This window comes from Sphingomonas sp. So64.6b (assembly GCF_014171475.1).
Lineage (GTDB): Bacteria > Pseudomonadota > Alphaproteobacteria > Sphingomonadales > Sphingomonadaceae > Sphingomonas > Sphingomonas alpina_A.
In genome coordinates, this window is record NZ_CP048817.1 from 2,964,049 (window position 1) to 3,191,037 (window position 226,989).

Consider the following 226,989-nt stretch of genomic DNA (forward strand, 5'->3'; position numbering starts at 1 on the left):
GCGAGCCGTCGGCATGAAGGTAGAGATCGGTCGCCTTGGCCTCGGCCGGCGGCCAGCTCTTATATTCCTTCCAGGCGTTCGATCCCGACTGGAAGCTCTTCATCTCGAAATTCGGGCGCTGCCCTTTGCCGTGCAGCCAATAGGCGAAGAACGGCGCCTGGATCGTGTCGCGGAAATCCTTGCCGCTATCGCCGCCGAGCGGCACGCGGCCGATCATCGAGGTATTGCCCTGCCACCCGCCATGCGCCCAGGGGCCGGCGACCATCTGCGCCAGGTGATCGGGGTCGTTCTGCTTTTGCCGCGCATAGATTTGCCACGACCCCCACGGATCCTCCTGATCCCAATAACCCGCGACATTGAGCGTCGGCACGACCGTCTTGCCGAGCGAATCGGTCCAGCGCTGGTTGGTGTAGAAACTGTCGTGATTGGGATGGTCGAGCAGCGCCGTGAACATCGGCGAGCGGCCCTTGAATTGCGCCTTGTCGATGCCCTCGGCGGTGCCCATGCGCAGGAACCAGTCATAGGTGTCGAGCGTGTCGTATTCGGGTCCGACATCGTTGGTCTTGCTCAGTTGCAACGACCCGACCCAGTCGGTCGCATAGCTCAGCCGCAACGCGCCGTTGCGATGCAGATCGTCATTCTGCCAATAATCGATCCACGCCGCCTGCGGACTGACCGCCTTCAGCGCCGGATGCGGCTTGGCCAGCGCAACGGCGGCGGCGAAGCCGGGATAGGACACGCCCCACATCCCGACCTTGCCGTTATTGCCCTTCAGATTCTTCACCAGCCAGTCGATCGTGTCATAGGCGTCGGTCGCCTCATCGGTCGCTTTACTGTTCTTCGGATGGACGGCGGTCGACAGCGTGAACACGCCGTCCGATTTGTAACGTCCGCGCATCGATTGGGCGACAAAGATATAACCGTCCTGCATCAGCGCAGCGTAACTGCCCGGCACGGTCGCGGGCGCGACATCGGGCACGCCATAGGGCGTCCGCTGCAGCAGGATCGGCAATGGTGCCGTGGCATCGCGCGGGCGCAGGATCACGGTCTGCAGCTTCGCCCCGTCGCGCATCGGGATCATCACTTCCTCGAAAGTGAAGGCCGATTGTACCATGGGGGCAGCAGCGGGCGAGGCCTGCGGTCGCGCCGGGGCAAGCGGCGCAATGATGGCGGCCGATGCCGCCGCGATCGAAAGGAAACCGCGAATCCGCATATGCATCACCCCAGATGTGAGTGACAACTAAAGGCGCACGGCTATTCTCTGTCAATTGAGCGGATTACGCGCCGCCGTCAGATCCGGTGTTCGCCCTTCACCCAGCGCACCGTGCCGGAGCTGGCGCGCATCACCACGCTCTCGGTGGTCATCTTGCCGCCCTTGCGCTTGACCCCGGCGAGCAGCGACCCGTCGGTCACGCCGGTCGCGGCGAAGATGCAATCGCCCTTGGCCAGTTCGGTCAGGTCGTACTGCTTGTCGAGATCGGTCACGCCCCATTTCGCGGCGCGGGCGCGCTCGTCATCGTTGCGGAAGATCAGCCGGCCCTTGAACTGACCGCCGACGCAGCGCAGCGCGGCGGCGGCAAGCACACCCTCCGGCGCACCGCCCGACCCCATATAGATGTCGATCGTGGTATCGGGATTGGTCGTCGCGATCACGCCGGCGACATCGCCGTCACCGATCAGCATGATGCCGACGCCAAGCCCGCGCAATTCGGCGATGAGCTTTTCATGGCGCGGCCGGTCGAGCACGCACGCGATGATCTGCGAGGGGTCGACACCCTTCGCCGCGGCAACGGCCTTGATGTTCTCGGTCGGGCTTTTGTCGAGGTCGATGATGCCGTCGGGATAGCCCGGGCCGACCGCGATCTTTTCCATATAGACGTCGGGCGCGTTGAGCAGCCCGCCTTCTTCCGCGATCGCCAGCACGGCGAGCGAATTGGGGCCCGCGGTGGCGCAGATCGTCGTGCCCTCGAGCGGGTCGAGCGCGATGTCGATCTTCGGCCCCTTACCGATCGCCGACCCGACCTTCTCGCCGATGTAGAGCATCGGCGCCTCGTCGCGCTCGCCTTCGCCGATCACCACGGTGCCGTCCATGTACAGTTCGTTGAGCGCAGCGCGCATCGCCTCGACCGCAGCGGCATCGGCGGCTTTCTCGTCGCCCCGCCCGACCAGCGTCGACGCGGCAACCGCGGCGGCCTCGGTCACGCGGACCATTTCGAGCACGAGGACGCGGTCGAGGACCTTGCTGGCGGTGGTAGTCATGGAAATCCCCTCTAGAATCTTTGACCGCGCGGATAGGCGGCGCGTGTTGCAATGTCGAGACAGGAGCTGGGGTCGGGCCTCAGCGCGACCGGCGCGCACCCTTTGCCCGAACCTTCTTCGGCGGCGCGATCTCGAACAGATAAGGCCATTCCTTGCCGGTCACGAACAAGCGGCGGCGCACCTTGTCCCAGGCGATGCCATTGGCGACCTGATTCTCGCCCCGCACGCCGGCACGGGCATGCAGCGCCGAAAGATCGATCCAGCCGATGACATGGCCGCTTTTGGGATCGATCCGCGCGATGCGGTCGGTCAGCCAGATATTGGCGAGAATCTCGCCATCGACATATTCGAGCTCGTTGAGCTGCTCGATCGGCAGGCCGTTCGCGGTGACACGGAGCGTGCGGCGCTGGCGGAAAGTGCGCGGATCGAGAAAGCGCAGGGTCGATGTGCCGTCGGACATGATCAGGCTGGTGCCATCCGAGGTCAGCGCCCATCCCTCACCTGGATAGCGGAAGCTGCCGAGCTTCCTGAAGCCGTCGATCGACCAGCGGAAGCCGATGCCGTTCTTCCAGGTCAGGCTGATGATCTGACCACCCCATGGGGCGATCCCTTCGCCGAACAGCGGCGGCTCCACCGCGACGCTCGACCGGACCCTGCCGCTGTCAAGATCAACCTTGCGGATGCCGGATCGCCCGACCTCGCCAGTGCTCTCATAGAGCGCGCCATCGAGATAGAAGAGCCCCTCGGTATAGGCGCGCGGATCGTGCGGATAGGTGCGCACCAAAGCGGCCGGGTCGATCGGCACTTGCTGCGCGATCGCCGGGCCGGCGGCGAACAGTGCCGCTGTGAGGAGAAGCCATCGCCTCACGCCGCAGGCACCGTGTCGCGAACCCAGAAATTGCCGCGCTGATGCGTGACGATCAGCGTCATGGCATCGACCTTCCACCCGTCGGGCGTGCGCACGAGATGGTGGAGATACGTGCCCCAGACCTCCCATAACGGCTCGCCATTGCCCTCCATGCGGTTCCACGCATAGCCGGCCGACTCCACATCTGCGGTATCGCCGGTGAGTACCACCTGATGGTTGGTGCGCATATGGAAGCTGGTCTTGGCCGCGGTCAGATTCGTCGTCCAGGCCTGGACTAGCGCGTCGCTGGAGATTTCGGCCGCAGGCTGACCGGACAGCGAGCTGAAATCGGCGGTCAGCCGGTCGGCGAAATGGGATCGCGCCGTCACCCAGTCCTTTCCATCCACCGCCCGGTCGATCGCATCGACGACGCGGATGATTTCGGCGATGGTCTGGCTGTCGGAGGCATGGCTGTCGGGCATGATCTTTCCTCAGTCGCGCAACAACTCGTTGATGCTGGTCTTGGAACGGGTCTGCGCATCGACGCGCTTGACGATCACCGCGCAGTACAGGCCGGGCTTGTCGCCGCCGCCGCCAGTGCTGCCCGGTACGACCACCGAATAGGGCGGCACTTCGCCGCGAAACACTTCGCCGGTCGCGCGATCGATGATCTTGGTCGACGCGCCGAGATAGACGCCCATCGACAACACCGCGCCCTCGCCGACGCGCACGCCCTCGGCGACTTCCGCGCGCGCACCGACGAACGCGCCGTCACCGATGATCACCGGATCGGCCTGAAGCGGTTCGAGTACGCCGCCGATGCCGGCACCGCCCGAAATATGCACGCCCTTGCCGATCTGCGCGCAGCTGCCGACCGTCGCCCAGGCGTCGATCATCGACCCTTCGCCGACATAGGCGCCGATATTGACGAAGCTCGGCAACAGCACCGCGCCCTTGCCGACGAACGCGCCGCGGCGGACGATCGCGCCCTGCACCGCGCGGAAACCGGCGTCGCGGAATTCGGCTTCGCCCCAGCCGCTGAACTTGGACGGCACCTTGTCCCACCAATTGCCGTCCGCCGGACCGTTCGACATCAGCACATTGTCATTGAGACGGAAGGACAGCAGCACCGCTTTCTTGAGCCATTGATTGACCCGCCAGCCGCCCGCGCCATCGGGCTCGGCAACGCGCGCGGTGCCGGCATCGAGCATCGCCAGCGCTTCCTCGACCGCCTTGGGCACCGCGCCGACCGTGGTGAAGCCGAGATTGTCTCGATCGTCCCAGGCGGCCTCGATCACGGATTGCAGATGGTCGGTCATTGGGCCTCCAAAACGGCTTGCAGCCAGTGCGTGATGTCGTGGGTGGTGAAATCGATATAACTGCGGTCGCTGTCGACTGCTTGTTCCGAACCATTATCGACCCACACCGTGGTCATGCCGATCGCCTTGGCCGGCGCGAGGTTGCGCGCCATATCCTCGACGAACAGCGATTGTGCGGGATCGAGGTCGAATGCCGCGCACAGCCCGGCATAAGCCGATTCCTGCGGCTTTGGCGCGAGGTCCATTGCATGGATGTCGTGGATCGCCTCGAACGTTTCGCCAAGACCAAGCCGACCGAGCACGCGCGTCGCATAGGGCGTATCGGCGTTGGTGAAGACCAGCTTGCGCCCCGGCAGCTTCGCGATCGCGGCGGCGAGGGGCGCGTTTTCCTCAAGCACGTCCATTTCGATATCATGGACGAAATCGAGGAATTCGTGGGGATCGACGCCATGTTCGGCCATCATACCCGCAAGCGTGGTGCCGTGGCCGTGGAAATAGCCCTTCTGGATGCGCCGTGCCTCGACCAGATCGACGTCGAGACGCTGCGCGATATAGGCGCCCATCTTCACATCGATCCGGTCGAACAGCTTCGCGCTCGCCGGATACAGCGTGTTGTCGAGATCGAAGATCCAATTGCGGATATGGGAAAGGCGTGGGTCCATATGCGAACGGGCTCTAGGCTGGCGGCCCGCATGGGGCAAGGCGGTGCGCCATCCTCGCCGTCATGCTGAACTTGTTTCAGCGTTCGAGCTTTGGCTTGCCCCCGGCAAGCCAAGACTATGTCCGGGGGACATAGTCTCGCTCGAACGCAGGCGCGGCCAGATGACCCAAAGATGATAGCTGTTTGGCTGGCGACCGCGCCTGGATGCTGAAACAAGTTCAGCATGACGAAGTAAATCTTTGACTGGCGAACCCCCGCATCCCTCCCCATCTTCCGCCCATGACAGCCTATTCCCTGCTCGATCTCGTGCCCGTCGTCGAAGGCGGCACCGTGTCCCAGGCGCTCGCCAACGCCGCCGATCTCGCTCAGCACGCCGAAGCGCTTGGCTTCAGCCGCTACTGGACGGCCGAGCATCATGGCATGACCGGCATCGCCAGCGCCGCCACTTCAGTGGTGATCGGGCATGTCGCCGCCGCGACCAGCACGATCCGCGTCGGTGCCGGCGGGATCATGCTGCCCAATCATTCGCCCCTGATCATCGCCGAGCAGTTCGGCACGCTCGATGCGCTGTTCCCCGGCCGGATCGACCTCGGACTTGGCCGTGCGCCAGGGTCGGACCAGAAGGTCGCGCGCGCCATGCGCCGCACGCTCGAAACCGACTCCAACGCCTTTCCGCAGGACGTGCTGGAACTGCAAAGCTATTTCGCCGATGACGGCAAGACCGGGATCAGCGCGACGCCGGGCGCCGGCGCGAAGGTCGACCTGTGGATCCTCGGCTCAAGCACGTTTGGCGCGCAGCTCGCTGCGGCACTCGGCCTGCCCTATGCTTTCGCCTCGCATTTCGCGCCCGACGCGCTCGATGCGGCGATCGCCATCTATCGCCGCGACTTCCGTCCTTCGGCTGCACTGGCGAAACCGCACGTCATGGCGGGCTTCAATATCTTCGCCGCCGACAGCGACGAAGAAGCCGAACTGCTCGCCAGTTCGCAGCAACAGGCGTTCGTTGCCCTGCGCACCGGCAATCCGGGCAAGATGAAACCGCCACTCGCCGGCTATCGCCAGTCGCTCGGCGCCCAGGGCGCTGCGATTCTCGATCATGTGCTGCAATGTTCGGCGGTCGGCAGCCCGGCCACAGTCGCGCGCGGGATCGCCGCGTTCATCGAACGCACCGGCGTGGACGAAATCATGGTGGCGAGCTCGATCTACGATCACGACGCGCGCAAGCGGAGTCTCGAGATCACCGCCGAAGTGATGAGCGAACTGAAAGTGGCCGCATAAAATTCCTCCCCCGCAGGGGGAGGGGGACCGCGAGCGAAGCGAGGGGTGGAGGGGTGTGCCAAGCAGTGTTCCGCCTGTGGAAAGCCCCTCCACCATTTGCTGAAGAAGCAAATGGTCCCCTCCCCTCCGGGGAGGAATTAGTTGGCCGCCGGCAATCTCAACCGCACCAGCAAACCACCCAGATCCTCGCTCTCCTCAAGCGACACGGTGCCCTCGTAAATCTCCGCCACGTCGCGCACGATCGCCATGCCCAACCCGGTGCCGGGCTTGCCCGAATCGAGTCGCACACCGCGGTCGAAGATGCGCACGCGCTGTTCCTCGGGGATGCCCATGCCGTCATCCTCGATCAGGAATTCGACGAAGCCCGAATGCTGGCCGACCGTGACGAACACGCTGCCGCCGCCATATTTCGCGGCGTTCTCGATCAAATTGCCGAGCATCTCATCGAGATCCTGCCGCTCGACATGGACCTGCAGCGTCTTCGGCCCGGCAATGTCGATGCGGACGTGGCGATAGAGCCGCGCGACGGCGCGTTCGACCGATTCGAGGCTCGGCCAGACATCGGCGCGGCTGTGCGCCGATCCGCGCCGGCCGACCGCGCGGGCGCGCGCAAGGTGATGGTCGACCTGGCGCCGCATCGTCCGCGCCTCGCGCACCACCGTCTCGCCGAGATCGTCGGCCTGTGCCGTCGCGGCGTTCATGATCACGGTCAGCGGCGTCTTCAGCGCATGCGCCAGATTGCCGGCATGACGGCGCGCTTCCTCGGCCTGACGCTCGTTATGCGCGATCAGGCCGTTCAGTTCCTCGACCATCGGCGCGACCTCGATCGGCATCGCGCGCTCGATCTGGCGCGATTTGCCGGCGCGCATCCGCGCAATCTCCTCGCGCACCTTGCGCAGCGGCCATAGCCCGTAAAATGTCTGCAGCGCGGCCATGACGAGCAAGCCGACACCAAGCAGCGCGAAGCTGCGCACCAGCGTCCGCCGTAACGCACTGATCTGCGCGTCGAGCCCTTCGCGGGTCTGCGCGACCTGAAAACGCCAGCGGATCGGCGATCCGGGCAGTTTCACATCGCGTTCCAGGATACGCAGCTTCTCGCCGTTGAACTGAATGCTGTCGTAACTGTGGATGCCGAGATCGGTGTGCTTCGACCCGAAAGCGAGACGCCGGTCCCATAGCGAGCGCGACGGAAAATCCTCACGCCCCGTGGTGCTGACCTGCCAGTAAAGCCCCGAATAGGGTTCGAGGAAGCGCTGATCGGCGGGTTCGCGGTTGAACACCACTTCGCCGTCCGGACCGATCTCGGCCGAGACGATCAACGCGGTCAGGACATATTCGAGCTGGTCGTCGAAATTGCGCGTGATCGCGGAGGACAGCACGCGATCGAGCGCAAAGCCGCCGCCAGTGAGCAGCAACAGGATCCACGCCGCGGCGATCAGGATCATCCGCCGGCTGAGCGAGCCGGTGGTGCGGACATAACCGCGCCCGAGCGGGGTTTCGGGTTCGATCGTGGCGGGAGCGTTCGCCCCCTCCTCTCCGTTCGCCCTGAGCTTGTCGAAGGGCTGTTCTACTTCTTCCACGGTCAGAAGGAGGAAGAACGGTGCTTCGACAAGCTCAGCACAAACGGTGAGAGGGCGGTGCGCGCATCAAGCATCGGGATCTTCAAGGCTATAGCCCAGACCCCGGATGGTGGTGATCACTTCCTGGCCGAGCTTCTTGCGGATGCGCGTCACGAACACTTCGATGGTGTTCGAATCGCGGTCGAAATCCTGGTCGTAGATATGCTCGATCAGTTCGGTCCGGCTGACCACCTTGCCCTTGTGATGGAGCAGATAGCTGAGCAATTTATATTCCTGCGCAGTCAGCTTGACCGGCTCGCCGGCCAGCGTGACCTTGCCCGAACGCGTGTCGAGCCGGACATCGCCCGCGGTCAGTTCCGACGAGGCATTGCCCGAAGCACGGCGAATCAACGCGCGCAGCCGGGCGATCAGTTCCTCCGACTGGAACGGCTTGGCGACGTAATCGTCGGCACCGGCATCGAGCCCGGCGACCTTGTCCGACCAGCTGTCGCGCGCGGTCAGCACCAGCACCGGCGCGGTGCGGCCTTCCTTGCGCCAGCGGTCGAGCACGGTCAGCCCGTCGATCTCGGGCAAGCCGAGATCGAGTACGATCGCGTCGTAATTCTCGGTCGAGCCCATGAAATGCCCTTCCTCGCCATCGGTGGCGAGGTCGATCGCATAGCCGGCACCTTCCAGCGTGTTCTTGAGCTGCTGGCCGAGATTGGGTTCGTCTTCGACGATCAGGACGCGCATTCTACTTCCCCTCCAGCCACCAAAAGGCGGATTATTTACCGGTACGGCCCATGACGCGGCCCGACTGGCCGTCGACTTCGACCCAGATGACAATGCCATCGCGCAGGAATTTCAGCGTGTAAATGCCGCTGAGCGAATCGAGCTCGACACCAAGATACTGCGCACCGCGCATTTGCGGCACGACGCGCCGCTCAATCTCGTGCAGCGGCAACAACTTGCCCTTTTTGAGTTGATCGAACGCTTCGACCTGGTCGCCACGGCGTTGCTGGGGCGCAGGATCGGCGACGGCCGACCCGGCGGCGGCAACCATGCAGAAAGCGAGAGGGAGCAACATCTTCATCTGCCTCGCATAGGGAGACGGGCTTGAACAGCCTGTGAATGCACGCGTTATCGTTGCGACAGGCAAGGCCGACTTGCCCGCCACCCGCATCCTACCTACAGCCCCCTCAAAATGACCGCTCGTCCCGCCACATTCAGGGCAGCGGCGAAAATCCCAGGACATCCATGGCAGCCCCAATTCTCGCATTCGAAAATCTCGGTATCATTCAAGGGTCCGGGTGGCTGTTCCGCGGCCTCGATATCCATATTCAGCCGCGTGACCGGCTTGCGCTGATCGGGCGCAACGGCGCGGGCAAGACCACGCTGCTCAAGCTGATCGCCGGTTCGATCGAGGCGGACGAAGGCCGGCGCACGATCCAACCGGGTACGCGTGTCATCCTGCTCGAACAGGAACCGGACCTGCGCGCGCATGCGACATTGCTCGATTATGTCCTGCACGGCGAGGAGGCGCCGCTGCCCTATGAAGCCGATGCGATCGCCGATCAGCTCGGCATCGACCTGTCGCGCGACGCGGCAAGCGCGAGCGGCGGCGAACGGCGACGCGCGGCGATCGTGCGCGCGCTGGCGCTCAACCCCGACGTGCTGCTGCTCGACGAGCCGACCAACCATCTCGACATCGCGGCGATCGACTGGCTCGAGGATTGGCTGAGCCGTTACCGCGGCGCGTTCATCGCGATCAGCCATGACCGGACTTTCCTGACCCGCCTGACCAAACAGACATTGTGGCTCGATCGCGGATCGGTGCGCCGCGCGGAAATCGGTTTCGGCGGGTTCGAGGCGTGGACCGAGCAAGTCTATGCCGAGGAAGCGCGCAACGCCGAAAAGCTCGATGCGCGATTGAAGCTGGAGGAGCATTGGCTGCTGCGCGGCGTCACCGGGCGGCGCAAGCGCAATCAGGGACGGCTGACCAAGCTGCACGAGATGCGTGCGACGCGCGCGGCGATGATGGGTCCGCCGGGAACCGCCAATCTCTCGATCGGCACCGACGATGCGCGCACCAAGATGGTGATCGACGTCAAGGGCGTGTCGAAATCCTTCGGGGACCGGCCGATCATCAAGGACCTGACCTTGCGCGTGATGCGCGGCGACCGGATCGGCATCGTCGGCGCCAATGGCGCGGGCAAGACCACCTTGCTCAAGCTGCTGACCGGCGAGCTCGCGCCCGATTCGGGGCATATCCGCCTCGCCAAGACGCTCGACCGGATCGTCATCGACCAGCAGCGCAGCCTGATGGCGCCGGAAAAGACGGTTCGCGAAGTGCTCGCCGATGGCGGCGACTGGATCGAGGTACAGGGCATCAGGAAGCACATCATCGGGTATCTGAAGGAGTTCCTGTTCGAACCCGGCCTGGTCGATGCGCAGATCGGCACGCTGTCGGGCGGCGAGCGTTCGCGGCTGCTGCTCGCGCGCGAATTCGCCCGGCCGTCCAATTTACTGGTGCTCGACGAACCGACCAACGACCTCGATCTGGAAACGCTCGACCTGCTGCAGGAAGTGATCGGCGATTATGACGGCACCGTGCTGATCGTCAGCCATGACCGCGATTTCCTCGACCGCACGGTGACGATCACGCTTGGCCTCGACGGGTCGGGCACGGTCGATGTCGTCGCGGGCGGTTATGAGGATTGGGAGAAGCGTCGCCGCCTGCGCGTCAGCGGCGGCAAGCGCCCCAACCCGCGCAAGGTCGAACCAACCGCGCCGCCGGCACCAAAGGTCAAGCTGACCTACAAGGACCAGCGCGATTACGACATACTGCCCAAGCGGATCGAGGAGATCGAGGCCGCGATCAAGCGCGACGAAGCGACACTTGCGGATCCCGCGCTTTATTCGCGTGATTTTCCGAAGTTCGAACTGCTGACCAAGGCGATCGACAAGGCACGGGCTGAAAAGGAAGCGGCGGAGATGCGCTGGCTCGAACTCGCCGAGCAGGTCGAGGGGCTGGGCTAAGGCCAGGTGTCTTTTCTTCCGTCATCCCCGCGAAGGTGACGGTGAAGCGTTAAGCGCCCAACTCCAGCGTCACGCGCGTGCCGGTGCGATCGCTGTCGGTCCGGAGCGTACCACCGGCCTGCCGCGCGAACGCCTCGATCAGGCGGCCGCCCAGGCCGTTGTCGCGACCGGTAACAACCGGTGCCTCGGGCAACCCGACGCCATCGTCCGACACCGTGACGATCCAGCCACCGCCGCTGACATTGCGGAACGTCACCAGGATCGCGCCGATATCGCGGCCGGGAAAGGCATGCTTGGCGGCGTTGGTGACGAGCTCGTTGACCACCAGTCCGATCGATACGGCGCGGTCGCGCGGCACCGATGCTTCGTCGGTGTCGCAAGTGAGCGTGATGCCGCCGCGCAGGAACAATGCCTCGGACAGCGCCGTGCACAGGTCGCCCAGATAATCGCGCATCTCGACCATGCCCGGCTGGTCGCCGCCGCGATAGAGATGGCGATGCGCGCGCGCGATGCTGTCGATGCGCATCTGTGCCACCCCCAGCGCGTCCGCCGTCGCCGGGTCGGCCGCACGGCGCTTCTGCATGTCGAGCAGCCCTGCGACGATCGCGAAATTATTCTTCATGCGGTGGTCGAATTCGGCGAGGAACAGGTCGCGATCGGCGATTTCGCGATCGCGCTCCTGCGTCGCACGCCGCGCGGCGCGGCGGAACAGTTCGGCGACCGCGATGGTGATGATCGCGGTGACCGTGACGACGCCGATCGAAAGCGGCCCGGCGCCGTTCTCGAACCGGAATGAATTGCGGATCGGGAAAAGATAATACCAGATATACAGGATCATCACCGTCGCGCTCACCGCGCCCGCAAAGGCGCGCGCGAACAGCGTGGCGAGCATGATCGCCGGATAGATCAATGCGAACGGCGCGGCGCCACCGGCCACCAGATCGAAGCCGATGCGCAGGATGCGTGCCGCGCCCGATGTGATCAGCCCAACGGCAATTTGCGTCACCCAGACCGGAATGGTCGGCGAGAGGCGATCACAAAGGTCCAGTTCGCCGATACGAGCCATGGTGTGGAGTCAGCAATGGCGCGCGGATCAAGTCAAGCGGCGTTAGCGAGCAACCTGATCCATATCAGTCATAATCGCAGCGAGCGTCCGTTCCGGCCGGCAAGATCGACGATATAATGCCACGCCACGCGCCCCGAACGGCTGCCGCGCCGCGTCGCCCAGCCGACCGCGTCGACCGCGTCGAACGGCAGGTCATAAGCATCGGTATAACCGCGCACCATCGCGAGATAGCCGTCCTGATCGACGACATGGAATCCCAGGCTCAACCCGAACCGGTCGGCCAGCGCGAGATTGTCGTCGACCGCGTCGCGCGGATTGATTGCGCTTTCCTGCTCGGCAATGTCGCGCGGCACCAGGTGACGGCGGTTGGAGGTGACGATCAGCCGCGCATTGGCCGGCCGCGCCTCCGCCCCGCCCTGCAGCATCGAGCGCAACGCACGCGCGTCGCTCGCCGCATTGAAGCCAAGATCATCGATAAACAGCACGAACGCGCGCGGCACCGGCGCGATCGCCGCAAACAAGGCGGGCAGCGTATCGAGCTGCGTGGTGACCACTTCGATCAGCGCGAGTCGCTTGCCTTCCCCCTGAAGTGCCGCAACCGCGCTTTTGACCAAAGCCGATTTGCCCGTGCCACGCGCGCCCCATAACAACACGTCATGCGCCGCCTGACCCTGGGCAAGGCGATCGAGGTTGGCGACCAATGTCGTTTTCTGCGTGTCGATGCCGTGAAGCTGATCGAGCGGCAACGCCGCGAAATCGCGCGCCGCGGCCAGCGCGACACCGCGCCACAAATAGGCCGGATGGGCCAGCGGATCGGCCGGCACCGGTGCGGGCGGCGCGATACGGTCGAGTGCGGCGGCGATACGGTCGAGCGATGTCTGTTGATCTTCGGCCATACCATCTTCCGTTCGGGCTGAGCTTGTCGAAGCCCCGCTCTTCTGGTGCGCAGCGTTAGAAGAAAGAACGGCCCTTCGACAAGCTCAGGGCGAACGGTTGAGATTTAGGCCAGGGTCTTCAACAACGCCGCCGCCGCATCGCGGTCCTCGAAGCTCGGATCGGACAGCGCCGCATCGATCTGCCCGCGCGCATCGGCACCGCGGCCGAGTTCGGCATAGACCTGGCCGAGGTGCCAGCGCAGCATTGCGTGTTCGGGCGCGATCGCCACTGCCTTTTCGAACAATTGCGCCGCGGCGCCATTGTTCCCGCTTTGATAAAGCGCCCAGCCATAGGCGTCGGTCACCACCGGGTTGAGCGGCGCGAGGCGATAGGCCGCCTTGGCATAGGAAAGACCGGTCGCATCGTCGTCATCGCCGAGATAGGCATAGGCCAGTTCGGTGAGCAAAGCGGCGTCGCGGTTGCCGACGCGCTGGCGCAGTCCCTCCAGCGTTTCGATTGCGGCGTCGAATTCGCCCGATGCGAGCTGCCAATGCGCGGCGAGACGCTGGCCGGCGATGTTCTGCGGATTCTGCGACAGGAACAGCGCAAGCACGTTCGACGCTTCGGGCCGATGGCCGGCGCGGTCGAGCGCGTCGACCGTGCGCAACATGGTCGGTTCGTCGAAACGGATATCGGCGGCGCGGCGATAGGCGGCGGCGGCTTCGCCATAACGCTTCAGCACCATCTGCATGTCGCCGACCGCAAGCCAGGCGGCGGGCGCGCCGGGCGAAAGCCGGGTCAGCGCCTGCGCCTGATCGAGCGCCTGGCCATTTTCGCCCGCATCGACCAGCGCGCGCAGGAACACCATGCGCCGCACCGGATCGTCGGGATTGTCGTTGGCGAGCCCACCGAGCACGGTCAGGCTGTCATCGGTGCCGAACGGCACCGACGCATCGCGCACCGGAAATGCCGCCCGGTCGAGATATTTGCCCGCCCAGTCGCGCTCGCCGGTGCGCTCGAACGCGCGCGCGACCAGGGTCAGCGTATAGCTGTCGGCATCGAAGCGCAGCGCGACCGGGCGCAACACATCGAGCGCGCCCTGCGCATCGCCCGAACGCAGCATCGCCGCACCAAGCAGGCGGCGCGCGGTGATGTTCATCGGCTGGCGCGCGACCAGCTCGCGCCATTTGTTGATCGCCTGTTCGTAACCGCCCGCCTGATAATCGAGCGTTCCTTCGAGCAGCAGCGCGCCGGGCAGGCCGCTGAGCGTGCCGCCGGTGCGCTGCATCAACGTGCGGGCAAGGTCGTAATTGCCCGCGCGCGCGGCGAGTACCGCCTGAAGATAGAAAGCCTGAGCACTGTCAGGCCGCGACGCGAGCGCGCGGCGGGTCGCGTCGAGCATATCGCCATAACGCCCGGCATCGCCGAGCGTTGAGGCATATTCGATCAGCGCCGGATGATAATAGGCATCGCGCGCCAGAGCCGCCTCGAACCAGGGCAAGGCCGCGACCAGGCCATATTGAGTCCGCACCAGTTCGCCGCGCAAGGTCAGCGCCTCGAGATTGGCGGGGTCAAGCTCGCCCGCCTTGGTCGCCGCGTCGATCGCGCCGGCGACATCGCCCGAATTGTAACGCACCCGGCCAAGATCGGACCATGCCGCGCTATCCCCCGGCGCGGCCGACAGAAGATTGGACAGCGCACGCTGCGCACCCGGCAAATCGCCTTGCGCGGCCAGCGCGCGCGCGCCGACGCGAATCGCATAACCGGCAAAACGCGGCTCCGCCGTCGCCGCGGTGGTCGCCGCGCGCTTGGCATCGCCCTGCAGCAGATAGGCATGGGCGTAGAGCTGTTGCGCGCGCTTGGCGTCGAACCCGGCCGCCTTGGCGCGGTCGAGTTCGGCTTCGGCGCCAATGCCGTCACCAAGCGCCAGGAAAGCGCGCGCCAGCACGGCATGCGCCAGGCCCCAATTGGGATCCTGCTTGATCGCCGCCTGCGCATGGTTGCGCGCCGCGCTGATATTCCCCGTCTTGAGCATCGCCAGGCTCCTGGCGAGCGACAGCCGCGCAGTCCCGGCATCGGCGCTGGCCGGCACGGTCGCGGCCAGCGTGAACAAGGCGGCGGATACGATCGCAGCGCCGCTCGCAAGCAGCGTACCGATGGTGGCTTTAACGGGCTTAAGCATGGAGGTCATAGCTCTTCAAAAGATCGTAAAGGGTCGGGCGGCTCACCCCTAGCAGCTTGGCGGTATTGGAAATGTTACCGTCGGCGCGGACCAGCGCGTGGCGGATCGCCTTGCGGTCGGCGATCTCGCGCACGCTGCGCAAATTGAGCGGTACATCCTCGGCATCGCCGGCCAGGTCGAGATCGGCGGCGGTGACCAGCTTGCCCTCGGCCATGATCACCGCGCGCTTCATGCGGTTTTCCAGCTCGCGGACATTGCCCGGCCAGCCCCATGCATCGATCGCGGCGCGCGCATCGGGCGACAGGCCGGTAACCGATGAGTGCATCGTCTTGGCATATTTCTTCAGGAAATGATGCGCGAGCAGGCCGGCATCGCCGCTGCGTTCGGCCAGCGACGGGATGCGCACGACGATCTCGGCCAGGCGATAATAAAGATCCTCGCGGAAGCGGCCCTCGGCGATCATCGCATCGATATCCTGATGTGTCGCGCACACGATCCGCGTGTCGACCGCGATTGGCTTGCGCCCGCCGATCCGTTCGATCACGCGCTCCTGCAGGAAACGCAGCAGCTTGACCTGCAGCGGCAACGGAATGTCGCCGACCTCGTCGAGAAACAGCGTACCGCCCTGCGCCAGTTCGATCTTGCCTTCGGTCGTCTTGACCGCGCCGGTGAAGGCGCCCTTTTCATGACCGAACAATTCGCTTTCGAGCAATGTCTCGGGAATCGCCGCGCAATTGATCGCGACGAACGCCCCGTTCCGGCGCGGGCTCGAATCATGCACGCCGCGCGCGAGCAATTCCTTGCCCGTGCCGCTCGCGCCAAGCAGCATGACCGATACGTCCGCGCCGGCGACGCGCTCGATCGTGCGCGTGACCTTGAGCATCTCCGGCGCGGCGGTGATCATCCCGCCCAGCGCGGTGGTGCCGGAACGCTCGGCGAGGCGGCGATTCTCCGCCTCCAGCGCATGCACGTGAAAGGCGCGCGCGACGATCAGGCCGAGCGCGTCGATATCGATCGGCTTGGCATAGAAATCCCACGCGCCATCGGCGATCGCGCGCAGCGCACTTTCGCGCGCGCCATGCCCGGAGGCAACGATGACCTTGGTATCGGGCTTGAGCGTCAGGATCGCCTGCAGCGTCGCGAACCCCTCGGTCGTGCCGTCCGGATCGGGCGGCAGGCCAAGGTCGAGCGTGACCACATCGGGTTCCTCGGCGCGCACCGCGTCGAGCGCGCTGGCACGGTCCGACGCGACGACCACGTCATACCCCTCATAGGCCCAGCGCAACTGGCGCTGCAGCCCGACATCGTCCTCGACGATCAGCAATTTGGGCAGCGATTTGGGTCGTGCTGCGTTGGTCCCGGTCATGCCGCGCGCTCCATCGTATCGGTTCGGACTCGCGGCAAGGTGACGCGGAAACGCGTGCCCTCGCCTTCACGGCTGGTCACCGCGACGCCGCCGCCCATCGCCTGGGCAAGCTGCCGCGCCTCGAACGCGCCGATGCCGAAACCGCCGGCCTTGGACGACACGAACGGTTTGAACAGCTTGTCGCGAATAAACGCCGGCGACATGCCGCATCCGCGGTCGATCACGTCGATCACGACCTGGCCGGCATCGGCGGAAACCGCGATGGTCACCGGTTCGGCGAACGGGCTCGCCTCGATCGCGTTCTGCAGCAAATGACCGAGCAATTGTTCGAGCCGCGCCGGATCGGTCTGGGCCAACGCCTCGCCGCCGCCGATCACCGCGACCGGATGCTGCGCGCGGCGGCGCGCGGCAACACGCTCGACCAAAGGCATCAATTCGACCGGGCGAAGTTCCTCGGCACGGGCGCTGTGATGCTGCGACAGGCGCGCGAGCAAATCATTCATCCGCCCCGCCGAATCCTTCAGCGTCGCGACCATATCGGCGCGGAACTCGGGGTTGTCGGCATGGCGTTCGGCATTGCGCGCGACCAGCGTCAACTGGCTCACCAGATTCTTGATGTCATGAAGGATGAAGGCGAAGCGGCGGTTGAATTCGTCGAAGCGCTCGACATCGGCCAGCGCCTCCTGCGCGCGCGCCTCGGCGAGGTAACTTGCGGCCTGACGCCCGGCGATGCGCAACAGGTCGAAATCCTCCCAGTCGAGCGCCCGGTCGAGCGCCGGCCGCGCCAGCAGGATCGCGCCCTGCAGCCGGTCGAGATGGACCAGCGGCACCAGCGCCCAGGCGGTGTTGGTGTCGAGCATCCATTGCGGCACGCTGGCCGCTTCGGCGCCGGCGGCGGCATCGTTGCGGATCATGTCGAGTTCGACGATCCGCCCGCTGGCGACGAGATAGCGCGCCAGCACATCGTCGCCGCCCGCGACGGGCAGCCCGTCGCGATCCCATTGCCATGCCGCGCCGATGCCCAGCCCGGTGCCGTCGGGCACGAGCAACAGCCCGGCGGGCGAATCGGTCAAATCGGCGACCGCCTTGACGATGCGCTCGTCGAGCGGCGCCGCGCCCTCGGGCTTGCCCAATGTTTCGGTGAAGCGCGCCCATTCGGCGCGATAATCATAGCGGTGATTGAACAGATGCTTGGCCAGCTTCACCTTCGCCCAGCCCTTGAGCCAGGGTGAGGAGACCAGGGTCAGCGTGGTGGCGGCCGATCCGAGCACAAAGGCGGTCTGCGCGATGCGCACATAAGCGCCGCCGAACGCCGCGATCAGGCTGGTGATAAGCACCATGATCACCAGCCACAATATGGTCGCGACGAGCGACAGCGATTGCCAGGCGACGGTGCGCGACAGTTTCAGCGTCCAGTCGCCATTGCGCATCACCGCCAGCGCGAACAGCGGCGCGAGCAAAGTCATCGCCACGCCGCGCGTCGCGACCAGCTCGACGCCCCAGCTTTTGGTCAGATACGCGACGGCATGGATCGCCAGGTCGATGCACCACATCGCGGCAAGCGCGATGACCACCAGCCTGATCCCGCCGCGCGCGCGCGGTGCGACCGCCGAATAGAGATGATGGACCAGGACCAGCGCGCTGACTGCGACCATCATGCGCAGCAACAGGCGCACCGATGCGAGCGACGCCGAGGCGATATCGGCCGGCGGCAATGTCGCCTCCGCCACGGCCAGGCCGATGCCCGCCAGCACGATCAGCACGACCACGCCGTAAACCGTGATCACCGCCCCGCCATGCGGCGCATCGGGATCGCGCCGCACCAGCGCGAACATGAAGCCGAGCCAGGAAAGGTTGCGCAGGCTTTCGGCGACGCGCGCGGTCACGTCGCGCGGATCGATCCCCGCCACCGCCAGCGCCCAGAGCGCAGTCGCGGCGAGCGCGACGACGAAGGTCAGCCGCGGCAGCGCGGTCGCCGCGTCGCGCAGCTGCGATACGGCGAGCATGCCGAAGAGCAAGGCGGCGAGCGCATGGCCCCACAGGATGATGGTCATCGCCATCGGCCTACCGCGCACCCTCCGGCCACAACACGACGCGGATCGTCTGCAGCAGGATCAATATGTCGAGAAAGGGCGAATAGTTCTTGGCGTAATACAGGTCGTATTCGAGCTTCTGCCGTGAATCCTCGATCGACGCGCCATAGGGATAATTGATCTGCGCCCAGCCCGTGATGCCCGGCTTCACCATGTGGCGCTCGGCATAATAAGGCAGTTGCTGTTCGAGATCGTCGACGAATTGCGGGCGTTCGGGACGCGGCCCGACAAAGCTCATCTCGCCCTTCAGCACCGACCAGGTCTGCGGCAGTTCGTCGATCCGCACCTTGCGGATGAAACGGCCGATACGCGTGATGCGCGGATCGTCCTTCTCCGCCCAGACCGCCTGACCGCCGATCTCGGCATCCTGGCGCATCGAACGCAATTTGATGCAGTCGAACCCGACGCTGTACAGGCCGACGCGGCGCTGGCGGTAGAAAGCCGGCCCCTTGCTCTCCAGCTTGATCGCGATCGCCGTGAGCACGATGATCGGCGCGGTCAGCGCGAGTAACAGCGCGCTCGCGGTAATGTCGAACAATCGCTTGAACAGGCTCGACAACATCCGCCCTGAGGAGAAACCGTCGGAGAAGATCAGCCAGCTCGGATTGACGCTCTGCAGGTCGACCCGGCCGGTTTCGCGTTCGAGGAAGGTCGAGATTTCGTTGACATGGACGCCGGTGGTCTTGATCCGCAACAGATCCTTGAGCGGCAGCGCATTGCGCCGTTCCTCCAGCGCCAGCACGACTTCGCTGGCGTTGAGCAGCACGACATGGTCGGCGAGATTATAGATCGCGTCGCGCGCGATCGCCTCCGGGATCACTCGTGCCGCTTCGCTCATCGAGACATAACCAACCACCACGAACCCGGCGCCCGGCGTCGCGGCCAGCGCCTTTAATCGCGCCGCGCGTGCGCCCGCGCCGAGCACGACGACGCGGCGCTTGAACGCCTGCCCGCCGAGCATCTTGCCAAGCAGGACGCGCAAGCTGACCAGCAACACCATCGCCGCGGCCATCGAATAAAGCAGGTTCGAACGCCAGAAAGTGATCGCCGGCATCAGAAAGAAGATCACGCTGAGGAAAATCACGCCGAGCGAAATCGCCACGACCAGCCGCGCCGAGGCGTAGCGCAGCGATTGCAGCGAACTCGCGCCGTAAACCCCGACCGCGATCATCGCGAGTTCGAGCGAAATGGCGAAAGTCAGCAATTGCGGAATGCGCGTATGAATCGGTTCGACGATCATCGCGATCTGGTTCGCGCGATAGGTCCAGCCGAACTCGGCGGCGACAAGCAACAACAGCACGTCGAACAGGCCGAGCAGCAGCACGGCGTGCGGTATGTAATGCTTGAACAACCTGATCATTGAGTCGCGCCTTACCCGTGGCCGTGTAAATTTTTCCGACACGTGGGCATGGCTGTCGCAGAAATTGACAAATAAAGGTTGAACACGCCCTTCTTCCCCTCCCTTTCAAGGGAGGGGCTAGGGGTGGGTCAGCATTTGCGGGGCTCGATGCCCCGCCAATGCTTCGGAACTTGCGCGACGCTGCTGAGTCTTCTGAACGCGCACCCGGACCCTCGTCCCCACCCTAGAAGGGCGGCGCGAAAGAACGTAAGTGCGACGCAACAGGAGGATTCGAATGCCGCTTTCCAGACCGATCGTCCCTGTCATCCTTTCGGGCGGATCGGGTACACGGTTGTGGCCGATGTCGCGGCCCGAGCGCCCCAAGCAGATGCTCGCGCTGACCGCCGAGCAAACCATGCTGCAGCTGACCGCGAAACGCGCGACCGGCGAACGCTTCGCCGCGCCGATCGTCGTCGCCAATGCGCGTCATGCCGACATGATCGACCAGCAACTCGACGCGGTCGCGGCGGGCGCGCAAGCGATCATCCTCGAACCGATGGGCCGCAACACCGCCCCCGCCATCGCGCTCGCCGCGATCGCCGCGGGCGGCGGGCCCGAACCGCTGCTGGTCATGCCGTCGGACCATGTCATCACCGATGTCGATGCGTTCCACGCCGCGATTCATGCCGCGCTGCCGCTGGTCGCGGAGGGCTGGCTGGTCACCTTCGGCATCGCGCCCGACGCGCCGGAAACCGGCTATGGCTGGATCCAGATCGGCGAAGAGATCGCCGAAGGGGTCAACAAGGTCAAAAGCTTTGTCGAGAAACCGCCGCGCGACAAAGCCGAGGCGATGCTTGCGGCGGGCGACCATGCGTGGAACGGCGGCATCTTCCTGTTCCGCGCCGACATGTATCTCGGCGCGCTCGCGTCCTTCGCGCCCGACATGCTGGTCGCGGCACAACAGGCGATGGACAAGGCGCGGCACGAGGGCAAGCGCATCTATCCCGACGCGGAAGCGTTCGCCGCCTCGCCCGCCGACTCGATCGACTATGCGGTGATGGAAAAGGCCGCGCGTGTCGCGGTCGTGCCGGTCGATATGGGGTGGAGCGACCTGGGCAGTTGGGACGCGCTCTATGCGCTGAGCGCGGATGGTGATGGCCATGCCCATGCCGGTCATGACGGCGGCGAAGTCGTCGCGATCGACACCGCAAACTGCCTGGTGCGCAGCGACGGCGTGCGCATTGCGATCGTCGGGGTCGAGGATCTGATCGTCGTGGCAAGCGGCAACGACGTCCTGATCCTGCCCCGCGGCCGCAGCCAGGAGGTCAAGAAACTGATCGAGGCGATGAAAGACTCCTGATGCGGTGCCGAGCTTCGATGTTGGGGAGCCATCATCCGCCACACCGTCACCCCGGACTTGTTCCGGGGTCCACTAAGCCGCTGGGTTGGGAATAGCAGTTTGAAAGCCAGGATCGCGGCGCTGTTGACCCGGGAACAAGTCCGGGGTGACGGGATGTTTGGAAAAGCGGCCCTCAATTGATGTTCCCTTACAGGCCGTTTCGCTGGTAGCTTGCAATTACATAACGCAGTATATAACACGCTATCGACTCACTGGAGCGATGGCATGGCGAACGATGTCCTGAAGGAAATGGGCTATCTCTTCCTCGGTAGCCGGTTGAAAAGGCTGGCCGAACGGATGCAGGCCGATGTCGCGAGCATTGCCGAGCGTGCCGGGCTGGCGATCCAGCCGAGCCAATATCCGATCCTCGTCGCGCTCGACCGTTTCGGGACGCTGACCGTCGGCGCGCTGGCCGAGAAGCTGGGGCTGAGCCAGCCGGCGATCACGCGCAACCTGGCCCGGCTGGTCGAACTCGGCCTGATCGAGACGATCGCTACGCCGGGCGACCAGCGCCGCCGGTCATTGTCGCTGACCGAAGCCGGCCATGAGGCGATGGCGCGATCGAAGCGCGACGTCTGGCCGTATATCGACGCGGCGGTGCTTGAGCTGTGCGATGGGCTGGATGGCCCGCTGCTCGGGCAGATCGCGACGATCGAGGATGCTCTCGAACGCCAGTCGCTTGAGCGGCGCGCGCTTGACGGGCCGGCGTCGGGCCTGATGATCCGGGAATATTCCGACGAGTTGGCGCGCGATTTCCACGACATCAATGCCGAGTGGATCGCATCGATGTTCCGCATCGAGCAGACCGACCGCGACGTGCTGGAAAACCCCCGCGTGCGGATCATCGATCCCGGCGGGGTGATCCTGTTCGCCGAAGCGAAGGGTCTTGGCGTGGTCGGCACCTGCGCCCTTCAGAAAACCGGCGAGCGGCAATTCGAGCTGACCAAGATGGGCGTGCTCGAATCCGCGCGTGGCCGCAAGGCGGGCGAATATCTGCTTGACGCAATGCTACGCCGCGCGCGGCAGATGGAGGTCGAAACACTCTATCTGCTGACCAGTTCGAAATGCGCCGCCGCGATCCATCTCTACGAGAAACACGGCTTCGCGCACGACGCGGAGATCATGCGCGATTTCGGCGCACGCTATGAACGCTGCGACGTGGCGATGCGCTATAGAGGTTAGGCGGTACGGGGGTTAGGCTGTGGCGCTCTTCTTCGGCTTGACCGTCTTTGCCTTGGCCGGTGCGGGTGCAGCAGCGACAACAGGCTTGGCGGTGACACGTGCGAGCGCGCGGTTGCGCCGCTTGTTGGCTGTACGTAGCTGTCCCATGGGGAAGTCCAATCATGTCGGAGGGCATCGCGGTGTCGGGCCGATCGCCGGTCGCCGCAATGATGGCCTGGCTCATGGTCATGATATGCGGTCCGTGACAAGCGCTATCGCCGCGGCGTGGCTTGCGCCCCAGGCACGACATGCCGATCTTGAATGCCGATAACGATGCCGGAGCAGAGACGATGTTATCCCCCACCACCCTGACCGCCGCCTTCGACCGCGTGACCGACTATTGGTCGCCCAAGGTAATCGGGCGGGTCAATGATCAGTTGCTCAAGGCGGCCAAGCTGAAGGGCGAATTCGTGTGGCACGCGCATGATGGCGAGGACGAGCTGTTCTACATCGTTAAGGGCTCGCTGCGGATCGAGTTCGAGGATGGTCCGGTCGAGCTGTCGCAGGGCGACTTCCTGACCGTGCCGAGCGGCGTCCGGCACAATCCGGTCGCGGACGAGGAATGCTGGGTGCTGCTGATCGAACCGGCCTCGACCAAACATACCGGCGACGAGGTCACCTCGCGCACCCGCAGCCTGGACGAGCAGCTTAGTTAGTGCGTCATCCTCGCGAGATGATCATCCGCTCATCAACGGCACTGGCCTGCCTCCTGTTGCTGAGCAGTTGTTCGTATAGCTATGAGTTGCTCGCAACGGTCATCAACGCCGACTGGCCTTTGTTGTTGATCTGAAATCCCGAAAAACGCCGTCATGCGTCAACGCTATCGACGTGGTCGCGCATGGCGAAGCGCGAGCAAGGGCAGCGCCGGGCGATGACCCGTCGCTGATCGGATTCGGCACATGCTTTTGGAAGCCGGTGTGGAAGGCGAGGTTCGGGCCCTGTCAGACCGGCAGGCGCCGCTATTATCGTTGGGTCGAGCAGGGCGTGATCGACCGGATCTTCGCGGCCGCGTTGGATGATCCCGCCGCCGGCGACTGGATTGGGGATGTCGGAACGAGCATTCCCCGCGTCGGTTGCGCGTCGGTTGCCCTCCGGCCAAAAGCGGCGCAGATTTGGCCCGCAGGTCAGGAGAGTCTCGATGAAGCGCGCGATGCCCAGGGCTCTTGCGGATGCCCAAGGCGGCGCGAGTTGAGCTAGCGGCACCGATGCGCAGAGCCGATATCATCGCCGGTCTGTCGGTTGCCGGCCTGATGCTGCCCGAGGCGGTCGCTTATGCCGGCATCGCCGGGCTTGCCCCGCAACATGCCATCCTCGCGGCGATCGTTGGCGCCCTGACCTATGCGGCGATCGGCCGCAGCCGTTTCGCGATCGTTTCGCCGACGTCCTCCTCGGCGGCGATCATGGCCGCCTCGCTTGGCACGCTGACCGCCGACCCCGCCGTGAAGATCGCGCTCGCGACGATCACGGTGGCGCTGGTCGGCATCACCTTTCTCGCGGCATCGCTGGCGCGGCTTGGCGGGTTGACCGGGTTCGTTTCCCGGCCGGTGCTGCGCGGCTTCGCCTTCGGGCTCGCGATCACCATCATCCTCAACCAAATGCCTTTGGTCTTTGGCGTTACGCCGCAAGCGGGCAATGTCTTCGGCCTTGTCGCCGGCCTGTTGTCCGATTTCGGGGCCTGGAACGGTGTGAGCATCGCCACCGGGGCCGCCGCGCTGTTCCTGCTGCTGGCACTGCGACGGCTGCCTTCGATCCCCGGGGCGTTCATCGTGCTGGCGGCCGGCATCGCCGCGTCGATCCTGTTCGACCTGCCGGGGCACGGCGTTGCGACGGTCGGTATCATCGAGCTGAGCATCGCGATCCCTTCGCTGCCGCACATCCCCTATCCGATGCTCGCGGGGCTGGCCGAGCTTGTCATACCGCTGGTCCTGATCCTGCTTGCGGAGAGCTGGGGGACGATGCGCGCGCTGGCGCTGAGCCATGGCGACCGGATCGAGCCAAACCGCGAACTGGCCGCGCTCGGCATGGCTAACCTCGCCTCCGCGCTGGTCCAGGGATTACCGGTCGGGGCGGGGTTTTCCGCCGGCTCGGCCAGCGAGGCGGCCGGCGCCAGGACGCGAGCGGCAGGCGCGATCGCCGCGACCGGCCTCGCTTTGTTGATGCTGGCCGGCGTCCGGCTCGTCGCGCACCTGCCACAACCGGTGCTCGCGGCGGTGGTGATCGCGGCCCTGTCCCACGCGCTCAATCCGCAGCCGATCGTCCGGCTATGGCGCCTCGGGCGTGACCAATATGTGGCGATCGGCGCGGCGGTCGGTGTCCTGGCGCTCGGCGTGCTCAACGGCATGTTGTTCGCGATATTATTGTCGATCGCGGCGCTGGTGCGTCGGCTCGCCTCGCCGCAACTGGTCAGGCTCGGGCGGCTGGGCAGCTCGCAAAATTTCGTCGATCTCGCGCGCCATCCCGACGCGACCCCCATCCCCGGCGTGGCGATCTGGCGACCGGCCGAGCCGCTGTTCTTCGCCAATGCCGAAGCGGTGCTGTCCCTGATCGCCAGCCAGCAGGCCGCCGACCCCACCATCACCACGGTGGTGGTCAGCCTGGAGGAAAGCTTCGATGTCGACAGCAGCGCGGTCGATGCGTTGATCGAATTCGATGCGCGCCTGCGCATGAATGGCGCCCGCCTGTTGCTCGCCCGGGTCCGCGACACCGTGCGCGACCTGCTGATGGCGGCCGGGGCGCATGACCTTGTCGCGCGAAGCAGCTACAGCGTGGACGATGCCGTCGCCGGCCTGTCGCAGGAGACCGATCGATGATCCAGGATCCCGAACCGCTATTGCATCCGAGAGAAATCGCCGGCCTGCGTCCGACGCAGATCTCGGTCGGCCTGCGCGAGGTCGAACGCAAGCGTCAGGACTGGCGCCATCGTGCCGAACGCGAGGGTCCCGACTTTCTCGGCCGCCACATGCTTCCAGTGGTGATCGGACCCAAGAACCGGGCGTATCTGATCGACAATCATCACCTTGCGCTCGCCCTGCATCTGGAGGGTGTGACGCATGTTCTGGTCCATATCATCGCCGATCTGAGCGCGCTCACCCGGCCCATGTTCATCACCTTCATGGATAATCGCAACTGGCTGCACCCGTTCGACGCGAAGGGCATCCGCCAGGATTATGACGATATCCCGAAGCACGTTGCCGGCCTGGTCGACGATCCATACCGGTCGCTTGCCGGCGCGCTGCGGCGCGCGGGCGGCTATGCCAAGGTCGATACGCCCTATGCCGAGTTTCTGTGGGCCGACTTCCTCCGGCGGCGGATCAAACCGGGCCGCGTCGATGGCCATTTCGACAAGGCGCTGTCCGAAGCGCTGGCGCTCGCGAACGGTCACGACACGGCACACCTGCCTGGCTGGGCCGGGACGAGCGGCTAGACTCCGCGCACGACGCAAGACCTAGGCCGCGAAGTGGGAAAGCGCCGGACGGGCCAAATCGATCATCGGCTGTGCCGCGGAAAAGAAATAACCCTGCAATTCATCGCATCCGGCCGCGACCAGAATATCGGCCTGCCGGCTGGTCTCGACCCCTTCGGCGGTCACCGTCAGGTCGAGCGCATGACCTAGCGCGATGATCGCCCCGACAATGGCGCGGGTGCCCGCGGAATCCTCCATGCGAGCGACAAAGCTTTGATCGATCTTGATCTTGTCGACGCGAAATCGCTGCAGGTAGCCGAGCGACGAATAGCCCGTACCGAAATCGTCCAGTGCGATGCGGAAACCGGCGCCGCGAAGACGCAAGAGGGTGCGATGGATTGCCGGGCTGTCATCCAGCAGGACGCGCTCCGTCACTTCAAGTTCGATGCGTCGCGGATCGGCGCCCGCATCCAGGAAAACCGACAGGAGCCGGTCGGCGAAGCCCTCGGTTCGAAATTGTACGGGCGAGAGGTTGACGGCGAAAAAGGCCTGGGGCCATTGAGCGGCCGTGCGGGCGACCTCATGAATGACGAAATCGCCGATCGGCCCGATCAGCCCCGTCTCCTCGGCGACCGGGATGATTTCTCCGGGAGTCAGGAGCCCGTGGACCGGATGATGCCAGCGTAGCAGCGCTTCGAAGCCAACCACGCCGCCGCTCGCGGCATGCTCCGGCTGATACCAGACCGCGAGTTCGCCTTCCTCAAGCGCCCGCCGGAGTTCGGAGTTCAGGATGCTGCGGCGCCGGGTTTTGGCGTCCATCACGGAGGCGTAAGGACGCGCGCAGTTCCGCCCATCGTCCTTCGCGCGGTAAAGCGCCACGTCTGCCCGACGCATGAGTTCGACCTCATCGACGCCACCGGCCGCTCGCGCGGTTCCCACGCTGGCAGACGCGAAAACCTGGCTCTCGGCGAGATCGAACGGTCTGTCGAACAGCCCCCGGACGTCATCGCAGAAGGATCGTACGGTGCTTGCGGTCCAGTTTTCCGCGAGCAGGACCGCGAACTCGTCTCCGCCCAGTCGTGCGACGACGTTGCCCGGTGGGAGAAGAGCGACAAGCCGATCCGCGAATTTCCGGATCAGTTGATCTCCGGCCAGATGGCCCAGCGTGTCGTTGACTTCCTTGAAACGATCGATGTCGATCATCATCAGCCAGATTGGCTGATGCGGGGTGCACGCCGCCAGCGCCTTGTCGATCCTGAGCTTGAGCAGCGAACGATTGGGCAGCCCGGTCAATGGGTCGTGAAAGGATCGGTATGATGCTTCGGTCTGAGTCGTTGCGAGCGAATGCATCGACTTCGACAAGCGGAACGCGAGCGCGCTGATAAAGGCACCCAGCGCGAGGAGAACAAAGGCGTTGAGCGGAATGAGCGTGTGCAGGATTTTGGTGCCCGGAAGCTCGGGATGCCAGATCAAATAGCCAAAATTCTGCCGCCATTCGGTCCGCAGCAACAAGGACTGCTCTCCGTCCCGGGCATTGTCCACACGACTGAAGCGTGGCGCGTCGATCAGATGTCTGGCGCTCAGGTCGGCAAGGAAATTTCCATCGAGATATCGCACGCTGACGAGCAGGGGCGAGCCGTTCGGCTGCCGCACATAACCGGGTGTCGAAGGCTTGATCATCATCGCGCTGGCGGCGGCCGGGCGGCCGTCGACCAGCATGAGATGCGTGTCGTGCGTGGCCCGCGCCGTTGTGCGGACGGTGGTGTGCTCGTGCAACGGCCTGGCGATATTCCGGTCGTGCCGGCCATTGGGAACATCACGACGGCCGCGTGCGCCGTCGATGATGATCAGCAGGTCCTTCCTGACCGCCATGAACCGCCGGTTGGATACCAATCGACCCTGGCTGACCGACTGGATCGGCCGGTCCGAGCTGTCGAGGATAAAGACCTCGTCGTGTTTGAAGATCCTGTGGAGCCAGGAGCCGATATTGTCGTACAGCCAAGTCTGCGGGGGGTGAGGATCGGCAAGCTTGGTGGCCGCATCATCCCATATCGCGACGGTTTCCTGCTGAAGAGCGAGCTCGTCCAGACTGACATCGATGGCAAGCTGCGCGACGCGTAGCTGACGCGCTACTGAGATTTGATCGCTCTGGTGGGTCGACCAGTAAATACCGGCAAAGGCGAGTCCGGCCATTCCAACCAACAGCAGCATGGCCGAAACCGCGATGGCCCTGAACGGCTTTTGCGCATGATCGCCGAATACAGGTCTGACTCGGCGATCTGGCATCGTCATTGATAGGATCGCGCACATTAAAAAGGCATTAATTCCGCTATTTAGTGGGACACAGATCCTTACCACGTGGCCGGGCCGCTGCGCTCGGCGGGATGATCGCGATGCCGTCGAGATGGCGTACCCGGTGCGCCAGTGCGGGCGGCACCGCGCCGTCGACCAGCACATAGAGCCGCGCCGGATCGATCAGGCCGGCGCGGAAACGCCGTGCCGCCGCGTCGAGGCGCCGGCGCGTCGCCACCGTCTCACGCGAGGCGTAGAAGAACGGCACCGGGCGGCACTGGCGTACCGCGCGCCACGCAATCTCCTCCATCACGACAAGGTCGCCGAACGGATCGGGCGGCTGGAAATCGACCGCGCCCGCGCGGGCGATCAGTGCGTCCCAGCGCGGATCGGGCGTGCGGTGATAGGTGCCGGGCGTGTCGGCCAGGACGCTGGTCGCACGGACCGCGGCGAGCATCGGCATCAGGTCGACCAGTTGCAGCGCGAGCGCGCCCGCAAGGATCAGCGGCGCGCGCTTCATGCGACACATGATCAGGATCGCGGCGATGGCGATGGTGTAGGTGACCGGCCAGAACAGCCGCCCCGATGCGCGCACCGGATCGAGCAGGTCGATGATCGCGGGTGGCAGGCGGACGCCGCCGACCGGCTGACCGGCGAACAGGGGTTGCGGCCCGATCGCGACCACCGCGAAGATGAGGAACGCCGGCACGAGCCAGGCAAGGCGCCGCAGCGCGTCGCGCGGGAGCGCTTCCGCGTCCGCGCCGTGACGCAGGCCGAACGCCAGCCTGACCAGCGCGGCCAGTGCCAGCGCGAGCAGACCGGCGCCGAGATACTGGAACCCCTCAAAGCCGCGCCCGCTCTCCGGCGAGGACGGCAGGAGCGCGGAATAGGTCGGGTTGCCCGGGTTCCACAGCGCGTCGATCGGCATCGGGAACCGGCCATAGGTGCCGGTCGATCCGAAATGCTGGCCGAGGATGCCGTGCAGCGACACGATCAGCGCGGTGGCGATGGCGACGATCGCCGCATGGATCAGCGTCCGCCCGCGTTCCGGTTCGGCGACCAGTGAACGCAACACCGAGCTGGCCCAGATCGCGGCGACCATCAGCAGCAGATAGCTATGGACCAAAGCCGCGACACCGAGCAGCGCGATCCACCAGAGCGGGCGGCGCGCGCGGACCGGATCGAGATGGAGCCATAGCGCCCACAGGATCAGCCACTGCGCGCACAGGCTGGCATGGCCGTAGCGGTTGATCAGCACCGGCATCAGCACGAGCAATGCCGCGCCGAGCCAGGCGCTGACCCCGTCGGGCGCGTGACGCCGCACGATCGCCCAGCCGAAACCGGCTTGAAGCAGCATGCAGGCGAGATACCATGGGCCGACGAACTGCAGCCCCGGCGGCAGCCATGGCGCGACCGGGCCGAGCAGCAGGCCAAGCAACGGGATGCTGTCGGTGAACAACAATGCCATGCCGTCGGGCGCGCCGATCAGCGGCTGGTGAAGCAATGGCCATGAGCCAGCGGCGCGCAGATAAGCGGCGAGCCCGATCGCGCTCTGCCCCCGGTCATGGCCGTCGATCACCCAGCCGACATTGCGCGGGTCGAGTACGCCGAGATGCATCCAGCCGGCGAACACGATGACGGCAAGCGCCACCAGTGCGAAGGTGGGAAACAGGCGGCGCATCGGCGGTTAGCGTCCGATGCTTTGGGGCGGGGTGCCCGTTGCCACGAGGCCTTGGCAGGACTTCCACATGCGTCTTGCTCCCACCGTCACCCCGGACTTGTTCCGGGGTCCACTGAGCCGCAGAATCAACGGCTTGCGAATTTGCGGAACGGTGGACCCCGGAACAAGTCCGGGGTGACGGCTAAAGGCTTGCGAAGGCCTTGCCTGCACGGGGATGACGATGGCGTCACGCCCGGATCACAGCGCGGTGAGTGTCATCGTGTGCGTGCAGCCGCCGAGCACGACGATGCGGATCGCCGCCAGGTCATGCGTTTTGGCCAGGGTCGAGACCATGTCGTCCTCGATCGCGAGGCGCTGCGACGTGCTGAACGGCGTGGACGGCGCGAGCGTGGCGACCAGGTTGGGCAAGGCGCGCTTGAGCGCCGCGGATTCGCTGCAGCCCGATACCGGCACGACGATCAGCCGCATCTGCCACACCTTGCCGTCGGGCCGCGTGAAGATCTGGGCGTTGCCGCCCGGCGCGGTGAGCGTGCGGATCGCGCCGCCGGTGGTCGCGTCGCGAATGCCGTCCTTGGTCGCCCCGCCCTTCCATGGCGCGCCGATCTCGTCGATCAGCCTGGCCGCGCCGTCCAGGTCGACCGCGAACGCCGGGCGCGCAGGCGTCGCTTCGGCGGCGGCATTGTCGTCCTCGGGCGCGGGCGCCGGCGTGGAATCGCAAGCGGCGAGCGCAAGCAGCGCGGTTGCCGCGCTCAACCAGGTCAGGGTCCGCATCGTCACTTCTCTCCTTACGCCATCAACGCTTCGCACTGGTCGAGCGTGTCGCGGAACGTCGCGATGATCGCCTGATACGGTGCCGGCGACGCCATATCGAGCCCCGCGCGCTTGAGCAACGCCACCGGGTGATCCGAGCCGCCCGACTTCAGCACGCCGAGATAATTGTCCCGCTCCTTCGCGCCGCCCTTCAGGATCGCGCGCGCGAAATAGGACGCGGCGGAGATCGAGGTGGCGTATTGATAGACATAGAAGCTCGAATAGAAATGCGGGATATACCCCCATTCCGAGCCATAGACCGGGTCGATCGCGACCTTCGGCCCGTGATAGCGTTTGAGCAGGTCGAGATAGATCGCGCTGAACGCCTCGCCCGACAACCCCTCGCCCGCTTCGGCCTTGTCGTGGCACGCCAATTCGAATTCGGCGAACATGGTCTGGCGATAGAAAGTGCCGCGGATCCCCTCAAGCTGCTGGCCGAGATAATAGAGCTTCTCTTGCCTGGTTTTCGCGCGGGCGACCATATAGGCGGCGAGCAATTGCTCGTTGCAGGTCGAGGCGATCTCGGCGGTGAACAGCGGGTATTCCGCCTTGTCATAGACCTGCGCCTTGGCCGCGAGCAGCGAGTGCATCGCATGGCCCCATTCATGCGCATAGGTGGTCAGCCCCTCGTAATTCTCGCCCAGGTTGAGCAGCAGATAGGGGTGCACGTCATAGGCGCCGGGGTTCATATAGGCGCCCGAACGCTTGCCGGGACGCGGCAGCGGATCCATCCATTTGCCCGCCGTCGCCTTGCCCAGCAGCGCGACATAGTCGGGGCCGAGCGGCTTGACCGCCTCCAGCGTCAGGGTGCGCATCTCCGGCACCGTCACCTTGCGGTCGAGCGACACGAGCGGTGGATAGATGTCGTAATAGGCCATGTCGGGCAGTTTGAGCAGGCGGCGGCGCAGCTCGAAATAACGATGCAGTTCGGGCAGGCCCTTGTTCGTCTCGGCGACCAGGGTGCGATAGACCGCCTCCGGCACATCGTTGCCCGAGAGCGAGGCGGCGAGCGAGGTCTTGTACTTCCGCGCCTTCATGTCGAACACATCGGCCTTGAGCTTCGACAGATAGGCAGCACCAAGCGAGTTGCGGAACTGGCCATAGGTCGCCCAGAAAGTGTCGAACACCTTCTTGCGATCGGCGCGGTCGGGCGCGTCGCGGGTCAGCGTATAACCCTGATCGTCGAGCCGGATCGACTTGCCGGTCGACAAGGTGATGGTCGGCCAGGGGATGTCGGACGCGACGAGCTGACCGCGGATATCCTCGGGCCCCTGCAGCGGCGCCGAGGTGCCGGCGAGCAGCGCCTCCTCGTCCGCGCTCAGCGTGTGCGGCGCCTGGCGCAGGATGTTGCGAAGAGTGAAATCAAAGCGCGATTTGAGCACCGCATCGGCGGCGATGAACCGCTCGATCTTGTCCGATCCGATCGCGAGGATCTCGGGTGCGAACCAGGAGCTTGCCTCGCCATAGGCGGTGTAGAGATCGACCGCCTGTGCCTGGCGCTGCTGGTTGGCGGAGACGCGGACATCCTCATCCGCCTTGAGGCTGACATAGACATAGATGCGCGCGATCGTCTTGCCCATGTCGGAGCCGGCGACCATCGCCCTGGCGAGCGTGTCCGCGCTCTCGCCGAGCTTGCCACGATAGGCCGCGAGCGAAGGAAGCGCGGCGAGCGCCGCCTTGCGCGCGGCATCCCAGGCGGCATCGTCGGGGTAGATCTCCGACAGGTCCCATGCAGCTCCACTCCCCGGTGGCGCCGCGGTCGCGGCGTCCTGTGCCCTAGAGTCCAGGGCCCAGGCGGGCATCGCGGTGGCGAGCGTGGCGGCCAGCGTGGCGGCGGTCGAAGCGGCGAGCGTCTCGCGGCGAGTCAAATCGGTCATGGGTTCCCCCGGGATTGCGATGCGTTGCCGGCACTGTGTCGCGGCTGGCGGGCAATTGGAAGGGGGTGTGTCAATTCTGTAAGGCACCTGGTTTTCGCGGTGCCGGCAGCCCGTGGTTACGGGAGTTTTTGCGGCAGATGTTTTTTGGCGCGTTGCACGGGAAATTACGGGAAATCCTACGCGAGTTTCGGCGCACGGCCGCGGGAATATCGGCGGCGCGGTTACGGGAAAACGGGCAAGTGGCGGGACGGGCATGATGACCTGGCTCGATTCAAACGGTTCGCCGGATGGGCTTTACCGCACGCGAAATGCGGTTGCGGGAAAGGCAGACATGACAGTGGCAGAGAGCAAGTTGAATCGCGTCGAACCGGCGGAAGCGGAAGCGATGAGGGCAGAAACGGCGGGGGCGGTAGAGAGTGCGGCGTCGTGCGACGATGCGGTGGGCCATGGCAAGCCGCCAAGGGAGCATCAGTTCAAGAAAGGCAACCGGGCCAGCGTCGAGGGCAAAAGGCGCAAGGTGAAGGCGGCCGAGGAGGTGGTGCCACAATTGCCCAATGAATCGGTCCACGGGATGCTGATGGCCGAGGCGATGCGCATGGTGCGGGTCAAGGCGGGCGGGCGCCTGGTCGAGATCCCCGCGATGCAGGCGGCGTTCCGCGAGATCGCGATGAAGGCGGCGCGCGGCAACCGGCTGGCCGCCGCGACGCTGGCGCGGCTGATCATGCAGTCGGAGGCGGCGGAGGCGCGTGCGGCGGCGCTGGCGCCAGTGAAGCCCGCCGCGCCCTCATGGGCGGAGCTGGAAGCGCGCCGGGCCCGGGCATTCCAGTCCGAAGAGTTCAAGGCGGCCGAGGAATATAAGGAAGTCTGGACGCAAGTGCTGACCAAAACGGCGAAGCTGAAGGCCGAGCTGACCGCTCCGGTGCCGCATCCGGACGAGGTGAGGATTGGCCGTGTGCAGGGCACAGCGGACTGGCCGGGCGCGCAACCGGACGAGATGCTGTCGCTTGACGGGCTGGCCGCAACGCACGCCGAGCTGCAGGCAGACCTGCCGGTGCGGCGCCCGGCGATCGAGGCGATGGTGGAGAGCTATGACAAGGCGGCCGCGTGGTGCGAGTGGTTCGCGTTGAACGATATCCGCGACCTGATCGCCGATCACCTGCCCGAGCGCTATGCCGGGCAAGTCCAGGCCGATACGCGCGCCGCAGAGGTGCGGGCGCGCGACCGATCGTTGCGATCGATGGCGGAACACGACCGCCGGCAGCATGAACGTCGGATCGAGATGGACGCCGCCGCCGCGGCGCGCGCGAAAGCGGCGCGCGCGCTGGCGTTGTCGCGCGACTGGTCCGAAATCCGGCGCGATGGAGATGAGGAAGCGGCCGGCGATGGCACGGAGCGCATCGCGCGCGTCGCGAAGCCGGTGTCGAAAATCACCGGCCCGGCGCGCACCGTGGCCGAGGCAAGCGCATATCGGGCGGCGTGGCTGGAGGTGCTGAAGGCCACCGAGGAAATGGAGTATGATTTAAAGCCGGTGCCACCGCCCGAAGACGTGATCATCAATGCGGCGGCGAAGACAGTGACCTATCGCGTGCCGCCAGAGGCTGGCCAAGGCGCGACGCTGAACAGCATGCGCGCAACACTCGCCACGCTGAAGGAGCTTGCGATGACGCACGAGGGCGCCATGGGTTTGCACGCCGAGCCGTACCACATGTTCATCGCGCAGCGCAGACGCGACAATGCGTTGAAGCTGTGCGCGGTGATCGAGCGGCATCTGGCGGGGGTTGAGGCGGGGCGTGGGTGATCAGGGGGCGTTTGGTATTCGGATAAGTGGCATGGGCGGTGTACCGCGTCCCGCCCGCACCGGGCCGGCGCGCCACGCTGGACAATCTGCGTGCGACTCTGGCCGCGATGACGGCGGCGGCGGTGGAGCATAATGGCGACATGACCTGCGCCGCGTTGCCGCATTTCGAGGCGATCGAGGAGCGCAAGCGCGACGAGATGCTGGCGTTGTGCGCGGTGGTGAAGTGGCATTTGGCTGGGGCTGAGGATGGGGGTGGGTGATTTTTGGGGGAAGGTCGATATCGGTACGGCGCTAAAATCGGCGACGGATGTCAGACGCCTATATCGGGTCGTGATCCATCATCGATGTGGTCGCGATCGAGGCACTTGCAGACCTTTCCGCGATGCGCGAAGTCACGGATATGGCATTAACCGACCCTTTCAAAGATCCGCTTGGCACGATACGCAAACAGCCGCCCAGCGTCTTTCGTCGCATTGCACGCTGGTGGGCCGTTCTGGGTTCTCTTCTTGTGGTCCTCGCTGGCACAATGGCCATTGCTCATTATGGTTATGGCGTCCCGATTTATGATGAGAATACAGGAAAAGTAATCGACCCCAAACTAGCCGCTGCGCTGATCATCGTGCTTGGATTGGGCGGATTTTTATTCGCCGTCGCCGGCACGTTGATCCTCCGGGCATCGCGCACCAGGTAGGTCAAGAAAGCGAGTATCAGGCTTTCGAAAAAATTGACCGCGCTGTTGATTCCCATCACTTGACGGCAAGATCAATCAGCGTGACTATTTGTTGGAGTCCTTGGAGGGCGACACGATGACGTCCAGGCTGGCGATTGTCTTGAGTGGCGGTGGAGCGAAGGGCGCTTTCCAGGTCGGCGTTCTGGACGCACTTGTGAACGTACGCGGTGTCAAACCGGCCATTGTCGTTGGAACATCCACTGGTGCCATCCAGGCGCTTGGTGTTGCTCAGAATGATGTCACCGGCCTTAAGGACATGTGGCTCGCCCTCAAGAATTCCGAAGATATCTACAAGAAACGTGGCGGCGTTGCCGGTGCGGTCGTGTTTGGCGAGAAGGCGATTTACAACGCAGCCCCGCTGAAAAAACTTCTGCGGAAATTCGCCGACCCGGCCAAGCTTGCGGCTTCGGACATCGACATGCAGCTGGGCGTGGTCAGCCTTCAATCCGGTGAATTTCGCACCATCGACAAGACGGTCCCCAGCATCGACAATTGGGTCTATGCCAGTTGTGCGATGCCGGTCTTTTTCGACCCGTTGCAGACATCGGATGGTCAGCAATGGGTGGATGGCGGGGTGCGGGACGTCACCCCGCTTGGCGCGGCCCTGAAGCTCAATCCGACCGGCGTGCTGGTCGTGCGGGCATCCCCGGTGAGCAACCCCGCGACCACCAGGAAATTTGGCGGACTGATCCCGGTGGGCCTGCGGGCGGTAAACCTTCTTCAGTCGGAGGTTTCCCGAAACGACCTGGCGAATACGTCACTCATCAACGACATGCTCGCCGCGCGCGACCAGATGTTTTCAGGCCTTGAGGCAAAGGGCATGTCGGCGACCGAAGCCAGCGCGCTGTTGCTGCCGCTCGACAAGCAGATCTCGGAGTATCGGTTCGCACAGGTGCGCGTCATCGAACCAAAAGAGGAATTTTCCGACACGCTGGAATTCGATCCCGCCAAGATCCGACGGGCGATTGATGCCGGGCGCGAGGCGGTTGACGAGCAATGGCCGGTGATTGAGGCACTGACGCGGTAGAAATAACAGCGATAGTGCAATGATCGACTCGGCCAGTTGGCATGGCCAGGTTGAATTTAGTGAACTGTCACCGTTACCCATTCAAGAATGATCTGGGATCCACGATGAACTACCGTATTACATTAGCAATCTTCGTAGCTATTTTCTCCACTGGATGTAGCGCCACCGATAAGGCCCCGCAAAGCCATCAAGCAGAATTTGATGTCATATATAGCGATTTTGGAGTGGACCCGATCACCGGGTACCATGAGGAAGAGATCGAGCGCGTCGGATGTAGGTATAAGATCTCCGCAGATGATTTTGCGTCACTAATTATTGGACGCGCAAGTGATAAAGAATATTCCAACACAGACATTAAGGCCGAAATTATATCCGATAATCAAGAAAGAATGTACGTAGATGATTCAGGTGTTCTGAAAAGATCGTCAGGATATTTCAAAATCAATATCGAGAAATTTGAGAAGGTACTTGTACTCACGAAACCGTGCGACATCGAGAAACCTTCACCACCCCGGCCGTGATCCGGAATTAGACGGCGTCAAAGGCGCTCTACGTATTTCCCGTCACTGAGCGTGTCACGCCGTTCGGGCTATTCAGGCGATCATTCGAACTGCTGGAAAAAAGAAGCTCCTTATGGTCAACGCCGTGATTACGGTGACACGTGCAACAACCGCTTATCTCGCGCTACCGACGGGAGGTGATGCGAATAAGGGGGTTATTGCACGTGTCACCGAACGAGAACCACGTGTCACCGAACGAGAACGACCAAAACTCACTGAATGGGCGGACGAGTGCCTTCGGATCAATCACCTCGACACATTGGTGCAGAGAGAGATCAAGGCCGGGACCCTGATTCGTGCCGCCGACCCGAGCGAGCGAGCGAGAGTTGCCGCGTGGCGGCTGTTCAACGAAATGATGTCGAGTTTTGAGGTTAAAACACTGTCCTTGTCCCCTTCTGGCGCTGTAAACCCCGGCGTGATATTGATGCCGCAACAGGGTGGAGGGCGCGCATCGTGACGGAAATGGAAGCAACGACCAATCGTTCCGGTGGATCGATCGAGACAGCGCAGCGCAAGCCATGGTCGTCGCCCAAGGTGATCGTTTCGACCCTGCGCGACAGCGAGGCGAACGTCACGCGCTTTACCGATGGATCGACCCCGTTCTTCGGCCCTTACGGAAGCTGAGCCGCGCGGCGCGGGTCGCATCGCGCCTCACTCGTTGCTCGAATCGAACCAGCCGATGAAGCGCGCCAGCGTGGTCATGCGCGCCGCGACATAGAGCGTCGCATGATCGGGCCGTTTGCGCTCGTCCGCGTCCGCGATCATGCGTTCGACCCGGTCCAAATCAAGATAACGAGACAAGCGCCCACCCTGGTCGAGCCGCCGTGCCTCGGCGAGCGCCGCCGGCGCACCATGCTTTACCATGCGGAACATGTCCGGTTGTTCGGCGTCATTGCCCGGCGGCCGTTTCAGCAGCTGTTCCGGCAGGATGTCGGCAAATGCCTGACGCGCCAGATAGCGTTCCAGCCCATTCCGAAAATCAAGCGATTCCGGGATAGCGAGGCCCAGTTCGACGACCCTCTTGTCGTGGAAAGGCCGGGACAGTTCCAGTCCGTCCGCGGCCGCAAGCGTCGCATGGAGCGGCTGGCTCCGGGTGACCTTGCGCAGATGATGCAAGCTGGCGTCGCGCCAGCGGTGATGCCTTACCCGCGAATAGCGCAGCCGCCCGAAATCGATCGCGCCGCCCCCCCGCAACGTGTCGGCAAAGGCGGGGTTGATCGGCCGGTCGCGCCACGTCGCCGCCGCGCGCCGCGCCGCGTTGAACCCCTGCACCGGCAACAGCGCCGGGATGACCTCGTGGCGCAATATCGCCAGCCATGGCCACCCCGTGGCGCGCGCGCGCATGCGGAATTCGCGCACAAATCGGCGCAGCTTGCCGCGCCTCAGGATTCGTCCGAGCAATGCCCCGCCAGTGATATTGACGGTATAGTCGCCGCCATGCCCGTCGAGCACCAGGCGTGCGCCGGTCGACGCCGCGATCCGGTACATGCCGTGCCGGACGTGAGGATTCCCGGCGCTGTCGTCGGTCGCGAAAAACGCGGCCTCGATATCGGTGAACATGCCCTCGTCGCCGCGGACATAGTGGCGCAGATCGAGGAATGGAAAGGGCCGGAACGCCTCCACCGCCGCGCGCGCGTCGCGCACCGTCCGGCGCTCGCCTTCGCCCAGCACCGACGCCACCGCGACGATCCGGCGCCCCGTCCCCGCGACGATCGGCCCAGCGATGGCGGCGATGCTGCCGCTGTCGAAACCGCCGCTGAAACAGAGCGCCGGCGCCTGGCCGAGCCGGCGCACGCGGCACGCCACCGCTTCGGTCACCACGGCGCGATAGGCGTCGAGATAATAAGCCTCGTCATGGCCGAGATGCGCGGGGGACGCGTGCGGCTCCCAATAGACGCGGCGCGACAGCGTCCCGTCCGCGGCGAAGCGCATCGTCGTGCCACCATCAAGCGCGCAGATCGAGTCGTAGATCGTCTCGCCTGGCGGAAGATCGATCGGACCCAGTATCCGCCGCCCGATGCCGGCGTCCGACAGGCGGCGCGGTACGCCCGCGACCGCCCAGAGCGCCTTCACTTCGCTGGCGAAGGCCAGAAAGCCGTCGCCATGATGATAATAAAGGCCGCGCTGGCCCATGTGATCGCGGCCAAGCAGCAAGGTCCGCGCTCGGGCGTCCCAGATCGCAAAGGCGAAATCACCGAGCAAATGCGCGGCGAAATCCTCACCCCAATGGCGATAGGCGGCGAGCAGCACCGCGCTGTCCGACATGTCGCGAAGTTCGGCATCGGTCAGGCCGAGCTCCGCCGCCAGCGTTTCGCGATTGTCGATACGGGCATCCGCCACGAGCATCAACACACCGTCGCGCACCGGCTGCGCCTCAAGCCAGTCCTCCTGATTCACCCGCATCAGGCAATGGCCCATGGCCGCACTGCCCTCGACCGCGGCCTGCCGCCGGTCCGGGCCGCGATGCGCCAATATGGTCCCCATGCGCTCGATATCGCGTTGCGCGACCGAGTCGCCGTCGAACCGAACGATCCCGAAAATCGCACTCATGTGCTGCGGGCGATGCGCAAGCCTTCGCAGAGGCGATCAATCATGCCCGGCGATAACATTCCGCCCACGGGCTTGTCATCCCCGGCGGCTTGCGTCGGGGGAGCTTTCGGGGACACAATACTAAAGAATTTAGTATTGTGTCCCCGAAATTCTAACGGTCCTCTGGAACCTGAGGCGGCAGCAGGATAACCGGCTACCGGAGCGATTGCGCGCCACGGTCGCCGGGTCCGTCCCAAGCGCGTATGCCTCGCGGCTTCCGGGGTCCCGGTGGCAGTCCACTAATTGCCACCGGCGCATGGACAAGCAACCGCGCGACAAACGGTCAGGGATTCAAACGTTTCGGCCATAGGAGCGCCACGCCCCTGTCGAAGGCGCTCTACGTATTTCCCGTCACTGAGCGTGTCACGCCGTTCGGGCTATTCAGGCGATCATTCGAACTGCGGAAAAAAGAAGCTCCTTATGGTCAACGCCGTCCTCAAGCCCGACACAGATGCACTGGCCGCGGAGCGTGCCGCGCAACCGGTCGTGCATCATCAGCCAAAGGGCTTTTCCGACCATTTCGCCTTGAGCTTCACCAAGTTGCTGCGGTTCAGCGCCGATACCTTTTTCGCCAAGCGTTACGGCCATCGCGCGATCGTGCTGGAAACGGTCGCGGCGGTGCCCGGCATGGTCGGGGCGATGTTCACTCACCTGAAATGCCTGCGCCGGATGCGCGACGATGAGGGCTGGATCCGCACCCTGATGGAGGAGGCGGAGAATGAGCGCATGCATTTGATGACCTTTATCGAGATCGCCAGGCCGACCTGGTTCGAGCGCATGGTGATCCTGTCAGTGCAGGGCGTGTTCCTGATCGGTTTCTCGATCCTGTACCTGCTCTCCGCGCGGACCGCGCACCGCGTGGTCGGTTATTTCGAAGAGGAAGCGGTGACCAGCTACACGCTTTACCTGCAGGAAATCGACGAGGGTCGTTCGCCCAATGTGCCCGCACCGGCGATCGCCCGGCATTATTGGAAAATGGCCGACGATGCGACGCTGCGCGATGTCGTGCTGCTCGTGCGCGCCGACGAGGCGCATCACCGCGACGTCAACCACGGCTTTGCCAGCACCATCGCCGGTACGCCGGTCGACCGGATCAACGCGGCTTACCCGCCCCATGCCAGCGACCTGGCGGTGGGCGGCTAGGCTATCCCCCGCGCCGTGACCGCGCGGATGTTCAGGACCGTGATCCGTCGGGGTGATGGCAGGCGTCACCGCAATGCCGGCGACGTTTAAAGGCGCGGCCATGCGTGCAAGCGTGTATCAGGGCGGATCACGACATGAGAGCGAGGCCATGGCCGACGACACAATCGACGATATCGCGGCGCGGCTGGTGGCCAAGCGCGCAGCCAATCTGGTGAGGGCCCGGGAGCTTCAGGCGCAGCGCGACCGTGCGGAAGCGGTCAAGGACTCCACCCCAGCGGCGCAAAAGCAGCTCTGGGACGCGGTGGAGGCGCGGATCGACGATTTCCTCACTGGCCTGAACGCAAAGCTGCTGGCGGCCGATATCCGGATTTCATTCGCGCCGATCGAACAGGCGCCGGGCGATCGGATCGTGGCGCAATATCGGGCTCGTTTCGACCGATCCTCGCAAGGGGTGGATCACAGGATCGGCACAGTGTTTCACGCTGGTATCGACGGCGTGACGCGGATTTATATTTCCAATCCCGATGACGAACATCCATTGGCGACGTTCGAATTCCGCACCGAGACGATCAGCGAAGCACAGATCGAAACCGTGTTTTCGCACTTTCTCAAACTGGGCGAGATACAATGAACAACGAAGACCTGCTGGATTTCACCGCCGAAATCGTCGGATCGCATGTGGCAAATAATTCGGTCGCGGTGAATGACGTGCCGGGCCTGATCACCAGCGTCTATGACGCGCTGAGCGCCCTCGGCGCGCCGGTCGAAGTCGAAGCGCCGATCCAGGCCCCTGCCGTATCGATCCGATCAAGCGTGAAGCCTGAATCGATCACCTGCCTGGAATGCGGCGGGGTGCAGCGGACGCTCAAGCGCCACATCAACACGTCGCATGGCCTGACGCCCGACGGTTACCGGGCGAAGTGGAACCTGCCCGCAAGCTATCCGATGGTCGCGCCCGCCTATTCGGCGAAGCGGTCGGAAATGGCCAAGAGCCTGGGCCTGGGTCGCAAGGCGGGACAGAAGGCGCCGGCGAAGCGGGCTGCGCGGCGGAAGTTGGTTGTTGTCAGTTGAGGTGATGGCGGCGGTGCGTTTCGTTCGCGCCTAGCACGAGAGCAAACCACACACCCATTCGAGCAACTACGCCGCAAGCCATATAACCCCACAACAAAAAAGGCCGGGGATCGCTCCCCCGGCCTCTTCTTTGTGCTTCGAGCGGCGCGGGCCCTTCGACTGCCTGCAAGGCAGGCGCTCAGGATAAACTACGCCTGCGCTGTCGTCGGTCGGGAGCTTCGGGGACATGGGAGTTTCGGGGACACAATACTAAACTAATTAGTATTGTGTCCCCGAAACTCCCTCGCGCCCGACTTGATCCAAATGGGGGCTCGATTTGTCGTGGCTGTCCTGATGCGTGACGAAAAAGGGGCCGGAGATTGCTCTCCGGCCCCTTCTTTGCGTTGTTCGGTGTTTGGCATGGGCGCGGGCAAAGCCCGCGCTTTCGTCGGACGGGATCGGCGGCTTGCACCGCCGACCCGCCGGCCGGACCGGAACGAGTCCTGATTTAGCTTTCGCTAAATCAGGCCGTTCGCGGTCAGAAATCCATACCGCCCATGCCGCCCATGCCGCCGCCGCCCATGGGCATGGCAGGCTTGTCTTCCGGCAGTTCGCTGATCGCCGCTTCGGTGGTGATCAGCAGGCCGGCGACCGAGGCCGCGTCCTGCAGTGCGGTGCGGACGACCTTGGTCGGGTCGATCACGCCGCTCTCGACGAGGTTTTCATACTGGTCGGTCTGTGCGTTGAAACCACGGGTTTCGTCGTTTTCACGCAGCAGATTGCCGGCAACAACCGCACCATCGACACCAGCGTTCTGGGCGATCTGGCGCAGCGGCGTCTCGAGCGCCTTGCGCACGATGTCGATGCCGCGGGTCTGGTCGTCGTTCGCGCCCTTCAGGCCGGCAAGAGCCTTGGTGGCGTACAGCAGAGCCGTGCCGCCGCCGGGGACGATGCCTTCTTCGACCGCTGCGCGGGTTGCGTGGAGAGCGTCGTCGACGCGATCCTTGCGCTCCTTGACTTCGACTTCGGTCGAACCGCCGACCTTGATCACGGCAACGCCGCCGGCGAGCTTGGCAAGACGCTCCTGGAGCTTCTCCTTGTCGTAATCGCTGGTGGTGTTCTCGATCTGCTGGCGGATCGCGTCGGTACGGCCCTTGATCGCGTCATGGTCACCGGCACCATCGACGATGATGGTGTTGTCCTTGTCGATCGTGACGCGCTTGGCGGTGCCGAGCATGCCGATCGTGACGCTCTCGAGCTTGATGCCGAGGTCTTCCGAGATCATCTCGCCCTTGGTCAGGATCGCGATGTCCTCAAGCATCGCCTTGCGGCGATCGCCGAAGCCAGGCGCCTTGACCGCTGCGACCTTCAGGCCGCCGCGCAGCTTGTTGACGACGAGCGTGGCGAGAGCCTCACCCTCAATGTCCTCGGCGATGATCAGGAGCGGACGGCCCGACTGAACGACGGCTTCCAGAATCGGGAGCATCGCCTGCAGGTTCGCCAGCTTCTTTTCATGGATCAGGATGTACGGATCGGCGAGTTCGACCGACATCTTTTCCGGGTTGGTGATGAAGTAAGGCGAGAGGTAACCACGGTCGAACTGCATGCCTTCGACGACATCGAGTTCGAATTCGAGGCCCTTGGCTTCCTCGACGGTGATCACGCCTTCCTTGCCGACCTTTTCCATCGCTTCAGCGATCTTCTCGCCGACGACGGTGTCGCCATTGGCCGAGATGATGCCGACCTGAGCGATTTCCTTGGTGCCCGAGACGGGCTTGGAGCGCGCCTTGAGATCCTTGACGACTTCGATGACCGCGAGGTCGATGCCGCGCTTCAGGTCCATCGGGTTCATGCCGGCCGAAACCGACTTCATGCCTTCACGGACGATCGCCTGCGCCAGGACGGTCGCGGTGGTCGTGCCGTCGCCGGCGATGTCGTTGGTCTTCGAGGCCACTTCGCGCAGCATTTGCGCACCCATGTTCTCGAACTTGTCGCGGAGCTCGATTTCCTTGGCGACGGTGACGCCGTCCTTGGTGATGCGCGGTGCGCCGAAGCTCTTGTCGATCACGACGTTGCGGCCCTTTGGCCCCAGCGTGACCTTTACCGCGTCGGCGAGAATGTCGACGCCGCGCAGAATGCGTTCACGCGCGTCACGCGAAAATTTTACGTCCTTGGCTGCCATGTGAGGCTACCCTTTCGAAAATTGAAGTTGAGTGTTTGGAGGCGGAGAAGGTTCAGCCGACGATCCCGAGGATGTCGGATTCCTTCATGATCAGCAGATCTTCGCCGTCGACCTTGACCTCGGTGCCCGACCATTTGCCGAACAGGATCTTGTCGCCGGCCTTGACGTCGAGCGGGGTGATCTTGCCGTCATCGGCGCGGGTGCCGGTGCCGACAGAGACGACTTCGCCTTCCTGCGGCTTTTCCTTGGCGGTTTCCGGGATGATGATCCCGCCTGCCGTCTTCTCTTCCGCTTCTACCCGGCGGACGAGGACGCGGTCGTGCAACGGACGAAAGTTCATGCGCGATAGTCCTTTTAGTAGTGATTCTGAATCGTTGTTAGCACTCGCCATCGGTGAGTGCCAGCACGGCGCATATGTGTAGCGGGCCGGCGATCGTCAACCGGCTTTGCGATAAAAAGGTGCCTGGGCGGTGCAGTTTGAAAATTCGCGGAAGAGCGAATTTCAAGGCGATGGCGCATTTTCCAAACAGCTCTTAAGCCGGGAGAAGCCCAAACCGGCCGCGTGCCGACCAGCGCCACAGCAGCAGCACCGAGACCGCGAGCAAACCGGCGGCGAGGCCGAGCCAGATGCCGACGCCTTGCATATGAAAAAAGAAGCCAAGCAGGATCGCGGTGCCGAAGCCGATCACCCAATAACCGAATGCGGCGATCAGCATCGGCACGCGGGCGTCCTGCAGCCCGCGCAATATGCCCGCCGCGACCGCCTGTGCGCCGTCGACCAGCTGGAACAGCGCGGCGATGGCGAGATATTGCACCGCAAGCGAGACGACGACCGCGTTGGCCGGGTCATGGACATCGATATAGACGCCGACGAACAGCCCGGGCAGCGCGAAGATCAGCGTCGCGGTGACCACCATGAAACCGATCCCGACGCTGAGCGCGGCGCGGCCAGCGCGCGAAATCCATAAGGGGTCGCGCGCGCCATAGGCCATGCCGACGCGGATCGTCGCCGCTTGCGACACGCCGAACGGCACCTGGAACGCGACCGCCGCGATATTGAGCGCGATCGCGTGTGCGGCAACCTCCGCCACGCCGATCAGGCCCATCAGGATCGCCGCCCCGCCGAACAGGGCGCCCTCGAACGTCCAGGTCAGCGCGATCGGCACGCCCAGGCGGACGATTTCGAAGAAGCGCGGCCATTCGGTGCGCCACCAGCGCCCGAACAGCCGATAGCGGCGCAAATGCCGGTCGGTGAGCAGGATCACGACATAGGAGAACATCATCACCGTCATGGTGATCACCGTGGCGATCGCCGATCCTTCGAGGCCAAGCGCGGGGAAGCCGGCATTGCCGAACACCAGCAGCCAATTGCCGATGATCGCAACGCACAAGGCAAGCGCGGTGACGGCAAAGGCCCAGCCAGGCCGGCCCAGTGCGGCGGCGGTCGTGCGCATGACGGCGGCGGCGATGCCGGGGACCAGCGCGAACAAGGCGATATCGAGAAACGCGCCCGCGCGCCGCGCCACCGCAGGGTCCTGCCCGGCGGCGAGCAGCAGCGTTTCGCCATGCGCGAGGATAATCAGGAAAGGCAGCGTGCCGAGCAGCGCGAGCCACAGCGCCATGCGGAACGAGCGGCGCACGTCGCGCACCGCGTGGCGGCGGCGGCCCAGTTCGGCGGCAATGATCGGCGCGGCCGCGCTGGTCAGGCCGATCAGCGCGAACATGATGACGTTGAACATGAACACGCCGAGCGTGGCGGCGGCAAATTCGACCGTGCCGAGCCGCGCGACGAAGATCACATCGACCCCGGACACCGCCATCTGCAGCAGATTGGCGCCGACCAGCGGCCCGGCGAGCCGGAGCAGCGCGCGCAGTTCGTCCCGCATCGTTTGCGGCACGCTCTCGGGGCCGGCGGGCGGCGGGGAAATCGCAGTCATCGTCACGTCGCCGCCCTATCGGGCAATCGCCGGCGCGTCACGTTCGATACGGGCATGTCGGGCGATACGGGCATGTCGGGCGGGAAAGGCCGGATCGGGCCGTATTGCATCTATAGTACAGCCGTTTACTCCCGCGCCGTCATGCTCTAGCGGTGCGGCTCTATCTCGCGCCATCATGGAGAGCGCACGAATGAAATTGGTTCGAGGCGCCTGGAAGATCCTGGTCGGCATCAAGGACGCGCTGGTGCTTGCCGCCATGCTGTTGTTCTTTGGCCTGTTGTTTGCGGCCCTGGCCGCCAAGCCGAGTCCCGCGACGATCCGTGACGGCGCGCTGGTGCTTGCGCTGAGCGGCTCGATCGTCGAGCAGCCGACCGAGGCGGATGGCTTTGCGGCCTTTGCCGGCGGCAGTGCGCCGGTGAAGGAATTCCGCCTGCGCGATGTGGTGCGCGTGCTCGACAAGGCGAAGGACGATGACCGGGTCAAGGTCGTCGTGCTCGATCTGGACAGCTTCACCGGCGGCTACCCCGCCGCGCTGAACGAAGTCGCCGACGCGGTCCGCCGCGTGCGCGACAGCAAGAAGCCAGTGCTCGCTTATGCCACCGGCTATACCGATTCCGGCTATCGCCTCGCCGCCAATGCCAGCGAAATCTGGATGAACCCGATGGGTGGCACGCTGTTCACCGGCCCGGGCGGGAGCCAACTTTATTACAAGGGCCTGATCGACCGGCTCGGCGTCAACGCGCACATCTACCGCGTCGGCAAATACAAGTCGTTCGTCGAACCCTATACGCGCAGCGACCAGTCGCCCGAGGCGAAAGAAGCAAGCCAGGCGCTGTACGGCGTGATCTTCGACCAGTGGAAACAGGCGATCGCCAAGGCCCGGCCCAAGGCCAAGATCGACGCGCTGCTGATGACCCCCGATGCAGTGGTCACCGCCGCGCAGGGCGACATCGCCAAGGCCAATCTCGACGCCGGTATCGTCGACAAGCTCGCCACGCGGATCGATTTCGACAAGCGCGTGGGTGAGATCGCCGGGACCGATACGGGCAAGATCGCGGGCAATTTCCGCACCATCAAATACGATAATTATCTCGCCGCCAACCCGTTGCCGAGCGGCGGCGACGCGATCGGCGTGCTGACCGTCGCCGGCGAAATCGTCGACGGCAAGGCCAATGCCGGTACCGCCGGTGGCGACACGATCGCCAAGGCATTGCTCGACGGGCTCGCCAAGAAATCGCTGAAGGCGCTGGTCGTGCGGGTCGATTCGCCGGGTGGATCGGCGCTCGCGTCGGAAACGATCCGCCGCGCGATCCTTGAGGCCAAGGCGCAGAAACTGCCGGTGGTCGTGTCGATGGGTTCGGTCGCGGCGAGCGGCGGTTACTGGGTGGCGACGGCGGGCGACACGATCTTCGCCGAACCGACCACGATCACCGGATCGATCGGCATTTTCGGGATCATCCCGACATTCGAGAACACGCTGGCCAAGATCGGCGTGACGTCGGACGGGGTGCGCACCACGCCGATGTCGGGTCAGCCCGATATCGTCGGCGGCACCACGCCGGAAACCGACCGCGTGCTGCAGGCGGGGATCGAGAATGGCTATCGCCAATTCCTCGGCCGCGTCGCGGGCGCGCGCAAGATGAGCGTCGAGCGCGTCGACGAAATCGCGCAGGGCCGCGTATGGGACGGCGGCACCGCGCACCAGCTCCACCTGGTCGATCGTTTCGGCACGTTGCAGGATGCGATCGACTTTGCCGCGAAACAGGCCAAGCTCGACCCCGCAAAGGTCCATGCGGTCTATCTCGAAAAGGAACCCGGCTGGTTGTCCAAACTGGTCGCGAACTGGGGCGGCGGAGAGGATGAGGACGAAGCCGATGGCGACGTCTTCGCGCGGATCGGCGCCGACCGCCAGGCGGTCCTCGCGCGCGCGCTCGGCGATATGCGGCGGCTGACCAGGACGTCGTCGATCCAGGCGCGTTGCCTCGAATGCGTCGGCATGGGCCCGGCATCGCCGAGCCGCGACGACCTTCGCCTGATGGACATCTTGCTCGCGAGGTTCACCAAATGATCGTGATCAGGGCAGCGCGGCCCGAGGATGCCGCCGCGATCGCCGCAATCTATGCGCCGCACGTGCTCACCGGCACCGTGTCGTTCGAGACCGAAGCCCCCGACACGCGCGCGATGCGCGGCCGGATGGCGGCGTCCGAGGGGCTTTACCCGTGGATTGTCGCGACCAATGGCGATGAGGATGGCGGGGTGATCGCCTATGCCTATGCGACGCGTTTTCGTGACCGCCCGGCTTATCGTTATGTCGTCGAAACCTCGATCTATGTCGCCGGCACGGTGCAGCGCCAAGGTGCCGGCCGGCTGCTTTATGAGGCGCTGATCGACACGCTGCGCGCGCAAGGCTTCACCCAGGCGATCGGCGCGATCGCCTTGCCCAACGAGGGATCGATCTCGTTGCATGAAGCGGTCGGCTTTCGCCGTGCGGGCGTCTATCGCGAGGTCGGTTACAAGAACCGCCAATGGATCGATGTCGGTTTCTGGCAATGCGAGCTGAACGACGCGGTCGTGCCGCCGATCGAACCAAAGCCGTTCAGCGAAGTGGGCGTGGTGCGGGTTTAGGGCACGTCGGTTTGAGTGGAATCTCCCCGTTTCTGTTCGTTTGGTAGGACCAAGCTCGAAAAGCTCTAGCGTCGGCTAGGGTGCGAATCCGGCGCGCCTGTAAGCAGTTGTTGGCGGGCGCCGGTTGACCCTCGCCAAACCGCAAGATCGGTCGAGCGCGTGATATCCGTGAGCGCCTAGCTGGTGTCGCCACGGAGGACAGGACGATGAAGGCGGCGCTTGAAAACTATCATGCCCGGATGCAGCGAGTGCTGGACCATATAGACCGGCATCTTGACCGTGATCTGGACCTGGAAGCGATCAGCGGCGTCGCGGCTTTTTCCAAATATCATTTCCACCGGCAGTTCATGGCGACCTTCGGGTTGTCCGTACATCGCTATATCCAGCTCGCCCGCATGAAGCGCGCTTCGTACCGGCTGGCCTATAGGGACGCCCAAAGCGTCACGGATATAGCGATGGATGCCGGTTACGACGCACCGGATGCGTTCGCCCGCGCCTTTCGGCAACGGTTCGGACAATCGCCTTCGTCGTTCCGCAAATCTCCCGATTGGGAGCCGTGGCTTGCGGCCTTCGGGCCTCTCGACAACGCCAGGAGCAAGCTCATGCAGAAGATTTTTACCCCCAACGACGTGACGATCCGCGATGTATCCCCGACACCGGTGGCGATCATGGAGCATCGGGGCGACCCGGCGACGATCGGCGCCACAATCCAGCGCTTCATCGCGTGGCGCAAGGCCGCTGGCCTGTCCCCCAAGACAAGTCCGACCTTCAATGTCTTCCATTCCGATCCACGCACCACGCCTCCGGTCGAATACCGGATGGATCTATGTGTCGGCACCGATCGGCTGGTTGAGGCGAAAGGCGAGAAGATCGAGACCGGCATGATCCCCGGCGGTCGCTGTGCGGTGCTGCGCGTCGTCGGCAACACCGACAATCTGGAGCCCGCCGCGCTCTACCTTTATCGCGACTGGCTGCCGGCCAGTGGTGAGGAAGCGAGGGACTTCCCGATCTATTGCCAGCGCCTCGCCTTCTTCCCGGAAGTGCCGGAGCATGAGGCGGTCGCGGAACTCTTTCTGCCGCTGAAATAGCGCCCTCGGACGGCGGCTTGTCCCTTCCGATCGGCAAGCGGTTACCTGCGCCGCCGACCCGATCGGAAGTGTTGCCGCCGAACGCCGGCCGCGATAGGCTGGCAGGGCGAGCCGGAAGTGGATCGCGCGCGCGCGATGTGAGCTGAACGACGCGGTCGTGCCGCCGATCGAGCCCAAGCCGTTCAGCGAAATGGGCGTGGTGCGGGTTTAAGGTTGGTTGGGTGGTGACGCCGTAAATTGGTGCGGCGGTTATAGACCCGGTTGCAGGCGTTCCCGCACCTGATACCAATGGTACGTACGCTTGGAGGTTGCCGGTGCGCGCGTATCGATCGTTTTGTCTTTGGGCAGATGGGATGCAGGCCGGAAGCTCGGGCTCCGATAAACTCATTTACCTCATGGGGGTCATCCCGATGTTTGCCGTCCCCTTGATCGGGGAATGGTGGTTGATTCCCGCTTCTATTTTCGCCTTTGCCTGGATGGCTTTCCTTTTGTGGCGCTTCTGGGTGATGGCCAGAACAGGTTATGTCGGAGGTGATCTATCGGTGCTTCGCGAAGCCGAAGCTATCGAGAAGAAGCGTTCGAGCGATCCGCCCACAAACGGCGACTAGGCGCCCCTTCCGGTCATCGGCGGGCTATGCCACTCCAAAAATTAACGGCTTCCGCGTAGCCAAAACACGGCTGGGGGCATTCTATGATTTCGATTTCGTCAAAGCGCTTCGGTGAAGACCTTGAGATTTTCGAGGTGAAGAATGAAGCTGGGGAAGTTTGGGCATTCGAGCCGGAAGAAGATGGGTTAGGCTGGGGAAGCGGCCACGAACACGTGTGGATTGGTAGTCCAACTCAGATTTTTCGCATCTACCATGTCGCGTCGCGTACCAAGACCGCAGAAATCTCCCTGCCGCGACAAAGCCAGAAGTTTCGAATGCTTAAAGGAAGCGCCGATGGAAGCCGTCTGTTTGTGCTTGATCCTATCGATGCCGATCAGTCCACCACTCTACACGTTATAGACCTCGCCGCTGGAAGAATTGCCGCAAGCCATACAGGCCTGCCGGGCTTCACATCGGTCGTTCCAATCGAATGGCCTGATGGGCGATTATTTATTTGGAACCTGAAGCGCCCCGATCACTCAGGAATTTCCGTCGCGACCATCGATCCCGCAAGCGGGGAAAGGGTCATCGAGATTTTAAGTACAGGACCGGCGTGGGATAGAGTCGTGCCGTCGAGTGACGGCGAGTATTTGCTGCGTCCCGATCCTTGCGCACTTGGCCTAAAAAGTGTCGGACGCAATCCGAGCAAGCTATTTGGTTTTCGGCACGGGTCGGGTGGCGATGGGCAACGATATTATGGCGTTGTATGGCAGGTCTGGAAAACAGATCCTCTCCGTTTTGTCAGGCGGATAGTCGTCGCTTGGTTGAAACCGGAGGAAATGCGGGGATCATTCGGCTTTCAACATGAATACGAACCCGATGAAGCGTTGAAATTGACGCGCGAAATGTGGGACGTCGTTGCGAGCGTCATGGCTGATACAAACTCCAATCCGGGAGTTGGGGCACCATCAAGAAGCTCATTCCCGAAAGAACTCGTAGCTGACGACGCGATGTGGCGACGGATTTATAACAGCTTCGAAAACCTCGGAACATCCGGCGCAGAATTCAAAGCCTGGGAAGATGATGGTGAAGCATTTTGGGTCACGACAAACGGGTATCTCTCTCGTGTAGGGATTGACGGCACTATTTCGCCCAGACTTTATTTTGAGCGGCTAGGCTTAGCTGCCAACACGACACCGCCATGCGCAGTAGAGCCTTCGTCGATCCGGCCGTTGAGAGATTATAAGGCCCAGGCGGAATTCAGCTCGCGTGGGGAGGCGCCGGGCGGCAGCGCCATCGTCGATGGCACGCCATCGGATGAGATTGTAAGGGCGATATCGCAAGGTGACGATCATTGGCGTGAATCGCCAAAGGCTATTCCTATACCTCCAGACCCACGAGGAAACCGGATCGATATTCCGCTGTCAGACTGGTCAAATGCCGCAATTGCACGCGCGATAGACGATCTTACGGCAGAAATTACACCCGATCTTGCTCGTCGCGCCGACGATTATGAGATCGCACTGAATTTCAAAAGCGCCGGGAAGCTTATATCAGAAGCCGAGTTTTTCGACCGCCTGCCCCGTGACCGTGCCAATTTGGGGCCTGCGTTGCGCCGCTTGGTCGATCAGTACGCCGCCGCCGCGCTTCAAAGCGAATTTCTTTACTCCAACACCACCAACGGACACGGCTTCCTGTCAGGCGCCGTCCTGACGTTGGGGCTGATCGACCCGGAAGCGCTACCGACAGTGCAAGCTTATGGTCGCGTTGTCGATCGAGAGCATGAATACCAATTCGCTGGCCGGGTCGTGCCTGCGATAGTCCAAGCGCATGGCTGGTCCGATGTCATGGTCGATTTTGTGTTTTGGGTGATGATCCGAAACTATTTCAATACGCTCACGGATTTTAACGCGATATGGACGGAATGGGGCTTGCGAGACGCGTTGGACTCACGCGACCCAATTGCTTGGGCGCAAAGGGTTGTTGGCGCAAATCGACGTGCCTTGACCTCCGGAAAATTTGCTGCCGGACGGCGAAAGGGAGGCTTGAAGCAGCTTGGCTCTGACGTGCCGAAGCCTCACGATTCTTGGCTCGCGACATTTCTGAAGGAGGCCGACCGCCTTTTGAAATGACACCTGGCATCGATTTGCCTGGGCCTGCCGTAAAACACATGATTGTCGCCATAGCTGGCCTGACTGATCGCGGCCCCGCCGCCCGTGCAGAATTCACCACCTTTGGTCGTTCGCGGGTATGACGGGGACTCGATCGAAACAGGCGCAGCGCTAACGCCGCCCGCGATAGGCCGGCAGGGCGAGCCGGAAGTGGATCGCCGCCGCTGGCAAGGCAAAGCTGGCCGGGTCGCGATAATGCCGCCGATCGAACCCAAGCCGTTCGGCGAGGTTAGCGTGGTGCGGGTTTAGGGTTGGCTGGGATGTGAAGGGCGTAAAGTGATGTGGTCGCTATCTGCCCAAGGCAGATGTCCGCGCGAAAGTGTCACTGGACGGTGAACGTGACCTCGTCGCAAAATATGCGAACAGCGAACCCGTTGATGAAGCTGAGGTGAAGGCCTTCCGGCTCCTGTCGCTGAGCCATTTGTTCGTCGAGGAATGATAGCCAGTCACACTCTTCGTCAAAATATGCGATTTCGATACCTTCGTCGTCGATGCGCGTCGCGATTGCGCAGAGATCGTTGAACGCCAGGCGCACGTTGCCATCACAACTGAGGGTTACCGTCGACGGTAGACTATTCGGGTTGATGGCGTAGTCGTTTCGCTTGAATCGCAGTTCGACCGCGCTTCCGCTGAGGTCCGTGCCAAAGAGCTCAAGGTCATAAGCATTATGAAGGTCGATGAGCATGTCACCCCATTTTACGACTGACACGCCATCGAACTGGAAATTCCGTCTCAAGGACTGCCTCCCTTAAGGTCAACCATGGGCGAAACGACGACCGCTTTCCACCACTTCCGGCCATTCGCCGGTATGGCGGCTGATCCGAATCGCAGCGATGCGCTAGCGCCGCCCGCGATAGGCCGGCAAGGCGAGCCGGAAGTGGATCGCGGCCGCTCGTAACGCAAATCCGGCCACAGTCGCGATCGTTGCGGCGATGGCGACCGGGGCGCCGAGCAGGACCAGTCCGACGTATAGCGCCGCAGACAGCGCCGCCGCCGTCACATAAAGTTCGGGCCGCATCAGGATCGACGGCTCGCCTGCCAGCACGTCCCGGATGATGCCGCCGACACAGCCGGTGACCACGCCCATCAGCGCGGCCGGGATCGGCGGGATGCCATAGCCGATCGCCTTGGCCGCGCCGAACACGGCATAGGCGGCGAGCCCGACCGCGTCGAACCAGTCGAGCGCGGCGTCCTTCCACCAGCGCTGCGGCGTCACCCAGATGACGAACGCGACCAGCAGACACACTGCGGCGTAGCGGCTGTCGTGCATCCAGAACACCGGGGCACCGATCAGCAGATCGCGCACCGTGCCGCCGCCGACCCCGGTGACCAATGCGAAAAAGGCGAGCGTGACCATCGTCTGCCCGCGCTTCGCCGCGGCGAGCGCACCGGATGCGGCGAACACGGCGAGACCGGCGATGTCGAACCAGGGGGCAAATTCGGGCAGGACGTGAGTGGCGACTGGGAGCATGGCCACCTCTCTATCAAACCCCTCCCCTTCAGGGGAGGGGCAAGGGGGTGGGGCAGCGGCGATCCGGGGCTCGATGCCCCGATCGCCGCTATGGGCCTGACGCAACGAGTCTTTTTCAGCGCGCAGACGCGCGCACCCATTCCCTACCCTCCCTTGAAAGGGAGGGGCTTGAGAAATTGCTGCCCCCAAACGCAAATAGGGGCCGGCATTGCTGCCGACCCCCTGTCGCCGCGCCTAGATTCGCTTGACCTTCCCGAAGGAAAATCCGCGCCGTCCGGTTTCGGCGGCCCCGCTCCACCTTTCGCCGCGGACAGCGACAGGCTTTGCGGTTCGGTCACCGGGGCCGGATGCGACGATCTTGCGACCATCGGCAAACCGGCCTCGGCGGCCAGCTCAAGTCAGGATCGAAACCCTGTCTCTCGCCTCGGCCACTCTCTTTCCGGATCCGTCTCGTTCATCCCTAAAGACAAACGCGCGATCTTCCGGCCTTCCTGCAGCCAACGCCCATCTCCATCACAAGGACATCGAAGGACGCCTGGAACACCTGCCTCGCCTCTTCCCGACCGCCACCGCTTTCACGGCTTTGCTCGACCGAGCACTCAACCTGCATTCCGCCGAATTCGCCAATGGTTTCCTTGCGGCACCTGTTCGCTCCTTCGACATAAGCACTTGATGTTTCTGCGATTTCTCGCTTCCGCATCCCCTGCTTACAGTCATGAAGGTGTCATCGAATCCGAGTCGCGCCAACAGGAAAACGACAGTGCGCGGTTGTGGATAACGTGGATAACGTGGATCGATTCCAGCCTGCATCGCTGACAATCGCCGTAGATGAACGGGTCGTTGTTTTCGGTTCATGCAACCTCAGTTAGAAACAGAGCGTTACGGACCCGGTATTGATTCAGGATAAGGGAGAAAACACATGCGTAGTTTCATCATGGCGCTTAGCGCCGCATCGCTCGTCATTCCGGCCACCATGGTCTTTCCGACCAGCCAGGTGGAAGCGAAGAAGAAGCATTACCAGTATCGCGAATGGCGTGGTCGTGACGGCCGCACGCATTGCCGCAAGCCCGACGGCACGACCGGCCTGATCGTCGGCGCAGTCGGTGGCGCATTGGTCGGTCGCACGATCGACACGCGCGGCGACCGCACGGTCGGCACGCTGGGCGGCGCGATCGCCGGTGGCCTGCTCGGCCGCGAGATCGATCGCGGTGGCAGCAGGCGCCGTTGCCGCTAAGCGGTTAAAGCACCACTTAAGAGGGCGCGGCATGATTGCCGCGCCCTTTTTCGTATCTGCAAAGGACAAACGCCATGACGACACGCAGCGGATCGGCCCGGTATGAGGGCTTCGGCAAGGACGGCAAAGGCCATGTCTCGACTCAGTCGGGTGTGCTTTCGGACACTGTCTATGGCTTCAACACCCGTTTCGGCGACGAACCCGGCACCAATCCCGAGGAATTGATCGCCGCCGCGCATGCCAGCTGCTTCACCATGGCGCTGAGCTTTGCGCTGGCCCGTGCCGGTTTCAGCGAGGGTACGCTGGAGACGAGCGCCAAGGTGACGCTCGACAAGGACGGTGACGGGTTTTCAATTACGAAGTCGGCGCTGGACCTGAAGGCGACGATCGACGGGATCGACGCGGATCAATTCGCGGAGATTGCGGCGGATGCCAAGGCGAATTGCCCGGTGTCGAAGGTGCTGAATGCCGAAATCACGCTGACGCATAGTTTGAATGCGTGATGCCTCCTAGTAGCCCCTCGCTTTATGGGAGGGGTTGGGGAGGGTTCAGCGGCGGACGGGGCTCGATGCCCCGGTCGACGCTTCGCGCCGAGCGATAGCTTCGCGATCGCACCCTCCCCCGACCCCTCCCATAAAGGGAGGGGAGAAGATAAAGGGAGGGGAGAAGATGACGCTGAAGTGAACGGCCTGTAGTTTTCGGTTCACGCAACCTCGACAGGCCGGTGCGCGTTTAACCCGCACTGTTCACGACCCAAGGAACGCTTATGCGTATCGCAATTCTCGCCGCCATCGCGGCGATCGCCCTGCCCGCCGTCCCGGCAATGGCGCAATCCAACCCACGTGAAGCCAATCGCGAATACCGCGAGGACTCACGCGATGCGCAGCGCGAGTATCGCAAGAATCTGCGTGATGCCGATTCACGCAAGGATGTGCGCGAAGCGCGCCAGGAATATCGCGAGGATGTCCGCGATGCCCGGCAGGATCGCCGCCGTGCGACGCGCGATTGGCGCCAGTATCGCAACTATGACTACAACCGCTACGAGCGCGGCCAGCGGACCTATTATGCCGACCAATATTATCGTGACGGCCGCTATTATCAGCCGCGCCGGTTGAGCCGCAACGACCGCATCTATCGCGGCAGCAACGGGCGTTATTATTGCCGCCGCAACGACGGCACGACCGGCCTGATCATCGGTGGCATCGCCGGTGGCGTGCTCGGCAACTCGATTGCCAATGGCGGGTCGAAGACCATCGGTACGCTGCTTGGCGGCGGTGCGGGCGCGTTGCTCGGCCGGTCGATCGATCGCGGCCAGGTCAATTGCCGCTAAGCTTTAATCAAGCAGAATGAGAAAGGGCCCGGTGAGCGATCACCGGGCCTTTTTTAATCCAGCGATAATGAAGATCAGAGCAGGCCGCCGCCGATGAACAGGCGGATCGCGCAGATGATCACCAGCACGATGTTGAGGTTGCGTCCCATCTTGCTCGATGACAATGCGCCAAGCGCGATGCCGACGATCCCGATCGGGATGGTCAGCCAGTTGAGCCAGCCAAGCAAAGGAATGAAGCCGATCAACGTCAGGAGCAGGACGAGGAGGCCGATGAGGATCGAGAAAATGTTCAGCATGAGGCGAACATGACGATCGCACACCGCCTGCGCAAGAGGTGATCTCGCGACGAGCGACTTCATCGCCAACGCTATCTTAACCCATTTCTGCGCAATGATTTAAGCCTGTGCGGGAGCGTTTTATGGTTCGCAGTCGGTTTGGTTTAGCGATGGTTCTGGTCCTGCCCGTGGCGCTTGCCGCGTGCGGGCCGCGCGAGGGCGAGCGCAATCTCGATTCGCTCGACCAGGAGCTGATCGACGGCAATTCGGCGGGAAACACGCGCGACCCGGCCTTGATGAGCGCATTGCAGGACCAGATCATGGTCGATCCGACGCTCGCCTCGCAGGCCAATAACGACGCCGTCCGTCCCCCTGCCCAGCCCTATTCGGGTGCGGTGCCCGCCGACGGAATCGCTGGCGGGGCCCGTGCCGGCGCGGGCGCCGGAACAAGCGAAGCGGTGAAATCCACCCCCGCGCCGAAAGCCGGCGGCTGCGCGCAGTGCGACGCGGCGCGCGAATCGCTGACGCTCGGCGCGCTCGCCGCGCGGCAAAAGGATCCGCGGACCGCCGATTGTGCCAGCAAGATGCGCTATTCGACACGCTGGGTGCAGCGTTTGCCCGCCGACCTGCCGCTTTATCCCGATGCGCGGGTCAGCGAAGCGGCCGGTGCCGAGGGCGGGGGCTGCGCATTGCGCGCGGTCAGCTTCGCCACATCGGCCTCGCTGCAGAGCGTGCTCGACTGGTATTATACGCGCACCACCAATGCCGGTTATTCGGCCGAGCATGAGGCGGACGGCGCCGAACACGTCCTTGGCGGTACGCGCGACCGCGACGATGGCGCGTTCGCCTTGTTCCTGACCAAGCGTGGCGATGGTGGCACCGACGTGGATCTTGTGGCGAATAACGGGCGCTGAACGGGCTGACGGTTCGCAAACCAAACAAGTCGGGGTGTCGGGTTGGTGATTACTCCCTCCAGCAAAGTCCCGTACTTGGCTCCACGGTGTAGTCACGTGACAAGTCCGGGGTGACGGGCGGACGCACGAAGGTTCTCTTTCCCCGCCATCCGCGCTAACGCAGCGCCATGAATTCCCTTCTTCTAGTCATGGCCGGCGGCGCGATCGGTTCGGGCGCGCGTTTTCTCACCGGGCGCGCGACGCTCGCCTGGTTCGGGCCGTCCTATCCGTGGGGCACGCTTGCGGTGAATTTGATCGGCGGGTTCCTGATGGGCGCGCTGGTTGGCGCGCTCGCGCGTGCATCGGGGATAGGAGGGGCCGTATCGGGTGAGAATTGGCGGCTGCTGCTTGCGGTCGGCGTGCTTGGCGGGTTCACCACGTTCTCGGCCTTTTCGCTCGACACGGTGCTGATGCTTCAGCGCGGCGAGCTGTCGATGGCCATTATCTATGTGCTGGCGTCGGTGATCGGATCGATCGCCGCATTGTTCGCCGGCCTCGCACTGACAAGAGTAGTAGCATGAGCGATTCCCCGAAAGCCCCGAAGCCCGCCAAGGGCGGAGAGGATAATGTCCGCCAGTTCAATGTCGGTCTCGACGATGACGGCATCCGGCTCGATCGCTGGTTCAAGCGACATTTGCCCGACACCAGCTTCACCACCGTCGCCAAATGGGCGCGCACCGGGCAATTGCGCATCGATGGCGCGCGCGCGACGCCGGGCGATCGCATCGCCACCGGCCAGACGATCCGCGTACCGCCGGCCGAACCGGTGCGCGAGGATGCGCCGAAGAAGCGCGAGCGCCCGCCGCTGAGCGACGAACAGACCGACTATATCCGCGAGATGGTGATCCACCGCGACAAGCAGGCGATCGTGCTCAACAAGCCGCCCGGCCTCGCCACGCAGGGCGGGACCAAGACGCACGAGCATGTCGATGGCCTGCTCGACGGGCTGCAGTTCGATGGCGAGAGCCGGCCCAAGCTGGTCCATCGGCTCGACAAGGATACGTCGGGCGCCTTGCTGATCGCGCGCACCACGCGCGCGGCGGCGTTCTTCGCCAAATCCTTCTCCTCGCGCAGCGCCAAGAAGGTCTATTGGGCGCTGGTCGTCGGCGTGCCGGCGATCGATGACGGCATGATCGAACTGCCGATCGCCAAGCAACCAGGCAGCGGCGGCGAGAAGATGCATGTCGACGAAGCCGAAGGCAGCCCGGCGCGCACCCGCTACCGGGTGATCGAGCATGCCGGCAACAACACCGCCTGGCTCGAGCTGATTCCCTATACCGGGCGCACGCACCAGCTTCGCGTGCATCTTTCGGCGATCGGCCATCCGATCGTCGGCGACGGCAAATATGGCGGACAGGCCGCGTTCCTGACCGGCGCGATCAGTCGGAAGATGCATCTCCATTCGCGGCGCATCAAGATCGACCATCCCGATGGCGGCGAGATCGAAATCCAGGCCGAGCTGCCGGCGCATTTCGCCGAGAGCTTGAAACATCTCGGGTTCGACGAGATGCTTGGCAACATGATGCCGCTCGACACGCCGCCACCGCCGAGCAAGGCGGTGAAGAAACAACAGGCGAAGCAGCACGCCAAGAATATGCGCAAGGATCGCAAGGGTGAACGGCGGCGGCGCGGCGAGCGCAGCGAGGCCCCCGCCCGCCCCGCGCGTCCGACGCGACCCGCGCGCTGAGCCCGGTAACCAATGCATCCCAATCCCGTATTCCGCCCCGGCGATGAGGCCGGGATGCTCGACTGGGCGGTCGGGATTGGCTTCGCGCATATCTTTGTGACCACGCCGGACCTGCCACTGGTGGTTCACGCGCCGGTCGTCACGGTCGGTGAGCGGCGGCTGCGCTTCCATGTCGCACGCGCCAATCGCGCGACGCCGCATCTCGATGGTGCGCGCGTGCTGCTCAGCATTGCCGGCGCGCAAGGGTATATCACGCCCAACTGGTACGTCGCGCCCGGACAGCAGGTGCCGACATGGGATTATACGGCGGTCGAGATCGACGGCGTGGCGCGTGCGTGCGACGATGACGCGCTGGTCGAACAGCTTGACCGGCTCGCCGCAATCCATGAGCCGCGCGTGATTCCGGAGAACCCGTGGACGCGCGCGAAGATGGATGAGGATCGCTTTCGCGCGATGCTGCGTGCGATCATCGCCTTCGAGGTCGAGATTGACGGGATTCGCGGCACGCGCAAGCTGAGCCAGAACAAGTCCGCCGCGGACCGCGCCGGCGTCGTCGCCGGCCTGATGCGCAGTGGCCATGCCGACCTCGCGCGCGAAATCCCGCAATGAACCGCCTCGCCTTGTTCGATTGCGATGGCACGCTGGTCGATAGCCAGGCCAATATCTGCCAGGCGATGGAAGAAGCGTTTATGCTCCACCGGCTCGATCCGCCCGGCCGGAACGACATTCGCCGCGTCGTCGGGTTGAGCCTGGTCGAAGTGATGCGCAGCCTGCTGCCCCATGCCGAGGACGCGCAACACCGTGCGTTGGCGGAGGATTACCGTGTCACCTTCCTGCGCTTGCGCACCGCCGGCGCGCTGACCGACGAGCCCTTGTTCGGCGGCATGATCGCGGCGCTCGATGCGCTGGCGGCATCGGGCTGGGTGTTCGGCGTGGCGACCGGCAAGTCCGATCGCGGCCTGATCCGCGTGCTTGACGAACATGGTATCAAGGCGCGCTTCGTGACGCTGCAGACCGCCGATCGCCACCCGTCCAAACCGCATCCGTCGATGATCGAAACCGCGATCCGCGAAGCCGGCGCCTCGCCCGAAACGACGGTGATGATCGGCGATACGAGTTATGACATGCTGATGGCGCGGGCCGGCAATGTCCGTGCGCTGGGCGTGGCATGGGGCTATCATCCGGTCGACGAACTGATCGCGGCCGGCGCGCATGCGATTGCCAAGGATGTCGCGGATTTGCCGGGACATATGGAAACGATAAAGGCCTGATCTTCCCGTTCGTCCGGGCCCTTCGATTGCCAAAAACCGTTCGTGCTGAGCTTGTCGAAGCACCGCCATCCTCACACACCACCGTGCTTTGGGGGTACGAGCCCTTCGACAGGCTCAGGGCGAACGGTAGTATTGGGTCGCACATAGCGAAATCTGGTATAAACGCCGCGCCAAGGTTTCTCGACTTCGCTCGAAACGAACGGCAAGTGTGATCATCCAACCCGTGCAAGGCACCGCAATGACCGATCCGGAAACCACCGCCCGCAACCGTTATTTCCTGATCGCCGGGTCGCGCATCGCCGGGGTCGCCGGCGCGCTGCTCGGGCTGGTGCTGATCGGCCGGGCGCAGATCCTCGAACAGAAGATCCTCGGCACCGCGATCGTGCTGTCGGCGCTGCTGATGGTCGCAATCGTGCCGCGCGCGCTCGCCCGCCGCTGGCGCAGCCCGCCCCAGGATTGAGCCGGGTATGAAGCGCTTCTGGACCGATGTGGCGACCGACGCAGACGGCGTCGTCACACTCGACGGCAAGCCGGTGCGCACGCCCGGCCGCGCGCCGCTCGCCATTCCATTCACGCCTCTGGCCGAAGCGGTGGCCGATGAATGGCGCGCGGTGAGCGGCGAGATCGATCCGCGCACGATGCCGCTGACCGGGCTGGCCAATGCCGCGATCGAACGCATCGGCGCCGACCCGGGGAGTTTCGCCGCCGGCCTCGCCGTGTTCGCCGAAAGCGACCTGCTTTGTTACCGTGCGGAGGATCCGCCGGCGCTGGTCGAGCGCCAGGCGCTGTTATGGGATCCGCTGCTCGACTGGGCGCGCACGCGTTACGACGTGCATTTCGAGCTGGTCATGGGGATCATGCACCGCGCGCAGCCGCCGCTGACCATCACCCGCCTGAGCGACGCGATCACGGCACGAACGCCATGGGAACTGGCCGGACTGGCGCCGATCGTGACGATCGGCGGCTCGCTAATCGCCGGCCTCGCGCTGATCGAGGATGCCGCGAGCGCCGGGGACATATGGCGCGCGATCGAACTCGACGAGGATTGGCAGGCCGAACAATGGGGCCGCGACGACCTGTCGCTTGCCGCGCTCAAATCGCGGCGGCGTGATTTCGATGCCGGGGTGCGGTTCCTGGAGCTGATTGCTTAGGGTCGGTTGACTCTGGCTTGTCACTCCCGCGAAGGCGGGGGTCCCGCTGCCTTGCCCCGCACTGGAAGGAGAAGCGGGATACCCGCGTTCGCGGATATGACGTGGGATCAGGCAGGTAGGATGGGACGGCAAAACGGCGCGAAAGCCATGCCTTCGCGCCGTTTCGAACCGGTCAGTTGCAGACGCGAACCGCGGTGCGCTGTCCGGAATAGTCGTCCCAGCGGGTCTCGACATGGCAGCTTCCATAACCGCGCTGGCCGTAACCATCGCGGCGGTCATAGCCGTTATAACCATTGTCGCGATCATAGGCGCGGCGATCGTCATAGCCCCGGTCGTCACGATAATCACTGTAACCATCGTCGACATAGGTTTCGCGATAGCCGTTCTGGCGATAACCGCGATGATGGCCGCGACGGCGGTCGTTTGCGCTCGATGCGATCGCAGCGCCGATCGCCAGGCCGGCGATCCCGGCGATGATCGCGATGCCGCCATTGTCGTTGCCGCGATGACGGCCGCCATAACGCTGTGCTTCGGCAGGTGCGGCGGCGGTCAGTGCCGTTGCGCCGAGCGCGAGGGCAAGCGTTGCTTTGGTGAACACGGTCGTCATGGCTTCTACTCCAGGAGCAGCCCCGATGACGTCCGGTACGGGCGTCGGGTCGTGCAGCTTGTCGACACATTTGCGCCACCCGCCGTGAACCGATGCAGAATGCGCTTTGCAGCCGCCATTCATCTCATCGGCATCGGTGCGATCATCATCCACAGCGCCATCGCGACCATCATCACATTCTCGGTCAGCGACACAAAACCGAGCGGCACTTTACTGTCGCCGCCCACACAGGCGCATTTGATATCGCGCTTATCGATATAGACCGCCTTGATTACCGACACCGCACCGATCCCGCCGATCACCAGCGCGATCGGCACCGACAGCCACATCAGCGCGCCCGACAGCATCAGCACGCCGGCCAATCCTTCCGCATAGGGATAGATATAGCCGTACGGCACCCAGCGCCTGGCGAGCAGGTCATAGTTCAGGAACATGCTGGAAAAGCTCTCGACATTCTGCAGCTTCAGCATCGCCAGCACGCACATGCTGAGCGCGATGAACCATTCGCCCGCGCGGACGGTGAACGGCGTGCCGAACACCGTATAACTCACGGCCAGCGCCATCAACGCGGTCATCGCGAACAGCGCGATCACCGGTCGGTAGAGCGTCGCCTCCGGATCGCGCACGCTTTTGCCAAAGAAACGGCGCAGATCGTCATAGCCGCCGATCCGTTGGCCATCGATAAAGGTCTGCGGCGTCGTCGCGACACCATGCTCGGCCTTGAACGCATCGGTCTGCGCGCGGGTCGTAAGCCAGCGATCGTCCACGTGATAGCCCTGACGCGTGAGCAAATCCTTCGCCTTCAGGCCGAACGGACAGACATGGTCCTTCATCACCATACGATAAAGAATGGATCGACGGGTATCGGGGCTGGTCATTTCAAGTCTCCGGAAGCGTGCCTTGTCGCTCCCAGCCCCTATACGCTCCGTACCATGGTACGGAGTCAAGCGTTGGTGATGATAATGATTGCGCGGCTCTTTCGCGACGGCGATGTGGGGTGGAGACAGCGCGCGATTGGCCCGATCACAGGTACAAAACACTGCCGCTAAACTGGTGCCCCTCTCCCAGCCGGAGAGGGACGCTGTCAGCGCAGCAGTTTGCGGATGAAGCCGATGATCCCGGTCTGGCGCGAGCGTTTGAGCTTCTCCGCCGCAAGGATGGTCTTCACGCATTCGAAGCATTGTTCGACATCGTCATTGACCAGGACATAGTCGTAACCGTCCCAATGGCTGACTTCATTGGCGGCGCGCGCCATGCGGGCGTTGATCACGTCCATCGAATCGGTCGCGCGCTTTTCCAGCCGGTCGCGCAGGATCGGCATCGACGGGGGCAGGATGAAGACACGAACCACGTCGCCGCCGGCGAGCTGGTGAAGCTGCTGCGCACCCTGCCAGTCGATGTCGAACAATATGTCGCGCCCTTCCTCGAGCACGTGCCAGACCTGCGCCTTGGGCGTGCCGTAGCGATGGTCGAAGACATGCGCCCATTCGAGGAATTCATGGTTCGCCGCCATTTCGCGAAAGGTTTCGAGATCGACGAAGTGATAATCCACGCCATCGACTTCACCCGGGCGCGGCGGGCGCGTGGTGTAGGACACCGACATGCTCAGTTCGGGTTCGTCGGCGAGCAGCTTTCGCGCGATGGTCGATTTGCCCGCGCCCGATGGCGAAGACAGGACGAACAGCACGCCGCGACGCTTGAACCCGTGCGGGTCGTCGGCGGACTCGAATGGCTTTGCGGAGGACGGCATGGGCGCTAATGGCGGCGCAATGGGGAATGCGTCAAGTCACGCGCGATGGGATCGCGACAAAAGCTGGTTGATCATCGCAGCGCTGATCGCGCTGGCGGCGGTTCTGATCCTGCTCGCGATGGGGCGCACGCCGGTCTGCGCCTGCGGCACGATCAGGTTTTGGCATGGCCAGATCAATTCGCCCGAGAACAGCCAGCAATTGAGCGACTGGTATTCGCTCAGTCATTTCATCCATGGGCTGATCTTCTACGGCCTGACCTGGCTGGCGTTGCGCAAGCGGCCGGTCGGCATGCGCCTGGCGCTGGCGGTGCTGATCGAATCCGGCTGGGAAATCCTCGAAAACTCGCCCGTAATCATCGACCGCTACCGCGCCGCGACGATCGCGATCGGTTATACCGGCGACAGCGTGCTCAATTCCGCATCCGATATCGCCTTCATGGCATTCGGGTTCCTGATTGCGCGGAAATTGCCCTGGTGGGGCAGCGTCGCGGTGGCGATCGCGCTCGAACTGCTCGCGCTATGGGTGATTCGCGACAATCTGACGCTCAATGTGTGGATGCTGGTCGCGCCGAGCGATGCCGTGCGCGCCTGGCAATCCGCCGGCTGAGGTCAGCCTGTCTTGCTCGCCTTGCGCCGGTCATAGGCCTTTTTCGCGACATAGGCGCCGCCCAGCGCCAGCCCGATCGGACCGAGCCGGGTGATCACGCGACTGGCGACTAGGCCGATCGCCGCACCTTTCAACCCGCCCTGCCCGTCGCGCCGGTCGATTTCCGCGCCAAGCAGCGCGCCGATTAGTCCGCGGATCATGCCGTTTTCTCCGATGGGCCGAACGCCCTTTCCTTCAATTCGGCGGCACCACGCAGCACCGCCCAGCCGACCGCATAGGTCACCGCGAGCGGCACCACGACCTTCAGCACATTCGCGGTGATCGCGCCGTAGATCGCGCCATCCGCCGCGCCATCATCGCCGCTCATCGAATCGATCGCGCCGCCGATCAGCGCGCCAATGGTCGTTGCACCCATGTGATTGTCTCCGTGGTTCGCCGGGCTAAGCGTTTGACGGAGCGGGGAGTTCCATCGCTCCTCCCCCGCAGGGGGAGGAGTTTAGGTCACACCATTTCTTCCGGCCGCACCAGGCGGTCGAAAGTCTTCGCATCGACCAGGCCCAGCGCCAGCCCGGCCTCTTTCAGCGTCAGTCCCTCGGTATGGGCGTGCTTGGCGATCTTCGCCGCATTGTCGTAACCGATCTCCGGCGCAAGCGCAGTGACCAGCATCAGCGAGCGGTCGACCAGTTCGGCGATCCGCCCGCGATTGGGTTCGAGCCCATCGACGCAGCGTTCGGCGAAACTCTCCATGCCGACGCTGAGCAAGTCGATCGAGCGCAGCACATTGGCGCCGATCAGCGGCTTGAACACATTGAGTTCGAGATGCCCCTGCAGACCACCGATGGTGATCGCGACATGATTGCCGATCACCTGTCCCGCAACCATGGTCAGCATCTCGCACTGGGTCGGGTTGACCTTGCCCGGCATGATCGAACTGCCGGGCTCGTTCGCGGGCAAGTCGAGTTCGCCGAGACCGGAGCGCGGCCCCGAGCCGAGCAACCGGATGTCGTTGGCGATCTTGGTCAGCGCCACCGCAAGCGTGTTGAGCGTGCCAGAGAGATGGACCAGCGGATCGTTCGAGGCGAGCGCCTCGAACGCGTTCTCCGCCGGCACGAAAGGCTGGCCGGTGATGCCGACCAACGCCGCGCAGAATTCACCGGCGAAATTCTCCGGCGCGTTCAGCCCGGTGCCGACCGCCGTCCCACCTTGTGCGAGGCGGCCGACGCCGTTCATCAGCCCGCCATCGATACGCTTGCCGCAGCGATAGACCTGATTGGCATAGCCGGAGAATTCCTGGCCCAAAGTCAGCGGCGTCGCGTCTTGCAAATGGGTGCGCCCGATCTTGACGATATCGGCCCAGGCGTCCGCCTTGGATTGCAGCGACGCCCGCAGCCGCTCCAGCGCGGGGAACAGCCGGTCGCGCACCGCCATCGCCGCCGCGATGTGCAGCGCGGTCGGGAAACTGTCGTTGGACGACTGGCTCATATTGACGTGATCATTGGGGTGGACCGGCGTTTTGCCGCCCCGCGTGCCCGTCATCACCTCATTGGCGCGTCCGGCGATCACTTCGTTGACGTTCATGTTACTTTGCGTGCCCGAGCCGGTCTGCCAGATGACCAGCGGGAATTGATCGTCGAATTCACCGCTGACGATTTCGGCGGCGGCGGCCTCGATCGCGTCCGCGATCTTCGCATCCAGGCCGTACGCGCGATTGACCCGCGCCGCCGCCTGTTTGACCAGCGCGAGCGCGTGGATGATGCCGATCGGCATGCGTTCCTGCGCGCCGAACGGAAAATTCTCGATCGAACGCTGAGTCTGCGCGCCCCAATAGGCGTTGGCAGGGACTTCGACGGGGCCGAGCGAGTCGGTTTCGGTGCGCATTTCCTGAGACAAATAAACCTCCGTTCGCCCTGAGCATGTCGAAGGGCCGCTTTTTTCTGAAACGGAAGTAAGGAAGAACGGTGCTTCGACAAGCTCAGCACGAACGGTAGGGAGATATTCTTCCTACTTCTTGCGCTTGAAATCCACCGCGACGACGTTCGACCCGTCCTCGACCGGCATGACGGTCGGGCCGTCATTCTCCGCCTCGTCATGCGGATCTGGGCCATCTGGGCCATCCTGCGCCTGGAAGCGGAGTTCGAAATTGACCGAAGGGTCGTGGAAACCCGTCACCGCCGCATAGGGGATGACCAGTTTCGAGGGCACCTGGTTGAAGCTCAGCCCGACCGAGAAGCGCTCATCGTCGACGATCAGGTCCCAATAGCGATTCTGCATCACGATGGTCATCTCGTCGGGGAAACGCTCGATCAGGCGCTGCGGGATATCGACGCCGGCGGCCTGAGTCTTGAAGGTGATATAGAAATGATGGTCGCCGGGCAGACCGCCATTGGCCGCGACCGAACCGAGCACGCGCCCGACCACGGCACGCAACGCCTCCTGGACGATTTCGTCATAGGGAATCAGGCTGTCGGGCAATCCATCACTCATGCACCCTTGGGTAGCGGGCTTTGGACGCCCGTCAAGATTGTGCGGTCAAGATTGCATGCGCGGCGCGCCGCGTTATGGGGAACGCCATGATGCGCACCGCCACGATCAGCCGCTCGACCAGCGAGACCAGTATCGACGTCACCGTCAATCTCGACGGCACCGGCGTCTACACCATATCGACCGGGATCGGCTTTTTCGATCACATGCTCGAGCAGCTGTCGCGCCATTCGCTGATCGATCTCGACGTGAAGACGGTCGGCGACCTGCATATCGACCAGCACCATACGGTCGAGGATACCGGCATCGCGATCGGCGAGGCGATCGCCAAGGCGCTTGGCGACAAGCGCGGCATCCGCCGTTACGGCGACGCGCTGTCACCGATGGACGAGACGCTGACCCGCGTCGCGCTCGACATATCCGGCCGGCCGTTTCTGGTGTGGAAGACCGAATTCAGCCAGAAAAAGCTCGGCGAGATGGACACCGAGATGTTCGAACACTGGTTCCACAGCTTTTCGCAGGCGGCCGGCATCACGCTGCATGTCGAGACGCTGTACGGGCAGAACAACCACCATATCGCCGAAGCCGCTTTCAAGGGGCTGGCGCGCGCGCTGCGCACCGCGGTCGAGATCGACACACGCAAGGCCGATGCGATCCCCAGCACCAAGGGGATATTGTAAGGTGGTCGCACGGCCCGACGCGCCGCTGTGCATGATCCTGTTGCGCTATCGGGCGCCGCTCGATCAGGTCGATGCGCACATGAAAGCGCATGTGGCATGGCTCGAAAAAGGCTATGCCGAGGGCATCTTCATCGTATCCGGGCGCCGCGCGCCGCGCACCGGCGGCGTCATCCTGTCGCGCGGGCATCAGCGCGATGTAGAAGCGCTCGTCGCGACCGATCCCTTCGTCATGTCGGGCATGGCCGAAGCCGAGGTGATCGAGTTCGGTGCGAGCATGGCAGCGGATCGATTTGCCGCCCTGCTGATATGAGCATCGCGCTGATCGACTATGGCGCGGGCAACCTCCACTCCGTCGCCAATGCGCTGAAGGCGGCCGGCGCGACGGGAATCGCGATCACTGCCGATGCGGCGCTGGTGGCAAAGGCCGACCGCATCGTCCTGCCCGGCGTGGGCGCGTTCGGCGCCTGTGCGGCTGCGTTGCGCGCGGTGCCCGGCATGGTCGATGCGATCGAGGCGCGCGTACGTGGTGACGGCGTCCCGTTCCTCGGCATCTGCGTCGGCATGCAATTGATGGCCGCAACCGGCGAAGAACGCGGCACACACCAAGGGCTCGGCTGGATCGATGGCAGCGTCAGCCATCTGACCCCCACCGATCCCGCTGCCAAGGTGCCGCATATGGGCTGGAACGATGTCGTGCCCGGCCGGCCCCACGCGCTGATCGAAGCGGGCGAAGCTTATTTCCTGCACAGCTATGCGTTCGAGGGCGCCGATGTGCTGGCGACGACCGGCCATGGCGGCCCGGTCACCGCCGCGATCGGCCGCGACAATATGATCGGCGTGCAGTTCCATCCCGAAAAGAGCCAGGCCTATGGTCTGGCGTTCCTCTCGCGCTTCCTGGAGTGGCGGCCATGACCCTCATCGTCTTCCCCGCGATCGACCTCAAAGCGGGACAGGTCGTGCGCCTGGCCGAGGGCGATATGGATCGTGCGACGGTCTATGGTGACGATCCCGCGGCGCAGGCGATGATCTTTGCCGAACAGGGCGCGGATTATCTTCATGTCGTCGATCTCGATGGCGCCTTTGCCGGCGCTTCGGTCAATGGCGAAGCGGTGGCGGCGATCGTCGCGCAATTCCCCGGCCATGTGCAGCTCGGCGGCGGCATTCGCAATCGCGAGTCGATCGAGAAATGGTTCGACCTCGGCGTCTCGCGCGTCGTGATCGGCACCGCCGCGCTGGAGAATCCGGACCTGGTGCGCGAAGCGGCGAATGATTTTCCCGGCGGCATCGTCGTCGCGGTCGATGCCAAGGATGGCATGGTCGCGACGCGCGGCTGGGCCGATGTCTCGACCATCGAAGTGGTCGATATGGCGCGCCGGTTCGAGGATGCCGGCGTTGCCGCCTTGCTGTTCACCGATGTCGGACGCGACGGCATGCTGAAGGGGTGCAACGTGCAGGCGACGGTCGACCTGGCGCGCGCGGTGCGCATCCCGGTGATCGCCAGCGGCGGCGTGAAGGGCATCGCCGAGATCCATGTGCTGGCGTTGCATGCGCGCGACGGGATCGAGGGCGTGATCACCGGACGGGCATTATATGATGGGCGGCTCGATCTGGCCGCGGCGCTGAGCGTGGCGGCGGCGGCGTGAGGGGTGTTGATCTTGCCCTCTCCCGGCCAGGGAGAGGGTTGCGCAGACTTGGTCCGCGTCCTTCACGCGGGCCTAGTCGTAGCTGGGAGAGGGCGATTCTTCTTTTAGGCCGCAGACGCGGCCTGCCCCTCTCCCAACCCTCTCCCCGGACGGGAGAGGGCTTTAAGTCATGACTCTCCGCGCGCGCGTGATCCCGTGTCTCGACGTGGCCGATGGCCGCGTGGTCAAGGGTGTCAATTTCGTCGACCTGCGCGATGCCGGCGATCCGGTCGAACAGGCGCGCGCCTATGACGCGGCGGGTGCCGACGAGCTTTGCTTCCTCGACATCACCGCAACGCATGAAGCGCGCGGCACGATTCTCGACGTGGTGCGGCGCACCGCCGAGGTGTGTTTCATGCCGTTGACCGTCGGCGGCGGTGTGCGCACTCCGGACGATGCGCGCGCGCTGTTGCTCGCCGGCGCGGACAAGGTCGCGGTTAATTCGGCCGCCGTCGCGCGGCCCGAACTGGTCGCCGACATGGCCGACCGCTTCGGCAGCCAATGCGTCGTCGCCTCGGTCGATGCGCGCCGCGTCGCGGATGGATGGGAAGTGTTCACCCATGGCGGCAGGCGCGCGACAGGCATCGACGCGGTCGCCCATGCGCTCAACCTGGTGCGGCTCGGCGCGGGTGAACTGCTGGTCACGTCGATGGACCGTGACGGCACGCGCGATGGTTACGACCTCGACCTGATCCGCACCATCGCCGACCAGGTCGCGGTGCCGGTCGTCGCCTCGGGCGGGGTCGGGTCGCTTGCCGATCTGGTCGCCGGAGTGTGCGAGGGTCATGCCAGCGCAGTGCTGGCCGCCTCGATCTTCCATTTCGGCGAAGCAAGCATTGCCGACGCCCATGCCGCGCTGGCGGCCGCGGGCGTGCCGGTGCGGCGGCCGGTGACGGCGTAGCAGCGCTTAACCGGCCGTTCGTTTCGAGCGAAACGAACGAAGGAAGGTACGAGTAATTTAACCGCTCGCTCCTACACCTCCCGGCATGCGATTCCTGCTCCTTCTCCTGATCACCACCCCGGCCTTTGCCGCCCATACCGGCGTGCCGAAGATCCGCACCGGGCCGGAACTGTCCGACATCGCGCTGTTCGTGATGGCCGCGATCGGCGTCTATCTCGTGCGCCGTGCGATGCGCGCGCGGTTCGCCAGGCGTCCAAAGGATTGACCTGAAGGCCAGGCTGCGCCAGCCAGCGCGCATGGCCGAAGATTTCCTGACCACACTCGAAACCGTGATCCGCGACCGCCGCGGCGCCGACCCGGCGACCTCCTATACCGCAAGCCTGTTCGCCAAGGGGCGCGCGAAGATCGCGCAGAAACTTGGCGAGGAAGCGGTCGAGACCGTCATCGCGGCGATGCGCGACGACCGCGCCGAACTGATCGGCGAGGCGACCGACCTGATGTTCCATCTGCTCGTGCTGCTCGCCGATGCCGGCCTCGGCCTTGACGACATCCGTGCCGAGATGATCCGGCGCGAGGGTGTGTCGGGTATCGACGAGAAAGCGGCGCGGCCGAAATAACCTGTTCGTGCCCAACAGGGGCTGAGAACGAACGGTTTTTCGGATAACAACGATATGCGGACCGAAAGGATAGATATGCCGATCGATGCCACCAAACCCTATGACGACCAGAATATCTTCGCGAAGATCCTGCGCGGCGAAATCCCGTCGAAGCGCGTCTATGAGGACGAGCATGCGATCGCCTTTCTCGACATCAATCCACAGGCGCCGACGCACATCCTGGTAATCCCGCGCGGCGCCTATGTCTCATGGGACGATTTCAGCGCGCGCGGGTCGGACAGCGAAATCGCCGGCTTCGTGCGCGCGGTGGGCGAAGTGGCGCGCAGTGCCGGGCTGGTCGCGCCGGGATATCGGCTGCTCGCCAATACGGGAACCGAATCGGGCCAGGAAGTGCCGCACCTCCATGTCCATGTCTTTGCCGGAAAACCGCTTGGTCCGATGCTTGCCCGATAAGGGCGCGCGATAGGGGATTGCACGAGGCGGTTTTGCCACTAGGCTCCGGCGCTTCGCACGGCGGCCAACGCCGGCATTATGATCTTCAGGGGATTTGTTGATGATATTCGGGCGTGTAAAATCACTCGACGCCATTCTCGCGACAGCCGAGAAGAAAGGCTTGCACCGGTCGCTCGGTGCGTTCCAGCTGACCATGCTGGGCGTCGGCGCCGTCATCGGCACCGGTATCTTCGTGTTGACGTCGGAGGCCGCGCAAAAAGCCGGCCCGGGCATGCTGATCAGTTTCATGATCGCCGGCTTCGTCTGCGCGGTCGCGGCGCTGTGTTATTCGGAACTCGCCTCGATGGTGCCGGTGTCCGGATCCGCTTACACCTATACCTATGCCGTCACCGGCGAAGTGCTCGCCTGGATGGTCGGCTGGGCATTGATCCTCGAATATGCGGTGGGCGCCAGCGCGGTCGCGGTCGGCTGGTCCAACCATGCGGTCGGGTTGCTCAGGGGATTGGGGCTCGACGTACCCGCCGTCATCAGTAACGGCGACGCGCTGATGGCGAAGGTCCAGATCGCCTTTGGCGCGACGGTGACACCCGATCTCATCACCGCGACTCAGGTCGGCGGTTATTTCAACCTGCCGGCGGTGATCATCTCGGTGCTGGTCACCGGCCTGCTGATCCTCGGCACGACCGAGAGCGCACGCGTCAACGCGGTGCTCGTCGCGATCAAGATCCTCGCCCTGACCGCCTTCGTCATGCTGACCATCCCGGTCCTCAAGGCCGAGAATTTCACTCCCTTCGCGCCGACCGGCGCGACCGGCGTGCTTGGCGCCGCGGCCTCGATCTTCTTCGCTTATGTCGGCTTCGACGCGGTTTCGACCGCGGCCGAGGAAACCAAGAACCCGCAACGCAACGTGCCGATCGGCCTGATCGCCAGTCTCGGCATCTGTACTCTCTTCTACATTCTGGTCGCCAGCGGCGCGATCGGTGCGATGGGCGCACAGCCGGTTACGTCGCTGACCGGCGCGGTGCTGGCACCGGGGTCGGCCGAAATGGCCGGGCGTTGCGCGTCGATCGTCGGCGGCGGAGCGGTCGAGCCTCTGGTCTGCTCCAAGGAAGCGCTGGTCCATGTCCTCGACACGATCGGCTGGCATTCGATCGGCCGGCTGGTCGGCCTTGCCGCGGTGCTCGCGCTGCCATCGGTCGTGCTGATGATGATGTTCGGCCAGACCCGCGTCTTCTTCGTGATGGCGCGTGACGGCCTGTTGCCGGCGAAGCTCGCCAGCGTCCATCCGCGCTACAAGACGCCGCACGTCGTGACCGCAGTCACCGGCGTCATGGTGACCATCGCGGCGGCGATCCTGCCGGTCGGCAGACTCGCCGATTATTCCAACTCCGGCACGCTGTTCGCCTTCATGATGGTGGCGATCTCGGTGATGGTGCTGCGGTTGAAGGATCCGTCGCGCAAGCGGCCGTTCCGTACGCCGGCGGTGTGGATCATCGCGCCGCTCGCGATCGTCGGCTGTATCGGGCTGTATGTGTCGCTGCCGTGGCTCGCGATCCTCGTTCTGCCGATCTGGGGCGGAATCGGCCTGCTCGTCTACTTCCTCTACAGCCGTTCGCGCAGCCATGTCGGGCGCGGCTTGGACGAAGTGAACGAGGGACTGGTCGGCGACCTCGAGCCGCCGGTGCCGGGCACCGAGTGACCTGATCGTCAAACGACACAAGAAAGGGGCCGGGAAGAAATTCCCGGCCCCTTTTCTTTGTGGTCCGCGCGTCCAACCCGGCTTTTGGCCAGGGATTGGGGGACGCGCGCGAGACTTAGCCGAGCTTGCTTGCCGCCAGCGCCTTCATGTCGACCATCGGCCGCGCGCCGATATGCGAGATGATCTCCGCCGCGCAGATCGCGCCAAGGCGGAGCGACTGCTCGACGGACTTGCCCTGTGCCTGGCCGGTCAGGAAACCGGCCGCGAACAGATCGCCAGCACCCGTCGTGTCGACCACCTTGTCGATCGGCTCGGCCGCGACCGACACGGTCGTGCCGCCCGACACCGCGATCGCGCCACGCTCGCTGCGCGTCACCACCAGCATCGGCACCTGCGCCGCCGCCGCCGCGACCGCCGCGTCGAAATCGTCGGTCTCCATCAACGCGAAGATTTCCGCTTCATTGGCGAACATGATGTCGATCAGCCCGTCGGCCATCAGCTTGCGGAAATCGCCGCCATGGCGCGAGATGCAGAACACGTCGGACAGCGTGAAGGCGACCTTGCGCCCCGCCTTGCGCGCGACTTCGATCGCAGCGCGCATTGCCTGGCGCGGTTCTTCCGGATCCCACAGATACCCTTCGAGATAGAGGATTGCGCCGCTCGCGATCAGATCGCGGTCGAGCGCGCTTGCCGGCAGGAACTGCGATGCGCCAAGGAAGGTGTTCATCGTACGCTGCCCATCGGGCGTGACGAAGATCAGGCAGCGCGCAGTGGTCGGCGCGCCATCGCGCGCGACGGTGCCGAAAGTCACGCCGGTGGCGCGGATATCATGCGCGAAGACTTCGCCGAGCTGATCATTGGCGACCTGGCCGATAAAGCCGCAACGCGCGCCGAGCGCCGCCATGCCGGCAACGGTGTTCGCCGCCGAACCGCCGCTCGCCTCGATGCCCGGGCCCATCTTGGCATAAAGCGCATCGGCATCCTCGGGCGAGAACATCAGCTGCATCGATCCCTTGGCCATGCCCTCTGCAGTGATGAAGGCGTCGTCGGTGTGCGAAAGGACATCGACGATCGCGTTGCCGATCGCGACGACGTCATAAGCTGGGGTGGTCAAAACAAGGTCTCCGGACATGTAAAAATCCGTTCGTCCTGAGCTTGTCGAAGGACCATTCTTCCATTGCCGGGCAGGCAGGAAAGAACGGGGCTTCCACAAGCGCAACCCGAACGGGAAAGGAATTGCCCTAAATTGCGCGTCGCATTGGCGCAACCGCCGTTGACGTACCCCGCATCTCGACGCACCAAGCACGGATGATCCGCGCCTTCTTCCTGTCGGTCGGCCAACTCGGCGACAAGCGCATCATTCTGGTGTTCCTGAAATCGCTCGCGCTGACCGGCGTCATCCTCGCAGCGATCGGCGCGGGATTATGGTTCGGCGCGCAATCCTTGTTCACCTGGTTCGGCGCCAGCACGAGCGCGGCGGGACTGGCCGGGCTGGCCGCGGCGATCGGCGCGGTGCTTGCCGCCTGGCTGCTGTTCCGCGCCATCGCCATCGCGGTGATCGGCATCTTCGCCGACGAAGTGGTGCTGGCGGTCGAGCAGAAACATTATCCGCAGGCACTGGCGCAAGCGAAGGACGTACCGCTTGGCCGGTCGATCGCGATGGGGCTCGGCTCGGCCGGGCGCACCCTGCTCTACAATGCGATCCTGTCGCCCGCCTATCTGTTGCTGATCGTTACCGGCGTGGGCACGCCGATCCTGTTCTTCGCGGTCAATGGCTGGCTGCTCGGCCGCGATCTCGGCGATATGGTCGCGGCGCGGCACATGCCGGCCGAGGCGATGAAGGAGTGGCGCGGATCGACCTGGGCGAGCCGTTATGCGCTCGGCCTGATCGGCACCGCCGTGTTCGTCGTGCCGATCGTCGCGATCCTCGCGCCGATCATCGGCGCGGCAATGGCCACGCACTGGTTCCACGGGCGCGTGGGGTTTCACCAAGGACGTAAGACATGAAGAAATTGCTGATTGCCGGCGTGCCGGGCCTGCTGCTCGCGGGCTGCGCGACCACTGGCACCCCCGCTCCAGTGCATGTTCGCCCGCCATTCGTGCCGATCCCGGCCAACACCGTCGGCCTGGAACGCGTGATCGGCCAGAATGCCCGCGGCCTGGTCGCGATGTTCGGTCGACCCGGCGCCGATATGCTGGAGGGCGATGCGCGCAAGCTGCAATTCCAAAGCGGGACCTGCGTGCTCGACGCCTATCTCTATCCCAAGGGCAAGGCGGAACCGGTGGTCACCTATATCGACGCACGGCAAAGCGACGGCAGTCCGGTCGACCGCGCGAGTTGCGTGGCGGCGCTGTCGATGAAGGCGCAGGGGAAGTAAGCGCGGCGGGCGGGGTTAGGCGGTTATGGGGGCGGCAACCATCACGCCGATAGGCTATCGGTAGTCAACTGCCGTTCGCTAGCGGGTCTTTATCAGGCGCGCTACCGTTCTGCAAAACCGTCCAGACGGCATCGCGCCAATCTGCCCAGAGAGCCCGATCTATTGGCTCACCTTGCGGAGCGCTACCGTCCGATCCGTGCGTGCGATTAGTCGAACTAAGGATATTCGCGATATTATCCTCTGAACGCCCGCCCACTTCCCACCAGACCTCCAAGAAGCGCCGCATTGCGTCAAACGCCGCGAGTTCGTCCATGGTGCGGAGTGGCGGCGTGCCGGTCCAATCAGTCATACTGGATATTGTAAACCGGGTGGCAATGTCCGCAAGTGGGTCGATTGCCGACAGGCGGCTATTTCGCCCGAGATTTGTCGATCTGCCTTTAGAGCAGTCAGTCGCCATGATGACACGCTATATCGAAGGCGCAAATGGTTGCCCGCTCCGTTCATTTTGCGGTCAGGTTTATCCGGCGTATAAGCGAGGGATGACCCGTTTAACGCCCCCGCTCTTTCGTGCCTTCCCGATCGCGCTTGTCCTTGTCGCGGGAGTTTCCTGCTGGTCGACGGCGTCGTTGGCGCAATCGACACCGGCACCGGCGACGACAGAGCCCGCTCCCCCCTCGACCGGCGATACGATTCGCCTGACCGACGAGCAGCGCTGGGCGATCCTGAACAGCAACACCGAGGAAAGCGCCGCTGCTGCTCGCGGTGAAATGGTGGGATCGGAACGCGCCGGACGGGGCATCCATGGCGAAATGGGCGTCATGATCGGCACGCATGGCACGCGCAGCGTCTATGGCACGGCGGAGATTCCCCTTGGCGATAGCGCGGCGGCCACAGTGTCGTTCGAAAGCAGCCGCTTCGGATATCCGGCTCGGAAACCGAACTCGCGATAATATCTCGATTACCGGCCATACCGTGCCGGGTGCATCACTCGACATCCTGCCGTCCTGAAGGCTCGCTCGTCCGCGAGCGGCGAAATGGTCGAAAGCGGATGCCGTCACGCGACGGTTCAAGCCAGAGCGCTTATGGGTTGAACGGAATTACCTCTTTCCGTTCGTTTCGAGCGAAGTCGAGAAACCTCGCACAGCGCTCATGGTCTGTTTCTCGACTTCGCTCGAAACGAACGGGGAATGAGCTGAACCCAAAAGCGTCTGGGATCACACCCACTCAGCCACGACGTTCTCATCAGCCTCGGCAACGAGCCGCTCGTGCCGCTCAGCCATCCAGTGCGCCTGATCCAACCGCGAGAGCGCCCAGACCGCCGCGCCGCGCACCACTGCCGCCGGATCATCCAGCAACCCGGCCACCATGCCGACCAGCTCGGCCTTCCCGCTATTGCCGGCCGCGATCAGTGCGTTGCGCACCATCCGGTCGCGCCCGATGCGCTTGATCGGCGAGCCCGCAAACACCTGGCGGAACCCCGCATCGTCGAGTGCCAGCAAGTCGGCGAGATAGGTCACCGCCAGTTCGGCGCGCGGCGCGAACGCCATGTTGGCATGGGCGGCCTCGGCGAACTTGTTCCACGGGCACACCGCCAGGCAATCGTCGCAACCATAGATGCGGTTGCCAATCGCGGCGCGAAATTCGAGCGGGATCGGTCCGGCATGTTCGATCGTCAGATAGGAGATGCAGCGCCGCGCATCCAACCGGTACGGCGCGGGGAACGCATTGGTCGGGCAGGCTTGCTGGCACGCGTCGCACGACCCGCACGTATCGCTGCCGCCACGATCGGTGGCGAGATCGGCGGTGGTGTAGATCGCGCCGAGGAACAGCCAGCTGCCATGGTCGCGGCTGACCAGATTGGTGTGCTTGCCTTGCCAGCCCAGCCCGGCCGCCTCGGCCAGCGGCTTTTCCATCACCGGCGCGGTGTCGACGAACACCTTGACGTCCGCGCCCTCGAGCTCGCCGACCAGCCAGCGCGCCAGCGCCTTCAGCGCGCGCTTCACCACATCGTGATAATCCTGCCCTTGCGCGTAAATCGAGATGCGCCCGACATCGCCTTCCCCCGCCAGCGCGAGCGGATCGCTTGCCGGCGCATAACTCATGCCGAGCGCGATCACGCTCTTCACCTCGGGCCATAAAGCGGCGGGGCTTTCGCGATGATGCGCGCGTGCCTCCATCCAGATCATCTCGCCATGCGCGCCCTCGGCGAGCCATTGGCGCAACCGCTCGGCAGTGCGCGGCGCGGCATCGGCACGCGCGACGCCGCATGCGGCAAAACCGAATTCGGCCGCCTTCGCCTTCAGGCGATCGGTGAACTGCCCATCCGCCGCCGGGCGATTCGTGAATTGCCCGTTCGCCGTCAGGCGATTCTTGATTTGCTTGTCTTCGCGCACTCGCACCCGCTACCACGGCCGGGCAAGGATCGTTACCCTCCCCCGTTCGTATTGAGCGACGTCGAGCCACCGGTTGCACGGGGTTCCGCACGAGCCATTCGACGGGAAGAGTTAATCCTCGCTCGATAAGAATTCTCGACTTCGTCTAATCCCGGGCTCGAACCGAACGGAATGAGGTAGCGTGACGACCGACAAGAGCCTCGCGATCAGCGCGACCGGGCTGATCAAGAATTTCGGTGGCCGCCGCGTGGTCGATGGGATCGATATCGCGGTCCCGCGCGGCGTGATCTACGGCGTGCTCGGCCCCAATGGCGCGGGCAAGACGACGACCTTGCGGATGCTGCTCGGCATCATCGAGCCCGATGGCGGCAGCCGCAGCCTGCTCGGCCATGATCGCCCGCGCGAGGCAAGCGATCAGGTCGGCTATCTGCCAGAGGAACGCGGCCTGTACCCGGCGATGAAGGCCAAGGACGCGATCGCCTTTCTCGGCGCGTTGCGTGGCCTCGACCGCAAGACCGGCCGCAAGCGCGCGGTCGCGCTGCTCGAAGCGGCGGGCCTCGGCCATGCGATCGACACCAAGATCCGCAAACTGTCCAAGGGCATGGCGCAGCTCGTCCAGCTGCTCGGCTCGGTCGTGCATCAACCCGAACTGCTGGTGCTCGACGAACCCTTTTCCGGGCTCGATCCGGTCAATCAGGAACGGCTCGAAGCCCTGATCCTCGCCGAACGCGACCGCGGCGCGACGATCCTCTTCTCGACTCATGTCATGGCCCATGCCGAGCGGCTGTGCGACCGGCTGGCGATCATCGCCGGCGGCAAGCGCCGCTTCGAGGGCACTGTCAACGAAGCGCGCGGCACCTTGCCGATGCAAGCGCATTACGTGCCCCATCATGACGGAGACGGCATCGCCGCGCTGCTTCCCGTCGACGCGTCGCGCGACAGCGACGGGTGGCGCTTCACCGTGCCGAACGAGGGAATCGAGGCGTTGCTGGTCAAACTGATCGATGCCGGGTTCGGCATTTCCGGCCTGTCGATCGAACGGCCAAGCCTGCACGACGCGTTCGTGCGCATCGTCGGTCCGGACGCGTTGAACGACCAGCCCGACCGCGAAACGCAGGAGCAGGCGGCATGAGCAGCCCCCGTATCGGCAATACGCGCCGCCTGATCCGCCAGACCATGACGATCGCACGGCGCGATTTCATCGCCACGGTATTCACCCCGACTTTCCTGATCTTCCTGTTCGCGCCGCTGATCATGGGGTCGTTCGGCGCGATCGGCGGCCTCGGCGCGATGAGCGTCGCGCAAGGGAGCGAGAGCAAGAACCGGATCATCGCGATCGCCGCACCGGATCAGGGGATGGTGATCACCGATCTCGACCAGCGGCTGCGGCGGATTTTCCGCACATCCGAAAGACCGCCCGAACTGATGGTCGAAACGCCCTCGACCGATCCGGCGGCGCAGGCCCGCGCGCTGTTCGAAACGAAGGAATTCGATGCCAAGGCAGTACTTTACGGCCCGCTCGACAAGCCGGTAATCCTGTATGGCGCAGACGGTCCGCGCTCTGCGGATTACCTCGCCCAACTGGCCGAGGATACCTTGCGCGCCGCGCGCAGCGGCGGCACCGCCCCGCTCAGCACGCCGACCAAGACCGCGATGGTGCGCGCGCGCGCCTCGCTCGGCGGACAGAATCAGGCCGCATTCTTCACCGTGTTCGGCATCTTCTTCCTGACGCTGCTGCTCGCCGGCCAGGCGGTCGGCACAATGGCCGAGGAACGCAGCAACAAGGTAATCGAAGTGCTCGCCGCCGCGGTGCCGCTCGAATCGGTTTTCCTCGGCAAATTGCTTGGCATGTTCGGCGTCGCGATCCTGTTCGTCGCCTTTTGGGGGACATTGGTCAGCCAGATCAGCGCGATCGCGCCCGGACTTGCCGGCGCGATCCAGGAAATCGGCCCGGCGGTCGGCATGCCGGTCTATGTCATCCTGTTCTTCGCCTATTTCACCATGGCCTATATGCTGCTCGGTGCGGTGTTCCTCAGCGTCGGCGCCCAGGCTTCGACGATGCGCGAAATCCAGATGTTGTCGCTGCCGATCACCATCGTGCAGGTCGCGATGTTCGGGCTGGCGGCGACCGCGGCATCCCGCCCGGGCACCCCGCTCGCCACCTTCGCCGAGATATTCCCGCTCTCCTCGCCCTTCGCGATGGCGGCGCGCGCGGCCAACCAGCCGGAGATCTGGCCACACATCGCCGCCTTGCTGTGGCAGGCCTTGTGGGTCGCGATCGTCATCACGATCGGCGCCCGCGCCTTCCGCCGCGGCGTGCTGCAATCGGGCAGCGGCAAGATGAACCTCAAGGCCATGTTCCGGCGAGGGTGAGTTTCCCTCTCCCATCGGGAGTGCAGCTGGAGGGAGCGCGAAGCGCGGAAGGGTGAGGGTGAGCCTGTCGCGACTCGTCACCCTCACCCTCCCACCGCTGCGCGGCGGGCCCCTCCCTCTCCCGATGGGAGAGGGTTTTCGAGCGGGCGCCGCCTATCCCTCTCCCCCCACCGCAAAAGGTTGCAAAACGCTATCGAATACTATTGACAGCCTTGTCAGTTAGCGCTCTTCTCCGACCAAAGGAGAGCGATGATGGCCACGCTAGCGAGCGAACAATTGGCACCCCAGGCGGTCGATCCGCTCGATGTGAGCCGCCCCGAGCTTTACCGCGACGACACCTGGCATGAACCCTTTCGCCGGCTGCGCGCCGAATCGCCAGTACATAAGGTCGAGCATAGCGACTTCGGTCCGTTCTGGGCGGTGTCGACCTACAAGCCGATCGTCGAGGTCGAATCGCTCCCCGATATTTATTCCTCGCAGGCCGGCGGCATCACCATCGCCGATTTCATCGAAGGCCGCGACGATGTGCGCATGCCGATGTTCATCGCGATGGACCGGCCCAAGCATACCGGCCAGCGCCGCACCGTCGCCCCCGCCTTCACGCCGAGCGAGATGGTGCGGATGAGCGATAATATCCGGACCCGCACCGCGGAGATTCTCGATACGCTGCCATGGGGCGAAGAATTCGACTGGGTCGATACCGTGTCGATCGAGCTGACCACGCAAATGCTCGCGATCCTGTTCGATTTTCCATGGGAGGATCGCCGCAAGCTGACCTTCTGGTCCGACTGGGCGGGCGATATCGAGCTGGTCAAGACCGAGGAACTGCGCCTGCAACGGCTGCAATATATGTATGAGTGCGGCGGTTATTTCCAGAAACTGTGGGACAGCAAGCTCGGCAAGCCGCCGACGCCCGACCTGATCTCGATGATGATGCATAGCGACGCGATGCGCGAAATGGATCAGATGGAATTTCTCGGCAATCTCATCCTGCTGATCGTCGGCGGCAACGACACCACGCGCAATTCGATGACCGCCGCGGCGTATGGCCTCGACCTGTTTCCCGACCAGCGCGAAAAGCTGGAGGGCGATCCGTCGCTGATCCACAACACGGTCCAGGAAATCATCCGCTGGCAGACGCCGCTCGCCCATATGCGCCGCACCGCGACGCAGGACACGGTGCTGGAAGGGCAGCAGATCAAGGAGGGCGACAAGGTCGCGCTCTGGTATCTCTCGGCCAATCGCGACGAGAGCGTGTTCGAAAATGCCGACAAGATCCTGGTCGACCGCCCCAATGCGCGGCGCCACCTCGCCTTCGGGCACGGCATTCACCGCTGCGTCGGCGCGCGCCTGGCGGAATTGCAGATCGCAACGCTGCTGGAGGAGATGGCCAAGCGCCGCATGCGGGTGAATGTGGTGGGTGAGCCGGAGCGGGTCGCGGCGTGCTTCGTGCACGGGTATCGGAAATTGCCGGTGCAGATCAGCAAATACTGAACCATCTTAAGCCCCTCCCCTTAAGGGGAGGGGTTAGGGGTGGGGCAGCGTCGCACGGGCTCGATGCCCGTTGCGGCGCTACGGACCTTGAGGAAACGATTCTTTGTGAGCGCGCAGACGCGCGCACCCACCCCAACCCCTCCCTTGAAAGGGAGGGGCTTAAGGTCGTTAGTTCGGCTTCAACACTTCCACCGGCACTTCATCCTCGCCCGAACAATCGCCATTCTCCCGCGCTACGACCGCTGCCGGTTTCTTGCGGCCCATCGTCCAGTTCGCCTGCAGCCGCACGCGCGGGTTGGGTGCGCACCAGATCTCACCAGTGTCGTTGATCGCGGTGACCCAGATCAGATTATGCTCCTGCCCATAATCGATCACAGCAAAGGCGAACCCTGCGCCCTTGTCGAGCACATGGACGGGCAATGGTGGGTCAAGTTGTTGAAAAGACATGATGTCGCTCCGGTTTCACACGCTAAGCGCGCGGAACGGAACAGAGTTCCCGATGACCTGCATCTCGCGAGCGGAGACGGTCGTAACTATATCCCTGTTTGAGAACGGAACGAGGATCCTATGACCCACAACCGACGCGCCTTCCTGACTCTGGCCGGTGGCAGCGCCGCCGCCCTCGCGCTGTTCGGCTGCCATGGCGCGACCGCCGGCGCGCCCGAAGCGTTCACCTATAAACTCACCGATGCGCAGTGGAAGGCAAAGCTATCCCCCGCCGCCTATCAGACATTACGCCATGAGAGCACCGAGCAGCCCGGATCGAGCCCGCTTAACAAGGAGCATCGCCCCGGTATCTTTTCCTGCGCCGGCTGCGCGCTGCCGCTTTATTCGTCGAAGACCAAGTTCGACAGCGGCACCGGCTGGCCGAGCTTCTGGGCGCCGCTCGCCAATGCCGTGCGCACGCGGAACGACAGCACGCTCGGCTTCAGCCGGACCGAAGTCCATTGCCGGCAGTGCGGCGGGCATCTTGGCCATGTGTTCGATGATGGGCCGAAGCCAACCGGCAAGCGCTATTGCATGAACGGTGTGGCGATGACGTTCCAGGCGGGCAAGGCGTAAGGCCTAACCACCATCGTCATGCTGAACTTGTTTCAGCATCCATGCGCGGTCATTCGCTCCATGGGTGCCGCTCATTTGGCTACTGACCGCGCATGGATCCTGAAACAAGTTCGGGATGACGGCGGTATTTGGCTGCTTGAGGTACCCCGAACCATGTCCGGGGTGACGGGATAATTAGAAAGCGACCCGGTCGACCAGCGACAGCACACCGATCGTGCCGTTGGTGCCATTCGATGCCCCATTCGATGCCAGGGTGAGCGAAGGCAGCGTGTCGGGTGTCTCGTCGCTCTTAGGCGCCGTGTCCGAATAGATGAAACCGTTGGCAACATAGGACGTCGTGCCGAGCCCGCCATTGCTGGCGAACCAGACCTTGACCAGGCTCCAGTCGCCCGCCGCCGACACGTCGACCGCGCGGACATTGCGCTCGATCCCGCCACGGCGCGACCAATTGGCATGAGTCAGCAGGACTTCACGGTCGCTGACGATACCCGACACCATTGCGACATGGCCAAGGCGCATGCGGCCGTTGGAAGCGAAGGACAGAACGGCGCCGACCTTAGGTGCATGGCCACGAGCGTAGCGCCCTGCGGCCTGGCTCCACCAGGTGTTGGCGTTGCCATGGATATTGATGCCGGAAATGGTGCGTGCATAGGGGGCGCACTGCCAGAACTGGGCGGCTGCCGGGGTCGCTGTCATCAGCGCGCACGTTACCACCAGCGCAAAACGCGCTGCCAAAGCCCGGAAATTCATGAGACCCCCTCAGGTCGTAATCATGTGTCGCATTTGTCCAAAGCAGGTCGCGGCAGCGCTGGGAACCCCATGGCAGCGCCCGATGGAACCTTTTCCGATGAAGCGAGTTGACCGCGCGATGACTGCCCGATGAACGGCGTTATGGGCCCCTGAAAACGCGCGGAAGAGCGAGTTTTGATTCGGCGCCGGCCCGCTCCCCCTCCCGGCCACCCATAGCGTATCCTGAATGGGTGGCCGGGAGGGGGAGCGGGCCGGCACCGCCAAAATGCGCCTTCAGCGCATTTTCAAACAGGCGATTTCCATCCCACGATCTTGTCGACGGTGCCCGATGTGACGGGATGATAACCCGCGCGCGCCTCGGCATAGATTCGTTTTGCCATCGCCTGACCATATGCGCCGTCGCCCATCATCGTGGTGAACAAGGGCGCGACGAACTTGCGCCGGCCTTGTGCGAGCAGGAACTGCTCGGCCGACTTTTCACCGCGCGCATAGCGATTCGGCAGGACCAGCTGCAGCCACACGAAGCGGATTTCGCTATTGCCGGTGTCCGACCAGTCGAAACGGTCGTCGAGCGCCTTGATCCGCTCCAGGCTCAGCTTGCGCGGCAATTGCGCGATGAAACGCACCGTCTCCTGCGTCGTCACCCCGCCCGGCACCGCCGCCACCGCGCCGCCATCCGCAAAGGCCTTGGCCGCCGCGTCGATTGCCGGGAAAGCATCCGATTTCACATGCACCGCATTGGCCGGGATGCCGGGCTGATAGGCCCATTGGTCGATGCCGATCTTCGCTTCGAGGCCCTTGTCGCCCTTGATCAGATTCTCGCGCAGATCCTTCAGGAACCCGGCCGTGGTCTGCGGCTGAAAGGCATGGCGATCGAAATAAGCGCGCAGATAGGCGTCCCATTTATCGCGTCCGACCGCCGCCTCGATCGTGCGCAGAAAGGTCGCGCCCTTGTCATAGGCGATCTGCGTCATGCCATCGTCGGGCGAACGATTCGCCGCCAGATCGAGGTGCAACTGCGTATCCTTCGAGGTCGGTCCGCCCGCTTCCTTCACCGCGGCCTCCATGTCGCTCCATGACAGATCGGCCTCCATCGCGGCGCGTTTCGGGCCATAGAGTTTCTCCATGATCCGGTTCTCGAAATAGCTGGTGAACCCCTCGTTCAGCCAGAAATCATTCCATGTCGCATTGGTCACGAGATTGCCCGACCAGCTATGCGCCAGTTCATGCGCGATCAGGCTGACCAGGCTGCGGTCGCCGGCGATCGCGGTCGGCGTGGCGAAGGTCAGGCGCGGATTTTCCATGCCGCCAAATGGGAAGCTCGGCGGCAGCACGAGCAGGTCGTAGCGGCCCCAGCGATACGGGCCGTACAGGCTCTCGGCGGCATCGACGAACTTCTCCAGCTCGCCGAATTCCTTGGCCGATTTCTCCAGCATCGACGGCTCGGTCCAGATGCCGGTGCGCGGGCCAGTCGCCTGGAAGCGCAAATCGCCGACCGCCAGCGCGATCAGATAAGGCGCGACCGGCTTATCCATCACATAGGTGAAGGTGCGCATATTGTTCGGCGCGGTCTGGCCGAGCGCCGATTTCGCCTCGCCGCTCATCACCGCAGTCAGGCCCTCGGGGACGGTGATCTTCGCTTCCCAGGTCTGGCGGATACCGGGCGAGTCCTGGGTCGGGATCCAGCTGCGGTTGAGGATCGCCTCACCCTGGCTGAACAGATAGGGTAATTTCTTGCCTGCGGTCTGTGCCGGGGTCAGCCATTGCAGCGCGCCGGCATCAGGCGATGTCGAATAGGCGATCCTGATTTTGCGTGCGGTTCCCAGGGTGACGGTGAGCGGCGCGCCGTGGATCGGGTCGGCTGCGCCAAGCTGGAAGAGCAGCGCCTTGCCTGCATCGTCGGTCACCGCTGTGATGGTCAGGCCGCGCGTGTCAAGAATGACCTGCCTGGCATTGGCCGCGGCCTCGACGTCGAGCGTCGCACTGCCCGACAAGGTGTGCGCGGCGAAATCGGTGGTCAGGTCGATCGCGACATGCGTTACCCGCGCCTCGGCCGGGTTGGCATAGCTGTGAATGTCTTTCGCATCGGGGGTCAGCAACACCTGCGCGACGGCCGGCGCATCGTCGGTCGCCTTTGCCGTGCCGTTTTTCGCGGCGGTGCAGCCGGCAAGTACGGTAACGAGTGCGAGCAGCGGAAGTGTGGCGATGCGCATGGGTTTTGCCTTTGCGAGAATGATCGCCGACCTTGCTAGAACAGGGTGAACCGGGAATGAAGCCCGGACCTGCCGGCCGATCGCCGCAACCCCGCCCCAGCCTCTCGCCAAGCCCTCCGTCGGCCTCTAATATGGAGACATGAAATCGACCCTTCTGGCCCCGCGCCTGATCTTTTCCCTGACATTATGCCTGTCGCCGATCGCCTGTTCCGACAGTCGGGGCATCGGTAACGACACCGGCCTGTTCGGCACCGACAACAGCGCGGCGATGTCGCCCGGCGTTCGCGCGGTCAGGGTCGGCGAAGGCGGTCCCGCCTTCAACGCCTGTGCGAATATCGGCCGCGTGGTCAATCTGTCGGCCTCGGGCGAGACCGACCTGCCGGTCCGCGCCGCGCCCTTCGTCGAAGCCGATGAAGTCACCCGCCTGACCAACGACCGGCGCATCTATGTCTGCACCCGTTCGATCGACCAGCGCTGGCAAGGCGTGGTCGTGCCGCCGGCCGACGCGCCCGACAGTGATTGCGGCGTGCTCGCGCCGGTGGAATCGCCGCGTAGTTATAGCGGCCCGTGCATCAGCGGCTGGGTATCGAGTGCGTTCGTACGGCTGACCGCGAGCTAGCGATTGGCGCGTTCGAGCTGAGCTAGAGCAGTTTCGAGTTGAATTGATCCACTCTCTTCCGTTCGGGCTGAGCTTGTCGAAGCCCCGTTCTCTCTTGCGGCAGAGGCAGAAGAAGAACGACCCCCTTCGACCGCCTGCCAAGGCAGGCGCTCAGGACAGGCTTCGACAAGCTCAGGGCGAACGGAAGAGGTGATTCCACCCGAGCCGGCGTCGCTCTAGCACCTCTTATATCCGTTCGAAGCTCATCCAGGGTCAAGCGATCCGGCGGACCTGGCGCCGCAACGCACCGGCCCGCCGGGGTCGGCGTCGAGCTTTTTGGGGCTTTCGCCGGCCATAGCGTAGGCCGAGCCCTTGCTCGACGGAGTCGCTATTGCGGTGTCTGGCGCCGGCGAGGTAGTGGGGGCCACCTCGCCGGACATGAGCGGGTATGAACGACGCGGCGGATCGGCCAACGTCATTGCGACGATCATCCCGGATACGCGACGAACGTCACGATCGGAGCGCCGGTGGAGTCTTTCCGGTTTAGTCGGTGCCGGCCCGCTCCCCCTCCCGACCGCCCACAGCGTATCCTGAATGGGTGGCCGGGAGGGAGAGCGGGCCGGCACCGACTAAACGCAAGTCGGAAAGCCGCGGTCAGGCTATTTCTGGCACGCCACGATCGCGGCGATGACCGACAATGTCTCCTGCGGATCGCGCACCCGCACGGTGTCGAGGCCCAGCTCCTTCGCCGGATAATCATTCCCGCCGGGGAAGATCGCATCGCCGATGAACATCATCGCATCCAGCGCGATACCGCTCGCATCGCGCAATTTCTTCAGGCCATACGCCTTATCGACACCCTCGCGCGTGATGTCGATCGAGGTCGCCCCGCCCATATTGATCGACAGGCCGGGCAAGCGCTTGCGCAGATCGGCCTGGATCACCTTGCGCTTGGCGAAGTCGGGATCCCAATGTTCCTTGGCGTCAAGCGGCGCTTGCTGGCCGAGCGCGGAAAAGGTGATCTGGCTGCCGCGATCCTCGATCCGCTCGCCCCAGGTCTTTTCCGGCACGAAACCGGTCGCCTCCAGCGCGGCATCGAACGCGGTGAAGATCGCTGTTTTCTGCCCATCGTCGAACAGTTCGGCATAGACTGCACGCCATTCACCGTCGAAACGGTAGAGCTTGGTCCCGGTGGTCGGCATCAGCCACAGTCGGGTGCGATCGGCACGGGGCGGCAAGCGACTCGCCACCTGCTTTTCGAACTGTGGCCAGTCGCCGCCCGAAATCACCGCGACATCCGCGACGCCAAGCAAGTCCGCCAGCGCTTCGCCCATCGGTTCCTGCAGCGGCTGCTTGCTCTCGGCCAGCGTGCCGTCGAGATCGAACGCGACGAGTTGTTTCATATCGACTCCACGGCTTGCGGAAGGATCATCTCGTCGATCGCACGTGCGACGCCATCGGCATCGTTGGCGCTGGTGACATGATCGGCCAGCGCCCGGACCTCTTCCGGCCCTTGCCCCATCGCGATCGACAGGCCAGCGCGGGCGAACATCGGCACGTCATTGGCCTGGTCGCCAATCACCGCGACCGCCGCCAGCGGCATATCGAGCGCCTTGGCCAGCGCCGCCACGCCATCGCCCTTGTTGGCGGCGAGCGCGGTCACATCGAGATAGTAATTCTGCGATTTCATGATCGTCGCGCGCGACCCCAGCGTTGCCGCGCGCAGCTGAAGATCGTCGAGCAGCGCATGGTCGTCGCTGATGAAGGTCACTTTGTCGGCGCGATCGTAGAGCGACGAGAAATCATGTGTGACGATCGGCGCCTGGTTCGACGCGATCCGCTCGCTGCCGACATGCGCGCCGAGATCGGTGCTCGCGTACCACAGATCGTCGGCGAACAGCCAGCGATCGACCGGTGCGTCACCGACCAGGTCGAACATCGCCCGCACCACGTCAGGATCGATGCGGCGCTGGCAAATCACCGTGCCATCGCGCTTGAACACCGTGCCGCCATTGAACGCGCCCATCGCATCGTCGATGCCAAGCGTGTCGGCGATCGGCATCATGCCCGATCGCGGCCGCGCACTGATGATGGTGAAACCGATACCGGCCGCGCGCAGCCTTGCCACCGCGTCGATCGTCGAAGGGGCAAGTTTCTTCTGCTTGTCGACCAATGTCCCATCGACATCTGAAACGACCAGCCCGATCGCCTCACCCCCGCCTGATCTACCCAATGCTGAACTCATTGCGGGATCTCGACATGGCCGCCGAATCCGAAGCGCATCGCCGAGAGCAATTTGTCGCCGAACGTATGCTCGACCCGGCTGCGATAGCGCGCGAACAGCGCGGCGGAGAGCACGTTGACCGGCACCGCCTCCTCCATCGCCGCTTCGATCGTCCAATGCCCCTCGCCCGAATCCGCGACGTTGCCGGAGAATTTCTCCAGCTTCTGGTCCTGCGCCAGCGCCGCGGCCGACAGGTCGAGCAGCCAGGAGGAGATCACGCTGCCGCGCCGCCATACTTCGGCGATGTCGGTCAGGTTGAGGTCGAAACGCTGATCCTCGGGCAGCTTGTCGGAGGATTTTCCCTTCAATATGTCGAAGCCTTCGGCATAGGCCTGCATCAGGCCGTATTCGATGCCGTTATGGACCATCTTGACGAAGTGTCCGGCGCCCGCCGGCCCGGCATGGATATATCCCTGCTCCGCGCGCGCATCTTCGCCCTCATTTGCCATGCGGTTGGGCGTACGCGGGATCGTGCCGAGGCCCGGTGCGAGTGCCTTCAGGATCGGGTCGAGATGGTCAACCGCGTCCTTGTCGCCACCGACCATCATGCAATAGCCGCGCTCCAGGCCCCATACTCCGCCCGATGTGCCGACATCGACATAGCGCGTATTCTTTTCGGCCAACTCCTTCGCACGCCGGATATCGTCCTTGTAGAAGCTGTTGCCGCCATCAATGACGATATCGCCCTCGCCGCAAAAGCCGCCGATCGTCGCGATGGTCTGTTCGGTCGGGTCGCCCGCCGGCAGCATCACCCAGAAAATCGCCGGGCTGTCGAGCTTGCCCTTCATCTCCTCGAGCGAAGCGGCACCGACCGCACCGTCCGCGACCAGCGCCTCGATCGCCTTGGCGTCGCGGTCGAACACCACCGTCTCATGCCCCGCGCGCATCAGCCGGCGCGCGATATTGCCGCCCATCCGGCCAAGGCCGATGATACCGATCTTCATGTCAGTCTCCGAACTCGAGTCAGGTGGCGTATCAGGACGAGTTTCAGGCGCTCGCTTCGGCCGGATGCTTGGCGGCGATCGCGCCGAGCAGATCGTCGAACGCCTTGGCGAAGCTGTGCACGCCTTCCTCGACCAGAGTCGCGGTCACGCCGTCCAGGTCGAGCCCGAGCCGTTCGGCCTCGGCCAGCACATGGCGCGCGCCCTCGACATCGGCGGCCAGGGTCGCGGCGACCGTGCCGTGATCGCGGAACGCGTCCATCGTCTTGGGCGGCACGGTGTTGACCGTGTCCTTGCCGATCAGCGTGTCGAGATACAGCGTGTCGGGATAATCCGGGTTCTTGGTGCCGGTCGACGCCCAAAGCAGACGTTGCGGCATCGCGCCCCTGGCAGCCAGCGCCTGCCAGCGGTCCGAAGCGACGAAATCCTGATACCAGGCATAAGCGAGCTTGGCATTGGCGATCGCGACCTTGCCGCGCACCGCCTTGGCGTCTTCTCCGCCGGTACCGGCATCGATCGCGTCGTCGATCTTGGTGTCGATCCGGCTGACGAAGAAGCTCGCCACGCTGGCGATCCGGTCGATCGGCTCGCTCCGTTCCGCGCGCTTTTCAAGCCCCGCGACGAACGCCAGCGCGACCGCCTTATATGCCTCGATCGAGAACAGCAGCGTCACATTGACGTTGATCCCGGCGTCGATCGTCGCGGCGATCGCGGGCACACCGGCCGGCGTGCCGGGGATCTTGATCATCAGATTGGGCCGGTCGACTTCGCTCCACAGCTTGGCCGCTTCGGCGATCGTCGCATCGGTATCGTTGGCGAGATAGGGCGACACTTCCAGGCTGACATAGCCGTCCTTCGCACCCAGCCGGTCGTAAACCGGACGCAGCGTGTCGGCCGCGGCCTGGATGTCCTGGATCGCGAGATGTTCGTAACGCGCCATGGTCGAGGCATCGGGGTTGGCCGCGTCATATTCGGCAAGCGCCGCGTCATAGGCGTCGCCATGACCCATCGCCTTTTCGAAGATCGACGGGTTGGACGTGACGCCGGTCAGCCCGTCCTCGTCGACCAGCTTCTGCAAGCCGCCTTCGGCGAGGAATTTGCGATCGACGAAATCAAGCCAGACGGCCTGACCCTGCGCTTCGAGCTCGTTCAACAATCCCATTACTTCGTCTCCAGCATCTCGCGGGCCACTTTGACGACATTATCGACGGTGAACCCGAATTTATCCTGCAATTTGGCGATCGGCGCGGACGCACCGAACGTCGACATGGTGATCGTGCGCCCGTCGAGCCCGACATAACGGTCCCAGCCAAGCTCGCCCGCCTGCTCCACCGCAAGCCGTGCGGCGACGCTGCGCGGAAACACTGAGTCGCGATAGGCCTTGTCCTGCTTCTCGAACAGATACCAGCTTGGCATCGATACGACGCGCGACCTGACACCCGCTTCGACCAGTTTCTCGTGCGCGGCGACGACCAGCGGCACTTCGCTGCCCGTGCCGATCAGGATGACCTCCGGATCGCCGCCTTCGGCATCGGCCAGCACATAGGCGCCCTTGGCCAGCCCCGATGCCGACGCATATTTGGTGCGATCGAGCGTCGGGATCGCCTGGCGTGAGAAGACCAGCACGCTTGGTTCATGCGTGTGGGTCAGCGCGACTTTCCACGCCTCCACCGCCTCGTTGGCGTCGCCGGGTCGGATCGTGTCGAGCCCCGGAATCGCGCGCAAGGTCGCGAGATGTTCGATTGGCTGATGCGTCGGCCCGTCCTCGCCGACCCCGATCGAATCATGCGTGAAGACGAACACCACCGGCAATTCCATGATCGCGGCGAGCCGGATCGGCGCGCGCATATAATCGGCAAAGACCAGGAATGTGCCGGTGTAGGAACGCATATAGGACAGCGCCATGCCGTTGGCGATCGACCCCATGGCATGTTCGCGGACGCCGAAATGCATGTTGCGCCCGCCATAATCGCCCGCCTCGAACGATCCCGCGCCGTCGAAGGTCAGATTGGTCTTGGTCGAAGGCGACAGGTCCGCCGCGCCGCCCATCAGCAGCGGCACGCGCTGCGCGATCGCGTTCAGCGCCTTGCCATTGGCCTCGCGCGACGCGATGCCCTTGGCGTCGGCGGGGAAGATCGGCGCATCCTTATCCCAGCCATCAGGCAGCTTGCCCTCACGCGCCAGGTCGAGTTCGGCCGCGAGATCGCCATATTCCGCGCGGTAGCGGGCGAACATCGCTTCCCATGCTTCGCGTAACGGTTTGCCACGCGCGGCAATGGCGTCATGGAAATGATCGGCCACGCCATCGGGCACGAGGAATTGCGCATCCTCCGGCCAGCCATAGGCTTTCTTGGTCGCGCGGACATTGTCCTCGCCAAGCGGCTCGCCATGCGCCTTTTCACTGTTCGCGCGGGGGGAGCCCCAGCCGATGACCGAATGGACGATGATGAAGGTCGGCTTGTCGTCGGTCGCGCGGAACGTGTCGAGCGCGGCGGCGATCGCCGCGGTGTCGTTGGCGTCGTCGACATGGATGACGTTCCAGCCATAACCTTCGAAGCGCTTGCCGGTATCCTCGATAAAGGCGAGGTCGGTATGCCCCTCGATGCTGATCGTGTTGCTGTCGTAGATCCAGCACAGGTTCGAAAGCCGCAAATGCCCGGCGAGCGAGGCGGCCTCGCCCGACACGCCCTCCATCATGTCGCCGTCGCCGCACAACACATAGATGTCGTGATCGAACAGGTCGAAGCCGTCGCGATTGAAATGCGCCGCGAGATGCCGCTCGGCGATCGCCATGCCGACCGAATTGCCGCAGCCTTGGCCCAGCGGCCCGGTGGTCGTCTCGACCCCGGTGGTCATGCGATATTCGGGATGGCCCGGCGTCTTCGAATCGAGCTGCCGGAAATTCTCGATATCGTTCAGGCTGATCGCCGGCTTGCCGGTCGGTTTGCCGTGCGCGTCGATCTCCTCGACCCCGGCGAGATGGAGCAGCGAATAAAGCAGCATCGACGCATGGCCGACCGACAGAACGAAGCGATCTCGATTGGGCCAGTCAGGCACCGCCGGATCGGTGCGCAGGAATTGCGACCAGAGCGTGTAACCGACCGGCGCGAGCGCCATCGGCGTGCCGGGATGTCCGGAATTGGCTTTCTGCACCGCGTCCATCGACAGCGTGCGGATCGTATCGATCGTCAGCCGCTCGATCGATCCATCTTCATGAAGGCCATCGCTGCCCGGCCGCTCGCTGACTTCGCTGTCGCTCATGCTCGTTCCTTTGCTAGCCGGCCCAACGCGACGCGGACGACGTGGTTGCATGTCGGTCGCCGGCCCCACGCCAATCGGCCAGGTTCAACGGTCGAGACGAGTCACCACGCCGCCATCGGCACTATAGATCGTATCCACCTCGGTCAGGAACAACCCATGGCCGAGAATTCCCGGAATCGCCGACAAAGCTGCCGCCATCGCCACCGGATCGGGCAGCGAAGCGAAAGCGCAATCGGCGATCAGATTGCCCTGATCGCTGCGATAATAAGCCCCTTCCGCCATGCGCAGGACCGGCCCGGCGCCAATCGCACGCAGTTCGGCGGTCACGAATTCGCGCGCAAAGGGCAGGATTTCGACCGGCACCGGCGCCCGCCCGATCGCGGCTCTGTGCTTCGATCCATCGGCGATCACGATCATCCGCCGCGACGCCGCCGCGACGATCTTCTCGCGCAGCATCGCCCCGCCCGCGCCCTTGATCGCGAACAGGCGGTCATCGAACTCGTCCGCGCCATCGACGGTGAGATCGACCGTGGCGATGTCCTCGAACGCGATGACCGGAATGCCGGCGGCCCGCGCGGCTTGTTCTGTGGCTAGCGAGGTCGCCACGGCGGTGACCGACAGTCCCGCCCGAACCCGCTTACCCAGATGCGCGGCGAAGAAGGCGGCGGTCGATCCCGTGCCCAGCCCGACCGTCATGCCGGCGACGACCTCCGCCAAAGCGGCGAGCGCCGCGACTTCCTTGTCTCCATCGCGCATGCCGGCACGATGCCGTGATCGAGGCCCGATAACAAGCGCGCGGACGCCCGACACGAACCGGGCGCAGCCTATTCGATCGGGAATGCTGCGTGGATTCTTCTCCTTCTCCCGGTTTCTCCCTCTCCCCCTGTGGGAGAGGGAAGGGGCCCATCGCAAAGCGATGGGAAGGGTGAGGGGGATGCTAGCGTTTCGCACCCAACTCCCCCTCACCCTTCCGTCGCTTCGCTCCTCCCTCCCTCTCCCACAGGAGGAGAGGGAAATCTGGCCGACTAGGCCAACGCGCAGCGGTGATGGTGTCGCGCGTGCGAATGATGCACTAGATGGTTTGTCGGAGGGATAGGGTCGGGCTGGTCGATGATGATGCAGGGTCGCACGATCGTGGCAGCGCCTTCCGGTCGCGACGCGTGTCGCGGTCGCCGCTGACGCATGGCGGATATCGCGGATGATCCCGATAAGGACCTGCCCGATCGGGACTCGCCCGATACAGACCTTATCGCCGCCGCGATCGCCGGCGACCGCGACGCGTTCGGCGCGCTGTTGCAGCGTCACTATAACCGTATCCACGGCCTGGCCTGGCAGTTGACCGGTTCGCGCAGCGATGCCGACGATATCGCACAGGACGTGTGCTGCACGCTGGTCGAGAAGATCGCGGGGTTTCGCGGCGAAGCGAAATTCACCACCTGGTTGTGCGGCATCGTGTTCAACGCCTGCCGCGACTTGCGCCGCCGCCGCCGCTCGTTCGGCGGTTTCACCGAAAAACTGGCGGTGCTCGCCGGGCTGGCGCGCGCGCCGGATGGCCGCGACCTGTACGACGCGGTGTGGGTGAAAAGCGCGATCGCCAAGCTGAAACCCGTCTATCGCGAGACGGTGGTGCTGATCGCCGGCCAGCAACTCACGCACGGCGAGGCGGCCAAGATACTGGGCGTGGCCGAAGCGACCATCTCCTGGCGCATGCACGAGGTGCGGCGGATGCTCACCGCACAGGGCGAGAGCTGAGGGCTGGACCAGGCGGGCTTTTGACAAGCCCCCGCCGTCATCCCCGCTTTCTCAGGAACACCGAGGTTGCTGGCGCCGAGCCAGATCGCCTTCGAGGGCGCAATGACTGTCGGACTAATTCAAAAACTGTCCGGTCGCGGCATCATATGTCCGGGAAGTCGATCCGTAATCGCTGTTAAACCCAACCGTGACAACCATGAATTTCTTCTCATCTATCGTAATGCCGGACGTGCTATTGACCCTTATTGTCGAGATTGCAGATCGATTGCGGAACCCGATATAGAAAAGCTGATTTTTGTCGCCGTGCATCAGCGCATCGCTCAGCGCATGTTCGAGCATCGCGAAATTCGTATCGGAGATGCGGAAAGTCTCTTCGGGCTTGATTGAAGCACTTGCCCCGTCCGGTCGGGAATCAACGACTGCGCCGCGCATGACGACGTCGTCATAAGCATTTTTCCGAACTGGATTTTCGATCGTTAGCTTCACATACCCCTTGTAGATATTCATGCTATTGATTTGCCGGTTGCTCGCATAGGCCGCTGCACGATCATATGCCTTGCGCAGCTTCTCTTTATCGAAGTTTCCTTCGTCTCGTCCGGTGAGCGTTTTCGGCAAGTCCTGTACGAATGTTGTCACCGTCTCAATCCCACCTGTCACGAGGGCAAAGGGGGCCAGGAAACCAAGCACAAGGAAGACCAGCGTCGCGATTAAATTGGCGGTTAGCCGCGCCGGTGACATCCGGGCGGACAGATGCCGTTCGCCGCCCAACAACCCCGTGCCTTTGTCGGGATATGATTTCTCGGCTTTCTGTGTCTTGTATGTGCCGGGCGGTTCAGCGGCCTTTTGCTGCCAATCCTCTGGCGGGTCTTTGTCGATGAGACCATAGCCGGGGTTCTCCGCATCTTCGACAAACACGACAAAGCGTCCAGTGTAGAAATTGGGCAACTCGCCCATGGTGATAAACTGGCGGGTCACCGTTTCGTAAGGGTCGCCATGTTCCGGAAACACCGTCAGCGTGAAGATGAACAGATGATTGAAGTTCGAAACCGTCAGCCCCGCTTCCTGAAGCTTGCCGACACGCGCCAGTACGCGTCTGCCAGGCGAAATTCCGCCCTTGGCGGACTCGAGAATCCGTTTCGCAATCCCGCCCTGCGCGGATTCAAGGACCGGTTTCAGATTGCGTAACATGTTCGCCACGAACACGCCGCTGAACAGGAAGCTTGCAGCGATGAATCCGATCACCACGAACGGTATCCACGAATCGGGCGCCACACCATTCGCGCCGGCGACGATAAAGCCGCAAAATGCCCCTATCGTTATCCACAGCGCGGCCAGAAAGATGAAGCGGCTCGGGTTGAATCTCGCCTTCGGCGAGGTTGGTGAGGATTTGCTTTGCATCAACATCAATATTGTCCGTCGTCAGAACATTTTGGCACAGTTCGCGGCGTAAATTAGCGGAGTGCGGGCCTCATCGCGGGGTTGATATTAAGGGGCAAGCTTGCGGTGCAGCAAGCGCCGGTGTTCGATGGTTTTCCGTTTGACCGCACCCCTGATTTGTCCACGCCGCCTGGAAGCCGACTGACTGCAGCCGGCCAAACCACTACTATAGGTGTCCCCGCCTTTGCGGGGATGACAGCAATACACATCCGCAAAATAAATTTCGCTCCGACCCAAGGATCTCCCGCGCAGGCGCGTCCCAGTAATATGCGGACGATTGTGCCCGCAGTTTTCAGGGAGAATTTTATGCCCCGCCTGCACCATGCGATCGCCACCGGGCTGGCCGTCATGCTCGTCGTGTCCTGCACCCGGTCGGGCGTCGACGACACGCCCGCGACGCCGTCCGACGCCGCCGGGGCCGGCAAGGCGGAGGACATCGTCGTGACCGGCGTGCGCCGCGATGGCGCGCCCGTCGCGCCGGCAGAGAGCCAGGAGGATATGGCGGAATATGCAGCGATCGCGCCGCCCGCCCCGCCCCCGCCGCCCTCATTGGTCGCGTCGCCCCAGGTGATGTCCAAGATGCTGGCGTCGCGCGCTTATGCCCCGATGAACGAAATGCGCAGCCCTATGCCGCCGCCCTATCACGATGAGGGGCGCGACAAATTCACCGCCACCTCGCAAAACCCGTTCAAGCTGGTGCGCGGCGAGCCCGTCTCGACCTTCTCGATCGATGTCGACACCGCTTCCTATGCTTTTGTTCGCGCCTCGCTCAATCGCAACACCCTGCCCCAGCCGGCGGCGGTGCGGACCGAGGAGCTGGTCAATTATTTCCCCTATGATTACGCCTCGCCGCGCAGCGCGGCGGAACCGTTCAGCACCAATGTCGCTGTGTTCCCCAGCCCCTGGTCGGTCGGGCGCAAGCTCGTGCGGATCGGCATCAAGGGCTATGCGGTACAACGCGCGACGCGGCCGCGCGCCAACCTCGTCTTCCTGATCGACACGTCGGGATCGATGAACGAACCCAACAAGCTGCCTCTGGTCAAACAGTCGCTCGCCATGCTGCTCGATCAGCTCGACGGCGACGACCGGGTCGCGATCGTCACTTATGCCGGCAACGCCGGCACCGCGCTCGAACCGACCGCCGCCAGCCAGAAGAGCAAGATCCTGGCGGTGATCGACGGGCTCGGCGCGGGCGGCGGCACCGCCGGGGGCGAAGGCATCCGCCAGGCCTATAACCTCGCCGAACGAAATCTCGACCCGCGCGGCGTCAACCGCGTGATCCTGGCGACCGATGGCGATTTCAACATCGGCATCACCAACCGGGACGAGTTGAAAGGCTTTGTCGAGCGCGAGCGCGGCAAGGGCGTGTTCCTGTCGGTACTCGGCTTCGGCATGGGCAATTACAACGATGCGCTGATGCAGGCGCTGGCGCAGAACGGCAACGGTGCCGCCGCCTATATCGACACGATCACCGAAGCGCGGAAGACATTGGTCGACGAAGCGAGTTCGACGCTGTTCCCGATCGCCAAGGACGTGAAGATCCAGGTCGAATTCAACCCCGCGACGGTCGCCGAATATCGCCTGATCGGATACGAAACGCGCATGCTCAACCGCGAGGATTTCGACAATGACAAGGTCGATGCCGGCGATGTCGGGTCGGGCCAGACGGTCACCGCGCTGTACGAAATCGTGCCGGTCGGCGGGCCGCGCGCGATCGGCGACCTGCGTTACGACACGCCGGCGCCGATCGCCGAACGACGCTGCGCGCAATGCGGGCTGGGCAGCGAACTCGGCTTCGTGAAAATCCGCTACAAGCTGCCGAAATCGGACACCAGCCGGCTGATCTCGACGCCGATCGACCGCAGTCGGGAAGTGCGTCGCTTCGAGGATGCGCCGCAGGATGCGCGCTTCGCGACCAGTGTCGCGGTGTTCGCCGACCTGTTGCGTGGTGGCCGTTACAGCGGTGCGATGGGGTATGACGATGTACTGAGGATCGCGCTGGCGTCGCGTGGGCAGGACAGCTTCGGCTATCGCTCGGGCTTCGTCCAGATGGTCCGCGCCGCCAAGGGCGCGGGGTCGCTGGCGCAGCTGGAGCGGTGAGGCACCGGCGCTAAGTCCGAATGGCCGCCGTTGCCCGCAGCATGGCAACGGCGGCTATGGGAGGACAGACCCATGAACGGGGCCGTTGCGATGATGATTTCGACCCCGGCGCAATTGCCGCTATAAGGTTGGCCGATGCCTTTCTTGTCCCCCTGCCGCGCCGGATCGCTGCCGCCCAGCGCAGACCGCGCCAGCGTCGCGCGGGCCGGTGGAGAAGGCTGAATGGCGATCGACGACGATAACGCCGGGCCGCTCCCGGACAGGGTACTGCCCGAACCGCCGCCGCCGAACCCGGCCCGGCGCCAGGCGGCGATCGACGCGGCGATGCGGCGTTTCGATGGGGTCGATGAACGCCCCGTTCCTCAGGGCGCCCCCACTCGGTCCGGCTCCACTCGGTCCGGCTCCACTCGATCCGGCCCCTCTCTATCCGGCGGCGCCTCGCCCCCCCCCTGGTGGACTCGACTGGGCCGCCCGCAACTTGGCGCATTGGTGTCCGTCGCATTGATCGCGCTGATCGGCCTGCCCGTCGCGATGGTCTCGTTCAACGATCCTTATGGCCCGATGAGCGTGCCGCGGCCCGCCGCCGTCGACGCGCCCGCGCCCACGTCGAAATCGGCCGGCTCGATCGCCAGCCCCTCGACCATGATCGCACCGCCTCCACCCGTCGCGCCCAAACCCGTCTTCCCGCCAACGCTGGCAGAAATTCCGGCTGTCCGGACGCCCGACGCGCTGACCGACAGCAACGCCGACGCCGTGGCGAGTGCCCCGCCGATCGCCGCGCCGGCCATGAAAGTGGCGCGCGACGGTGCGGCGCCACCGGCGACACAGACAAGCCGGTCGGAACTGGCCTATCGCGCGGAGGGCAGCGCCAAGCCGCGACTTGCCGAAAGCCGTTTCGCATCGCCACCGGGCGCGGTGGCGCCGGCGCCACCTCCACCGCCGCCGCCAGCGGATATGGCCGCAGAAAGCGGCGCGAATGAGATCGTCGTGACCGGCATGCGCAGAGCGGCGCCAGTGCGATCGATCGGGCGCGGCGACTGGAACGCGTGCACGGTGAACGACCCCGGCCGCAGTCTCGCCGCGTGCCGCAAGCAGATCGATCCCGCCGCCAAAGGCGCGGCGGGACGCGCCGCGGCGCGCCTTGCCGACGGCCTGTCCCAGGCCTGGCAGGGCGATCTCGACGGCGCGATCGCCGCTTTCGACCAGGCGATCGCGATCGAGCCGCGTCAGCCCCTCGCTTATCTCAATCGTGGCCTCGCCTATCAGCGCAGCGGCGACCTCGATCGCGCGATCGCCGATCTCGACCGGGCGGTGACATATGCCCGCGGGTCGGCGCGCGGTTATTACAATCGCAGCGTGCTGCTCCGCCAGCGCGGCGACACCCGCCGCGCCACCGCCGATGAGGACCGCGCGGTCAGCCTCGACCTGCGGTACCAGGCAGTAGTGCGATAGGGTCGCGTCGCGCGGGGAGTATAGCGGCATCTCCCATTCAGGAACCCATGTGCGCGACCCAATCGTCCGGGCTTTTTCCGCAATTGGTGGGAAGTGGTCGGTCTGCTGTTACCCAGTATGTGCTGTCAGCTACCGTCGGTCTTTAAAGCTCAAGCTCGCAAGCATCGGCGTCGAAGACAAAGAAGCGTTTACCATTTAGAAATCGTGGCGTGTGCTCACGCCACCATGCAGCAGCCTCCGGATGAGCTTCGTTCAAACAATCGACTGCTGTTTTGGCGTTCACAAGATAGCCTGTCACTTGGATGCTCCTGCCGGCGGCAAGCGCCCATAATTGAGCAAACCAAGTGTGTTGGCCACTAAGCACGCCTAGCCCTCTCCAAACACGCTGGCGCTTCGAAGCCGTTGGTAGTGAACGTCCGATCCAAGCATCCCTGACCCACTCAGGGGCTTCGCCAATAGGCCGCCTAACGATTTTAATGTTCATCATGCCATGCTGGCATCGCTGCCGAGTGTCCGCAATCGCTAACCAGCAATGTTGCATGGAACGGCAATGTTTCGGGCGATAGCAGTCGCTCAAGACTGGGGCGCTCACGGCGTATGCGTCGCCCCTTCCCGTTCGGCCGTCGCCAGCGCCACGAGCCGCGCATTATGTTCGACCCGGCCGATAAGGGGCTGAAGAGGAACGCGCCGATTTCCGTGATTAGGGGGTTAAGTAAACTGTCACCGAATCCACCATGAGCCCACTCCAACGCCTTAAGGAGAAATTGACTGAACAGCGCTTAGTGCCGTTCCGTGCAGGAGGGGCTGATGGAGCTTGTAGCGTACGCAGTATTCATCCTGATGTTGGCAGCACCTTTTATGCTTGCTGCCGGCCTTTTGGGGCTGCTGCTTTTTGGTTTCAGGAGGATAGCCTCAGGGATCAGGCGCGAGCAACGTATCGATGTTTTAGGCACCGCGATCGTTGCCGCCGGGCTCTTGGCAGGGACGATATCATATCAATGGTTGCGTGGACCCGACGCGGAACTGGCGACATTGCAGCCGCTTGTTGTTGATCAGCAGCTTGCCGCGAGACTGCCCCAAACTTGGGTCGTGGACTACGCCGCCGCCTTTGCCGCGCTTGACCTTCTGCCGCGCAAATACGCCAGCCGGGTGCTCAATGCCCGGATTACAGACAGCGGTCTGCTTGCCTCAATTCCGGAGCAAGAGCGCGATGCGTTCATGGAGGAGGTCAAGCTCGTAGACTCCCCGTCCTGCAATGCCTTGATCGCGAGCGGGATTCGTGACGCCAGCCGACGGCTGGAGTGCGTGACGCATAGCGCCGTTAGCGAGGCCGATGTGGTTGCCAGCGGACCGTATCTAACGGTGCGCAGTAACACCACCAATGACGCGCAGATAATGAATTTTGCGTTGGCTGCTGGAGGCAGCATACGGCCGATCGCGCGATGCGTGGGGCGGGCACCCAAGGAGGCCAACCCGTTACTGGCGCTGATCCGAGGGGATCGATCCCTCGACGTCGCATCTTCCATGTACAAATGTAAGATGCGCGCGGCAGCCGGTGCCTTGGCGCGCGTTATTGCCACGGGTGCGGTAGGTTAGCTTCGATTCTGCCGAATGTCATATGAACGAACGACCGGTTTACGCATTCGGAGCGGCTCGCCGGAACGGGTAAAATAGGTCGTTAGCAGTCGCTCAAGACTGGATCGCTCACGGCATATGCGACGTCCCTTCCCGCTCCGCCGCCGCCAGCGCCGCGAGCTGCGCATTATGTTCGACCCGTCCGAATGGGGAGCGGTTGAAGAGGAACGCGTCGGTCGCACCGAGCGCGATATAGGCGATGATGAACACGATGGTCAGCCGGTTGATCGATCGTTGCGGCCTTGCACTCGCCGCCTGGATGCGCTTACCATAATGGCGTTCGCCGACCGGGCATGACCGGTTGGCCTACAGGAGATCGCCTTTGCTCACCCCCATCGCATTCGACCGCTTCAGCGGCCGGGCGTCGGCGTGCGTGAGCATGACCGGGCGCTAACGGCGCGCGAAGCGACTGCGGGACGTCATCGCGTCCCTCACTCCATTCGAGAGATATAATGATCCTGGAAACGAGCGGGGAGGATTATGCCTCCCTTCTGCTCGGCCATGCGCCGAGGAACTTCACCTTGTCCGCCACGTCGATCGCGCCGGTCGAGGTGCTGCGGATGCTGGCCGATGTTGCCGCCAATGTGCGCGCAACCTTCTCGCCCGCATCCTGGCTGATCGTCGAGGGCGCGGAACTCGTCGGCTTATGCTCGGTCACCCGTCCGCCCGACGGGAGCGTGATCGACATCGGCTATGGAATCGCACCGGACCGGCGGGGGCGCGGCAGCGCCAGCCGAGCCATCGGTGAGATCGTCGGCTGGGCGCGGGACAGCGGCCGGGTCGCCGCGGTGACCGCGGAAACGTCGGTCGCGAATATCGCGTCGCAACGCGTCCTGAGCCGCAATGGCTTCGCACGCGTCGGCGAGCGGATCGATGACGAGGATGGCCCGCTCATCTGCTGGCGTCACCAGCTGATGTAACGGGCACCCTGCCGGGGCGGGAAACCGCTCCGGCAGGCTGTTTGGCGCCGCGATGTGGAAGCCAGATGGCGGTGTTGGTTCATCCCTCCTCGGTGGTCCTTGCGGCATCCTCCGCTACGCGGCGACACCTGCCACGCCACCGCCGACGAGAACCGCGCCGCCAGCCTCAATCTGCGTTATCAGGCGGTGGCTCGATGGGGTTGCAACGGCAGGCGCCGCTCAAGGCCGCACTTCTTTTCCCGCTGCATATCGAGGCAAATCGGCGGCTGCATTCGCGAACGCCGCCTTGATCTCCGATTGACTAAAGGACCGATCCCACAGCTCGGTCGCCAAGGTGTTGATCGCTTGGCCCAGAACGGCCTAGTCCGGCCATGGGTTGGTTGCGTTCAAATCCCTGAGTTCGACCGAAAGGCGGTAGACCGCCTCGTAAAGCCGCGTCTGCCACTCGTCGTCCAGTGCTTGATCCGGCAAATCTGTCATATGGCGAGCATCTTCCTCATCATGCCTTGCTCCGGCGCTCATGGCGTATGCGTCGCCCCCTCCTGCTCCGCCCCCTCCTGCTCCGCCGTCGCCAGCGCCGCGAGCCGCGCATTATGTTCGACCCGGCCGAATGGGAACCGGCTGAAAAGGAACGCGCCCGTCACCCCCAGCCCGATATAGACCAGGATAAACACGATGGTCAGCCGGTCGACCGTCGCGATCGGCACCTGCCCGGGCTTTGCCGCCTCGGGAAAGCCCGCGATGGCTAGGATCAGTCCGGCCAGCGCGATGCCGAAGCCGCTGGTGCATTTCTGGATGAAGAATGAGCCAGCGAAGAACACCCCTTCCGAGCGGCGCCCGGTCCGCGCCTCCGAATCCTCCACCACATCGGCCATCATCGATGCGCCGAGGATCATCGCCGACACGTTGCACGCGGTATTGAACGAGAAGATGGTCAGCAGCAGTGGCACCATCCGCGCATCGTCCGGCGCCGGAAACCAGCCCGCCAGCCGCAACCAATAGGGCAGGGTCAGCAGGAACACCGCGCCGGTCATCGCCACCGCCGCCGCGCGTGGCTTGCCGAAGCGCCGCCCGATCCGCGGCGCCGCGACGAACGCCATGCCCGCGCCCGCGAACAGCGCGAAGGGCAGCAGGATGAACGCGCCCTTCCCGAAATGCCAGACATAGGCATAGAGATAGTTGGACAGCGCAAAGCTGATCCCCTGATTGGTATAGACCATCAGCCCGGCCCCGATCAGCACCAGGAAACCGCGATTCTTGATCGTCGCAATCAGTTCGCCAAAGCCAGCCCCGAGCGAGCCGTTGGTGGGCGTTTTGGGCAGCCGCCTGATCTCGGGATGCGTGCCGATCGCCGAGGTCAGGATTGCCATAAGCATCACGCCCGCCGCGACCCACGACATCTGGACATAGCCCGCCCGCTCCAGCAGTCCTTTGGGATGCGCGGCGTCGGTCGGCAGGAAGATCGTATAGGCGGCAAGCAGCATGCCGAGCCCGCCGGCCCAGCCGAACAGGTAACGATAGGCGCTGATCCGCGTGCGTTCGTCATAATCGGCGGTCAGTTCGGAGGTCAGCGCCTGTGAAGGCACCTCATAGGCGGAGACCGCGCTGCGCACGAGGATCGCGGTGACGAACAGCCACAACAGAGTCATCGGCTCGCTCAGCGCGGGCGGGTTCCAGATCAGCAGCCAGCCGACCGCGATCGGTATGGCCGAGCCGTACATCCAGGGATGGCGCCGACCCCAACGGCTGTGCGTCCGGTCGGAGAAGAAGCCGATCGAGATGTCGACCAGCGCATCGGCGACCAGCGCGACCATGATCACCAGTCCGACGGTCGCCGCGGGCAGGCCAAGCACCTGATTGTAGAACAGCAGCAGGAAGGTCCCGAAACCGCTGTCCTTCACACCATATGCGACCGCGCCAAAACCGTAACTGAGCGTGGTGCGGGGGGAGAGCCGGCGCGCGGGCGGCGCTGCGCCCTGGATCGCCACGGTCACGACACGAACGCCTCCAATGAGGTGAACAGCGAGGGGACATTGGGATCCCAGCTATGGCGCGGGCCGATCGTCATGCCGCCATCGACGGTGATGTGCGTGCCGGTCACGAAGCTCGCATCGTCACTGGCGAGATAGGCGACGGCGGCGGCGATATCCTCGGGCCGGCCGGCGCGTTGCAATGGCTGCGCCGTCCCGGCGATATGGCTGATCGCGCCATTGGCCTGCGCGCGCTTCTCGCCCGCGATACCCAGTGCCGAGGTGAAGATGTTGGTCGTGATGAAACCCGGGCAGATCGCGTTGACGCGGATATTGTGCCGCGCGAGGTCGGCCGCGGCCATCGTCGTCAGGTGCAGCACGCCCGCCTTGGCGACCGAATAGGCGGTTGGCGCCGCGCCGGTCTGCAAGGCGGCGATTGAGGCGGTGTTGACGATCGCCCCGCCCCCGCGCGCGATCATCAACGGTGCCGCATAACGGATGCCGAGCGCGACCGAGCGTAGCAGCAATGCCTGGGTACGGTCCCAGTCCTCCGGGCTGATGACATCGATCGGATCGCGCGACCCGCCCGCGCCGGCATTGTTGAACACCACGTCGAGTCCGCCCGCCGAATCCGCCGCGCGCATCAGCGCCTCGATCTCGCCGGCCTGCATCACATCGGTGCGTTGGAAGCGGATCTTGCCGTTCGACAGCGCGGCGACCTCCTGTCCTCCGGCTTCGTCGATATCGCCGATCCACACCTCGGCGCCCTCTTCGGCGAGTCGCAGCGCGGTCGCGCGGCCGATACCCGAAGCGCCGCCGGTAACGACGGCATTCTTGCCGGTAAAACGCATCACATTCTCCTGGGGCGATATTCTTGGGGTCGTGTTTTGGGTAGCATAGTATGGGGTTCAGCGCGGTCAATCGCGCGCTTTTGGAATTTCGGGTTTGCGGGACGCGTTGCCCGACACTACCACGTCCGGATCGGCGCGGGCTTGGCCCCATGCTCAAGACGATGAGGATTTATGGCACTCGATCCCGAAACCTTCGACGCGTTGATCGACACCGTGCGCCGCTTCGTGGCCGAACGGCTCCGCCCGCTCGAGGGCGCGGTCGAGGAGGCCGACGCGATCCCGCCGGAGGTGATCGCCGAGATGCGCGAAATGGGCCTGTTCGGGCTGTCGATCGCGGAGGAATATGGCGGTCTCGGCCTGACCATGGCGGAGGAAGCGCGCGTCGCGATCGAGCTCGGCCGCACCACGCCAGCGTTTCGCTCGAGCTTCGGCACCAATGTCGGGATCGGCAGCCAGGGGCTGGTGATGGCCGGCAATGACGAGCAGAAATCGGCCTGGCTGCCGCGCATCGCCAGCGGCGAGATCATCACCAGCTTCGCGCTGACCGAACCCGATGTCGGTTCCGATTCGGGCGCGGTGAAGACCCGTGCGGTCAGAGACGGCGATGTCTATCGCCTGTCGGGCACCAAGCGTTACATCACCAATGCCGACAAGGCCGACCTGTTCACGGTCATGGCGCGCACCGGCGAGGAAGCCGGCGGGCGCGGCGTTTCCGCCTTCCTCGTACCACGCGACCTGCCCGGCTTGTCGATCGGCGAATCCGAAAAGAAAATGGGGCAAAAGGGCGCCAAGGTCGCGGATGTGATCTTAGACGACGTCCCCGTGCCCGCCGCCAACCGATTGGGCGCGGAGGGCGAAGGCTTCAAGATCGCGATGCGCGTGCTTGATCGTGGGCGGTTGCACATCTCCGCGGTGTGCGTCGGCGTCGCCGAGCGGCTGATCGCCGACTGTGTCGCCTATGCGACCGAGCGAAAGCAATTCGGTAAGGCGATCTCCGAGCATCAGCTGATCCAGGCGATGATCGCCGATTCCAAGACCGAAGCGCTCGCCGCGCGCGCGCTGGTGCTCGAAACCGCCGCCGCCAAGGACGCCGGCAAGGACGTGGTGATGGAATCGGCGGCGGCCAAATATTTCGCCAGCGAGATGGTCGGCCGCGTCGCCGACCGCGCGGTGCAGATCTTCGGTGGCGCAGGCTATATCGCGGATTACGGCATCGAACGCCTCTACCGCGACGTCCGCCTGTTCCGCATCTACGAAGGGACCAGCCAGATCCAGCAACTGATCATCGCACGCGAGACGATCAAGCGCGGGGGATGACGCTTTCTTAGCCCTCTCCCTCCGGGGAGAGGGCAGACGAGCGAAGCGAAGTCGGGAGAGGGGCAGTCCGGCACAGTCATTGAAACACACTGCCCCTCTCCCAACCCTCTCCCCGGAGGGGAGAGGGCTATTTCAGGAGACTCACTATGGACACCACCAACCTCTTCCGCCTCGACGGCCGCGTCGCGCTCGTCACCGGCGGCTCGCGTGGCATCGGCAAGATGATCGCGGCGGGTTTCATCGCTCAAGGCGCGACCGTCTATATCTCGGCGCGCAAAGCCGATGCCTGTTTCGAGACCGCCAAGGAACTGGGCGAGAAGTGCATTGCCTTGCCGCAGGACGTGTCGACCGTCGCCGGCTGCAAGGCGCTTGCCGCGCAGCTTGCCGAACATAGCGACAGCCTCGATATCCTGGTCAACAATGCCGGTGCGGCTTGGGGTGAACCGTTCGAGGATTTCCCCGAAAAAGGCTGGGACAAGGTGATGGACCTCAACGTCAAATCGCCCTTCTTCCTGACTCAGGCGCTGCATCAGGCGCTGAAGAACGCCGCCCGCCCCGACCGCCCGTCCAAGGTGATCAACATCACCTCGATCGACGGCCAGCGGCTCAACCCGTGGGAGACATACAGCTATCACGCGTCGAAATCTGCGCTGATCTACCTGACCAAGCGCATGGCCGCGCGACTGGTGCAGGATTCGATCAACGTCACCTCGATCGCGCCGGGCGCCTTTGCCAGCGAGATGAACAAGGCCGCGCGCGACCATGGCGCAGAGATCGCCAAGGGCATCCCGGCGAAGCGCATCGGCGTCGCCGAGGACATGGCCGGCGCCGCCATCTACCTCGCCAGCCGTGCGGGGGATTACGTCATCGGCGACACGATCACCGTCGATGGCGGGCTGGTGCATGCGGCGGTCGGGACAAGCATCGACGCGTGACTCCTTCTCCCCCTGTGGGAGAAGGATACGGAGGCTTGAGAGCGAAGCGAACTAGCCGAAGTTGGATGAGGGGGAGTGGCGGGAGCGGCACCGCGCCGTCCCCCTCACCCTTCCGCAACTGCGTCGCTCCCTCCCTCTCCCACAAGGGGAGAGGGGAAAAGCGAGCTACCCCACCGCCTGCGGGTGGTGCGGTTGCAGGATCAGCGTGCGGCCTTCGACCCGCCACGACTTCAGCCGCGACAGGAAATTCATCCCCAGCACGTCCATGTCGCCGAACGCCGGCGACACGACGATCGGCAAGTCGCGCGCGACGATGTTGCCGATGCGCAGTTCGGGCGCGGTCGCGGTCATCGCCGGGATCGATCCGTTGGCGGTCTGCAGCACGACCGGAAAGACCGACCGCTCCAGCTCGAGCCCGGCCGCCTCGGCGCTTCGCTGCGACATCGCGGTGACCGTCGCGCCGCTGTCGACCAGCATGCGCCGTTCGGCATCACCGATCCGCACCTTGACCCAGAAATGCCCATCGCGCGCCATCGGCACGCGCATCTCCTTGCCGACCACCTGCTGCTCCGAACCGCCGAGGTTGAGCGCCTTGACCACTCGCTCGAACGCCGGATCGACCTTGGCGCGCTCGGTCGCCAGCGGGATCAGCAGCGCCAGCGTCACCCCGACCAGGCCGATCGTCAGCAGCGCGCCGACGATGCGGATCCGGCGCGCCAGCACGACCAGCACCGCGACACCGGCAATCAACAGATAGAAGGGCATGCCGCCCGGCGTGAGATCGGTCATCAATTCGGTCCATGAGCGTGCGGTCCGGAAGTCAGGACCGCTACGACGACCGATATGTATGATCGCTGACCCGGCGATTGAAGGACGTCACATGAATCCCTCTCCCAAAGGGAGAGGGTGGCCTCAGCGCGCGATGCCGCCTGCTGCCAGCACCGCCAGCGTGACCAGTTCGCTTGCCGTGCTGGTCATCGGCGCGATCTGGACCGATTTCTCCATGCCGACCAGCATCGGGCCGATCACCGCGTCGCCGCCCAGTTCGCGCAGCAGCTTGGCCGAGATGTTGGCGCTTTGCAGCCCCGGCATGATCAGCACATTGGCCGGGCCGGAGAGCCGCGCGAAGGGATAGTTCGCCAGCTGTTTCGGGTTGAGCGCAACGTCCGGCGCCATGTCGCCTTCATATTCGAAGCTGACACCCCGCCCGTCGAGCACGCCGACCGCGGCGCGGATATTCTCCAGCCAGCGCCCCTCGGGATTGCCGAAGGTCGAATAGCTGAGGAACGCGACGCGCGGTTCGTGACCCATGCGCCGCGCGACCGTCGCGGTCCCTTCGGCGATGTCGGCCAGTTCCTCGGCGCTTGGCCGTTCGTTGATCGTGGTGTCGGCCATGAACACGGTATGGCTTTGCCCGACCATCAGATGGATGCCGAACGGAGTGCGCCCGACCTCCGGATCGATTACGCGGCGCACTTCGCGCATGGTGTGCGCATAGGTCCGCGTGATGCCGGTGATCATCGCATCGGCATGGCCGAGCTGAAGCAGCACCGCGCCAAAGATGTTGCGGTCCTGATTGATCATCCGCTCGCAATCGCGGCGCAGATAACCGCGCCGCTGCAGCCGGCCATAGAGGAAATCGACCATCTCGGGTACGAGCGGCGAATTGCGGCTGTTGTGCAGTTCGTAGCTCTCCGGGTCCTGCACGCCGAGCGCCTTCAGCCGTTCCGGCACATCGTCGCGCCCGACCAGGACCGGCGTGCCGTAACCGCCCTCGCGGAAGGCGATCGCCGCGCGCAGCACGACTTCCTCCTCGCCCTCCGCGAACAGCACGCGCTTGGGATGCGCGCGCGCGCCTTCATACGCGAGCGTCAGCACCGACGTGGTCGGGTTCAATCGCCCGCGCAGCGTCTGGCGATAGGCCTCCATGTCGAGGATCGGCTTGGTCGCGACGCCCGAATCCATCGCCGCCTTCGCCACCGCGACCGGCACATTCTCCATCAGCCGCGGGTCGAACGGCGCGGGGATGATATAGGCCGGGCCGAAGCTGTGCTGCACGCCATAGGCCGCGGCGACCTCCTCCGGCACGCGTTCGCGCGCCAGTTCGGCGATCGCGTTGGCGGCGGCGATCTTCATCGCATCGTTGATCCCCGTCGCGCGCACGTCGAGCGCACCGCGGAAGATGAACGGGAAGCCGAGCACATTGTTGACCTGGTTGGGATAGTCCGACCGCCCGGTCGCGACGATCGCGTCGGGCCGCGCGGCCATCGCCTCGGGCGGGGTGATCTCCGGATCCGGGTTGGCCATCGCGAAGATGATCGGGCGCGGCGCCATGTCCTTGACCATTTCGGGCTTGAGTGCACCCGCCGCCGACAGGCCGAGGAACACGTCGGCGCCGACCAGCGCCTCGGTCAAAGTGCGCGTCGTGGTGTTGGCGGCATGCGCCGACTTCCACTGGTCCATGCCCTCGGTACGGCCCTGATAGATCACGCCGGAACGGTCGCACATGATGACATTGTCGGCGCGCACGCCCATCGCCTTGATCAGCTCGGTACAGGCGATCGCCGCCGCGCCTGCGCCGTTGACCACCACCTTGACCTCGCTCATGTGGCGTCCGGTGAGCAGGCAGGCGTTGATCAGCCCGGCCGCGGTGATGATCGCGGTGCCGTGCTGATCGTCATGGAACACCGGGATGTTCATGCGTTCGCGCAGCGTCTGTTCGATGATGAAGCATTCCGGCGCCTTGATGTCCTCAAGGTTGATCCCGCCAAAGCTCGGCTCCATCAATTCGACCGCGTCGATGAAGCGGTCGACATCCTCGGTCTTCAGCTCGATATCGATCGCGTCGACATCGGCGAAGCGCTTGAACAGGACCGCCTTGCCTTCCATCACCGGCTTCGAGGCGAGCGCGCCGAGATTGCCCATGCCGAGAATCGCGGTGCCGTTGGAGATGACCGCGACGAGATTGCCCTTAGCGGTATAGTCGTACGCGGTCGCGGGATCCTCATAGATCGCGCGCACCGGCACCGCGACGCCAGGCGAATAAGCGAGCGCGAGGTCGCGCTGCGTCGCCATCGGCTTTGACGCGATGATCTCGATCTTGCCCGGCCGTCCTTCGGAATGGAACAGCAGCGCCTCGCGCTCGGAAAACTGGACGTTGCTATCTTCTGACATCTTGGCCTCTCGATCCTGGCCTCGTCTTTAGGAGGGACGCGCGGATATGCAAACCGGGTTGGTGTGCGCCACGCGACGGATTTTTCATGCGGCATTCCGCACGGTGCCGGCGGGTTCCCGGACAGAGCCGCCCGCCGGCGTCACGCCCGGCGCGTTTCGGGCAGATTGAGTCGGGCCGATATGACGGGTCGATCCGGCCGCTTCGCCGCGTGCCGGATTCGCGCCGCTGCGGGAGGTTTACGGGACAATGGTTTTTTGGGGGTTTTACGGGATTCCACGGGAGATTTTACTGGAAAATCGGCGCGGCGGCGCGGGAATCTTACGGTGCGCTTACGGGAATATCGGGAGGGGTCGGGGGTGGCGGTCATGCTCGGTCCTGTCGGGGTTCCGCTCGGTTTCGGGGCCGGTCGATTCAACGGGTCGGCCGGATCGATTGTCACGCGAGATGCGCCGCGCGGGAAGCAGGCATGGCCGCGCCGGGAATTGATGTGAATCGAGCCTGGCATGCGACAGGAGGGTGATGTTGCGGGCTTTGCCCGACCGGTGAAACTTGTTGGTAGCCAATCCGCTGCTAAGCATGTCGCCGCCATGGTCAAACCCTTCGCCACGACATTGCGCTGCCGGATTTTCGGGCATCAGGGCGGCGCGCCGGTCCTGAACGAGGGGCTGTATTTCACCCGCTGCGAACGCTGCGAACGCGACCTCATCCGGCAGCGCGGCGGGGACTGGTATGCGGTGCCGCCAGGCCTGCGCGTGGTGTGGAGGGAAGAGGGTCCCCACGCCGTCGCGCCGATGGATGCGCTGAACCTCGCGCATGGTGGGCGATGGGCGCAGATGAGCAAGGGGCGGTCGCGGGGTTAGTGGGGGAAGCTACTTCGGTTACGCGATGTCACTGTAATGCGTGCCTCAGTCGAAGGGCGCACTCCACACGTGCCACCGAACTCTATTCTTATTTGATTTTCTTGATCATGTACTTCCAAGAAACTGACATACCGTAGGATAACAAGAAAAAAACTATAAGAACTCCCGCTAAGATCTTTAGCAATATTGATGCTTCAACAAAAAAGACAAAATATGAGAGAGATCCCAAACAAATTAAAGAAACAGCTCTAATGGATTTATTGTATAAAATTAAATTTCCATACAGCCTCCCTAGATTATTAGAGCTTTGTATATTTTCAAATACCGGAGGATTATATTTTATCCTCGACTCTTGGAGACGAGCGGATGAATACAGAAAAATAAATATAATCAAAATTTCAATCAATTTTTTCTACCTTACAGAAAATTTCATATTATTAGCATAGAATTACGGTGACAGTTTGAATTACGGGATACGGTGACAGTTTACTTAACCCCTAATTTCTTCGGCACAGGCCCACGCCTGTCGGGTGCCGACGTCCTGCCCTTGCGTACGTCGAGAGTTGTGAGCCATTCGATTCGGCACACATAACTACTGGATGCCGTGCTCATCGAGCCAGTTTAGCGTTCCTGGCCAGTGTCGTTTGCGGGCCTGTTGTCGCAATGTACCGTCACGATCCTTTGCCTTCGGATCGGCACCCGCACGAAGCAAGGTAAGCACGACCCGGTCGTCATCCACAGACAGCACGACGGTCGTCCCGTCGCCGTCTTTGGCGTTGGGGTTGGCTCCTGCGTTCAGGAGAATCCGCGTCACTGCCGGATCATCGCAACCCATCAGTGGCGTCCAACCAATATTGTCTTTGGCCTCCAACGGAACACCGAGAGCGACAAGCGCTGCGGCCATTTCAACCCGTTTGGCGCTCCCTGCATAGGCACAACGTCCGTAGCTGCTCCGGAGCGCATGCAACGCATTTCCGTTTTCGCCAACGGCCTTGGGATTTGCTCCGGCTTCAACGAGAGCTTTGGCAATGCGGGCGCTGCACCCCATGCCACTAAGCAATGCCGAATCGAGGCTCTTCTTGCTCATCCGCGCGACTTGCCCTGCGCGCGACATGTCCTCGAACAACGCTTCGTTTCCGGTTTCTGCCGCATAAGATGCGATCACGGAGCCGATGGTTGCGGTTTCTTTCGACCGCCCGCGAACCCCTATGTTGACGGAAGTTGAAAAATCCAACCCGTTTGCGATTGCTGCCTGGATCAGTTCATTGGCACCAGCCTGGTTTGGGGGCCAATTGTTCAACTGGATCGCGGATCGGACGAGCTGCGCAGCGTCTCGTGACTTGAAGTCGAAGCCCTGGGCCTTGAGCAACGCGATCGTTTGAGCGTTCCCGCGAACCCATCGATCAGTTCCCGCCAGTTGATCCACGGCATTTTCCAGAGCCGTGACGCCAGCAGGCATTCCTGCCTCCTTGCCGACATAATCGACCACGCGCTTGGTCGTTTTCCCAACGCGGAGCGTCAAAGCATAAGTCGGATTGTCGGTTACCCCGGCGAAATATTCCGGCTTCATGCCCATGAAGTGAGCGTCCCGAAATCTCTCAATCAGGACTGCAACGGCTTGCGGGCTGACCTCGGCGTCATGCGTCCCCGCCCACAGGACGTTCTCGCCGTTGAACATCCTGTGCACCTCCGCTGCAGTGCCGGGAAAATTCATTGTGCGGGTGGAGAAGCGGACCTTTCCGTCGTCCGTAATAGTCACCCGGTAATCCGGGCAAGTCCCGAAACAAGCGCTTCGTTCGAGGGTGATTTCAATGTCCCCCGGCGCAGCGGTCGGGAACGGCACGGACGCGTCAGGTGAAAATTCCGGGGGATCAAATTCAATCGTAATTTCGCCTAGCGCCTGAATCGGTTTGCCGTCGAAAGATTGCGGCCGGAACTTCCATTCCTTCGCAGCGGCCAAAGCGGCGCTGGCATCACCCTTGAACCTGTCGTCCACGACCTTTGCATCGACGACATTCCCGTCCACATCGACGGTCACCAAAACTGAAACTTGGGCAAATCCGGACACCCCAGGCGCACGCACGGACTCGGCACCGGAGATGCGTTGAGACGACAAGCCATAGACACCAATTTTCGGTGCGGTTTGCGAGGACGCCGAGCAGCCCTGAAACGCGAGAAGCGCTATCGAAGCGTATGCAAAGCCCTTCAAATTCATGCCAATCGCCCCCGTCTTCAACGAGCAATTGATGGACGGACTGATCGGCATTCGCAAGGTTGTCCCTGCGCCAGATGCGATGATGGCTATTTGCCATCCTCGAAGAACACCCGCTGGCGCCGGTTGCCGCGCTGCGTCACGTGATGGGCCAAGCCGGGCAGGACGAGGCGGGACAGGCGGGCCATTGAGAGGCGTTAGACAGTTTAGAGGTTAAGTAAACTGTCACCGTAATTGGTGAAACTTGTTGGTAGTCAATCCGCTGCTAAGCATGTCGCCGCCATGGTCAAACCCTTCGCCACGACGTTGCGCTGCCGGATTTTCGGGCATCAGGGCGGCGCGCCGGTCCTGAACGAGGGGCTGTATTTCACCCGCTGCGAACGTTGTTCGCGCGATCTCATCCGGCAACCCGGCGGGGACTGGTATGCGGTGCCGCCGGGCATGCGCGTGGTGTGGAAGGAAGAGGGTCGCCATGCCATCGCGCCGATGGACGCGCTGAACCTCGCGCATGGCGGGCGATGGGCGCAGATGAGCAAGAAACCGCCGCGCTCCTGACAGGCGGGGTGTCGCGGTAATTCGCGGTCGGGTCATGTGGTTTGGGAGGCCGTGTTAACTGTGTCTCATCACGGGGGTGCACTCCACAGTCCACACATGTCACCGTAATTCCGTGTCACCGTAATCCCAAGTCGCGGCCATCGCAAAGGATCAGATGCCCAGAGACGTGTGAGACATCATGCACAATAATTTGTGTACGATGCAAATCATGGATTGCAGAAGCGCACCTCTCAAAGTATACATTCTCCAAATGTAACACAATGATTTGAAGGTAGAAATGCAGTAATGGGAGAAATTAGTATTGGTATAATACTAATGTAAAAAAGTAATAAATTCAGCACACGATTGCGCGCGCAGAAACTTACAAACATCCAAATTAATAACATGACTATAGAAAGTATCCAACCATAAATAGGGTGGATATGCCAATTCTTTAATGTGACAGTAAATGTAATCGATGCAACCGAAATCAAAATAGAGACAATCCTGGGTATTTAACAACCATTGAAGCCGTAGCTAGCTGGGCATCCTTCACCATCTAATCCTCGCTTTTTAGTATATCTATGAAGGAATTAAGGTGGCACGTGCAATAACCCCTTAACTCTCCTTCGGCGCCGGCCCGCGCTTGCGCGGCGTAAGGGGCAGGCCGCTGCGCTCCTCCATATCCGCCAGCCACTCCTTCGAACCGACCGGGCGCCCGATACTCTCGGCCTTGCGCAGCGCGGCATAGCCCATTGCATCGTCGAACGCCCCGCCCAGGAAAGTCGTAAAGTCGCCCACCCGCTCCAGCGCCGGCGCGACATCGACGAAGCGATCCCCCTCGCCGGCAATATGCGCCGTGGTGCTCGACCAGCGCCAGTCCTCGGCCCGATCGGTCAGCTTCGCCCGGACCGGATTGAGCGCGACATAACGCAGCGCGCTGACCAGATGCGCTTCGTCCATCGCCACCGAGCTGAAGCGGCCCTGTCACAAATGCCCGGTCACTCGCAGGCGCGCGTTGATATAGCCGGTGTAATGGCGATGGACGTACCGGAACGTCCGGCGCAGCCCGTCCTCGTCGCTCGGCACGGCGATGATGTGGACATGGTTGGGCATCAAGCAATAACCCCAGATCGCCACCCGCGACCGCTCCGCCGCCTCGGCGAGCAGATCCAGGTATAGCGCATAATCGCCATCCTCGAAGAACACCCGCTCGCGCCGGTTACCGCGCTGCGTCACGTGATGCGGGATACCCGGAAGGACGATGCGCGCGAGTCTGGCCATTGGATCAGGCTAGCGACACGCAGCGCCGAACAAAGGGGTTATTGCACGTGTCACCGTAATTCCGCGCTCGCACCGGATTGAGACTCACATAGCGCAGGGCATGCGCCACATGCGCGTCGTCCATCGCCACCGACCCGAACCGCCCCTGCCACAAATGCCCGGTCCGTCGCGCGCGCGCATTGATGAAGCCGGTATAGCGCCGATGCAGGTCGCCGAAGGTGCGCCTGAGCCCGTCCTCATCCGAGGGCACGACGATTGCGTGGACGTGATTGGGCATCAGGCAATAGCCCCACACCTCGACATTCGCGCGCTCAGCGGCTTGCGCGAACAGGTCGAGATACAGCGCGTAGTCGCCATCCTCGAAGAACGTCGCCTGACGACCATTGCCGCGCTGCGTCACGTGATGCGCGAGACCGGGGACTACCAAGCGGGACAGACGGGCCATGAATGAGGGCTAGGTGAGTTTGGGGGTTAAGTAAACTGTCACCGTAACCCCACACGTAATGCACTCAATTTACGATTGGCTTATTATAATTCCATCGATCCTGCGTGCATCTATTCGCAGAACAAAGGAGACTGTTACTCACTATCTCACCAATATCTTTAATAGTGTCGCATGATACTTCAGGTTCAATGTGTATAACCAGCTTTCCGGCGGCAGCAGGCATTTTTGAAAGCTCAAGCATGTATCTCCTTAAAGTTTCGTTATCTACATCCTGACCATTCCATATTTTATTACCATACTTACTTACTAGTAAATGCCAGTACTCGTATTGAGATTTATCATTGACTTTCGGTATATTTAGGCGGGTAGCACAACTGCGAGACGCCTCACTCTTATTCTCAGAATGAGCCTTTTCTCGCGAAGGGGAGCACGCTACCGGAAGAGCCGCTAATATGACGGCCGACATAATCGGTCGGAATTTCACCTTATGGTTCATATATTTACCTACAATTAATATGGCTTTTGCTGGAAAAACACGTCACCTGAGTATTTCTAGGACTTGCAGTTGCTTTTCCATTACGGTGACACGTGCAACAACCCCTTAACTCTCCTTCGGAATTACGGTGACAGTCCACTTTTCTATGCCGCAACGCATCATAAGCTACTCGCGGGCGACGGCAATTAGTGGACTGTCACCGTAATTCCGATGCATGACGTGGAGTAAAGGGGTTGTTGCACGTGTCGCCGTAATTTTCACGTATTCCTACACGTTTTACCGTAATTAAAATTATTTTAGGCTATCGGTGTAGATATATATTTCTGATGTTTTTATCAATGGATTCCCATTTGGATCGTTTCTAAATATAGTACCTTTTATTTTTACTTTGGCTGAAACAGTGACTGCCATTTGATCGTGAGATCTTTTCTCCTCTAAAAAATCTTTTATTATAGTAAATTTATCGTTCGGTATAACCGCAGCCCCAATGGATTCTTTTGGGCATTTTCTATTAAGCAACAATGTGCCAGCTTTATAAAAATAAACAAGCTCCGCAGTCCCCTCTACTGCGGAATCATTCTTTAAATACCCCCAACAATCATCAATAGATATCCTCGTTATTTTTTGAGAAAACCCGCATCCATAGATCATTAAAGCTAAAGGTATAGCCATCAGAATCCTGAACATCTAGCCTCCGCTATACTGTAATTCATTCCACTGTCTTTTCTTAATCCCTTAGCGCAAGAGCTCATGGCCCTCGGTTTAACCCATCCGCTAAGAGGGTTTACGAATTACGGTGACAGTCCACTTTTCTATGCCGCAACGCATCATAATCTACTCGCGAGCGACGGCAATTAGTGGACTGTCACCGTAATTCCGTAATTCTAGAAATCTATGGTAGGCAGAAGATGGAATTTCCAAACGATAGCTGTCACAACCTCATTTTTCCGAAGTAGAAAGACACGGCCTCGCCGAAAGGTACTGCTTAATGCGTAAGCATCACTTTGCTGATCGGAGCGGCAACTCACAGCTTCGTCAATAGTGAAGCCGCATTCACCCCCATCAAGATATTCTAATCCTTGTTTTTCAAGTACAGCCCTCGCCGTTCTCCGATTCATTCCAACGGTCACATCGAACTTGCTACCGCTTGTAATGTAACCCGCATAATAGCCATTCGTGCCTTGCGGAATCTAGCGAGAGGTGCCGCAACCCTCCGCTAAAAACAACACCACCCCAACCAAGGCGACAGCCAAACTTCGGGTTATAGTCGGCCATCTTTGAAGCCACATAATCAACAAGCCAACTGCTGGGTGCACAGGTCATATGCGCGAGGCGGCGGGGGTGGGGCACGACCGACCTGCCCCGACTGATTAAATCCAGGAGTAAATCTGGAGGTATTAATTTCTGAGCTCGAATACGGCGACACGTGCAATAACCCCTCTGCGACCAGCCGCGCTCGCACCGGATTGAGGCTCACATAGCGCAAGACATACGCCACATCTGCGTCGTCCATCGCTACCGATCCCAACCGACCCTGCCACAAATGTCCGGTCCGTCGCGCGCGCGCATTGATGAAGCCGGTATAGCGCCGGTGCAGATCGCCAAAGGTCCGCCTCAGCCCATCCTCATCCGAGGGCACGACGATCGCATGGACGTGATTGGGCATCAGGCAATAGCCCCACACCTCGACATTCGCGCGCACGGCGGCTTCGGCGAACAGGTCGAGGTACAGCGCGTAGTCGCCGTCCTCGAAGAACGTCGCCTGACGGCCATTGCCGCGCTGCGTCACATGATGTGCGAGACCGGGGACGACGAGGCGGGACAGGCGAGCCATGAGCGAAGGTTAGGCGAGTTTAGGGATTAAGTAAACTGTCACCGTAATCGCCCGTAATTCTCTGTCACATGATCCTGCACGGGCAAATTTACGACGGCACTCAATATTAAAATAGGTTTTATATTGGTTGATGGAACAGTTGATAAACTACAATCAAATAGCACGACTTGAAAATAGAAATTATTTTGCATTACAGAGTCTTTAGGGATTTCAACATTAATAGAATAACCGAGGATTCCGCTTCGAGGTTTGGATGATATGTCATTTAGACCTTCTACGTCTTTTGCAGATACCTTCTTAATATGCACAGGATGCTTTGCGTTGACACCATCAACTATTAAGTACCCATTCGTTAAAATGGATTCTGGAGAATAGCATAGCCCATTTATATGCGTCGAATTAACAGTCACAAGAAAGCTATCTCGGCGCTCAGCTACAGATACTGACCCTTGCTCAGAGGGGAAGCAAGAATTCAAGCCAGCCACAGCCCATAGAGCGGCTGCCCAACCGACGAAATTCTTCATAAATAATTCCCTATGGTCCTGCTACGATTACGGTAACATTTTACCTAACCACCAATACTATAGGTTCAATACAGCACTATAGATCATACCAATCCGTTTCAATTAAATCTGTGCTTATATCACTGAGTAATAGTAATTTTGATGGCGGGGGGATTATGTCGGAATTCCGGACGCATATCCAGGCATCGTAGTCAAAACCAAAAGATAAAAAACGGCAATCACTTCCTTTAATCTTAATTTCCATTTCGCCACTGACGGCTGGATAGACTATTTTGTTCACATCTCTATCGATAATTATATGTCCGTCCACAAATACCGGTGAGATGTCTGTAGAATCTGGTACGCAATATTTGACTTTTAGGTCAACTATTGAGTTAATATTGATAAGTTCCCTAATAAAAACTACCATAGAAGAACAATATTCCTCAAGATCGTCCTGCCTTAGTCTGGATCCGGATATCTGGACAGATGGAGAAATATCCCATAAACGCATGATTACTCACCAACTCGGTTTAAATCTCTGTCATACGTACCTAATCTGACATCTCTATTGCGGAAACCTGATGGCACGGGCGATGCTTTCCAGATTACGTTGACAGTTTAGATTACGGTGACAAGATTACGGTGACAGTTTACTTAACCCCTAAACTCTTCGGTGCCGGCCCGCACTTCGCCGGGGCAAGTGTCCCACCATAATTTCTGCGCCAGCGCGACCGCCGGGCCCCCGACCAGCGTGAGGCAGGCAGCACCCGCCAAAAGCTTCTGTTTTTGTTGCATGCTGCCCCCCAGATCGATCGCGCACCGACCCACGGATCAGCATAAACACCAATCCAATCGGCGCCAGACCTCGATCGCCATCATATCCAAATCGGTTCCATCGCCTGATCGGCCATCCAGTGCTCTCCAGCCACTCACCCACACCAAACAGCCGTTCGCCCGCAACCACGCAGCTTGGCCCGCCGCGTGGCGGCACTGGGCCGCTATGACCTTGGACTTTCCCCCGGCGCGACGCCTTGTGGCGGCGAACCGGTTGGGGAGGGGTCGCTTGGCATCATCGGCGTTTTTCGGGGAGCGGCCGGGCGCGCGCTGGCGACCGGTGATCGACTGTCGGACGGCGATCGCGCGGCGTGGTGCGCTGACCCTGATGGACGATCCGATCGAGATATTGCGTCACGGCGTGCCGATGGGCCTGTCGCCGACCGAGACGGCGTTGATTGCGCTGCTCGTGCGGCGCGGCCGCGCGACGCAAGGGGAGATCGCCGCGTTGTTCGCTGACGTCGGCTCCAGCGCGGCCCATCTGTCGGTCAACATATTCCGCATCCGGCGCAAGTTCGCCGCGGCCGGCGCGCCCGATCCGGTCGAGGTGTTGCGCGGGTGGGGCCTGAGGCTGCGCGTCGAGCCCGATGCCAGGGGGTCGACATCGTTATGGATCGGCGGGTCGGGCGATATCGCCGCGGGGATGACAAGGTGATTGTCCCCTCCAGCCGAACACCGTCATGCTGAACTTGTTTCAGCATCCATGCGCGGCCAGTTGCCAAAAAGACGACACCCAAGGGGCGGATGACCGCGCCTGGATGCTGAACCAAGTTCAGCATGACGGCAGTAGTTGGGTCAACGGTATAGCCATGCGCACGATAATGGGGCGAATGAATTCATGACGCTCGAACGGTCACGCGCGGCGGTCACGGCGACCCTGGTGTGTGGCGCGCTCGACATTCTCAGCGCGTTCGTGTTTGCCGGAATCAGGGGAACGACGCCGGTGCAAGTGCTGCGCACCGTCGCCTCCGGGCCGTTCGGCGCGGGCATGCGCGATACCGGCCTGGCCGGTGCGGCGATCGGCCTGCTGACCCATTTCGCGATCATGGCGGTGATGGTTGCCGTGTTCGTCCATGCGGCAAGCCGCATTGCGGCGATCCGGGTCCGGCCAATGCTGGCGGGGACCGGTTATGGCCTGTTGCTCTACGGCGTGATGTACTGGATCGTGGTACCGCTTCGCTGGGGCAATTTCCCGCGCCTCGCACCATGGCCGATCGGCACCGCGCTGTTCGCGCACATCGTCTGTGTCGGCATTCCGATGGCGCTGATCACGCTGCGGTATCTCAGGGCTGACGATCGGCGCTAGAGCAGTTTCGAGTTGAATTGATCCACCCTCTTCCGTTCTGGCTGAGCCTGTCGAAGCCCCGTTCTCTCTTGCGGCAGAGGCAGCAGAAGAAGAACGGCCCCCTTCGACTGCCTGTCAAGGCAGGCGCTCAGGACAGGCTTCGACAGGCTCAGGGCGAACGGAAGGGAGTGGATCAACTCAGATCGAATTTGCTTAAGCGGAACCCCGCCCAACGTCGCTTTGCTGCGGGTGAGCGTCGGTCGACACATGGACAGCGATTTGCGACACACGAGTCCGATGGATGGGCTGAACCCGGATCATGGGCGCGAGCCCTTTTATGTCGAGGAATCGACGGTGCAGCGCGGTCGCGTCCAGACCGCGGCGGAGATGCGCGCCAAGATCAGCCTGACACTGACGATGTGGGGCGCGAACTATGTCATCATCACCATCGGCAGCATACTTGATGGCGGCACCCAGCCGATCGCCGCGGCCGGGGTGCGGGCCTTTGTCGTCATGGTCGGGATCGCCTTGTGCTACGGCCTTCACCGGCTGCTGCGCCGCCTGGCGCACCGTCCGTTCCGCGCCCGCGCGCTGATCCTCGCCGCGACCGCCGCGGTCACCGCAGAAAGCTATGCCTGGTTCACCTATTTCTGCTTCGCCTGGTTCAGGGGCAAACCCTTTCACCTCGCCATTCTCGACTGGACCAGCGCCTTTTCCACACTGCAGCTCTGGACCTGGTTCTTCATCGCCTGGACCGGCCTGTATCTGGCGATCGAATACAGCTTCGACGCCAAGGACGAAGCGCAGCGATCGGCCGAGCTGCGCAACTTGGCGCACAATGCCAAGCTGCGCGCGCTGTCCAACCAGATCAATCCGCATTTCCTGTTCAACAGCCTCAATTCGATTTCGTCGCTGATCCTCGACGGCAAGAGCGCGGATGCCGAACGCATGCTGACCGGCCTGTCGACCTTTTTCCGGTCGACCCTGTCGATCGATCCGCTGATCGATGTCGCGCTGGCGCAGGAATTCGACTTGCACCGGCGTTATCTCGCGATCGAACAGATGCGCTATCCCGACCTGGCGGTCAGCTTTACGCTGCCCGACGATCTCGCCGCCGCCGCGGTGCCTGCGCTGATCCTGCAGCCGCTGGTCGAGAATGCGATCAAGCACGGCGTGGCGAAATCCTCGCCACCGACCGCGATCACGATCGCCGCGCGGCGCGAGGGCGAGCGGCTGGCGATCAGCATCACCAATAGCGGCACTATCAATGCCGGGCTGGACGAAGCGCCGAACCATGGCATCGGCCTGGCCAATGTGCGCGAGCGGCTGGACGAACATTATGGCGCGGCACAAAGCCTGACCGTGCTGCCCGGGGCGGATGCGTTCGAAGTCCGCATCATCTTGCCGCTCGGTTTCGTGCGATGACCGGGTTCGGCGCCTCCGCCGGGCTGAGCGGCTTTGACATCGTCACGGTCGATGACGAGCCGCTTGCGCTGCGCCGGCTGGAGATCGTGCTGCGCGGCGTGCCCGGTGCGCGGCTGGTCGGATCGGCGAGCAGTTGCGACGCGGCGGTCGCGCTGATCGCGGAGCGGCGGCCGGATATCGTGCTGCTCGACATCCGCCTGCGCGACGGCACCGGCTTCGACATTCTCGACCGGCTGCCGAAGGACGTGACGCCGGCGGTGATCTTCATCACCGCGTTCGACCATTTCGCGATCCGCGCGTTCGAGGTTTCGGCGGTCGATTATGTGCTGAAACCGATCGACCCGCCACGCCTGGCCGAAGCGATCGAGCGCGCCCGGGCGCGGCTGCTCGCCGACACCTCGGTCGGCCAGGTGCGGGAGATGCGCGCGATCATCAGCGACCTGCGCGCCGAGTTCCACGACAAGGCTCGGTCGCCCTATGAAACCGAATTGTGGATCCGTGGCGTGACCGGTAATCTGATGCGGGTCTCGCTCGACCTGATCGACTGGGTGAGCAGCGAGGATGATTATGTCCGGCTGCATACCGGCACGACTTCGCATTTGCTGCGCCTGTCGATCCGCGCGTTCGAGGCGCGGGTCGATCCCGCGCAATTCGTGCGCGTGCGCCGCGCGGCGCTGGTGCGGGTGTCGCGCATCGCCGAGATTCGCCGCACGCCCGCCGGGCGGCGCGACGTCATCCTGACCGACGGTACGCGGATTGCGACGGGGCGGGTCTATGCGCGGCGATTGCGAGAGTTGTTGCTCGAGCCGGATGGTGGGTCGGAAAAGGACTGACCCACACTCTCCGTTCGCCAAGAAGAAGAACGGTGGTTGGCCTACGGACGCTTTCGGCCCGACAAGCTCAGCACGAACGGGGATGGGTGGCGCTCGCCAATTTGTACTTACGCTGAAACGCACGCGAAAAGGGCGGATGCCTTGCGACATCCGCCCCTTCCCGCTTCAGGTCGCCCGGCGCGGCATCGCCACGCCGGACGTGACGGTCAGAAGTTGAACTTCGCCCCGGCGCGGAACTGGCGGCCGAGAATGCCATTGCCGCCCTGCACCGCATTGTAGAGCGTCGCACCATAGGTCACGACATCGACCGGCGGCAGCGTGTCGAACAGATTCAGGACGTTCACATAGAAAGTGAAATGGTCGTTGACCTTGACGCTGCCTACCGCGTCGAGCGTGATGTAGCGCTTCACGTCGCAGGGCACGTAACGCGGCTTCGGCGCCAGGCCGCAACCGCCCGACGAGCCTGGCCCATTGCCTGGCCCATCCTGATCCTCCGCCGACAGGTTATAGCCACCGAAATAATTCGCGGTGGCGCTGAGGGTGAAGGGATCGACCGTCAGCGTGTTCTGCCAGCTGCCGCGCCATTTCGGCGTGCCCGAGCCGGCGGTCAGGTTGAAATTGCCGAGCGTCCCTTCATAGGATTGTACCGTGCCATCGGAAAAGCTGGTGCTGAGATCCAGGATGAGGCTTGCCTCCAGCGAGGTGCTGAAATGGATCCGGTCGCTGAGGTCGAATGACCCGCTGGCCGAGAAGTCGATGCCCTCGGAGCGGATCGTGTCCGAATTGATCAGCTGCGACTGCACAAAGGCGATGCGCGGCCGGGCATTGGGGAAAGCGGGAGACGGCGCATCGGCAATCACCTGGAACCCGGCCGGAATAGGCTGGCCGGCATAATAGGCCGCGATCGCAGCGCTGGTCGAGGCTTGGGTGATCGCGCCGGTCTTCTTGATATTATAATAGTCGACCGTGAAGGTCAGGTTGCGGATCGGCTCGAACACGATCCCGGCGGTGAAGCTGCGCGACTTTTCCGGCTTCAGATCGGGTGACGCCAGGACTGTCTGACCAAGGGTCGCCGCGGTCAGATAGGCCGGGCAGGCGGGCGTATTGGTGTTAGTGCAGGCCGCGCCATATTGCTGCAGGAACGAATTGGGCAGGCTCGCCGGCAGGAGCGGCACGAAGCCGGTGGTGGGCAGCGCATTGGCCTCGGCAAAGCTCGGGATGCGGAAACCGCGCGAATAGGTGCCGCGAATGGCGACCTGCTTGATCGGCGTGAATTTGGCGCCGATCTTGGGCGAGAAAGTGCTCTGTCCGCTCGAATATTTATCGTAGCGGCCGGACAGGTTGACCTCGAACTGTTCGACGATCGGCGCATTCAGCTCGGCAAAGGCCGAATAGACCGTGCGGCTGCCCGAGGTGCCGAAGGCGTTGAGCGTGAAATAGCGCTGAGTCGGGCCGTTATAATCGTCATTCGCGCTGGGCGCATCGATCGCCTCGTAGCGGATTGACGCACCCACGCCGAGCTGCAGCGGACCGCCGGGCAGGTCGAACAGCGCCTTACCCAGTGTCACCTGCCCCTGGTAAAGGTCGGAGGACGCATCGGTGACGTTTTCCGGCGAGAGATAATCGCGCACCGCCTGGCTGTTGAGCTGCGGGTTGACGAAATTATAGCTGCCATCGGCAATCACATCGAGCAGATGCTGAATATAGACATAGCCATTGGTGGTGCGGCGCAAGTCGTTGTGCATTGCCGTCGCTTCGACCTTGTAATCCCAGTCGCCGAACATCGTACCGCTGATCCCGGCGGCGACGCGGTATACCCGGCTGCGTGTCTCGTTCTGAGTGAGCGTGTCGCTCAGCCGGCCGGAGAGACGGGCGACCTGGCCCAGTGCCGCGAACGGATTGTTGGGATTGAGCGTGCCGTTCACCGCATTGCAGTTCACCCGCGCTGCACAGACATACACCGGCAAGGTCAGCGGACCGGATCCCGGCGCGTTCGCCGCGCCGCCGGCCGAGGTCGAAAAGCGCGGGTACAGGATGCCGGCATTGGCATTGGCGCGGACCACCGCCGGCAGCCCGGTGAACGCGCTTGAGCTCTGCTGGAAATTGAACAGGATATAGGCTTCGGCATCGTCGCCGACCTTGGCGGTAAAGCGCGCCGATCCGCCAAAGCGTTCGAGCGCCGGCGTCACCTGGCCATAGCGCAAGGTCTGATCCTCCTCGCACGCGAAGGTCGGGTTGGCGGCGCTGTTCGCCAATTCGGCGGGGGTCAGAATATGGCCCGGACCATTAAGGCATCCGCGCGCCGGGTTGAGCAGTTGCGGGCGGCCCAGCGCATTGGCGTTCGCCGCATCGAACGGCGTAACGTAGAAATCGCTGACCACCGGGTTGAAGATGCCGAACGCGCCGTCTTCGTCCAGGCCATTAAGGACATTGTTCGGCCCGCAGGCGATGCTGTTGCAAATGCCGCGCTGATCATCCGTCCTGTACGGCGCGGGTATGTCCCGATTGTAGAGCGCTTCGCTGCGCACGTAGAAGCCGCTGATATAGGCGTTGAAGCCCTTGTCATCGAGATCGCCGATGCCGGCGGTCAAGGTCAGCCGCTGATTGGCGGCATTGCCGTCCTGCGAAATGCCGGCTTCCGCACGACCGGAGACGCCCTTGAACTGGCGCTTTGTAATGACGTTGACCACGCCGGCGATCGCGTCCGCGCCATAGCTGGACGAGGCGCCATCGCGCAGCACTTCGATCCGCTCAACGATATCGTCAGGGATGGTGTTGAGATCGACGAAATTGCGCGTGCCGTCATCCGACAGCGGGAAATAAGCGGCGCGCAGGCCGTCGAACAGGACCAGCGTCGAGCTGGTCGACAGGCCGCGCAGCGACACCGCTGAGGCACCGCCGGCAAAGGCTCCGTTCGCGGTGAATGAGTTGGTCAGCGCCGGGCCGTTGTTCGAGGTCAGCTGCTGAATCGCGTCCTGCACGGTCGAGATGCCGCGCTGGTCGAGCGTTTCGGCGGACAAAACAGTTACCGGCGACGGCGTCGCGGTGCTGGTCTGGCGCAGGATCGATCCGGTCACGACAATGTCGGGACCAACATCGGCTTCCTGTTCGGGCGCGGCGGGCGGCGGTGCCTGATCTTGCGGCGCCGCTTCCTGGGCAAAGGCCGGCGCGGCGGCACCGATCAGCAAAAGAGTGGTGGCAAGCAGTCGCGCACGGATACTGATAGTCATGAAATGCCCCTTTTTTGGTTATGGGGCGACTGAGTGAAGCGCGGCGCGCGCGATCCAATGCCGGCGCGGTCCAGCGCCGCGATTTAGCCGCCGAGTGTTTCGGCGTGCCGCGATCGACATCGGGCGGCCGGATAAAGCCGTTCAGGGTCACCATGGGTCGTCAGAACAGGCCGAACGTCATTCGATATCGGTCGAATGCCAGTCAGGGCGATGCGCCCCCTAGCCGATCAGCTCGCGGATCCGCCCGCTCAGCGCGTCCATCGCGAACGGCTTGGTCAGGATGTGCATGCCGGGGTCGAGATGACCGTTGCCGATCACCGCATTCTCGGCATAGCCGGTGATGAACAGGATCTTGAGATCGGGCCGGCGGATGCGCGCGGCGTCGGCGAGTTGGCGGCCGTTCATGCCCTTGGGCAAGCCGACATCGGTGATCAGCAAGTCGATCCGCGCGGACGATTCGAGGATCGCGAGGCCGGCCGGGCCGTCGCTCGCCTCCAGCGCGTGATAGCCATGTTCGGCCAGCACATCGGTGACCAGCATGCGTACCGCCGCTTCGTCGTCGACGACCAGCACGGTTTCCCCGCTCTCCGCGGACCGCGGCGCCATACCGGCCACTTCGGTTTCATCGCCGGCATCGGCGCCGTGCGCGCGCGGGAAATAAAGGCACATCGTCGTGCCCTGCCCGACTTCGGAATAAATCCGCACCTGGCCGCCCGACTGGCGTACGAAACCATAGATCATCGACAGGCCGAGCCCGGTCCCCTCACCCAGCGGCTTGGTGGTGAAGAAGGGGTCGAAGGCGCGCTCGATCGTCTCCGCATCCATGCCCGATCCCGTGTCGGTGACGCACAGCGTGACATATTGCCCGGGCGGCAGATCGCGATCCTGCGCCGATTTGCGGTCGAGCCATTTGTTCGCCGTCTCGATCGTGATGCGCCCTTCGCCCGCCATTGCGTCGCGCGCGTTGATGCACAGGTTGAGCAGCGCGTTTTCGAGCTGGTTGGGATCGAGCAAGGTCGTCCACAATCCGCCCGCGCCGACGATTTCGACCTCGATCGTCGGACCGACCGAGCGGCGCAGCAGATCGTCCATCCCGATGAGCAGCCGGTTGATCGAGATCGGCCGCGGATCAAGCGTTTGGCGACGCGAGAAGGCGAGCAGCCGGTGAGTCAGCGAGGCGGCACGGCGCGCGGCCTGCTGCGCGGCATCGACATAACGCGGAATCTCCGCCGAACGCCCTTGCGCGACGCGCACCTGCATCAGTTCGAGGCTGCCCGAAATGGCGGTAAGCAGATTGTTGAAGTCGTGCGCGATGCCACCGGTAAGCTGGCCGACCGCCTCCATCTTCTGCGCCTGGCGGAGCTGTTCCTGCGCGCCCTCGAGTTGCAGCTGTGCCTCCTTCTCGGCGGAGATGTGCCGGCCGCTGGCATAGACCCGGCCCTCCCCGAACGATGCGACCCAGGAAACCCAGCGATAAGACCCGTCCTTGTGGCGCACGCGGTTCTCATACTGGCGCAAATCACCGTTTTGCACGCGGTGATAAGCGTCGTCGCTCAAGGCCTGGTCATCAGGATGGCTGAAGGCGAGATGATCGCGCCCAACGACTTCGTTCGGCTGCCAGCCGAGGATCGTCGTCCAGGCGGGGTTGGCCGCGATGAACCGGCCGTCTTCCGCGACCACCGCAAGCAGGTCCTGCGAATTTTGCCAGGTGCGGTCGCGTTCGCGGGTGCGCTCCTCGACCTGGCGTTCGAGCGTCGCGGCGAGATCGGCGAGCGATTGTTCGGCATGGTGGCGCTCGATCGCCGCCTGGGTGCGGTAGGCTACGTCACGGACAAAGGCGAGGTCGTCGGCCGGCCAGTCATGCACCTGGCCATGGTTCAGGAAGAGCAGCGCAACAAAGTCGCCATTGTCGACGATCGGCATGTTGAGCACGGCGCGAGCGCTGATCGCTTCAAGCGCGGCGGCGCGTTTGCGGGTGCGCGGATCCTGTCGCGCGTCGGCGATCGTCACCGTGTCGCCGCGCTTCAGGTCCTCGATATAGGAGCCATAGTCGCGGAACGAGAGAATGCCCGCGAGGCTCTTGACGCCGGGCCGGTTCCAGTCGCGATCGATCGTGATCGTCTCACGCAGCGGATCGATCACGCCATAGCCGGCGCGATCGACGCCGAGCGTTTCGCCGAGGATGCGCGCGGCGAGGATCGACATGTCCGCCGCGTCGGTCATCTGGCGCAGCCCGTCGCCAAGTGCGAGCAAGGCCGCCTGGCGAGCCTCGACCCGGCGGCGTTCGGTAATCTCATGCGAGACGCCGACGACGCGAGTGACGGCGCCGACGGGATCATGTTCGACGCGGCCGTTGATCTGCACCCAATGGATCGACCCGTCCGGCCAGCAGCAGCGATATTCGACATCGTAATCCGCGCCGGTATCGAGCGAGTGCCGCACCGCGCGCTGCATGTCCTCCCGGTCGTCGTCATGGATGCAAGTGAGCAGTTCGTCATAGCTGAACGCGTCATCGGCGCCGCGCCCGAAATGCGCCTTGCACTGATTGTCAGCGGTCAGCGTGACGGTCGCCACATCGAGCGTCCAGGCGCCGAGGCCACCGGCGGCGAGCGCCAGTTCGAGCCCCTCACGCCCGGCGCGGATGTCGTCGAGCCGCGCACGCGCCTCATATTGGCGCAGCCGTGCGCGCCGTGCAGAGCGCGCCAGGCTGATCAATGTCGTCGGATGGAAGGGCCGTTCGAGGAACGTGACGTTACCGAGCGTGTCGAGGAAGCGCACCGCGCCGGGATTGCGCTCGGGCCCGCCGCCGCGCTCGGTGAGCAGGATGAAGGGGAAATCGGACCATTCCGCCTGATCTTTCAGAAAATCCACCAGGCCGCGCAGATCAGCGCCACGCAGCGCTTCTTCGGTAAGGATCGCGAACCCCGCACCGCCGCGCAATCCCGTCACCAGCGCGGGCAGATCGGGCACCGCCCGTGCACCCAACCCGGCCTCGCGCAGCATCGCACAGGCGACTGCGCCGTCGCGGCCCCGAGGCGCAAAAATGATCGCCTCTTCTGTTGACGTACGATTCAACGCGCGCTCAAGCCCCTGTTGCGTTCAACAATCCTGCGCCGTTTCCCACCAGTTCGGGCACGCCCCGCAATACGCCCTGGAACTGCGTCAAGGGATCACCGAGCGTGATGCCGTTGGCGCCGATCATGAACTCGCGGATCGTATCCTCATGAGGACCGGTCCGCTTCTTAACGACCGAAATCGCTCTTCGGACGCGTCCCGTTGCTTCGAAATATCTCAACAGCACGACGGTGTCGGCGAGATAGGTGACATCCACCGGCGACTTCATGTCGCCGACCAGGCCGTGCTGCGCGACGGTCAGGAACGTCATCGCCCCCTGGCGATTCAGATATTGCAGCAATTCGTGCATGTGCAGGATCAGCGCCTGCTCCTCGGGCATGGCTGCCTGATAGCCGTTGAGACTGTCGATCACGACGGTGCGCGCCTGTTTGGCCTCGACACAGGCGCGCACGCGTTCGGAGAATTCGCCCGGGGTCAGTTCGGCCGCATCGATCTGCTCGATCAGCAGCCGGCCGGTGTCGAGCAGCGCCTGCAGATCGATGCCAAGCCCCTTGGCGCGCTGGAACAACAAGCCCAGTTCCTCGTCGAAGATGAACATCGCCGCACATTCGCCGCGAGCGATTGCCGATTTGACGAAACTCAGCGTGAGCAGCGACTTGCCGGTGCCGGCCGGGCCGAGGATCAGCGTGCTGGCGCCGCGTTCGAAACCGCCGCCGAGCAAAGTGTTGAGCGGGCCATTGTCGATCGCCACCGTCTCGCGATCGAACTTGCCCTTATACTCGGCCGAGACGAGCCGCGGAAAGACCCGCACGCCGCCGGTATCGATGACGAAGTCGTGAAAGCCGCCGCGATAGCGCCGGCCGCGATATTTGAGCACGCGCAGGCGGCGGCGTTCCGCGCCATAAGTGGGCGACAATTCCTCCAGCCGGATCACCGCATGGGCGACGCTGTGCACGGTCTTGTCCATCATATCGGCGGTGAGATCGTCGAGCATCAGCACGGTCGCCTGATGCCGCGAGAAATAATGCTTCAGGGCGAGGATCTGACGCCGGTAGCGCAGTGAGCTTTGCGCGAGCAGGCGGATTTCCGACAGGCTGTCGAGCACGACGCGCGCCGGCTTTATCCGTTCGAACGCGTCGAAGATCCGCCTGGTGGTTTCGCCCAGTTCGAGATCGGAGGAATAAAGCAGGCTCTGTTGCTGCTCCTCGTCGAGCAGGCTTTCCGGCGGGGCCAGTTCGAACACGTCGAAATTGTCGCCGAATTCCCAGCCATGCGACGCAGCACCGTCGCGCAGCTCCTCGTCGGTTTCGGACAGAGTGATATAAAGCCCTCGCTCGCCCGCCGCCGCGCCGGCCATCAGAAACTGGCTGGCGATGGTGGTTTTGCCGGTGCCGGGGTTCCCTTCGAGCAGGAACAACCGGCCGGGCGCGAAGCCCCCGGCGAGGATTTCGTCGAGGCCAGATACCCCTGTGGCGCAGTTGGTCATGCTTTCTCGCTTGTGCGGTTCACCAAGAAACAAGACTAGCGGGACGGCCGGCGGTTCCCATTGATGCGCATCAACCGGCGCGCGCGCCGTGTAGTGACACCCGCGATCCGTCGTCTTCGAGATCGGAGCATTGGGGGTTGAAAGAGGCGGACGATGTCCGAACCCGAGCGACGGTCGACAAGGGTGGCGGCGTCGGCAAGCAGGGCGCGCTTCTATTCGGTATTACGGCGAGTTTACTTAACCCCTAATCTTTTTTGGCACAGACCCGCGCCTGGCCGGCGCCAGAATGAATGCGATGATGGGGAGTCGTGCGTCAGACGTCCGGTTCGAACAGCCAGGTCATCGCCTCGGCCCGGTCGTCGAACACGCCATAGCCGGGGGCAATGCGGCGCGTCTGAAGCTTCGAAAGCGTGCTCGACACGAGCACTGCGATGCGGCGCGAGCCGATCGACCGGTCCGCGGCCATGCCCGCGAGGTGCGTGGTCACGTCCTGCGCCTGGACGGCATAGCCGGTCGAATCGAACAGCGTGTTCTGCTCGCCGATCGGGCATCCACCCTTGGTCAGCGCCGGCAACAAGCGGCGCAGTTCGTGGTCGAACCGTTTGGCGGTCACCTCGTCCCACAGGCCGAGCAGGCAGATTTCGACATATTTTCGCAGCGCGTCGATCCGAATCGTGAAGGACGGGTCTGTGATCTGTGGCATCAAAATTCCGTAACACGGGTCGCCCTAAGCCTTGCTTACGTAATGATACGGAGGCCCTGGCGGGCGCGGCCCAAAAATTCGCCGCCTGCAATTGGGCGCTTAGTGGGCCGCTTGTGGCGATAATTACGGTGATGTTGTAGATGGCACTCTGTATTCTATTTAGATCAGTGTTTGAAGCAATGGTCGCGATGCCATTGCAGGAAGTGCGGATGCGGACGATCCATCGCGCGAAGCGGCAGGAATGCGCGGCCGGTGCGGTTGATCATCGCGCGCACACTTTCAGCATCGTTGGCCTGACGCGAGACGAGGATGTCGAGATCGTCGGACAAGCTGATCAGGCCGCGATCGAACATCCAGTGCACGGTGCCCGATAGCGCGAGGCCGTTGCTGACAATGTCGGGTCCGTTGGCCCCGACCGGGCGGATATGCGCCGCTTCCGCCTCGGCGCGGCCACCACCGTTGATGAGGCGCAGGCCGGTGATGGCGCAACGCTCGCCATAGGCGCGCAGCACGATTTTGCGGAATACGCGGTCGCGGACGATCCGGCTACTGTAGAAGGCAATTCTTTCCCGCTCCTGATCATAGCTGAACGATGCGCGCTCCTCACGCAGCGATGACGCGTCAGGCAGATCGATACGGGGCAGCAGGTCATCCCGGTCGGCGAAACCGAGATCGATAATGCGGTTGAAATCCTGTGGCGAAATCGGCCTCACCGCTGCCTGAGCCCGACCTGAAAGCCGCTGTTCGTCGTTCAGCAGACCTTGTTCATGATGGCCGTCCGGGCCTTTAAACGCCACCGGGTTGGCGAATTCCAGATAGCTGCCGGGCTCGATCACCGCGATGTACATTTTTGCTATCGTCGGATCGGGGAGGATTCGCTGTACGCGCGCCATGGCGAAATAACCGCGCGAGTTCTTCACCTTCACTGGCTCGTAATAGAGAATCCATTGACCGACACATGGTTCTGCGCGCCCGAGATAGGGGGCGGGAAATTGATATTGCTCCGCCGGACTGTCGGCATAGATCGAGTCCTCGCGGTGGACAAAGACGCCTAGCGACATGGGGATCGACCTCCTGACCGACGTGATATCGGAGGTGACACGAAAAGGGGCATCGATAAAAGGGGCATCGGTAAAAATGGCCGCATCGGCACAACCACCTGTCTTCGCGCGTTCGGTTCGGGCAATGATGGGGAGATGAGCGGACGCCCCGCTCGTTCGAACCTGTCCGACCAAGGATTGAGTGACGACATGTCAGGCGGAGAAGCGCCATCCGATCCGGGCGCCGGACCGGCACCACCGGAACGTGCGCCGCGCCGCAACCTGTTGCTGGCCGCGACGATCGACGCTCCGGGCCTGCACGCGCCGGTGCGCATCCGTAACCTGTCGGAAAGCGGCGCGATGCTGGAAGGCGCGGTGTTTCCGGATATCGGCGAGCCCTTCACGCTGCGCCGCGCCGAGTTGAGCATTACGGCGACGGTGGTGTGGCGCGCCGGGTCGCGCTGCGGCGTCAGGCTCGACGGGGTGGCGACGGTCGCCGACTGGGTCGCGGGCAAGCGCGTGGATCCGGGGCCGGGCGCGGGCCGCAATCAGCAATATGTCGACCGGGTCCAGGCCGCGGTGCGCGCCGGCACGGTCTATCCCGACACGCAGCAACCCCCCGCCCCGGCGGGCAAGATGAGCGAGGCGGACCTCACCGCGCGGCTGGCGCAGGAGCTCGCCTATGTCAAACGCTTGCTGGAGGCGGTCGGCGACGAGCTGACCGATGACGGCCTGATCGTGCAGAAACATTCCAGATCGCTGCAGGATTTCGACCTGGCCTGCCAGATCCTCGGGCATCTCGCGGCGATCCTGGCGGCGCCCGACCGGGGCGCGGCAGTCGATGCGGTCGCGCTGCAGGATCTGCGCGCGCGGTTGCAGCGCGGGGCTATTTTCTAGAACGGCGCCGCGGGTCAGTGCTGTTCGGGGACAGTATCCGATCGAAAAAACATACTTCTACTGAACAGAATTTTTCTGATAGTGGAAAAGAAATCAGGGGGATTTTGACAATGATTCGTCGCGCTATCGCGGCTGCCACTCTTCTGGCCATCATGCCTTCATCGGCGATGGCGAAAGAAGAGAAGAGCAGCCTTACACACGGCATGGTCCAGCTTAACGTAAAGGTCGGCACGACTACGCAGGCCGAAATAATCGAGTCATTCGGTGCGCCGAATATCACGACAATCGACGGATCGGGCCAGGAAATGTGGGTCTATGACCGCCATGCCACCGTCAGCTATGACAAGTCGTCGGGCTTTTCGATCGGCTTGCTGCTCGGCGGCGGCGGCGGTGATGTCGGCGGTGGCGGCGGACTTGGTTTCAGTTCGAAAAAATCGACGTCAAGTGAGTCGAGCCGCTCCATGACGCTGATCATCAAGTTCGATGCGAACAAGGTGGTCAGCGATTTCAGAAGCCGTAGCAGTTCGTTTTAATCCGGGGGGTCGGTCGTGAATAAATTTATATTGTCAGCGCTTTTAGGTTCCGTCGTTGTTGCGAGTTCGCCAGCGGATGCGAAGAAGAAGCCGGTTGCTCCAAGTGCTTTGGAACTGCAGCAGCTCCAGTCGCGTGATATCGAGGGCACCAAGGATCAGATTTTCGGCGCAGTAATGTCCGTTCTTCAGGACTCGGGCTATCGCATCCAGGCGGCCGATAAAGACACGGGTCTGATCACCGGCATTGCGTCGACCACTGGCAAAATGACCTACAGCCTGTGGACCGGTTTCGGAAAATCGAAAAAGTCGCCGATCGTCTCGGCCTTTATCGAGCAACGCGGCCCCGGCATGACACGGGTTCGATTGAGCTTCGTCATGGGCAAGGTCAAATCGACGATCTACGGATCGGGCGCGCAAGACGAAGAGCCGATTTACGATCCGGCGGTTTATCAAAAAGCGTTCGAACAGATCAACCAGACGCTGTTCATTCGCGCTGGCATGGATGCTCCTGCGGCGACCGCCGCATCAACGGCGGCACCAGTGGTCGATCCGACCGGAGCGGTCAAACCCTGAACGAGCGGGGCTTCACCATTCGATCCTAACCGGGCGGCCGAGTCCGCCGGCCTTCGCCGGCGGCTCGGCCCGGCCGGTCGCGCCCTGCGCTCGGACCGCCGCAGCGCGGTTTCGGCCGATCCCGTTGCGCGGGCCGGTCGGCGCATGACGTCGGTATCGCCGGCATTCGCGCCTATATGCGCTCACGCAATCTTCCCGATGCCATCGGAGGTTTCGTATGCGTACTGAGTTGGGCTATTTGATCTTGATCCTCGTGCTGGTGGCGCTGGCGCTGGCCTCGTTCGGTGCGCGCGCATGGGTGTCGCGGGGGCGGGAGCGGTCGTTCCGGTATGAATTTGGCGGGCGCGACGAACGCAAGCGCTGAACGCTGGGGGGCCGGGTACCAATAAGACGCCCTGGTCAAAAGATCCCCCACAGCTTCGGCCGCGCCTTCTTCACCGCCGCCGCATCGCGCGCTTCGCAGCGCGACACGATCGCGATGGTATCCGCGGTGCGGCCATTGGCCTTGTCGAGCTGACCCGTTTGCGCATCGCCGAACGCCACCCAATCACCGACGCTCTTCCCCTGCGGGAGCGGCGCGCCGGCGACCGGCACGCGCCAGTTATCGGGGATCAGGCTGCTGCACGCATTGGGGGTCGCCACGATAAGCGGCGCGGCGGCACAGGCCGGCAAGGCCAGCATCGCGCACGCCGGCAGCAACGGGCGCAGCAGCGCCATCGGCGGAACGGATCGCATCGTCATTCTCCCTGGTGAGATGGTCGCCGGCGGCATCGGCCGCCATACGGTTACCGAGCGTTTCGACCGCGTCGGCGCCGCTGTGCAGCGCGGCACCGGCCTGGCCGGTGGCAAGCCGGGTTTCGGTCTGCGCGGCCCGGGCGCGCTGCCATTGCTGCCAGCCGAACAGCGCAAGCACGACGGCCAGCGCGGTCATGATCAATGTTGGAATCGGGGCGGGAATCAAATGGGTTCTTATCCAGGCGCCGATCGGCAATGGGATCATGGCCGATCCTCCTTCTGTGCCGTCTCGCCGGGCCTGAGCATCACGTCAGGCGTGGGGGCGGGTGTATTGCCCGCCTGCGCCGTGGCGGTGATCGCGGCGAAGGCGGCGGCGGTGTTGCGGGTCTTGTCCTCGTCACCCTTGTTGGCGGCGAAGTGGAACGCGAAGATCATGTTGAGCAGGCCAGTCAGGGTGACCGCCTGAATGATCACCTTGAACACCTCGACCTCCCATAGCGCGGGTTCGTGCATCGCCATGCCGAGCAGCAGCGCGGCGAGCGCGAAGGCGCCGATCGTCACCCATTGCCGCTCGCTCGGCCAGCCGGGCAGGCGATCGAGACAGCGGTCGAGAAAGGCCCAGAAGGTCATGCCCCCGCGCCTTCCGCATCGGCCACCCCTTTGGCATCCGCAGCGCCGAGATACATTGCGCGTTCCACCGCGCGCCGGCGGGTGAGGCCGTTCAGCACCTTGCCGGCCTGCTTGTTCCAGCGCGGGAACTGATCGGCGGCCTCGGCATAACGGCCCGCGAGATGGAGGCGCAGCAGCGTCGAATTGCCCAGCGCCGCCGTGCCGATATTATAGGCGAGGCTGACCATCGCGTCATATTGGCCCTGCGTGGTCCACGGGCTTTGCGCGTCGGGGTTTTGCGCAGCGGGACGTTGCGCGGGGACGCCGAGCAATGCCGCGACCGTGCCGCCGAACCGGTCGAGATCCGCCGCAAACGCGGTGTCGGCCTGTGCCTGAGTCCATACCAGCCCGAGCCGGATGCCGGGACCGGTCGTGCCCCAGCCGATCGTCGGCACATCGTCGGGCGTCGGCAGATAGGCGGTCAGCCGGCATTGCTCGAAGCCCTTGATCAGGCGGGCGCAAGCGGCGGAGGGGGCGAGCGCGGGCTGGCCAGCGGGTGGCGGTAGCGGAACACTGGCCAGCACGGTATTCACCGCGGTCACGTCCGCCGCGGTCAGGGCCTTGCCCTTGATCTGGCGGATCGCGTCGAACAGCAGCTTTGCGGCGGTCATGGCGTCACCTTTCCGGAGAGCAGCGCCCAGGCGGTGACGGCGGCGCCGACCAGCCAGCCGAGCGCGGGCGATTTGAGCAGCATCCGGCCGATCGTCCTGGCCCCTTCGCTGCGGTTATTGGCCGCCTCGAGCGTCGCGAGGCGGATCTTGAGATCGGCGATGTCGGAGGCGAGCGGCCCGAGCCCGACCACCTCGCGCGTCAGCCCATCGAGTTTGGCGGAGAGATTATTGACCGAATGCACGACCTCCCGCAGCTGCCCGCGCATTTCGCCCAGGATCATGCTGTTTTCATTGAGGGTCGGCATGGGGTGTTCGGTGGTGGCGCGCGGCGGACTCAAAGCGGATACTCCCGTTGCTGGAGTTTCGCGATAACGCCACCGCAACACGGGTTGAATCGACGGTGGCCAGAGCATCGAGCGCTATTTCAAACGCATGGCAGCGGCTCTGGTCAGGCGCGAGGCCCGGATGCTCTCAGCCGAGCGGCAATCCCGTTTGGGTCGGAGATATGGGACACCGGTCGGTGCATATCTTCGCCCGGGATCGGGAGCGATCGAGTCACGCCGGGCCGAATGGGCGGTCGAGAGAGATATGGGACACCCCTGGTTGTATATCTCCGGAGGTGAGATGGCCGTATTATTCCTTATTAATCAACGACTTATATAGATTTCAACATTGCCACATCGTGGCGGGATCAGAGGAATCCACAGCCAGCATCACGCTGATGCGATCGGGCCGAAACGTGATTGCATTGATAGCATTGATTGCATTTGGTCACGGCCATCGTCACCGGTCAGCCGAAATCAACACCGCCGTTTGTTCGAGATGAAGTTCGGGCCGGCTACGAACCAGCGAACCGCCAGAGCAGCTATGATTTGGGTGGCTTCACTACCACTTCCAGCGGTCTCCCTGCGGGACCTCTTCCGTCATGGTACCGTAGGCCATAAACCCAACAAACAACGCCAGGGTACGCCGAGCATGATCGCCGCACCGTAGCGCACCCATCAATGCGATGCTCCCGTTGCTGGAGCAGCGTGATGGCGCTACGGCGGCGCAGGTTGAGTCGATTGGTAAGGCGAAAGATGAAACGCAGCTTCTGGGATCGCTTTGGTGCGGCCATCATTCTGGGCGGCATTCTGGCGCTGTTCGCGGGCCTGATGATCTATGGCAACGCAACACAGGAAATCGAGCGAGGGAACGATCGGCCTATGGGCGGCGCACATCAGTAGTTGCGCCACATTCCCGGTCTCGATGCGATTCGATTCGCATGTGCAGCGATCGTCGCCCTCGGTCATTATTATGTCGACTGGGCAGCTCAACTTGCCTTTTTAGGCGCGACGCCCGCAAGGCTGATAGGTGACAGGGATCAAAACGCAATCGGCTGATCAAGAAGGCGATCAATGCTGTTGGCCTGTGGCAATTGTTCGATCTCGCGATGACGCGCGGCAAGGGATACCATTTCTCCCCCGGCGACGGCATCTTCTACAGCTATTCGGTCTTCAATGACGTGCCGGTCGTGCGCGCGAAGTTCCCGGCACTGCGCTTCATGAGCACGATGACGACCGAAGGCCCAAGCCTTTACCGGCAAGCACCTCACGTCGCGGTATTCGGGCAGCGCTGATCCGCACACGTCCCGACATTCCGGAAACCAGCGCTAGGCCGTAACGGCCGCGCCGACCAGCCAGCCGAGCGCGGGCGATCTGAGCGGCATCCAGCCGATCGTCCTGGCCCCTTCTCTGCGGTTATTGGCTGCCCCGAGCGTCGCGAGTCGGCCCTTAAGATCGGCGATGTCAGAGGCGAGTGGCCCAAGCCCGACCACCTCCCGCGTCAGCCCGTCGAGTTTGGCGGAGAGATTGTTGACCGAGCGACTGCCGCGACGCCAATAGCACCTTGTCTAAATGCACTCGAAGCGCGAGAAGGCCCACAGGGATGGAGCGACTTATGAAAGCATGGCAATTTGCGAGCAAGGTGGGAGCTCGCATTTCAACGAAAATGCCTAGGCTTGGAGCCCCACTTCAACTGATGGCCCACCGTCGCATTGGTGAGCTTGAACTCAACCACATGCGCGAGCTGGCTGATCGGGAAAAGATCGCGCTCGATATTGGCGCAAACTGGGGGCCTTATACGGGCGCTCTTCGCGGACATTGCAAGGCGGTGATCGCCTTCGAGCCCAATCCCAACTTGGCTAAAATGCTCGCGCGCGCATGGCCTGGCATTCGGGTGGAGCGATGCGCCTTGAGTGATCGTGACGGTGTCGCCATTCTACGCATGCCAGTTACTGCAACAGGCCAGATGCTGCCCGGTTTCGCGTCCATCGTCGATGACCCAGCGTTCACTAACTTCGTGGAACAGCAGGTTCCGATGCACAAGCTCGACGATTTCAAGCTGGAGAATGTCGGTTTCATCAAAATTGATATCGAAGGGCACGAGATCGCTGCAGTTCGAGGCGGCTGGGATACGATCTCCCGTGATCGGCCGGTCATGCTGATCGAGAGCCAGTCCGAACACGCAGTTGGCTGCCCCGACGCGCTTGTCGATCTACTGGCGACGCTCGGTTACGAGGCGTCGTTCCTACACGAAGGCAAGTTCAAACCGTTCTCGGATTGGTCGCCCAACCTTCGTGCAACAAACTATGATGGCCCAATCAACAATTTTATTTTTCGAGCTAACCGATAAGTTAGCAGAGAAAAAGGTCTGCGGCAAAGATCATCCAATATTTAACTTGTAGCGGAGAAAGAACTTGGAAGCACATCGACCAATGCCGATGAAGATACTCCCACAGGTCCTTCGCAGCTCTGTCTATAGCCGTTACTACGCAAAGCGACACCGCCAATAGCCGCAATTGTTCGACCGAGCAACGTTGCGTCATGCGCCTTCCGTTGCGATGGTAAACCTAGTTCCCGGCGATATTATTTCCGGCTACATTGCTTTCACGGGTGAATATGAACCCGATCTTTCCGGCCGCATTTCCACTCTTGCCCGGGATGGCGGGCTGTTCGTGGATGTTGGCGCCAACATGGGATATTTCTCGCTGCTTTGGGCGGGCGCCCGACGCGATAATCATGTCATTGCGTTTGAAGCCTCGCCAGGAGTCTATACCAAGCTAATCGGTAACGTCGCAGCCAACGGCTTGGGCGATCAAATCGAGACGTTGGCAAAGGCCGCGCTCGACAGCACGGGAGAAATCACCTTTGCAGTCGGACCGCCAGACCAGACCGGGTGGGGCGGCCTCGCGCCCGAAGGCGGCGAGGGTGTGACCGTCCCTGCCGTGCGCCTCGACGACGTTGTCGGCGACCGAACCGTCGCTGTTATGAAGGTTGATGTGGAAGGCGCGGATTTACTCGTATTGCGCGGCTGCGAACGCCTGCTCAAAGAGAAGCGCGTTAATCGGATATTTTACGAGTGTAACCCTACCCGTATGGCTGAACTCGGCCTTGCAGTTGACGATGCCGAGCGATACCTTTCCGAGGTCGGTTACAGGACATCGCCGATCAACAGTCTGAGAACCGAATGGATGGCCGTGCCGCGCGAGTAAGGCCCTAAGAATACGTCGCGTAAGCCGCATTCCTTCGTTTCGTCTTGGCAACAGCATTTCCAACGTTATGAGACGTTCCCGAAGAAAGTTCAGGCGGGGGCAGGTGGAATTTAATGATCGTTCTTGGCATCAATCATAGCTCTTATCACGATTCCTCCGCGGCAATTGTCAAAGACGGTCTCCCAATTTTTGCCATAGCCGAAGAGCGGCTGAGCAAGGTCAAGCATGACGCCGCCTTTCCCGACCTGGCGATCAGGGCTTGCTTAGACCATGCCGGCATCACCCTCGGGGAAGTCGATGAAATCGTCATCGGCTGGCAGGAATATGCGCAAAGTCTCAAGCGGACCGTCGGCAACGTCCTGTCACGCAAAGATCCTATGCCGTTCAAGGCGCTCCCCGGGTTCATCGTTCGCGATTCTTTGGCCCAATATCAACGAAAAACCGAGCGAATGATGAAACGTCATTTCACGGGTAAGTTCGTCGCCCCGCGCCGCATCGATCACCATTATGCGCATGCGCTGAGCGCCTATGTGCCGTCGGGAATGGATGAAGCAACGGTCGTGGTAATCGATGGTCGTGGCGCATGGGAAGCGTCGAGCATCTGGCACGGAAAAGGCACCCGGCTGGAGCATGTCGAAACGATCAATTTTCCAAATTCACTTGGGCTATTCTACGCGACGTTCACCGGATTCCTCGGCTTCGAGAAATATGCCGATGAGTGGAAGGTCATGGGGCTGGCGCCTTATGGCACGCCAGGCGCGGTCGATCTTTCGCCGTTCGTGTCCTATGGCGACGGCCGATACGAGGTGCGTTCCGACCTGCTGCTGTTGCGCGAGGGGGACCGCGAATATGCCGGCGTGGAACGCTATCTCGGCGCGGCACGCGACCCTGATGCCGAACTGACCCAGGCGGACCGCGATCTGGCCTGGGCGGTGCAGGACATGTGCGAACGCGTCGAGTGCGACTTCATCGCCAAGGCGATCGAACGCGCCGGCAGCCGCAACCTGTGCATTGCCGGCGGCGTCGGCCTCAATTCCAAGGCGAACGGCCTGTTCCTGCAAAAGGAACTGTGCGACGAGATTTTCGTCCAGCCCGCGGCCGGCGATGATGGCGTTGCACTGGGCGCGGCGCTGGCCCCCTCGTTCGAGGCGGGCGTGCGCGAGATGACGCAGATGTCGGCTTATCTCGGGCCGAGCTTTACGCGCGAACAGGTCAGGGCGGACCTGATCAAGTTCAAGCTGCCTTTCCGCGAAGTCGAATCGCCGGCCAAGGCCGCGGCCGAACTGCTCGCCAAGGGCGCGCTGGTCGGCTGGTTTCAGGGGCGTGAGGAATTCGGTCCGCGCGCGCTCGGCCACCGGTCGATCATCGCCGATCCGAAGCCGATCGAAAATCGCGACCGGGTCAACAATGCGGTGAAATTCCGCGAGGAGTGGCGGCCGTTCGCGCCGTCGGTCCTGGAGGCGCATTGCGACGAGCTGTTCGAAAGCTATCAGGACAGCCCGTTCATGATCCTGACCTTCCCGGCCAAGCCGCTCGCCAAGGAGAAGCTGGCAGCGGCGATCCATGTCGATGGCAGCGCGCGCGTGCAGACGGTGCGCGAAGGCCGCAACGATGTGTATTTCGACATGATCAGCGAGTTCCACAAGCTGACCGGAACACCGGGCGTGATGAACACCAGTTTCAACCTGAAGGGTGAAGTGATCGTCAACACCCCGTTCGACGCGGTTCGCACCTTCTATACCTCCGGGCTGGACGCGCTGGTGATCGAGAACTTCGTGGTTGAAAAAGGCGTTTGATCAATCGCGCCAAATCGCGATTGGTGCGCCTGTTTCCGTCCCCGCGCCTGCTCCTTCAGATCGTCGAACAGTCATTCGCGACGATCGCGGTGCAGGCGTTGGGCGCGATCACCACGCTGTCGTTCGTCCATCTTTTGCCGCAGTCCGAATATGCGTTGTTCGGGCTGTGCATCGTCAGCCTCAATTTCATCGTCGTCAGCAGCGATCTCGGCCTGGGCGCGTCGATGCAGTTCTTCTGGCGCGAGGCGGTGCGCGGCGGAGTGGCATTTCCGATCCGCTATCGGGCGATCCTGCGGCTGCGGATCTGGTTCTTTGGCCTGTCGTCGCTGATCGGCCTGTCGATCCTTGGCGTGATGATCGCGCGCCATGGCGGCACGACCGCGACGATCGCGACGTTGCTCGCGCTTGTCGCGGTGACCGGCTGGCTGCAGGTCAAGAGCGGCATGACGGTGTCGCTCGCGCGGCTCGGGATGCAGTTGCGGCATGCCTATTCCGCCGAGCTGATGGGATCGCTGGCGCGCGCCGCGTTGGCCGGGCTGGGGTTTTTCCTCCTGATCCGCGGCGCCTGGTTTCCGCTTGCCACGATGGGCGCGACCACACTCATCACGATCATGATCGCGCGGCGCAGCGTCGATCCGGCGGTGTACCGCGCGACGAATGCCCAGGCCGAGATGAAACCGGTGCTTGGTTATGTGCTGAGCACGATGCTGGGCACGATCATCTTCACGACGCAGGACATATTGGTCTATTCCCTGGCGTCGCTGCACGGCAGTTCGCAAGTGATCGCGCAGACCTTTGCACTGGGCCGTCTGGCCGCGATCTTCGTCGTGATCAGCGGCGTGATGGCGAACGTGATCATCCCGCGCATCGCCAATTTGAGCAGTGACGGCCATGCGATCCGCAACGGATTGCTACCGCCCGCGATCGTGGCGCTTGGCTGCGCAATGCTGACCGCATTGGCAGCGGGTTTTTCGGACCAGACGCTGCTCCTGCTGGGCAGTGCCTATGGCGGCCTCCGTCTCGAGCTCATCCTTGCGCTGTCGGCTGCGTCGCTCTCGCTCGTGGCGCAGATGCTGGGCCGCTTCAACCGCGCCATGGGTTGGGTGAAGATCGAAACCATGGTCTATCTGGTGCACATCGTCGCCATTGTCGGCGTCGGTTATTTTTCCAGCTTTACCAACACGAGAGCGGTCCTGACCTTCAACCTGATTCTTTCGACCTTTTCATTCGTCGAGATGCTGTTCATCACCTGCGTCGGTTTGCGCACGCTCAGGCAACGGGCGAAGGGTGAAGGGTGAAGGGGGAAGGCTGGGCAGCGCCGGGCTGGGCTGATCGCCCCTCCCCGCGGGTGCCGCCTTTAGTCGGTGGTGATCGACCAGCCCTTGGCGATCAGGCTCGCCTTTGCGGTCGCGCCGGCGCCGGATGGTGCCGCCTGCGGATACACACCGACCAGATATTGCGAAAGGCTGGCCGATCCGCCGCTCTTGCCATTCGCATCGAGCGCGACAAGGCGCGCGTTCACCTGCGCGACGGTCAGGCCCGACACGCTGTGTGCGTAGGTGACGAGATTCGGGGTGAGCGTGAGGTCAAGGTTCGCGGCGATCGCGGGACAGCGGGAGAGGCTCAATCCGGTGAGGCCATTCAGCTTCGCCAACAGCGGATTGCCTAGTGTTGCCGCGGTGAAGCCGGCGGTCGGCCCGATGCCGAGCGCCCGCATCCTGGCGCCGGAAAGGCGATACAGGTCGGCGTCGGTGATGATGATGCCGCTGACCGTCTCGTTCGTGCCGTTGATGTTCAGGCCGTTCAGCGGAAAACCTTCGTCGATCACCGAAACCGCGGAAATCCGGGCGTTGCCGGTAAATGCATTGATCAACAGCGACGCGCCGGTCGACGCGTGAGCATAGAAAACGACCTCTTTCGGATTGGCGTTGGGGAAGGTCCAGGCGAGCGATTGGGTCGCATCGACCCGGTTGACGCCGCTCGTGTCGTACGCGGTGGTTGCATAGGGCGTTGTCGGGTCGTTGAAGACGCTGACATTGAAAGCGCCGTTCGCCACCGTCGTCAGCGCGAGACGATACCAGTTGTTGACCGGTGGCAGATGCGACAGGAGATCGGCATATTTGGTGCCGTCGGGAACGGCAAACAGGCCGTTCGACCGCGTAAAGGCCAGGCCGGCGGTCGCCATGTCGACGCCGAGCAGATTATATCCGGTCTGATCGTAATGCAGCGTGTCGCTGAAATAACCCAGGCCCGAAAAAGTCTGCGCCAGATTGGAGCCGACCTTCATCCAGCTCGAAAAGGCCGGATCGGCGGCGACCGCCGCCTGCGACGCCCTGATCTTCGCCGAAGCGACCGCATTGCCGCCCGACTGATTGGTGCCGAGATTTTCGGTCAGCCACCAAATGTCGGGGAAGTCGGACTTCACGCGCGCGGCGAATGGCCGAAGCGACGCCTCATGGGCCGCCTGTGATGCACCGCCAAGGGCATCCTGCTCGCCCTGCGAATGATAGATGATCTTCTTTTTGACGGCGAATCCGAAGCGCTCGATCTCGCGAAGCGCGCGCTGCATATGGTCGCGCATATAATTGTCGTAGAGATTGGCGGGATCGGACAAATCCCAAGTGCCGCCCGACAGCGATGCGATGTCGGTCGTGCCGGCCAGAGCGGCTTTATAGGCGGCGACCATCGAAGACCCGCCGACCGCGCAATCGACGAAGATGACCGCGCCACCTCCGCCCGCCGCCCAGGTCTGTGCGAAAGCCGATTGCGGCCCGCCAAAGGTGCGGCCGAGGCGGCACGGCCCGAGCGGCAGCACAGCGCCAAAGCCGCCGTTATTATAATGATATTCATAACCGTAACCGGCGCTGAGGGCAGTCGTGGTGGCATAGTTGGTCGAAAAGCCATCGGCGTTCGACTGGCCGACCATGAACACCACCGTCACCGGCTCATAGCCGGAGCCAGGGATTCCGAGCAGCACAAATCGCGTCGGCCATACGCCGCCCGCCCTCGGTCCGTACTGACGGCCGGAGCTGGTATCGATGTAAGTCGCACCGTCGGGACCCCCCGTCAGGGCGTTTGGTGCGCCGCGCCCGTACATGATCGGGGTAATCGACGCATTGACGGTAGCCGCAGCGGCGGTTGCGATCGCGGCCTGCGCCGTGGCTTGCGTTGCGGCCGCCGGCGCCGCGATGATCGCAGCGATATTGGCTGCGGCCACGTCGATTGTTGCGACATGGGGCGCCACCGTCGAGACCGCCGCCGCGTGAGGCGCGACCTGCGCGACCTGAAGGGCGATGCCGGCGACGTCGCCGATGGTATCCGGGCCGGTGAGATCCGCGGCGACCGCAGCGATTGACGGCAAGCCGGGCACGATTGCGGCGATCTCGCTTACATGCGGCGCGACGGCGGCGATAGATGTGACGGCGCCCGCGACCGTTGAAATATCGCTGCCCGCCAGCAAATTCTCGCCCACTGCGACGATCGATGCCACATCGGACAGGGGAATCTCGAGCCCCTCCTCCCCGAGCGGTACTTTCAGCGCGCGGCTCGCCTTGTCCTCGGTGACGAGAGCCTTGACCGCGGTGACCGTGCCGCCGGTGGCGGTGAATTCCACGGTGTAGGACAGGGCCGGGACGGCCGTGCCGTCGACCTCGACCAGGATATCGGCCGCGCCGACGATCGAGAAATCGAAGCTGAACGCGGTTTGCGTTCCGTTCGCGGTATAGGGTCCGGTGAATATTGTTGGGCTGATTGCTGCCACATGCGCCTCCTGATGAGAGGCGCGGGGTAATGGGGTTGGCGAGGGGTTTGAATCGGGCGCGGGGACATCGCGCCGGGCAGGAGCATTTAAATGTTCAGCGTTGTGGTCCCATTAGTTATATTTCGGGTCGTTCATGAGACACCAATCCTTATTATATCCGCATAAATTGCAGGGCCGCAAAACATCCAGCGTATCCAAGTGTTTGTTATTAGATGCTTTAGTTATCGTAAGCACGGCACGCTCCCCTGCGACCAGCATGTCCTTTTGTATCATGACGGCAATTCCCCGAACACGAATAAACTCAGGGCAATCGGCCAGCTTCCCCCGATTAACCCGATCAATCGCCGCCGAAAGCCACGGCGCGGCCTCCGGCCAGTTGGGAACGAAATATTCGACAAAGCGGATGATACCGGCTGTGCGCACGGGGCTAACCTTACCCTCGTTCTCATCGCTGGTTAAGGCGGCAATTCCATCACCGGCACCGACCGGGACATCGCCGCATTGAGCCTCAGCGCCATCGCGCTTTGCTGCACCCCCTCCCAGACACGTTGCCGCATGATCACGTCATTGGCGGGCGGATCACTGCGCCAACCCCGCTGCGCGGCGTTCAGTGCATCATAATCCTCCGGCGTCATTCGGTCACGATCAAGCCGCAGGTCGCGTTCGACAAAGGCTTGGCGATCGGTCGAGGCGAGCATGGTGAGGTCATACGCCGCCTTGCTGTGCAGCTTGACCGGTTCAGGCCTGGCATTGTGCCGCGCCTGACGCGTGAGCGCCTCAAGCGCCTCGGGATCGAGGTTGCGGCGCATGGCAGGCGGCAGTTGCGCGACCGAAGTGAATCCCTCGCCGAGCCGGTCGGTCAGTTCGAACGCGGTATCGCGCGCGGCGCGCTGGTCCTGCGCGATCCGGCGTTCATTCTGTGCCGCGCGCGCGGCGGCGTCGTTCAGCGCCGCTTCCTCCACCTCAGGAGGCAGGTCTTGCTCAGCCAGATACGAATAGATCGCAGGCAGGTCGGCATTTCGCGGCGCATAGGGTTCGGCCGGGCCGGCGCGGTCGCCGGCGGCCGATGCGCCATAGGTATCGATCACCGCCGCCGCGCGACGCTCGAGCAATGGCTGGCGCAGGCTTTCCTCGATCTCCGCCCGGTCCCGTGCCGTCATCTCGTTTTGATGCGCGCGATAATATGCATCCGCCGCGATCGCATCTCCAACGGTCAGCCCGTCGACCGCCTGTTTGTGGATGTTCGAGACATAGTCGTGCTCGGCGGCAATCTTACGCGCCGGGTCCCAGCCCTCGACCAGCGCCCGGTTGTCCAACGCCCTGAGACCCGTTGCAACATGATCGACGAACTGCGGCATGCCGACATGGTCAAGTGCGTTGGCGGCACTTGCCTCCATCACATGTCCCGACTGCTCACCCTGCCACACCCGCTTCTGTTCATTGGCATAGGTTTGGATGCCCGCGATATCCTGATCGATGCGCGGTACGATCATGCGATCGAACATCGCCGCCACATGCGGATCCAATCGCTGACGCGCCTCGTCGCGGTACCGCCCCAGTTCCACCGCCATGCTCCCGGCGGCATCGACTGCCGCCTGGCCCGTGCGGTTGAAATAGGCCTGGTCGCCGCTGCGCAGGATTTCGCGCGCGCGTGTGTCATACAGCGTATAGCTCTGCTTCAGCGCGGCATCGGCCGCTGCCGCATCATCGCTTTCGCGCTGCGCCGCAATCAGCTGCTGCTTTTTCTGCAGGTCCTTTGAAACGCCGCCCAGCGCCTCGCCAAGCGTCGCAAGGCCGGATCCCACCGCCTGCAAGCCCGTGCCCGTATAATCGCCGGGGCGAAATTTGGCATCCGTCACGGCGGCGAGGCCAACGCGGTTCTCTTCGATTGGGACAGTCGGCATCAGTGCGCTCCGTTCCGGCGTGAACTGTCACGCATGTTCAATATCCCTGCTTCTTCATCACCGAGACATTCGACGCGCCGCCCAGTGCGGTGGACACCGCGCTGAACCCCGCATTGATCAGCGCGCCGCTCGCCTTGGCGCGATTGGCGGCGGCCTCGGAGCGATAGTTGAACGCGCTGATCTCGAACCCACGGGTACGCTGGTTGCCGCCCTTGTAGATCTGCGCGAGATCCTCCGCGCCGATCATCGCGGTGTCTTTCTGCACATCGACCGCACTGCCGAAATTCAGGTCGACGCCGTTCGCCGCCATCGCGGCCTGTTGCGCGCCCTTGATCTGCGCCAGTGCGCGACCGCGGCGCTGTGCCTCCAGATTGGTGTTCTCGATCGAATCCTTCGCCTGTTCATTGGCCAGGCGGTTGTTCTGGTCGGCGATCGACGCCTGATAGCGATATTGCTGCGCCTGGCCGATGCCGGACATGATCGCCCCACCGGTGGCCATCACGGTCGAAGCGATGGCCAGCGGGATGGCGAGTGCGGGCGGGCACATCAGCGGCGCTCCAGCGTGAAAGCGATGAATTCGACCTGGTTGTGCACGACCGTTTCCTTTCCAAAGGCAAAGCCCATGCGCGCCAGAAAGCGGATCGCGCGAGCGTTCCGGCATGCGACTAGGTTGGATAGGCGCGGGGTTGAATCGAGCATCGCCCCGATCGCGCGGGGCCCGTGATGCAGCAGCGCGCGCGGCTGGCGATAAACAATATCGGTGCCGAGCAGCCAGGGCCGCCCCTCGCCATATAATGCATTGGTGACGACCAGGCCGAACATCGCCTCCGGCCGACCATCGACCAGCGCGGTCAGGCACAGGGACGAGGCCGTGAGACCAGCGCGCAGGGCCTGTTTGGGGGTATGGCCCAGCGCGGCGCATTCGATCCGGTCATGCTCGCGCAGGCGATGGGCGATCGGGCCGATATGCGTTGCGCGCGCGGGGACGAGGGTCACTTCAGACATGCGGTCGAGCATTCTTTAATCCTCCCCTCTGGGGGGGGGACCATGAGCCAAAGGCGAATGGTGGAGGGGCGCGAGCAAAGCGAGCGTCCCGGACCCGGCCAAGCCCCCTCCACCATTTTGCTGAAGGAGCAAAACGGTCCCCTCCCCGGTTCCGGGGGAGGAATAAGGCTATTCCGAAACACTGGGATCGAGATAGATCGCGCTGATCGTCATCGGCAGCGGGTCGTCCGACCGCACCACAACCCGCGCGCCACCGTTCAGATCGGGGCGCAAATAGGTTTCGAGTAGTCCGGTCTGCAGCGCGTTCGGCTGACCCGGCACCTCGTGCGTGCGCCCGCGCAGCGGCTCGAGCGTCGCATCGGTCGGCCCGGCCTTTAGCGCGCGGCTATCGACCACGCGGATCACTGCCTTGGCCTGGCTCTGCACCTTGGCGACGGTCCAGCCGCTCTGTCCCTGCACCGCGAGCGGCAATGTCTCGACCGTCGCCGAATAAGGCAGTCCCGCCGTCACCTTGTTTGCGGCGAAGGGCAGTGTGACCATGCCGTCCGCCACCACCAGCCCCGCCACGACATTGCCATCGGCCAGCGCGGAGATCGTCATCCCTTCGAGATGCCCGAGGTTGCGCAGCACCGCCGCCGGTTCCTCGAAGATATAAGTCACCGCGCTGTCGAGGAAGCAGCAGTCCGCCACCTCGGCCCAGCGCGTCGCGGCCATGCGTTCGATCAACAATTTGCCGCCCCGCCTGACCGTCAGATAGAGCCGGTCCTCATTCCCTTCGGACACGACGCACACGCTTTCGACCAGGCCGTTCGTCTCGCACAAGGTCCAGCCCCAGACTTGCTGTTCCTGTTCCCAGGTGAAGCACAACAGCTTGCCGTCATCGCGCACCGCCCAGACGATCGATCGCGGTTCCTGCGCATAGGCCCAGGCCTTGATGGTGAAGCCACGGAACAGGTGGGCTGAGAAGATCGTCACGTCGTTGGAATCGATCGAGTCGGTCTGGAACTGATAACCCAGGGTTCGCACGCCATTGCCGACGCTGGTCTGGTAAAAACACACGCTGTCGATGACGAGTGGTGACAAGCGCGACGATCCGCGCCCGTTCTGACGCCGCACGGCAAAGTCGGTCGCGCTGAGCACGCCGCCCTGCCCGCCCTCGATCTTGAAGATGCTGTCCGACGTCAGCGCGAGCAGCGTGTTCATTGACACAAGCTGGTTGACCGCATTCACCCGTCCCGCGACGAGCGCGAAGCTCAGCGCATCCGACGCCTTGAGCGGCCGGGAGATATCCATGATTTCGAAGCTGCCCGATCGCGACCCGTACAGCGCATTGGGATGGTTCGCCGTCCGCGCCCAGAGCAGCCTTTGTTCGAAGAATGTGACGGTCGATGGCCAGTTGCCGAGCACATCGAACGGGTTGGCGCCGACCGGCGGGCCGTCGGAATAATCCGGCCCGATATTGTCGTCGATGAAGGATGTCGTGGTAGTCGTGCCGATATAGCCGAATTCCTGCGTATTGTCGGCCTTGAACACGCGGAAACGCAGGTCCGTGCCCGGCGGCGCGGTCCAGCTGATCGCGTTGTAATTGCGCTTCAGCGTCAGGTCATTGCTCGCGCTCTGGGGCAGCGATGCGCGGCTCTCCATGCCCGACACATCGTCGACCGCGGTCACGATATAAGTGGCGGTCTGGGGGAAATAGGCATCACCGCTATTGGCCGCATCGGTGTTCGGCGAATGCGCCGACGCGCTCAGGATGACCGGCTCGCCAAGCGTCGGCGTGAAGGCGATGGTGGAAAAGGTCCAGTCGGTGTGGTCCGTGCGCACGAGCTTGGTCGGCGCATGGTTGAGGTGCGCGAGATACATGGTGTCGGCCGACTGTTCGAAGTCGACCTCGGGCAATTCGGCACCATTATAGGGCGAGCCGACGCGGTAGATGCGTGCGACGCTCATGCATAACCTCCATCGAGTTGCTGGTCGGCCCGCTTATTGTGGCTCAGGATGCCGTTCGAGACGTAAGTATGAGCATCGGTAACGGTGATCCTGGCGACCCATGCCGAACCGGCCGAAGTGCCGATGTCGCGCATCCTGACCCACGCGCCATCGATCCACACCGGGTGCTCGCCCGTCGCGCGTAACGCGTTCCCATCGATTGTCGCGGCATAGACCGGCTTCCACGCCATCTCGATCGCTTCGACTGGATAGTCGCCCTCCTCCATCGTGTCGGCATGGCGGGTCCGCAGCAGCATCCCGATCTTGAGGAAACGTGCTTCGATCGTCTTGCCCGACGACAACAGGATCGGCGTGTCGTCAACGACGCAGAAGCCGCCTGAGCCGCCGCCGCCACCGACATCGGGCGGCGGCGGAGGCGGTGGTGGGGAGGAACCGGCGGCGGAGGGGGGGGGGGGGCGCCGCGACCCGCGTCGTGCCGTCATTGTCCGCCGTGAAAGCACCGAACCCGGTCGAATCGACATCGATCGTGAAATGCGCACTATCGCCGACGCTCAGCACACGGGCGACGCGGCCATTCAACTCGGTCGTGCCCTCGATCCCATCGAAATAGACCTGATCGCCGACCACATATTCGTGATAGGCCGCCTGGATCATGGTCGTGGCGCCCAGGGTGATCGCCTCGATCGTCAGCTTTTCCTCGATCACCAGACCACCACCAGCGGCCGGGCGCATATAGCCCTGCCCCATTTCGAGCGCGTAGGTCTGTGTCAGCGAGAATTGGAACGGCGTTAGCCGCACGCCCTGATCGGCATAGACTTCCGCCACCAGCCGGGTACCCGGCCGTTTGGTGACGCCACCATATTTCAGGATCGTCACGTTGTGCGCGCGGCGCAAGCCAACCTGATAGGCGCCGACATCGACGCGCGCGAGCAGGTCTTCGCTGATCTCGCCTTTGCTGAAATTGGGCTGACCGGTGCGCAATGCCATCAGATATCCCCGCCGGTGATGGTCCGCGCGATCAGCACCTGGTCGGTGAAGGTCCCGTCATATTGTGCATCACGCTGTGGCTGGCGATTGCGGTCATCGGCGATCGCGCGCTGTGCGGCGACTTCGGCCTGTTGCAGCAATTGCGCCTTCATCTCACGGCTGTCGCGCACCGGCACGGCAAGCCGCGCGGCCAGCGCGAAGGCAAGCGCATCGACGAACATTGCGGGCATCGCCGCCTCGGCAACCTGATTGGGCGAATATTCGAGTACCGCATTCGCGGTCTGAGCATACAGCACTCCCGCCTCGACGATGAAGCATTGTCCTGCGGCCGGCACCCATTCACCAACCGCAGGTACCAGCCGCTTGGCGGTGCCGAGATCGGCCGGCAGGCCGTAAGCATGCGCCCATTCGCTTGCCCGTGGATTGAGAGTCAGCGCGGGCAGCGCCGCGATCTTCGTCGCAAAGCTCCATTCGTGCCGCTCAAGCAGCAGCGTCAGGCATTGCGGATAATATCGCGCGCACTCGCGTGCCTCGATACTATTCTCATCGATATCGGCGATCGGCGGCGCGCGAAGCTCCCCCAGTGCCAGGTTACAAACGGTGATGCTGATGGTCATAACCCGGCGCTAGGGCAAGTGGCACCATGGTTGAATCGGGCGCGAATGCTGCGCCAGCGCGCCCTACAGCAGGGCGACCAGCCAGTAGAAGATCGCGCCGACGATCGCCGAGGCCGGAATGGTGATCAGCCAGGCGACCACCACCCGGCCAGCGACGCTCCAGCGCACCGCCGAGGCGCGCCGCGCCGCGCCGACACCGACCACGCAGCCGGTAATGGTGTGAGTGGTCGACACCGGAATGCCGAAGGCGGAGGCCGCGAACAACATCACCGATCCGCCGGCCGACGCGCAAAAACCCTGCTGGTGCGACAATTTGGTGATCCGCGTGCCCATCGTCTCGATGATCTTCCACCCGCCCGACAAGGTGCCGAGCCCGATCGCGATATAACAACTCAACACGACCCAGCCGGGAACATGGAATTCGCCGCCCAGCATGCCCTGCGAATAGAGCAGCACGGTGATCAGCCCCATCGTCTTCTGCGCGTCATTGGCGCCGTGGCCGAGCGAATAGGCAGCGGCGGAAAACAGATGCAGCTTCTTGAACACACCCTCGGCCCGGCCCGCCGTCGCGCGCATGAAGATCCATGCGGTGGCGAGCATCAGCAGCATCGACAGGATCAGGCCGGTGACCGGCGACACGACGATCGCCGAAGCGGTCTTGGCGACCCCCGACCAGACGATGCCGTCAAGTCCCGCACGCGCGGTGCCGGCGCCGATCAGCCCACCGACCAGCGCATGGCTGGACGAGGATGGAATGCCTTTCCACCAGGTCACGACATTCCAGAACATCGCGCCGACCAGTGCGCCGAAGATCACTTGCGGATTGACGATATCCTTGTCGATGATGCCCTTGCCGATCGTCTCCGCGACCTTGAGCCCGAACACGAAATAGGCCGCGAAGTTGAAAAAGGCGGCGAACAGCACCGCCTGGACCGGCGATAAGAGCCGCGTCGAGACCACCGTGGCGATCGAGTTGGCCGCGTCGTGCAGGCCGTTGAGGAAATCGAACGCCAGCGCCAGCGCGATCAGCGCGAACAGCAGCGGCAGGGCGATGATGGTCGTGGTCATGGTTAGATCTGGCCCCGCCCTTACGCGTGATCGATCACGAGGCCGTCTATCTCGTTGGCGACATCCTCGAACCGATCGACGACCTTTTCGAGATGGCTGTAGATTTCGCGCGCGACGATGAATTGCAGCGTGTTGGTCTTGCCATGCGCCTTGAACGCGGCCTTCAGACCGGCAGCATGGATCTCGTCGGCCTGGCCCTCCATGCGCACCAGCCGCTCGGTCAGTTCGTGCAGGCGCGTCGCATTGGCGTGGATGTTGCGGAGCAAGGGCAGCGCTTCGGCGATCAGGCGCGCGGCGTCGACGATGATCGCCGCCATGTCCTTCATCTCCTGCTCGAACTCGGTCACCTCATACAGGCTGATCGCACCGGCGGTCTGCTGCATCTGATCGATCGAATCGTCCATCGCGCCGATCAGGCTGGTGATCGCGCTGCGGTCGAACGGCGTCAGGAAAGTACGGCGCACGGTGACCAATACTTCGCGGGTGATGTCGTCGGCCTGATGCTCGCGCTCAATGATCTCCATGATATGGTCGGCCATGCCCGACCCGCCCTGCAGCAGCCGCGCCAGCGCGTCGCTGCCCGCGATCAGCGTGACCGCATGTGCCTCGAACAGGCCGAAGAAATTGCCTTGCTTGGGCAACAGCGCCTGAAACCAGTGAAACATTCTGAACCCCTGTGTGATTTCCCTGGCATTGGCCAGCCGCATGCCGCTGCGTACGATATCGCTCGACCGGAAGCTGCGCAGCAGGTCGCCCAGATCGGGCTCGTTGACCGCATTGGCGGCATCGGCGAGCGAGAACCAGCGCCGCTCACGCTCGTCCTGCTCTTCCCATTCGTCGAGTTCTTTCGTCACCGCGATCGGGAAGACATCGACCTCGACCATCAGCGACGCGCCGTTACGCAGTTTCTTGCGATAGGCATAGCTGCCGATCTTGGTCGGGCAGGCCGCGCCGATCACGCCCGCCTCTTCTTCCGCCTCATGCGCCGCCGAAGCGTGCGGCGACAGGCCGGTGACGAGATTGCCCTTGGGCAGCACCCAGCGCTTGGTCTCACGCGAAGTGACCATCAGCACGCTGATCGGCGCGTCGAGCGCATCGCCACTGGTGCGATAGGGTAGAGCGGCGATCTGGCGAATGGCCCGGGCCTTGATTTATGACGATTGTGTGACACGCTTTGCCCCGCCGCGCGGCAAGCGTCAAACATTCAAAGCCCCATCCGAAGGCGTCCCCCTGCACCGTTCCTGCACGACAATTCCTCCACCCGTAGATGGTGCGCGGATCGCCCGCGCATGCCGATCTGCCAGTCAGGTGTCACTCACTCGCCGTCTGGAGCCGTCGCCATGTCCTATCGCGAAAAATCATCATTCCCCGGCATGCTGGCGCTGATCGCCGGCACGATCTTTCCCGCATTGGTCATCCTGATCGAATTGCTCAGCGGATTTTGCGCCGGTGCGTTCTTCGACCCGATCCCGACGCCGGCGCATGTCCTGCTGGTGGCGAGCGTCCCGGCGATCAATTTCCTGCTGTGGCGCGCTGCTCGACGCGAGGACGCGCCCCAGCCAGCGCTGATCATCTTCGGCGGCGCGGCGATGGGCATCGCGGCGGGTTATGTCCTGGTCTTCCTGCCGATGCTGCCCGTCGCCCTGATCGCGATCATCTTCTTCGGCTTCGGCTTGCTCCCTTATGCGCCGGTCGCCGCGCTGCTGATGGCGATCAGATTGACCAATAATTTGGCTGGCTGGGTCGAGCATAGCGGGCGCCGCATCGCGATTGGCGTGATGATCGGCCTGACTGCGCTATTCGCGGTCGATGTGCCCGCCACCGCGACCTATATCGCGGTCGGCCGGTGGCAGGGCGATGCGGCCAGCCAGCGCAGCGCCGTGACGACGATGCGCTGGATCGGCGATCGGGGCATCCTCTTGCGGCTGGGCAATGGCGATGCCGGGCGGGCGCCGGGCGTGTTGAGTTTTCTTGCGACAAGCTGGCAAGCGGGCGGCCTTGGTTCGCCACAGGTATCGAGCACGGCGGCGCGCGAACTCTATTATCGCGTCACCGGAATCGCGTTCAATGCGGTCGATCCCGCCACCCTGTCGGGCGCGGCGCGGCGTGAGGGCCTTTTCAATTGGGATGAGGACCAGGGCGGCACGTCGGTCGGCGGCCGGGTCAAGGGTCTTGCGCTGACCGGATCGCGGATCGATGGGTCGATCAGCGGCGCCGACAGTCTGGCTTATGTCGAATGGACCGGTACGGTCAGCAATACCGGCCGGAGGCAGGCCGAGGCACGCCTGACCCTCGCGCTGCCGGAGGGCTCGGTCGCATCGCGCGCCACCCTATGGGTCAATGGCGAGCCGCGCGAGGCGAGCATCGGCGGACGGGCGGAAACGCGCGCGGCCTATACCGCGATCGTGCAACGCCAGCGCGACCCATTACTGGTCACCACCGATGGCGCCGGACGGCTGCTGATCCAGGCTTTCCCGATCGATCCGAACAAATCGATGCAGTTCCGCATCGGTATTTCCGCCCCGCTGGTCACCGCGCGCGACGGAGCACGCAGCCTGACCCTGCCGGCGATCGTCGAGCGTAATTTCGATATCGCCGCCGATCAGCCGCACAGCATCTGGATCGAAGCCGATACCCCGATCACCGCGCCGCCCGCGCTGACGCGATCGACGATTAAGGGCAAAACCGGCGTGACCGGGAAGATACGCGACGCCGATTACGCCCGCTTGCGCCCGCACCTCGACATCGCGCCGGTCACAAGTCCGAACGTGCGCAGCGCGACGATCGCCGCCGAGGGCAAGCAACCCGCGATCACCATCGTCCAGCATATCGCACGGACGCCGGTTGCTCGCCCAGGCGCGCTGGCGATCGTCGTCGATGGTTCGGTCGGCAACAAGGCCGCCGCCGATGCTTTGCTCGGCGCGCTCGACGCACTGCCGCGCGGTTTGCCGGTATCATTGCGTATTGCCGCGGAAACACCAGTGACAATTGCGCTCGCGCCATGGGGATCGGCGCAGCGCGAGCTGGTGCGCAAGGCGCTGACCGATACCGACTTTATCGGTGGACAGGATAATGTGCCGGCGGTCGCCGATGCGATTGCCGAAACGCACGCTGCCGATGCGGTATTGCTGTGGGTGCATGGCGCCCAGCCGGTCGCATTCGAACGCGCCAATGCCGGACTGGAGCAGGTGCTGGAGCGTTCGGGCACACTTCCGCGGCTGGTGCGCTATCAGGCGGATGCGGGTGCGGCCTTTGCGATCGATGGCCAGCCCTGGTTCGAAAATGCACGCTTCGTGTCGCCCTCCGCCGATCCGGCGCGCGACGTCAGCGAGTTGCTCGGCGATATCGCACAAAGCGGCGCTGCATGGCGGACCATCCGGATCGCGGAAGCCCCTGATACGGCCACGCCGGGATCGATCCATATCGCGCGGCTCTGGGCGGCGGATGAGGCGATCCGCGCGCTCAGCGGCAAGAAGGACCAGCGCGCGGCGGCGGTCCAGCTCGCACGACGCGCCAATGTCGTCACACCGGTCAGTGGCGCGGTGGTGCTGGCGACCGACGCCGAATATAAGGCGAATGGCCTGGCGATCCCCGATGCCGACGCAGTGCCGACCATTCCCGAGCCGCATGAATGGGCGTTGCTGGCGATCGTCGCAGCCCTGCTGGTATGGCTGTGGCGCCGACGCCGCGCGCTGTCCGCCATGCCGACACCGGCATTCACCTGATGCATCCGGCTTTCGCGCTGGCACTTGCCGCACTCGCTTTTTGGGATGCGGTGCGGCTGCTTGCCGGGCGGCTCGGGGATGGGCTGACCTGGCTGCCGCTTAGCGCGGTCGCGGTCGCGCTGGCCTGGCCGGTCGTGCGCAAGCTTGCCGTCGGCCAGGCGCGCCCGGTCTCACCCGCTCTGCCGTGCGTGATCTTCGCGAGCTATGGCCTTGCCGCATTGACCGCCCCGCCGCTGGTGCGGATGGGGATTACGGTGGTGGGTCTGGTGCTGATCCTGCGCGACGCGGCGGGTGATGATCTGCCCGCCGCACCCGCGATCGGGCTTGGCCTGCTCGCGCTGCCGGTGTTGCCAAGCCTCGAATTCTTCCTCGCTTATCCGCTGCGGCTGGTGTCGGCGACGCTCACCGCCGGGCTGCTTGCCATGAACGGCATCAATGTCGGGGTCGACGGGGTCGCGCTCGACTGGAACGGCGATCGGCTGTTGTTCGATGCCGCGTGCGCGGGCGTGAAGATGCTATGGGCCGCGCTGCTGCTGGTCAGTGCGATCGCGCTGGTCGCGCGCTTCGGCCCGCTGAAATATGCCCGCGCCATGGCGCTGGCGGTCATCCTGACCATCGCCGCCAACGCGCTGCGCGCCGCCAGCCTTTTCTATCTCGAGAATGGCTTCGTGCCCCGGTTGAGCGGACCGGTCGCGCACGAGGCGGTCGGGATTGCAGCCTTCATGATGGTCGCCGGATTGCTCGCCGCGATGGTCGCGCCACGGAGGATGACGGTATGAATAGCCTGTCTTTCTCAGCCATCCTGCTCGCATTTGCTGCTGCAGCGATACCTTTTTTCTCCCCCGCAACCATCGCCGCGCCCACGCAATCAACGCCTTGGCCCACAAGCTTCGAAGGTCGTCCGATCAAGCGCATCGCCCCCGCCCCCGCCGACCGTTTCCTCGCGCGGCAATTTCCCGGGCAAGTCGCGCGCTTCAGCGACGGCCGCCGCCAGATCGTGCTGCGCCGCGTCGCCGTCGCCACCCGCGCGCTGCATCCGGCGAGCGATTGCTTCCGCGCGATCGGCTATACGATCGAACCGGTCGCGATGCGCATCGCGACCGACGGCAAGCCCGCCTCCTGCTTCACCGCGACACGCGATGGCCGCATCTTGATCGCCTGCGAACAGGTGCGCGGCGCCAATGCCGATGAAGCATGGCCCGACGTCTCGTCCTGGTATTGGGCCGCGCTGCTCGGCCGGTCGGCGGGACCGTGGACCGCCTCGCTAACGGTCGAGCAAGCGCCGTTGACGCAACCTACCCCGGAGTGACAGACATGCGCGCAATGGCCCATCATATCCTCGTCGTCGATGACGACCCCCATATCCGCGACCTGCTGAGCTTCGCGCTGGCCAAGGCGGGCATGCGGGTGACCGAAGCGGCGGATGGCGAGGACGCGTTTACCGCGCTGCAGGCCAATCCGGGCGACGCGCCGATCGACCTGATGGTACTCGACATCAATATGCCGCGCCTGAACGGGCTCGACCTGTGCCGCCGTTTGCGTGGGTCGGGCTTGCCCCAGGCCGAATTGCCGATCCTGTTCCTGTCCTCGCGCGATGACGAGATCGACCGCATCGTCGGGATCGAGGTCGGCGGTGATGATTATGTCGTTAAACCCTTCTCGCCGCGCGAAGTGGTCGCGCGGGTCGGCGCGATCCTCAAGCGTCAGGGCGGGTCGAACGGTGCGGCCGGCGCAAGCAAGGCGATCGCCCATCGTCGCCTCGCGCTCGACCCCGAAGCATGGGAAGCGCGCTGGGACGGGCAGCCGGTGCCAACCACCGCGACCGAATTCCAGCTCCTGCTGCTGCTCGCCTCGCTGCCCTCGCGCGTCTTCTCGCGCGACGCGATCATCGACCGATTGCACGGGCCGGGCTTCGCAGTCACCGACCGGACGATCGACAGCCATGTCCGTAATCTGCGCGCGAAATTCGTGACGGCCGGGTGCGGCGACCTGATCGAGACCCGCGCCGGGATCGGTTATCGTATCGGCGCGTGCGGCTGATCCGGTCGCTCAAGGAATCGGTCAAGCGACATTGGCCGGCGCTGCCGCTGCGCACGATCCTGTTCGGCACGTTGCTGTTCACCGCCGCGCTGCCCGGCTTCGGCGCGGTATTCCTGCGCGTCTATGAAAACACGATTGTACAACAAACCGAGGCTGAGCTGATCGCGCAGGGCGCGGTGCTCGCCGCAGCGTACAAAGCGGCGTGGAACGAGGGCAAGCGTGAAACCGGCACTCCGCCGCTGGCGCCCGAACCGCCGCAGATCGACTTGCGCACGATGCGGGTTCTGCCACCCGGCACGACCAATCCGGCAGAGCATCGTGCCGATCCCGCCGCTATCGCGGTCGCACGACAGTTGCAGCCGATCGCGAACGATTCAGCCGCGGTAACGCTTGCCGCGGTGCGCTTGCTCGACCGCGACGGCATTGTCGTACTCGGCAAGCACGATATCGGACAAAGCTATGCCGGCGACGCCGAAGTCGGGTTGGCGCTGAAAGGACGCAGCGCGACGGTGCTGCGCCAGCGACAGGAATTTCGCGACGGCATCTTCTGGGAATCGATCAGCCGTGCCGCGACGATCCGCGTCCATCACGCGCGACCGGTGATCGCACAAGGAAAGATCGTCGGCGTGGTCCTGCTGTCACGCAGCCCGCGCGGCCTGTTGCTCGGCATCTATCAGGATCGCGGCAAGATCGCGCTCGGCGTGGCGCTGATCTTCGGCACTTTGCTCGTGCTGGTCGCATTGCTCTCGCGTGGCATCGCCCGGCCGATCATCGCGCTGACCCGCGCGACCGAGCGTGTCGCGCAAGGGTCGGCCGAGATGGGCTCGGCCGATATGCCCGAAACGCCGACCACCGCGGCGATCGAGATCCAGGAACTGTTCGACAATTTCCGTATCATGGCTGACCGCATCGCGGTGCGATCGCGCTATCTGCGCGATTTCGCAACGGCGGTCAGCCACGAATTCAAGACACCGATCGCCGGCATTCGCGGCGCGCTCGAACTACTCGACGATCATTGGGTGACCATGGACGCGGACGAACGCCGCCGCTTCATCGCCAATGCCAACGCCGACGCCGAGCGATTGCAGCGTCTGACCGACCGGCTGCTCGACCTGGCGCGCGCCGATATGGCGAAGGGCGATAGCGATGCACAGGCAGATTTGACCACCATCGCCCGGCGTGTCGCGACACGCTTCGATGCGCTAGAGGTATCGGTTACCGCCGAACCGGACGAGATCGCCGCACGTATCGCGTCTCAGGTGTTCGAGACGGTGCTCGACACGCTGGTCACCAACAGCCTGCAGGCGGGCGCGCGCAAGGTCGGAATCGCGATCCGCCCGGTCGGCGATGGCATTGCGGTCACCGTGCGCGATGACGGCCCCGGCATTCCGGCGGCCGATGCGGAACGCGTATTCGAACCCTTCTTCACGGGTCGTCGCGACACCGGTGGCACTGGCCTCGGCTTGTCGATCGCCCGCTCGCTCCTTGCCGCGACCGGCGGCACAATCGCGATGCTGCCATCCACTCAAGGTGCGGCGGTCGAGATACGATTGGCGCGCGGTGCCGGCTGAGGCCACAGGTGCTTGATCGATACAGGCAAATATTGTCGGTTCATGCCATCCCGCAGTTCATGTCACATGACAAGAATGTCATGCCCACGCCATGATTCGAGAGATCTTCGTGGCCTAGACGTCGGCCACCGGTGACCATGTCAAAACCCATTTTCTTCGATGCCCGCGGAACGCGGAAGCGCTGGTCGTTTCGCGCGGCCTTTTCGATGATCGCGCTGATCGTCGCGGTCGCCGGCATCTTCGCGGTCACGATCATCGATGTGCCGGCGGGCGATCCATTGCCGATCCGCTACGAGCGCGCTCAGGCATTGCCGCTCGGCGCGCAGGTCGCCGCGATCCGGCACAAGCTCAATTCCGAACTCCGCTCGCTCGGCTGGCTACCGCGCCGTGTCACTGCCCCGCGACCCGGCGGCAAACCGCTGACCGTGGGTTTCTACGTGCCATGGGACGAAGCGAGCAAGGTATCGCTGCGTACGCATCTCGACGATCTGGACTGGGTCGTACCGGCCACCTTCGCTGTCGCGGGCAAGGATCACCAACTCGGTCAGGTCACCGATCCCAATTTCGACGCGATCCTCGACAGCGCGGTGCATCGGCCGACCGTGTTGCCGATGGTGCAGAATATCTCCGGCGGCGTGTGGGACGGTACCGGCGCCGCGGCCCTGTTCCATGATCGCAAGGCCCGTGGTGTATTGATCACCAAACTCGCCACGATCCTGGCGCAACGTCACGCCGGCGGCGTGGTATTCGATTTCGAGAATCTACCGGCCTCGTCGCTCGCCGATTATCGCATCTTCCTGAGCGAAGCGCGTGCCGTATTTACGCCGCGCCACCTGATCGTTTCGCTGACCGTACCCGCCGGCGACGCGGCATGGGATTTGCGCGCGTTCGGGCGCGTCGCCGACCGGGTGTTCCTGATGAATTACGATGAACATTGGCAGGGCGGCACCGCCGGGCCGATCGCGTCGCAGCCCTGGTTCGCGCAGCAAGTGCGCGACGCGGTGAAGGCGGTCGGCGCGGACCGGCTGATCGTCGCGTTCGGCAGCTATGCTTATGACTGGCATGCACGCGACGGTCAGGACGGAAAGGTCGACGCGCTGTCGATGGAGGAGGCGTGGCTCGCCGCGCATGACAGCAGCGCCACGATCCGCTTCGATTCCGTCAGCGGCAACAGTTCCTTCGCTTATACCGATGGCGGCGAGACGCATCAGGTGTGGATGCTCGACGCCGCATCCGCCTGGAACCAATTGCGCGTGACCCGTGCGCTGGGCGTCAACTCGGTCGCGTTGTGGCGGCTCGGCAGCGAAGATCCCGGCGTGTGGTCCGATCTGGATAACTGGCAGGGCAAGGGCACGCCCGATTTGTCGCGTATCCGCCCGATCGCCAATGTCGATGTCGAGGGCAATGGCGAGATTCTGCGCGTTGCCGCCTCGCCGACCGATGGCGCGCGCCGCGTCACGCTCGATTCCCGGCGCCTGATCCGCGACGAATTATTCGACGCCTTGCCCACGCCGTTCGTCGTTCAGCGCACCGGCGCGCTGCCGAAACAGGTCGCGCTGACCTTCGACGACGGTCCCGATCCGACCTGGACGCCGCGCATCCTCGATATTCTCGCGCAGCGGCACGTCGCGGGCACCTTCTTCGTGATCGGCGAGAATGCCCTGCCCCACCCACTGCTGCTGCGCCGGATCGTCGCGCAAGGCGGCGAGATCGGCAACCACAGCTACACTCACCCCAATATGGCGCTGGCGAGCAACAATAGCATCGCGGTTGAGCTCAACGCGACCGAGCGGCTGATCGAAGCCTATACCGGCCGCGCGACGCGCCTGTTCCGAGCACCCTATTTCGGCGATGCGGAACCGACGACGGCCGACGAACTCGGCCCGGCGCTGCAGGCGCAGGAGCGTGGCTATACGGTGGTCGGATTGCACGTCGATCCCAATGACTGGCAGCGGCCGGGCGCCGACGCGATCGTCGATCAGGTCATCAAACAGGTGCTGGCGGGAAACGACGACCGGTCGGGTAATATCATCCTGCTGCATGACGGCGGCGGCGACCGCGCGCAGACTGTGGCCGCACTGCCGCGGATCATCGATGGGTTGCGCGCGCGCGGCTATCGCTTCGTGCCCGTCTCGACGCTCGCCGGCCTGTCGCGCGACCAGGTCATGCCGCGCATCACCGGCAGCGATCTGCTTGCGATGCGCGCCGATGTCGGGGTGTTCGCGGTGATCGCGGCGATCGTATGGTCGCTCGACTGGCTGTTCGTGCTGGCGATCTCGCTTGGCATCGGCCGCGCGGTGATCATGGCCGGCCTCGCGCTGCGGAGCAAGCGCGCGTCACGCCACATCGTGCCCCCGCCGTTCGACCCCGATCGGCTGGTCTCGATCGTCATCCCGGCCTGGAACGAGGAACGCGTGATCGTCGCATCGATCGAGCGCGTGCTGGCCAGCACCGGCGCCGCGATCGAGGTGATCGTTGCCGATGACGGATCGACCGACCGCACCAGCGCCGTGGTAACCGAGGCATTCGGCAACGACCCCCGAGTGAAGCTGCTGACTTTGGTCAATGGCGGCAAGGCCGACGCACTCAACCGTGCGCTGCTTCACGCGAAGGGCGAGATCATCGTCGCACTCGATGCCGACACCCAGTTCGAGGCCGAGACCGTCGCGCGGCTGGTGCGCTGGTTCGCCGACCCGACGATCGGCGCGGTCGCGGGCAATGCCAAGGTCGGCAATCGCGTCAACCTCGTCACGCGCTGGCAAGCGGTCGAATATGTCACCGCGCAGAATGTCGAACGCCGCGCGCTGGCGCAGTTCGACGCGATGATGGTCGTGCCCGGCGCGGTTGGCGCATGGCGACGCGCAGCGCTCGACGCGGTCGGTGGTTATCCGGTCGATACGCTGGCCGAAGACCAGGACCTGACCATCGCGATCCAGCGTGCCGGCTGGCGCGTCGGTTACGATATCGACGCGGTCGCCTGGACCGAATCCCCGGAAAAGTTCGGCGCGCTTGCCAAGCAGCGTTTCCGCTGGGCGTTCGGCACGCTGCAATGCCTGTGGAAACACCGTGCGATCTTCCGCAAACGCCGTCCGCTCGGGCTCGCGCTGATCGGCATGCCGCAGGCCTGGCTGTTCCAGATATTCTTCGCCGCGGTCTCGCCGGTGATCGACCTTGCCCTGCTGCTCGCGATCGTGCGCACCTGGGTTCGCGTGTCGCAGCATGGCTGGGCACAGACGCAAAGCGACGTGCTGACGATGGGTGCATACTGGATCGCATTCGTCGGGATCGACATTCTTTGCGGCTGGATCGCCTATCGCCTCGAACCGCGCGAGCGGCGTTACCCCGCGCACCTGCTCGTCGCGCAACGCTTCGTCTATCGCCAGTTGATGTACTGGGTCGTGCTGAAGGCGATCGGATCCGCGATCGCCGGGCTCGGCGTTGGCTGGGGCAAGCTTGAACGCACCGGATCTGTTGCCGGCAACACTGCGCCGGCCTGATCTATCGCCCCCTCAAGCCTGCCGTTCGACCAGCGCCGCAAGCTGCGCGGCGACCGTGCCCCAACCATCGGCAAAGCCCAGATTCTGATGCATGGTGCGATCGGCGCCATTCTTGTGCATCACATGCGCACTATATTCCGTACCCAGCGGATGGTCCGCCAACGTGATGATCGCGGTCATGAACGGTTGTTCGGCGGGGCGCCATCCCGCCAGCAACGAGTTGGTGAAGACAATCCGTTCGCCCATATCGACCGCAAGGAAACAGCCGCTGAGATGCGGGCCGAAATCGCCCCCATCCTCGCTCATCCGCGTCTCCAGCGCGCCGCCGGGGGTCAAGTCCAGCGCCACCACCTGACATCGGGCCGGCGCCGGTATCCACCAACGTTCGAAATTCGCCGGTTCAGCCCATGCCCGCCACACTGCCGACCGCGGCGCCTTGATGATGCGCGAGATAGTCAGGTCGAGTTCGGGATCGATCGGCAAGGTCGGCCGGACGGTCATGATTTATCCTCTTTATGCAATGCGATGGCGAACGCCTCGAGCCGGTCGGTACGGCCTTCCCACACCGCGCGCTGTGTCGCGAGCCAGCCGTCGATCGCGGCGAAGCGCTGCTGATCGATCGTGCAGGTGCGCACCCGGCCTTGTTTGCGCGTGTGGATCAGCCCGCTCCCTTCGAGGAAGCGGATGTGTTTCATGAACGACGGCAACGCCATGTCGAACGGCTGCGCCAGATCGCTGATGCTCGCCGGTCCACGTCCCAGCCGTCCCAGCACCGCGCGGCGAGTGGGGTCGGCAAGCGCCTGGAAAATGCCGTCGAGCTGCGCTTCATACTGTTCCATAAGGCTAAGTATCTCAGCGCAATACTTAGTGCAAGAGATAAGTGTTTAGAAAGCCGCCGGCAGCCCGCCATTGGCTGGCCCGACTTTTCCGCCTTATATGTTGCGATGACGGTGACCCAACGGCTTGGCGCGATGACGCGCGATCTGATCGCCGCCCCAAAAACAACGGGGACACAATAGCCGATCCCTTGTCGGAATCGGATATCATGTCCCCGGAATTTCCTGACCCGCCACGACGACGATTCGTCACCGCGACCGGCAAGATGCGGGAAGCGGCGAACCGCCTCCCGCAGTTTGATCAGAAGCGGAAGCCGACGCCGACCAGGCCCTGATGGCGCTGAAGATCGACATTGGAACCGAGCGTGTCGCCAACGCTGTAGTTGGTGTAGACGTATTCCGCCTTCACATAGGTGTTCGCGCTGACATTGACTTCATAGCCCGCACCGAGGTGGAAGCCGTCGGCATTCGCGCCGAGATCGGTATCTTCGATCTCGAGACGGCCATTGCTGTAACCGCCCTTGACGTACAGCAGGCCCTTGCCGACGACGCCACCAGCGCGAACGCCGACGGTGATGTTACGGCCGGCCTTGACGCAGTCGCTCGAGTCGCACAGCTTCGCGGTCGAACCTTCGATGCCGGCATAGGCGCCGACAACGACGCCCGAGAACGTGCCGTCATAGCCAGCTTCGACGCCATAGCCGAAGCCCGTACGGCTGGCATCGCCGAGGCCGTCGACGCTGAACTTGACGTGATCGAGCACGGCACGTGCTTCGATGCGGGCGCCGCCCTTGAATTCTTCAACGGTATCCTGCGCCATCGCCGGCGTTGCGACTGCGAGCATGGCAACGGATGCCAGCAAAAACTTGATTTTCATTATATTCCTCGTCATCGGATTCGCTGCCTATGCAGACGGGGCGTGCATTTACCGCGTCGAATGGCAAATGCAATTGGGTTGTTGCAATGCAGCAATCAATTCTTTGCAGTGTGTTGCAAGTGTGCAACGGTAGCAATTCGCGCCACTTGAAACCAGCCCCCGCAATCGCCACTGGGCCGCGCTAAAGTTTGAGCAGCCACCCGCGTTGCCGCAGCAACAAGGTGATCGCGATCGACACACCGCCGGCAATCAGAGCAAAAAATAATGAGGCCCAGCCCGGTGACAGGCCGATGCGGCCCAGTGTGTCATATCCCGTTGCCCACAGGGTTTCCCCGCCGATCTGCTGGATCAGCACTGCGGCGAGCAACGCCTGGACGACGTAGAGCGTCAGCGCCGTCTGGCCGAGCACGACGGTGAAGCGCGCGACCCCCGACGCCCCGAACCACGACCAGCCGCCACGCAGCGCGACCCAGAGCACCAGCCCGAGTCCGGCGGTGAGCAGCGCGAAGCTGGGCGTCCACAGCGCCTTGTTGAGCGGCCACCATAAAGTCGCGACGCCCGCCAGCAAGAGACAGACGATCGCCGCGGCACCGATGATCCGCAGCGGTGTCGCACTCCCTTGCACGGCGCGTTGCACCGCCACCCCGATCATCCCGCTGGCGATCGCCGACAGCGTCGAGAGCAGGCCTTCGGGATCATAGTCAGGTCGGAACGGTCGGCCGGGCAGCGCGACGCGGTCGAGCCACGCGGTGATTCCCGCGCCGCGCGCGAAACTCGCGCTCGCCTCGCCCTGTGCCGGCAGCAGCAACAGGATGCCATGGGCGACCAGCAGCAGCAGCGCCACGATCAGCGCCACCCGCCACCCTTTGACCGACAAACACAACCATGCACAGGCGAGATAGACGATCGCGATCCGCTGCAGCACGCCGGCGACGCGCAATTGATGCAGATCGAGATCCGGCCGGTACAACCAGTTGATCGCGGCGCCGATCAGGAACAGCAGCACCGCGCGGCGCAGCACCGCCACGAAAACACCGGCGGGCACACCGTGATGCGCGCGCTGGTCGAGCGCCAATGGCACGGCAAGCCCGGCGGCAAGCAGGAAGAACGGAAAGACCAGGTCGGCAAAGCTCACCCCGTCCCATGCCGCATGCTCGAACATGCCGAACGCGACCGGGCCGGAACCCTGCAGATTGACCAGCACCATGCCCAGCACGGCAAGCCCGCGAAACGCATCGAGCGCAAGGTCGCGTCGGCCGGTCGATGCTGTTGCCACGGCGCTGCCCCCTTATCGTCCCCCAATCGACGCGAAGCCACCCTAACTCGCGGCGTCGGGCGATCAAGCGGCGCCACGAAATACTCGAATTTCCACCCGAGCTCGACTAAGGCGATGATCATCCGAATTCCGTCATGGAACCCGAATTGACCGAAGTCGCCGTCAATATCCTGCTGAAAACCCCGGTCGTCACGGTGCGTGACATCGTGTGTCGTGGCACGTGCCGGCATAGCAGCGCGGAGGAATGCGCGACGGCGACCGAGTTGGTCTTCCCCTATCGCGGCGTTTTTGCGCGGCATCTCGGTCGCAACCAGGCGATCGGCGAGGCCAATCAGATGGTCTTTTTCAACGCCGGCGACGGTTACCGCATCAGCCATCCGATCTCTGGCGGCGACGCCTGCCTGTCGCTGGCGATCGACGAAGCGTTTCTGGCCGAACTGGCGCCGAAATCGCTGTTGCGCGACGGCGGCGGGCTCGCTTTCGACCATCACCGCCTGCGCATCGACCCGCAGGCGCAGACGCTGCTCGCCATGCTCCGCCACGGCCTGAACCGCGGGAACGCCGATCCGCTTGAGGCCGAAAGCCTCGCACTGGCGCTGGTCGAGCATACGCTCGGCGCGCGGAACATCCACACCGCCGGCGGCAGCGCCGGACGACAACGGCTCGCCGACCGCGCGAAAGTCGTGCTGGCAAGCGACCTCGGGCGACGCTGGACGCTGGCCGAGATCGCCGCCGAAGTCGGCGGGTCGCCGGTCTACCTCACTCAGGTCTTCCAGCAGGTCGAAGGGATCCCGCTCTATCGGTATCAGCTGCGGCTGAGACTGGCGCGCGCACTCGATTTGCTGCCGGATTATGAGGACCTGACCGCGCTTGGCCTCGACCTCGGCTTTTCGAGCCACAGCCATTTCAGCGCCGCGTTCCGCGAAACCTATGGACAATCTCCTTCGGCTTTTCGGCGATCGGCTCTTCTCAGCTGATCAGTTGATCCCCGGTTCTTGGCGCGTCGCATTGCGCCTCCGCACAGAGTAGCGACGTATTCCATAGCGCGGCGGCTTCCTCGGCGAGGATGTCGGGATATTCCTCGGGCCAGAATAATTTGCCGACACTCAGCCGCCGCACGCCGCGCGACTGGCCAAAGGCACGGTCGAGATGCTCGGCCCCCTTTGCTTCGAAGATCGTATCCTGCATGCCCCACACGATGCGTGTCGGTATCGTGCTGCGCTTGAGCTTTGGCCCGATCCCGGCCAGCGCATTGCGTTCCTGCGCGACCGCATAGGCATGGACCAGCGCCTTGTTGCGTGGCGCGGAAAGCAACGGCGCGAAATACATCTCGATCGCCGCGTCGCTTGGTTGCGTGGGGACCGAATAACACATTCCGCCAATGCCCTGCGCCGACCGCGCCAAAGCCTTGTCGGCGCGCCATGGCGCGAGCCATTTGTCGACGAACTGACCCTGTTTCGATAGCTCGATCACGGGCAGCAGCGCAGGCGGCGGACTGTCGATCTCGCTATCGCAATTGGTCAGCAGCAAAGTCCGTACCCGCTCCGGATGCCGCGCGACCAGCAATTGCGCGACTGCCCCGCCACTGTCGCTCGCGACCAGGTCGACCGTCTTTATCTTCAGCGTGTCGAGCAGCGATATGAGCATCGCCGCCTGCGCATCGGGATCGACCGATTGGCCCGGCGCGACCCTGGTATATCCCAAGGAGAGAAAGTCCGGCGCGACGCAGCGCCGGTACATCGACAGGCGGTCGATCGCGCCGCGCCACTGGAAGCTGTTGAGTGGAAAGCCGTGCAGGAACAGCGCGACGCTGAGCGGCCGGCCCTCGTCGATATAGGCGATCTCGCCGAATGGTGTTTTGGCGAAGCGGCGCACCTTGTTGAAGTGGCGATAATGCAGGGCATCGACCACGCCGGCATCCGCCCCGACATTCCCGGTGCCGCTCGCGATGCCGCGTCCGGCAAGTGCGGTGGCCGCCAATGCGCCGGCGGTCATCTTGATGAATTCTCTGCGATACATGGCTTTCTTCCGTCTGCGCCCTGGATCGGGCGAGGCGGATCTCAACCATGTTGCCGGCACCGACCGCTATCAGGATCTTTAGCGATCTCGCGCCGCCGCCGGGGCGGCCTGCATTTGACTAAAGAATCCGACAGCGGGGCGGCGTGCATCGCGCCTAACGCCGGGTTCGACATCAACAGCAACCCGAATGGCTTCCCCGAAATGGCTCCCATATCCCGAACCAGCATCCAGCTCCGGTGGATCGTCGCGACCGCGATCGCATCGGCCTCGATCATCGCGATGTCCGGCATCGCCCGGGCGTCCGATCATCTCGACACGCCATCGGTGATCGCCGACCCTCGCGCCGATATCGGCGATCTCTACGCCTGGACCTCGACCGATGGCCACCGTCTCAACCTGGTGATGACAGTGGTCGGGCACAGTTTCTCCGACAAGCTCGCTTATGAATTCCATATCGATAGCGGCAAAGACTTCGGCCAGACCAACGCGACCGCCATGATCAGTTGCCGCTTCAGCGCGATGACGGCGGCCGATTGCCGGGTCGGAACCGAGGACCGGGCGATCGGCGATGCGAGCGGGCCGCAGGGCATCGCAGGCCGCAATCACCGCTTCCGCGTCTTTGCCGGACTGCGCGATGACCCGTTCTTCAATAATGTGCGCGGATCGCGCGCGGCATTCGATGTCGCCAGCGCCGCGCTGCACGCCGGAACCCGTTACGACAGCGCGGGATGCGCGCAATTCGACGCCGCCACCTCACGCAACATCCTCGATCAGTGGCGGCACACCGATGGCGGCCCGGCCAAGAACTTCCTCGCCGGATGGACCCCGGCATCGATCGTCATCTCGGTCGATCTCGATCTCGTTGCGAAGGGCGGTAAGCTGCTCGCGGTGTGGAGCGACACCGTGTCGCCCGAACGGCGCATCGATCGCGCCGGCCGCCCGCTGACCGGCAATGCACTGCTCTCGCCGCTCGACTCCGACCGGGGCGACATACTCAAAGAGGCCTATAATGCGGCAACGCCAGCCAGTTCGGCGGTGTTCGTTGCCGAAATCCAGAAATCGCTCGGCCTTTATGACGGGTATGACGGCATCTGCGGCAACCAGCTGCTGATCGATCGCAAGGCACCGCCGCCGCAGCGCTACCGCGCGCTCGCCGCTTTGCTTGCCGACGATCGGCTTTGGGTGAACAGCGCAGCGACGACCTGCACCCAATTATTCGCGATCGAACGCGCCAGCCTGGCCGGCGAAACCGCCCTGGCCGGCGATTGTGGCGGCCGCACGCCCAATTACAGCGCGGTCAACGCCTATCGCTCATTGCTCGCGAACGGCACGCCGACCGGCATCAACGACGGTGTGGATCGGGACGAGCGCGCGCATTCCGTCACGACATTCCCGTTCCTCGCGGCACCCGAGACGGCACCTCATGTTGCTCCCGGCGCGGAGCCTTACAAGGAATGACCCGGGTTTCGACACGGTCGCGGGCGATCGTCGCGCTGATCGCCATTGTCGGCGGCTCGCTGCTCGCCGGCCCGGCGGCAGCGCATGACGGGACCGGCCTTGCCGGCGGATTCCTGTCCGGTTTCGGCCATCCGCTCAGCGGGTTCGATCATCTGCTGGCAATGGTCGCGGTCGGGCTATGGGGCGCCCATCTCGGCCGGCCGCTGATTTACGCATTACCGGTCGCTTTCCCCGGCGTCATGGTTGCCGGCGCGGTGATCGGCATGATCGGTCTGCCGATACCGCCGGTCGAGATCGGCATCGCCGCCTCCGTGTTGGTACTGGGTGGCTGTATCGCGCTGGCGCTGCGCGCGCCGGTCTGGCTCGCCGTGCCGATCGTTGCCTTGTTCGCGCTGTTCCACGGCTATGCGCATGGCCGCGAATTGCCTTCGGCCGCCGATCCGGTCGGTTATAGTCTCGGCTTCGTGCTCGCCACCGGACTGCTTCACGTCGCCGGCATCGGTATCGGCACGCTCAATCGCTGGCCAATCGGCATCAAGATCACGCGCGGCATGGGCGGCCTCATCGCCGCGACCGGCGTCTGGTTCCTGTATCGGGCGCTTGGCGCATGAGGAGCGCAGCGGCGGCATTGCTGTTCGCTACGCTCGGCCTGACGCTGGCATTCGCGCCACGGTGGATCCGCGTGCCGGGCCTGGCCGCCGCCGTGATCGGGGCAGCCATAGTCTCAGTCTCGGGTTTTCCCGTGGCCATGCAAGGCACCGCCTTTCTCGGTTGCTGGGCAAGCCTCATCGTCACGGCAGCTTGTGTCCACCTGCGCGGAGGCCCCGGACCATGTGCCGTGCTGGCGCTATCGGGCAATGCGGGCCTGTGGGCCGGGGCGGTCATCGCCACGACCGGACCGCCGTCCGATCTGCTGCGCGCGCTGCCCGGTGCGCTGATCATCCTGCCTGCCGCAATCATTCACCGCCACGCGCCGATCGCGCTCAAGATCGCCTCAAGCTGGCTGATCGCGGTCGCGATGCTCGCCGCGTCGCTCAACTTCCTGCCCGTCACACCGGGCTATCAGCCCGATCATCTCGAATAGGAAACAAGCCGGTGCCCGTCGCCACTCCCTCACGGAAAATGCTCGGCCTCGCAGCCGCGCTGACCTGTACCACCTCGGTCGCTGCGCATGATTTCTGGGTTCAGCCCAATGCCTTCTGGCTACGTCCCGGCGCGGCGATGCCGGTCACGCTGCAGGTCGGTCATGGTCCCTTGCGGCAACGCTCGCCGATACCGCTGCGCCGAATCACGCGCTTCGCCGCGATCACCCCGGCGGGCAGCGCCATCGACCTGCGCGCGAGCCTGCATCCCGGCGGCGCGGATGATAGCACGATCGGTTTCCGGAACCCCGGCACCTATATGCTGGTGCTCGAAACCGACACGACCGCACAAAGCCATCTGCCCGCGATCCGCTACAACGACTATCTGAAGGTCGAAGGCCTGACCCCCGCACTCACCCTCCGCGCACGTACCGGCCGGACCGGCACCGATGGATCGGAGAATTACGGCCGGATCGCCAAGGCGATCGTGCAGGTCGGACCGCCCGGCGGTTCGCAGGCGCAGGTCACCAAACCACTCGGCCTGGCACTCGAGATCGTGCCCGAGATCAGCCCCTATGCGATGCCGCGCTCAGCGCTTCTGCCGGTCCGCGTGATCTATCACGGCCGTCCGCTGGCGGGCGCGCTGATCAAGCTCACCGATCTCGACCATGACGAAGCGCCGTTCGAAACGCACCGCACCGACGCCGCCGGACGCGCTCGCTTTGCAATGCCGCGACGCGGATCCTGGCTGATCAATGTGATTTGGACCAGGCCGCTCCCCGCCGCGCGCGAGACGGATTTCGAAACCGTCTTTTCTAGCCTGAGCTTCGGATTCCCGGCGCGCCGCTAGCCATGTCGCCAGCCGCGCCAGTTCGGGCTGTTCGCACTACGCTTTACCGGGCCGCGCCGAACCCGCCCAGCATCGCCCGATCACCGCGCCATCCCGCCAGCGCCGCTCTTCGGTCGAGCCCCGCGCTCCTGGCCGAACCAATCGCCGCCTCCGCCTCGGCGCGCACCGACAGCGTGACCGGATCCCTGGGCCGGCCGGCCAGCGCGGCGTCGGCCATGCGGATCGCCTCGGCCGGCTTGCCCATCGCAAGCAAAGCAGCGGCCATGTCGCGGCGCACCGGATACCACCAAGCCGGTGGGTCGGCGAACCCGGCCATGATCTTCGACTCCTGCAATTTGCTCGCCACGCCGAATGCCTTCAGCGCCGCCTTTGGCTGGTGATCGAGCATCGCCGCGCGCCCGACCAGCACGGCCCTGGCGATGGCCGCCATGCGCGATGCCGCCATGGCTGGGCTATTATTCCCGGGCGCGGCGATCGGCTTGATCGCTGCGGCCTCCGCCAGGACCCTCTTCACATCGCCGAGCCGCGCATAAGCCTCACCGCGCGCATAATGCCAATAAGCCTTCATATAGGGCAGCTTCGGTTCGGGCAGCGCGAGCACGATTTTCGGATCGGCGAAGCGCGCCTGCGCGAAATAACCGGTGCCGGCGACGATCTGCGCATAGGCCGACCCATCGGCACGGCCAGCCGCGATGCGGACCAGCGGATCGCTCAGCGCCAGCGCGGTCTTCGCATCGCCGGAGATCAGCGCGCTGCCGACACCGAACTGCACATTGTGCGGATGATAGGGCAATTGCCACACGCCATCGGGCATCGTCATGCCAAGTCGTTTGGCATTGGCCATGCCGATCTCCACCGCGCGCATATTCGTGTCGGCCGCATCCTGATAGCGCCCGATCCAATAATAAGTATGCGACGGCATATGGACGAGATGGCTCGCCGCCGGCGCCAGCGCGGCGAGCCGGTCGGCATAGGGTTCGGCGCGCTTGGGGAAACCGCTGATCTCGGTCGCATGAATATAGAAATGGATCGCCGGGGTGTAATCCGGATGCCGTTTCAGCACGCGTTCGAGCAACACGACCGATCGCGGCATATAGCGCATCCTGTCGCTGTGCGCGGTCAGGATCATCCATGCATCGGCGGTGAGCGTCGCGATCGCATCGTCATCGGGATAACGCTCGGCCAGCACGTCCATCGCGCGCGCGAACGCCAGGTCGCCCGGCCCCTTCCCGCCGCCCCTGACATAACGCAGCCGAAGCGCGGCGAGCAGCTCGCGCTCCTTTGCCGGCCCGCTTGCCGCCAGCCGCTCCGCGGTCAGCACCTTCGCCTCGAGCTTGACCATCGCCGCCGCATCGATCGGATAGTTGATCGTCGGCCCGGATGCCCATGCTTCACCCCATCGGCACATCGCGCAATTCGGATCGAGCCGCACCGCTTCGGCGAACGCCGCGATCGACGCCTTGTGCGCAAAGGCCTGGCCAAGCTGCATGCCGTTGTCGAAGAACGCCTGCGCTTCGGGGACCATGGTGCGCACCACGAACCCGCCACCGCCGTAGCCGGGCAACAAGGTCGGGATCTTCGGCACGGCGCCATCGCCGCCGCACATTGCCGATCCAGTCACCGGGGCGGCCGGGGCCGATCCAGCCGCCGGTGCGGGCGGGTTCGCCGGCGCAGACGGCACGTCCTGCGCGACGGCGCCGGGAAAGAATAACAGCGCCATACCCGCGATGATTGGCCGCAACATTCGCGCTTTCCCCGATTCCCCGTCGTCAATGCCAGGATGACGGTTTTTGCGTCCTGATGCCATCCGCGATTTCGTCGGCGGTGAGCGGGGAGATCATCGCGTCGGTTCGGGCGTTTCCGTGCTGCCATCGCGACGCGTGACGAACCGCGCCTCGCCGATATTCGCCGCGTTGACCGAGGCGAAACGATAGACGAACCAGGCGACGACAAGGGTAAGCGGCACCACAAGAGCCGGAACGATCAGGTCGGACCAATGCTCAAACCCTCTGGTCAGCGCGATCGCCGCGAAGAGCCCGGTGAAAAGCACGACGGTCACGCCGCTGCGTGCCGGCGAAATGGTCAGCCCCTTTCGGTCCTGTGCAGGGCTTTGGGGCGACAGAATGAGCAAGAGCAAGCCCAACCCAAATAGCAGGTTGGCGAGTCGATCGATCTCCGGCGCAGGCGTATCGAGCGTCAACGTCAGATACCTACACACCGCATATGCGCCCAAGACAATGGGAAACAGACCCTTAGCCGCGCGTCTCACCGCCGCTTTGATCTCTGACCAATTCAATCTCATTTCTTATGCTGGACGCGGCCCGCCACAAAGGCAAGATGATCGATGCCAGCGACAAAGGTCCGCGCGACATGTGTTGGGTCCAGCCCTAGCCCTAGCGCGCTGCCCCCGCCACGTCCCGTTCCGCCCACCCCCCGCCGAACGCCTGATACAGCGCGACGTAAGCTGTCAGCCGGTCCGCGCGTGCCTGGACCAAAGCGAGTTCGGCGGTGAGTAGCCCGCGCTGCGTGTCGAGCTGGTCGAGATAGGAGGAATAACCCGCGCGGTAGCGGTTGCTGGCGTTGCGCAACGCTGCGGCGAGGGCGTTGCGCTGGCCGGCGATCGCCACCGCCTGTTCGCCCGAACGCTGCACCCCGGCGAGGCTGTCGTCGACTTCGCGGAACGCGGTCAGCGCGGCCTTGCGATACGCGAACGCCGCCTGGTCGCGCCGCGCCGCGCTGGCGCCGGCCTGAGCGCGCAACCGGCCGCCGTCGAAGATCGGCGACAGGATGCTGCCGCCGAGCGAGAAGACGCCGACCGGGTTGGACAAGGCGGTCGACAGGATCAGCCCGGCCGATCCGGTCAGGCTGACATTGGGCAGCAGCGCAGCGCGCGAACTGTCGAGCGAGCGATCCGCCGCGACCAATGTCTGTTCCGCCTGGAACAGGTCGGGCCGGCGGCGCAGCAAATCGGCGGGCAAGCCATCGGGCACCGCCGGTGCGACCAAGGCGGTCAGCGGCACGCCACGCTGGATCGCGGCGGGCGTGGCGCCGAGCAAAAGGCTCAGCGCATTCTCCTGCCGGCTGATCGCCAGTTCGGCTTGCGGCACGAGCTGTTCGGTCGCGCGATATTCACCCTCCGCCTGATGCAGTTCGAGGTTGGAGGTATAACCCGTCTCCGCGCGCCGCCGCGCGATGCGCAATGCCTCGCCCCGCGACCCCAGCGTGTCGCGCGCCACCGCGAGCCGCGCGTCGAGCGCGCGCAAGGTTATATAACCGCTCGCCACGCTGCTCGCGATGCCGAGTCGCACCGTGTCGCGCGCGCCTTCACTCGCGAGCAATTGCGCGCGTACCGCCGCACTGGCCTGCCGCAAGCGGCCGAACAGGTCGAGGTCGTAACTCGCCGTCACCGTCGGCTGCGCGCCGAAATTGGTGCTTGGCGTGCCGAATGCGCTGAGCGTGCGCGCATCGGATGCCGCCGCGCCGACATTGACCTGCGGCGCGAGTTGCGCACGCGACAGCCGCTCCTGCGCGCGTGCTTCCTCGACCCGCGCCGCCGCCGCCCCGAGATCGGGATTATTGGCCAGCGCGCGATCGACCAGTCCGGTCAGCACCGGATCGCCGAACGCCGCCCACCAGTCGGCACGGATCGGCTCGCCCGGGCCAAGCGCGGTACGCCAGCCCGGCGGCGCGACCACCGCGCTCGCCGCCGGCGCCTCGGGTCGCGGCCCGGCACAGCCGCCGGCCAGAACCGCCAGCATCAAGATCACACGCGCCTTCATCGGATCTTCGGCGCGCCGGTGGTATCGACGCGCGCCTGCACCGACATGCCGGGCCTGAGTTGCAAGGCGAGCGACTGCCCCGGATCGACCCGGATGCGCACTGCGATACGCTGCGGCACCTTGGTGAAATTGCCCGTCGCATTGTCCGATTTGAGTACCGCGAATTCCGAACCAGCGGCGGGGGAAAGCCGCTCGACCCGGCCGGTCAGCCGCGCATTGGCGAGCCCGTCGACGGTGAAGCTGGCGGGCTGGCCGACCCGGATGCGCGCAGTCTGGGCTTCCTTGAAATTGGCGATCACCCAGGTTTCCGGCGGCACCAGGAACATGAGTTGCGATCCCGAGGTAACATATTGGCCAAGGCGCACCCCGACCTCGCTCAGCCGCCCGGCTTCGGGTGCGCGGATCACCGTATTGTCGAGGTCGATCTGCGCCAGGCGCCGCGCCGCCTCGGCGCCGCTGACGCCGGCCTGTTGCCCGCCCTTGCCGACTTCGACGGTGCGAATGTCTTGCCGCGCGATCTCACGCGCCGCGCGTGCCTGCAACACGCCGGCCTGCGCCTGGCGCAGCGCCGCCAGCGTCTGGTCGCGCTCGCGCAAGCTGACCGACCCGTCGGTAACCAGATCGTTGACACGGTTCATATCGGCCTGTGCACGGAGCAATTGCGCTTGCGCATTGGCGACTGCGGCATCCTGTGCCTGCAGGCTCGCCGCGCGCGACCGCGCTGCCTGTTCGCTGTTGGCGAGCGTCGCTTGCTGCCCGGCGACTTGCGCGCCGGCTTGTTCGACGCGCTGGCGATAGATGCGATCGTCGATCTTCGCCAGCGGCTGCCCCGCCTTCACCATATCGAAATCGCGCACATAGACTTGCGTTACATAACCGCTGACCTGCGGGCTGATCACCGTGGTGCGGCCGCGGACATAGGCATTATCGGTCGACTGGAAGCTGCTCGCGAACGGCGGCAGCCGCCACGCCGCGAGCACCGCGAGGACCCCGGCGACCGCGATCACCGCGATCACGATCAAAACGGTGCGCGAATCACGCGGCGGCTTCCAACCCGATCCAACCGGCGCGGCCGGTGCCTCGGCGGCGCGTTCCTCGGTCACCGGCCCAGTGGCGACCGGAGTGGCGGCGACCGGAGTGGCTGGCGGAGTGGCTGGGGTGTGGCTGGTGGAGTCGGGGGCTCGGGGGCGGAGTCTTGGTGTCGGTCATGTCGCGGCCTCGGTCATCGCCCGCCGTCGTGCGCGCCAGTTGCGGCGTGCAAGCAGGAAGGCGAGGTACAATGTGGTGAGCGCGGCAAGCACCGCGATCAACCGGAATGTGTCGTTATAGGCAAGCACATTGGCCTCGCGCGTCGCGGTTTGCGACAGCAGTGCGCCGCCCTCCGCCGCACGCAATGCGGGGTCGCCGACGACCCGCGCCACCCCCGCGCCGCCTGCCGCGATCCGTGCGGTGACTTGCGGATCGGTCGGGCTGATCGACTGGACGATCGCCGCGCTATGCATCTTTTCCGCGATCGTTTGATACGTGCCGAGCAACGCCGCACCGCCCAGCCCGCCGATCGAATTGACGATGCCGAACAGCGCGATGAAGCTGATGATGTGTCCCGCACCCTGCTGCAACGCGCGGGTCATGCCGAACAGCAAGGCCGGGCCGAGGAAGAAGGTTGCGGCAAACGCGATCACCGCCTGAGTCAGATAGAGTTGCGGCGCGCGCGTCAGGCTGGTCGAGAAGGAATCCGCGAATGCCGCGACCGCGACCAGCCCGATCGCAAGCATGATCGGATGCGTCAGCCGCTCGACATTGAGCGTCACCGCGCTCGCCACCACCCCCGCAACCGAGGCAAGGAAGATGATCGCGAACAGCGGCCCGAGCTGATCGTTATTCTGCCCCAGCGTATTGAGCAGCCCGACCGCCACGAAGGTCTGTTCGGACAGCACGATGCGCGCCATGATCGTGACGACCGCGAAGCGCAGAATATCGGCACTACCCAGCCAGCGCGTGTTGAGCAGCGGATTGGCCCGGCTATGCTCGATCGCCAGCGCGGCGGCGAACATTGGAATCGCACCGATCAGCGCCCAGCCGACCCACGGCGCCTCGGTCCACCACACGATCCGCCCGAGCCCGAGCACCGCCGCGAACAGCGCGACGCTGCCGCCGAACAGGATGAAAGTGACGAAATCGAGCGGTTCGAAGGCTTTTTTTCGTTCGGTCGGCGGGAGTCTCAGCAGCGCCACCGCCGCAAACGAAGTCAGCGCCAGGCCGAGTTCGAACAGGTACAGCGCACGCCACTGCGACATCGCCAGCAAATCGGGCGAGAACAGCCGCGCCAGCGGCACCGCGCATTGCGGAATGCCGATGCCCAGCACCACCGCCTTCAGCCGCCACTTCGCCGGCAATGCCTGCATGATGTAATAGAGCGACAGGGTGGACAGCGCCGCCGCCGCCATGCCGCTCGCGGCGCGCACTGCAATCGCCGACCAGAAATCATGCACGAACAAATGCGCGAAGGTCAGCAGGACATAAAGGCCGAGAAAGATCATCGTGAACGGCCGGAGGCCATATTGCTGACGGAACTTGATCAGCAGCAAATTGATCGACGTGTTGGTCATTACATAGACCGTCGGCAACCAGGCGATCTCCGCCGGATCGAGCCCGAGCGAGCCCTGCAAGGTCGTGGTGTTAACCGAAATCAGCGCATTGCCGAGACCGCCAGTCAGCCCGACCAGCACCGCGATCGCGCCATAAGCGATACGCCGCCCGGTCGGATGCTCCGGCGACGCCGGCGACCCCGGCATCATCGCGCGTTCGTGGGGCGCGAAACTCCATTGCTCCTCAGTGAAGAAATTGCGGAGACGGCGCGCGAACATCATTACGTTATACGCACGATCGCGCGAAAAGGTCAGGGTCGGCAGATAACGCGACGGCTTGCCGCCGGATCGTACAGCGCATTGCGCTTATTGTATGCCATACAATGGTGAAACAGCTTTAAATGACTTTGCGAGACCTTCGGTCGCGCTGCGCTAGCGAGGATGACAGACAGAGGAACGGACGCTGAAGGCGACCTGACTCGACAAACCATCACGCTCTCCTTATGTACGGAATTATGTATGGCTACAATATAGCCCGTCGCCAAGGACAAAACCGTGACTCATCAACTCGAAGGTCGGGAAGCGTTTCGCTGGATCGTCCATGCCGGATGGAAGGGACTGTGCCCGCGCTGCGGCAAGGGGCACATGTTCAGATCCTGGCTGAAGGTCGTCGATAAATGCGACTCATGCGGTCTCGATTACCGCTTCGCTGCGCCGGACGACGGGCCGGCCTTCTTCTCGCTGTGCTTCGTCGCGTTCCCGCTGCTCTTCTTCGTCGTCTGGCTGCAGGTCGCCCTTGACCCGCCGGTCTGGGTCCATGCGGTCACATCATTGCCGCTGATGGCGATCGGCTGCACCATCGTGCTGCGGCCGATCAAGGGCTGGCTGGTCGCGTCGCAATATGTCAACCGCGCTCAGGAGGCCGGGACGCAAGCGCTCTGGGCGCAATTGCACGGCGAAGCGCCGCGCGGGGGGCCGGCCAGGTTGGATGGGCAAGCTGAATGACTGACGACTGGATCCCCGACCTCGGCCTGGCGACGGGCGCCAAATATCGCGCGATCGCCGAAGCGCTCGGCGCGGCGATTCAGTCCGGCATGTTGCGACCCGGCGCGCGACTGCCCGCGCAACGCGATCTTGCCGCGACGCTGCGGGTCGACCTGACGACCATCACCAAGGCCTATGACACCGCGCGCGCGCAGGGCCTGATCGAAGCGCGCGGCCGCGCCGGCAGCTTCGTGATCGACCGCGTGGGCACGCCGTCGGCGGACAGCGCGCCGGTCGATACCGGCATGAACATGCCGCCCGAGATCGCCAATGGCTCGCTCGCCACGGCATGGGAACGCGGCACCGCGGCGTTGCTGCGCGGTCCCGGCGCGGCCGCCCGGCTGCACTATCAGCCCGCCGGCGGCGCCGCGCAGGACCGTGCCACCGGCGTTCGGCTGCTCGCCGGCCGTGGTATCGCCTCGGTCGAGGAACAGGTGATCGTCACCGCCGGCGGCCAGAACGCGCTGCATGCGATCGTCGCCGCCACATTGCAGGCCGGCGATACCGTCGCTTGTGGGCGCTATATCTATCCCGGATTCCTTGGCCTCGCGTTGCGCTACGGCCTGAAGCTCGTGCCTTTGCCGCGCATCGACGCCGCGTCGATCGAAGCGGCATGTGCGCGAACACCGATCCGCGCGCTCTATGTCGTGCCAACCAACGACAATCCCACCGCCGCGACGATCGAACCCGAGGAACGGCGCGCGATCGCCGCGCTCGCCGACCGGCATGGCTTCCACATCATCGAGGACGACGCTTATGGCCCGCTCGCCGATCGTCCGCAGATTTCTTTCGCCGAGTTGGTGCCCGATCGCTGCTGGCATATCGCCAGCCTGTCGAAGATCATCTCGCCGGCACTGCGCATCGCCCATGTCCGCGCGCCCTCGGTGCGCGATGCGCTGCGCCTCGCCGCCGATTGCCATGAGACGAGCGTGATGGCCCCGCCGCTCAACGCCGCACTGGTCAGCCTGTGGGTGCAGGACGGCAGCTTTGCGCGGCTCGTCGCCGAAACACGCGCCGAGGCGGCATGGCGACTATCGCTGGCGCACAATATCCTGGCGAACTTCGATCATGCCGCACACCGCCAGGGCTATCACCTATGGCTCCCGCTCCCGCCGGGCATCGCCGCCGCCGACCTGGTCAATCTGGTACGGCCACAAGGCCTGTCGGTCGTCGCCTCGAGCGCGTTCGCGGTCGAACCTGACGCACCCCAGGCGCTACGCGTCTCGCTCGGCGGGATCATCGACCGTGATCGCCTCGGCCGGACCTTGCGCGTGCTGGAAGCGCATCTCGCATCAGTCGCGGGGCGCGGGTCGCCGCTGGTTTGAACCGCCGTCAGCTGGCGCTTGGCGCCCTATTCCCTGATCGTCCGCGTGTCGGAAATCGGGAAAGCTGCTGCCGCAACCGAGCCGCCGCGTCGGCGAGTTGTGGACCAATCGGCACGACGAAGCCGTGCTTGATCCAGTCGTCACCGCGCTTCGCCCAGGGCGGCGCGGATTCCAGTGCGAAGCTGACCCTGATCTCGCCGTTCGGTTGGCGCCGAAAGTCGAGGTTCGGTTCGGTGAAGTCGCAAAATTGCGGTGAATCCTCGCCTCGGGCGACCGCATCCAGCCAATCGGCGAGCCGCCTCGCTTCTGCCGTCGTCAGGCATGGGTCAACGAACTGCCATTCCCGGCCAAGCAACGACACTTGGCCGCACACCATCAACCAGTCCGAATCCCACTCTTCATCATCATCGCTATCATTGTCGGGGATTTGATAGCTCACTATCGAGAGATGGGCGAACGACGTCTCGTTTTGGAGGGTCATCGCGATGGAATTGACGGTTGCTGTCATATCACCACTTTAATCACCGTTGACGCCAGCACAAAAACAATCACGCCGACATGGCCGATCCGAACCCGGCTTCCTACATCCTCGTTTCGGATGGGACATCCTGTCCCCAACGCGACCGGAGTCCCCCTTCGATGACCGACACCCCCGAATACACCCCGCCGCCCGTCTGGATCTGGAACAAGGAGAATGGCGGGCAATTCGCCAATATCAACCGGCCGATCGCCGGCGCGACGCACGACAAGGAATTGCCGGTCGGCAAACATCCGCTGCAGCTTTATTCGCTCGGCACGCCCAATGGCGTAAAGGTGACGGTGATGCTCGAGGAACTGCTCGAACTCGGTCACACCGGTGCGGAATATGACGCCTGGCTGATCCGCATCAGTGAAGGCGATCAGTTCGGCAGCGGCTTTGTCGCGGTGAACCCCAATTCGAAGATCCCGGCCTTGCTGGACCGCAGCGGCCCCGAGCCGATCCGCGTGTTCGAATCCGGCGCGATCCTGATGCACCTGGCGGAGAAGTTCGGCGAATTCCTGCCGACCGAGCCCGCCGCCCGCGCGGAAACCCTGTCCTGGCTATTCTGGCAGATGGGCAGCGCGCCCTTTGTTGGCGGTGGCTTCGGTCACTTCTACGCCTATGCGCCGTTCAAGATCGAATATGCGATCGACCGCTATGCGATGGAGGCGAAGCGGCAGCTCGACGTGCTCGACCGCCGGCTGGGCGAAAGCGAATATCTCGCCGGCAAGGATTACAGCATCGCCGATATCGCGGCCTGGCCGTGGTACGGCTCGCTGGCGCTGGGCGTGGCTTATAATGCGGGCGAATTCCTGCAAGTGCAGGATTACAGGAACGTCCAGCGCTGGACCGCCGCGATCGCCGAGCGCCCCGCCGTGCAGCGCGGCCGGATGGTCAACCGCGTGATGGGCGATCCGGCGAGCCAGCTGCACGAACGCCACGACGCGGGCGATTTCCTGACCCGGACGCAGGACAAGCTGCAGCCGGCCGGCTAGAATCCGCGCCCGCGCTTTCGGAGAACGCAATGCGACAGGCACAATGCCGCTGCGGCCAGCTCAGCGCGACCGTCGCGGGCGATCCGGTGCGTGTATCAGTATGCCATTGCTTGGCATGCCAGCGGCGCACCGGCAGCGCCTTCGCGGCGCAGGCCCGGTTCGCTGCGGCGAATGTGACCATCACCGGCGATACGCGCAGCTATGTCCGGCGCGCCGATAGCGGGCGCCAGGTGATCTATCGCTTCTGTCCCGAGTGCGGTTCGACCATGGCTTATGAAAATCCGGACATGCCCGGCCTGATCGCCATACCTCTCGGCAATTTTGCCGACCCGGCTTTCCCTGCGCCGACTTTTTCCTTCTACGAATCGCGCAAGCATCACTGGACCGCGATACTTGGCGAAGACGTTTTTCACGAAGATTAATTCCGCTGCTCGCTTCAGCGGAAGATAGTTAATTGTTAACCATATCGACTTAACCCGGCACTGAGCCCGATCCCGCACCAAGGGGTAGCGATGGCGGCTCCGGGGACTAGAGATGACTGTCATTGGAACCAATATCGGCGCACTGCGCGCCTCGAATTCGACCACGGCGGCGAACCTGTCGCTGCAAACCAGCATCGAACGCCTGTCGACCGGCAAGCGCATCAATTCGGCCAAGGACGACGCCGCTGGCCTCGCCATCGCTTCGTCGATGACCTCGCAGATCCGCGGCATGAGCCAGGCGGTGCGCAACGCCAATGACGGCATCTCGATGGCGCAGACCACGGAAGGGGCGCTCGGCGAAATCACCAACATGCTGCAGCGAATCCGCGAACTCGCCGTTCAGGCGTCGAGCGGCACCTATTCGGCCGACGACAAGACCAATATCGGCGTCGAAGTGACCGAGTTGCAGACGCAGATCGGCGAGATCCTGACCAAGAGTGAATTCAACGGCATCAAGATGTTCGACGGCACCGCCGGCGGCGGATCCGGCACGATCGTCATTCAGGCCGGCTCCGAGTCCGGCGAAACGGTGACGATGGACATGTCGGACATCGACCTCAGCGCCGCGACCGCCGGGACGCTGTTCAGCGACCCGTCCGCCGCCCTGACCACCTTGTCCGATGCGCTCAAGACGATCGACACCAAGCGTGCCGGGCTCGGCGCGGCGCAGAATCGCCTGCAGTCGGTGGTCAACAACCTGACCTCGAACGTCACCAACCTGACCGACGCGCGCAGCCGCATCGAGGACGCCGACTTCTCGGCCGAAACGACCGCGCTCGCCAAGGCGCAGATCCTGAGCCAGGCCTCGACCGCGATGCTCGCCCAGGCGAACCAGAGCCAGCAAGGCGTCCTGTCGCTGCTGAAATAAACCCGACGCAAGAGATGGTGCAGCTCGGCCACGACGGATAGATTGCCGCTTCAGACAAGCGGATCGACCATGGCCGAGATCATCAACCTCCGAACGGCACGCAAGGCGAAAGCGCGCGCGGATGCGGCGGCCCATGCCGACCGCAACCGCGCCGTGTTCGGCCGGACCAAGGCGGACAAGGTCGCCGCCGCACGCGAGCAGGACGTGCTCGCCCGCTCGCTCGACGGGGCGAAGCTTTCGGAGGACTGAAGCCGCGTTTCCGGTCATCATCCGGCCATCGCAACATCGGCCATTTGTGCTAGACCCGGACAAGGGCGGGGCCTCCCGCCGTTTTGACCAAAACCGCGGTTGGCATGCAGGTCTCTGTGGACGTTCGTACCGGGCGTCGCAGCATCTTGAGCTACCTTTTGAGCCCGATTGACCAAGCGGCGCGGGAAGCGGGAAGAGAGCGATGATGGAAAAGAGTAATTACGATCCACGCGACACGGCTTCAAGCAAAGTGTTAGCCATGACACCCGAGGAAATGGAAAACATCAAGGAATACGCTGCGGTCTATCTGTCGGGAGACAGTAAAATAGTCGAAGTCATAGTCACCGATCGCATGTTTCAACTCGAGGGAATCCCACCCTTGAGGGTCGACCGGGTCATCGCCCGAACAGATCGTTTGATATTCAATTATTTGGAGCAAAATGCGGGGTGTGCGGTGGCTGTAAAGCATCGGAACGGTCCTCGGGATTTTACCAGCGGCTTCCCAGGTAAAGGGGGTATTGGATATAAAAAACTGCCTCCTGGAACGGTGTATTTGACCTTATTTTCTGGGGAGATGGGTGCATTAATCGAGTCTCCACGCGTCTACACCGAGCCGCGGCTACAATTGGCTGGCAGTCCAGACGATCTGGGCTCGATGTTTTTAGATCTCAACGTGATCGCACCGGGGGATATCGCGGCACGTGAAGATATCCCAGAGCCGGAAGATCTGTTTCTTACAGTGCGTGGTCGATTGAATGCGTTAATAGCTCGTCTCTCACGGGGGAAATAATTGTGTCCGAGTCCGGCATCGATACCGTTCCGGTGATGGATCCCATCGCTCCGCCTGAGCCACCGACCCCCCGATCAGCCGCTCGATAGCGGGACTCTTTCCGACCATCGCAATATCGGCCGTTGATGCTAAACCCCTCGACAAAGGGTGGGGGATCGACAGACATATGACCGGGATCAGCGCGACCATGTCCGATCGGCGCGCGGTGTGGGCGTTCGCGCTCGGCTGTTTGATGGTAACGGGCGGCGTGCTGCTCCATCTGCCGATGTTCCTGATGGCGCGCGGCATGCATTATCATCTGTCGGGCATGACGATGGGCGGCGACATGATCTTTGGCATGGGCCTGATCATCGCCGGTATGGGCGTCGCCGCTTACGGCCTGTTGCCGCGCAATGTCGCGGCGCAGCGCGCAGCAGCGGCGTCGATCACCATCTCGGCACCGGAGGATGCCGAGCTCGGCCCGGCGCACTGGAAACTGATGTCCGTGCTGGTCGTCGCGCTGGTCATCGACGTCATGAAACCCGCCTCGCTAGGCTTTACCGTGCCCGGCATGATCGGCGAATATGGCGTGCCCAAGGCGACCGTTTCGCTGGTCCCGTTCTTCGCGCTGATGGGCACGGTGGTCGGCTCCGTGCTGTGGGGCGTGATCGCCGATATCTATGGTCGCAAGGCGTCGATCCTGTTGTCGGCGGTGATGTTCGTCGGCACCTCGATCTGCGGCGCGATGCCCAGCCTCGCCTGGAATATCGGCATGTGTTTCATGATGGGCGCGGCGGCCGGCGGCATGCTGCCCGTGACCTATGCGCTGCTCGCCGAGATGATGCCCAATCGCCATCGCGGCTGGAGCCTGGTGCTGGTCGGCGGGCTCGGCGCGGTCGGCGGCTATTTCGCGGCGAGCGGGATTTCCGCGCTGCTGCAGCCGGTGTTCGGCTGGCGTATCCTGTGGCTGGCCAATTTACCCACCGGGTTGCTGCTCGTGCTGCTCGGCGCATTCATCCCGGAATCGGCCAAATTCCTGCTCGCCCGCGGCCGGGCGCATGAGGCCGAGGCGGTGATGCGCCGCTTCGGCGCGGTCGTTGCGCGTACGGTGAAGCCCGTATCGAGCGAGCCAAGAGCCCATCTGAGCGGCGCAAAACTGATCGGCAAGACCGCCGCGCTGAGCATCGCCGCGCTCGCCTGGGGCTTCGTCAATTTCGGGCTGTTGCTGTGGCTACCGGCGGATCTGGTCGCCAAGGGGTATTCGGTCGAATTGTCGAGCCGGCTGCTCGCGGAATCGGCGCTGATCGCCTTCCCCACCGTGTTCGTCGCCGCGTTGCTGTACAGCCGATGGAGTACCAAATGGTCGCTCGTCACCATGCTCGGCGTGACCTTGCTAGGCCTGTTCGGCGTGCTCTGGCTGGAGACGATTGGCCAGGGCAGCCCGGTGCTTCCCGTCGCACTGCTGATCATCGGATCGAACGGCGTGCTCGCGGTGCTCCTGCCCTATGTGGCGGAAAGCTTCCCGCTCGGCGTGCGTGGCCGCGCGACCGGCTGGGTCGCGGCCTGCACCAAGGCCGGCGGGCTGCTCGCCCAGACGCTGAGCATCGCCGCTTTGGTCCCGTCGATGGGCGTGGTCGCCGCGCTGATCATGCTGCCAACCGCGCTGGCGATCACCCTCGTCGCCTGGTTCGGGCGCGAAACCCGCAACGCCGACCTGCGCGACCTGGAGCCGGCCGGTACAAACTGATATTCGCCATAACAACGCAGGGGACACATAATGGGCAAGACGCAACACACGATCCCAGGGACAATATTGGCCGGCACGGCGGTTTCGGGGACACTTGACCTGCTCAGCGCCGTTGTATTCGCCGGCATGGCTGGAACGTCGCCGCTTGGCGTGCTGCGCAGCGTCGGGAGCGGCCCTTTTGGCGATTGGGCGGTGAATGCCGGCGCGCTCGGCGCGCTGGCCGGCCTGCTGACCCATTATGCGATCATGACCGTGATGGTCGCGACGTTCGTAATCGCGGCGAAGCGCTTGCCAAAGATCCTCGACGGTGCGGTTTTCGCCGGCCTGCTTTACGGCGTGGCGCTCTATATCATCATGTACTGGATCGTGCTGCCGCTACGCTTCCCGGCCTATGTGCCGAAGACCGACCTGTGGGGCATGGGCAATGCGCTATTCTCGCATTGCATCTGCGTCGGCCTGCCGATGGCATTGATCGCGCGAAAATATCTGCGTGGCTAAAAACATTGATCGGCCAAGCCGCGCTGATGAAAGGCAGCGAGCCGTGGCGCTTGAACCGGCGCGGGCATGCCTGGACGCGAGTGCCGCGGCGCTGACGGCACCGTCGATTGCCACGGCACAACGCGTCTGAGATCAGTTGGTTATTGAGAAGTCACGCTTGCCCCGCTCATCGCCTCCCACATCGCTCCAGCGGGAACGCTCGTCACGAACACCTGGCCTGTCTCATAATAGATCCCGCCGGAATAGACCGGATGCGGCGCGGTGAACGCCCCGGAGTGCCTTGAAGGCGCCTGCTGCTTCACCGGCGCCTTCGCCGCCACCCGTTTCGCCACCGCGCGCGCGTCAGCCATTGGTCTGGTTGCCCATCGTGACGCCGGCGGTGATCTTGCCCAGCGTCGGGGCGGTGCCGGCAACGGTGTATTTCAGCCGCACATAACGCTCGTCGGTGCCGAGCGGGATCGAATCCGGCAGCAGCAGTCGCGCACCCGCCGCCAGATCGGCGAGCGGATAAGCGGGTGACGTCCATACCGTGCGCAGCGAGGCAAAGCCGGCATTGTCATCGGTCTCGACCGAGACGGTGAGCGAGGTGAGGTTGTTGAAGCTCTCCACCACCGACACTTTCAACGGCACGCTGGCGCCCTTGCCGATGTCGCGGGCGATCGCGGTCGCGGCGCCATAGACGGTGCCGGTCGCGCCCAGGTCGACGATATTGGCCGATGCCGCCGTCGCCGTCACGGCCTGGGCATTGGAGAAGAGAGTGGTCGCGTCCATGATCATTTTGGGTCTCCGGAAAGTTTTAGGTACCTTCTCCGTTCGCCCTGAGCTTGTCGAAGGGCGCGTGCCGCGAACTCGCGGCGCGTTGGCGGAGAGAGGGCTTCGACAGGCTCAGCCCGAACGGGGATATGTCGGCACTAATTCAGCGGCCTAATTCGGGGACACAATACTTAACTAAATAAGTATTATGTCCCCGAATTAGGGGGCGCCGGTCAGACCACCCTTGCTTCGGCGTTGATCAGCGCGTCGGTCTCGCGAATGGGGATACCGCGATAGGACAGCACTTCCTGCCCCTGCAGCTCCATCGGTTTCAACATCAGCGCGCCATTGGCGCTGTTGGTGCCGATCGCATCGAGCGCGGCGATCACGTCGCGGTTCATGTACAGCACGGTGCGGCCCTGTGCGGCAACGTCGCCGCTCATCTTCGCCGCGCGCCGCCCCTGCAGCTTGTAATAGGCCAGCCGCATGAACCTGTAGAGATCGACCGTGCCCGCCAGAATGTCGGAATAATCGACATTGGCGATACGCGCGTTGAAGCGCCAGTCGCGCACCGCGACGCCGATATGCTGACGGAACAATTCCTCCTTCACATAATAGACATTGCCATTGGCGTCCGACGTGCGCTGCTCGCCCTTCTCGTCGCGCGTGATGTCGGCCTTGGTTCCCTTGGGGTGGATCAGTGTGGTGTAATTGTCGCCATGCGTGACGAACCAGATCGAGGTGTTATCCGAACCGGTGCCGCCGGCATCGACGATCTGGTTGCCCGCGCCCCCGCCGCCAAGCTTGCCGTAACGCGTGGCCAGCCCCTTGAACTTTTCCGGCGTGGTGGCGGTATCGTGATAGAAGAAACCGCGCTGCACTTCCTGCGCCATCGCTTCCAGATACGCGCGGCCTTCCGAAAGACGGACTGCCGCGGGATTCGGCGAGATGTCGAGCAAGCGGGTATCGACGGTGGACAGCCCTTCGACGAAACCGGTCGTGTCATCGACTTGCTGCGTGGTCGATTTCGACTGCGGAATGCCCTGATAAAGCATGCCCCAGGTTACGGTGGGCAGGCCGGTGCGGATGGTGTGGCGATGCGACGTGCCCATATTGCACTCCGCGGTCACCGCATCCTCCATCAGCGGGTTGAGCTGCCGCAGCACCTCGATCACTTCGCCGGTCTGCGCATCGGTGCCGCCGGCACCCTTGTACAGGTCGATAAGGTTGAGGAATGAATTACCGATCGTGGCCATGTCTTACTGCCCTCCTTTGGGTGCGTCGTCGGGATAAAGCGTTTCCGCCGCACCCTTTCTGGTGATGGGTGCGCGGGATCCGCGCGTGAAATCATTGTCTTCGCCGATCGCCTGGCCGACCTTGGCAAAGGCGCGGATCATCTCCGGGTGATTGCCAAGGCCGCTTTCGTCGAGCAGCACGCGGAACGGCGAGCCGCGCGCCAGACCCAGCGTGTCGAGTGCCGAGGCCGCGGTCGCGATGGTGCGGTTCCAATGCGCGCCACCGATCTCCGGATCGGCCCGCGCGCTGTCGAGCCACGCCTTGCGTTCGGTCTGCACCTGAGTGACGATCTGCTGGTTGAACTTGTCGGTGATGCTTTGCGCAAACTGCGCCGCGACCGGCATCAACTTGTTCGCCGCATCGTTCGACAGGCCAAGCTCTCGGAACACCGGCGTCGCCGCCTCGACCGCTTGCGCATCGAGCGTAAGGCCTTCGGCTGGGGTCAGCTGATAGCTGTCGGGAATGCCCGACGACATATCGTCCGCGTCGCCATCGGACGCGCTGTCGCCATGGTCGAACTCGCCACCGCCAAGCGCGGTCGGATCAAGCTCAATCGCCGGTTCCATGCTCTGGTCCGAGGTCTGAATAAGGGTCGTTTCGTCTGCCAAGTTTTTTCTCCATGGGGGCTGACTGCACCTCTTCGCGCAGGGTTTGAATCAGCGTGTGGACAGGAATGCCGGAGGGCGATGGTTTGCCTTGTCCCTCCTCCAGTTCGCGCAGGACCTCGAGCGCGAGCCCGCGCCGGCCTTCGAGATAAAGCGCGCGGCCATCGCCGGCCGTGGCGCTGGTTTCGAACACGCCGGCGGTGCGGATCAACGCGAACAGGAAGCGGCGAAACGCCGCGTTTTCCATCAGGGTGAGTTTGTCGGAAAGGTCGATCATCTCAATTCCTCCCCCGGGAACCGAGGGAGGGGTTGGGGGTGGGTGAGCGGCGGACGGGGCTCGATGCCCCGTTCGGCGCTTCGAGCTTGACGCAACGAGTCTTTTTTTGAGCGCGCGGACGCGCGCACCCACCCCAACCCTCCCTTGAAAGGGAGGGGCTCAATGAGGCACCCCCTCACGACCCCATCAACCCGGCCAGGCCATCTGGCCCCGCCATCTCGCCCAGCGACTTGACCGCCGCAGCGCCGTCCTTCGCCGGCCCGGCCATCGCCGCCAGCTTGGCCGCCTGCGCTTCCTGCGCCCGGCCTTCGCGCAATTCCTGCGCATCCTCGACCGATCGGATGATCCGCGGCGGCGCGCCCGCCCGGTCGGCGAAATCGTCCACCGCCGCATCGACATCGAGCCGGTCGCCGGCCTCCGGAAACTGCGCGGCGAGCGAGCCGATGAACGACACCGTCCGCTCGATCTGGCCGATCCCGACCATCCGCTGCATCTGCGCGAGGATCGACACGAAATCGACCTTGATCGGCTGTCCCTGCAGCGCCTCGGGCGCGGGCGGGAACAGTTTCTTGCGGCTCATGATGCCGAACGTGCGATCGATCGCCACCTCCAGCTTCTCATTATTGACGCGTTCGATCACCGGACCAAGCTGAGTCAGCTTCTCCTCGTTGCGGCTGGCGATCTCCTCGATATTGCGCGGCTGGATGCCGGCCATGTTGGTGATCGCCATGAACAGATCGGCATAGGTCAGCCGCCCGACCGCATCGGCGCAGCGCTGCACATCCTCCATGATCGCGCCGATCGCCGCTGGATTCATCTGGTACGGCACGATCACCCCGGCCGCGTCGACCGATGAGGCGGAGACGATATTGCCCGCTTGGCCGGTCAGCTTGACCGACGCGGGAACGATCTTCTCCGGCCTGATCAGGAATTCGGTCGCCTGGGTCTTGCGCCGGGTCTGCAACTGCAGCTCGCGCATATCGGGCAGCGCATCGAAACCCGGCGATGTGCCATAGGTATCGCCGCCGATCGTGTCCCAGCGCGGCGCCCAGAAGGGCTGTTCCTCATAACCCTGCACGCGCAGCACACGCGCTGCGTTGCTGTCATTCTCGTCCCAATAGACCGACCGCCACGGCTTACCGCGCGCGGTCTTCGCGCCATGCGCCTGATCCTCATTGGGCTCGATCGCGTGCAGGACGTTGACCGTCTCGTCATAGCGGCCATTGCCGTACGCGGTGCGCACAAAGTCGCTCGCCCCGTCCAGGCCGAACGACTGGACCAGCTGATGCACGGTCATCGGCACGCGACGGTACAAAGTGTCGGGCACGCTCGCATCGGACAACGCGATCCAATATTCGCCGGCGGTCAGCGAATGGCACACCGCGCCTTCGCGCCAGTGATCGACCATCACGCAGGCCTCGGTGCCGAACATGCCCATTTCGGCGTAGCCGGATTTCACCGCGCCGTAGAAATTGGTGCCCGACAGGAACGCGTACATGCGCCGCTCGACCTCGGCGAGCCAGGTCTTCACCTCGCCATTGGCGGCCAGGTCGGCATCGAACGGCGCAAGCCGGAACCAGGGCCGCGACGGCGAGGAAAGGCCGCTGGTCATGCCACCGGTCAGCGTACGGAAACTGAGGATCGCGTGGCTGTTGTAGATCGCGCGATTGGCACGCTTGAAATTGCGATTCTGTTCCTCGTTGAGGAAACGCGAGCGCGACGGCTGTGCATATTGCGCGATTTCTTTCCACTCCGCCTCATAAGGCTGGCGTGCGGATTTCAGCGCGGACAGGCGGCGGCTGCACCGTTCCTTGATTGTCTGGCTCATGCTCACCCCCCCAGGATCGTGGTGGTCGCGGCGCTGCCCAACCCGAGCGCGCCGCCATAGGCCGATGCCATCAGCGCGCGGCGGCGCCTGATCTCGTCATCGACACGCAGGCCGGTCGCGCCGCCATCGGGCAGCTTCAGTGCCTGGCGTTCGGGAATGGTCTGAACCTTGGGTGGTTTGGGCGAACACATGATCAGCCTCCCAGCACGGTGGTGGTAGTGGCCGACCCGAGTCCGAGCTGCGGGCTCATGGTCGGGGCGGGCGACATCGATTGAGCGCGCCGCGCGGCGGCATTGACCGGCGGCGGCGCGCTACTGCCGCCTGGCCGGTACAATTGCCCGGCGCGGTTACGCATCCCCATGCCGGCAATGATGCCGTTGAAGATTCTGGTTTTTTTGGCGGGATCTGAACTGCACATGCAGGCGCAATAGGGCCGCCAAACTAGATGTTGAATCGGCCGGCTAGATCACATGCGAATGGCTAGGGAGAACCGATATTCAGGGCCGGTATGCCATTGTGAGAGAAGAAGATGGTTCGCGAGACGATCGCTGGATCGTCATGCGTCGACGCGCTAGGCTGAGCCATGCGCGAGGGTGTCGGAGAAGGCCGCAAATGGTTCGCGATCGGCGCGATGCTGGTCTTGCAGATATTCCTGTGCTGGCTGAGTCTCGGCGAAGTCATGGCGATGTCGATATTCTGCACCGTGCCCCGGCTGCCGTCGCTCGCCTGGTTCGGTTATATTCACATCGTGTTCGCAGGCATTTTCCTGCTCGGCCTGGCCTCGCTGCCATGGCCTCGCGCCCGCATCCCCTATGTCGTCCTGCTGCTGCTTACCCTGCCCGCTCTACCGCTGCAGATATGGCTGGTCGGTCAGGGCTATCTGGGTTGTGACGGCCCCTGATTGGTCAACCGAAACCAAGGCTCCATCTGGTAACTCCCATCACCGGCTCGCGCCGTCCACCTTCTGGATTGTCAGTGCGTCGAGGTCGATCGACGGCACGCAACGCAAATTGATCGCGCGCGTCTCGACGCCATCCGGACCGACGCCATAAGCAAAGGCCTGGGTACCACAGGTCGCGCAGAAGCGATGATCGATCTTGTGGGTATTGAATGTGTAGGACACGAGATCGTCTTCGCCCGATTCCAGGGTGAAGCTGCTCGCCGGGAAGAAGGACAACAACATCCCCTTGCGGCGGCAATGCGAACAATTGCAGCTCATCGCGGTGTCCGGCGCATCGGCATCGACCGAAAAATTCACCGCGCCGCACTGACAGCTTCCTTCGAACGCCATTTATTCTCTCCTCTTTGCCGGCACGTTAGGCGCTAACCGATAGCAACCGCAACTCGCTCATTCCCTGCCCGGCAGCAGCGAGAACACAGCGGCCGGCTTGGTTCTCCCGGCCCCTCCATCACCGGTTTCGGCCACATCATAATCGGCGATCCGGTGCAGGCGCGCGCGCGGCAGATGGTCGCGCCATGGATCGCCGATCAATATTGCAATCCCTGCATCCAGACAGCGGTCGAGAAACGCCGTCACGCGCCGCGCCAGCGCCGCATCGTAAAACAGGTCACCGACCAGCACGAGATCGACCGGCGGTGGCGGCCCAGTGGTGAGGTCGCCCGCGACGACCGTCACCGCGACCGAATTGGCCTCGGCATTCAGCCGCGCCGCGACGACCGCATAACGATCCACATCGGCGGCGATGACCGCGCACGCACCGGCTTTCGCGGCGGCGATCGCGACGATGCCGGACCCCGTGCCGAGATCGAGCACGGATCGGCCGGCGACGGTTTCGGGCCGGTCGAGGACATGGCGCGCAAGCGCGAGGCCGCCGCCCCAATAATGCGCCCAATAAGGTGATTCGAAGCCTTGCTCATCGGCCTCGGCGAGCCGCCACAAACCGCTGCTCGGCCCGGCCTTGTGCAGCCGTAGCTCGGGAATCGACGGTACGGGCACGAGGGGCAGATTGGCCTGGATGAACGCCGCCACATTGGCATCGTTCGGTCCGGCCAATGCATCACTTGTATCGGACAATGGCTCTTCCTTACCGCAAAACCGGCGTCCGGTGTCGGGTGCGCATGGCACCTGCCTGCCAAGTGGCTCGCGATCGCCAGTCTGTCCAGCCCGGTTCCCGACAACGAACAGCGTCAAGGCGCGGCGGCCTGTACGGGCCGCCGCGCCCAACAACGATGTGTCAGACCCGCAACATCATCCAGGTGACATTGGTCGAACTTCCGGGAGCCGAACTGAAGTTGATGCGGAATCCGGTCGTGGTCTTGTTGGAAATCCACCACCGTGCATCCCACGACAATTCGACGCTTGGGATGGAGTAATTATTGTCTACTTCGGCCCGCGCTGGAATGGCAGCCAGCGCGGCAGGCGGCGCGCCTTTTGCGGTAAAGGCAACGCCTGTATCGGAGAACGTCGTGGTAGTCGCCGGGAACTCCCAATAGCCTTCGAAATATCCTTTGGAGACGCTGTAGCGATAGACCCGGCGTTTATAGCGCGCCGCATTCGGCAGGCTGTAAAAACCCATATCGACTCGGTTTCCCGCAGTGACCGTCAATCGCTTGATCGCGGTATTATCGGCCGGCGCGACGAATGGCTTGACGCTCACGCCGGTTTCTCCACGTTTGCCGACGAGCGTCGAGCAATAGGCATATTCGTCCGCCGCAAGGGTCGATGTACCATCCGTCACCGGCGCGGGAACCGACGCGTAACCCGCATGCCCGGTGGCGACGGCGACCGGAAAAACGACGTCGATATAGGTCGCGGCCGCGGCTACCGGCTCGACACCGCCCAGGTTACGGGCGAATACGGGCGCATTGAGGAGATCGAGATCGGTCAGGCCGATCATCATCGTCTGGCTGTCTGCTGACAGGCTCGATCGATCGGCCGACAATGATCCTTGCGTCGCGGGATTGCTCTGTACGAACCGCCCGGCGAAGCGCGGCGTAGCGTTGGAGAACAGCGCGTTGCCGCCCTGCATGCCGCCACGCTGTACCTGATCGAGGATCGGCATGTCGTAGTTGAGCAGCTTCGCTCCCTCCGTGGTTGCGGAGATCGCGATGTTGCGCAGCGTAACCGATGAATCGATCGTATCGCTGATCACCACGCCGTGCAGCACGGGACGTAACAGTGGCACAGCGGCCGCACCGGCGCCGGTGACCGTCACATTGCTGATCGTGGCGCTGGTCGCGCGCGAAACGTAAACGCCGATGCGATTGCTTTCCGTCGTCACCGCATCGACCGTGCCGCTGAACGCCTGATCGCCGCCAAAATCCGTACCGTTCCAGGTGTCGACATGGAACGCTGGCGCACCCAGTCGCAATGCGCATTCTGCCACCTCAAGCCGTGCGCCGAGCAGCTCGACGCCCGCCCCTGCCAGTGCGACGCTTTGCCCCCAGCCGGTACCCGTCGCATTGACCACTACGGCGTGGCCGGAGGCATACAGGCCATAGGATTTCTGCCAGTCGGTGGCATATTGTTCGGGACTACGGCCGGACACGAAATACAGGCCGGGAAAATGGCAGGTGTCGATCGTGGTGTTGAACGCGGTGACCATCAGGCCGCGATAGGCGCCGCCGATCTTGCAACGCGTGATCGCCGAATTGACGATATAGATGAACTGCACCGCCGTTGCATATTTGCCGAAGCCGGCATTGATCGTGAAATCGCTCCAATCGACACCACGCCCAGCCGAGATCAGTACCGCGCCGGGCGCGCCATATGCCGGCGAGATGGAACCGTCCGGCTTGCGCAGGATATTGTCCGCGTCGATATAACCTTCGGGCGCGCGAATGCACGGCGTGTTGTGGCTATCGTTGGTGTTGAAACGAATCAGCGAATTGAGATCGCCCTGGCCGACGATCTTGCTGGTGTTGGTGACGCCGGCCTTCCACGGAAAAAGCGGAATTGCCGGATCGCAGAAGATCGTCCCCTTGGGCAGCGAAAGAGGTCCGAAATAAAATGCGGCCTGCAATCGGGCGCTGTTCTGCGTCGGGATCGGGGCCGTCGAGTCGTCCAGCACGATCCCGAACGCGGTGGCGCAGGGCATGATCTCCGGGTCGAGGCGGAAACCCCGACCATTGGACGACAGCGCCGCAGTGTAGGGGTTGGCTGCGACATAGGTCGCGTCAACCACCGCATCATAGATATACTGAGCAGCACCGGCCTTTCCGCCAAGCTTGTAGCTCGTCGTTTCGATTCGTTCGACGTCAGTCGCGATGCTGGTCGACGCGATGTCGAGGAAAGATCCGTAAATCGGGGTGGCAGTCATACAAGTCTCCTATTGGGAGACGTCGTATTGAACACACCAGGATCGGTTTGAATCGATCGGCGACCAAATCCGCCGGGAAGCGGTTACGCCGGATCAGTGATCGCGATCGTGATCGCCGCGATGATGATCGCCGCGGTGGTGATGCCGGTCGCTATTATGGCCCGGCCGGCCCTCGCGGCAGGCGGACACGCCGAGCCCGGCCAGAACCAGCACGGCGGCAAGAGTAAAGGTCTTGGTACGCATCGACACTCTCCTGTGAAGGAGGGGTCAACGGCCGGTGACAGATCTCGTTCCGGACTATGGCGCAGGCCCAGCGATCAATCGCAAACGAAAAAGGGACGCGCGACTGCCCGCCGCGCGCCCCTTCCTTCATCGCCTGGATCTACCAGCCAATCATCTTACCAGCCAAAGGTCACGCCGACGCGGCCGCCGGTCGAACCCTTGACGGTCGATCCGGCGATACCGCCCGAGACATAGACCCGCTCGGTGACCTTCGCGACGGCGGCGGCGGAGAAGCCCTGTTCGCCGCGATAGGTCGCCAGGTTGAACGACATCGCCACCTTCATGTCCGCCGGCATCATCGTACCGCCCAGCGCCAGCGCCGCCGCGATCCCGCCTTCGGTCTGCCGTGCCTGCCGCGTCAGTGTCGCGGTGCGCGATTCCAGCGAGGCCGTGCGATTTTCGAGCATGCCAGTGCGGCCCTCGAGCGAGGTTGCGCGGTTCTCCAGGCTGGTGGTGCGGCCGTCGAGCCCGGCCAAGGTGCCGACGTCGAGCGTCGAGGTGGCGAGATTGCCGAGCCCGTCGCTGGTGATCAGGCTCAGTGCACCGCTTTGCGCGGCACGGCTCGCCGAGGACACGATGCCCGACAGGGTGACCGTGGAGGCGGCGTTGCCGACCGACACCTGGCCGACACGCGTCGTCGTCACCCCATCACCGATCGCCACGCTGCCCGCCATGTCGGCGACATTGTTGTTGCCCAGCGCAATCGAACCCTGTCCGCCGGCGCTATTCTGGTTGCCGATCGCGACCGCACCCTGGCCGATCGCGCTGTTGTTGTTGCCCATCGCGACCGCGCCCTGCCCGGTTGCGATGTTCGGATCGCCGATCGCCACCGCGCCGTTGCCGGTCGCGATATTGCCCGCGCCGATCGACACCGCCCGGCCGCCGGCGGCCTGCGCACCATCGCCGATCGCCACCGATGACGGGCCGCTCGACACGCTCGACTGGCCCACCGCGATCGAATTGGTCCCGGTCGCCTGCGGGCCGGGGCCAGTGAAGTTGGTCCGGAAATAGGCCGTGTCGTCGGCCACCTGATCCGCCGTCGCCTGTGCCGTCGCGGCATTGGCGAGCGCGGTGTTGGCGGTGCCCTGTGCGGTCGCCGCATTGACCAGCGCCGTATCGGCGGTGCCCTGCGCGGCTGCGGCGCCGGCGAGTGCCGTGTCGGCAGTGCCCTGCGCGGCTGCGGCGCCGGCCAGCGCGGCATCGGCGGTGGCTTGCGCCGCCGCCCCGCTCGATCCCGCGGCCATCGCTGCGGCAAGGGCGGCGTCGGCAGTCGATTGTGCCGTTACCACGCGCGTGTCGAGCGCGTTGAGCTGGTTCATGTTGACCGCATCATAGCCCTCGATGCCCCCCGCCACATTGGTGATGCGCCGCTCCGCCCCGATGCTGCCGACCGACACCGTGTTCGCCTGGTCGGCGACCGACCCGGCGCCCAGCGCGACCGAATTGGCCGCGGTCGCGGTCGCGCCGTTGCCCAGCGCGACCGACCCGGTGGCGCCCACCGCGACCGTCGCATTCGCGCCCAGCGCGGTCCCGCCGGTTGCCGCCGAATTGCTCGCCCGGCCGATCGCGATGCTCTCGTCTCCCGTCGCGGTCGATGCCGATCCGACCGCGAAGCTGTAATTGCCATCGGCCAGCGCGCCGGCGTCCCCCGCCGTGCCGTTGCCGCCCAGCGCGACCGCCGCGACGCCGCTCGCCTGGCTGTTCGAGCCGGCCGCCACCGCCCCGCTGCCCTGCGAGCGGGCATTATACCCGAGCGACGTGGCCAGCGCGCCATCGGCCGATGCCTGCATGCCGATCGCGGTCGAATTCGCCCCGTTGGTGAAGGCGAACATGCCGACCGCCGTGGTCCCGGCGCCGCTGCCGCCCGCGCCCTCGCCAAGCGCGACCGCGCCGCGCCCGGCGCCGGTCGCGTTGACGCCGATCGCGATCGCGCCATCGAAATAGGTATTCGCGTTGGCGCCGATCGCGATCGCGGAGATCCCGTCCGCGCCCGCCGAATTGCCCATCGCGATGCTGTCGATGCCGGTGGCGACCGTTGCATTGCCGACCGCGATCGACTCCGCGCCCACCGCCTGCGGCACCGGGCCACTGCTGTTGGCAACGAAATAGGCGTTGCCTGCGCCGAGCAGCGCGGCGTTGAGCTGCGCCAGATTGACCGCATCGGTGCCAAGCACGCCAGCGCCGACATTCATGATGCGGCGTTCGCTGCCCACCCGACCGACCGACACCGTATAGGCGACATCGGCGATCGCATCGGCGCCGATCGCGACGCTGTATTCGGCGAGCGCCTGCGACTGGGTGCCGAGGGCGGTGCCGAGGAATCCGCTCGCGGTCGAAAGCGCGCCGAGTGCGACACCCTGACGCCCGGTCGCGGTGACCTGGGCGCCGCTGCCCAGCGCGATCGACGACAGGCCGAGCGCGTTCGATCCATCGCCGATCGCGACATCGCCGGATTGCGCGGTCAGGCTCGAACGGCCAAGCGCGATGGCGCCGGTCCCGGTTGCGTTCGCCTGCGCGCCGATCGCGACGGCGAAGTTCCCCGTCGCGATGGTGATCCCCGGGGAGCTGCCCGAAGCCGCGCTGCCCAGTGCGATCGACGAGGTGCCGACCGCCGCCGCGCCACCACCGATTGCAACCCCGAAGTCATTGGCGACTGTGTTGAGCTGTACCGGGAAAAGCGTGAACGGGTCGAAATAGACTGCGGGTCCGCCGATCGCGATCGCGGTGTCGCCGCTGGCCTGGGCCGTGTTGCCGACCGCAACGCCGCGCGGTCCGCCGGCATTGGCGAACGGGCCGCAAGCGATCGAGGCAGTCGTCGGGGTCAACGGGAAGACCCCCGGACTGCCGCCCGCGACCGCGCCCGTCGGCACGCCGTCTTCGGAGGCGCAGGTCACCTGCGCGCTGGCGGGCATCGCAAAGGCAATGGCGAGAGCGAATGGCGCGGCGGTGGCGAGAAGTTTGTTGGTGATACGCATGGACAGTCCCCTTTTCGGCGGCATCGGCCGCGGTTGATCAGATGCTTCGACCCATGGGCTGGCGCATGGTTGGTCCTGCGCGATGCCCCACGCGTGCCCCGACGCCGCTGCGGCATCAGGTTGCGCTTGCCATCCGCCCGGCCACGCCGGTAAATCGGCGCGGCCAGTCTCGTGGCGCTGCATAAGACGTGAAAAGGCGACCGGACCGGCCATGCCCGATCAAGAAAATTTTACCGGCGGCTCTGATGTGCTGGTCGAATCGCTGTATCGCGAGCTGAAGGAGATCGCGCGACGCGAACATTTCCGCGCCGGGGCACCACAGACGCTACAGCCGACCGCGCTGATCAACGAAGCTTATGTCAAGCTGAGCAAGCATGACGGCTTTGTCAGCCAGCGCCATTTCCTTGCCTGCGCGGCGACCGCGATCCGCCATATCCTGATCGATGCGGCGCGCGCGCGCGCGGCGGGCAAGCGCGGCGGGACCAATGTGTCTTTCACCGAAAACCTGAATTCGATGGCGGCGATGGTGCCCGACGACGCCGATGTCATGCGCCTCGGCGATGCGCTGAAAGCCTTGTCGACCGTCGACCCCAATCTCGCGCTGTTGGTCGATTGCCGTTTCTTCGCCGGGCTGGACGAGCAGGAAACCGCCGATGTGCTTGATGTCAGCGTGCGCACCGTGCGCCGCTGGTGGGTTCAGGCCCGTGCCTGGATCTATCGCGAGATGGCGACTTAGCGGGACGTCGGCTTGGGTGGAATCACCTCCCCCCGTTCGGGCTGAGCCTGTCGAAGCCCTGTCCTTCGTTCGACGAAAGAACCGCCCTTCGACAAGCTCAGGGTGAACGGAAGGGGCGGATCAACTCAGCTCGAAACGAACGGAGGATGGTCACATCCGCTTCGGGGCGCCGCTTCGCCCCTACCCCGCCCCCTTACCCCGCCGCATCAATCCGCGCCATCAACGCGGGAAAGCTCTTCAGGTACGACACACCCGGCGCGCCGAGATCGCGGAAGATTACCGCCGCCTTGTTCGCCGCCACCCGCGCTTCGGGCACGCGCCGCTGGTCGAGCAGGGTGATCGCCCGCGCGCGCTCGACAATGCCATGGGTCAGCCCGACCTTCTTCATCGCCGCGACCCTTGGGTCGATCTCACCCAGCAGCGCCGTCGCGCTGGCCGTGTCGCCGGTTTCCGCCATCGATTCGACCAGGCCTGCGCCGATGATCAGCGTCGGCACGGCGACCGGACCGAGCTTGGCGATCGCGATCGGCCTCGCCTGGGCAAACACGTCGCGCGCTTCAGCGAATTTGCCGCGGATCAACAGCGCCCGCCCCAGTTGCAGCAGGTCGACCGCGAGGCCCGCCGAATCGCCGAACACCGCCCGGCGCCGTTTCACCACCGCGCGAAAGATCGCCTCGGCCTGCGCGACCTGGTCGAGCTTGAGCAGCCGCACGCCCTTAAGCTGTGTGATCGCCAGCCCCTGCGTACTACCTTCCTGCCCGGTGCGCTTCAGCGCGGCATCGGCGCGCGCGAACACCGCCGGCATCGCGTCGAGCCGGTTGGCCTCGACCATATAGACCAGCAGATTATTGTAGAGCGTCAGCAAGTCGCGATGGTTTTCGGTATAGAAACGGTCGGCCAGCGGCAGGTTGCTCGACAACAGGCCGATCGCCTCGTCATAATTGCCCTGCCGCCGCGCCAGTTGCGCGCGCGCGCTGGCCATGTCCAGCAACTCACCCTGGAACCGCGCCGGATCGGTGCGAAACACCGTGTCGGCCGAGGCGAGCAACGCCGCCGCGTCGCCATCGCGATTAAGCGCCATCGCCGACGCTGCCAAACGCAGCTTGAGTTCCGCGGTGGACACCGGGTCATCCTTGCCGATGCCCTTTTTCAAGGCGCGCTGGAGCAGCGCATCCATGCCCGCCGGATCCTCCAGATTGAGGTACAGATCGGCCAGGGTCGTGATCAGCGTCGCTGACTTCGCACTGGTATCGAGCGAATCGATCAGCCGCGCCGATGTGCCGTCGAGCATCTGCTTGACGGTCGCGTCGCTGCCGCTGTCCGTATCGGCGGTTTCGCGAAACATCACGGTCAGCATGCGCACGATCGCTTCGGACCGGCGCACCTCGGTCAACGCCATGTCGCGCTGGATCGCGGTCTTGCGCGCTTGCCAGGCGACTGCCGTGGTGCCGATCAGGATCGCGATCAGCGCCGCCGCCGCGCCGCCCACCGCCCAGCGATAGCGCCGCACGAAACGGCCGACCATGTAGCGCGTCGATCCACTCCGCGCATGGACCGGCTTCATCGTCTGGTGGCGCAGGATGTCGTCCGACAGCTCGGCCACGCTGCGATAGCGATCGGCCGGCGCGCGGCGCATCGCCTTCAGGATGATCGCGTCGAGATCGCCGGCGATGCGGCTCGCCGGCACCGGCGCCTCGGGTCGCGCGGCGGCCTGGCTCGGCACTGGCGGTTCGCTGTGCAGCACGCGGCGGATGATCGACGGGATCGATGTGTTGCCGGTGCGCCAGGGCCCGGTGCCGGTGACCAGTTCGAACAGGATCACCCCCAGCGCATAGACATCGGTGGCGATCGTCGCGGTATCGCCGTCAAGCTGTTCCGGTGCGGCGTTTTCCGGCGTCAGCATCGCTTGCGTCGTCGCCGGCACCACCGCCGTGTCGTCGAGCAGCTTGGCGATGCCGAAATCGAGCAACCGCACATTGCCGTTGCTGTCGATCAGGATGTTCGACGGCTTCAGGTCGCGGTGCACGATCAGGTTGGCATGCGCGTAGCTGACCGCGTCGCACACCTCACGCACCAGATCGAGCCGGCGATCGAGCGTCGCCTCATTGATCCGGCACCATTCGTCGATCGAGACGCCGTCGACATAATCCATCGCCATATACGGACGCCCGTCCGCCGCGATACCGCCATCGATCAACCGCGCAATGCCATGATGTTCGAGCCGCGCGAGCAGCTTTCGTTCGCGCGCGAACATCGCGCCGCGATCCGCCGCTTCGGCACGCAGCAGCTTGAGCGCGACCCGCTGATCGAAATCCGCCCCATGGCGATGCGCCAGATAGACTTCGCCCATGCCACCCCGGCCGATCAGCCGGTCGACCACGAACTGCCCGACCTGCTGCCCCTGCGCCAGCGAGCTATAGCCGCTGCCCGCCTCCGGTTCGTCAAGACCCGGCGGCGACAAATCGAGGATGCCATAGCTGCCCGATGCGGCGAGCAACTCGCGCACCTGCCGCGCGACCGTGTCGCTGGCGCGAGCGCGTGTGAGCGCCGCCACCTGTTCGGCCGGGGCCAGATCGACCAGTTCGTCGAACAAGTGCTGGATCGCGGCCCATTCCTGCTCGGTCGTCTTCACCACGCCGCGCGCACCCGCGCCGCCCCGCCGCCACCGACGAAAGTCCGCCCCCATCCCCACGATCACGGTCATCATTCGTCTCCCCGAAGAGCGCCACGATAGCGCGCGCCGGGCAGGAGTAAATTGCTGCCGGTGCGCAACGGCATCGATCTGTTACGGGGTCATGTTCCGGCGAGCAGACGGGACATCAAATCGCCTCGCAGTCAGCATATCGCCTCGACACCAATTCCTTATATGCCCGGCAACTCACCTCAGCACAGGCCAGCCATGAAAATCCGTCGCCCATATGTCCTGGCCGCGATCGCGCTGTTCGCAACGGAGATCGCTATCGCGCTATTCGTGCATGACCGGCTGATCCGCCCGCATATCGGCGACAGCCTGGCCGTCATCCTGCTCTATCTGGCGTTGCGCGCGGTCACGCCGCTGCGCGTGCTGCCTGCTACGGCCCTTGCATTGGGCATCGCCTTCGTCATCGAATTCGGCCAGCTCTTCGGGCTGATCGGCGCGCTGGGCTTAAGCGACAATATCGCGGCGCGCTTCCTGCTCGGTGCCGGTTTCGACCCGATAGATTTCATCGCTTATGCCGCCGGCGCGCTGGTCGTGCTGGCGGTCGAGCGGTGGCGTTGGCCGGAGGGTTTGCCCGATCGCGGGCAAACTCAGCCCTGACCGACCGGCTGCCGCGAAGTCCGAAGCAACGGGTTCACGCGGTGCCGCGGACGCGGAGCAGGTCGTCGCTATGTCAACGCGCTCCAGGTGGGTGGAAATCGCACCCCCACGTGAACCCACGTCTTCGCCTAAGAGGCGATCCACCCGCGCCTATCGCTTTAGCACCCAGTTCAGCCCATTTTCGATCTGTTTGACGAACCAGGGGTCGCGATAGGATTCATCGGTATGGCCCATCGCGGTGTAGAATATGCGCCCGCCCTCGAATTCCTGACACCACGCCACGGGATTGGGGTTCACGTCCGCCTCGCCGATCGACGCCGGATCAATCGTCGCCAGCAAATGCAGCCGGGGATTATAATCCTCGAAATAATACCATTCATCGACATGGCGGGTGACCGGCGCCAGCCCCTTCATTGCAGGATGCCTGGGATCGACCACCGTGATCGTGCCTTCGGGCGTCCCCTGAGGGTGGCGCTGGAAGCGCGCACCGATCATCCGGCCGTACCAGGGCCAGTTGTAATGCGAATCTGCCGCGGCATGGATGCCGACCACCCCGCCGCCGCGATGGACGAACGCCTCGAACGCTTCGCGCCGCGTGTCGGTGAACCATTCGCTGGCCGCGTCCCTGGCGCTGGTATCGCTCAGCAGGATGATAGCCTTGACGTCCTTCAGCCCGTCAGTGCTGAATATGTCCGGATCCTCGCTCGCGATCATCGTCATGCCGGCGCGCGCGCCCAATGCCTTCAATGCCGCCACGCCGGGCGTGATCGACATATGCCGCCAGCCGGTCGATTTCGAGAAGATCAACACGCGCGGTGCCTCCTTCGCCCCCGCCTCCTTCGCCCCCACCTCCTTCGCCCACGCCGCGCTGCCCGTCAGGGCAACGCCGCCGACAAGGATCAGCAGCAGGCAGCGCAGATATCGCATCACTGGATGTCTTTCCTTTTAGTGATCAGAACGGGTCGATCTGCGTACAATCGTCGCGCTTCAGGTCGAATTCCACCGATGTCAGGAATCTGATGACTTCCCCGCCATTCAAATAGGTGGCGGCGTATCGTCGCAGCAACGCCTGCCGATCTTGGGTCGGATGCCCGAACGCGCCGATCAGGGTTTCCCGGCTCAGCGGGCAGTAATAGGACCGGGCCTCGCCGTCCTTGATTCTGACGGCGGTATAACCTTCCTCTTCTTCGTACTCCGCGGCAAAATACAATATGATGCCGCTTGCCGATTTTCGCGCGCCGAATTGCTCGGGATATCCGCCGGACCGGTAGAGGAGCGTGCCCTTGTCGTCCCTGACATGAGTTCCTTCCATTTCGTCGCCATAACTGAGTTCGACGTGATAATAGCGCGATCCGCTATCGCCGCCGATCCGGTAGCGCTCGAACGTCACGGGGCCATCCTTTTCGGTCGAAGGCGACACCCATTTCTTCCACTGCCCGTCGGGATAGCGCAGCACCGCATCCGCTGGCCCCCGCGCCGCGCCGATCAATCCGATCCAGATCGCCAGCAAGCAGAAAGAAGCCGTCGTCCTCGTCATTCTTCCGCTCCCCGATCTGCACCCCTCTGGCGCAGCGCAGGCTATCGATACGTTCCCGTTATGTCCATGCCCGTTATGCCCGTGGCAATCTGCGGCGCTATCGCAATGCCGATCCCATGGCGGTGAAAGATATCGGCGGCACTATTGTCCCGGCAGCTGACCGTTCATCCACTTCACCGGATCGACTTCCTTTCGTTTGGTCTTCGCGGCCGATTCGGCCGAGTTCCAGACCTCGAAATGAACATGACTGCCCTGTCCTTTGGCGTTGCCCGTCACGCCCAGACGACCGATCTCCTCACCGCGACCGACCCGCGTGCCGACCTTGATCGCCGGCCGCGTTTCGAGATGGGCATAGACCGTCCGATAACCATCGGGATGCTGCACGACGACATAATTGCCCCACCCGGCCAGCCGGGGTCCGGCGATCTGGATTTTCTTGTTGGTCTTCGGGTCCCGCACGATGATCTTTTCACGCTGCGCGGTTACGGCCACGACCACGCCGTCCGCAGCGGCGCGCACCGGATCCCCGATCGCGCCGGGCAGGTCGATGCCCTTATGCGGATGACGAGCACCTTTCCTTGTCGTCCGATAGGCGCCTTCGAGAGAGAAACGGCCATCGGAATAGGCGAGTTTGTTCGGCCCTATCCCGCCTTTCACGGCTGGCCGCCCATCGCCAGGAACGGGCCATGCCCTGACTGGTTGCGCGTCGCGCGGCGGCGCCGGTTCCGGTGGCGCCAGCCCCGATGTCGCCAAACCCGGTGTCGTCGCCATGCCGGATCCCGGCTCCGCCCCGGCACGCAATTCGGCCGTCGGACCCGGTGGAGCGGAGAGTTCGAACCGGCGCCGATTGGTTGCCGGGAAGAAAGCCGGATTGCCGGCATCGATCGATCGCGCAAGAGACTCGGTGTCGCCAGGGCGGATGAACGGCGATGGCATGGTCGCGGCCGCAAGGGTGATGTCTGCGGCGACGGGGGCCCGAACGTCGCGAGGCGCTGAGCTGCCCAACCCCAGCGCCCGCGTCGCGCGAACCAACGCCTCGTCGATCTCCGCATCGGTCGGCAGGCGCTTATCGCCGGTCAGAACCTTCAGGTCGGTGACCATGCGCGAATAGAGCTGCATCGTGATGCGGCGCTGCGCCGCAGCCGTATCGGCGTTGGGGATGACGGGCTGCGTGGCCTCTTCGTCCGGCATAACCGGCGCTGGCGGATCGACCGGCCCGGCGTTCAGTGCCTCGACTGGCGCGATGTCGGCCTCTGCCGCCGCCTGATCCGCCACAGGCGGCTCGTCCGAAGCGATTGGATCGGCCGGCGGATCGGCCGGCGGATCGGTCGGTATATCTTGTTCGAATGGTATCTGCACCGGTGTCTCCCGTCGCACCAAGCGTGAGTGACGATGGTCAGCTCGCCCGAATGACGCGAGCGAGGCTGTAGCGATTTGGCCAATCTGTTGAATCGGCCCCGGGTTGGGTTCATCGAGGCGTTATTGCGGCCACGAAGTGGCGGTTTACTTCGCGCCCGGACTCGTCTGCATTGTGTGAAGGAAACGGGGAGCGGGCGGGATGAAGATTGCGATGCGGAACAGGGTATGGGCCGGCGCGCGGCTGTCGGCGGCGCTCATCCTGACCAGCGCCACCGCATGGCCGGTCGCCGCCGCCGATCCACCGCCCTTTGCGATGAACGAGGAAGTGCGCACCGGAGTGCGCGCGATGCGCGGGATTGCGCTGGCGCCGGACGGTCGCAGCGTGCTCGCCGCGATCACCGAGACCACCGCGAACGGCGGCTTGCCGCATCTCTGGCTGCTCGCGCCAGGCGCCGCGCCGCGCCAGCTGACCTTCCGCACCGGCGAACGCGGCGAAAGCGAGGGGCGCTTCCTGCCCGACGGATCGATCCTGTTCTTGGCGACGCGCGACAATGCCCGCGCGCTTTATCGCTTGCCCGCCGGCGGCGGCGAGCCCGACCAGTATAAGCTCGGCAGGGCCGGCACGGTCCTGACCGCGCGCTGGAACGGCGCGGCGATGAAGGACGCGCTGCCCGTCTCCGGTTATGCCGCATCGCCCGATGGCCGCACCATCGCGCTATGGGCCGAGGATCCCGAAACGGCGGAAGTGAAGGCGCGGCGCGAGCGCAAGGATGATGGTTATGCGCATGACATTCCCGACCACCGCACGCATCTCTATCTGGTCGACACCGCGACCGGCGCGGCGCGCGCGGTGCCGGTCGATGGCGTGTTCAGCTCGGTCGATTGGTCGTTCGACGGCGCCGACCTGATCGTCGCGACCGACCCCGATTCCGACGAGACCGGCCCCGATGCGCGCTTCCGTCGGATCAACCCGGTCACGCTGGCCGCCACGCCGATCGATGTGCCGCGCACCGCGAAAGGCGTCGCCTTCCTCCCCGGCCGCGCCCGGCTGGTCTATACCGACCAATGCGCCGACGATGCCCCGCCGCGCTGCAACGACCTGATCGTCAAGGATGTGGCGAGCGGAGAGGCGCGGAACCTGACCCGCGGGTTCGATGGTGAAATCCCCGGAGATTTCGAGATACTGCCCGATGGCGATCTGGTCATGGCGATTGGGGTGCACACGCGCACGCGCCTCGCGCGCCTGTCGACCCGCACCGGCGCGGTCCGCTGGCTCGACACCGGTCAACCGGTCGCCGTGTCACCCGTCACCAATGCGCGCCAGACCGCCTGGGCGTTTCTCGCCGCCGGACCGACTCAGCCGACCACTGCGATGCTGCTGCCCGGGCTCGACGCGAAGCCGGTCGCATTGACCGCGCCCGCCTTGGTCCCGGCGCGCTGGCCCAAAGTTCAGTCGCACCTGGTCAGCTGGCAGAATGAAGGGCTGACGATCGAGGGCCTGCTTTATCTGCCGGCAATTGCGCCGGGCAAGAAAGCGCCGCTGGTGCTCAGCATCCATGGCGGCCCGGCCGGGCGGTTCCAGGACGGTTACGACAATCTCATCCAGATGCTCGTCGCCGAGGGCTGGGCAGTCTTGCAGCCCAATATCCGCGGCAGCACCGGCTATGGCGCGAAGTTCACCGCCGCCAACAAGAACGATATGGGCGGTGCCGATTACCGCGACGTGATGACCGGCATCGACGCAGTGCTGAAAAATCATCCGCTCGATGCCAATCGCATGGCGCTGATCGGCTATAGCTATGGCGGGGAAATGGCCGGCTTCGTCGTCGGCAGGACCGACCGGTTCAAGGCGATCGTCTCCGGCGCGCCGGTGATCGACCAGTTCAGCGAATATGGCACCGAGGACGGCAGCTTCTACGACCGCTGGTATTACGGCAAACCCTGGCTCAATTTCGCCGATGCGTGGCGCCAGAGCCCGTTATCGACCGCCGGCAACGCAAAGACGCCGTTCCTGCTGCTGCAGGGCGACAAGGACGTCACCGACCCGCTCGGCCAGTCGCTCGAAATGTACCGCGCGTTGAAACAGACCGGCGCGCCGGTCGCGCTGGTCGTCTATCCACGCGAAGGGCATAGCGAAACCGGCGGCAATTTCCGCGCGACGGTCAGCCAGGAGCCCTGGCACGGCATCGACCTGCGCCGCCGCATGTTCGGCTTCCTGCGCGCGGCGTTCGCGGGGGAACCCGACCCGCTCGCTGTGGCGCGCAAGGATGTGCCGTAAGGGGGTGTTGATCGCCCGCGAGGATGAGGAGTTCGTTTCCACCTCCTCCGTGCGAACTTTTTCGCTGACCACCACGCGTGAAACAGATACAGATCTTAACCCGCCGCACCTGTTTTCCGGAGCCTGTATTAGGTGGTGCCCATTGGCGGACGACCGCTAACGCCCAGAAATGCGTCGTTGATTTCCTCTGCGATGAACGTATGGTCCGGATAGAAGTAGTCAATCGTGCCTGTCTAAGCCGACAGTGAGCAGCGCGCCCCATTTCCGATCATTCAGAGGTGACTTCTGCGGGGTTAGAGCCGCGAAAAGAACAAGCTCTAGGACCGTCGTGAACACGCGTTTGCCTCGAAAACCCCCATGTGAGCAGCCGGATTTCTCGAGGGCGTCAGGACATGGCCGCGATCAATCCCGAGCAGAAAGGGATCAATCCGCTGGCCCCGTGCCTCGCGCCGGGTAAACAAAAATTGGTTGGTCATAATAGAGGTAAGAGTGCGTAATATTACCGTGTTCTGCTGTGAACGACATGAGCGCCAATGGATAATTATTGCCGCGATCATGGCATACAAAAGAGGCCCCGAAAGGATCCGAGTCCCCTAGATAACGCGCTTTCGAAAGCCCTATTACGTCTTTCAATTTGCAGCGGTAAAGCAGTCGTGCAAAATCATGATAGCTAGAATCAAACTTATTGGTAGATCCATCTAACCAGTCAGCTTTTACATTAGTAAATATAGTGTACTTTATCGAATTTATATAATCGTTAGGCTTGCGAACTCCTATGAGTTGTTTTGCAAAATTCATTGCGGCTGATCGATTTTCATCAGTAGGAGATGACACATCGCGAACTGGATTAGGCCAGGCGACTAAATGTCGAGGATCTTCGTCTACTCTCAGTCCGAACGCAGCCCATGGGCGCCATTTCGCACACGGCGCCGGCGCCATAATCTCTTGAGCTATGATAAAGAAATCGATCTTGTCGTCTCGTGTCAGACCATTCATCAAACGATAGCTAAGCGGGCCGCAATCGCTCACTTCCGTGGGGCGTTCGCCGCAAGTCCAGTCTATGTGGCCGAAACCGTCTGCATTATGAGAATTTTTGGCCGTGCATTTCGCAACCATTGTAGGAATTTCTTTTACAACGATCTTGCGATTGTATGATTTACCTAGCGCTCTCGGGGTATAGAGCTCTATGTCCGGGCCAAGGATAGCTTGAAGCGTCGCAATATCGGAGTCTGCAGCAGCCTGGACGATACGATCCAGTTGCTCCGGACCAGGTATCGCCTCCGAAGCCCCAATCGAAAATGGCACGGTCAGCGTCAACGCGATTACTCGCATTCGCGAAGAGTAGTTTCTGTACCGCTTCATATCGAAGACGATAGCGCCATTCATGTGAATCCAAAAGGGTTGATCATGGCACAATTGAATATAGAGATGCCGGACTTTACGGCTCTGCCCCGCGGCAGATAAACGATGAGATTATGGGCGTGAGCAGCCACCGGTCAGGGTGACCGGCGGATGGAAATATCACGAAATCCCAGCCGGAAGCGGGCGGCCGGGGGGTTGCGGCCCAACTTCTGTCATGCATCGATGGCATTCATTGAAAGCTGAGCGTCTGCTCTCGCCAAGAGCCGTCGTTCCAGCGAGGCATCGGAACCGACGGCTTCCCACCCACGTCGCGACATTGGACCGGCCATTCGGCTATCGCCCAGTTGCGAACATCGCGGAACGACGTAGAAATTGGACGGACTGCATTCAGGGAGGGCTGCTTGGACAAGCAAAGGAAAGTTCGAACAGCGGAACGCATTCTATTCGCTTTGCTGGTGACCGCTCTCGGTGTGGCAGGGTTTATCTTTGAGCGATTCCGGGCCGAAGTGCCGGAGTGGCAACTGGTCGGTCTCATTTGCGGAGGCATGTTGGTAGCTTACGGCGCGTATCGGCTTGCACGGAACTACGTGCTCCGAGGGCCCGAACCGTAGGGGTCCGCTTTCCACCAGGTCCCGACATTCGTCGATCGGTTATCGGAATACTCTCGAAAAAAATCGAGGCTTTTCCGTATCGGTCACCGTGTTCGAGCACTGTCCGCCAGCAATATCAATCACCGCAATCAATGCGGCGATCAACCCGGCCAATCGCCGCAAGCGGGGACCAGGACAATTCGATCCCCAACTCGCGATCGTGCTTCAATCAAAGCCATCCCGCGCCGGGCCACAGGCCACGGGACGTGACAACTCTATTCCGTGCCCGGTTTCCAGCTATTGTCGATCATCTTCCAGCCCGTCTCGCTGTCCTTCTTGTCGGCCATCGCGGCCGCGGCGGCCGCCGCGCTGGGGCTCGCCCAGCAGATCACCGATCCGCTGATGCCCGGCACGCTCTTGGTCAGATATTTGAAATAGGCGTCCTCGGCCGCCTTGTCGCTCGGCCCCTGATAGACCGAGGAGAAGTGGATCTGCTCCTTGTCGTAATCCTTCAGGGTGCAATAGGCGAAGGCGCCGGTGCCCTTCGCCTGCGCGGGTAACGCTCCGCCAGCGCCCATCGCCATTGCCAAAACGGCTGCGGCCATGATCCTGATCATCACATTCTCTCCCTTCCGTCGATGTTCGACTGCGGGTGAGTTTACGCTCTTGGGGGGCGGGCTCAAGGGGTACTACGGTTGCTCCCTTGAGGTCGCGGTGCCAGTTTACTTAATCCCCTTCAGACCACTAGAGTGATCGCCGCCTTGCAAGGGCGTTTCGGCCGGGCGCTGGCACAGCCAAATCACCGGCGCGATGGTGGAGCCGTCGTAATACTTTTGCAGTATCAGGCCGTTCGTAACGAAAAGTCAGAAAGATACCCAATGCGATTGATCCACTTGGTTGCCATGGCGATCTTCATGATGCCGACGGCGGCCACCGCAAAAACCGTCGAGGTGCTGGTCAGCGCATTTGCCAGCGAGGGCGCACCATCGGACTATGCCTTGGTAGCCGAGAAAGGCTTTGACGCGGAGAGTCTGGAATTTCGCTCCTACGCGGCAAAGCTCGACAAGATGATGGCGGCGCGCGGATGGACGCGGGCGGCCGACGCTGGCACGGCGAAGGTAACGATCATGGTCAGCTATGGCATCGGTGACCCAAAGGATCATCAATATTCCTATTCAATAGCGCAATATAATGGCGCTGGCCAACCGAACACATGGCTTCCGATCAATGGAGAGTATGTGAGCTATCGGCGCTGGCTGAAGATGAGCACTATGAGGAGCACGCCAGATGGCGGCAAGCCGCAGGAAATCTGGCGCGTGGATGTCGAGAGTTCAGGAAGCTCGGGCGATATACGGGCAATATTTCCCTATCTGGTTTATGCGGCAGCGCCCTATATCGGGGCCGACACCGGTCAAGCGGTCCGGGTGAAGGTGAAAGACAACAATAAGGACTTCAGAGCCTTTAACGAAACCGCACGGGTTGATCCGCGACGCTGACATCACCGCCCCCCCCCGGGGCACCGGTTCACTGCGGTCTGATTTTCTCACTCCGACAAATCCGCATATAAATCCCGCTCCTCACCCCCGCGCCGGTAGCGCCCCGGATCGAGCCACCCCGGCAACATCCTCGGCTGCACCGGCTCCGCGAACGTACACGCCAGCGCATCACCATCATCGGGCGAGGCAAGCCCGCGCGATTTCATATGTTCCTTCTTCTCCAGCATCACTGCCTGATCCGCGTCGAAACCATATTCCGGGCCGATCAGATCATCCTCCAGCCCCTGATGATCGGGGATGCAGCCCTCGCTCAACCAATGACGCATATTGGTCCACATCTCGGCGCGCTTGTTGGCGACGCGGATGCGGGCGCTCCCCATCCAGCTCGCCTCACGCACGCGCGTGCTGCCGAACCACACTTCGCTGACCAGGATATCGGGCAGCAATTGCCGCAGCCGGTCGATCACCGCCGCGCCGATATTGCCGGCATCGACGAAGATCGCGTCGGGGCGCCACCGCCCCGCCTCCATCGCGATGTCGCCGGCCAGGCTCATACTGTCCATATGATGCCAGCGCTTCCACGGCCGGCTGCGCGCATCGCGGCCGCAACGGATCGCCAGCGTCGAATGATCGTCGCCGAAGCGCGCGCAATCGACGCCGAAGATCACCGGATCGGTGCCGAGCCCGGGTGCCCCCTCTCGCGTGCGCGCCGCCGCGACGGTATCGCGCGCGATGAATTGCATCGACGACGCGGAGGGGAATTGCCCAAGCACCCGCACCCGCACCAGATCGCTGTCCAGGCCATAGGTCGCGACCAGTTCGTCGAGATAGGCCTTGTTGGTGCCCTCCACCTCACGGCTGTCGATCTGCGCGGTGTTCCACAGGTTACGCAGCTTGCCGAACACATCGCGGAACGGCCCCGTCCCTTGCGTCGGGTTGCCGAAGGCGAGGAAGATGATCTCGGTCTCCGCATCGGTCAGCGCGCCAAGTGCTACTTCCCACACTTTCGCATCGATGCCGCTCGCCTCGTCGAAGATCAGCACGATGCGCCGACCCTTGTTATGCAGCCCGGCGAACGCTTCGGTATTGGCGAGCGACCAGGTGACCAGGTCGGCGCGCCACGACCGGCCATGGCCCTTCGCGGTGCTGGCCAGCGCGGTCGCGGTCTGCGTAAACCAGTCCGCGGTCGAGGCAAGCTGCGCCCATTTGCCGATCTCCGGCGCGGTCTTGGTGAGCAGCTGGCTTTCGGTGTTGGCGGTGACGATCACGCGAGTGTCCTCGCACGTGTCGAGCGCCCATTTGACCACCATCGCGATCAGCGCCGACTTGCCGATGCCATGCCCGCTGGCGCGCGCGATGCGGCACGGCGTGTGGCGCGTCGCATCGTTTGTCAGATGCTCTCCGATCGCGTTCAGCACGTCGCGCTGCCAGTCGCGTGGGCCAGTGATGTCCGTGAGCACGCCGTCGCCCCAGGGATAGACGTGCTGCGCATGGCCAAGCGGATCGTGTCTGAACGCGGCGATCGCGTCGCGGATCGGGTCGCTATCGGGCTTGCCTGGCGGCTCGGCTTTCGGCTTAGCTGGCGGCAATGGAGTCATGGTCGATCTCTTTCCCCTCCTGCAAGGGAGGGGCCAGGGTGGGTCAGCGGCGGGGCAGGCTCGATGCCCGTTCCGGCGCTTCGAGCGAGGGGCGGAGAGTCGTTTGAGCGCGCAGAACGCGCGCCCACCCGCCAGCCCCTCCCTTGCAGGGAGGGGAGTAACTCACCCCACCCCAGCGCCACGTGCGCGCCAGCCGGCCCACACCAGTTCGGCGATGAAATCGTCGATCCGCATCCCTTCCTTGTGCGCGGCACGGATGATCTCCGCCGCGAGGTCCGGGCTGCGCTGGCGCAGATGCGGCAATGCCGGCACGGGCAGCGAGCGGGGGCGCGGCAAGGTGCGCCAGTGCGGCGTCTTGTTGTTGACCGGCGCGGTCGCCTTGCCGGTCGACACCACGAAGATGCGGCGCGAACGCTGATAGCGCTCGACCCGGATCAGCCCACGTTTCTCCAGCCGCTGGACGATGTTGACCGTGGTGCTGACCGAATCGCACCCGACCGTCGCCTGAAGTTCATCGGCGGTCGGCGCCAGCCGTCCCGCCTCGGCCGCGTCGACGATGGCCGCCAAAGCGCGCGATTCCCATGGCGTGAGGCCGATCAGTTCCTCCCCGTGCAGGGGAGGAGCAACGATTGCCTGAATTGCCGTCATATCGATCTCCATCATGCTGTTTCCATCGCGCCCGCCGTGCGGAGCGGCGCACCGGCCCAGGGTTTGTCCTCCAGCCCGCGCAGATAGGCCGCGCGCGCCGCCTCGCTCATCACCGGGGTACGGCGGGTTTCGTGCGGCCGTTCGAGGATCCGCAGGAACGCGTCGCCGCTTTTCAGCAGCCAGCCGAGATCCGCTTTCCACGTGCCCCGCCCGCTTTTCCCGCGATCGCCGCGCCCCTCACTTCTCCCGCAATGCCAGTCGCTCGCGCCGAGCCGCTCGATCGCTTCGAAGATCGCCGCTTCGCCATGCTCCCGGACCCGTGCCGCGAGATGCGTGCGCCGCTCCACCGACAGCCCGCGCGCCTCGGCCAGCCCGTTCGCCGCCGCCATCAGGTTCCACGCCGCGGTCACCCGCTCGGCCAGTGGTTCGGCTTTCGGGATCACGAGCAGCGGGGTGGCATCAGCGTCAGCTGATGAGGGTGAAGGGGGGTTAGAGTTTATATCATTGGGGGGAAGGTCGGCATGACCGTCACCATCGTCACCATCGTCACAAGTGACGGATGTGACGCTTGGTGACGCCCCTTGCTCCTTTTGGCCCTGTTCCTTCTGGCCCTGACGCGCGCGATACCGCGCCATGCGCCGCGCGCCGGGCGACCGCGTATCGGTCGCCGCCTCCAGTTCGGCGATGGCGCGATACAGCGCATCGCCGGAAACCCCGGCGTCGATCAAATGCCTCATGGCGGTGGCGATGACGCTCATGCCAGCGCCTCCCGCTCCCGCCGCGCGGCCATGCGGATCAGCTCGGCATGGCTGTACAGGGCCGCAAGTCGCGCGCCCTCGACCGAGATGCCGTGTTGTTCCGCCATGCGTTCGAACAGGCGCTGCGTCGCATCGCGCAACTGGTCGCCGGCGATCGCCGCGGCGCTGCGCAGCAACTGCTCATGCTCGATTTCGGATCGCTCCTCGCCGGTCGGGATCGGTCGATCACTGGCGCCGCCAAAACTGTCCGGTTCGGATTCGGCGGGCGGTCGATTCAACTCGAAACTGCCCTGATCTACTGCCTCAGCCATCTCGACTCGACTCCAATATTCTCCTTTTGTTCTCCTATTCGCTTTCCTACATTGCAAGAACAATATAGGAAATTTCCTATGATGATCGAATCAATCGCATCAACCCAGGAGGTGATCACGACCAACCTCGCCCGTCTTCCCGCTATGGCTTTTGCGCCTGCACCCGCCACCTGCGAGAGTCTCCATCCGGCCTGGACCGCCCCACCTTGGACCACGACACCGGCGATCGCCGCTATGTTCGCCCTGCTGCGCGACCTGAACGCGCTCCACGATCGCGCTGCTTCGCTATGCCATGCGAATCCCGCGACCGGCCTGGACAGCGTGCGCGGAGAGATCGGCGCGGTTACCGGGCTTTACGAAAACGATTTTTCCGGCCCGATGCGCCTGGTGTGGACGGTCCGCGCCAATGGCGGCGCGGCGGCGTCGTTATGGGAATTGCTTGGCCAGCACCGCGACGCCTGGATCGACGCGCAGCTCGCCGCCGAGGGGTTCGCCCCCTGGACCTGGAACGACGCGAAGCACGACCGCCGCGAGGCATTGGCCGAGGAAGCCGGCACGGTCGCGGCGGCATGGGCGGCGTTTTGCGGGGAAGACAAGTGCGCCGGCTCCTGAGCCTCGCCGTCAGGCTTCGATCAGCACTGCCTCCCCCGCTTCCCCGATAATGCCGGCCCCAATCACACCCGACTGCCGGTCGAACAGCCGCCGGTAGATTCCGTGCGGATTGGCCAGCAGCGCCTCATGGTCGCCATCTTCGACGATCCGCCCCTGGTCGAACACCAGGATGCGGTCGAGCGTCCGCACCGTCGACAAGCGATGCGCAATGACGATCGCGGTGCGCCCGCGCATCAGCCGTTCCATCGCTTGCTGGATCAAGCCTTCCGATTCCGAATCCAGGCTCGATGTCGCCTCGTCGAGGATCAGGATCGGTGCATCGGCCAGAAAGGCGCGGGCAAGCGCGACGCGCTGCCGCTCGCCGCCCGACAGCTTCACACCGCGCTCGCCGACCAAAGTCGCATAACCACGCGGCAGCCGCGCGATGAACGCATCGGCATTGGCGAGTTGCGCGGCGCGCTCGATCTCGGCCTGCGTTGCGCCGGGCCGGGCATAGGCGATATTCTCCGCCAGGCTGCGGTGGAACAGGATCGGTTCCTGCTGCACGATCGCGATCTGCGCGCGCAACGAACGCTGCGTCACGTCGCGCACATCCTGCCCGTCGACCAGCACGCGGCCGCCGGTCACATCGTGCAACCGCTGGATCAGCTTGACGAAGCTGGTCTTGCCCGATCCCGAATGACCGACCAGCCCGACCCGTTCGCCGGTGCGGATCGTCACCGACAGATCGTTGTAGAGCGGCGTTTCATGCCCGCCATAACGGAAGGTGACATGGTCGAACCGGACCTCGCCCGCGGCGATTTCGATCGGCCGCGCGTCCGCCCCATCCTCAATGCCGAGCGGTTCGCCATGCAGGTCGACCAGTTCCTCCAGCTCATTCACCGCGCGCTGCAACTGATGCACATAATGGCCGATATCGACCAGATAGCCGTGCAGGATGAAATAACTGGTCAGCACATAGGTGATGTCGCCCGGCGTCGCCTGCCCCCGCGACCACAGCCACAGCGCGCTGCCGACCAGCGCGGTACGCACGATCCACAACAGGCCGATCTGCGCCGTGCCCGACCAGGTGCTGCGCACCCAGGTCCGGGTCGTGCGGCGCTGCCATTTGGTCACGACGCGCGCGAGCCGCGCTTCCTCGCGCGCCTCCGCGCCGAACGACTTGACCACTGCGTTGCCGCCGACCGCGTCGGACAATAGCCCGCCGATCCGCGTGTCCCAGCCATTGGACAACGACGCGGCCGGCGCGACCCAGCGCGTCGCCAGGGCCAGCGTCAGCACGACATAGATCACCGCGCCCACGCCCATCACCAGCCCAAGCAACGGCCAGTGCCAGCCGAGCAGCAGCATGGTGCCGGTCAGCACCACGAAACAGGGCAGCAGCGCGAGCAACAACACATCGTCGAGCGTGTCGAGCGCCCACATGCCGCGCGAAATCTTGCGCACGGTGGACCCTGCGAAACCATTGGCGTGCCAGTCGGAGGAGAAACGCTGCACCCGGGCGAACGCGTCCTCGGCGACATCGCCCATCAGCCGCAGCGTGAACGGCACGACGTTCATCCAGGCGAGATGGCGCAGCCCAAGCATCGCCAGGCCAAGCGCGGCCATCGCCGCGAACAGCCACAGCGCCTCGCCGCGCGCACCGGTCGCGAGCGCGTCGACCAGCTTGCCGGCGGACATCGGCACGAAGATCTCGGTCGCCGTGGCTGCCGAGATGGCAAGGCCGATCAACAGCGCCCGGCCACGCTGCCGCGCCCAGTGCGCGAACGTGAAGGAAAGCACGGCACCGATCACGCCGGCGCGGCTCTTGTTGCGAACATGAGTCATGGATTCGTGACACGGCGCAGGGGACGCGCCGGCTCCTATAGCAATGTCGAGAAAAGTGTCGCGGAAAGACGCCCGATCGGGGCGGCCTCAGGACCTAATGGCGGTGTTTGCCAAGGCCCGTTGCGGCGGGGAGGGGGCGGTACGCGGTCGATGTCATCATCACTGGCCCTCCTTCTTCTCGGTGCCGGAACGTCGCCGCATGTATCAGCAAAGCGGGAACTCGACAATATCCGGCTTGTGATCATTGGCCCTCGAATCGGGTCGCGCGCGGTCAGACCCCGGTCGCATCACCGTCACGGCCTTCGCGAACCCCGGCGACCAGAACGTCGAGCGACGCGGCCGCACTGCGCAAGCCGATGGTCGTATAAGGGTTGAGGAATTGCCGACCCCACAAAAACGCGCGATCGACCGCGCCCATCCCGGCCTCATCACAAACAGCGTGCCATTTGTCGCCGATCACGCGGACTTGTGCCGCGATCAGCGCGGTCGCCGCCGCTTCATCGAGGTGGAAATGCGGCGCCGCGGCCAGCGCCGTTTCGATCCGGCTGGACCGGTCGTCGCCGACGATCAGCATCGCCTGCGTCGCTTCCTGGCCCGCGCGGCCCTGTGGACAAATGTCATAGGCCGGCGTCAGCGTCAGCGCCGCGCCGTCCCAGAAAGCGGCATGGTTGCGCGCATGGTCGTCGGTGTTGCCGGCCAATATGTTGAAAGTGATTCGCCCGAACAATTCGCGCAATGTCTTGCCGGGATCGGCGAAGCGGTGGCGCACAATCTCCGCCAGATCCTCATAGCTGGCATAGCGTGCCATCATCTCGTCAAGACCAAGCATGGTCAGCGCGGAGACCATCGCGCGACGGGTCCATTGGTCATCGCCGGCTGCGATCCGGTCGAAACGGTCGATCAGCAACACATCGCGCCCCGACACATGCTCAAGCGTGACGCCCGCGACATTCAGCCCCGCCAGCGCCGCCAGCCGCATGGCGACATATTCCGCCCGAACGACGCTATAGACGTCGCCGGTCGAGGAGAATTTGGCGACGAATTTCCGCTGACCGGCGGTGACCAGCGCCTTTGGCCGGGCCCCGCCGATCGAGCTGCCATGGTGCAATGCCTGGTCCAGTTCGGCCGAGAGCGGCAGATTCTGTTCGACCCGCGCCGCCGATGCCATCAATTGATCAAGTGTCGCGGTGGTCGCACGCGGCGCATAGATTTCGGCTGAGCGCTGGAAATCGATCGCGCCGATCCGATCTGACCCGGATTCGAGCAGAAAAACCAGCTCGTCGAGCCGCACATCGTTCAACGCATCGCCCTTCACGCCAAAGGCGCGGTTGAGAATGACCCGGCGTCCCCAGGCATCGGGCGCGGCATCGCGGATCGCACTCGGGATGGTCATCCCTGCGGGCAGCGGCAGCAACCCGGATCGCAGCGGCAGTTCAGGTTCGTAAAGCGGCTGGGCATCGGCGCGCGCCAGATAGCTGCGACCATAGGCAAACCGCACCATATCGTCGCGCGCGATCAGCCGACCCGCGACCACCGGCGCCGTCGCACCGGCAAGCCAGGTCCATACGAACGCCTCGGTCGGATGGGGCAAGTCAGAAGTCATCATCTACCGTATCGGCAGGCTCGCGAACATATTTCGGCAGCAGAGCCAACCGATCGGCGGTGCGATCGGACAGGGTCGTGAGCTGCTTCAGATCGGATTCGAACAACGCGACGCCGACGATCGCGGCAGCCTCGAACACGACGCCGATCTCGACCTTGGGATCACCCCGTTCAAGCCGTTGCAGCGTCCCGCGCGAGATGCCGACCCGTTCGGCCAACACTTGCGCGGTCATGCGACGGCGCTTGCGGCCCAGCGCAATAAGCTTGCCCAGCACGATAACCGCCTCGCGGGTGTAACGGCCATAAACATGTTTCGAGGTCGCGGGCATCTTTGTCCAATCCATCGATCATATGATGGCGATATGGTCTATGGATAGACCATATACTTTTAGCGATACAAAACAACCCTGATGAATAAATGTTCGGTCTATCGATCACATTGCCATTATATGATCCATGGAGAGATCATTGTCGGGCGAGCTGAGCGATGCCTGCGTGTTCGCGTTACCGGCGACCCGACCCACGCATCTCGGCGGGGGTGGGAAAGTCCGCCCATATTGATTGGATTGACCGATCTGATAGCCATTCTTGAAGGCTGACTCGGCAGGCCAAATCGCCAAGTTTCGCGCGAAATCGGACTTCCGCTAAGAGCGAGCCGTGCGAATAGCGGCGATTCCACTGGCGCCGTTTTCATAGTGGATCAAACCTGCCTCTTTGGTCTCGACCATCACACCCGCTGATAACGTGCCGCCGCCAAGCATCTCGACCGTCGGAACATCCCAGTCTTCATAGCCTTTGGCGAACCGGCGATTGTCGAAGTCGCAGACGATGACGCCGCTCATGCCGTCGGCAAGGACCTCGTCGCCAACCGCCATTTCTGCCCCGGTTGCGTATCTCATCGGCTGCCCCGTCTCTTCCCATCATCGCTTGGCATCGTCCGCTTTGGGCTACGCCAGGTGATGGAGCTACGTCTGCAACGGGGCCGATTGCCGACCGGCGCTTTCGGCATCGACCCCGGCCGCCGGACGACCGAGATCGATGGCCAGCTGCCGTTTAGATAATGGGTTCCTTACAAGGCTTCGATAGCGGCCATGCCATTAGCGGGAGTGGATTCCTGGGTGGGAGCAAAGTTTCCGCCCGGCTGGAGCAGCCTATGCACCACAACACTTGCCAAAGGACCATTTGCGAGCTGATCGGAAAGCGATGCAACTTGACGTGATGTTACAGCTATATATTCGCCCGCATGCCTACCGCTGATTAGCAGTAGCAGATACGCTTCTTCGCCCAGCAGAATACCGCCAAACCACGGCTCAGACACTCGGCGGGCAAGCATTGAAAGACCAAAGAAATCCTGATCTCCGTCGCCGCCATCGATCCTAAAAATCGCATTGATTTGCCCGCGCATTGCCTTTCATACACGGTCGGTCGAACGACTGCCACCGGGTCGGCTGCCGACCGCCGCAACCATTTGTCAGCGCAAGTCTTCCGGCAGCATCATCTGCGGCCGATTCAATAACAAGCTGTCCACAAATCTCCCATAGCCGGGATACAGATAGCTCCAGTATATTCGCCGCCCATCGCGAGATTGAATGAACCAGTAGCTGGTGGTGGTCTTTCCGGTGGAAACAATTTCGTCCCACCGGATGGTCGTGCGGCTGCGTCCAAGACTTGGCCCAAACAACCGAGACGGACCACTAACGTTCGTTGAGTTCCAGCTCACGTCATGCATGCCGGAAAGCGATGACCCCATAAAAATGATCAGCGCGATGCCCGGCAGGAGACAAATAAAGCCTGCCGCCAGCACACCAAAAAAGATCAAAGCGATACCGATCATGACCATCGCAACGCCAAAAAATGTTATGACCGCCGCACTGATTTTGCCCGGAGTGATATTGCCGTCGGTCCCGAGTTCACTTTGCGGAGATCGATCATAATTCATCCGCGACCAGCAGGCAGTCACCAATCCAACCATGTCGGCGATCAACACTCCGCGCACGACGCTACTCCCCATCTTCAGGCGATGACCGCTTCAAATCGACAAGTCCGCTTCGGTCCTGGTTTAGACGTCCGAGGAATAGCCGCAACTGGTCTAAAGCAGATATTCCTATTGCACTCGACTATTGCGACGGACTTGACCGTTCACCAATTGCGACCATCAACTCCCCCGTATTCTCGCCAACGCAGCCACCAGCAACCCCGCTAGAATCAACCCCATCCCGACCAGATGATAGCCATGCAGCGGCTCGCCCAGCAGCAGCGCCGCGAGCAATGCGCCGAACAGCGGCATCAGGCTGATCGACTGCCCCGCCCGGCCCGCGCCGATCATCGCAACCGCGCGATTGTACAGGAAATAGGCGATCACCGAGGGCAGCACCGCGACATAGGCGAAGGCGGCAAAGATCTCCGGCCGCCAGCGGATCGCGGCGATCTCGCGCCACTCGGTCGCGGCGAGCGGCAGCATGACCAGCGCGCCGATCAGGAAGGTGACCGCAAGGAAGCTCAGCGCATGCACGTCCGGGCGCAGCCGGAGCAGGCTGGTGTAAAACGCCCAGGCGAGCACCGCGCCCAGGATCAGCAAGTCGCCCGCACCGAAATGCAGGCCAAGGATCGTCACCGGATCGCCCCGGCACACCACCACCGCAACGCCGAGCGTCGACAGCGCGATACCGCCCAGTTGTCGCACCGACGCGCGCTCGCGAAAGAAAGCGAAGTTGCAGGCCAGCACCAGCGCGGGGATCGCCGCCTGGATCAGCAGCCCGTTGGTTGCGGTGGTCAGGCGCAGTCCCGAATAAAGCAATGCGTTGAACGCCGCGACGCCGACCAGGCCAAGCACCAGCACCGCCTGCCAGTGCCGCGCCAGCGCCGCCCGGTCCGCGCCGAGATGCCGCCAGGCGAGCGGCGCGACGATGCACAGAGCGCCGGTCCAGCGCACCAGCGCCAGCATGAAGGGCGGGATATCGAACCGCACCGCGCGCCCGACGATCGCGTTGCCGGCCCAGAACAGCATGACCAGCACGAGCATCAGATAGGCGCGCAGCACGGGCGATGGACGATCGTCGACAGGCATTGACCACCGCTGACTCGAGGGCTTCGAGCAGCCGCGTTAGATCAAAGCGCCGATCGGATCAAAGTGCGGGTCAGGTCAGGGGCGGGTCAGGTCGGGGGCGGGCAGGACCACATTCCGCTCGCGTCATCCGTTTGAACGACGCCCGGCGCACAGCCATCAAATTGCCGCGAAGCCAGCGCTTGTGACGCGCGGGGGCGACTCGACGGAGTGCCGACGCGATGCGCAAGAGCCTGCTGAACTGCCTGACTTTCCTGACCCTCACCACGATAGCAGGCGCCGCCTGGGCGCAGCCGCAGGACACCCCGCCGCCGGGCGCGCCCGCCGCAGCCCCACCCGGCATGGCCGGCGAGCGCCCGCATGGCCGGCTGTTCATCAGCCCGATGGGTGAGCCGTTCCGCGGCGACAAGCCGGTCGATCGCTGGTTCGACGGCGCCGATACCAACCATGACGGTGCACTCGACCGACAGGAATTTTCGCGCGATGCAGCGCGCTTCTTTGCAGTGCTCGATCGCCAGCATGACGGTGAGATCGACCCCGACGATATCGACTATTACGAAACCACGATGGCCCCCGAAATCCGCGTGCGTGGCATGGCCGGCGGCGGCCGTCCGGGCGGCGGTGGCGGTGGCAAGCGGCGCGGCGGCGGTGGTGGTGGCCATGGCGGTGGCGGCGGCGGCCATCGCGGCGGCGGCATGGGCGGTAGTGGTGGTGGCGACTCTGCGGGCGGCGGCGACTCATCCAGCGGCGGCGGCGCGGCACGTATGACCGAAGGCAAACAGGGCGCCGCGGGCTTTAGCTATTTCGACTATCCCGAACCGGTCACCGTCGCCGATGCCAATTTCAACCGCGGCGTCGATCCCGGCGAATTCGAAAGCGCCGCGCAACACCGCTTCACGCTGCTCGACAAGAATGGCGACGGCAAAATCGAGAAGGACGAACTGCCCCGCATCGCGCCCGGCCCGGGCGGCGGACGGCGACACGGTGAGTCCGGCAGCGACGGACCGCCGGCGCAATAGGCGCGAACTTCGTACGGGCGAACCATCCTCCCCACCGTTCGGGCTGAGCCTGTCGAAGCCCCTATCTCCACAAGGTATATCCTTCGTGGAGAGCGGGCCCTTCGACAAGCCCAGGGCGAACGGCGGGCGTGGATCAATGGCGCCCGAAATTGCCCTAACGCACCCCCTCCTTCGCAATCCGCGCGTTGAGCAGCGTTTCGAATTTCGTCGCGACCGTTCGGCATGCGCCACGGTCGATGAACGGGTTGGGCACCGGCCGTTTGCGCAACGCGGTGAATTTCTCGTCGCCGCCGGACTGGCTAGGGTGTGCGCTGAACAGGATGTCGCAGGGCAGCTTCCGCATCACGGCAAAGCTCCGGCGGAATCCCGCAATGACGAAAGCATGCGCCGGATCGGTGTAACGATAATCATCCGCCGATGCCGGATTCAGGCTCGATCCGAACACCATGTTCAGGCATTTGCGACGCTCGCACGACCGCCAGGTCCAGCTCATGCTGCCCGCGGTATGACCGGGCGTGGCAATGGCGGTGATCACCGTGTTGCCCAGCGTCAGCTTCTCGCCATCGGCCACCGCGCGGACTCGCGTCACGCCGGGGAAATCCACCACCAGCCCGAATTGCGGATCGTCCGGGCCGATCGTGCCGCGGCGCAACGCCGCCGCCGCGGCGACGCTCGCCACCACCGTTGCGCCACTGTCGCGCGCCAGTGCGGCGAGACCACCGGCATGGTCGAAATGCGGTTCGGTGCTGAGGATATATTTGACGTCCTTCACCCGGAAACCGAGCCGGCGGATATTCGCCTCGACCGCTGCGACCCCCTGCGGCACCCCCGCGTCGATCAGCACAAGCCCGGCGCTGGTGCGGATCAGCGCCACGTTAAGGTCGGCAAAGCCCACAAGATAACTATTGCCGTATATGCGCGTCGGGACCTGCGGGCCGAGCCAGCGCTTGGCAGATTCAGGCGCGATTGGCCGGGTCAGCGGATCGTCGCCATGCGCGCTTCCTACACCTGCCAGCAGCATTATCGCACCAGCCACACTGGCCGCACTCGCCATCACCCTCAACTTCATCATCCATCCTCCAATCAGGTCGCGATGGAGAATGACCGCCCAGCCCGCGCTTCACAAAGCATCTTCTCTGGACTTGGCCATGAATTGAATTCATGGATCAGGCATGGATCGCGCCCATCTCCCGCTCAACGCACTGCGTGCCTTCGAGGCATCGGCACGCCATCTCAACTTCACTCGCGCCGGGCTTGAACTCTGTGTCAGCCAGGGCGCGGTGAGCCATCAGGTCGCTTTGCTCGAGCGCCGGCTGGGCAGCGCACTGTTCCGCCGTCTGCCACGCGGATTGGCGCTGACCGATGAAGGCCTCGCCTTGATCCCCGTCATCGAGGATGCGTTCGACCGCATCGGCATCGCGCTTGAGCGCCACGGCCCCGGCGGCGTGCGTGAAGTGCTGACGCTGGGCGTGGTCGGCACGTTCGCGGCGGGTTGGCTGCTTGACCGGCTGCCCGATTTCACCCGCAACCATCCGCAGGTCGATCTGCGCGTGCTGACCAATAACAATCGGGTCGATCTTGCCGGCGAAGGGCTCGATTGTGCGATCCGCTTCGGCGACGGCGCGTGGCACGGGACGCAGGCCGAGCCGATCATGGATGCGCCGCTCACCGCATTGTGTGCGCCGTCGATCGCCGCACGCATCGCAACCGTCGAGGATCTGCAGCGCGAAACCCTGCTGCGCTCCTACCGCGCCGACGAATGGCCGCGCTGGTTCGATCAGGCGGGGATATCCTGCCCGCCCCAATCCTATCCAGCCCGGTCTTATCCAGCCCGGTCTTATCCAGAAGCGCGCGGACCGGTCTTCGACAGCTCGGTGGTGATGGTCAGCATGGCGATCGCCGGGCGCGGCGTCGCGCTCGCCCCGGCGCGCATGTTCACACGCGACCTGACCGCAGGGCGGCTGGTCCAGCCCTTCGCAACCGAACTCGCCGCCGGGCGCTATTGGCTGACCCGGCTGATGTCGCGGCCGGAAAATGCCGCGATGCGCGCGTTTCGCGAATGGATCGTGGCGCAGGCGGCATAGGCATGGATTGCTGGCAGCCTCCGGTGGTCGCCCCAAAGACTGCCAGCCCCACACGGTTCAGGCGATGGTGAAGTCGCCGCCCCGATGTCATGCTGACGGTGAGCGCGGCCGAGAGCCGCCCGCCGGGCCCGTTATGGCCGCACGCCGGTCACCGATGTTGTTCCGCTGCACCGGCTATTGTTCGGACCTGAATAGCTGAACGATCCGCTCGCGGTGATGTGCGAGCTGTCTGGAATACGCGCGTTGACGGTTTCGGTCGTCTGGCCGGGGTCGTCGTCATAGGTAACGGTCGTCGATCCCGCCAATCCGGCTGGGTCGTCCTTGCTCGACATGGTCAGCGTGATTGGGAAGCCCTGATAGGATGTGGTGTATTGCGTGTCCGAGATCTTCGACACGGTGATCGAGAAACTATTGGTCTCGTTCGGGCAAAGGCCGGGTTGCGACTGGCTGGTGGTGGTCGTCCGGCTGGTCATATTCCACTGCCCATCGAACTTGCGGACGACGGTGATCGCCACTGTCGCCGTGCGCGACACGCCCTCCGCATTACGCGCGCGATAGGTAAAGCTGTCGCTGCCGAAATATCTGTCCGCCGGCGTATAAGCGAACGCCCCGCTGTCGCGCAGCGTCACCGTGCCGTGTGCGGGCTGCGTCACCACTTCCAGCGTATCGGCGCCACGCACCTGCACGGTCGAACTGACCAGCTCATCCTGCGTCGTGGAGATCGCCGCGTCGTCCGCACCGGGCAGCGCGATGATCAACTGCGCGGGCACATTGATCGGCTGGCCACCGGAATTGTTGAGCACGAAATCGAAATTGACGTTCTGCTCCGCGGGTTGGGTCTCGGTTGTCTTGAACGTCAATGTAACAATATCACCCGACCCGCCCTTCGATCCGGCGATCGTCCCCACTGAAATGGCACCGAGCGAGATCTGCGCCGATGGCACCGTTTCGCTATATTCGGGCACGAACGGCTTCACTGTGCGCTTCAGCGCTTCCGGCGCGAAGGTAAGCGATCCGATCGCCTGGGCGAACAATGAATATGTTGTCGCGAGCAGCCCGACCGACGCCGGATCGACCGCCTTCTTGACCTCCACGGTGAAGTTGGACGCCACCTTGTTTCTGAAACCGGTCCGGTTCGCGACGGCGATCGCGGCAACATAGTTCTTCGCCCGCCGTCCCGATTGGCCCTGGTCGGCCGGCTTGATCGCTGCGGAAACTTCGTCGACACAATGGCCATAAGCGGCTTCCATCGCGAGGCCGGCGGCATAACCCGCCGCGATCGCCCCAGGCAGCGACAGCACCACGCCGACCAGAACGCCGGGAACGGTGCCGGTTCGGATGGTCAATTTTCCACCGATGGTCAGCGCCACCACACCAGTCACGGCCACCCCCGCAGCAACGGCGGCAAGATCGCAACTCGTAATGGAGATTGCCGATGCCCTCTGTCGGGCGCCGCCGTTGGTACGCAAGCTGGCGGCGGTGACCGAATTGGCTTGCAGCACGATC

The 226,989-nt window shown here is 63.7% G+C and carries 224 protein-coding genes (2 of these 224 cut by a window edge); 102 read left to right on the forward strand and 122 right to left on the reverse strand.

Annotated features, from left to right (window positions below; genetic code table 11):
* From G4G27_RS14260 to G4G27_RS14285, 6 genes are all read right to left on the reverse strand, one after another.
* Positions 1-1,213, reverse strand: the 5' portion of a protein-coding gene (locus G4G27_RS14260) for a CocE/NonD family hydrolase (protein WP_183109271.1). It extends 656 nt beyond the left edge of the window; only the first 1,213 of its 1,869 coding nucleotides appear in the window; it begins with the start codon at positions 1,211-1,213; the stop codon falls past the left edge of the window.
* Between the two features lie 77 nt (positions 1,214-1,290).
* Positions 1,291-2,259: a class II fructose-bisphosphatase gene (gene glpX, locus G4G27_RS14265; RefSeq protein ID WP_183109272.1), complete on the reverse strand. Its 969-nt coding sequence runs from the start codon at positions 2,257-2,259 to the stop codon at positions 1,291-1,293.
* Positions 2,260-2,338: 79 nt separating this feature from the next.
* Positions 2,339-3,127, reverse strand: coding sequence for a glutaminyl-peptide cyclotransferase (locus tag G4G27_RS14270; RefSeq protein ID WP_183109273.1), 789 nt, complete (start codon positions 3,125-3,127; stop codon positions 2,339-2,341).
* Positions 3,124-3,588 (reverse strand): nuclear transport factor 2 family protein, encoded by a 465-nt coding sequence (locus G4G27_RS24180; protein ID WP_183109274.1) that lies wholly within the window; start codon positions 3,586-3,588, stop codon positions 3,124-3,126. Before G4G27_RS24180 ends, G4G27_RS14270 begins: the two co-directional genes overlap by 4 nt.
* Positions 3,589-3,597: 9 nt before the next feature.
* Positions 3,598-4,425, reverse strand: coding sequence for a 2,3,4,5-tetrahydropyridine-2,6-dicarboxylate N-succinyltransferase (gene dapD, locus G4G27_RS14280; protein WP_183109275.1), 828 nt, complete (start codon positions 4,423-4,425; stop codon positions 3,598-3,600).
* Entirely contained in the window at positions 4,422-5,087 is a 666-nt protein-coding gene (locus G4G27_RS14285; protein WP_183109276.1) for a pyrimidine 5'-nucleotidase, read from the reverse strand. Before G4G27_RS14285 ends, dapD begins: the two co-directional genes overlap by 4 nt.
* 278 nt (positions 5,088-5,365) lie before the next feature.
* Here G4G27_RS14285 and G4G27_RS14290 point away from each other — a divergent pair, with 278 nt between their 5' ends.
* Positions 5,366-6,364 carry an LLM class flavin-dependent oxidoreductase gene (locus tag G4G27_RS14290; RefSeq protein WP_183109277.1) on the forward strand — a complete coding sequence of 333 codons (999 nt, stop codon included), beginning with the start codon at positions 5,366-5,368 and terminating at the stop codon, positions 6,362-6,364.
* 137 nt (positions 6,365-6,501) lie between these two features.
* Here the strand turns inward: G4G27_RS14290 and G4G27_RS14295 are convergent, their stop codons facing one another.
* The 3 genes from G4G27_RS14295 to G4G27_RS14305 form a co-directional block, all read right to left on the reverse strand.
* On the reverse strand, positions 6,502-7,809 hold the full coding sequence (locus tag G4G27_RS14295; protein ID WP_183113808.1) for a sensor histidine kinase: 1,308 nt from the start codon (positions 7,807-7,809) through the stop codon (positions 6,502-6,504).
* A 201-nt stretch (positions 7,810-8,010) separates the two neighbouring features.
* Positions 8,011-8,676, reverse strand: coding sequence for a response regulator transcription factor (locus G4G27_RS14300; RefSeq protein ID WP_183109278.1), 666 nt, complete (start codon positions 8,674-8,676; stop codon positions 8,011-8,013).
* Positions 8,677-8,707: 31 nt separating this feature from the next.
* Positions 8,708-9,016 carry a hypothetical protein gene (locus G4G27_RS14305; RefSeq protein WP_183109279.1) on the reverse strand — a complete coding sequence of 103 codons (309 nt, stop codon included), beginning with the start codon at positions 9,014-9,016 and terminating at the stop codon, positions 8,708-8,710.
* A 164-nt stretch (positions 9,017-9,180) separates the two neighbouring features.
* On the opposite strand from G4G27_RS14305, the gene G4G27_RS14310 reads away from it, so the two are divergent.
* A complete protein-coding gene (locus G4G27_RS14310) occupies positions 9,181-10,962 on the forward strand; it encodes an ATP-binding cassette domain-containing protein (protein ID WP_183109280.1) in 1,782 nt (593 codons plus the stop codon).
* A gap of 49 nt (positions 10,963-11,011) precedes the next feature.
* Here G4G27_RS14310 and G4G27_RS14315 read toward each other — a convergent pair whose 3' ends face one another.
* The 6 genes from G4G27_RS14315 to G4G27_RS14340 form a co-directional block, all read right to left on the reverse strand.
* On the reverse strand, positions 11,012-12,028 hold the full coding sequence (locus tag G4G27_RS14315) for a sensor histidine kinase (protein ID WP_183109281.1): 1,017 nt from the start codon (positions 12,026-12,028) through the stop codon (positions 11,012-11,014).
* A 68-nt stretch (positions 12,029-12,096) separates the two neighbouring features.
* Positions 12,097-12,924, reverse strand: a complete 828-nt coding sequence (locus tag G4G27_RS14320; protein ID WP_183109282.1) for an ATP-binding protein — start codon at positions 12,922-12,924, stop codon at positions 12,097-12,099.
* A gap of 104 nt (positions 12,925-13,028) precedes the next feature.
* Entirely contained in the window at positions 13,029-15,086 is a 2,058-nt protein-coding gene (locus G4G27_RS14325; protein ID WP_183109283.1) for a tetratricopeptide repeat protein, read from the reverse strand.
* Positions 15,079-16,452, reverse strand: coding sequence for a PEP-CTERM-box response regulator transcription factor (gene prsR / locus G4G27_RS14330; RefSeq protein ID WP_183109284.1), 1,374 nt, complete (start codon positions 16,450-16,452; stop codon positions 15,079-15,081). Before prsR ends, G4G27_RS14325 begins: the two co-directional genes overlap by 8 nt.
* A complete protein-coding gene (gene prsK / locus G4G27_RS14335; RefSeq protein ID WP_183109285.1) occupies positions 16,449-18,506 on the reverse strand; it encodes an XrtA/PEP-CTERM system histidine kinase PrsK in 2,058 nt (685 codons plus the stop codon). Before prsK ends, prsR begins: the two co-directional genes overlap by 4 nt.
* A 10-nt stretch (positions 18,507-18,516) precedes the next feature.
* Positions 18,517-19,905: a TIGR03013 family XrtA/PEP-CTERM system glycosyltransferase gene (locus G4G27_RS14340; RefSeq protein WP_183109286.1), complete on the reverse strand. Its 1,389-nt coding sequence runs from the start codon at positions 19,903-19,905 to the stop codon at positions 18,517-18,519.
* A 340-nt stretch (positions 19,906-20,245) separates the two neighbouring features.
* Between G4G27_RS14340 and G4G27_RS14345 the strand changes: the two genes are divergently transcribed.
* Together G4G27_RS14345 and G4G27_RS14350 are read left to right on the forward strand one after the other, a co-directional pair.
* Positions 20,246-21,244, forward strand: coding sequence for a sugar phosphate nucleotidyltransferase (locus tag G4G27_RS14345; RefSeq protein WP_244624714.1), 999 nt, complete (start codon positions 20,246-20,248; stop codon positions 21,242-21,244).
* A 264-nt stretch (positions 21,245-21,508) separates the two neighbouring features.
* Positions 21,509-22,465, forward strand: coding sequence for a bifunctional helix-turn-helix transcriptional regulator/GNAT family N-acetyltransferase (locus G4G27_RS14350; protein WP_183109288.1), 957 nt, complete (start codon positions 21,509-21,511; stop codon positions 22,463-22,465).
* A 12-nt stretch (positions 22,466-22,477) separates the two neighbouring features.
* On the opposite strand, the gene G4G27_RS24325 is transcribed toward G4G27_RS14350, so the two are convergent.
* Positions 22,478-22,612: a hypothetical protein gene (locus G4G27_RS24325; RefSeq protein ID WP_267134665.1), complete on the reverse strand. Its 135-nt coding sequence runs from the start codon at positions 22,610-22,612 to the stop codon at positions 22,478-22,480.
* 182 nt (positions 22,613-22,794) lie between these two features.
* On the opposite strand from G4G27_RS24325, the gene G4G27_RS14355 reads away from it, so the two are divergent.
* From G4G27_RS14355 to G4G27_RS14365, 4 genes are all read left to right on the forward strand, one after another.
* Positions 22,795-23,160, forward strand: a complete 366-nt coding sequence (locus G4G27_RS14355; RefSeq protein WP_183109289.1) for a cupin domain-containing protein — start codon at positions 22,795-22,797, stop codon at positions 23,158-23,160.
* Complete coding sequence (locus tag G4G27_RS24330; RefSeq protein WP_267134666.1) at positions 23,160-23,294, forward strand: hypothetical protein; 135 nt, start codon at positions 23,160-23,162, stop codon at positions 23,292-23,294. The genes G4G27_RS14355 and G4G27_RS24330 overlap by 1 nt, the downstream gene beginning before the upstream one ends.
* A gap of 415 nt (positions 23,295-23,709) precedes the next feature.
* Positions 23,710-25,314, forward strand: coding sequence for a SulP family inorganic anion transporter (locus G4G27_RS14360; protein ID WP_183109290.1), 1,605 nt, complete (start codon positions 23,710-23,712; stop codon positions 25,312-25,314).
* Entirely contained in the window at positions 25,311-25,928 is a 618-nt protein-coding gene (locus G4G27_RS14365; protein ID WP_183109291.1) for a ParB-like protein, read from the forward strand. The genes G4G27_RS14360 and G4G27_RS14365 overlap by 4 nt, the downstream gene beginning before the upstream one ends.
* A 21-nt stretch (positions 25,929-25,949) precedes the next feature.
* Here G4G27_RS14365 and G4G27_RS14370 read toward each other — a convergent pair whose 3' ends face one another.
* From G4G27_RS14370 to pepF, 4 genes are all read right to left on the reverse strand, one after another.
* On the reverse strand, positions 25,950-28,217 hold the full coding sequence (locus tag G4G27_RS14370; protein WP_345940689.1) for a bifunctional diguanylate cyclase/phosphodiesterase: 2,268 nt from the start codon (positions 28,215-28,217) through the stop codon (positions 25,950-25,952).
* A gap of 19 nt (positions 28,218-28,236) precedes the next feature.
* Complete coding sequence (locus G4G27_RS24185; RefSeq protein ID WP_244624339.1) at positions 28,237-29,880, reverse strand: DUF6311 domain-containing protein; 1,644 nt, start codon at positions 29,878-29,880, stop codon at positions 28,237-28,239.
* A gap of 237 nt (positions 29,881-30,117) precedes the next feature.
* Positions 30,118-30,651: a hypothetical protein gene (locus tag G4G27_RS14375; RefSeq protein ID WP_183109293.1), complete on the reverse strand. Its 534-nt coding sequence runs from the start codon at positions 30,649-30,651 to the stop codon at positions 30,118-30,120.
* 14 nt (positions 30,652-30,665) lie between these two features.
* On the reverse strand, positions 30,666-32,567 hold the full coding sequence (gene pepF / locus G4G27_RS14380) for an oligoendopeptidase F (protein ID WP_183109294.1): 1,902 nt from the start codon (positions 32,565-32,567) through the stop codon (positions 30,666-30,668).
* Between the two features lie 385 nt (positions 32,568-32,952).
* On the opposite strand from pepF, the gene G4G27_RS14385 reads away from it, so the two are divergent.
* The 7 genes from G4G27_RS14385 to G4G27_RS14415 all read left to right on the forward strand — a co-directional run bounded on the left by G4G27_RS14385 (position 32,953) and on the right by G4G27_RS14415 (position 37,306).
* Complete coding sequence (locus G4G27_RS14385) at positions 32,953-34,365, forward strand: DUF5681 domain-containing protein (RefSeq protein WP_210275203.1); 1,413 nt, start codon at positions 32,953-32,955, stop codon at positions 34,363-34,365.
* Between the two features lie 38 nt (positions 34,366-34,403).
* Entirely contained in the window at positions 34,404-34,625 is a 222-nt protein-coding gene (locus tag G4G27_RS14390) for a hypothetical protein (protein WP_183109296.1), read from the forward strand.
* Positions 34,626-34,747: 122 nt separating this feature from the next.
* Positions 34,748-35,056: a hypothetical protein gene (locus G4G27_RS14395; protein ID WP_210275204.1), complete on the forward strand. Its 309-nt coding sequence runs from the start codon at positions 34,748-34,750 to the stop codon at positions 35,054-35,056.
* 115 nt (positions 35,057-35,171) lie between these two features.
* Entirely contained in the window at positions 35,172-36,122 is a 951-nt protein-coding gene (locus G4G27_RS14400; protein WP_183109298.1) for a patatin-like phospholipase family protein, read from the forward strand.
* Positions 36,123-36,226: 104 nt separating this feature from the next.
* Entirely contained in the window at positions 36,227-36,643 is a 417-nt protein-coding gene (locus tag G4G27_RS14405; protein ID WP_183109299.1) for a hypothetical protein, read from the forward strand.
* Positions 36,644-36,755: 112 nt separating this feature from the next.
* On the forward strand, positions 36,756-37,139 hold the full coding sequence (locus G4G27_RS14410) for a hypothetical protein (RefSeq protein ID WP_183109300.1): 384 nt from the start codon (positions 36,756-36,758) through the stop codon (positions 37,137-37,139).
* Complete coding sequence (locus tag G4G27_RS14415; RefSeq protein WP_183109301.1) at positions 37,136-37,306, forward strand: hypothetical protein; 171 nt, start codon at positions 37,136-37,138, stop codon at positions 37,304-37,306. Before G4G27_RS14410 ends, G4G27_RS14415 begins: the two co-directional genes overlap by 4 nt.
* Positions 37,307-37,333: 27 nt before the next feature.
* On the opposite strand, the gene G4G27_RS14420 is transcribed toward G4G27_RS14415, so the two are convergent.
* Positions 37,334-39,232 carry an asparagine synthase-related protein gene (locus G4G27_RS14420; protein WP_183109302.1) on the reverse strand — a complete coding sequence of 633 codons (1,899 nt, stop codon included), beginning with the start codon at positions 39,230-39,232 and terminating at the stop codon, positions 37,334-37,336.
* Positions 39,233-39,691: 459 nt separating this feature from the next.
* On the opposite strand from G4G27_RS14420, the gene G4G27_RS14425 reads away from it, so the two are divergent.
* The 3 genes from G4G27_RS14425 (at position 39,692) to G4G27_RS14435 (ending at position 41,485) form a co-directional block, all read left to right on the forward strand.
* On the forward strand, positions 39,692-40,414 hold the full coding sequence (locus tag G4G27_RS14425) for an alternative oxidase (protein WP_183109303.1): 723 nt from the start codon (positions 39,692-39,694) through the stop codon (positions 40,412-40,414).
* A 148-nt stretch (positions 40,415-40,562) separates the two neighbouring features.
* Positions 40,563-41,045, forward strand: a complete 483-nt coding sequence (locus G4G27_RS14430) for a hypothetical protein (RefSeq protein ID WP_183109304.1) — start codon at positions 40,563-40,565, stop codon at positions 41,043-41,045.
* Positions 41,042-41,485 (forward strand): MucR family transcriptional regulator, encoded by a 444-nt coding sequence (locus tag G4G27_RS14435; protein WP_183109305.1) that lies wholly within the window; start codon positions 41,042-41,044, stop codon positions 41,483-41,485. The genes G4G27_RS14430 and G4G27_RS14435 overlap by 4 nt, the downstream gene beginning before the upstream one ends.
* 517 nt (positions 41,486-42,002) lie before the next feature.
* On the opposite strand, the gene groL is transcribed toward G4G27_RS14435, so the two are convergent.
* From groL to G4G27_RS14450, 3 genes are all read right to left on the reverse strand, one after another.
* On the reverse strand, positions 42,003-43,646 hold the full coding sequence (groL, locus tag G4G27_RS14440) for a chaperonin GroEL (protein ID WP_183109306.1): 1,644 nt from the start codon (positions 43,644-43,646) through the stop codon (positions 42,003-42,005).
* 52 nt (positions 43,647-43,698) lie between these two features.
* The gene (gene groES, locus G4G27_RS14445; RefSeq protein ID WP_183109307.1) at positions 43,699-43,986 is read right to left on the reverse strand and encodes a co-chaperone GroES; all 288 of its coding nucleotides are present in this window, start codon (positions 43,984-43,986) and stop codon (positions 43,699-43,701) included.
* Between the two features lie 193 nt (positions 43,987-44,179).
* The gene (locus tag G4G27_RS14450) at positions 44,180-45,583 is read right to left on the reverse strand and encodes an MATE family efflux transporter (protein WP_244624340.1); all 1,404 of its coding nucleotides are present in this window, start codon (positions 45,581-45,583) and stop codon (positions 44,180-44,182) included.
* Between the two features lie 190 nt (positions 45,584-45,773).
* Here G4G27_RS14450 and sppA point away from each other — a divergent pair, with 190 nt between their 5' ends.
* From sppA to G4G27_RS14475, 5 genes are all read left to right on the forward strand, one after another.
* Positions 45,774-47,651 carry a signal peptide peptidase SppA gene (gene sppA / locus G4G27_RS14455; RefSeq protein WP_183109308.1) on the forward strand — a complete coding sequence of 626 codons (1,878 nt, stop codon included), beginning with the start codon at positions 45,774-45,776 and terminating at the stop codon, positions 47,649-47,651.
* Positions 47,648-48,208 carry a GNAT family N-acetyltransferase gene (locus G4G27_RS14460; protein WP_183109309.1) on the forward strand — a complete coding sequence of 187 codons (561 nt, stop codon included), beginning with the start codon at positions 47,648-47,650 and terminating at the stop codon, positions 48,206-48,208. The genes sppA and G4G27_RS14460 overlap by 4 nt, the downstream gene beginning before the upstream one ends.
* Positions 48,209-48,414: 206 nt before the next feature.
* On the forward strand, positions 48,415-49,296 hold the full coding sequence (locus G4G27_RS14465) for an AraC family transcriptional regulator (protein WP_183109310.1): 882 nt from the start codon (positions 48,415-48,417) through the stop codon (positions 49,294-49,296).
* Between the two features lie 314 nt (positions 49,297-49,610).
* Positions 49,611-49,904, forward strand: coding sequence for a hypothetical protein (locus G4G27_RS14470; RefSeq protein ID WP_183109311.1), 294 nt, complete (start codon positions 49,611-49,613; stop codon positions 49,902-49,904).
* Positions 49,905-49,987: 83 nt separating this feature from the next.
* A complete protein-coding gene (locus G4G27_RS14475; protein WP_183109312.1) occupies positions 49,988-52,015 on the forward strand; it encodes a hypothetical protein in 2,028 nt (675 codons plus the stop codon).
* 361 nt (positions 52,016-52,376) lie between these two features.
* Here G4G27_RS14475 and G4G27_RS14480 read toward each other — a convergent pair whose 3' ends face one another.
* Both G4G27_RS14480 and G4G27_RS14485 read right to left on the reverse strand, forming a co-directional pair.
* Positions 52,377-52,739: a hypothetical protein gene (locus G4G27_RS14480; protein ID WP_183109313.1), complete on the reverse strand. Its 363-nt coding sequence runs from the start codon at positions 52,737-52,739 to the stop codon at positions 52,377-52,379.
* A 153-nt stretch (positions 52,740-52,892) separates the two neighbouring features.
* Positions 52,893-53,525, reverse strand: coding sequence for a trimeric intracellular cation channel family protein (locus tag G4G27_RS14485; protein ID WP_183109314.1), 633 nt, complete (start codon positions 53,523-53,525; stop codon positions 52,893-52,895).
* A 919-nt stretch (positions 53,526-54,444) separates the two neighbouring features.
* Here G4G27_RS14485 and G4G27_RS14490 point away from each other — a divergent pair.
* From G4G27_RS14490 to G4G27_RS14500, 3 genes are all read left to right on the forward strand, one after another.
* On the forward strand, positions 54,445-54,759 hold the full coding sequence (locus tag G4G27_RS14490; RefSeq protein ID WP_183109315.1) for a glycine zipper 2TM domain-containing protein: 315 nt from the start codon (positions 54,445-54,447) through the stop codon (positions 54,757-54,759).
* A gap of 74 nt (positions 54,760-54,833) precedes the next feature.
* The gene (locus G4G27_RS14495; protein WP_183109316.1) at positions 54,834-55,262 is read left to right on the forward strand and encodes an OsmC family protein; all 429 of its coding nucleotides are present in this window, start codon (positions 54,834-54,836) and stop codon (positions 55,260-55,262) included.
* 263 nt (positions 55,263-55,525) lie between these two features.
* The gene (locus tag G4G27_RS14500; protein WP_183109317.1) at positions 55,526-56,089 is read left to right on the forward strand and encodes a glycine zipper 2TM domain-containing protein; all 564 of its coding nucleotides are present in this window, start codon (positions 55,526-55,528) and stop codon (positions 56,087-56,089) included.
* A gap of 74 nt (positions 56,090-56,163) precedes the next feature.
* Here G4G27_RS14500 and G4G27_RS14505 read toward each other — a convergent pair whose 3' ends face one another.
* Positions 56,164-56,448, reverse strand: a complete 285-nt coding sequence (locus G4G27_RS14505; RefSeq protein WP_345940641.1) for a hypothetical protein — start codon at positions 56,446-56,448, stop codon at positions 56,164-56,166.
* Between the two features lie 59 nt (positions 56,449-56,507).
* Between G4G27_RS14505 and G4G27_RS14510 the strand changes: the two genes are divergently transcribed.
* The 7 genes from G4G27_RS14510 to G4G27_RS14540 all read left to right on the forward strand — a co-directional run bounded on the left by G4G27_RS14510 (position 56,508) and on the right by G4G27_RS14540 (position 61,426).
* Positions 56,508-57,278 carry a hypothetical protein gene (locus G4G27_RS14510; protein WP_183109319.1) on the forward strand — a complete coding sequence of 257 codons (771 nt, stop codon included), beginning with the start codon at positions 56,508-56,510 and terminating at the stop codon, positions 57,276-57,278.
* Between the two features lie 167 nt (positions 57,279-57,445).
* Complete coding sequence (crcB, locus tag G4G27_RS14515) at positions 57,446-57,838, forward strand: fluoride efflux transporter CrcB (protein ID WP_183109320.1); 393 nt, start codon at positions 57,446-57,448, stop codon at positions 57,836-57,838.
* Positions 57,835-59,004 carry an RluA family pseudouridine synthase gene (locus G4G27_RS14520; RefSeq protein ID WP_183109321.1) on the forward strand — a complete coding sequence of 390 codons (1,170 nt, stop codon included), beginning with the start codon at positions 57,835-57,837 and terminating at the stop codon, positions 59,002-59,004. The genes crcB and G4G27_RS14520 overlap by 4 nt, the downstream gene beginning before the upstream one ends.
* Positions 59,005-59,016: 12 nt before the next feature.
* A complete protein-coding gene (locus tag G4G27_RS14525) occupies positions 59,017-59,613 on the forward strand; it encodes an FMN-binding negative transcriptional regulator (protein ID WP_183109322.1) in 597 nt (198 codons plus the stop codon).
* Complete coding sequence (locus G4G27_RS14530; protein WP_183109323.1) at positions 59,610-60,275, forward strand: HAD-IA family hydrolase; 666 nt, start codon at positions 59,610-59,612, stop codon at positions 60,273-60,275. Before G4G27_RS14525 ends, G4G27_RS14530 begins: the two co-directional genes overlap by 4 nt.
* A gap of 238 nt (positions 60,276-60,513) precedes the next feature.
* Entirely contained in the window at positions 60,514-60,735 is a 222-nt protein-coding gene (locus G4G27_RS14535; protein ID WP_183109324.1) for a hypothetical protein, read from the forward strand.
* 7 nt (positions 60,736-60,742) lie between these two features.
* A complete protein-coding gene (locus tag G4G27_RS14540; RefSeq protein ID WP_183109325.1) occupies positions 60,743-61,426 on the forward strand; it encodes an ATP12 family protein in 684 nt (227 codons plus the stop codon).
* Positions 61,427-61,598: 172 nt separating this feature from the next.
* Here G4G27_RS14540 and G4G27_RS14545 read toward each other — a convergent pair whose 3' ends face one another.
* From G4G27_RS14545 to gmk, 3 genes are all read right to left on the reverse strand, one after another.
* The gene (locus G4G27_RS14545) at positions 61,599-62,033 is read right to left on the reverse strand and encodes a hypothetical protein (RefSeq protein WP_183109326.1); all 435 of its coding nucleotides are present in this window, start codon (positions 62,031-62,033) and stop codon (positions 61,599-61,601) included.
* A 119-nt stretch (positions 62,034-62,152) separates the two neighbouring features.
* Complete coding sequence (locus tag G4G27_RS14550; protein WP_244624341.1) at positions 62,153-62,911, reverse strand: MauE/DoxX family redox-associated membrane protein; 759 nt, start codon at positions 62,909-62,911, stop codon at positions 62,153-62,155.
* 206 nt (positions 62,912-63,117) lie between these two features.
* Positions 63,118-63,783: a guanylate kinase gene (gene gmk / locus G4G27_RS14555; protein ID WP_183109327.1), complete on the reverse strand. Its 666-nt coding sequence runs from the start codon at positions 63,781-63,783 to the stop codon at positions 63,118-63,120.
* Positions 63,784-63,802: 19 nt separating this feature from the next.
* Here gmk and G4G27_RS14560 point away from each other — a divergent pair, with 19 nt between their 5' ends.
* Positions 63,803-64,390 (forward strand): DUF2585 domain-containing protein, encoded by a 588-nt coding sequence (locus G4G27_RS14560; RefSeq protein WP_183113811.1) that lies wholly within the window; start codon positions 63,803-63,805, stop codon positions 64,388-64,390.
* 2 nt (positions 64,391-64,392) lie between these two features.
* Here G4G27_RS14560 and G4G27_RS14565 read toward each other — a convergent pair whose 3' ends face one another.
* The 4 genes from G4G27_RS14565 to G4G27_RS14580 form a co-directional block, all read right to left on the reverse strand.
* On the reverse strand, positions 64,393-64,590 hold the full coding sequence (locus G4G27_RS14565) for a hypothetical protein (protein WP_183109328.1): 198 nt from the start codon (positions 64,588-64,590) through the stop codon (positions 64,393-64,395).
* The gene (locus tag G4G27_RS14570; protein WP_183109329.1) at positions 64,587-64,805 is read right to left on the reverse strand and encodes a hypothetical protein; all 219 of its coding nucleotides are present in this window, start codon (positions 64,803-64,805) and stop codon (positions 64,587-64,589) included. Before G4G27_RS14570 ends, G4G27_RS14565 begins: the two co-directional genes overlap by 4 nt.
* Before the next feature lie 86 nt (positions 64,806-64,891).
* On the reverse strand, positions 64,892-66,268 hold the full coding sequence (fumC, locus tag G4G27_RS14575) for a class II fumarate hydratase (RefSeq protein ID WP_183113812.1): 1,377 nt from the start codon (positions 66,266-66,268) through the stop codon (positions 64,892-64,894).
* Between the two features lie 123 nt (positions 66,269-66,391).
* On the reverse strand, positions 66,392-66,874 hold the full coding sequence (locus tag G4G27_RS14580) for a ClpXP protease specificity-enhancing factor SspB (RefSeq protein ID WP_183109330.1): 483 nt from the start codon (positions 66,872-66,874) through the stop codon (positions 66,392-66,394).
* Positions 66,875-66,963: 89 nt separating this feature from the next.
* Between G4G27_RS14580 and hisB the strand changes: the two genes are divergently transcribed.
* From hisB to G4G27_RS14625, 9 genes are all read left to right on the forward strand, one after another.
* Complete coding sequence (gene hisB / locus G4G27_RS14585) at positions 66,964-67,551, forward strand: imidazoleglycerol-phosphate dehydratase HisB (RefSeq protein WP_183113813.1); 588 nt, start codon at positions 66,964-66,966, stop codon at positions 67,549-67,551.
* 1 nt (position 67,552) lies between these two features.
* Positions 67,553-67,861 (forward strand): YciI family protein, encoded by a 309-nt coding sequence (locus G4G27_RS14590; RefSeq protein ID WP_244624342.1) that lies wholly within the window; start codon positions 67,553-67,555, stop codon positions 67,859-67,861.
* Positions 67,858-68,463, forward strand: a complete 606-nt coding sequence (gene hisH, locus G4G27_RS14595) for an imidazole glycerol phosphate synthase subunit HisH (protein WP_183109331.1) — start codon at positions 67,858-67,860, stop codon at positions 68,461-68,463. The genes G4G27_RS14590 and hisH overlap by 4 nt, the downstream gene beginning before the upstream one ends.
* Positions 68,460-69,194, forward strand: a complete 735-nt coding sequence (gene hisA / locus G4G27_RS14600; protein WP_183109332.1) for a 1-(5-phosphoribosyl)-5-[(5-phosphoribosylamino)methylideneamino]imidazole-4-carboxamide isomerase — start codon at positions 68,460-68,462, stop codon at positions 69,192-69,194. The genes hisH and hisA overlap by 4 nt, the downstream gene beginning before the upstream one ends.
* A 169-nt stretch (positions 69,195-69,363) precedes the next feature.
* On the forward strand, positions 69,364-70,134 hold the full coding sequence (gene hisF / locus G4G27_RS14605) for an imidazole glycerol phosphate synthase subunit HisF (RefSeq protein ID WP_183109333.1): 771 nt from the start codon (positions 69,364-69,366) through the stop codon (positions 70,132-70,134).
* 85 nt (positions 70,135-70,219) lie between these two features.
* On the forward strand, positions 70,220-70,399 hold the full coding sequence (locus tag G4G27_RS14610; RefSeq protein WP_183109334.1) for a hypothetical protein: 180 nt from the start codon (positions 70,220-70,222) through the stop codon (positions 70,397-70,399).
* 31 nt (positions 70,400-70,430) lie between these two features.
* Positions 70,431-70,751 carry a phosphoribosyl-ATP diphosphatase gene (locus tag G4G27_RS14615; RefSeq protein ID WP_183109335.1) on the forward strand — a complete coding sequence of 107 codons (321 nt, stop codon included), beginning with the start codon at positions 70,431-70,433 and terminating at the stop codon, positions 70,749-70,751.
* Positions 70,752-70,826: 75 nt separating this feature from the next.
* Positions 70,827-71,204, forward strand: coding sequence for a histidine triad nucleotide-binding protein (locus G4G27_RS14620; protein WP_183109336.1), 378 nt, complete (start codon positions 70,827-70,829; stop codon positions 71,202-71,204).
* A gap of 100 nt (positions 71,205-71,304) precedes the next feature.
* Positions 71,305-72,903, forward strand: coding sequence for an amino acid permease (locus tag G4G27_RS14625; RefSeq protein ID WP_183109337.1), 1,599 nt, complete (start codon positions 71,305-71,307; stop codon positions 72,901-72,903).
* 115 nt (positions 72,904-73,018) lie between these two features.
* On the opposite strand, the gene G4G27_RS14630 is transcribed toward G4G27_RS14625, so the two are convergent.
* Positions 73,019-74,017: an adenosine kinase gene (locus tag G4G27_RS14630; RefSeq protein ID WP_183109338.1), complete on the reverse strand. Its 999-nt coding sequence runs from the start codon at positions 74,015-74,017 to the stop codon at positions 73,019-73,021.
* A 194-nt stretch (positions 74,018-74,211) separates the two neighbouring features.
* Between G4G27_RS14630 and G4G27_RS14635 the strand changes: the two genes are divergently transcribed.
* The 3 genes from G4G27_RS14635 to G4G27_RS14645 all read left to right on the forward strand — a co-directional run bounded on the left by G4G27_RS14635 (position 74,212) and on the right by G4G27_RS14645 (position 76,231).
* The gene (locus tag G4G27_RS14635; RefSeq protein ID WP_183109339.1) at positions 74,212-74,910 is read left to right on the forward strand and encodes an EI24 domain-containing protein; all 699 of its coding nucleotides are present in this window, start codon (positions 74,212-74,214) and stop codon (positions 74,908-74,910) included.
* Complete coding sequence (locus G4G27_RS14640; RefSeq protein WP_183109340.1) at positions 74,907-75,281, forward strand: hypothetical protein; 375 nt, start codon at positions 74,907-74,909, stop codon at positions 75,279-75,281. Before G4G27_RS14635 ends, G4G27_RS14640 begins: the two co-directional genes overlap by 4 nt.
* A gap of 539 nt (positions 75,282-75,820) precedes the next feature.
* On the forward strand, positions 75,821-76,231 hold the full coding sequence (locus G4G27_RS14645; RefSeq protein ID WP_244624343.1) for a hypothetical protein: 411 nt from the start codon (positions 75,821-75,823) through the stop codon (positions 76,229-76,231).
* Positions 76,232-76,495: 264 nt separating this feature from the next.
* Here the strand turns inward: G4G27_RS14645 and queG are convergent, their stop codons facing one another.
* On the reverse strand, positions 76,496-77,584 hold the full coding sequence (gene queG / locus G4G27_RS14650) for a tRNA epoxyqueuosine(34) reductase QueG (protein ID WP_244624716.1): 1,089 nt from the start codon (positions 77,582-77,584) through the stop codon (positions 76,496-76,498).
* A 271-nt stretch (positions 77,585-77,855) separates the two neighbouring features.
* On the opposite strand from queG, the gene G4G27_RS14655 reads away from it, so the two are divergent.
* From G4G27_RS14655 to G4G27_RS14665, 3 genes are all read left to right on the forward strand, one after another.
* Positions 77,856-78,806, forward strand: a complete 951-nt coding sequence (locus tag G4G27_RS14655) for an ATP-binding cassette domain-containing protein (RefSeq protein ID WP_183109341.1) — start codon at positions 77,856-77,858, stop codon at positions 78,804-78,806.
* A complete protein-coding gene (locus G4G27_RS14660) occupies positions 78,803-80,047 on the forward strand; it encodes an ABC transporter permease (RefSeq protein ID WP_183109342.1) in 1,245 nt (414 codons plus the stop codon). Before G4G27_RS14655 ends, G4G27_RS14660 begins: the two co-directional genes overlap by 4 nt.
* Positions 80,048-80,299: 252 nt before the next feature.
* Complete coding sequence (locus G4G27_RS14665) at positions 80,300-81,541, forward strand: cytochrome P450 (protein ID WP_183109343.1); 1,242 nt, start codon at positions 80,300-80,302, stop codon at positions 81,539-81,541.
* 168 nt (positions 81,542-81,709) lie between these two features.
* Here G4G27_RS14665 and G4G27_RS14670 read toward each other — a convergent pair whose 3' ends face one another.
* A complete protein-coding gene (locus G4G27_RS14670) occupies positions 81,710-81,988 on the reverse strand; it encodes a hypothetical protein (RefSeq protein WP_183109344.1) in 279 nt (92 codons plus the stop codon).
* A 120-nt stretch (positions 81,989-82,108) separates the two neighbouring features.
* Between G4G27_RS14670 and msrB the strand changes: the two genes are divergently transcribed.
* Positions 82,109-82,603, forward strand: a complete 495-nt coding sequence (gene msrB, locus G4G27_RS14675) for a peptide-methionine (R)-S-oxide reductase MsrB (protein WP_183109345.1) — start codon at positions 82,109-82,111, stop codon at positions 82,601-82,603.
* Between the two features lie 174 nt (positions 82,604-82,777).
* Here the strand turns inward: msrB and G4G27_RS14680 are convergent, their stop codons facing one another.
* A complete protein-coding gene (locus tag G4G27_RS14680; protein ID WP_183109346.1) occupies positions 82,778-83,353 on the reverse strand; it encodes a CHAP domain-containing protein in 576 nt (191 codons plus the stop codon).
* A 284-nt stretch (positions 83,354-83,637) separates the two neighbouring features.
* A complete protein-coding gene (locus tag G4G27_RS14685) occupies positions 83,638-85,566 on the reverse strand; it encodes a M1 family metallopeptidase (protein WP_183109347.1) in 1,929 nt (642 codons plus the stop codon).
* Positions 85,567-85,705: 139 nt separating this feature from the next.
* On the opposite strand from G4G27_RS14685, the gene G4G27_RS14690 reads away from it, so the two are divergent.
* Entirely contained in the window at positions 85,706-86,185 is a 480-nt protein-coding gene (locus G4G27_RS14690; protein ID WP_183109348.1) for a hypothetical protein, read from the forward strand.
* Between the two features lie 638 nt (positions 86,186-86,823).
* Here the strand turns inward: G4G27_RS14690 and G4G27_RS14695 are convergent.
* From G4G27_RS14695 to rpiA, 6 genes are all read right to left on the reverse strand, one after another.
* Positions 86,824-87,567 carry an HAD-IIB family hydrolase gene (locus G4G27_RS14695; RefSeq protein WP_183109349.1) on the reverse strand — a complete coding sequence of 248 codons (744 nt, stop codon included), beginning with the start codon at positions 87,565-87,567 and terminating at the stop codon, positions 86,824-86,826.
* Positions 87,564-88,409, reverse strand: coding sequence for a Cof-type HAD-IIB family hydrolase (locus G4G27_RS14700; RefSeq protein WP_183109350.1), 846 nt, complete (start codon positions 88,407-88,409; stop codon positions 87,564-87,566). The genes G4G27_RS14695 and G4G27_RS14700 overlap by 4 nt, the downstream gene beginning before the upstream one ends.
* Entirely contained in the window at positions 88,406-89,392 is a 987-nt protein-coding gene (gnd, locus tag G4G27_RS14705; RefSeq protein WP_183109351.1) for a phosphogluconate dehydrogenase (NAD(+)-dependent, decarboxylating), read from the reverse strand. The genes G4G27_RS14700 and gnd overlap by 4 nt, the downstream gene beginning before the upstream one ends.
* Before the next feature lie 43 nt (positions 89,393-89,435).
* Positions 89,436-90,551: a transaldolase gene (tal, locus tag G4G27_RS14710; protein ID WP_183109352.1), complete on the reverse strand. Its 1,116-nt coding sequence runs from the start codon at positions 90,549-90,551 to the stop codon at positions 89,436-89,438.
* A complete protein-coding gene (gene tkt, locus G4G27_RS14715) occupies positions 90,551-92,650 on the reverse strand; it encodes a transketolase (protein WP_183109353.1) in 2,100 nt (699 codons plus the stop codon). The genes tal and tkt overlap by 1 nt, the downstream gene beginning before the upstream one ends.
* A gap of 84 nt (positions 92,651-92,734) precedes the next feature.
* Complete coding sequence (rpiA, locus tag G4G27_RS14720) at positions 92,735-93,406, reverse strand: ribose-5-phosphate isomerase RpiA (protein WP_183109354.1); 672 nt, start codon at positions 93,404-93,406, stop codon at positions 92,735-92,737.
* 426 nt (positions 93,407-93,832) lie between these two features.
* Between rpiA and G4G27_RS14725 the strand changes: the two genes are divergently transcribed.
* Positions 93,833-94,402 (forward strand): RNA polymerase sigma factor, encoded by a 570-nt coding sequence (locus G4G27_RS14725; RefSeq protein WP_183109355.1) that lies wholly within the window; start codon positions 93,833-93,835, stop codon positions 94,400-94,402.
* Between the two features lie 114 nt (positions 94,403-94,516).
* Here the strand turns inward: G4G27_RS14725 and G4G27_RS14730 are convergent, their stop codons facing one another.
* A complete protein-coding gene (locus G4G27_RS14730) occupies positions 94,517-95,806 on the reverse strand; it encodes a hypothetical protein (protein WP_183109356.1) in 1,290 nt (429 codons plus the stop codon).
* A gap of 339 nt (positions 95,807-96,145) precedes the next feature.
* On the opposite strand from G4G27_RS14730, the gene G4G27_RS14735 reads away from it, so the two are divergent.
* Both G4G27_RS14735 and G4G27_RS14740 read left to right on the forward strand, forming a co-directional pair.
* Positions 96,146-97,939 (forward strand): VWA domain-containing protein, encoded by a 1,794-nt coding sequence (locus tag G4G27_RS14735; RefSeq protein WP_244624344.1) that lies wholly within the window; start codon positions 96,146-96,148, stop codon positions 97,937-97,939.
* 222 nt (positions 97,940-98,161) lie between these two features.
* Positions 98,162-99,391 (forward strand): tetratricopeptide repeat protein, encoded by a 1,230-nt coding sequence (locus G4G27_RS14740; RefSeq protein WP_183109358.1) that lies wholly within the window; start codon positions 98,162-98,164, stop codon positions 99,389-99,391.
* A gap of 142 nt (positions 99,392-99,533) precedes the next feature.
* On the opposite strand, the gene G4G27_RS14745 is transcribed toward G4G27_RS14740, so the two are convergent.
* Positions 99,534-99,689: a hypothetical protein gene (locus G4G27_RS14745; RefSeq protein WP_183109359.1), complete on the reverse strand. Its 156-nt coding sequence runs from the start codon at positions 99,687-99,689 to the stop codon at positions 99,534-99,536.
* 509 nt (positions 99,690-100,198) lie between these two features.
* Between G4G27_RS14745 and G4G27_RS14750 the strand changes: the two genes are divergently transcribed.
* Entirely contained in the window at positions 100,199-100,987 is a 789-nt protein-coding gene (locus G4G27_RS14750; protein ID WP_183109360.1) for a hypothetical protein, read from the forward strand.
* Between the two features lie 108 nt (positions 100,988-101,095).
* Here the strand turns inward: G4G27_RS14750 and G4G27_RS14755 are convergent, their stop codons facing one another.
* Positions 101,096-101,236 (reverse strand): hypothetical protein, encoded by a 141-nt coding sequence (locus tag G4G27_RS14755; protein WP_183109361.1) that lies wholly within the window; start codon positions 101,234-101,236, stop codon positions 101,096-101,098.
* A 242-nt stretch (positions 101,237-101,478) separates the two neighbouring features.
* On the opposite strand from G4G27_RS14755, the gene G4G27_RS14760 reads away from it, so the two are divergent.
* Complete coding sequence (locus G4G27_RS14760; protein WP_183109362.1) at positions 101,479-101,946, forward strand: GNAT family protein; 468 nt, start codon at positions 101,479-101,481, stop codon at positions 101,944-101,946.
* Between the two features lie 518 nt (positions 101,947-102,464).
* On the opposite strand, the gene G4G27_RS14765 is transcribed toward G4G27_RS14760, so the two are convergent.
* Positions 102,465-103,940 (reverse strand): MFS transporter, encoded by a 1,476-nt coding sequence (locus G4G27_RS14765; RefSeq protein ID WP_345940647.1) that lies wholly within the window; start codon positions 103,938-103,940, stop codon positions 102,465-102,467.
* Positions 103,937-104,767, reverse strand: coding sequence for an SDR family NAD(P)-dependent oxidoreductase (locus G4G27_RS14770; protein WP_183109363.1), 831 nt, complete (start codon positions 104,765-104,767; stop codon positions 103,937-103,939). Before G4G27_RS14770 ends, G4G27_RS14765 begins: the two co-directional genes overlap by 4 nt.
* Positions 104,768-104,938: 171 nt before the next feature.
* On the opposite strand from G4G27_RS14770, the gene G4G27_RS14775 reads away from it, so the two are divergent.
* The gene (locus G4G27_RS14775; protein ID WP_183109364.1) at positions 104,939-106,084 is read left to right on the forward strand and encodes an acyl-CoA dehydrogenase family protein; all 1,146 of its coding nucleotides are present in this window, start codon (positions 104,939-104,941) and stop codon (positions 106,082-106,084) included.
* 146 nt (positions 106,085-106,230) lie between these two features.
* Positions 106,231-107,019 carry an SDR family oxidoreductase gene (locus G4G27_RS14780; RefSeq protein ID WP_183109365.1) on the forward strand — a complete coding sequence of 263 codons (789 nt, stop codon included), beginning with the start codon at positions 106,231-106,233 and terminating at the stop codon, positions 107,017-107,019.
* Positions 107,020-107,184: 165 nt separating this feature from the next.
* On the opposite strand, the gene G4G27_RS14785 is transcribed toward G4G27_RS14780, so the two are convergent.
* Both G4G27_RS14785 and G4G27_RS14790 read right to left on the reverse strand, forming a co-directional pair.
* Positions 107,185-107,808, reverse strand: coding sequence for a TIGR02281 family clan AA aspartic protease (locus G4G27_RS14785; protein WP_183109366.1), 624 nt, complete (start codon positions 107,806-107,808; stop codon positions 107,185-107,187).
* Between the two features lie 123 nt (positions 107,809-107,931).
* Entirely contained in the window at positions 107,932-110,193 is a 2,262-nt protein-coding gene (locus tag G4G27_RS14790) for an NADP-dependent malic enzyme (RefSeq protein ID WP_183109367.1), read from the reverse strand.
* Between the two features lie 504 nt (positions 110,194-110,697).
* Here G4G27_RS14790 and G4G27_RS14795 point away from each other — a divergent pair.
* Positions 110,698-111,054: a hypothetical protein gene (locus G4G27_RS14795; protein ID WP_183109368.1), complete on the forward strand. Its 357-nt coding sequence runs from the start codon at positions 110,698-110,700 to the stop codon at positions 111,052-111,054.
* Between the two features lie 592 nt (positions 111,055-111,646).
* On the opposite strand, the gene G4G27_RS14800 is transcribed toward G4G27_RS14795, so the two are convergent.
* Complete coding sequence (locus G4G27_RS14800) at positions 111,647-113,269, reverse strand: DUF6438 domain-containing protein (protein ID WP_183109369.1); 1,623 nt, start codon at positions 113,267-113,269, stop codon at positions 111,647-111,649.
* A 279-nt stretch (positions 113,270-113,548) separates the two neighbouring features.
* Between G4G27_RS14800 and G4G27_RS14805 the strand changes: the two genes are divergently transcribed.
* A complete protein-coding gene (locus G4G27_RS14805) occupies positions 113,549-113,821 on the forward strand; it encodes a hypothetical protein (RefSeq protein ID WP_183109370.1) in 273 nt (90 codons plus the stop codon).
* Positions 113,822-114,418: 597 nt separating this feature from the next.
* Here the strand turns inward: G4G27_RS14805 and G4G27_RS24015 are convergent.
* The 6 genes from G4G27_RS24015 to G4G27_RS14830 form a co-directional block, all read right to left on the reverse strand.
* Positions 114,419-114,763 carry a hypothetical protein gene (locus tag G4G27_RS24015; protein ID WP_202049581.1) on the reverse strand — a complete coding sequence of 115 codons (345 nt, stop codon included), beginning with the start codon at positions 114,761-114,763 and terminating at the stop codon, positions 114,419-114,421.
* Positions 114,764-114,787: 24 nt separating this feature from the next.
* Entirely contained in the window at positions 114,788-115,084 is a 297-nt protein-coding gene (locus G4G27_RS24020; RefSeq protein ID WP_202049582.1) for a transposase, read from the reverse strand.
* Between the two features lie 4 nt (positions 115,085-115,088).
* A complete protein-coding gene (locus G4G27_RS14815; RefSeq protein ID WP_202049583.1) occupies positions 115,089-115,529 on the reverse strand; it encodes a transposase in 441 nt (146 codons plus the stop codon).
* 787 nt (positions 115,530-116,316) lie between these two features.
* Positions 116,317-116,712 carry a hypothetical protein gene (locus tag G4G27_RS14820; protein ID WP_183109371.1) on the reverse strand — a complete coding sequence of 132 codons (396 nt, stop codon included), beginning with the start codon at positions 116,710-116,712 and terminating at the stop codon, positions 116,317-116,319.
* A gap of 604 nt (positions 116,713-117,316) precedes the next feature.
* Positions 117,317-117,859, reverse strand: a complete 543-nt coding sequence (locus tag G4G27_RS14825; RefSeq protein WP_202049584.1) for a transposase — start codon at positions 117,857-117,859, stop codon at positions 117,317-117,319.
* Positions 117,860-117,897: 38 nt separating this feature from the next.
* Positions 117,898-118,383 carry a hypothetical protein gene (locus tag G4G27_RS14830; protein WP_183109372.1) on the reverse strand — a complete coding sequence of 162 codons (486 nt, stop codon included), beginning with the start codon at positions 118,381-118,383 and terminating at the stop codon, positions 117,898-117,900.
* A gap of 1,045 nt (positions 118,384-119,428) precedes the next feature.
* On the opposite strand from G4G27_RS14830, the gene G4G27_RS14835 reads away from it, so the two are divergent.
* From G4G27_RS14835 to G4G27_RS14850, 4 genes are all read left to right on the forward strand, one after another.
* A complete protein-coding gene (locus G4G27_RS14835; RefSeq protein WP_183109373.1) occupies positions 119,429-119,854 on the forward strand; it encodes a hypothetical protein in 426 nt (141 codons plus the stop codon).
* 183 nt (positions 119,855-120,037) lie between these two features.
* Entirely contained in the window at positions 120,038-120,505 is a 468-nt protein-coding gene (locus G4G27_RS14840; RefSeq protein ID WP_183109374.1) for a hypothetical protein, read from the forward strand.
* Between the two features lie 258 nt (positions 120,506-120,763).
* Positions 120,764-121,909 (forward strand): histidine kinase, encoded by a 1,146-nt coding sequence (locus tag G4G27_RS14845; RefSeq protein WP_183109375.1) that lies wholly within the window; start codon positions 120,764-120,766, stop codon positions 121,907-121,909.
* Positions 121,906-122,742 (forward strand): LytTR family DNA-binding domain-containing protein, encoded by an 837-nt coding sequence (locus tag G4G27_RS14850; RefSeq protein WP_183109376.1) that lies wholly within the window; start codon positions 121,906-121,908, stop codon positions 122,740-122,742. Before G4G27_RS14845 ends, G4G27_RS14850 begins: the two co-directional genes overlap by 4 nt.
* A 206-nt stretch (positions 122,743-122,948) precedes the next feature.
* On the opposite strand, the gene G4G27_RS14855 is transcribed toward G4G27_RS14850, so the two are convergent.
* From G4G27_RS14855 to G4G27_RS14875, 5 genes are all read right to left on the reverse strand, one after another.
* A complete protein-coding gene (locus tag G4G27_RS14855) occupies positions 122,949-125,972 on the reverse strand; it encodes a TonB-dependent receptor (RefSeq protein ID WP_183109377.1) in 3,024 nt (1,007 codons plus the stop codon).
* Between the two features lie 219 nt (positions 125,973-126,191).
* Positions 126,192-129,047 (reverse strand): PAS domain-containing protein, encoded by a 2,856-nt coding sequence (locus G4G27_RS14860; protein ID WP_244624345.1) that lies wholly within the window; start codon positions 129,045-129,047, stop codon positions 126,192-126,194.
* 7 nt (positions 129,048-129,054) lie between these two features.
* Positions 129,055-130,533 carry an ATPase domain-containing protein gene (locus G4G27_RS14865; RefSeq protein ID WP_183109378.1) on the reverse strand — a complete coding sequence of 493 codons (1,479 nt, stop codon included), beginning with the start codon at positions 130,531-130,533 and terminating at the stop codon, positions 129,055-129,057.
* A gap of 313 nt (positions 130,534-130,846) precedes the next feature.
* On the reverse strand, positions 130,847-131,236 hold the full coding sequence (locus tag G4G27_RS14870; RefSeq protein ID WP_183109379.1) for a hypothetical protein: 390 nt from the start codon (positions 131,234-131,236) through the stop codon (positions 130,847-130,849).
* A 164-nt stretch (positions 131,237-131,400) separates the two neighbouring features.
* Complete coding sequence (locus tag G4G27_RS14875) at positions 131,401-132,297, reverse strand: HNH endonuclease (protein WP_183109380.1); 897 nt, start codon at positions 132,295-132,297, stop codon at positions 131,401-131,403.
* Between the two features lie 135 nt (positions 132,298-132,432).
* Here G4G27_RS14875 and G4G27_RS14880 point away from each other — a divergent pair, with 135 nt between their 5' ends.
* The 4 genes from G4G27_RS14880 (at position 132,433) to G4G27_RS14895 (ending at position 134,643) form a co-directional block, all read left to right on the forward strand.
* Positions 132,433-133,173 carry a PilZ domain-containing protein gene (locus tag G4G27_RS14880; protein ID WP_183109381.1) on the forward strand — a complete coding sequence of 247 codons (741 nt, stop codon included), beginning with the start codon at positions 132,433-132,435 and terminating at the stop codon, positions 133,171-133,173.
* Positions 133,174-133,283: 110 nt separating this feature from the next.
* Positions 133,284-133,706, forward strand: a complete 423-nt coding sequence (locus G4G27_RS14885; protein ID WP_183113819.1) for a hypothetical protein — start codon at positions 133,284-133,286, stop codon at positions 133,704-133,706.
* Positions 133,707-133,880: 174 nt separating this feature from the next.
* Complete coding sequence (locus G4G27_RS14890) at positions 133,881-134,279, forward strand: hypothetical protein (RefSeq protein WP_244624346.1); 399 nt, start codon at positions 133,881-133,883, stop codon at positions 134,277-134,279.
* A gap of 217 nt (positions 134,280-134,496) precedes the next feature.
* Positions 134,497-134,643, forward strand: coding sequence for a hypothetical protein (locus tag G4G27_RS14895; protein ID WP_183109383.1), 147 nt, complete (start codon positions 134,497-134,499; stop codon positions 134,641-134,643).
* A gap of 35 nt (positions 134,644-134,678) precedes the next feature.
* On the opposite strand, the gene G4G27_RS14900 is transcribed toward G4G27_RS14895, so the two are convergent.
* From G4G27_RS14900 to G4G27_RS14920, 5 genes are read right to left on the reverse strand one after another with little or no spacing between them, the layout of a single operon-like run.
* Complete coding sequence (locus tag G4G27_RS14900) at positions 134,679-134,921, reverse strand: hypothetical protein (RefSeq protein WP_183109384.1); 243 nt, start codon at positions 134,919-134,921, stop codon at positions 134,679-134,681.
* Positions 134,881-135,279 (reverse strand): hypothetical protein, encoded by a 399-nt coding sequence (locus tag G4G27_RS14905; RefSeq protein ID WP_183109385.1) that lies wholly within the window; start codon positions 135,277-135,279, stop codon positions 134,881-134,883. Before G4G27_RS14905 ends, G4G27_RS14900 begins: the two co-directional genes overlap by 41 nt.
* On the reverse strand, positions 135,276-135,644 hold the full coding sequence (locus G4G27_RS14910; RefSeq protein ID WP_183109386.1) for a hypothetical protein: 369 nt from the start codon (positions 135,642-135,644) through the stop codon (positions 135,276-135,278). Before G4G27_RS14910 ends, G4G27_RS14905 begins: the two co-directional genes overlap by 4 nt.
* On the reverse strand, positions 135,641-136,294 hold the full coding sequence (locus tag G4G27_RS14915; protein ID WP_183109387.1) for a lysozyme: 654 nt from the start codon (positions 136,292-136,294) through the stop codon (positions 135,641-135,643). The genes G4G27_RS14910 and G4G27_RS14915 overlap by 4 nt, the downstream gene beginning before the upstream one ends.
* Positions 136,291-136,707 carry a hypothetical protein gene (locus tag G4G27_RS14920; protein ID WP_210275205.1) on the reverse strand — a complete coding sequence of 139 codons (417 nt, stop codon included), beginning with the start codon at positions 136,705-136,707 and terminating at the stop codon, positions 136,291-136,293. Before G4G27_RS14920 ends, G4G27_RS14915 begins: the two co-directional genes overlap by 4 nt.
* A 666-nt stretch (positions 136,708-137,373) precedes the next feature.
* Between G4G27_RS14920 and G4G27_RS14925 the strand changes: the two genes are divergently transcribed.
* From G4G27_RS14925 to G4G27_RS14950, 6 genes are all read left to right on the forward strand, one after another.
* On the forward strand, positions 137,374-137,520 hold the full coding sequence (locus tag G4G27_RS14925) for a hypothetical protein (RefSeq protein ID WP_183109389.1): 147 nt from the start codon (positions 137,374-137,376) through the stop codon (positions 137,518-137,520).
* Between the two features lie 206 nt (positions 137,521-137,726).
* Positions 137,727-137,912 carry a hypothetical protein gene (locus tag G4G27_RS14930; protein ID WP_210275206.1) on the forward strand — a complete coding sequence of 62 codons (186 nt, stop codon included), beginning with the start codon at positions 137,727-137,729 and terminating at the stop codon, positions 137,910-137,912.
* A gap of 320 nt (positions 137,913-138,232) precedes the next feature.
* Positions 138,233-138,967: an FkbM family methyltransferase gene (locus G4G27_RS14935; RefSeq protein WP_183109391.1), complete on the forward strand. Its 735-nt coding sequence runs from the start codon at positions 138,233-138,235 to the stop codon at positions 138,965-138,967.
* A 166-nt stretch (positions 138,968-139,133) separates the two neighbouring features.
* Entirely contained in the window at positions 139,134-139,826 is a 693-nt protein-coding gene (locus G4G27_RS14940) for an FkbM family methyltransferase (RefSeq protein ID WP_183109392.1), read from the forward strand.
* A 113-nt stretch (positions 139,827-139,939) separates the two neighbouring features.
* Entirely contained in the window at positions 139,940-141,622 is a 1,683-nt protein-coding gene (locus G4G27_RS14945; RefSeq protein WP_183109393.1) for a carbamoyltransferase C-terminal domain-containing protein, read from the forward strand.
* Positions 141,619-142,920 carry a hypothetical protein gene (locus G4G27_RS14950; RefSeq protein WP_183109394.1) on the forward strand — a complete coding sequence of 434 codons (1,302 nt, stop codon included), beginning with the start codon at positions 141,619-141,621 and terminating at the stop codon, positions 142,918-142,920. The genes G4G27_RS14945 and G4G27_RS14950 overlap by 4 nt, the downstream gene beginning before the upstream one ends.
* Before the next feature lie 59 nt (positions 142,921-142,979).
* Here the strand turns inward: G4G27_RS14950 and G4G27_RS14955 are convergent, their stop codons facing one another.
* The 11 genes from G4G27_RS14955 to G4G27_RS15005 form a co-directional block, all read right to left on the reverse strand.
* Positions 142,980-145,382 carry a sialate O-acetylesterase gene (locus G4G27_RS14955; RefSeq protein ID WP_183109395.1) on the reverse strand — a complete coding sequence of 801 codons (2,403 nt, stop codon included), beginning with the start codon at positions 145,380-145,382 and terminating at the stop codon, positions 142,980-142,982.
* Positions 145,383-145,493: 111 nt separating this feature from the next.
* Positions 145,494-145,805: a hypothetical protein gene (locus G4G27_RS14960; protein WP_183109396.1), complete on the reverse strand. Its 312-nt coding sequence runs from the start codon at positions 145,803-145,805 to the stop codon at positions 145,494-145,496.
* 32 nt (positions 145,806-145,837) lie between these two features.
* Positions 145,838-147,286, reverse strand: a complete 1,449-nt coding sequence (locus G4G27_RS14965) for a hypothetical protein (protein WP_183109397.1) — start codon at positions 147,284-147,286, stop codon at positions 145,838-145,840.
* Between the two features lie 37 nt (positions 147,287-147,323).
* The gene (locus G4G27_RS14970; RefSeq protein WP_183109398.1) at positions 147,324-147,833 is read right to left on the reverse strand and encodes a hypothetical protein; all 510 of its coding nucleotides are present in this window, start codon (positions 147,831-147,833) and stop codon (positions 147,324-147,326) included.
* The gene (locus G4G27_RS14975) at positions 147,833-148,303 is read right to left on the reverse strand and encodes a hypothetical protein (RefSeq protein ID WP_183109399.1); all 471 of its coding nucleotides are present in this window, start codon (positions 148,301-148,303) and stop codon (positions 147,833-147,835) included. The genes G4G27_RS14970 and G4G27_RS14975 overlap by 1 nt, the downstream gene beginning before the upstream one ends.
* A gap of 156 nt (positions 148,304-148,459) precedes the next feature.
* A complete protein-coding gene (locus G4G27_RS14980) occupies positions 148,460-150,241 on the reverse strand; it encodes a hypothetical protein (protein WP_183109400.1) in 1,782 nt (593 codons plus the stop codon).
* Positions 150,238-150,582, reverse strand: coding sequence for a hypothetical protein (locus tag G4G27_RS14985; protein ID WP_183109401.1), 345 nt, complete (start codon positions 150,580-150,582; stop codon positions 150,238-150,240). Before G4G27_RS14985 ends, G4G27_RS14980 begins: the two co-directional genes overlap by 4 nt.
* A 16-nt stretch (positions 150,583-150,598) precedes the next feature.
* Positions 150,599-151,228: a ubiquitin-activating E1 FCCH domain-containing protein gene (locus G4G27_RS14990; protein WP_183109402.1), complete on the reverse strand. Its 630-nt coding sequence runs from the start codon at positions 151,226-151,228 to the stop codon at positions 150,599-150,601.
* Positions 151,228-151,845, reverse strand: coding sequence for a hypothetical protein (locus G4G27_RS14995; protein WP_183109403.1), 618 nt, complete (start codon positions 151,843-151,845; stop codon positions 151,228-151,230). The genes G4G27_RS14990 and G4G27_RS14995 overlap by 1 nt, the downstream gene beginning before the upstream one ends.
* A 63-nt stretch (positions 151,846-151,908) precedes the next feature.
* On the reverse strand, positions 151,909-152,913 hold the full coding sequence (locus G4G27_RS15000; protein ID WP_183109404.1) for an inorganic phosphate transporter: 1,005 nt from the start codon (positions 152,911-152,913) through the stop codon (positions 151,909-151,911).
* Positions 152,914-152,933: 20 nt separating this feature from the next.
* Entirely contained in the window at positions 152,934-153,986 is a 1,053-nt protein-coding gene (locus G4G27_RS15005; RefSeq protein WP_244624347.1) for a DUF47 family protein, read from the reverse strand.
* Positions 153,987-154,253: 267 nt separating this feature from the next.
* On the opposite strand from G4G27_RS15005, the gene G4G27_RS15010 reads away from it, so the two are divergent.
* The 6 genes from G4G27_RS15010 to G4G27_RS15035 all read left to right on the forward strand — a co-directional run bounded on the left by G4G27_RS15010 (position 154,254) and on the right by G4G27_RS15035 (position 163,746).
* Positions 154,254-156,638, forward strand: a complete 2,385-nt coding sequence (locus G4G27_RS15010; protein ID WP_183109405.1) for a VIT domain-containing protein — start codon at positions 154,254-154,256, stop codon at positions 156,636-156,638.
* Positions 156,581-157,417: an exosortase/archaeosortase family protein gene (locus G4G27_RS15015; protein ID WP_183109406.1), complete on the forward strand. Its 837-nt coding sequence runs from the start codon at positions 156,581-156,583 to the stop codon at positions 157,415-157,417. Before G4G27_RS15010 ends, G4G27_RS15015 begins: the two co-directional genes overlap by 58 nt.
* Entirely contained in the window at positions 157,414-157,947 is a 534-nt protein-coding gene (locus tag G4G27_RS15020) for a hypothetical protein (protein WP_183109407.1), read from the forward strand. The genes G4G27_RS15015 and G4G27_RS15020 overlap by 4 nt, the downstream gene beginning before the upstream one ends.
* A gap of 5 nt (positions 157,948-157,952) precedes the next feature.
* Positions 157,953-158,678, forward strand: a complete 726-nt coding sequence (locus G4G27_RS15025) for a response regulator transcription factor (protein WP_244624348.1) — start codon at positions 157,953-157,955, stop codon at positions 158,676-158,678.
* Positions 158,669-160,249, forward strand: a complete 1,581-nt coding sequence (locus G4G27_RS15030) for a HAMP domain-containing sensor histidine kinase (RefSeq protein ID WP_244624349.1) — start codon at positions 158,669-158,671, stop codon at positions 160,247-160,249. The genes G4G27_RS15025 and G4G27_RS15030 overlap by 10 nt, the downstream gene beginning before the upstream one ends.
* Positions 160,250-160,386: 137 nt before the next feature.
* Entirely contained in the window at positions 160,387-163,746 is a 3,360-nt protein-coding gene (locus G4G27_RS15035; RefSeq protein ID WP_183109408.1) for a glycosyltransferase, read from the forward strand.
* Positions 163,747-163,758: 12 nt separating this feature from the next.
* Here the strand turns inward: G4G27_RS15035 and G4G27_RS15040 are convergent, their stop codons facing one another.
* The 4 genes from G4G27_RS15040 to G4G27_RS15055 form a co-directional block, all read right to left on the reverse strand.
* A complete protein-coding gene (locus tag G4G27_RS15040) occupies positions 163,759-164,247 on the reverse strand; it encodes an SRPBCC family protein (RefSeq protein WP_183109409.1) in 489 nt (162 codons plus the stop codon).
* On the reverse strand, positions 164,244-164,585 hold the full coding sequence (locus tag G4G27_RS15045) for a metalloregulator ArsR/SmtB family transcription factor (protein WP_183109410.1): 342 nt from the start codon (positions 164,583-164,585) through the stop codon (positions 164,244-164,246). Before G4G27_RS15045 ends, G4G27_RS15040 begins: the two co-directional genes overlap by 4 nt.
* A 298-nt stretch (positions 164,586-164,883) precedes the next feature.
* On the reverse strand, positions 164,884-165,459 hold the full coding sequence (locus G4G27_RS15050) for a porin family protein (protein ID WP_183109411.1): 576 nt from the start codon (positions 165,457-165,459) through the stop codon (positions 164,884-164,886).
* Between the two features lie 181 nt (positions 165,460-165,640).
* Entirely contained in the window at positions 165,641-166,735 is a 1,095-nt protein-coding gene (locus tag G4G27_RS15055) for a DUF5009 domain-containing protein (protein WP_183109412.1), read from the reverse strand.
* Positions 166,736-166,881: 146 nt separating this feature from the next.
* On the opposite strand from G4G27_RS15055, the gene G4G27_RS15060 reads away from it, so the two are divergent.
* Entirely contained in the window at positions 166,882-167,712 is an 831-nt protein-coding gene (locus tag G4G27_RS15060) for a helix-turn-helix transcriptional regulator (protein ID WP_183109413.1), read from the forward strand.
* On the opposite strand, the gene G4G27_RS15065 is transcribed toward G4G27_RS15060, so the two are convergent.
* Positions 167,705-168,754, reverse strand: coding sequence for an alpha/beta hydrolase (locus G4G27_RS15065; RefSeq protein WP_183109414.1), 1,050 nt, complete (start codon positions 168,752-168,754; stop codon positions 167,705-167,707). The two genes, G4G27_RS15060 and G4G27_RS15065, sit on opposite strands and share 8 nt — an antisense overlap.
* A 114-nt stretch (positions 168,755-168,868) precedes the next feature.
* On the opposite strand from G4G27_RS15065, the gene G4G27_RS15070 reads away from it, so the two are divergent.
* The 4 genes from G4G27_RS15070 to G4G27_RS15085 are packed head-to-tail and all read left to right on the forward strand — an operon-like array spanning position 168,869 to position 172,144.
* Positions 168,869-170,212: a DUF4331 family protein gene (locus G4G27_RS15070; protein ID WP_183109415.1), complete on the forward strand. Its 1,344-nt coding sequence runs from the start codon at positions 168,869-168,871 to the stop codon at positions 170,210-170,212.
* Positions 170,209-170,823, forward strand: a complete 615-nt coding sequence (locus tag G4G27_RS15075) for a HupE/UreJ family protein (RefSeq protein ID WP_183109416.1) — start codon at positions 170,209-170,211, stop codon at positions 170,821-170,823. Before G4G27_RS15070 ends, G4G27_RS15075 begins: the two co-directional genes overlap by 4 nt.
* Positions 170,820-171,296 (forward strand): hypothetical protein, encoded by a 477-nt coding sequence (locus G4G27_RS15080; protein ID WP_183109417.1) that lies wholly within the window; start codon positions 170,820-170,822, stop codon positions 171,294-171,296. The genes G4G27_RS15075 and G4G27_RS15080 overlap by 4 nt, the downstream gene beginning before the upstream one ends.
* An 11-nt stretch (positions 171,297-171,307) precedes the next feature.
* On the forward strand, positions 171,308-172,144 hold the full coding sequence (locus G4G27_RS15085) for a DUF4198 domain-containing protein (protein ID WP_244624350.1): 837 nt from the start codon (positions 171,308-171,310) through the stop codon (positions 172,142-172,144).
* Positions 172,145-172,187: 43 nt separating this feature from the next.
* Here G4G27_RS15085 and G4G27_RS15090 read toward each other — a convergent pair whose 3' ends face one another.
* From G4G27_RS15090 to G4G27_RS15110, 5 genes are all read right to left on the reverse strand, one after another.
* Positions 172,188-173,888: a hypothetical protein gene (locus G4G27_RS15090; protein ID WP_183109418.1), complete on the reverse strand. Its 1,701-nt coding sequence runs from the start codon at positions 173,886-173,888 to the stop codon at positions 172,188-172,190.
* Between the two features lie 93 nt (positions 173,889-173,981).
* On the reverse strand, positions 173,982-174,440 hold the full coding sequence (locus G4G27_RS15095; RefSeq protein WP_183109419.1) for a hypothetical protein: 459 nt from the start codon (positions 174,438-174,440) through the stop codon (positions 173,982-173,984).
* 97 nt (positions 174,441-174,537) lie between these two features.
* Positions 174,538-175,923, reverse strand: a complete 1,386-nt coding sequence (locus G4G27_RS15100) for an efflux transporter outer membrane subunit (protein WP_183109420.1) — start codon at positions 175,921-175,923, stop codon at positions 174,538-174,540.
* Positions 175,920-177,026, reverse strand: a complete 1,107-nt coding sequence (locus tag G4G27_RS15105) for an HlyD family secretion protein (RefSeq protein WP_183109421.1) — start codon at positions 177,024-177,026, stop codon at positions 175,920-175,922. The genes G4G27_RS15100 and G4G27_RS15105 overlap by 4 nt, the downstream gene beginning before the upstream one ends.
* A gap of 102 nt (positions 177,027-177,128) precedes the next feature.
* Positions 177,129-178,793, reverse strand: a complete 1,665-nt coding sequence (locus G4G27_RS15110) for an MFS transporter (RefSeq protein WP_244624351.1) — start codon at positions 178,791-178,793, stop codon at positions 177,129-177,131.
* A gap of 273 nt (positions 178,794-179,066) precedes the next feature.
* Here G4G27_RS15110 and G4G27_RS15115 point away from each other — a divergent pair, with 273 nt between their 5' ends.
* Positions 179,067-179,516, forward strand: a complete 450-nt coding sequence (locus G4G27_RS15115; protein WP_244624352.1) for a DUF983 domain-containing protein — start codon at positions 179,067-179,069, stop codon at positions 179,514-179,516.
* On the forward strand, positions 179,513-180,880 hold the full coding sequence (locus G4G27_RS15120; RefSeq protein WP_183109422.1) for a PLP-dependent aminotransferase family protein: 1,368 nt from the start codon (positions 179,513-179,515) through the stop codon (positions 180,878-180,880). The genes G4G27_RS15115 and G4G27_RS15120 overlap by 4 nt, the downstream gene beginning before the upstream one ends.
* A 7-nt stretch (positions 180,881-180,887) precedes the next feature.
* On the opposite strand, the gene G4G27_RS15125 is transcribed toward G4G27_RS15120, so the two are convergent.
* Positions 180,888-181,388 (reverse strand): hypothetical protein, encoded by a 501-nt coding sequence (locus tag G4G27_RS15125; protein WP_183109423.1) that lies wholly within the window; start codon positions 181,386-181,388, stop codon positions 180,888-180,890.
* Between the two features lie 131 nt (positions 181,389-181,519).
* Here G4G27_RS15125 and yghU point away from each other — a divergent pair, with 131 nt between their 5' ends.
* The 7 genes from yghU to G4G27_RS15160 all read left to right on the forward strand — a co-directional run bounded on the left by yghU (position 181,520) and on the right by G4G27_RS15160 (position 187,008).
* Positions 181,520-182,395, forward strand: a complete 876-nt coding sequence (yghU, locus tag G4G27_RS15130; protein ID WP_183109424.1) for a glutathione-dependent disulfide-bond oxidoreductase — start codon at positions 181,520-181,522, stop codon at positions 182,393-182,395.
* A gap of 29 nt (positions 182,396-182,424) precedes the next feature.
* Positions 182,425-182,817: a GFA family protein gene (locus G4G27_RS15135; RefSeq protein WP_183109425.1), complete on the forward strand. Its 393-nt coding sequence runs from the start codon at positions 182,425-182,427 to the stop codon at positions 182,815-182,817.
* A 112-nt stretch (positions 182,818-182,929) separates the two neighbouring features.
* Entirely contained in the window at positions 182,930-183,745 is an 816-nt protein-coding gene (locus tag G4G27_RS15140) for a flagellin (protein WP_183109426.1), read from the forward strand.
* 69 nt (positions 183,746-183,814) lie between these two features.
* Positions 183,815-183,994, forward strand: a complete 180-nt coding sequence (locus G4G27_RS15145) for a DUF4169 family protein (protein ID WP_183109427.1) — start codon at positions 183,815-183,817, stop codon at positions 183,992-183,994.
* A gap of 202 nt (positions 183,995-184,196) precedes the next feature.
* Positions 184,197-184,784: a hypothetical protein gene (locus tag G4G27_RS15150; RefSeq protein ID WP_183109428.1), complete on the forward strand. Its 588-nt coding sequence runs from the start codon at positions 184,197-184,199 to the stop codon at positions 184,782-184,784.
* Between the two features lie 166 nt (positions 184,785-184,950).
* On the forward strand, positions 184,951-186,510 hold the full coding sequence (locus G4G27_RS15155; RefSeq protein WP_183109429.1) for an MFS transporter: 1,560 nt from the start codon (positions 184,951-184,953) through the stop codon (positions 186,508-186,510).
* A gap of 30 nt (positions 186,511-186,540) precedes the next feature.
* A complete protein-coding gene (locus G4G27_RS15160) occupies positions 186,541-187,008 on the forward strand; it encodes a hypothetical protein (RefSeq protein WP_244624353.1) in 468 nt (155 codons plus the stop codon).
* A 140-nt stretch (positions 187,009-187,148) separates the two neighbouring features.
* Here the strand turns inward: G4G27_RS15160 and G4G27_RS15165 are convergent, their stop codons facing one another.
* From G4G27_RS15165 to G4G27_RS15195, 7 genes are all read right to left on the reverse strand, one after another.
* Positions 187,149-187,358 (reverse strand): hypothetical protein, encoded by a 210-nt coding sequence (locus tag G4G27_RS15165; protein WP_183109430.1) that lies wholly within the window; start codon positions 187,356-187,358, stop codon positions 187,149-187,151.
* Positions 187,351-187,785 (reverse strand): Bbp16 family capsid cement protein, encoded by a 435-nt coding sequence (locus G4G27_RS15170; RefSeq protein WP_183109431.1) that lies wholly within the window; start codon positions 187,783-187,785, stop codon positions 187,351-187,353. Before G4G27_RS15170 ends, G4G27_RS15165 begins: the two co-directional genes overlap by 8 nt.
* A gap of 209 nt (positions 187,786-187,994) precedes the next feature.
* Positions 187,995-189,017, reverse strand: a complete 1,023-nt coding sequence (locus G4G27_RS15175) for a major capsid protein (RefSeq protein ID WP_183109432.1) — start codon at positions 189,015-189,017, stop codon at positions 187,995-187,997.
* Positions 189,018-189,020: 3 nt separating this feature from the next.
* Positions 189,021-189,665, reverse strand: coding sequence for a hypothetical protein (locus G4G27_RS15180; protein ID WP_183109433.1), 645 nt, complete (start codon positions 189,663-189,665; stop codon positions 189,021-189,023).
* On the reverse strand, positions 189,607-189,939 hold the full coding sequence (locus tag G4G27_RS15185; protein WP_183109434.1) for a hypothetical protein: 333 nt from the start codon (positions 189,937-189,939) through the stop codon (positions 189,607-189,609). Before G4G27_RS15185 ends, G4G27_RS15180 begins: the two co-directional genes overlap by 59 nt.
* A 175-nt stretch (positions 189,940-190,114) precedes the next feature.
* Complete coding sequence (locus tag G4G27_RS15190; protein WP_183109435.1) at positions 190,115-191,767, reverse strand: portal protein; 1,653 nt, start codon at positions 191,765-191,767, stop codon at positions 190,115-190,117.
* Between the two features lie 2 nt (positions 191,768-191,769).
* The gene (locus G4G27_RS15195) at positions 191,770-191,958 is read right to left on the reverse strand and encodes a hypothetical protein (protein WP_183109436.1); all 189 of its coding nucleotides are present in this window, start codon (positions 191,956-191,958) and stop codon (positions 191,770-191,772) included.
* 392 nt (positions 191,959-192,350) lie between these two features.
* Here G4G27_RS15195 and G4G27_RS15200 point away from each other — a divergent pair, with 392 nt between their 5' ends.
* Positions 192,351-192,668 (forward strand): hypothetical protein, encoded by a 318-nt coding sequence (locus tag G4G27_RS15200; RefSeq protein WP_183109437.1) that lies wholly within the window; start codon positions 192,351-192,353, stop codon positions 192,666-192,668.
* Between the two features lie 39 nt (positions 192,669-192,707).
* Here G4G27_RS15200 and G4G27_RS15205 read toward each other — a convergent pair whose 3' ends face one another.
* The 5 genes from G4G27_RS15205 to G4G27_RS15225 all read right to left on the reverse strand — a co-directional run bounded on the left by G4G27_RS15205 (position 192,708) and on the right by G4G27_RS15225 (position 199,304).
* Positions 192,708-193,058: a GFA family protein gene (locus G4G27_RS15205; protein WP_183109438.1), complete on the reverse strand. Its 351-nt coding sequence runs from the start codon at positions 193,056-193,058 to the stop codon at positions 192,708-192,710.
* A gap of 57 nt (positions 193,059-193,115) precedes the next feature.
* Positions 193,116-193,802, reverse strand: a complete 687-nt coding sequence (locus G4G27_RS15210) for a 50S ribosomal protein L11 methyltransferase (RefSeq protein ID WP_244624354.1) — start codon at positions 193,800-193,802, stop codon at positions 193,116-193,118.
* Between the two features lie 160 nt (positions 193,803-193,962).
* Positions 193,963-196,047, reverse strand: a complete 2,085-nt coding sequence (locus G4G27_RS15215; protein ID WP_183109439.1) for a hypothetical protein — start codon at positions 196,045-196,047, stop codon at positions 193,963-193,965.
* A gap of 93 nt (positions 196,048-196,140) precedes the next feature.
* Positions 196,141-196,290 carry a hypothetical protein gene (locus G4G27_RS15220; RefSeq protein WP_183109440.1) on the reverse strand — a complete coding sequence of 50 codons (150 nt, stop codon included), beginning with the start codon at positions 196,288-196,290 and terminating at the stop codon, positions 196,141-196,143.
* Between the two features lie 155 nt (positions 196,291-196,445).
* A complete protein-coding gene (locus tag G4G27_RS15225) occupies positions 196,446-199,304 on the reverse strand; it encodes a YadA-like family protein (RefSeq protein WP_183109441.1) in 2,859 nt (952 codons plus the stop codon).
* A 211-nt stretch (positions 199,305-199,515) separates the two neighbouring features.
* Here G4G27_RS15225 and G4G27_RS15230 point away from each other — a divergent pair, with 211 nt between their 5' ends.
* Complete coding sequence (locus G4G27_RS15230; protein WP_183109442.1) at positions 199,516-200,040, forward strand: ECF-type sigma factor; 525 nt, start codon at positions 199,516-199,518, stop codon at positions 200,038-200,040.
* 193 nt (positions 200,041-200,233) lie between these two features.
* Here the strand turns inward: G4G27_RS15230 and G4G27_RS15235 are convergent, their stop codons facing one another.
* On the reverse strand, positions 200,234-202,744 hold the full coding sequence (locus G4G27_RS15235) for a serine/threonine-protein kinase (protein WP_183109443.1): 2,511 nt from the start codon (positions 202,742-202,744) through the stop codon (positions 200,234-200,236).
* A 195-nt stretch (positions 202,745-202,939) separates the two neighbouring features.
* On the opposite strand from G4G27_RS15235, the gene G4G27_RS15240 reads away from it, so the two are divergent.
* Positions 202,940-203,338 carry a DUF2809 domain-containing protein gene (locus tag G4G27_RS15240; RefSeq protein WP_183109444.1) on the forward strand — a complete coding sequence of 133 codons (399 nt, stop codon included), beginning with the start codon at positions 202,940-202,942 and terminating at the stop codon, positions 203,336-203,338.
* Positions 203,339-203,488: 150 nt separating this feature from the next.
* Here G4G27_RS15240 and G4G27_RS15245 read toward each other — a convergent pair whose 3' ends face one another.
* The 3 genes from G4G27_RS15245 to G4G27_RS15255 form a co-directional block, all read right to left on the reverse strand.
* Positions 203,489-204,265 carry a ThuA domain-containing protein gene (locus G4G27_RS15245; RefSeq protein WP_244624717.1) on the reverse strand — a complete coding sequence of 259 codons (777 nt, stop codon included), beginning with the start codon at positions 204,263-204,265 and terminating at the stop codon, positions 203,489-203,491.
* Positions 204,266-204,290: 25 nt separating this feature from the next.
* Positions 204,291-204,875 carry a hypothetical protein gene (locus tag G4G27_RS15250; protein ID WP_183109446.1) on the reverse strand — a complete coding sequence of 195 codons (585 nt, stop codon included), beginning with the start codon at positions 204,873-204,875 and terminating at the stop codon, positions 204,291-204,293.
* 141 nt (positions 204,876-205,016) lie between these two features.
* Complete coding sequence (locus tag G4G27_RS15255; protein ID WP_183109447.1) at positions 205,017-206,234, reverse strand: M23 family metallopeptidase; 1,218 nt, start codon at positions 206,232-206,234, stop codon at positions 205,017-205,019.
* Positions 206,235-206,445: 211 nt separating this feature from the next.
* Between G4G27_RS15255 and G4G27_RS15260 the strand changes: the two genes are divergently transcribed.
* A complete protein-coding gene (locus G4G27_RS15260) occupies positions 206,446-208,512 on the forward strand; it encodes a prolyl oligopeptidase family serine peptidase (protein ID WP_183109448.1) in 2,067 nt (688 codons plus the stop codon).
* 423 nt (positions 208,513-208,935) lie between these two features.
* Here G4G27_RS15260 and G4G27_RS15265 read toward each other — a convergent pair whose 3' ends face one another.
* Together G4G27_RS15265 and G4G27_RS15270 are read right to left on the reverse strand one after the other, a co-directional pair.
* Positions 208,936-209,829 (reverse strand): hypothetical protein, encoded by an 894-nt coding sequence (locus tag G4G27_RS15265; protein ID WP_183109449.1) that lies wholly within the window; start codon positions 209,827-209,829, stop codon positions 208,936-208,938.
* A 910-nt stretch (positions 209,830-210,739) separates the two neighbouring features.
* On the reverse strand, positions 210,740-211,081 hold the full coding sequence (locus G4G27_RS15270) for a hypothetical protein (RefSeq protein WP_183109450.1): 342 nt from the start codon (positions 211,079-211,081) through the stop codon (positions 210,740-210,742).
* 132 nt (positions 211,082-211,213) lie between these two features.
* On the opposite strand from G4G27_RS15270, the gene G4G27_RS15275 reads away from it, so the two are divergent.
* Entirely contained in the window at positions 211,214-211,960 is a 747-nt protein-coding gene (locus G4G27_RS15275; protein ID WP_183109451.1) for a hypothetical protein, read from the forward strand.
* A gap of 47 nt (positions 211,961-212,007) precedes the next feature.
* On the opposite strand, the gene G4G27_RS15280 is transcribed toward G4G27_RS15275, so the two are convergent.
* The 4 genes from G4G27_RS15280 to G4G27_RS15295 form a co-directional block, all read right to left on the reverse strand.
* Entirely contained in the window at positions 212,008-213,558 is a 1,551-nt protein-coding gene (locus G4G27_RS15280) for a terminase (protein ID WP_244624355.1), read from the reverse strand.
* A 162-nt stretch (positions 213,559-213,720) separates the two neighbouring features.
* A complete protein-coding gene (locus tag G4G27_RS15285; protein WP_210275207.1) occupies positions 213,721-214,206 on the reverse strand; it encodes a helix-turn-helix domain-containing protein in 486 nt (161 codons plus the stop codon).
* Positions 214,207-214,217: 11 nt separating this feature from the next.
* Positions 214,218-214,964: a hypothetical protein gene (locus tag G4G27_RS15290; RefSeq protein WP_183109453.1), complete on the reverse strand. Its 747-nt coding sequence runs from the start codon at positions 214,962-214,964 to the stop codon at positions 214,218-214,220.
* Positions 214,961-215,275, reverse strand: a complete 315-nt coding sequence (locus tag G4G27_RS15295; protein ID WP_183109454.1) for a hypothetical protein — start codon at positions 215,273-215,275, stop codon at positions 214,961-214,963. Before G4G27_RS15295 ends, G4G27_RS15290 begins: the two co-directional genes overlap by 4 nt.
* 78 nt (positions 215,276-215,353) lie before the next feature.
* On the opposite strand from G4G27_RS15295, the gene G4G27_RS15300 reads away from it, so the two are divergent.
* Positions 215,354-215,887 carry a hypothetical protein gene (locus G4G27_RS15300; RefSeq protein WP_183109455.1) on the forward strand — a complete coding sequence of 178 codons (534 nt, stop codon included), beginning with the start codon at positions 215,354-215,356 and terminating at the stop codon, positions 215,885-215,887.
* A gap of 9 nt (positions 215,888-215,896) precedes the next feature.
* Here G4G27_RS15300 and G4G27_RS15305 read toward each other — a convergent pair whose 3' ends face one another.
* From G4G27_RS15305 to G4G27_RS15335, 7 genes are all read right to left on the reverse strand, one after another.
* A complete protein-coding gene (locus G4G27_RS15305) occupies positions 215,897-217,714 on the reverse strand; it encodes an ABC transporter ATP-binding protein (protein ID WP_183109456.1) in 1,818 nt (605 codons plus the stop codon).
* 271 nt (positions 217,715-217,985) lie between these two features.
* Complete coding sequence (locus tag G4G27_RS15310) at positions 217,986-219,320, reverse strand: HipA domain-containing protein (RefSeq protein WP_244624356.1); 1,335 nt, start codon at positions 219,318-219,320, stop codon at positions 217,986-217,988.
* Positions 219,307-219,660: a helix-turn-helix transcriptional regulator gene (locus G4G27_RS15315; protein ID WP_244624357.1), complete on the reverse strand. Its 354-nt coding sequence runs from the start codon at positions 219,658-219,660 to the stop codon at positions 219,307-219,309. The genes G4G27_RS15310 and G4G27_RS15315 overlap by 14 nt, the downstream gene beginning before the upstream one ends.
* A 300-nt stretch (positions 219,661-219,960) precedes the next feature.
* Positions 219,961-220,215, reverse strand: a complete 255-nt coding sequence (locus G4G27_RS15320; protein WP_183109457.1) for a hypothetical protein — start codon at positions 220,213-220,215, stop codon at positions 219,961-219,963.
* Between the two features lie 170 nt (positions 220,216-220,385).
* Complete coding sequence (locus G4G27_RS15325; RefSeq protein ID WP_183109458.1) at positions 220,386-220,721, reverse strand: hypothetical protein; 336 nt, start codon at positions 220,719-220,721, stop codon at positions 220,386-220,388.
* 66 nt (positions 220,722-220,787) lie between these two features.
* On the reverse strand, positions 220,788-221,312 hold the full coding sequence (locus tag G4G27_RS15330; RefSeq protein WP_183109459.1) for a hypothetical protein: 525 nt from the start codon (positions 221,310-221,312) through the stop codon (positions 220,788-220,790).
* A gap of 159 nt (positions 221,313-221,471) precedes the next feature.
* Entirely contained in the window at positions 221,472-222,383 is a 912-nt protein-coding gene (locus tag G4G27_RS15335; protein ID WP_183109460.1) for a DMT family transporter, read from the reverse strand.
* A 218-nt stretch (positions 222,384-222,601) separates the two neighbouring features.
* On the opposite strand from G4G27_RS15335, the gene G4G27_RS15340 reads away from it, so the two are divergent.
* Positions 222,602-223,399, forward strand: a complete 798-nt coding sequence (locus G4G27_RS15340; RefSeq protein ID WP_183109461.1) for an EF-hand domain-containing protein — start codon at positions 222,602-222,604, stop codon at positions 223,397-223,399.
* A gap of 154 nt (positions 223,400-223,553) precedes the next feature.
* Here G4G27_RS15340 and bla read toward each other — a convergent pair whose 3' ends face one another.
* On the reverse strand, positions 223,554-224,471 hold the full coding sequence (bla, locus tag G4G27_RS15345) for a subclass B3 metallo-beta-lactamase (RefSeq protein ID WP_244624358.1): 918 nt from the start codon (positions 224,469-224,471) through the stop codon (positions 223,554-223,556).
* Between the two features lie 100 nt (positions 224,472-224,571).
* On the opposite strand from bla, the gene G4G27_RS15350 reads away from it, so the two are divergent.
* Entirely contained in the window at positions 224,572-225,483 is a 912-nt protein-coding gene (locus tag G4G27_RS15350) for a LysR family transcriptional regulator (RefSeq protein ID WP_183109462.1), read from the forward strand.
* A 131-nt stretch (positions 225,484-225,614) separates the two neighbouring features.
* On the opposite strand, the gene G4G27_RS15355 is transcribed toward G4G27_RS15350, so the two are convergent.
* On the reverse strand, positions 225,615-226,989 hold the 3' portion of the coding sequence (locus tag G4G27_RS15355; protein ID WP_183109463.1) for an Ig-like domain-containing protein. Its footprint extends 806 nt past the window's final position; only the last 1,375 of its 2,181 coding nucleotides appear in the window; its start codon lies beyond the right edge, outside the window — the gene reads right to left on this strand; its stop codon occupies positions 225,615-225,617.

Coding starts and splice junctions, on each gene's coding strand:
- G4G27_RS14915 (WP_183109387.1), bottom strand. CDS start 136,294: ATGACCGCCGCAAAGCTGCTGTTCGACGCGATCCGCCAGATCAAGGGC.
- G4G27_RS14995 (WP_183109403.1), bottom strand. CDS start 151,845: ATGACCATCAGCATCACCGTTTGTAACCTGGCACTGGGGGAGCTTCGC.
- G4G27_RS14640 (WP_183109340.1), top strand. CDS start 74,907: ATGAAGAAATTGCTGATTGCCGGCGTGCCGGGCCTGCTGCTCGCGGGC.
- G4G27_RS14530 (WP_183109323.1), top strand. CDS start 59,610: ATGAACCGCCTCGCCTTGTTCGATTGCGATGGCACGCTGGTCGATAGC.
- G4G27_RS14300 (WP_183109278.1), bottom strand. CDS start 8,676: ATGCGCGTCCTGATCGTCGAAGACGAACCCAATCTCGGCCAGCAGCTC.
- G4G27_RS14760 (WP_183109362.1), top strand. CDS start 101,479: ATGATCCTGGAAACGAGCGGGGAGGATTATGCCTCCCTTCTGCTCGGC.
- G4G27_RS14325 (WP_183109283.1), bottom strand. CDS start 15,086: ATGCTTAAGCCCGTTAAAGCCACCATCGGTACGCTGCTTGCGAGCGGC.
- G4G27_RS24325 (WP_267134665.1), bottom strand. CDS start 22,612: ATGGGACAGCTACGTACAGCCAACAAGCGGCGCAACCGCGCGCTCGCA.
- G4G27_RS14665 (WP_183109343.1), top strand. CDS start 80,300: ATGGCCACGCTAGCGAGCGAACAATTGGCACCCCAGGCGGTCGATCCG.
- G4G27_RS14365 (WP_183109291.1), top strand. CDS start 25,311: ATGATCCAGGATCCCGAACCGCTATTGCATCCGAGAGAAATCGCCGGC.
- G4G27_RS14565 (WP_183109328.1), bottom strand. CDS start 64,590: ATGATCCGCGGACTAATCGGCGCGCTGCTTGGCGCGGAAATCGACCGG.
- G4G27_RS14795 (WP_183109368.1), top strand. CDS start 110,698: ATGCGACAGGAGGGTGATGTTGCGGGCTTTGCCCGACCGGTGAAACTT.
- G4G27_RS14340 (WP_183109286.1), bottom strand. CDS start 19,905: ATGATCAGGTTGTTCAAGCATTACATACCGCACGCCGTGCTGCTGCTC.
- G4G27_RS15065 (WP_183109414.1), bottom strand. CDS start 168,754: ATGTATCGCAGAGAATTCATCAAGATGACCGCCGGCGCATTGGCGGCC.
- G4G27_RS14290 (WP_183109277.1), top strand. CDS start 5,366: ATGACAGCCTATTCCCTGCTCGATCTCGTGCCCGTCGTCGAAGGCGGC.
- dapD (WP_183109275.1), bottom strand. CDS start 4,425: ATGACCGACCATCTGCAATCCGTGATCGAGGCCGCCTGGGACGATCGA.
- G4G27_RS15140 (WP_183109426.1), top strand. CDS start 182,930: ATGACTGTCATTGGAACCAATATCGGCGCACTGCGCGCCTCGAATTCG.
- G4G27_RS14785 (WP_183109366.1), bottom strand. CDS start 107,808: ATGACCGATCTCACGCCGGGCGGCATGCCCTTCTATCTGTTGATTGCC.
- G4G27_RS14310 (WP_183109280.1), top strand. CDS start 9,181: ATGGCAGCCCCAATTCTCGCATTCGAAAATCTCGGTATCATTCAAGGG.
- G4G27_RS15245 (WP_244624717.1), bottom strand. CDS start 204,265: ATGCGATATCTGCGCTGCCTGCTGCTGATCCTTGTCGGCGGCGTTGCC.
- G4G27_RS14480 (WP_183109313.1), bottom strand. CDS start 52,739: ATGCTCATCGACCTTCATAATGCTTATGACCTTGAGCTCTTTGGCACG.
- G4G27_RS15290 (WP_183109453.1), bottom strand. CDS start 214,964: ATGAGCGTCATCGCCACCGCCATGAGGCATTTGATCGACGCCGGGGTT.
- G4G27_RS14345 (WP_244624714.1), top strand. CDS start 20,246: ATGTCGCGGCCCGAGCGCCCCAAGCAGATGCTCGCGCTGACCGCCGAG.
- G4G27_RS14905 (WP_183109385.1), bottom strand. CDS start 135,279: ATGATCCCATTGCCGATCGGCGCCTGGATAAGAACCCATTTGATTCCC.
- prsK (WP_183109285.1), bottom strand. CDS start 18,506: ATGACCATCATCCTGTGGGGCCATGCGCTCGCCGCCTTGCTCTTCGGC.
- G4G27_RS14540 (WP_183109325.1), top strand. CDS start 60,743: ATGAAGCGCTTCTGGACCGATGTGGCGACCGACGCAGACGGCGTCGTC.
- G4G27_RS15170 (WP_183109431.1), bottom strand. CDS start 187,785: ATGATCATGGACGCGACCACTCTCTTCTCCAATGCCCAGGCCGTGACG.
- G4G27_RS14295 (WP_183113808.1), bottom strand. CDS start 7,809: ATGATCCTGATCGCCGCGGCGTGGATCCTGTTGCTGCTCACTGGCGGC.
- G4G27_RS15270 (WP_183109450.1), bottom strand. CDS start 211,081: ATGATCAGGATCATGGCCGCAGCCGTTTTGGCAATGGCGATGGGCGCT.
- G4G27_RS15015 (WP_183109406.1), top strand. CDS start 156,581: ATGGCTGTGGCGCCGACGCCGCGCGCTGTCCGCCATGCCGACACCGGC.
- G4G27_RS15320 (WP_183109457.1), bottom strand. CDS start 220,215: ATGAGATACGCAACCGGGGCAGAAATGGCGGTTGGCGACGAGGTCCTT.
- G4G27_RS15315 (WP_244624357.1), bottom strand. CDS start 219,660: ATGGATTGGACAAAGATGCCCGCGACCTCGAAACATGTTTATGGCCGT.
- G4G27_RS15190 (WP_183109435.1), bottom strand. CDS start 191,767: ATGAGCCAGACAATCAAGGAACGGTGCAGCCGCCGCCTGTCCGCGCTG.
- G4G27_RS14495 (WP_183109316.1), top strand. CDS start 54,834: ATGACGACACGCAGCGGATCGGCCCGGTATGAGGGCTTCGGCAAGGAC.
- G4G27_RS15280 (WP_244624355.1), bottom strand. CDS start 213,558: ATGACTCCATTGCCGCCAGCTAAGCCGAAAGCCGAGCCGCCAGGCAAG.
- G4G27_RS15200 (WP_183109437.1), top strand. CDS start 192,351: ATGCGCGAGGGTGTCGGAGAAGGCCGCAAATGGTTCGCGATCGGCGCG.
- G4G27_RS15080 (WP_183109417.1), top strand. CDS start 170,820: ATGAGGAGCGCAGCGGCGGCATTGCTGTTCGCTACGCTCGGCCTGACG.
- sppA (WP_183109308.1), top strand. CDS start 45,774: ATGAAATTGGTTCGAGGCGCCTGGAAGATCCTGGTCGGCATCAAGGAC.
- hisB (WP_183113813.1), top strand. CDS start 66,964: ATGCGCACCGCCACGATCAGCCGCTCGACCAGCGAGACCAGTATCGAC.
- gmk (WP_183109327.1), bottom strand. CDS start 63,783: ATGCCGTCCTCCGCAAAGCCATTCGAGTCCGCCGACGACCCGCACGGG.
- G4G27_RS14580 (WP_183109330.1), bottom strand. CDS start 66,874: ATGAGTGATGGATTGCCCGACAGCCTGATTCCCTATGACGAAATCGTC.
- tal (WP_183109352.1), bottom strand. CDS start 90,551: ATGGGATTGTTGAACGAGCTCGAAGCGCAGGGTCAGGCCGTCTGGCTT.
- G4G27_RS14610 (WP_183109334.1), top strand. CDS start 70,220: ATGCGATTCCTGCTCCTTCTCCTGATCACCACCCCGGCCTTTGCCGCC.
- hisH (WP_183109331.1), top strand. CDS start 67,858: ATGAGCATCGCGCTGATCGACTATGGCGCGGGCAACCTCCACTCCGTC.
- G4G27_RS14965 (WP_183109397.1), bottom strand. CDS start 147,286: ATGCCGACTGTCCCAATCGAAGAGAACCGCGTTGGCCTCGCCGCCGTG.
- G4G27_RS15150 (WP_183109428.1), top strand. CDS start 184,197: ATGATGGAAAAGAGTAATTACGATCCACGCGACACGGCTTCAAGCAAA.
- G4G27_RS15025 (WP_244624348.1), top strand. CDS start 157,953: ATGCGCGCAATGGCCCATCATATCCTCGTCGTCGATGACGACCCCCAT.
- G4G27_RS14320 (WP_183109282.1), bottom strand. CDS start 12,924: ATGGCCGAAGATCAACAGACATCGCTCGACCGTATCGCCGCCGCACTC.
- G4G27_RS15125 (WP_183109423.1), bottom strand. CDS start 181,388: ATGACAGCAACCGTCAATTCCATCGCGATGACCCTCCAAAACGAGACG.
- G4G27_RS15185 (WP_183109434.1), bottom strand. CDS start 189,939: ATGATCGACCTTTCCGACAAACTCACCCTGATGGAAAACGCGGCGTTT.
- G4G27_RS14550 (WP_244624341.1), bottom strand. CDS start 62,911: ATGACCAGCCCCGATACCCGTCGATCCATTCTTTATCGTATGGTGATG.
- G4G27_RS15305 (WP_183109456.1), bottom strand. CDS start 217,714: ATGACTCATGTTCGCAACAAGAGCCGCGCCGGCGTGATCGGTGCCGTG.
- G4G27_RS14500 (WP_183109317.1), top strand. CDS start 55,526: ATGCGTATCGCAATTCTCGCCGCCATCGCGGCGATCGCCCTGCCCGCC.
- G4G27_RS14945 (WP_183109393.1), top strand. CDS start 139,940: ATGATCGTTCTTGGCATCAATCATAGCTCTTATCACGATTCCTCCGCG.
- G4G27_RS15285 (WP_210275207.1), bottom strand. CDS start 214,206: ATGACGGCAATTCAGGCAATCGTTGCTCCTCCCCTGCACGGGGAGGAA.
- G4G27_RS14560 (WP_183113811.1), top strand. CDS start 63,803: ATGGGGAATGCGTCAAGTCACGCGCGATGGGATCGCGACAAAAGCTGG.
- G4G27_RS14805 (WP_183109370.1), top strand. CDS start 113,549: ATGGTCAAACCCTTCGCCACGACGTTGCGCTGCCGGATTTTCGGGCAT.
- G4G27_RS15035 (WP_183109408.1), top strand. CDS start 160,387: ATGTCAAAACCCATTTTCTTCGATGCCCGCGGAACGCGGAAGCGCTGG.
- G4G27_RS15120 (WP_183109422.1), top strand. CDS start 179,513: ATGACTGACGACTGGATCCCCGACCTCGGCCTGGCGACGGGCGCCAAA.
- G4G27_RS15220 (WP_183109440.1), bottom strand. CDS start 196,290: ATGCGTACCAAGACCTTTACTCTTGCCGCCGTGCTGGTTCTGGCCGGG.
- G4G27_RS14510 (WP_183109319.1), top strand. CDS start 56,508: ATGGTTCGCAGTCGGTTTGGTTTAGCGATGGTTCTGGTCCTGCCCGTG.
- G4G27_RS14685 (WP_183109347.1), bottom strand. CDS start 85,566: ATGCGCATCGCCACACTTCCGCTGCTCGCACTCGTTACCGTACTTGCC.
- G4G27_RS14870 (WP_183109379.1), bottom strand. CDS start 131,236: ATGCCACAGATCACAGACCCGTCCTTCACGATTCGGATCGACGCGCTG.
- G4G27_RS14465 (WP_183109310.1), top strand. CDS start 48,415: ATGAAGGCGGCGCTTGAAAACTATCATGCCCGGATGCAGCGAGTGCTG.
- G4G27_RS14475 (WP_183109312.1), top strand. CDS start 49,988: ATGATTTCGATTTCGTCAAAGCGCTTCGGTGAAGACCTTGAGATTTTC.
- G4G27_RS15340 (WP_183109461.1), top strand. CDS start 222,602: ATGCGCAAGAGCCTGCTGAACTGCCTGACTTTCCTGACCCTCACCACG.
- G4G27_RS14840 (WP_183109374.1), top strand. CDS start 120,038: ATGACGCTCGAACGGTCACGCGCGGCGGTCACGGCGACCCTGGTGTGT.
- G4G27_RS14285 (WP_183109276.1), bottom strand. CDS start 5,087: ATGGACCCACGCCTTTCCCATATCCGCAATTGGATCTTCGATCTCGAC.
- G4G27_RS14350 (WP_183109288.1), top strand. CDS start 21,509: ATGGCGAACGATGTCCTGAAGGAAATGGGCTATCTCTTCCTCGGTAGC.
- G4G27_RS14400 (WP_183109298.1), top strand. CDS start 35,172: ATGACGTCCAGGCTGGCGATTGTCTTGAGTGGCGGTGGAGCGAAGGGC.
- G4G27_RS14700 (WP_183109350.1), bottom strand. CDS start 88,409: ATGAGTTCAGCATTGGGTAGATCAGGCGGGGGTGAGGCGATCGGGCTG.
- G4G27_RS14820 (WP_183109371.1), bottom strand. CDS start 116,712: ATGTTCAGGATTCTGATGGCTATACCTTTAGCTTTAATGATCTATGGA.
- G4G27_RS14490 (WP_183109315.1), top strand. CDS start 54,445: ATGCGTAGTTTCATCATGGCGCTTAGCGCCGCATCGCTCGTCATTCCG.
- G4G27_RS14980 (WP_183109400.1), bottom strand. CDS start 150,241: ATGAGCGTCGCACGCATCTACCGCGTCGGCTCGCCCTATAATGGTGCC.
- G4G27_RS24015 (WP_202049581.1), bottom strand. CDS start 114,763: ATGGACGAAGCGCATCTGGTCAGCGCGCTGCGTTATGTCGCGCTCAAT.
- G4G27_RS15155 (WP_183109429.1), top strand. CDS start 184,951: ATGACCGGGATCAGCGCGACCATGTCCGATCGGCGCGCGGTGTGGGCG.
- gnd (WP_183109351.1), bottom strand. CDS start 89,392: ATGAAGATCGGTATCATCGGCCTTGGCCGGATGGGCGGCAATATCGCG.
- G4G27_RS14790 (WP_183109367.1), bottom strand. CDS start 110,193: ATGTCAGAAGATAGCAACGTCCAGTTTTCCGAGCGCGAGGCGCTGCTG.
- G4G27_RS14735 (WP_244624344.1), top strand. CDS start 96,146: ATGCCCCGCCTGCACCATGCGATCGCCACCGGGCTGGCCGTCATGCTC.
- G4G27_RS14975 (WP_183109399.1), bottom strand. CDS start 148,303: ATGCTCGACCGCATGTCTGAAGTGACCCTCGTCCCCGCGCGCGCAACG.
- G4G27_RS14620 (WP_183109336.1), top strand. CDS start 70,827: ATGCCGATCGATGCCACCAAACCCTATGACGACCAGAATATCTTCGCG.
- G4G27_RS14695 (WP_183109349.1), bottom strand. CDS start 87,567: ATGAAACAACTCGTCGCGTTCGATCTCGACGGCACGCTGGCCGAGAGC.
- G4G27_RS14545 (WP_183109326.1), bottom strand. CDS start 62,033: ATGACGACCGTGTTCACCAAAGCAACGCTTGCCCTCGCGCTCGGCGCA.
- G4G27_RS14430 (WP_183109304.1), top strand. CDS start 40,563: ATGGCCGACGACACAATCGACGATATCGCGGCGCGGCTGGTGGCCAAG.
- G4G27_RS15145 (WP_183109427.1), top strand. CDS start 183,815: ATGGCCGAGATCATCAACCTCCGAACGGCACGCAAGGCGAAAGCGCGC.
- G4G27_RS15160 (WP_244624353.1), top strand. CDS start 186,541: ATGGGCAAGACGCAACACACGATCCCAGGGACAATATTGGCCGGCACG.
- G4G27_RS15050 (WP_183109411.1), bottom strand. CDS start 165,459: ATGAAAATCAAGTTTTTGCTGGCATCCGTTGCCATGCTCGCAGTCGCA.
- G4G27_RS14970 (WP_183109398.1), bottom strand. CDS start 147,833: ATGTGCCCGCCCGCACTCGCCATCCCGCTGGCCATCGCTTCGACCGTG.
- G4G27_RS14865 (WP_183109378.1), bottom strand. CDS start 130,533: ATGACCAACTGCGCCACAGGGGTATCTGGCCTCGACGAAATCCTCGCC.
- G4G27_RS14990 (WP_183109402.1), bottom strand. CDS start 151,228: ATGGCATTGCGCACCGGTCAGCCCAATTTCAGCAAAGGCGAGATCAGC.
- G4G27_RS14525 (WP_183109322.1), top strand. CDS start 59,017: ATGCATCCCAATCCCGTATTCCGCCCCGGCGATGAGGCCGGGATGCTC.
- G4G27_RS15175 (WP_183109432.1), bottom strand. CDS start 189,017: ATGGCCACGATCGGTAATTCATTCCTCAACCTTATCGACCTGTACAAG.
- crcB (WP_183109320.1), top strand. CDS start 57,446: ATGAATTCCCTTCTTCTAGTCATGGCCGGCGGCGCGATCGGTTCGGGC.
- G4G27_RS14930 (WP_210275206.1), top strand. CDS start 137,727: ATGACGCGCGGCAAGGGATACCATTTCTCCCCCGGCGACGGCATCTTC.
- hisA (WP_183109332.1), top strand. CDS start 68,460: ATGACCCTCATCGTCTTCCCCGCGATCGACCTCAAAGCGGGACAGGTC.
- yghU (WP_183109424.1), top strand. CDS start 181,520: ATGACCGACACCCCCGAATACACCCCGCCGCCCGTCTGGATCTGGAAC.
- G4G27_RS15240 (WP_183109444.1), top strand. CDS start 202,940: ATGAAAATCCGTCGCCCATATGTCCTGGCCGCGATCGCGCTGTTCGCA.
- G4G27_RS14885 (WP_183113819.1), top strand. CDS start 133,284: ATGATTCGTCGCGCTATCGCGGCTGCCACTCTTCTGGCCATCATGCCT.
- G4G27_RS14505 (WP_345940641.1), bottom strand. CDS start 56,448: ATGAAGTCGCTCGTCGCGAGATCACCTCTTGCGCAGGCGGTGTGCGAT.
- G4G27_RS14830 (WP_183109372.1), bottom strand. CDS start 118,383: ATGAAGAATTTCGTCGGTTGGGCAGCCGCTCTATGGGCTGTGGCTGGC.
- G4G27_RS15100 (WP_183109420.1), bottom strand. CDS start 175,923: ATGAAGGCGCGTGTGATCTTGATGCTGGCGGTTCTGGCCGGCGGCTGT.
- G4G27_RS14750 (WP_183109360.1), top strand. CDS start 100,199: ATGGAGCTTGTAGCGTACGCAGTATTCATCCTGATGTTGGCAGCACCT.
- prsR (WP_183109284.1), bottom strand. CDS start 16,452: ATGACCGGGACCAACGCAGCACGACCCAAATCGCTGCCCAAATTGCTG.
- G4G27_RS14405 (WP_183109299.1), top strand. CDS start 36,227: ATGAACTACCGTATTACATTAGCAATCTTCGTAGCTATTTTCTCCACT.
- bla (WP_244624358.1), bottom strand. CDS start 224,471: ATGATGAAGTTGAGGGTGATGGCGAGTGCGGCCAGTGTGGCTGGTGCG.
- G4G27_RS15075 (WP_183109416.1), top strand. CDS start 170,209: ATGACCCGGGTTTCGACACGGTCGCGGGCGATCGTCGCGCTGATCGCC.
- G4G27_RS14625 (WP_183109337.1), top strand. CDS start 71,305: ATGATATTCGGGCGTGTAAAATCACTCGACGCCATTCTCGCGACAGCC.
- G4G27_RS14875 (WP_183109380.1), bottom strand. CDS start 132,297: ATGTCGCTAGGCGTCTTTGTCCACCGCGAGGACTCGATCTATGCCGAC.
- G4G27_RS14890 (WP_244624346.1), top strand. CDS start 133,881: ATGTCCGTTCTTCAGGACTCGGGCTATCGCATCCAGGCGGCCGATAAA.
- G4G27_RS14315 (WP_183109281.1), bottom strand. CDS start 12,028: ATGGCTCGTATCGGCGAACTGGACCTTTGTGATCGCCTCTCGCCGACC.
- G4G27_RS14895 (WP_183109383.1), top strand. CDS start 134,497: ATGCGTACTGAGTTGGGCTATTTGATCTTGATCCTCGTGCTGGTGGCG.
- G4G27_RS14800 (WP_183109369.1), bottom strand. CDS start 113,269: ATGAATTTGAAGGGCTTTGCATACGCTTCGATAGCGCTTCTCGCGTTT.
- G4G27_RS14815 (WP_202049583.1), bottom strand. CDS start 115,529: ATGGCCCGTCTGTCCCGCTTGGTAGTCCCCGGTCTCGCGCATCACGTG.
- G4G27_RS14910 (WP_183109386.1), bottom strand. CDS start 135,644: ATGACCTTCTGGGCCTTTCTCGACCGCTGTCTCGATCGCCTGCCCGGC.
- G4G27_RS14680 (WP_183109346.1), bottom strand. CDS start 83,353: ATGAATTTCCGGGCTTTGGCAGCGCGTTTTGCGCTGGTGGTAACGTGC.
- G4G27_RS15250 (WP_183109446.1), bottom strand. CDS start 204,875: ATGACGAGGACGACGGCTTCTTTCTGCTTGCTGGCGATCTGGATCGGA.
- G4G27_RS15000 (WP_183109404.1), bottom strand. CDS start 152,913: ATGACCACGACCATCATCGCCCTGCCGCTGCTGTTCGCGCTGATCGCG.
- G4G27_RS15135 (WP_183109425.1), top strand. CDS start 182,425: ATGCGACAGGCACAATGCCGCTGCGGCCAGCTCAGCGCGACCGTCGCG.
- G4G27_RS14850 (WP_183109376.1), top strand. CDS start 121,906: ATGACCGGGTTCGGCGCCTCCGCCGGGCTGAGCGGCTTTGACATCGTC.
- G4G27_RS14615 (WP_183109335.1), top strand. CDS start 70,431: ATGGCCGAAGATTTCCTGACCACACTCGAAACCGTGATCCGCGACCGC.
- G4G27_RS15040 (WP_183109409.1), bottom strand. CDS start 164,247: ATGACCGTCCGGCCGACCTTGCCGATCGATCCCGAACTCGACCTGACT.
- groL (WP_183109306.1), bottom strand. CDS start 43,646: ATGGCAGCCAAGGACGTAAAATTTTCGCGTGACGCGCGTGAACGCATT.
- hisF (WP_183109333.1), top strand. CDS start 69,364: ATGACTCTCCGCGCGCGCGTGATCCCGTGTCTCGACGTGGCCGATGGC.
- G4G27_RS14375 (WP_183109293.1), bottom strand. CDS start 30,651: ATGCGGACCCTGACCTGGTTGAGCGCGGCAACCGCGCTGCTTGCGCTC.
- G4G27_RS15230 (WP_183109442.1), top strand. CDS start 199,516: ATGCCCGATCAAGAAAATTTTACCGGCGGCTCTGATGTGCTGGTCGAA.
- G4G27_RS14520 (WP_183109321.1), top strand. CDS start 57,835: ATGAGCGATTCCCCGAAAGCCCCGAAGCCCGCCAAGGGCGGAGAGGAT.
- G4G27_RS24180 (WP_183109274.1), bottom strand. CDS start 3,588: ATGCCCGACAGCCATGCCTCCGACAGCCAGACCATCGCCGAAATCATC.
- G4G27_RS15205 (WP_183109438.1), bottom strand. CDS start 193,058: ATGGCGTTCGAAGGAAGCTGTCAGTGCGGCGCGGTGAATTTTTCGGTC.
- G4G27_RS15045 (WP_183109410.1), bottom strand. CDS start 164,585: ATGGAACAGTATGAAGCGCAGCTCGACGGCATTTTCCAGGCGCTTGCC.
- G4G27_RS15215 (WP_183109439.1), bottom strand. CDS start 196,047: ATGACTGCCACCCCGATTTACGGATCTTTCCTCGACATCGCGTCGACC.
- glpX (WP_183109272.1), bottom strand. CDS start 2,259: ATGACTACCACCGCCAGCAAGGTCCTCGACCGCGTCCTCGTGCTCGAA.
- G4G27_RS15110 (WP_244624351.1), bottom strand. CDS start 178,793: ATGATGTTCGCGCGCCGTCTCCGCAATTTCTTCACTGAGGAGCAATGG.
- G4G27_RS14880 (WP_183109381.1), top strand. CDS start 132,433: ATGAGCGGACGCCCCGCTCGTTCGAACCTGTCCGACCAAGGATTGAGT.
- G4G27_RS14425 (WP_183109303.1), top strand. CDS start 39,692: ATGGTCAACGCCGTCCTCAAGCCCGACACAGATGCACTGGCCGCGGAG.
- G4G27_RS15165 (WP_183109430.1), bottom strand. CDS start 187,358: ATGGCTGACGCGCGCGCGGTGGCGAAACGGGTGGCGGCGAAGGCGCCG.
- G4G27_RS15350 (WP_183109462.1), top strand. CDS start 224,572: ATGGATCGCGCCCATCTCCCGCTCAACGCACTGCGTGCCTTCGAGGCA.
- G4G27_RS15295 (WP_183109454.1), bottom strand. CDS start 215,275: ATGGCTGAGGCAGTAGATCAGGGCAGTTTCGAGTTGAATCGACCGCCC.
- groES (WP_183109307.1), bottom strand. CDS start 43,986: ATGAACTTTCGTCCGTTGCACGACCGCGTCCTCGTCCGCCGGGTAGAA.
- G4G27_RS14410 (WP_183109300.1), top strand. CDS start 36,756: ATGGTCAACGCCGTGATTACGGTGACACGTGCAACAACCGCTTATCTC.
- G4G27_RS14485 (WP_183109314.1), bottom strand. CDS start 53,525: ATGCTCCCAGTCGCCACTCACGTCCTGCCCGAATTTGCCCCCTGGTTC.
- G4G27_RS15235 (WP_183109443.1), bottom strand. CDS start 202,744: ATGACCGTGATCGTGGGGATGGGGGCGGACTTTCGTCGGTGGCGGCGG.
- tkt (WP_183109353.1), bottom strand. CDS start 92,650: ATGAGCGACAGCGAAGTCAGCGAGCGGCCGGGCAGCGATGGCCTTCAT.
- G4G27_RS14920 (WP_210275205.1), bottom strand. CDS start 136,707: ATGCTCTGGCCACCGTCGATTCAACCCGTGTTGCGGTGGCGTTATCGC.
- msrB (WP_183109345.1), top strand. CDS start 82,109: ATGACCCACAACCGACGCGCCTTCCTGACTCTGGCCGGTGGCAGCGCC.
- fumC (WP_183113812.1), bottom strand. CDS start 66,268: ATGCGCACCGAAACCGACTCGCTCGGCCCCGTCGAAGTCCCTGCCAAC.
- G4G27_RS15010 (WP_183109405.1), top strand. CDS start 154,254: ATGTCCTATCGCGAAAAATCATCATTCCCCGGCATGCTGGCGCTGATC.
- G4G27_RS14730 (WP_183109356.1), bottom strand. CDS start 95,806: ATGTTGATGCAAAGCAAATCCTCACCAACCTCGCCGAAGGCGAGATTC.
- G4G27_RS14725 (WP_183109355.1), top strand. CDS start 93,833: ATGGCGGATATCGCGGATGATCCCGATAAGGACCTGCCCGATCGGGAC.
- G4G27_RS14825 (WP_202049584.1), bottom strand. CDS start 117,859: ATGGCTCGCCTGTCCCGCCTCGTCGTCCCCGGTCTCGCACATCATGTG.
- G4G27_RS14855 (WP_183109377.1), bottom strand. CDS start 125,972: ATGACTATCAGTATCCGTGCGCGACTGCTTGCCACCACTCTTTTGCTG.
- G4G27_RS15310 (WP_244624356.1), bottom strand. CDS start 219,320: ATGATGACTTCTGACTTGCCCCATCCGACCGAGGCGTTCGTATGGACC.
- G4G27_RS15325 (WP_183109458.1), bottom strand. CDS start 220,721: ATGCGCGGGCAAATCAATGCGATTTTTAGGATCGATGGCGGCGACGGA.
- G4G27_RS14460 (WP_183109309.1), top strand. CDS start 47,648: ATGATCGTGATCAGGGCAGCGCGGCCCGAGGATGCCGCCGCGATCGCC.
- G4G27_RS15260 (WP_183109448.1), top strand. CDS start 206,446: ATGCGGAACAGGGTATGGGCCGGCGCGCGGCTGTCGGCGGCGCTCATC.
- G4G27_RS14570 (WP_183109329.1), bottom strand. CDS start 64,805: ATGGGTGCAACGACCATTGGCGCGCTGATCGGCGGCGCGATCGATTCG.
- G4G27_RS24185 (WP_244624339.1), bottom strand. CDS start 29,880: ATGCGCCGCCTGTTTCCCACCTTCGCACTGGTGGCGCTTGCCGTCATC.
- G4G27_RS14435 (WP_183109305.1), top strand. CDS start 41,042: ATGAACAACGAAGACCTGCTGGATTTCACCGCCGAAATCGTCGGATCG.
- G4G27_RS14935 (WP_183109391.1), top strand. CDS start 138,233: ATGAAAGCATGGCAATTTGCGAGCAAGGTGGGAGCTCGCATTTCAACG.
- rpiA (WP_183109354.1), bottom strand. CDS start 93,406: ATGCGCGATGGAGACAAGGAAGTCGCGGCGCTCGCCGCTTTGGCGGAG.
- G4G27_RS15195 (WP_183109436.1), bottom strand. CDS start 191,958: ATGTGTTCGCCCAAACCACCCAAGGTTCAGACCATTCCCGAACGCCAG.
- G4G27_RS15225 (WP_183109441.1), bottom strand. CDS start 199,304: ATGCGTATCACCAACAAACTTCTCGCCACCGCCGCGCCATTCGCTCTC.
- G4G27_RS14635 (WP_183109339.1), top strand. CDS start 74,212: ATGATCCGCGCCTTCTTCCTGTCGGTCGGCCAACTCGGCGACAAGCGC.
- G4G27_RS14370 (WP_345940689.1), bottom strand. CDS start 28,217: ATGTGCGCGATCCTATCAATGACGATGCCAGATCGCCGAGTCAGACCT.
- G4G27_RS14355 (WP_183109289.1), top strand. CDS start 22,795: ATGTTATCCCCCACCACCCTGACCGCCGCCTTCGACCGCGTGACCGAC.
- G4G27_RS14305 (WP_183109279.1), bottom strand. CDS start 9,016: ATGAAGATGTTGCTCCCTCTCGCTTTCTGCATGGTTGCCGCCGCCGGG.
- G4G27_RS14385 (WP_210275203.1), top strand. CDS start 32,953: ATGAGGGCAGAAACGGCGGGGGCGGTAGAGAGTGCGGCGTCGTGCGAC.
- G4G27_RS14690 (WP_183109348.1), top strand. CDS start 85,706: ATGAAATCGACCCTTCTGGCCCCGCGCCTGATCTTTTCCCTGACATTA.
- G4G27_RS14535 (WP_183109324.1), top strand. CDS start 60,514: ATGACCGATCCGGAAACCACCGCCCGCAACCGTTATTTCCTGATCGCC.
- G4G27_RS14925 (WP_183109389.1), top strand. CDS start 137,374: ATGAAACGCAGCTTCTGGGATCGCTTTGGTGCGGCCATCATTCTGGGC.
- G4G27_RS14645 (WP_244624343.1), top strand. CDS start 75,821: ATGACCCGTTTAACGCCCCCGCTCTTTCGTGCCTTCCCGATCGCGCTT.
- G4G27_RS14395 (WP_210275204.1), top strand. CDS start 34,748: ATGCGCGAAGTCACGGATATGGCATTAACCGACCCTTTCAAAGATCCG.
- G4G27_RS14780 (WP_183109365.1), top strand. CDS start 106,231: ATGGACACCACCAACCTCTTCCGCCTCGACGGCCGCGTCGCGCTCGTC.
- G4G27_RS14450 (WP_244624340.1), bottom strand. CDS start 45,583: ATGACTGCGATTTCCCCGCCGCCCGCCGGCCCCGAGAGCGTGCCGCAA.
- G4G27_RS14770 (WP_183109363.1), bottom strand. CDS start 104,767: ATGCGTTTTACCGGCAAGAATGCCGTCGTTACCGGCGGCGCTTCGGGT.
- G4G27_RS15090 (WP_183109418.1), bottom strand. CDS start 173,888: ATGTTGCGGCCAATCATCGCGGGTATGGCGCTGTTATTCTTTCCCGGC.
- G4G27_RS15335 (WP_183109460.1), bottom strand. CDS start 222,383: ATGCCTGTCGACGATCGTCCATCGCCCGTGCTGCGCGCCTATCTGATG.
- pepF (WP_183109294.1), bottom strand. CDS start 32,567: ATGACCGATTTGACTCGCCGCGAGACGCTCGCCGCTTCGACCGCCGCC.
- G4G27_RS14660 (WP_183109342.1), top strand. CDS start 78,803: ATGAGCAGCCCCCGTATCGGCAATACGCGCCGCCTGATCCGCCAGACC.
- G4G27_RS24020 (WP_202049582.1), bottom strand. CDS start 115,084: ATGGCCAGACTCGCGCGCATCGTCCTTCCGGGTATCCCGCATCACGTG.
- G4G27_RS14740 (WP_183109358.1), top strand. CDS start 98,162: ATGGCGATCGACGACGATAACGCCGGGCCGCTCCCGGACAGGGTACTG.
- G4G27_RS14420 (WP_183109302.1), bottom strand. CDS start 39,232: ATGAGTGCGATTTTCGGGATCGTTCGGTTCGACGGCGACTCGGTCGCG.
- G4G27_RS14670 (WP_183109344.1), bottom strand. CDS start 81,988: ATGTCTTTTCAACAACTTGACCCACCATTGCCCGTCCATGTGCTCGAC.
- G4G27_RS14775 (WP_183109364.1), top strand. CDS start 104,939: ATGGCACTCGATCCCGAAACCTTCGACGCGTTGATCGACACCGTGCGC.
- G4G27_RS15020 (WP_183109407.1), top strand. CDS start 157,414: ATGAATAGCCTGTCTTTCTCAGCCATCCTGCTCGCATTTGCTGCTGCA.
- G4G27_RS14360 (WP_183109290.1), top strand. CDS start 23,710: ATGCGCAGAGCCGATATCATCGCCGGTCTGTCGGTTGCCGGCCTGATG.
- G4G27_RS15300 (WP_183109455.1), top strand. CDS start 215,354: ATGATGATCGAATCAATCGCATCAACCCAGGAGGTGATCACGACCAAC.